General features: G+C 72.7%; 214 protein-coding genes, 22 tRNA genes, 6 pseudogenes and 1 riboswitch (2 of these 243 cut by a window edge). Of the genes and pseudogenes, 117 read left to right on the top strand and 125 right to left on the bottom strand.

Going from position 1 to position 223,844, the window contains the following annotated elements:
• The 5 genes from GA0070618_RS13665 to GA0070618_RS13645 all read right to left on the bottom strand — a co-directional run.
• Window positions 1-476 carry the 5' portion of a coiled-coil domain-containing protein gene (locus GA0070618_RS13665; protein WP_088981976.1) on the bottom strand. Its footprint begins 538 nt before the window's first position, so the window shows 476 of its 1,014 coding nt (coding positions 1-476); the start codon lies at window positions 474-476; its stop codon lies beyond the left edge, outside the window.
• A gap of 186 nt (window positions 477-662) precedes the next feature.
• Window positions 663-1,475: an inositol monophosphatase family protein gene (locus GA0070618_RS13660; protein WP_088981975.1), complete on the bottom strand. Its 813-nt coding sequence runs from the start codon at window positions 1,473-1,475 to the stop codon at window positions 663-665.
• Entirely contained in the window at window positions 1,468-1,920 is a 453-nt protein-coding gene (locus GA0070618_RS13655) for a response regulator (protein ID WP_088981974.1), read from the bottom strand. Before GA0070618_RS13655 ends, GA0070618_RS13660 begins: the two co-directional genes overlap by 8 nt.
• Window positions 1,917-3,701, bottom strand: coding sequence for a sensor histidine kinase (locus tag GA0070618_RS13650; protein WP_088981973.1), 1,785 nt, complete (start codon window positions 3,699-3,701; stop codon window positions 1,917-1,919). The genes GA0070618_RS13655 and GA0070618_RS13650 overlap by 4 nt, the downstream gene beginning before the upstream one ends.
• Window positions 3,698-4,951, bottom strand: coding sequence for a PP2C family protein-serine/threonine phosphatase (locus GA0070618_RS13645; protein ID WP_414467582.1), 1,254 nt, complete (start codon window positions 4,949-4,951; stop codon window positions 3,698-3,700). Before GA0070618_RS13645 ends, GA0070618_RS13650 begins: the two co-directional genes overlap by 4 nt.
• Window positions 4,952-5,295: 344 nt before the next feature.
• Between GA0070618_RS13645 and GA0070618_RS13640 the strand changes: the two genes are divergently transcribed.
• The 4 genes from GA0070618_RS13640 (at window position 5,296) to GA0070618_RS13625 (ending at window position 9,250) form a co-directional block, all read left to right on the top strand.
• Window positions 5,296-7,683, top strand: a complete 2,388-nt coding sequence (locus GA0070618_RS13640) for a M28 family peptidase (RefSeq protein WP_088981972.1) — start codon at window positions 5,296-5,298, stop codon at window positions 7,681-7,683.
• A 91-nt stretch (window positions 7,684-7,774) separates the two neighbouring features.
• Window positions 7,775-8,023: a toxin HicA gene (locus tag GA0070618_RS13635; RefSeq protein WP_231931734.1), complete on the top strand. Its 249-nt coding sequence runs from the start codon at window positions 7,775-7,777 to the stop codon at window positions 8,021-8,023.
• Window positions 8,020-8,364: a type II toxin-antitoxin system HicB family antitoxin gene (locus GA0070618_RS13630; protein WP_088981971.1), complete on the top strand. Its 345-nt coding sequence runs from the start codon at window positions 8,020-8,022 to the stop codon at window positions 8,362-8,364. Before GA0070618_RS13635 ends, GA0070618_RS13630 begins: the two co-directional genes overlap by 4 nt.
• A gap of 202 nt (window positions 8,365-8,566) precedes the next feature.
• A complete protein-coding gene (locus GA0070618_RS13625) occupies window positions 8,567-9,250 on the top strand; it encodes a DUF4386 domain-containing protein (protein ID WP_088981970.1) in 684 nt (227 codons plus the stop codon).
• A 59-nt stretch (window positions 9,251-9,309) separates the two neighbouring features.
• On the opposite strand, the gene GA0070618_RS13620 is transcribed toward GA0070618_RS13625, so the two are convergent.
• From GA0070618_RS13620 to GA0070618_RS13610, 3 genes are all read right to left on the bottom strand, one after another.
• Complete coding sequence (locus tag GA0070618_RS13620; protein ID WP_013736060.1) at window positions 9,310-9,564, bottom strand: Smr/MutS family protein; 255 nt, start codon at window positions 9,562-9,564, stop codon at window positions 9,310-9,312.
• 171 nt (window positions 9,565-9,735) lie between these two features.
• Entirely contained in the window at window positions 9,736-10,104 is a 369-nt protein-coding gene (locus tag GA0070618_RS13615) for a tetratricopeptide repeat protein (protein ID WP_088981969.1), read from the bottom strand.
• 85 nt (window positions 10,105-10,189) lie between these two features.
• Window positions 10,190-10,969, bottom strand: coding sequence for an ROK family protein (locus GA0070618_RS13610; protein ID WP_088981968.1), 780 nt, complete (start codon window positions 10,967-10,969; stop codon window positions 10,190-10,192).
• A gap of 63 nt (window positions 10,970-11,032) precedes the next feature.
• Here GA0070618_RS13610 and GA0070618_RS13605 point away from each other — a divergent pair, with 63 nt between their 5' ends.
• The 3 genes and pseudogenes from GA0070618_RS13605 to GA0070618_RS13595 all read left to right on the top strand — a co-directional run bounded on the left by GA0070618_RS13605 (window position 11,033) and on the right by GA0070618_RS13595 (window position 13,925).
• Window positions 11,033-12,670 carry an ABC-F family ATP-binding cassette domain-containing protein gene (locus GA0070618_RS13605; RefSeq protein ID WP_088981967.1) on the top strand — a complete coding sequence of 546 codons (1,638 nt, stop codon included), beginning with the start codon at window positions 11,033-11,035 and terminating at the stop codon, window positions 12,668-12,670.
• Window positions 12,671-12,708: 38 nt separating this feature from the next.
• A pseudogene (locus GA0070618_RS13600) lies at window positions 12,709-12,954 on the top strand (hypothetical protein); the annotation flags it as partial.
• A 245-nt stretch (window positions 12,955-13,199) separates the two neighbouring features.
• Entirely contained in the window at window positions 13,200-13,925 is a 726-nt protein-coding gene (locus GA0070618_RS13595) for a methyltransferase domain-containing protein (protein WP_088981965.1), read from the top strand.
• A 131-nt stretch (window positions 13,926-14,056) separates the two neighbouring features.
• Here the strand turns inward: GA0070618_RS13595 and GA0070618_RS34260 are convergent, their stop codons facing one another.
• From GA0070618_RS34260 to GA0070618_RS13580, 3 genes are all read right to left on the bottom strand, one after another.
• The gene (locus GA0070618_RS34260) at window positions 14,057-15,487 is read right to left on the bottom strand and encodes a hypothetical protein (RefSeq protein WP_088981964.1); all 1,431 of its coding nucleotides are present in this window, start codon (window positions 15,485-15,487) and stop codon (window positions 14,057-14,059) included.
• Window positions 15,484-15,936, bottom strand: coding sequence for a hypothetical protein (locus GA0070618_RS13585; protein WP_088981963.1), 453 nt, complete (start codon window positions 15,934-15,936; stop codon window positions 15,484-15,486). Before GA0070618_RS13585 ends, GA0070618_RS34260 begins: the two co-directional genes overlap by 4 nt.
• A gap of 282 nt (window positions 15,937-16,218) precedes the next feature.
• Window positions 16,219-17,226, bottom strand: coding sequence for a LacI family DNA-binding transcriptional regulator (locus GA0070618_RS13580; RefSeq protein WP_088981962.1), 1,008 nt, complete (start codon window positions 17,224-17,226; stop codon window positions 16,219-16,221).
• A gap of 162 nt (window positions 17,227-17,388) precedes the next feature.
• Here GA0070618_RS13580 and arfA point away from each other — a divergent pair, with 162 nt between their 5' ends.
• From arfA to GA0070618_RS13555, 5 genes are all read left to right on the top strand, one after another.
• On the top strand, window positions 17,389-18,900 hold the full coding sequence (gene arfA, locus GA0070618_RS13575) for an arabinosylfuranosidase ArfA (RefSeq protein ID WP_088985504.1): 1,512 nt from the start codon (window positions 17,389-17,391) through the stop codon (window positions 18,898-18,900).
• Between the two features lie 131 nt (window positions 18,901-19,031).
• The gene (locus GA0070618_RS13570) at window positions 19,032-20,360 is read left to right on the top strand and encodes an ABC transporter substrate-binding protein (protein ID WP_088981961.1); all 1,329 of its coding nucleotides are present in this window, start codon (window positions 19,032-19,034) and stop codon (window positions 20,358-20,360) included.
• A 7-nt stretch (window positions 20,361-20,367) separates the two neighbouring features.
• On the top strand, window positions 20,368-21,330 hold the full coding sequence (locus GA0070618_RS13565; protein ID WP_088981960.1) for a carbohydrate ABC transporter permease: 963 nt from the start codon (window positions 20,368-20,370) through the stop codon (window positions 21,328-21,330).
• A gap of 11 nt (window positions 21,331-21,341) precedes the next feature.
• The gene (locus tag GA0070618_RS13560) at window positions 21,342-22,166 is read left to right on the top strand and encodes a carbohydrate ABC transporter permease (protein WP_231931733.1); all 825 of its coding nucleotides are present in this window, start codon (window positions 21,342-21,344) and stop codon (window positions 22,164-22,166) included.
• Window positions 22,163-23,182, top strand: a complete 1,020-nt coding sequence (locus GA0070618_RS13555) for a glycoside hydrolase family 43 protein (RefSeq protein ID WP_088981959.1) — start codon at window positions 22,163-22,165, stop codon at window positions 23,180-23,182. Before GA0070618_RS13560 ends, GA0070618_RS13555 begins: the two co-directional genes overlap by 4 nt.
• A gap of 91 nt (window positions 23,183-23,273) precedes the next feature.
• Here the strand turns inward: GA0070618_RS13555 and GA0070618_RS13550 are convergent, their stop codons facing one another.
• Window positions 23,274-24,746: an amino acid permease gene (locus GA0070618_RS13550; protein ID WP_231931732.1), complete on the bottom strand. Its 1,473-nt coding sequence runs from the start codon at window positions 24,744-24,746 to the stop codon at window positions 23,274-23,276.
• Between the two features lie 267 nt (window positions 24,747-25,013).
• Here GA0070618_RS13550 and GA0070618_RS13545 point away from each other — a divergent pair, with 267 nt between their 5' ends.
• Window positions 25,014-26,678 (top strand): glycoside hydrolase family 10 protein, encoded by a 1,665-nt coding sequence (locus tag GA0070618_RS13545; protein WP_088981957.1) that lies wholly within the window; start codon window positions 25,014-25,016, stop codon window positions 26,676-26,678.
• 187 nt (window positions 26,679-26,865) lie between these two features.
• Window positions 26,866-27,402, top strand: coding sequence for a phospholipase (locus GA0070618_RS13540; RefSeq protein ID WP_088981956.1), 537 nt, complete (start codon window positions 26,866-26,868; stop codon window positions 27,400-27,402).
• A 12-nt stretch (window positions 27,403-27,414) separates the two neighbouring features.
• Here GA0070618_RS13540 and GA0070618_RS13535 read toward each other — a convergent pair whose 3' ends face one another.
• Together GA0070618_RS13535 and GA0070618_RS13530 are read right to left on the bottom strand one after the other, a co-directional pair.
• Window positions 27,415-30,159 carry an ATP-binding protein gene (locus GA0070618_RS13535; protein WP_088981955.1) on the bottom strand — a complete coding sequence of 915 codons (2,745 nt, stop codon included), beginning with the start codon at window positions 30,157-30,159 and terminating at the stop codon, window positions 27,415-27,417.
• Window positions 30,160-30,284: 125 nt separating this feature from the next.
• Window positions 30,285-30,506 carry an FmdB family zinc ribbon protein gene (locus tag GA0070618_RS13530; protein ID WP_088981954.1) on the bottom strand — a complete coding sequence of 74 codons (222 nt, stop codon included), beginning with the start codon at window positions 30,504-30,506 and terminating at the stop codon, window positions 30,285-30,287.
• 282 nt (window positions 30,507-30,788) lie between these two features.
• Between GA0070618_RS13530 and GA0070618_RS13525 the strand changes: the two genes are divergently transcribed.
• The 4 genes from GA0070618_RS13525 to GA0070618_RS13510 all read left to right on the top strand — a co-directional run bounded on the left by GA0070618_RS13525 (window position 30,789) and on the right by GA0070618_RS13510 (window position 37,800).
• Complete coding sequence (locus tag GA0070618_RS13525) at window positions 30,789-32,174, top strand: lytic transglycosylase domain-containing protein (RefSeq protein WP_088985502.1); 1,386 nt, start codon at window positions 30,789-30,791, stop codon at window positions 32,172-32,174.
• Window positions 32,175-32,244: 70 nt separating this feature from the next.
• Window positions 32,245-33,264, top strand: a complete 1,020-nt coding sequence (locus GA0070618_RS13520) for a GNAT family N-acetyltransferase (protein ID WP_088981953.1) — start codon at window positions 32,245-32,247, stop codon at window positions 33,262-33,264.
• A 95-nt stretch (window positions 33,265-33,359) separates the two neighbouring features.
• Entirely contained in the window at window positions 33,360-36,635 is a 3,276-nt protein-coding gene (locus GA0070618_RS13515) for a lamin tail domain-containing protein (protein ID WP_088981952.1), read from the top strand.
• A 196-nt stretch (window positions 36,636-36,831) separates the two neighbouring features.
• Window positions 36,832-37,800 (top strand): peptidoglycan-binding protein, encoded by a 969-nt coding sequence (locus GA0070618_RS13510; protein WP_088981951.1) that lies wholly within the window; start codon window positions 36,832-36,834, stop codon window positions 37,798-37,800.
• Window positions 37,801-38,195: 395 nt separating this feature from the next.
• Here the strand turns inward: GA0070618_RS13510 and hemB are convergent, their stop codons facing one another.
• Genes hemB through GA0070618_RS13480 form a run of 5 tightly spaced genes read right to left on the bottom strand, consistent with a single transcriptional unit; the run spans window position 38,196 to window position 43,833 of the window.
• Entirely contained in the window at window positions 38,196-39,179 is a 984-nt protein-coding gene (gene hemB, locus GA0070618_RS13500) for a porphobilinogen synthase (RefSeq protein ID WP_088981949.1), read from the bottom strand.
• 19 nt (window positions 39,180-39,198) lie between these two features.
• Window positions 39,199-40,779, bottom strand: coding sequence for a bifunctional uroporphyrinogen-III C-methyltransferase/uroporphyrinogen-III synthase (locus GA0070618_RS13495; RefSeq protein ID WP_088981948.1), 1,581 nt, complete (start codon window positions 40,777-40,779; stop codon window positions 39,199-39,201).
• Window positions 40,776-41,744 carry a hydroxymethylbilane synthase gene (gene hemC / locus GA0070618_RS13490; RefSeq protein ID WP_088981947.1) on the bottom strand — a complete coding sequence of 323 codons (969 nt, stop codon included), beginning with the start codon at window positions 41,742-41,744 and terminating at the stop codon, window positions 40,776-40,778. Before hemC ends, GA0070618_RS13495 begins: the two co-directional genes overlap by 4 nt.
• Entirely contained in the window at window positions 41,741-43,066 is a 1,326-nt protein-coding gene (locus tag GA0070618_RS13485) for a glutamyl-tRNA reductase (protein WP_088981946.1), read from the bottom strand. Before GA0070618_RS13485 ends, hemC begins: the two co-directional genes overlap by 4 nt.
• Window positions 43,063-43,833, bottom strand: coding sequence for a redox-sensing transcriptional repressor Rex (locus tag GA0070618_RS13480; RefSeq protein ID WP_088981945.1), 771 nt, complete (start codon window positions 43,831-43,833; stop codon window positions 43,063-43,065). Before GA0070618_RS13480 ends, GA0070618_RS13485 begins: the two co-directional genes overlap by 4 nt.
• Before the next feature lie 366 nt (window positions 43,834-44,199).
• Between GA0070618_RS13480 and GA0070618_RS13475 the strand changes: the two genes are divergently transcribed.
• Entirely contained in the window at window positions 44,200-45,498 is a 1,299-nt protein-coding gene (locus GA0070618_RS13475; protein ID WP_088981944.1) for a sensor histidine kinase, read from the top strand.
• A 46-nt stretch (window positions 45,499-45,544) separates the two neighbouring features.
• Window positions 45,545-46,201, top strand: a complete 657-nt coding sequence (locus GA0070618_RS13470; RefSeq protein WP_088981943.1) for a response regulator transcription factor — start codon at window positions 45,545-45,547, stop codon at window positions 46,199-46,201.
• A gap of 4 nt (window positions 46,202-46,205) precedes the next feature.
• Here GA0070618_RS13470 and GA0070618_RS13465 read toward each other — a convergent pair whose 3' ends face one another.
• The 3 genes from GA0070618_RS13465 to GA0070618_RS13455 are packed head-to-tail and all read right to left on the bottom strand — an operon-like array spanning window position 46,206 to window position 48,746.
• Window positions 46,206-46,856: an HAD family hydrolase gene (locus tag GA0070618_RS13465; RefSeq protein WP_088981942.1), complete on the bottom strand. Its 651-nt coding sequence runs from the start codon at window positions 46,854-46,856 to the stop codon at window positions 46,206-46,208.
• 32 nt (window positions 46,857-46,888) lie between these two features.
• Window positions 46,889-47,143 (bottom strand): glutaredoxin family protein, encoded by a 255-nt coding sequence (locus tag GA0070618_RS13460; protein ID WP_088981941.1) that lies wholly within the window; start codon window positions 47,141-47,143, stop codon window positions 46,889-46,891.
• The gene (locus GA0070618_RS13455; protein WP_231931730.1) at window positions 47,133-48,746 is read right to left on the bottom strand and encodes an AMP-binding protein; all 1,614 of its coding nucleotides are present in this window, start codon (window positions 48,744-48,746) and stop codon (window positions 47,133-47,135) included. The genes GA0070618_RS13460 and GA0070618_RS13455 overlap by 11 nt, the downstream gene beginning before the upstream one ends.
• A gap of 459 nt (window positions 48,747-49,205) precedes the next feature.
• On the opposite strand from GA0070618_RS13455, the gene GA0070618_RS13450 reads away from it, so the two are divergent.
• The 4 genes from GA0070618_RS13450 (at window position 49,206) to GA0070618_RS13435 (ending at window position 53,548) form a co-directional block, all read left to right on the top strand.
• On the top strand, window positions 49,206-50,126 hold the full coding sequence (locus tag GA0070618_RS13450) for an ECF subfamily RNA polymerase sigma factor, BldN family (protein WP_088981939.1): 921 nt from the start codon (window positions 49,206-49,208) through the stop codon (window positions 50,124-50,126).
• A gap of 356 nt (window positions 50,127-50,482) precedes the next feature.
• Window positions 50,483-51,376 (top strand): DUF5667 domain-containing protein, encoded by an 894-nt coding sequence (locus tag GA0070618_RS13445; protein ID WP_088981938.1) that lies wholly within the window; start codon window positions 50,483-50,485, stop codon window positions 51,374-51,376.
• A 154-nt stretch (window positions 51,377-51,530) separates the two neighbouring features.
• Window positions 51,531-52,406, top strand: a complete 876-nt coding sequence (locus tag GA0070618_RS13440; RefSeq protein WP_088981937.1) for an HAD family hydrolase — start codon at window positions 51,531-51,533, stop codon at window positions 52,404-52,406.
• Complete coding sequence (locus tag GA0070618_RS13435; protein ID WP_088981936.1) at window positions 52,403-53,548, top strand: hypothetical protein; 1,146 nt, start codon at window positions 52,403-52,405, stop codon at window positions 53,546-53,548. Before GA0070618_RS13440 ends, GA0070618_RS13435 begins: the two co-directional genes overlap by 4 nt.
• 97 nt (window positions 53,549-53,645) lie before the next feature.
• On the opposite strand, the gene GA0070618_RS13430 is transcribed toward GA0070618_RS13435, so the two are convergent.
• The 5 genes from GA0070618_RS13430 to GA0070618_RS13410 all read right to left on the bottom strand — a co-directional run bounded on the left by GA0070618_RS13430 (window position 53,646) and on the right by GA0070618_RS13410 (window position 58,068).
• The gene (locus GA0070618_RS13430) at window positions 53,646-54,623 is read right to left on the bottom strand and encodes a lysophospholipid acyltransferase family protein (protein WP_231931729.1); all 978 of its coding nucleotides are present in this window, start codon (window positions 54,621-54,623) and stop codon (window positions 53,646-53,648) included.
• The gene (locus GA0070618_RS13425) at window positions 54,620-55,690 is read right to left on the bottom strand and encodes an NAD-dependent epimerase/dehydratase family protein (RefSeq protein WP_088981935.1); all 1,071 of its coding nucleotides are present in this window, start codon (window positions 55,688-55,690) and stop codon (window positions 54,620-54,622) included. The genes GA0070618_RS13430 and GA0070618_RS13425 overlap by 4 nt, the downstream gene beginning before the upstream one ends.
• 122 nt (window positions 55,691-55,812) lie before the next feature.
• Window positions 55,813-55,914, bottom strand: a complete 102-nt coding sequence (locus GA0070618_RS13420; protein WP_007465623.1) for a 30S ribosomal protein bS22 — start codon at window positions 55,912-55,914, stop codon at window positions 55,813-55,815.
• A gap of 244 nt (window positions 55,915-56,158) precedes the next feature.
• Window positions 56,159-56,368: a helix-turn-helix domain-containing protein gene (locus GA0070618_RS13415; RefSeq protein WP_088981934.1), complete on the bottom strand. Its 210-nt coding sequence runs from the start codon at window positions 56,366-56,368 to the stop codon at window positions 56,159-56,161.
• A 425-nt stretch (window positions 56,369-56,793) separates the two neighbouring features.
• Window positions 56,794-58,068 carry a hypothetical protein gene (locus tag GA0070618_RS13410; RefSeq protein ID WP_088981933.1) on the bottom strand — a complete coding sequence of 425 codons (1,275 nt, stop codon included), beginning with the start codon at window positions 58,066-58,068 and terminating at the stop codon, window positions 56,794-56,796.
• An 83-nt stretch (window positions 58,069-58,151) separates the two neighbouring features.
• Here GA0070618_RS13410 and GA0070618_RS13405 point away from each other — a divergent pair, with 83 nt between their 5' ends.
• Window positions 58,152-58,481 (top strand): PadR family transcriptional regulator, encoded by a 330-nt coding sequence (locus tag GA0070618_RS13405; RefSeq protein ID WP_088981932.1) that lies wholly within the window; start codon window positions 58,152-58,154, stop codon window positions 58,479-58,481.
• Window positions 58,482-58,892: 411 nt separating this feature from the next.
• On the opposite strand, the gene GA0070618_RS13400 is transcribed toward GA0070618_RS13405, so the two are convergent.
• On the bottom strand, window positions 58,893-59,813 hold the full coding sequence (locus tag GA0070618_RS13400) for a proline dehydrogenase family protein (RefSeq protein WP_088981931.1): 921 nt from the start codon (window positions 59,811-59,813) through the stop codon (window positions 58,893-58,895).
• 162 nt (window positions 59,814-59,975) lie between these two features.
• On the opposite strand from GA0070618_RS13400, the gene GA0070618_RS13395 reads away from it, so the two are divergent.
• The 3 genes from GA0070618_RS13395 to GA0070618_RS13385 are packed head-to-tail and all read left to right on the top strand — an operon-like array spanning window position 59,976 to window position 61,986.
• Entirely contained in the window at window positions 59,976-60,245 is a 270-nt protein-coding gene (locus GA0070618_RS13395) for a hypothetical protein (RefSeq protein ID WP_231931728.1), read from the top strand.
• A gap of 1 nt (window position 60,246) precedes the next feature.
• Window positions 60,247-61,416, top strand: a complete 1,170-nt coding sequence (locus tag GA0070618_RS13390; RefSeq protein ID WP_088981930.1) for a glutathionylspermidine synthase family protein — start codon at window positions 60,247-60,249, stop codon at window positions 61,414-61,416.
• Between the two features lie 18 nt (window positions 61,417-61,434).
• On the top strand, window positions 61,435-61,986 hold the full coding sequence (locus GA0070618_RS13385) for a CGNR zinc finger domain-containing protein (RefSeq protein WP_088981929.1): 552 nt from the start codon (window positions 61,435-61,437) through the stop codon (window positions 61,984-61,986).
• A gap of 81 nt (window positions 61,987-62,067) precedes the next feature.
• On the opposite strand, the gene GA0070618_RS13380 is transcribed toward GA0070618_RS13385, so the two are convergent.
• Together GA0070618_RS13380 and GA0070618_RS13375 are read right to left on the bottom strand one after the other, a co-directional pair.
• Window positions 62,068-62,874 (bottom strand): sugar phosphate isomerase/epimerase family protein, encoded by an 807-nt coding sequence (locus GA0070618_RS13380; RefSeq protein WP_172900291.1) that lies wholly within the window; start codon window positions 62,872-62,874, stop codon window positions 62,068-62,070.
• 98 nt (window positions 62,875-62,972) lie between these two features.
• A pseudogene (locus GA0070618_RS13375) lies at window positions 62,973-63,916 on the bottom strand (Ppx/GppA phosphatase family protein).
• A 73-nt stretch (window positions 63,917-63,989) separates the two neighbouring features.
• On the opposite strand from GA0070618_RS13375, the gene GA0070618_RS13370 reads away from it, so the two are divergent.
• Window positions 63,990-64,787 carry a hypothetical protein gene (locus tag GA0070618_RS13370; RefSeq protein WP_088981927.1) on the top strand — a complete coding sequence of 266 codons (798 nt, stop codon included), beginning with the start codon at window positions 63,990-63,992 and terminating at the stop codon, window positions 64,785-64,787.
• A 135-nt stretch (window positions 64,788-64,922) separates the two neighbouring features.
• Here GA0070618_RS13370 and GA0070618_RS13365 read toward each other — a convergent pair whose 3' ends face one another.
• Both GA0070618_RS13365 and GA0070618_RS13360 read right to left on the bottom strand, forming a co-directional pair.
• Window positions 64,923-65,606 (bottom strand): response regulator transcription factor, encoded by a 684-nt coding sequence (locus GA0070618_RS13365; RefSeq protein ID WP_088981926.1) that lies wholly within the window; start codon window positions 65,604-65,606, stop codon window positions 64,923-64,925.
• 23 nt (window positions 65,607-65,629) lie between these two features.
• The gene (locus tag GA0070618_RS13360) at window positions 65,630-66,961 is read right to left on the bottom strand and encodes an ATP-binding protein (protein WP_088981925.1); all 1,332 of its coding nucleotides are present in this window, start codon (window positions 66,959-66,961) and stop codon (window positions 65,630-65,632) included.
• A gap of 209 nt (window positions 66,962-67,170) precedes the next feature.
• Between GA0070618_RS13360 and phoU the strand changes: the two genes are divergently transcribed.
• A complete protein-coding gene (phoU, locus tag GA0070618_RS13355) occupies window positions 67,171-67,812 on the top strand; it encodes a phosphate signaling complex protein PhoU (protein WP_088981924.1) in 642 nt (213 codons plus the stop codon).
• A 124-nt stretch (window positions 67,813-67,936) separates the two neighbouring features.
• On the opposite strand, the gene GA0070618_RS13350 is transcribed toward phoU, so the two are convergent.
• Complete coding sequence (locus GA0070618_RS13350) at window positions 67,937-68,704, bottom strand: phosphoglyceromutase (protein ID WP_088981923.1); 768 nt, start codon at window positions 68,702-68,704, stop codon at window positions 67,937-67,939.
• A 156-nt stretch (window positions 68,705-68,860) separates the two neighbouring features.
• Between GA0070618_RS13350 and GA0070618_RS13345 the strand changes: the two genes are divergently transcribed.
• Window positions 68,861-70,192 (top strand): MDR family MFS transporter, encoded by a 1,332-nt coding sequence (locus GA0070618_RS13345; RefSeq protein ID WP_088981922.1) that lies wholly within the window; start codon window positions 68,861-68,863, stop codon window positions 70,190-70,192.
• 444 nt (window positions 70,193-70,636) lie between these two features.
• Here the strand turns inward: GA0070618_RS13345 and GA0070618_RS13340 are convergent, their stop codons facing one another.
• From GA0070618_RS13340 to mshA, 3 genes and pseudogenes are all read right to left on the bottom strand, one after another.
• Window positions 70,637-71,365, bottom strand: a complete 729-nt coding sequence (locus GA0070618_RS13340; protein WP_088981921.1) for a hypothetical protein — start codon at window positions 71,363-71,365, stop codon at window positions 70,637-70,639.
• A gap of 258 nt (window positions 71,366-71,623) precedes the next feature.
• A pseudogene (locus GA0070618_RS13335) lies at window positions 71,624-72,154 on the bottom strand (type III secretion system chaperone family protein); the annotation flags it as partial.
• A 115-nt stretch (window positions 72,155-72,269) separates the two neighbouring features.
• Window positions 72,270-73,628: a D-inositol-3-phosphate glycosyltransferase gene (gene mshA, locus GA0070618_RS13330; protein WP_088981919.1), complete on the bottom strand. Its 1,359-nt coding sequence runs from the start codon at window positions 73,626-73,628 to the stop codon at window positions 72,270-72,272.
• Between the two features lie 216 nt (window positions 73,629-73,844).
• Between mshA and GA0070618_RS13325 the strand changes: the two genes are divergently transcribed.
• Both GA0070618_RS13325 and GA0070618_RS13320 read left to right on the top strand, forming a co-directional pair.
• Window positions 73,845-74,609 (top strand): SDR family NAD(P)-dependent oxidoreductase, encoded by a 765-nt coding sequence (locus GA0070618_RS13325; protein WP_088981918.1) that lies wholly within the window; start codon window positions 73,845-73,847, stop codon window positions 74,607-74,609.
• On the top strand, window positions 74,609-75,400 hold the full coding sequence (locus GA0070618_RS13320; RefSeq protein WP_088981917.1) for an SAM-dependent methyltransferase: 792 nt from the start codon (window positions 74,609-74,611) through the stop codon (window positions 75,398-75,400). The genes GA0070618_RS13325 and GA0070618_RS13320 overlap by 1 nt, the downstream gene beginning before the upstream one ends.
• A 71-nt stretch (window positions 75,401-75,471) precedes the next feature.
• Here GA0070618_RS13320 and GA0070618_RS13315 read toward each other — a convergent pair whose 3' ends face one another.
• A complete protein-coding gene (locus GA0070618_RS13315; protein WP_088981916.1) occupies window positions 75,472-76,563 on the bottom strand; it encodes a UDP-N-acetylmuramate dehydrogenase in 1,092 nt (363 codons plus the stop codon).
• Between the two features lie 70 nt (window positions 76,564-76,633).
• On the opposite strand from GA0070618_RS13315, the gene GA0070618_RS13310 reads away from it, so the two are divergent.
• The 7 genes from GA0070618_RS13310 (at window position 76,634) to GA0070618_RS13280 (ending at window position 84,241) form a co-directional block, all read left to right on the top strand.
• On the top strand, window positions 76,634-77,398 hold the full coding sequence (locus GA0070618_RS13310) for a maleylpyruvate isomerase N-terminal domain-containing protein (RefSeq protein WP_088981915.1): 765 nt from the start codon (window positions 76,634-76,636) through the stop codon (window positions 77,396-77,398).
• Window positions 77,399-77,582: 184 nt separating this feature from the next.
• On the top strand, window positions 77,583-78,890 hold the full coding sequence (locus GA0070618_RS13305; protein ID WP_088981914.1) for an ABC transporter substrate-binding protein: 1,308 nt from the start codon (window positions 77,583-77,585) through the stop codon (window positions 78,888-78,890).
• Window positions 78,887-79,879 (top strand): carbohydrate ABC transporter permease, encoded by a 993-nt coding sequence (locus GA0070618_RS13300; protein ID WP_088981913.1) that lies wholly within the window; start codon window positions 78,887-78,889, stop codon window positions 79,877-79,879. The genes GA0070618_RS13305 and GA0070618_RS13300 overlap by 4 nt, the downstream gene beginning before the upstream one ends.
• On the top strand, window positions 79,876-80,709 hold the full coding sequence (locus GA0070618_RS13295; protein ID WP_088981912.1) for a carbohydrate ABC transporter permease: 834 nt from the start codon (window positions 79,876-79,878) through the stop codon (window positions 80,707-80,709). The genes GA0070618_RS13300 and GA0070618_RS13295 overlap by 4 nt, the downstream gene beginning before the upstream one ends.
• On the top strand, window positions 80,706-82,076 hold the full coding sequence (locus tag GA0070618_RS13290; RefSeq protein ID WP_088981911.1) for a GH1 family beta-glucosidase: 1,371 nt from the start codon (window positions 80,706-80,708) through the stop codon (window positions 82,074-82,076). The genes GA0070618_RS13295 and GA0070618_RS13290 overlap by 4 nt, the downstream gene beginning before the upstream one ends.
• A 19-nt stretch (window positions 82,077-82,095) precedes the next feature.
• Window positions 82,096-83,103, top strand: coding sequence for a LacI family DNA-binding transcriptional regulator (locus GA0070618_RS13285; RefSeq protein WP_088981910.1), 1,008 nt, complete (start codon window positions 82,096-82,098; stop codon window positions 83,101-83,103).
• 220 nt (window positions 83,104-83,323) lie between these two features.
• Window positions 83,324-84,241 carry a GNAT family N-acetyltransferase gene (locus GA0070618_RS13280; RefSeq protein ID WP_088981909.1) on the top strand — a complete coding sequence of 306 codons (918 nt, stop codon included), beginning with the start codon at window positions 83,324-83,326 and terminating at the stop codon, window positions 84,239-84,241.
• A 128-nt stretch (window positions 84,242-84,369) separates the two neighbouring features.
• Here the strand turns inward: GA0070618_RS13280 and GA0070618_RS13275 are convergent, their stop codons facing one another.
• Complete coding sequence (locus tag GA0070618_RS13275) at window positions 84,370-85,038, bottom strand: FadR/GntR family transcriptional regulator (RefSeq protein WP_088985499.1); 669 nt, start codon at window positions 85,036-85,038, stop codon at window positions 84,370-84,372.
• Between the two features lie 181 nt (window positions 85,039-85,219).
• On the opposite strand from GA0070618_RS13275, the gene GA0070618_RS13270 reads away from it, so the two are divergent.
• Window positions 85,220-87,004 carry a 2-isopropylmalate synthase gene (locus tag GA0070618_RS13270; RefSeq protein ID WP_088981908.1) on the top strand — a complete coding sequence of 595 codons (1,785 nt, stop codon included), beginning with the start codon at window positions 85,220-85,222 and terminating at the stop codon, window positions 87,002-87,004.
• Between the two features lie 122 nt (window positions 87,005-87,126).
• Here GA0070618_RS13270 and GA0070618_RS13265 read toward each other — a convergent pair whose 3' ends face one another.
• Both GA0070618_RS13265 and GA0070618_RS13260 read right to left on the bottom strand, forming a co-directional pair.
• On the bottom strand, window positions 87,127-87,636 hold the full coding sequence (locus GA0070618_RS13265; RefSeq protein WP_088981907.1) for an O-acetyl-ADP-ribose deacetylase: 510 nt from the start codon (window positions 87,634-87,636) through the stop codon (window positions 87,127-87,129).
• A complete protein-coding gene (locus GA0070618_RS13260) occupies window positions 87,633-88,430 on the bottom strand; it encodes an EI24 domain-containing protein (RefSeq protein WP_088981906.1) in 798 nt (265 codons plus the stop codon). Before GA0070618_RS13260 ends, GA0070618_RS13265 begins: the two co-directional genes overlap by 4 nt.
• A gap of 95 nt (window positions 88,431-88,525) precedes the next feature.
• Between GA0070618_RS13260 and GA0070618_RS13255 the strand changes: the two genes are divergently transcribed.
• A complete protein-coding gene (locus GA0070618_RS13255) occupies window positions 88,526-89,521 on the top strand; it encodes a helix-turn-helix transcriptional regulator (protein ID WP_088981905.1) in 996 nt (331 codons plus the stop codon).
• 70 nt (window positions 89,522-89,591) lie between these two features.
• On the opposite strand, the gene GA0070618_RS13250 is transcribed toward GA0070618_RS13255, so the two are convergent.
• The 5 genes from GA0070618_RS13250 to GA0070618_RS13230 all read right to left on the bottom strand — a co-directional run bounded on the left by GA0070618_RS13250 (window position 89,592) and on the right by GA0070618_RS13230 (window position 93,411).
• Window positions 89,592-90,506 (bottom strand): SDR family oxidoreductase, encoded by a 915-nt coding sequence (locus GA0070618_RS13250; RefSeq protein ID WP_088981904.1) that lies wholly within the window; start codon window positions 90,504-90,506, stop codon window positions 89,592-89,594.
• A 127-nt stretch (window positions 90,507-90,633) separates the two neighbouring features.
• Window positions 90,634-91,521 carry an alpha/beta fold hydrolase gene (locus tag GA0070618_RS13245; RefSeq protein ID WP_088981903.1) on the bottom strand — a complete coding sequence of 296 codons (888 nt, stop codon included), beginning with the start codon at window positions 91,519-91,521 and terminating at the stop codon, window positions 90,634-90,636.
• Window positions 91,518-91,832, bottom strand: a complete 315-nt coding sequence (locus tag GA0070618_RS13240) for a DUF2516 family protein (RefSeq protein ID WP_088981902.1) — start codon at window positions 91,830-91,832, stop codon at window positions 91,518-91,520. The genes GA0070618_RS13245 and GA0070618_RS13240 overlap by 4 nt, the downstream gene beginning before the upstream one ends.
• A 164-nt stretch (window positions 91,833-91,996) precedes the next feature.
• Entirely contained in the window at window positions 91,997-92,683 is a 687-nt protein-coding gene (locus GA0070618_RS13235; RefSeq protein WP_088981901.1) for a hypothetical protein, read from the bottom strand.
• On the bottom strand, window positions 92,680-93,411 hold the full coding sequence (locus tag GA0070618_RS13230) for a helix-turn-helix domain-containing protein (protein ID WP_088981900.1): 732 nt from the start codon (window positions 93,409-93,411) through the stop codon (window positions 92,680-92,682). The genes GA0070618_RS13235 and GA0070618_RS13230 overlap by 4 nt, the downstream gene beginning before the upstream one ends.
• Window positions 93,412-93,666: 255 nt before the next feature.
• Between GA0070618_RS13230 and GA0070618_RS13225 the strand changes: the two genes are divergently transcribed.
• Window positions 93,667-94,458, top strand: a complete 792-nt coding sequence (locus tag GA0070618_RS13225; protein WP_088985498.1) for an alpha/beta fold hydrolase — start codon at window positions 93,667-93,669, stop codon at window positions 94,456-94,458.
• A 100-nt stretch (window positions 94,459-94,558) separates the two neighbouring features.
• On the opposite strand, the gene GA0070618_RS13220 is transcribed toward GA0070618_RS13225, so the two are convergent.
• The 4 genes from GA0070618_RS13220 to GA0070618_RS13205 form a co-directional block, all read right to left on the bottom strand.
• Window positions 94,559-95,518, bottom strand: coding sequence for an asparaginase (locus GA0070618_RS13220; RefSeq protein ID WP_172900289.1), 960 nt, complete (start codon window positions 95,516-95,518; stop codon window positions 94,559-94,561).
• 54 nt (window positions 95,519-95,572) lie between these two features.
• The gene (locus GA0070618_RS13215; protein ID WP_088981898.1) at window positions 95,573-96,400 is read right to left on the bottom strand and encodes a beta-keto acid cleavage family enzyme; all 828 of its coding nucleotides are present in this window, start codon (window positions 96,398-96,400) and stop codon (window positions 95,573-95,575) included.
• A 242-nt stretch (window positions 96,401-96,642) separates the two neighbouring features.
• Window positions 96,643-97,767: a CAF17-like 4Fe-4S cluster assembly/insertion protein YgfZ gene (gene ygfZ, locus GA0070618_RS13210; protein ID WP_088981897.1), complete on the bottom strand. Its 1,125-nt coding sequence runs from the start codon at window positions 97,765-97,767 to the stop codon at window positions 96,643-96,645.
• Window positions 97,764-98,207 carry a Fur family transcriptional regulator gene (locus tag GA0070618_RS13205; RefSeq protein ID WP_231931727.1) on the bottom strand — a complete coding sequence of 148 codons (444 nt, stop codon included), beginning with the start codon at window positions 98,205-98,207 and terminating at the stop codon, window positions 97,764-97,766. Before GA0070618_RS13205 ends, ygfZ begins: the two co-directional genes overlap by 4 nt.
• A gap of 70 nt (window positions 98,208-98,277) precedes the next feature.
• On the opposite strand from GA0070618_RS13205, the gene GA0070618_RS13200 reads away from it, so the two are divergent.
• Complete coding sequence (locus GA0070618_RS13200; RefSeq protein WP_231931726.1) at window positions 98,278-99,168, top strand: aminotransferase class IV; 891 nt, start codon at window positions 98,278-98,280, stop codon at window positions 99,166-99,168.
• Between the two features lie 65 nt (window positions 99,169-99,233).
• Here GA0070618_RS13200 and GA0070618_RS13195 read toward each other — a convergent pair whose 3' ends face one another.
• Window positions 99,234-99,830 carry a heme-binding beta-barrel domain-containing protein gene (locus tag GA0070618_RS13195; RefSeq protein WP_088981895.1) on the bottom strand — a complete coding sequence of 199 codons (597 nt, stop codon included), beginning with the start codon at window positions 99,828-99,830 and terminating at the stop codon, window positions 99,234-99,236.
• 55 nt (window positions 99,831-99,885) lie between these two features.
• Window positions 99,886-99,990, bottom strand: a complete 105-nt coding sequence (mtfM, locus tag GA0070618_RS35185; protein ID WP_269148487.1) for a small membrane protein MtfM — start codon at window positions 99,988-99,990, stop codon at window positions 99,886-99,888.
• 12 nt (window positions 99,991-100,002) lie between these two features.
• Here mtfM and GA0070618_RS13190 point away from each other — a divergent pair, with 12 nt between their 5' ends.
• The 3 genes from GA0070618_RS13190 to GA0070618_RS13180 all read left to right on the top strand — a co-directional run bounded on the left by GA0070618_RS13190 (window position 100,003) and on the right by GA0070618_RS13180 (window position 102,909).
• The gene (locus GA0070618_RS13190) at window positions 100,003-100,377 is read left to right on the top strand and encodes a DsrE family protein (RefSeq protein WP_088981894.1); all 375 of its coding nucleotides are present in this window, start codon (window positions 100,003-100,005) and stop codon (window positions 100,375-100,377) included.
• A 94-nt stretch (window positions 100,378-100,471) separates the two neighbouring features.
• Window positions 100,472-100,879, top strand: coding sequence for an SCP2 sterol-binding domain-containing protein (locus tag GA0070618_RS13185; RefSeq protein WP_088981893.1), 408 nt, complete (start codon window positions 100,472-100,474; stop codon window positions 100,877-100,879).
• Window positions 100,876-102,909, top strand: a complete 2,034-nt coding sequence (locus GA0070618_RS13180; RefSeq protein ID WP_088981892.1) for an amylo-alpha-1,6-glucosidase — start codon at window positions 100,876-100,878, stop codon at window positions 102,907-102,909. The genes GA0070618_RS13185 and GA0070618_RS13180 overlap by 4 nt, the downstream gene beginning before the upstream one ends.
• A 69-nt stretch (window positions 102,910-102,978) precedes the next feature.
• On the opposite strand, the gene GA0070618_RS13175 is transcribed toward GA0070618_RS13180, so the two are convergent.
• Together GA0070618_RS13175 and GA0070618_RS13170 are read right to left on the bottom strand one after the other, a co-directional pair.
• Window positions 102,979-103,848 (bottom strand): hypothetical protein, encoded by an 870-nt coding sequence (locus GA0070618_RS13175; protein WP_088981891.1) that lies wholly within the window; start codon window positions 103,846-103,848, stop codon window positions 102,979-102,981.
• A gap of 177 nt (window positions 103,849-104,025) precedes the next feature.
• A complete protein-coding gene (locus tag GA0070618_RS13170) occupies window positions 104,026-104,244 on the bottom strand; it encodes a hypothetical protein (RefSeq protein ID WP_088981890.1) in 219 nt (72 codons plus the stop codon).
• 200 nt (window positions 104,245-104,444) lie between these two features.
• Here GA0070618_RS13170 and GA0070618_RS13165 point away from each other — a divergent pair, with 200 nt between their 5' ends.
• Window positions 104,445-104,702 (top strand): hypothetical protein, encoded by a 258-nt coding sequence (locus tag GA0070618_RS13165; RefSeq protein WP_231931725.1) that lies wholly within the window; start codon window positions 104,445-104,447, stop codon window positions 104,700-104,702.
• A 109-nt stretch (window positions 104,703-104,811) separates the two neighbouring features.
• The gene (locus GA0070618_RS13160; protein ID WP_231931724.1) at window positions 104,812-105,540 is read left to right on the top strand and encodes a TetR/AcrR family transcriptional regulator C-terminal domain-containing protein; all 729 of its coding nucleotides are present in this window, start codon (window positions 104,812-104,814) and stop codon (window positions 105,538-105,540) included.
• Between the two features lie 146 nt (window positions 105,541-105,686).
• On the opposite strand, the gene GA0070618_RS13155 is transcribed toward GA0070618_RS13160, so the two are convergent.
• Window positions 105,687-105,926, bottom strand: a complete 240-nt coding sequence (locus tag GA0070618_RS13155) for a winged helix-turn-helix domain-containing protein (RefSeq protein ID WP_088985494.1) — start codon at window positions 105,924-105,926, stop codon at window positions 105,687-105,689.
• A gap of 251 nt (window positions 105,927-106,177) precedes the next feature.
• On the opposite strand from GA0070618_RS13155, the gene GA0070618_RS13150 reads away from it, so the two are divergent.
• Both GA0070618_RS13150 and GA0070618_RS13145 read left to right on the top strand, forming a co-directional pair.
• Entirely contained in the window at window positions 106,178-106,522 is a 345-nt protein-coding gene (locus GA0070618_RS13150) for a DivIVA domain-containing protein (protein WP_358040861.1), read from the top strand.
• Complete coding sequence (locus tag GA0070618_RS13145; RefSeq protein ID WP_088981889.1) at window positions 106,519-106,782, top strand: hypothetical protein; 264 nt, start codon at window positions 106,519-106,521, stop codon at window positions 106,780-106,782. Before GA0070618_RS13150 ends, GA0070618_RS13145 begins: the two co-directional genes overlap by 4 nt.
• A gap of 120 nt (window positions 106,783-106,902) precedes the next feature.
• Here the strand turns inward: GA0070618_RS13145 and GA0070618_RS13140 are convergent, their stop codons facing one another.
• From GA0070618_RS13140 to GA0070618_RS13125, 5 genes are all read right to left on the bottom strand, one after another.
• A complete protein-coding gene (locus GA0070618_RS13140) occupies window positions 106,903-107,223 on the bottom strand; it encodes a DUF1416 domain-containing protein (protein WP_088981888.1) in 321 nt (106 codons plus the stop codon).
• 3 nt (window positions 107,224-107,226) lie between these two features.
• Window positions 107,227-108,075 carry a sulfurtransferase gene (locus GA0070618_RS13135; RefSeq protein WP_088981887.1) on the bottom strand — a complete coding sequence of 283 codons (849 nt, stop codon included), beginning with the start codon at window positions 108,073-108,075 and terminating at the stop codon, window positions 107,227-107,229.
• 195 nt (window positions 108,076-108,270) lie between these two features.
• Window positions 108,271-108,348: an Ms5788A family Cys-rich leader peptide gene (locus tag GA0070618_RS35350; RefSeq protein ID WP_331214547.1), complete on the bottom strand. Its 78-nt coding sequence runs from the start codon at window positions 108,346-108,348 to the stop codon at window positions 108,271-108,273.
• A gap of 139 nt (window positions 108,349-108,487) precedes the next feature.
• A complete protein-coding gene (locus GA0070618_RS13130) occupies window positions 108,488-109,276 on the bottom strand; it encodes an LmeA family phospholipid-binding protein (protein ID WP_088981886.1) in 789 nt (262 codons plus the stop codon).
• 91 nt (window positions 109,277-109,367) lie between these two features.
• Complete coding sequence (locus GA0070618_RS13125) at window positions 109,368-110,405, bottom strand: hypothetical protein (RefSeq protein ID WP_088981885.1); 1,038 nt, start codon at window positions 110,403-110,405, stop codon at window positions 109,368-109,370.
• Window positions 110,406-110,657: 252 nt separating this feature from the next.
• Here GA0070618_RS13125 and GA0070618_RS13120 point away from each other — a divergent pair, with 252 nt between their 5' ends.
• From GA0070618_RS13120 to mshD, 4 genes and pseudogenes are all read left to right on the top strand, one after another.
• A complete protein-coding gene (locus GA0070618_RS13120) occupies window positions 110,658-111,371 on the top strand; it encodes a winged helix-turn-helix transcriptional regulator (RefSeq protein WP_088981884.1) in 714 nt (237 codons plus the stop codon).
• A 219-nt stretch (window positions 111,372-111,590) separates the two neighbouring features.
• On the top strand, window positions 111,591-112,424 hold the full coding sequence (locus tag GA0070618_RS13115; RefSeq protein WP_088981883.1) for a polysaccharide deacetylase family protein: 834 nt from the start codon (window positions 111,591-111,593) through the stop codon (window positions 112,422-112,424).
• A 224-nt stretch (window positions 112,425-112,648) separates the two neighbouring features.
• Window positions 112,649-112,975 (top strand): annotated as a pseudogene (locus GA0070618_RS35550) (GNAT family N-acetyltransferase); the annotation flags it as partial.
• Window positions 112,976-113,089: 114 nt separating this feature from the next.
• Window positions 113,090-113,674: pseudogene (gene mshD, locus GA0070618_RS35545) on the top strand (mycothiol synthase); the annotation flags it as partial.
• Window positions 113,675-113,854: 180 nt separating this feature from the next.
• Here the strand turns inward: mshD and GA0070618_RS13105 are convergent.
• From GA0070618_RS13105 to GA0070618_RS13080, 6 genes are all read right to left on the bottom strand, one after another.
• A complete protein-coding gene (locus GA0070618_RS13105; protein WP_088981881.1) occupies window positions 113,855-114,391 on the bottom strand; it encodes a hypothetical protein in 537 nt (178 codons plus the stop codon).
• Window positions 114,392-114,459: 68 nt separating this feature from the next.
• Window positions 114,460-115,332: a phosphate ABC transporter ATP-binding protein PstB gene (gene pstB, locus GA0070618_RS13100; RefSeq protein WP_088981880.1), complete on the bottom strand. Its 873-nt coding sequence runs from the start codon at window positions 115,330-115,332 to the stop codon at window positions 114,460-114,462.
• A gap of 3 nt (window positions 115,333-115,335) precedes the next feature.
• Complete coding sequence (gene pstA / locus GA0070618_RS13095; RefSeq protein WP_088981879.1) at window positions 115,336-116,247, bottom strand: phosphate ABC transporter permease PstA; 912 nt, start codon at window positions 116,245-116,247, stop codon at window positions 115,336-115,338.
• Window positions 116,244-117,236 (bottom strand): phosphate ABC transporter permease subunit PstC, encoded by a 993-nt coding sequence (gene pstC / locus GA0070618_RS13090; protein ID WP_231931723.1) that lies wholly within the window; start codon window positions 117,234-117,236, stop codon window positions 116,244-116,246. The genes pstA and pstC overlap by 4 nt, the downstream gene beginning before the upstream one ends.
• A gap of 96 nt (window positions 117,237-117,332) precedes the next feature.
• Window positions 117,333-118,415 (bottom strand): phosphate ABC transporter substrate-binding protein PstS, encoded by a 1,083-nt coding sequence (gene pstS / locus GA0070618_RS13085; protein WP_088981877.1) that lies wholly within the window; start codon window positions 118,413-118,415, stop codon window positions 117,333-117,335.
• Window positions 118,416-118,618: 203 nt separating this feature from the next.
• Window positions 118,619-119,272: a phosphate signaling complex PhoU family protein gene (locus GA0070618_RS13080; protein WP_088981876.1), complete on the bottom strand. Its 654-nt coding sequence runs from the start codon at window positions 119,270-119,272 to the stop codon at window positions 118,619-118,621.
• A 166-nt stretch (window positions 119,273-119,438) separates the two neighbouring features.
• Between GA0070618_RS13080 and GA0070618_RS13075 the strand changes: the two genes are divergently transcribed.
• Together GA0070618_RS13075 and GA0070618_RS13070 are read left to right on the top strand one after the other, a co-directional pair.
• Window positions 119,439-120,353: a hypothetical protein gene (locus GA0070618_RS13075; RefSeq protein ID WP_143740394.1), complete on the top strand. Its 915-nt coding sequence runs from the start codon at window positions 119,439-119,441 to the stop codon at window positions 120,351-120,353.
• Between the two features lie 134 nt (window positions 120,354-120,487).
• Window positions 120,488-121,354 carry a hypothetical protein gene (locus GA0070618_RS13070; RefSeq protein WP_143740395.1) on the top strand — a complete coding sequence of 289 codons (867 nt, stop codon included), beginning with the start codon at window positions 120,488-120,490 and terminating at the stop codon, window positions 121,352-121,354.
• Between the two features lie 77 nt (window positions 121,355-121,431).
• Here the strand turns inward: GA0070618_RS13070 and GA0070618_RS13065 are convergent, their stop codons facing one another.
• Both GA0070618_RS13065 and GA0070618_RS13055 read right to left on the bottom strand, forming a co-directional pair.
• Window positions 121,432-122,694, bottom strand: a complete 1,263-nt coding sequence (locus GA0070618_RS13065) for a helix-turn-helix domain-containing protein (protein WP_088981873.1) — start codon at window positions 122,692-122,694, stop codon at window positions 121,432-121,434.
• Between the two features lie 189 nt (window positions 122,695-122,883).
• The gene (locus GA0070618_RS13055; RefSeq protein WP_088981872.1) at window positions 122,884-123,228 is read right to left on the bottom strand and encodes a DivIVA domain-containing protein; all 345 of its coding nucleotides are present in this window, start codon (window positions 123,226-123,228) and stop codon (window positions 122,884-122,886) included.
• Between the two features lie 207 nt (window positions 123,229-123,435).
• Here GA0070618_RS13055 and GA0070618_RS13050 point away from each other — a divergent pair, with 207 nt between their 5' ends.
• The 3 genes from GA0070618_RS13050 to GA0070618_RS13035 all read left to right on the top strand — a co-directional run bounded on the left by GA0070618_RS13050 (window position 123,436) and on the right by GA0070618_RS13035 (window position 125,464).
• Entirely contained in the window at window positions 123,436-123,627 is a 192-nt protein-coding gene (locus tag GA0070618_RS13050) for a hypothetical protein (RefSeq protein ID WP_088981871.1), read from the top strand.
• A gap of 206 nt (window positions 123,628-123,833) precedes the next feature.
• Complete coding sequence (locus GA0070618_RS13040; protein ID WP_231931721.1) at window positions 123,834-124,082, top strand: helix-turn-helix transcriptional regulator; 249 nt, start codon at window positions 123,834-123,836, stop codon at window positions 124,080-124,082.
• A gap of 164 nt (window positions 124,083-124,246) precedes the next feature.
• Window positions 124,247-125,464 (top strand): low temperature requirement protein A, encoded by a 1,218-nt coding sequence (locus GA0070618_RS13035; protein ID WP_088981869.1) that lies wholly within the window; start codon window positions 124,247-124,249, stop codon window positions 125,462-125,464.
• Window positions 125,465-125,487: 23 nt separating this feature from the next.
• Here GA0070618_RS13035 and GA0070618_RS13030 read toward each other — a convergent pair whose 3' ends face one another.
• Complete coding sequence (locus tag GA0070618_RS13030) at window positions 125,488-126,321, bottom strand: NUDIX hydrolase (RefSeq protein ID WP_088981868.1); 834 nt, start codon at window positions 126,319-126,321, stop codon at window positions 125,488-125,490.
• Window positions 126,322-126,439: 118 nt separating this feature from the next.
• On the opposite strand from GA0070618_RS13030, the gene GA0070618_RS13025 reads away from it, so the two are divergent.
• Window positions 126,440-127,417, top strand: coding sequence for a Gfo/Idh/MocA family protein (locus tag GA0070618_RS13025; RefSeq protein WP_088981867.1), 978 nt, complete (start codon window positions 126,440-126,442; stop codon window positions 127,415-127,417).
• A gap of 159 nt (window positions 127,418-127,576) precedes the next feature.
• On the opposite strand, the gene GA0070618_RS13020 is transcribed toward GA0070618_RS13025, so the two are convergent.
• The 3 genes from GA0070618_RS13020 to GA0070618_RS13010 form a co-directional block, all read right to left on the bottom strand.
• The gene (locus GA0070618_RS13020) at window positions 127,577-128,581 is read right to left on the bottom strand and encodes an inorganic phosphate transporter (protein WP_088981866.1); all 1,005 of its coding nucleotides are present in this window, start codon (window positions 128,579-128,581) and stop codon (window positions 127,577-127,579) included.
• A 4-nt stretch (window positions 128,582-128,585) separates the two neighbouring features.
• Window positions 128,586-129,212, bottom strand: a complete 627-nt coding sequence (locus GA0070618_RS13015) for a DUF47 domain-containing protein (protein ID WP_088981865.1) — start codon at window positions 129,210-129,212, stop codon at window positions 128,586-128,588.
• 121 nt (window positions 129,213-129,333) lie between these two features.
• The gene (locus GA0070618_RS13010; protein WP_172900288.1) at window positions 129,334-130,281 is read right to left on the bottom strand and encodes a PPK2 family polyphosphate kinase; all 948 of its coding nucleotides are present in this window, start codon (window positions 130,279-130,281) and stop codon (window positions 129,334-129,336) included.
• A 111-nt stretch (window positions 130,282-130,392) separates the two neighbouring features.
• Between GA0070618_RS13010 and sigJ the strand changes: the two genes are divergently transcribed.
• Complete coding sequence (gene sigJ, locus GA0070618_RS13005) at window positions 130,393-131,310, top strand: RNA polymerase sigma factor SigJ (protein ID WP_088981863.1); 918 nt, start codon at window positions 130,393-130,395, stop codon at window positions 131,308-131,310.
• A 4-nt stretch (window positions 131,311-131,314) separates the two neighbouring features.
• On the opposite strand, the gene GA0070618_RS13000 is transcribed toward sigJ, so the two are convergent.
• Window positions 131,315-131,821 (bottom strand): DUF402 domain-containing protein, encoded by a 507-nt coding sequence (locus tag GA0070618_RS13000; protein WP_088981862.1) that lies wholly within the window; start codon window positions 131,819-131,821, stop codon window positions 131,315-131,317.
• Between the two features lie 65 nt (window positions 131,822-131,886).
• Here GA0070618_RS13000 and GA0070618_RS12995 point away from each other — a divergent pair, with 65 nt between their 5' ends.
• Complete coding sequence (locus GA0070618_RS12995; protein ID WP_414467605.1) at window positions 131,887-134,127, top strand: ATP-dependent DNA helicase; 2,241 nt, start codon at window positions 131,887-131,889, stop codon at window positions 134,125-134,127.
• 163 nt (window positions 134,128-134,290) lie between these two features.
• On the opposite strand, the gene GA0070618_RS12990 is transcribed toward GA0070618_RS12995, so the two are convergent.
• Window positions 134,291-135,664, bottom strand: coding sequence for an AI-2E family transporter (locus GA0070618_RS12990; protein WP_088981860.1), 1,374 nt, complete (start codon window positions 135,662-135,664; stop codon window positions 134,291-134,293).
• Between the two features lie 108 nt (window positions 135,665-135,772).
• Here GA0070618_RS12990 and GA0070618_RS12985 point away from each other — a divergent pair, with 108 nt between their 5' ends.
• Window positions 135,773-136,111, top strand: a complete 339-nt coding sequence (locus GA0070618_RS12985; RefSeq protein WP_088981859.1) for a GroES family chaperonin — start codon at window positions 135,773-135,775, stop codon at window positions 136,109-136,111.
• Between the two features lie 133 nt (window positions 136,112-136,244).
• Entirely contained in the window at window positions 136,245-136,412 is a 168-nt protein-coding gene (locus GA0070618_RS34015; RefSeq protein ID WP_170107862.1) for a hypothetical protein, read from the top strand.
• Window positions 136,413-136,454: 42 nt separating this feature from the next.
• On the opposite strand, the gene GA0070618_RS12980 is transcribed toward GA0070618_RS34015, so the two are convergent.
• Window positions 136,455-137,948, bottom strand: a complete 1,494-nt coding sequence (locus tag GA0070618_RS12980; protein WP_088981858.1) for a PrsW family intramembrane metalloprotease — start codon at window positions 137,946-137,948, stop codon at window positions 136,455-136,457.
• 43 nt (window positions 137,949-137,991) lie between these two features.
• A complete protein-coding gene (locus tag GA0070618_RS12975) occupies window positions 137,992-139,257 on the bottom strand; it encodes an FUSC family protein (RefSeq protein WP_088981857.1) in 1,266 nt (421 codons plus the stop codon).
• A gap of 132 nt (window positions 139,258-139,389) precedes the next feature.
• Between GA0070618_RS12975 and GA0070618_RS12970 the strand changes: the two genes are divergently transcribed.
• Both GA0070618_RS12970 and GA0070618_RS12965 read left to right on the top strand, forming a co-directional pair.
• A complete protein-coding gene (locus GA0070618_RS12970) occupies window positions 139,390-140,034 on the top strand; it encodes an HD domain-containing protein (protein ID WP_088981856.1) in 645 nt (214 codons plus the stop codon).
• Window positions 140,035-140,231: 197 nt separating this feature from the next.
• Window positions 140,232-141,632 carry an FAD-binding oxidoreductase gene (locus GA0070618_RS12965; protein WP_088981855.1) on the top strand — a complete coding sequence of 467 codons (1,401 nt, stop codon included), beginning with the start codon at window positions 140,232-140,234 and terminating at the stop codon, window positions 141,630-141,632.
• Window positions 141,633-141,651: 19 nt separating this feature from the next.
• Here the strand turns inward: GA0070618_RS12965 and GA0070618_RS12960 are convergent, their stop codons facing one another.
• Window positions 141,652-143,466: a glycerol-3-phosphate dehydrogenase/oxidase gene (locus GA0070618_RS12960; protein ID WP_088985490.1), complete on the bottom strand. Its 1,815-nt coding sequence runs from the start codon at window positions 143,464-143,466 to the stop codon at window positions 141,652-141,654.
• Between the two features lie 80 nt (window positions 143,467-143,546).
• Here GA0070618_RS12960 and GA0070618_RS12955 point away from each other — a divergent pair, with 80 nt between their 5' ends.
• The 3 genes from GA0070618_RS12955 to GA0070618_RS12945 all read left to right on the top strand — a co-directional run bounded on the left by GA0070618_RS12955 (window position 143,547) and on the right by GA0070618_RS12945 (window position 147,419).
• A complete protein-coding gene (locus tag GA0070618_RS12955) occupies window positions 143,547-145,952 on the top strand; it encodes a S8 family serine peptidase (protein ID WP_088981854.1) in 2,406 nt (801 codons plus the stop codon).
• 200 nt (window positions 145,953-146,152) lie between these two features.
• Complete coding sequence (locus tag GA0070618_RS12950) at window positions 146,153-147,121, top strand: GNAT family N-acetyltransferase (protein ID WP_088981853.1); 969 nt, start codon at window positions 146,153-146,155, stop codon at window positions 147,119-147,121.
• 61 nt (window positions 147,122-147,182) lie between these two features.
• The gene (locus GA0070618_RS12945; protein ID WP_088985489.1) at window positions 147,183-147,419 is read left to right on the top strand and encodes a hypothetical protein; all 237 of its coding nucleotides are present in this window, start codon (window positions 147,183-147,185) and stop codon (window positions 147,417-147,419) included.
• Between the two features lie 190 nt (window positions 147,420-147,609).
• Here GA0070618_RS12945 and groL read toward each other — a convergent pair whose 3' ends face one another.
• Both groL and GA0070618_RS12935 read right to left on the bottom strand, forming a co-directional pair.
• Window positions 147,610-149,232: a chaperonin GroEL gene (gene groL / locus GA0070618_RS12940; RefSeq protein ID WP_088981852.1), complete on the bottom strand. Its 1,623-nt coding sequence runs from the start codon at window positions 149,230-149,232 to the stop codon at window positions 147,610-147,612.
• Between the two features lie 734 nt (window positions 149,233-149,966).
• On the bottom strand, window positions 149,967-150,170 hold the full coding sequence (locus tag GA0070618_RS12935; RefSeq protein ID WP_013288855.1) for a cold-shock protein: 204 nt from the start codon (window positions 150,168-150,170) through the stop codon (window positions 149,967-149,969).
• Between the two features lie 224 nt (window positions 150,171-150,394).
• Between GA0070618_RS12935 and GA0070618_RS12930 the strand changes: the two genes are divergently transcribed.
• On the top strand, window positions 150,395-150,925 hold the full coding sequence (locus GA0070618_RS12930; protein ID WP_088981851.1) for a GNAT family N-acetyltransferase: 531 nt from the start codon (window positions 150,395-150,397) through the stop codon (window positions 150,923-150,925).
• A 190-nt stretch (window positions 150,926-151,115) separates the two neighbouring features.
• On the opposite strand, the gene paaN is transcribed toward GA0070618_RS12930, so the two are convergent.
• Window positions 151,116-152,792, bottom strand: coding sequence for a phenylacetic acid degradation protein PaaN (gene paaN, locus GA0070618_RS12925; RefSeq protein WP_088981850.1), 1,677 nt, complete (start codon window positions 152,790-152,792; stop codon window positions 151,116-151,118).
• A gap of 109 nt (window positions 152,793-152,901) precedes the next feature.
• Between paaN and GA0070618_RS12920 the strand changes: the two genes are divergently transcribed.
• Window positions 152,902-153,474 carry a hypothetical protein gene (locus tag GA0070618_RS12920; protein WP_197701756.1) on the top strand — a complete coding sequence of 191 codons (573 nt, stop codon included), beginning with the start codon at window positions 152,902-152,904 and terminating at the stop codon, window positions 153,472-153,474.
• Here the strand turns inward: GA0070618_RS12920 and GA0070618_RS12915 are convergent.
• Window positions 153,413-154,432: a GNAT family N-acetyltransferase gene (locus tag GA0070618_RS12915; RefSeq protein ID WP_088981849.1), complete on the bottom strand. Its 1,020-nt coding sequence runs from the start codon at window positions 154,430-154,432 to the stop codon at window positions 153,413-153,415. The genes GA0070618_RS12920 and GA0070618_RS12915 overlap by 62 nt on opposite strands.
• Before the next feature lie 291 nt (window positions 154,433-154,723).
• Window positions 154,724-156,010 carry a threonine synthase gene (gene thrC, locus GA0070618_RS12910; RefSeq protein ID WP_088981848.1) on the bottom strand — a complete coding sequence of 429 codons (1,287 nt, stop codon included), beginning with the start codon at window positions 156,008-156,010 and terminating at the stop codon, window positions 154,724-154,726.
• Window positions 156,011-156,021: 11 nt separating this feature from the next.
• Window positions 156,022-156,157, bottom strand: a riboswitch (SAM riboswitch).
• Window positions 156,158-156,261: 104 nt separating this feature from the next.
• Here thrC and GA0070618_RS12905 point away from each other — a divergent pair.
• The gene (locus GA0070618_RS12905) at window positions 156,262-156,981 is read left to right on the top strand and encodes an A24 family peptidase (RefSeq protein ID WP_143740341.1); all 720 of its coding nucleotides are present in this window, start codon (window positions 156,262-156,264) and stop codon (window positions 156,979-156,981) included.
• Window positions 156,982-157,078: 97 nt separating this feature from the next.
• Window positions 157,079-157,756, top strand: a complete 678-nt coding sequence (locus GA0070618_RS12900) for a hypothetical protein (protein WP_143740340.1) — start codon at window positions 157,079-157,081, stop codon at window positions 157,754-157,756.
• A 111-nt stretch (window positions 157,757-157,867) separates the two neighbouring features.
• Here GA0070618_RS12900 and GA0070618_RS12895 read toward each other — a convergent pair whose 3' ends face one another.
• Window positions 157,868-158,698, bottom strand: a complete 831-nt coding sequence (locus GA0070618_RS12895; RefSeq protein ID WP_088981845.1) for a peptidoglycan recognition protein family protein — start codon at window positions 158,696-158,698, stop codon at window positions 157,868-157,870.
• Between the two features lie 214 nt (window positions 158,699-158,912).
• Here GA0070618_RS12895 and GA0070618_RS12890 point away from each other — a divergent pair, with 214 nt between their 5' ends.
• A complete protein-coding gene (locus GA0070618_RS12890) occupies window positions 158,913-160,208 on the top strand; it encodes a CBM96 family carbohydrate-binding protein (protein WP_170107861.1) in 1,296 nt (431 codons plus the stop codon).
• A 74-nt stretch (window positions 160,209-160,282) separates the two neighbouring features.
• Here GA0070618_RS12890 and GA0070618_RS12885 read toward each other — a convergent pair whose 3' ends face one another.
• The 3 genes from GA0070618_RS12885 to GA0070618_RS12875 form a co-directional block, all read right to left on the bottom strand.
• Window positions 160,283-160,828, bottom strand: coding sequence for a hypothetical protein (locus GA0070618_RS12885; protein WP_088981843.1), 546 nt, complete (start codon window positions 160,826-160,828; stop codon window positions 160,283-160,285).
• Window positions 160,829-160,899: 71 nt separating this feature from the next.
• Window positions 160,900-161,769: an ABC transporter permease gene (locus GA0070618_RS12880; RefSeq protein ID WP_088981842.1), complete on the bottom strand. Its 870-nt coding sequence runs from the start codon at window positions 161,767-161,769 to the stop codon at window positions 160,900-160,902.
• Between the two features lie 119 nt (window positions 161,770-161,888).
• Entirely contained in the window at window positions 161,889-164,765 is a 2,877-nt protein-coding gene (locus GA0070618_RS12875) for an alpha/beta fold hydrolase (RefSeq protein ID WP_088981841.1), read from the bottom strand.
• 595 nt (window positions 164,766-165,360) lie between these two features.
• Between GA0070618_RS12875 and GA0070618_RS12870 the strand changes: the two genes are divergently transcribed.
• Window positions 165,361-167,643 carry an AAA family ATPase gene (locus tag GA0070618_RS12870; protein ID WP_088981840.1) on the top strand — a complete coding sequence of 761 codons (2,283 nt, stop codon included), beginning with the start codon at window positions 165,361-165,363 and terminating at the stop codon, window positions 167,641-167,643.
• Between the two features lie 81 nt (window positions 167,644-167,724).
• Here GA0070618_RS12870 and GA0070618_RS12865 read toward each other — a convergent pair whose 3' ends face one another.
• From GA0070618_RS12865 to GA0070618_RS12780, 18 genes are all read right to left on the bottom strand, one after another.
• A complete protein-coding gene (locus tag GA0070618_RS12865; protein ID WP_088981839.1) occupies window positions 167,725-168,114 on the bottom strand; it encodes a gas vesicle protein K in 390 nt (129 codons plus the stop codon).
• Window positions 168,111-168,326 (bottom strand): gas vesicle protein, encoded by a 216-nt coding sequence (locus GA0070618_RS12860; protein WP_088981838.1) that lies wholly within the window; start codon window positions 168,324-168,326, stop codon window positions 168,111-168,113. The genes GA0070618_RS12865 and GA0070618_RS12860 overlap by 4 nt, the downstream gene beginning before the upstream one ends.
• A 1-nt stretch (window position 168,327) precedes the next feature.
• Window positions 168,328-169,260: a GvpL/GvpF family gas vesicle protein gene (locus tag GA0070618_RS12855; protein ID WP_088981837.1), complete on the bottom strand. Its 933-nt coding sequence runs from the start codon at window positions 169,258-169,260 to the stop codon at window positions 168,328-168,330.
• Window positions 169,250-169,615 (bottom strand): gas vesicle protein, encoded by a 366-nt coding sequence (locus tag GA0070618_RS35645; RefSeq protein ID WP_231931720.1) that lies wholly within the window; start codon window positions 169,613-169,615, stop codon window positions 169,250-169,252. The genes GA0070618_RS12855 and GA0070618_RS35645 overlap by 11 nt, the downstream gene beginning before the upstream one ends.
• 1 nt (window position 169,616) lies before the next feature.
• Window positions 169,617-170,024: a gas vesicle protein GvpO gene (locus tag GA0070618_RS12845; RefSeq protein ID WP_088981836.1), complete on the bottom strand. Its 408-nt coding sequence runs from the start codon at window positions 170,022-170,024 to the stop codon at window positions 169,617-169,619.
• Between the two features lie 6 nt (window positions 170,025-170,030).
• On the bottom strand, window positions 170,031-170,297 hold the full coding sequence (locus GA0070618_RS12840) for a gas vesicle protein GvpG (protein WP_088981835.1): 267 nt from the start codon (window positions 170,295-170,297) through the stop codon (window positions 170,031-170,033).
• Window positions 170,298-170,300: 3 nt separating this feature from the next.
• Window positions 170,301-171,056 (bottom strand): GvpL/GvpF family gas vesicle protein, encoded by a 756-nt coding sequence (locus GA0070618_RS12835; protein WP_088985487.1) that lies wholly within the window; start codon window positions 171,054-171,056, stop codon window positions 170,301-170,303.
• A 1-nt stretch (window position 171,057) separates the two neighbouring features.
• On the bottom strand, window positions 171,058-171,519 hold the full coding sequence (gene gvpJ / locus GA0070618_RS35640; RefSeq protein WP_088981834.1) for a gas vesicle protein GvpJ: 462 nt from the start codon (window positions 171,517-171,519) through the stop codon (window positions 171,058-171,060).
• Window positions 171,516-172,763 (bottom strand): SRPBCC family protein, encoded by a 1,248-nt coding sequence (locus GA0070618_RS12825; protein WP_088985486.1) that lies wholly within the window; start codon window positions 172,761-172,763, stop codon window positions 171,516-171,518. The genes gvpJ and GA0070618_RS12825 overlap by 4 nt, the downstream gene beginning before the upstream one ends.
• Before the next feature lie 2 nt (window positions 172,764-172,765).
• Window positions 172,766-173,200 (bottom strand): hypothetical protein, encoded by a 435-nt coding sequence (locus GA0070618_RS12820; protein WP_088981833.1) that lies wholly within the window; start codon window positions 173,198-173,200, stop codon window positions 172,766-172,768.
• 265 nt (window positions 173,201-173,465) lie between these two features.
• Window positions 173,466-173,975 carry a GNAT family N-acetyltransferase gene (locus GA0070618_RS12815; RefSeq protein WP_088981832.1) on the bottom strand — a complete coding sequence of 170 codons (510 nt, stop codon included), beginning with the start codon at window positions 173,973-173,975 and terminating at the stop codon, window positions 173,466-173,468.
• Between the two features lie 105 nt (window positions 173,976-174,080).
• Entirely contained in the window at window positions 174,081-174,932 is an 852-nt protein-coding gene (locus GA0070618_RS12810) for a hypothetical protein (RefSeq protein ID WP_088981831.1), read from the bottom strand.
• 69 nt (window positions 174,933-175,001) lie between these two features.
• Window positions 175,002-175,451: a hypothetical protein gene (locus tag GA0070618_RS12805; RefSeq protein ID WP_088981830.1), complete on the bottom strand. Its 450-nt coding sequence runs from the start codon at window positions 175,449-175,451 to the stop codon at window positions 175,002-175,004.
• A 251-nt stretch (window positions 175,452-175,702) separates the two neighbouring features.
• Complete coding sequence (locus GA0070618_RS12800; protein ID WP_088981829.1) at window positions 175,703-176,251, bottom strand: DUF3263 domain-containing protein; 549 nt, start codon at window positions 176,249-176,251, stop codon at window positions 175,703-175,705.
• A gap of 251 nt (window positions 176,252-176,502) precedes the next feature.
• Window positions 176,503-177,519 (bottom strand): ABC transporter permease subunit, encoded by a 1,017-nt coding sequence (locus GA0070618_RS12795; protein WP_088981828.1) that lies wholly within the window; start codon window positions 177,517-177,519, stop codon window positions 176,503-176,505.
• Window positions 177,516-178,511, bottom strand: a complete 996-nt coding sequence (locus GA0070618_RS12790; protein WP_088981827.1) for an ABC transporter ATP-binding protein — start codon at window positions 178,509-178,511, stop codon at window positions 177,516-177,518. The genes GA0070618_RS12795 and GA0070618_RS12790 overlap by 4 nt, the downstream gene beginning before the upstream one ends.
• Window positions 178,512-178,661: 150 nt before the next feature.
• Complete coding sequence (locus tag GA0070618_RS12785) at window positions 178,662-179,900, bottom strand: hypothetical protein (protein ID WP_088981826.1); 1,239 nt, start codon at window positions 179,898-179,900, stop codon at window positions 178,662-178,664.
• A 113-nt stretch (window positions 179,901-180,013) separates the two neighbouring features.
• Window positions 180,014-180,799 carry a DeoR/GlpR family DNA-binding transcription regulator gene (locus tag GA0070618_RS12780; protein ID WP_088981825.1) on the bottom strand — a complete coding sequence of 262 codons (786 nt, stop codon included), beginning with the start codon at window positions 180,797-180,799 and terminating at the stop codon, window positions 180,014-180,016.
• Window positions 180,800-180,994: 195 nt separating this feature from the next.
• On the opposite strand from GA0070618_RS12780, the gene GA0070618_RS12775 reads away from it, so the two are divergent.
• The 3 genes from GA0070618_RS12775 to nagA are packed head-to-tail and all read left to right on the top strand — an operon-like array spanning window position 180,995 to window position 183,980.
• Window positions 180,995-181,924, top strand: a complete 930-nt coding sequence (locus tag GA0070618_RS12775; protein ID WP_088981824.1) for an SIS domain-containing protein — start codon at window positions 180,995-180,997, stop codon at window positions 181,922-181,924.
• Entirely contained in the window at window positions 181,921-182,871 is a 951-nt protein-coding gene (locus GA0070618_RS12770; RefSeq protein WP_269148486.1) for an ROK family protein, read from the top strand. Before GA0070618_RS12775 ends, GA0070618_RS12770 begins: the two co-directional genes overlap by 4 nt.
• A complete protein-coding gene (nagA, locus tag GA0070618_RS12765) occupies window positions 182,871-183,980 on the top strand; it encodes an N-acetylglucosamine-6-phosphate deacetylase (RefSeq protein WP_088981823.1) in 1,110 nt (369 codons plus the stop codon). Before GA0070618_RS12770 ends, nagA begins: the two co-directional genes overlap by 1 nt.
• Before the next feature lie 121 nt (window positions 183,981-184,101).
• Here the strand turns inward: nagA and GA0070618_RS12760 are convergent, their stop codons facing one another.
• Entirely contained in the window at window positions 184,102-185,310 is a 1,209-nt protein-coding gene (locus GA0070618_RS12760) for a DUF4032 domain-containing protein (protein ID WP_088981822.1), read from the bottom strand.
• A gap of 60 nt (window positions 185,311-185,370) precedes the next feature.
• Between GA0070618_RS12760 and GA0070618_RS12755 the strand changes: the two genes are divergently transcribed.
• Together GA0070618_RS12755 and GA0070618_RS12750 are read left to right on the top strand one after the other, a co-directional pair.
• On the top strand, window positions 185,371-186,210 hold the full coding sequence (locus GA0070618_RS12755; protein WP_414467580.1) for a phosphatase PAP2 family protein: 840 nt from the start codon (window positions 185,371-185,373) through the stop codon (window positions 186,208-186,210).
• Between the two features lie 10 nt (window positions 186,211-186,220).
• Window positions 186,221-187,465: an APC family permease gene (locus GA0070618_RS12750; RefSeq protein ID WP_088981820.1), complete on the top strand. Its 1,245-nt coding sequence runs from the start codon at window positions 186,221-186,223 to the stop codon at window positions 187,463-187,465.
• 143 nt (window positions 187,466-187,608) lie between these two features.
• Here the strand turns inward: GA0070618_RS12750 and GA0070618_RS12745 are convergent, their stop codons facing one another.
• The 3 genes from GA0070618_RS12745 to GA0070618_RS12735 are packed head-to-tail and all read right to left on the bottom strand — an operon-like array spanning window position 187,609 to window position 190,444.
• Window positions 187,609-187,962: a hypothetical protein gene (locus tag GA0070618_RS12745; RefSeq protein ID WP_088981819.1), complete on the bottom strand. Its 354-nt coding sequence runs from the start codon at window positions 187,960-187,962 to the stop codon at window positions 187,609-187,611.
• The gene (locus tag GA0070618_RS12740; protein WP_088981818.1) at window positions 187,959-188,432 is read right to left on the bottom strand and encodes a hypothetical protein; all 474 of its coding nucleotides are present in this window, start codon (window positions 188,430-188,432) and stop codon (window positions 187,959-187,961) included. The genes GA0070618_RS12745 and GA0070618_RS12740 overlap by 4 nt, the downstream gene beginning before the upstream one ends.
• A gap of 56 nt (window positions 188,433-188,488) precedes the next feature.
• Window positions 188,489-190,444 (bottom strand): potassium channel protein, encoded by a 1,956-nt coding sequence (locus tag GA0070618_RS12735; protein ID WP_088981817.1) that lies wholly within the window; start codon window positions 190,442-190,444, stop codon window positions 188,489-188,491.
• An 81-nt stretch (window positions 190,445-190,525) separates the two neighbouring features.
• Here GA0070618_RS12735 and GA0070618_RS12730 point away from each other — a divergent pair, with 81 nt between their 5' ends.
• The 4 genes from GA0070618_RS12730 (at window position 190,526) to GA0070618_RS12715 (ending at window position 195,416) form a co-directional block, all read left to right on the top strand.
• The gene (locus GA0070618_RS12730) at window positions 190,526-191,011 is read left to right on the top strand and encodes an MSMEG_6728 family protein (protein WP_088981816.1); all 486 of its coding nucleotides are present in this window, start codon (window positions 190,526-190,528) and stop codon (window positions 191,009-191,011) included.
• Window positions 191,012-191,156: 145 nt separating this feature from the next.
• Entirely contained in the window at window positions 191,157-192,725 is a 1,569-nt protein-coding gene (locus tag GA0070618_RS12725) for an FAD-dependent oxidoreductase (protein WP_088981815.1), read from the top strand.
• A gap of 59 nt (window positions 192,726-192,784) precedes the next feature.
• A complete protein-coding gene (locus GA0070618_RS12720; protein WP_197701755.1) occupies window positions 192,785-193,924 on the top strand; it encodes a hypothetical protein in 1,140 nt (379 codons plus the stop codon).
• 154 nt (window positions 193,925-194,078) lie between these two features.
• Window positions 194,079-195,416, top strand: a complete 1,338-nt coding sequence (locus tag GA0070618_RS12715; protein WP_157748943.1) for a low temperature requirement protein A — start codon at window positions 194,079-194,081, stop codon at window positions 195,414-195,416.
• A gap of 7 nt (window positions 195,417-195,423) precedes the next feature.
• Here GA0070618_RS12715 and GA0070618_RS12710 read toward each other — a convergent pair whose 3' ends face one another.
• From GA0070618_RS12710 to GA0070618_RS12695, 4 genes are all read right to left on the bottom strand, one after another.
• Complete coding sequence (locus tag GA0070618_RS12710; RefSeq protein ID WP_088981813.1) at window positions 195,424-196,191, bottom strand: enoyl-CoA hydratase/isomerase family protein; 768 nt, start codon at window positions 196,189-196,191, stop codon at window positions 195,424-195,426.
• A 148-nt stretch (window positions 196,192-196,339) separates the two neighbouring features.
• On the bottom strand, window positions 196,340-196,750 hold the full coding sequence (locus GA0070618_RS12705) for a VOC family protein (protein WP_088981812.1): 411 nt from the start codon (window positions 196,748-196,750) through the stop codon (window positions 196,340-196,342).
• A gap of 35 nt (window positions 196,751-196,785) precedes the next feature.
• Window positions 196,786-197,187 carry a helix-turn-helix domain-containing protein gene (locus GA0070618_RS12700; RefSeq protein ID WP_088981811.1) on the bottom strand — a complete coding sequence of 134 codons (402 nt, stop codon included), beginning with the start codon at window positions 197,185-197,187 and terminating at the stop codon, window positions 196,786-196,788.
• Window positions 197,188-197,404: 217 nt separating this feature from the next.
• Window positions 197,405-197,481, bottom strand: a tRNA-Thr gene (locus GA0070618_RS12695).
• Window positions 197,482-197,856: 375 nt separating this feature from the next.
• Here GA0070618_RS12695 and GA0070618_RS12690 point away from each other — a divergent pair.
• Window positions 197,857-198,948, top strand: coding sequence for an ABC transporter ATP-binding protein (locus GA0070618_RS12690; protein WP_088981810.1), 1,092 nt, complete (start codon window positions 197,857-197,859; stop codon window positions 198,946-198,948).
• A gap of 67 nt (window positions 198,949-199,015) precedes the next feature.
• Here the strand turns inward: GA0070618_RS12690 and rlmB are convergent, their stop codons facing one another.
• The gene (gene rlmB, locus GA0070618_RS12685) at window positions 199,016-200,131 is read right to left on the bottom strand and encodes a 23S rRNA (guanosine(2251)-2'-O)-methyltransferase RlmB (RefSeq protein ID WP_088981809.1); all 1,116 of its coding nucleotides are present in this window, start codon (window positions 200,129-200,131) and stop codon (window positions 199,016-199,018) included.
• Window positions 200,131-201,546, bottom strand: a complete 1,416-nt coding sequence (gene cysS, locus GA0070618_RS12680) for a cysteine--tRNA ligase (RefSeq protein ID WP_088981808.1) — start codon at window positions 201,544-201,546, stop codon at window positions 200,131-200,133. Before cysS ends, rlmB begins: the two co-directional genes overlap by 1 nt.
• 246 nt (window positions 201,547-201,792) lie before the next feature.
• Between cysS and GA0070618_RS12675 the strand changes: the two genes are divergently transcribed.
• Both GA0070618_RS12675 and GA0070618_RS12670 read left to right on the top strand, forming a co-directional pair.
• Window positions 201,793-202,401 carry an IclR family transcriptional regulator gene (locus GA0070618_RS12675; RefSeq protein ID WP_088985484.1) on the top strand — a complete coding sequence of 203 codons (609 nt, stop codon included), beginning with the start codon at window positions 201,793-201,795 and terminating at the stop codon, window positions 202,399-202,401.
• 245 nt (window positions 202,402-202,646) lie between these two features.
• Window positions 202,647-203,582 carry an endonuclease domain-containing protein gene (locus GA0070618_RS12670; protein WP_088981807.1) on the top strand — a complete coding sequence of 312 codons (936 nt, stop codon included), beginning with the start codon at window positions 202,647-202,649 and terminating at the stop codon, window positions 203,580-203,582.
• A gap of 94 nt (window positions 203,583-203,676) precedes the next feature.
• On the opposite strand, the gene GA0070618_RS12665 is transcribed toward GA0070618_RS12670, so the two are convergent.
• The 6 genes from GA0070618_RS12665 to GA0070618_RS12645 form a co-directional block, all read right to left on the bottom strand.
• The gene (locus GA0070618_RS12665; protein ID WP_088985483.1) at window positions 203,677-205,368 is read right to left on the bottom strand and encodes a S8 family serine peptidase; all 1,692 of its coding nucleotides are present in this window, start codon (window positions 205,366-205,368) and stop codon (window positions 203,677-203,679) included.
• Between the two features lie 88 nt (window positions 205,369-205,456).
• A complete protein-coding gene (locus GA0070618_RS12660; RefSeq protein ID WP_088981806.1) occupies window positions 205,457-206,146 on the bottom strand; it encodes an HAD family hydrolase in 690 nt (229 codons plus the stop codon).
• Complete coding sequence (locus GA0070618_RS12655; protein ID WP_088981805.1) at window positions 206,140-206,769, bottom strand: GNAT family N-acetyltransferase; 630 nt, start codon at window positions 206,767-206,769, stop codon at window positions 206,140-206,142. Before GA0070618_RS12655 ends, GA0070618_RS12660 begins: the two co-directional genes overlap by 7 nt.
• 145 nt (window positions 206,770-206,914) lie before the next feature.
• The gene (locus GA0070618_RS12650) at window positions 206,915-207,310 is read right to left on the bottom strand and encodes a pyridoxamine 5'-phosphate oxidase family protein (protein ID WP_088981804.1); all 396 of its coding nucleotides are present in this window, start codon (window positions 207,308-207,310) and stop codon (window positions 206,915-206,917) included.
• Between the two features lies 1 nt (window position 207,311).
• On the bottom strand, window positions 207,312-207,422 hold the full coding sequence (locus GA0070618_RS34010; protein WP_143740339.1) for a DUF397 domain-containing protein: 111 nt from the start codon (window positions 207,420-207,422) through the stop codon (window positions 207,312-207,314).
• A gap of 78 nt (window positions 207,423-207,500) precedes the next feature.
• Complete coding sequence (locus GA0070618_RS12645; RefSeq protein WP_088981803.1) at window positions 207,501-208,901, bottom strand: class II fumarate hydratase; 1,401 nt, start codon at window positions 208,899-208,901, stop codon at window positions 207,501-207,503.
• A gap of 201 nt (window positions 208,902-209,102) precedes the next feature.
• On the opposite strand from GA0070618_RS12645, the gene GA0070618_RS35180 reads away from it, so the two are divergent.
• From GA0070618_RS35180 to GA0070618_RS12540, 24 genes are all read left to right on the top strand, one after another.
• Window positions 209,103-209,234: a hypothetical protein gene (locus GA0070618_RS35180; protein ID WP_269148485.1), complete on the top strand. Its 132-nt coding sequence runs from the start codon at window positions 209,103-209,105 to the stop codon at window positions 209,232-209,234.
• A gap of 76 nt (window positions 209,235-209,310) precedes the next feature.
• Window positions 209,311-209,383, top strand: a tRNA-Trp gene (locus GA0070618_RS12640).
• 111 nt (window positions 209,384-209,494) lie between these two features.
• A tRNA-Pro gene (locus GA0070618_RS33455) sits at window positions 209,495-209,569 on the top strand.
• A gap of 72 nt (window positions 209,570-209,641) precedes the next feature.
• A tRNA-Leu gene (locus GA0070618_RS12635) sits at window positions 209,642-209,719 on the top strand.
• Between the two features lie 21 nt (window positions 209,720-209,740).
• Window positions 209,741-209,813: transfer RNA gene (locus GA0070618_RS12630), tRNA-Gly, on the top strand.
• 35 nt (window positions 209,814-209,848) lie between these two features.
• A complete protein-coding gene (locus tag GA0070618_RS12625) occupies window positions 209,849-210,292 on the top strand; it encodes an HNH endonuclease (protein WP_088981802.1) in 444 nt (147 codons plus the stop codon).
• Between the two features lie 35 nt (window positions 210,293-210,327).
• A tRNA-Gln gene (locus tag GA0070618_RS12620) sits at window positions 210,328-210,401 on the top strand.
• Window positions 210,402-210,406: 5 nt separating this feature from the next.
• Window positions 210,407-210,485: transfer RNA gene (locus GA0070618_RS12615), tRNA-Leu, on the top strand.
• Window position 210,486: 1 nt separating this feature from the next.
• Window positions 210,487-210,563 (top strand) — tRNA-Thr (locus tag GA0070618_RS12610).
• A 5-nt stretch (window positions 210,564-210,568) separates the two neighbouring features.
• A tRNA-Met gene (locus GA0070618_RS12605) sits at window positions 210,569-210,643 on the top strand.
• A 49-nt stretch (window positions 210,644-210,692) separates the two neighbouring features.
• A tRNA-Leu gene (locus GA0070618_RS12600) sits at window positions 210,693-210,767 on the top strand.
• Window positions 210,768-210,916: 149 nt separating this feature from the next.
• Window positions 210,917-210,988, top strand: a tRNA-Asp gene (locus GA0070618_RS12595).
• A 5-nt stretch (window positions 210,989-210,993) separates the two neighbouring features.
• A tRNA-Ser gene (locus tag GA0070618_RS12590) sits at window positions 210,994-211,083 on the top strand.
• Between the two features lies 1 nt (window position 211,084).
• Window positions 211,085-211,156 (top strand) — tRNA-Ile (locus GA0070618_RS12585).
• Window positions 211,157-211,170: 14 nt separating this feature from the next.
• Window positions 211,171-211,243: transfer RNA gene (locus GA0070618_RS12580), tRNA-Arg, on the top strand.
• A gap of 5 nt (window positions 211,244-211,248) precedes the next feature.
• Window positions 211,249-211,320, top strand: a tRNA-Pro gene (locus tag GA0070618_RS12575).
• A 5-nt stretch (window positions 211,321-211,325) separates the two neighbouring features.
• Window positions 211,326-211,399: transfer RNA gene (locus GA0070618_RS12570), tRNA-Pro, on the top strand.
• A gap of 128 nt (window positions 211,400-211,527) precedes the next feature.
• Window positions 211,528-211,619 (top strand) — tRNA-Ser (locus GA0070618_RS33450).
• Between the two features lies 1 nt (window position 211,620).
• Window positions 211,621-211,691: transfer RNA gene (locus tag GA0070618_RS12565), tRNA-Lys, on the top strand.
• A gap of 44 nt (window positions 211,692-211,735) precedes the next feature.
• Window positions 211,736-211,808 (top strand) — tRNA-Asn (locus GA0070618_RS12560).
• A gap of 33 nt (window positions 211,809-211,841) precedes the next feature.
• A tRNA-His gene (locus GA0070618_RS12555) sits at window positions 211,842-211,907 on the top strand.
• Window positions 211,908-212,000: 93 nt separating this feature from the next.
• Window positions 212,001-212,073 (top strand) — tRNA-Arg (locus GA0070618_RS12550).
• An 11-nt stretch (window positions 212,074-212,084) separates the two neighbouring features.
• Window positions 212,085-212,155 (top strand) — tRNA-Cys (locus tag GA0070618_RS12545).
• Window positions 212,156-212,235: 80 nt separating this feature from the next.
• Window positions 212,236-212,448 carry a hypothetical protein gene (locus GA0070618_RS12540; RefSeq protein ID WP_088981801.1) on the top strand — a complete coding sequence of 71 codons (213 nt, stop codon included), beginning with the start codon at window positions 212,236-212,238 and terminating at the stop codon, window positions 212,446-212,448.
• 55 nt (window positions 212,449-212,503) lie between these two features.
• Here GA0070618_RS12540 and GA0070618_RS12535 read toward each other — a convergent pair whose 3' ends face one another.
• From GA0070618_RS12535 to GA0070618_RS12515, 5 genes are all read right to left on the bottom strand, one after another.
• Window positions 212,504-213,013: a hypothetical protein gene (locus GA0070618_RS12535; protein WP_197701754.1), complete on the bottom strand. Its 510-nt coding sequence runs from the start codon at window positions 213,011-213,013 to the stop codon at window positions 212,504-212,506.
• 27 nt (window positions 213,014-213,040) lie between these two features.
• Complete coding sequence (locus GA0070618_RS12530) at window positions 213,041-213,439, bottom strand: hypothetical protein (protein ID WP_088981799.1); 399 nt, start codon at window positions 213,437-213,439, stop codon at window positions 213,041-213,043.
• Window positions 213,440-213,534: 95 nt separating this feature from the next.
• Window positions 213,535-215,202: a fumarate hydratase gene (locus GA0070618_RS12525; RefSeq protein ID WP_088981798.1), complete on the bottom strand. Its 1,668-nt coding sequence runs from the start codon at window positions 215,200-215,202 to the stop codon at window positions 213,535-213,537.
• A 112-nt stretch (window positions 215,203-215,314) separates the two neighbouring features.
• Window positions 215,315-216,736 (bottom strand): outer membrane protein assembly factor BamB family protein, encoded by a 1,422-nt coding sequence (locus GA0070618_RS12520; RefSeq protein WP_088985482.1) that lies wholly within the window; start codon window positions 216,734-216,736, stop codon window positions 215,315-215,317.
• A gap of 112 nt (window positions 216,737-216,848) precedes the next feature.
• Window positions 216,849-218,201, bottom strand: coding sequence for an MFS transporter (locus tag GA0070618_RS12515; RefSeq protein WP_088981797.1), 1,353 nt, complete (start codon window positions 218,199-218,201; stop codon window positions 216,849-216,851).
• A gap of 71 nt (window positions 218,202-218,272) precedes the next feature.
• Here GA0070618_RS12515 and GA0070618_RS12510 point away from each other — a divergent pair, with 71 nt between their 5' ends.
• The gene (locus tag GA0070618_RS12510; protein WP_088985481.1) at window positions 218,273-219,271 is read left to right on the top strand and encodes an ArsR/SmtB family transcription factor; all 999 of its coding nucleotides are present in this window, start codon (window positions 218,273-218,275) and stop codon (window positions 219,269-219,271) included.
• 11 nt (window positions 219,272-219,282) lie between these two features.
• Here GA0070618_RS12510 and GA0070618_RS12505 read toward each other — a convergent pair.
• Window positions 219,283-219,774: pseudogene (locus GA0070618_RS12505) on the bottom strand (Lrp/AsnC family transcriptional regulator); the annotation flags it as partial.
• Between the two features lie 157 nt (window positions 219,775-219,931).
• On the opposite strand from GA0070618_RS12505, the gene hppD reads away from it, so the two are divergent.
• The 4 genes from hppD to GA0070618_RS12485 all read left to right on the top strand — a co-directional run.
• The gene (gene hppD, locus GA0070618_RS12500; RefSeq protein ID WP_088981795.1) at window positions 219,932-221,137 is read left to right on the top strand and encodes a 4-hydroxyphenylpyruvate dioxygenase; all 1,206 of its coding nucleotides are present in this window, start codon (window positions 219,932-219,934) and stop codon (window positions 221,135-221,137) included.
• A gap of 103 nt (window positions 221,138-221,240) precedes the next feature.
• The gene (locus GA0070618_RS12495) at window positions 221,241-222,269 is read left to right on the top strand and encodes an RDD family protein (protein ID WP_088981794.1); all 1,029 of its coding nucleotides are present in this window, start codon (window positions 221,241-221,243) and stop codon (window positions 222,267-222,269) included.
• Window positions 222,266-223,384 carry a histidinol-phosphate transaminase gene (gene hisC, locus GA0070618_RS12490; protein WP_088981793.1) on the top strand — a complete coding sequence of 373 codons (1,119 nt, stop codon included), beginning with the start codon at window positions 222,266-222,268 and terminating at the stop codon, window positions 223,382-223,384. The genes GA0070618_RS12495 and hisC overlap by 4 nt, the downstream gene beginning before the upstream one ends.
• 107 nt (window positions 223,385-223,491) lie before the next feature.
• Window positions 223,492-223,844, top strand: partial view of a hypothetical protein gene (locus GA0070618_RS12485; RefSeq protein WP_231931718.1) — the 5' portion only. It continues 202 nt past the right edge of the window; the window shows 353 of its 555 coding nt (coding positions 1-353); the start codon lies at window positions 223,492-223,494; its stop codon lies beyond the right edge, outside the window.

Genomic DNA, 223,844 nt, shown 5'->3' with positions numbered 1-223,844 from the left:
TCGCGGACCTCGGCGTCGATGGCCAGCTTGGCCCGGTCGGCACGGCCGCGTTCGTCGGCGAGCGCCCGCAGTCGCTGGGCGTCCCGCTGGGCCATCACGTCCAGTTCGGCGGCCCGCTGGAGGAACGTCTCCGGCGCGCTGCTCTGCAACAGCAGCCCGGTGGCGGTCAGCCGCCCCTGCTTGTACGACTGGACGGCCACCTTGGTCACCTGGGCGGTCAGTCCGACCAGTCGGGTCTCGATGTTCTTCAGCTCGGTGGTGAGCTGCTCCTGCCGCTTCTTGGAGTTCTCCAGCTTGGCGGTGGCCTCGATGTGGCCCTTGGCACTGGCCTCCAAGGCGTCCCGAAGCGCCTTGGTGCCGCCCTCGGCCGGCTCGGCGTGCGCGGGGGCGGCCCCGCCGAGCACGAGCGCCACCACGGCGAGCAGTGCGACCAGCGGCCGGAGGCCGCGACACCGGTGGAGAGCCGTCCTGCGCACGAAAGCGATGTCCTCTCGTCAGCCGGGACGCGGCCCGGCCCCGGGCGCGTCCTCGGCGTGGACCGCCGGTCACAATACCGGACCGCCGGCCGCCGTCCGAGCCGGTGACGGCTCGGACAGCCGGCCCGTCGGGGTGTCTCAGTCCGAGCCCGTGACTACCCGGACGGCCGGCCCGTCGGGGGTGTCTCAGTCGGCGAGCAGGGCGGCGTGCACCGCGTCCCAGATCTGCTCGTTCGCGGCCACCAGCAGCCCGTGGTCGTCGACGGCCGGGTGATAGTCGGTGCCGTCGAACCGGCGGACCACCCCGCCGGCCTCCCGGACCAGCAGCGCGCCCGGCACGTGGTCCCACGGGAACGTCCGCCAGAAGAGCACGAAGTGCTGCGTGCCCGCGAGCACGTCGAGGTACTCCCGGCCGGCGCAGTGCTGACCGGGGAGGACCTCGCCGAGCCGCCGGCCGCCGGCCGTCGCCCGGGACCGCATCGGCGGTGGCAGGTAGTGGCTCATCGACGCGCCACGCAACTCGTCGAGGGGCGGCACCCGACCGGCCGTGTCGACCGTCCGGCCGTCCAGACGTACGCCCGCGCCGGCCCGGCCCACGGCCAGGTTGTCGGCCAGCGGGTCGAGGATCCAGGACGCCGCCGGTTCGCCCTCGGTCAGCAGGGCCACCATCAGGGCGAACGGCCGCTGCCCGGAGGCGAAGTTGGCGGTGCCGTCGACCGGGTCGACCAGCCAGACGTCCCCCGTTGCGCGCAGGTGCGCCAGGAGCGCGGGGTCGGCGGCGACGGCCTCCTCGCCGACCACCACCGAGCCGGGACGCAACCGGAGCAGCTCCTCGGAGATCATCTCCTCGGCCCGCTGGTCGGCGACGGTGACCACGTCGCCCGGGGCCTTCTCGGTGATCTCGTGGTCGTCGAGACGGCGGAACAGCGGCACGACGATCTGCTCGGCGGCCTTGCGCAGCAGGCCGCCGACGTCGTCGAGCAGGGTGTCGTCAACCACGCGGCGGCAACTTGACCACGCTGACGAAGAACTCGTCGATCTGCCGGACCACCGAGATGAACCGCTCGAAGTCGACCGGCTTCGTCACGTACGCGTTCGCGTGCAGCTGGTAGCTGCGGAGGATGTCCTCGTCGGCCTGAGAGGTGGTGAGCACCACCACCGGGATCCGGCAGAGCATCTCGTCCCTCTTGATCTCCTCCAGCACCTCCCGGCCGTCGCGCCGGGGCAGGTTGAGGTCGAGCAGGATCAGGTCCGGCGTCACCGCGTCGGCGTACTGGCCCTCGCGCCGCAGGTAGGCGAGCGCCTCGGCGCCGTCGGAGACGACGGTCAGCCGGTTGCGGAGCTTGTGCTCCTCGAACGCCTCCTGGGTCATCAACACGTCGCCCGGGTCGTCCTCGACGAGAAGGACCTCGATCGGGCTTCTGCCGTCCGCCGGAGCGGTCATCGCACTGTCTCCTTCGTGCCAGCCGTCCTGCCGCTCGTCGCCTGGTCCGGACGCTGGTCGTCAGCGTCCCGAAGGGTGTCGTCGGTCGGCCCGGTCGTTGCCGTTTCGTCGATGTCGGCGGGCCGGGCACGTTCCGCGCCCGGCTCCGCGTCGGTGCTTCCGGCCGGCGCGTCGTCCCCGGTCGCGTCGGCGTCGCCGTCCCGCTCGTCGGCCGCCGCCCGGGCGGCCTCGACGTCCTCGGGCAACGCCGGGAGGGTGAACCGGATAGCCGTGCCCTCCTCGGTGTCGGTGTCGACCCAGACCCGACCGCCGTGGTACTCGACGATCTTCTTGACGATCGCCAGGCCGATGCCCGTCCCCGGGTAGGCGTCCTTGGAGTGCAACCGCTGGAAGATCACGAAGATCTTGTCCGCGAACTCCGGTTCGATCCCGATACCGTTGTCCCGGCAGGTGATCTCCCACTCGCCGTCCACCAGACGCGCCGACACATGCACCCTCGGCGGCACGTCCGGCCGACGGAACTTCACCGAGTTGCTGACCAGGTTCGCCAGCAGGTTGGTCAGCAACGGCTCCTCACCCCGGATGGTCGGCAACTCCGACCAGGTCAACTCGGCACCGGCCTGCTGCCGGGCGACCTCCGTCTGCCCCGCCACCTCCGCCATCACCCGATCCAGGTCCACCTCCGTGAAACCCGTCGTCAGACGACCGATCCGGGAGAACGCCAACAGATCGTTGATCAGACGCTGCATCCGCTGCGCCCCGTCCACCGCGAACCCGATGTACTGGTCGGCACGCTCGTCGAGCTGCCCCGCGTAACGACGCTGGAGCAACTGACAGAAACTCGCCACCTTACGCAACGGCTCCTGAAGGTCGTGCGAAGCCACGTACGCGAACTGCTCCAGGTCACGATTGGACCGGACCAACTCCTCAGCCTGCTTCTGCAGCTGCGTGTTGACCCACTCGATCCGCTCCCGGGCCTCCCGCACCTCGGCGAGATCCTTGGCGATCTTGCGCCGCATCGCCTCGACGTCGTCGGCGAGCTGTTGGAACTCCGGTGGCCCGGACCCGCTGATCTCGTGCTGGTAGTCGCCCTCGGCCACCTCCCGCACCTGACCGGCCAGACCGGTGAGCGGCCGGACGACCATGCGCTCCAGCGAGACCAGCAGGACCGCGCCGGCCACGACCACCACCAGCGCCGCGATGATCAGCAGGACGACCAGCAGGTTGCCGGTCCGCCGGATGTTCCGCTCGTTGGCTTCGCGTTCGGCGAGGATCTCCGCCTCCAGCCGCGACATCGAGCTGCGGATCTGGTCGAACTCCTGCCGGGTCCGGTCGTTGATCAGGTTCTGGGCCGCCTGGGTGCCGTCCTGGTCGACCGTCGTGATCACCGGTACGGCCACTGCCTGCCGCCACCGCTCCGCCTGGATGCGGACGGCGTCCAACTCTCCCCGGACCGCCGGGTAGTCCTCGGCGAGCCGGCCCATCGACTCGATCCGATCCCGCTCCTGTTCGACGCCGCTCTCGTACGGCAGGAGATCCTGGCGGTCGCCGCTGACCGCGTACCCGCGGACGGCGGTCTCCTGGTCGAGCAGCGCGTTGAACAGTTCCTGCGCCTGGACCCGCAGCGGACCGGTCTCGGTCAGCACCGCGTCCGTGTGGGCCCGGTTCCGTGCGGCCACCGCCGCCTCGGCGGCGGCCAGGCCGACCAGCAGCACGCCGACCACGGTCAGCAGGGTGACCACCCGCTGGCGCAGCGTCCACCCCCGCGTGACGGCGTTCACCGGCCACCGCCCCGGCTGACCAGCAGCATCGCCACGTCGTCGGCGAGCGGGCCACCGTTGATATCCTCCGCCTGGCCGACGAGCCAGCCCGGCAGCTCGGGCAGGGGCACGGCCCGGCTGGCCGGCTCGCCGACCAGGGCGCTCAGCCCCGGCACGTCGAGTCGCTCCTCACCGTTGCCCACGCGCCCCTCGATCAGGCCGTCGGTGTACATCAGCAGGGACCAGTCATCGGTGGGAAACTCCAGGTCGAAGGCGACGGGCCGACGGGGGCGCACACCGAGGAGCAGGCCGCCCCGGGCGGGCACCGGCGCGACCTCACCCCCGGCGATCAACAGTGGCGGCGGGTGCCCCGCCAACCGTACGGTCGCCCGGTTGGCGTCCAGGTCCAGCCGCGTGGTGGCGACGGTCGCGAAGATCTCCTGGAGCCGGCGTTCGCTCATCAGCACCTGCTCCAGGGCGGGCAGCACCTCGTCGTCGGGCACCCCGGCGAGGATCAGGGCCCTCCAGGCCACCCGCAGTTCCACACCGAGCGCCGCCTCGTCCACGCCGTGTCCGCAGACGTCCCCGACGATCAGGTCGATCCGCCCCGGCCGGGTCTGCACCACGTCGTAGAAGTCCCCGCCGATCAGGGCGGCGTGCCGGCCCGGGCGGTAGAAGGTGTGCACCGCGATCCGGTCGCGCTCCATCAGCAGCGGCGTCGGCAGCAGGCCGCGTTCCAGGCGAGCCGACTCGGCCTGCCGCAGCTCGACCTCGCGGAGCCGGCGGGCGTTCTCGTCGGCCCGCTTCCGCTCGACGGCGTAGCGCAGCGCGCGGGTCAGCAGGACGCCGTCGACGGTGCCCTTGACCAGGTAGTCCTGCGCGCCCTCGGCGACCGCGACGATGCCCAGGTGCTCGTCGGAGCGACCGGTGAGCACGCAGACCGCCGCGCCGCCCGCCATGTCGAGGACCTGACGCAGGCCGTCGATCCCCTGGGCGTCGGGCAGGCCGAGGTCCAGCAGGACGCAGTCGACCCCGACCACCCGCTGCCGGGCCTCGCTCAGGCTCGTGGCGACCAGCAGGTCGATCATCGAGTTGGTCTCGGCGAGCAGCTCCCCGACGAGGAACGCGTCTCCCTCGTCGTCCTCGACCAGCAGGACCCGCAACCGCTCGCCGGGCGGCAGCGCCGGGTGCCGGCCGAGGCCACCGTGCGGGTACGCCAGCGGCGCGACGGTGGCGCGGGGCAGCCCCGCCCCCGGCACGGACCGGGTCACCGCCGCGAGACGCGGAAGATCACTACTGATGTCGCGCTCCTTCCGAGTGCCCTGCTGATCCTGTATTAGACAACGGTCGCACACAACACGACGGCCACGGCACGGGCGGAGATGGGGTCGGTCACTACGCAGCAGCGGGCAAAAAGGGCACCGACCGCAGTGAGCGGTGGTCGACCGACCGGACGGGCCGGGCACGCTCCCACGGGCCGCGCCGCCCGGACCGGCTCGCCCGTCCTCCACGATCCGGAAGGGAATCAGCATGCGAGGACGATCACGTCCCCCGCCGGACGCGCGGGAGGGGCAGGATGGTGCCACCCCCGGCCCCACCCCGCGAGGAGACCCCAGTGGGCGCACCGCCTGCCACCCCCGCCGCCGACCGGGCGCTGGCCCGGCCGCGCCGCCGACCGGCCGCCGCCGTGGCCGCGCTCGCCGTGCTCGTCGCGGTCGCCGCCGGCACCCTGTTCGACCTGCGAACGCCCGCCCCGGCCCCGGCCGACGCGCCGGCCGCCGAGTTCAGCGCCACCCGGGCGTACGAGCACGTCAAGGTGGTGGCCGCCGAGACCCACGCCGCCGGCAGCCCGGCCAACGACCGGGCCCGGGCGCACCTGGAGCAGACCCTGCGCGGGCTCGGCTTGGAGACGTCGGTGCAGGACACGGTCGCACCGGAGGCCGGGCAGCTCAGCGGGGCCGCCGGCGGCACCACGCTGGCCCGGGTCCGCAACGTGGTGGCCCGGCTCCCCGGCACCGACCCGACCGGCCGCGTCTTCCTGGTGGCGCACTACGACTCGGTGCAGTCCGGACCGGGCGGCAACGACGACGCCGCCGGCACCTCGGCGATCCTGGAGGTGGCCCGGGCGCTGACCATCGGGCCCCGGCCCCGCAACGACATCGTGTTCGTGCTGACCGACGCCGAGGAGGCCTGCCTCTGCGGAGCCGCCGCGTTCGCCGCCGAGCACCCGCTCGCCGCCGACGGCGGGGTGGTGCTCAACCTGGAGGCGCGCGGCCGGACCGGCCCGGTGATCATGTTCGAGACCTCCCGGCGCAACGCCGCCCTGGTGGGCGCGTTCGGCCGGGCCGCTCCGCACCCGGTGGGCACCTCGTTCGCGGTGGAGGTCTACCGGCTGCTGCCCAACGACACCGACTTCACCGCCTTCCTCGACGAGGACTTCGTCGGGCTGAACTCGGCGTACCTGGACGGCGGGGCGATCTACCACACCCCGCTGGACACCCCGGAGTCGATGGACCGGCGCAGCCTCCAGCACCACGGCGACAACGTGCTCGCGCTGGCCCGCGAGTTCGGCCGGACCGACCTGGACACCCTGGACGCCGCGCACGACGCCACGTACTTCCCGGTGCCCGGCGGCCTGGTCCGCTACCCCGGCTGGCTGACCTGGCCGCTGGCCCTGGCCGGGCTGCTGGCCATCGCCGCGCTCGGCTGGGCGGCCCGCCGACACGGCCGGACCAGCCTGCCCCGGCTCGCCGCCGGTTTCGGGCTGGCAGCGGTGCCGCTCCTCGCCGCCCCGCTCACCGCCTGGCTGCTCTGGACGGCGGTGCTCGCCGTCCGCCCCGGCTACGCCGAGCTGCTCGACCCGTACCGTCCGGGGTGGTACCGCCTGGCGGTGGTGGCGCTCGCCGCCGCCGTCCTGTTCGGCTGGTACGCGCTGACCCGCCGCGCGGTCGGCCCGGCCGCGCTGGCGATCGGCGGACTGGGCTGGCTCGCCCTGTTCGGTGTGCTGCTCGCCGTGGTCGCGCCCGGCGGGTCGTACCTGGCGGCCCTGCCTGCCCTGGCCGGCGCGCTCGCCGGCCTGGTCGCCCTGGCCACCCGGATCGACGGCCCCGGACCGGTGGTCGCGGTGACCCTCGCGGCGGCGGTGGCGGTGCTGGTCCTCCTTCCCACGGTGGTGCTGCTCTTCCCGGCGCTCGGTATGGGGATGGGCGCGGTCGCCGCGCTCTTCGCGACGCTGCTCGGGTTCGCCGCACTGCCCGTGGTGGACCTGCTGCACCCGCAGGCCGGCGGCGCACGCGGCATGGCCGCCGCGCGGGCCCGCCGCCGGGGCGCGCTGCCGGCACTGGCCGCGACGGTCGCCGCGGTGGTCTTCGCCGGGGTGGGCCTGACCGTGGACCGCTTCGACGCCGCCCACCCGATCCCGACCCACCTGATGTACGCCCTCGACGCCGGCACCGGGCAGGCACGCTGGCTCAGCCACGAGACCGACCCGCAGCCCTGGACCGACGGGTACGTCGACGGGACCGAACGCGTCGACGACGAGTTCCCCGGCCTCGGTGACGCGGAACTGCGAGCCGGCCCGGCACCCCGCGCCGACCTGCCCGCCCCGAAGGTCGAGGTGCTCGCCGACACCCGTGCCGGCACCGAGCGCACCCTGCGGCTGCGGCTCACGCCGCAACGGCAGGTCCGCCTGACCACGCTGCACGTGGACGCCACCACGGCAACGGTGCGGTCGATGGTGGTGGCCGGTCGGCCGGTGCCCGTCGACCGGATCGCCGACGCACAGCGGTGGGACGTCGGCCTGGTCTTCCACGCCCCGCCACCGGAGGGTCTGGAGATCACGCTCACCCTCACGCCGAAGGCGGAGCGGGTGGCGCTACGCGCCATGGACGCCAGCGACGGCCTCGACGCCCTACCCGGCTTCCGTCCCCGCCCACCCGACGTCGGCGTAGTCGGCTCCCACACCTCCGAGATGCTCGCGGTGGCCCAGACCCACCACCTCTGACCCACCCGGACCCGCGCCTCGGCGTCGAGGCTGCGGACAGGTGTTCACGAGCGGCGTTGCCGCGTGGTACTACCCGCAGTACCATCGAGGCGTGCCCTCGGTGGACAAGATCGTGGAAACGATGAGAAGCAACCCGCAGAACATCGCCTACAACGACCTCAGGAGGGTGTGCGAACACTACTTCGGGAAGCCACGGCAGGACGGCACCTCCCACGCGGTCTTCAAGATGCCATGGGCCGGCGACCCGCGCGTCAATATCCAAAACGACAAAGGCAAGGCCAAGGCGTACCAGGTACGGCAGGTACTCAAGGCGATCGACAAGAAGGGGGCCGCATCATGAAGCCAGTCGCTGATCCCGAGGTGACCCACTACACCTACCGCATCACGTGGTCAGCCCAGGACAACGAGTTCGTCGCCACCTGCGCGGAATTCGCGTCCCTTTCCTGGCTGGCTTCCTCTCAGGTCGAGGCTCTGAAGGGACTCCAAGACCTACTACGCGAAGTGATCGCGGACATGGAGCAACAGGGCGAGGACGTGCCGCAGCCGTTCGCCGACCGTAGCTACTCGGGCAAGTTCAACGTTCGTGTGGGGGAAAGCCTGCACCGCGAGCTGGCAACCCACGCCGCCGAGGACGGGCTGAGCCTCAACCAGTACGTGGTACGGAAGCTGACGGCAGCCTGACAAGCAGGGAGTCCGGCGCGGCTGACCGACCAGATATGCGGCGTCTCGGGCGATCACCCTGCTCGGAGACGCCGAGATGCCGCATTTTGCGCCGGCCAGGATTGCGGCCACGCGAATTGCCCGAGCGGCCTATTCGCCATCGCACCGATCCGCAGGAGGGTGACGGCATGACCACCGTCGATTGAGCGGGAAAGGAGCCCCGGTGGACCCACTGAGGAGGACCACGCTGGTCGCGGGCGGGTTCTACGTGCTCACCTTTGCCTCGATTCCGACCCTCGCCCTGTACGATCCGGTGCGCGACGCGGACTACGTCGTCGGCACCACGCCGGAAACCCCGGTCGTCATCGGTGGCGTCCTTGAAGTGATCGTCGCCCTCGCCTGCATCGGCACCGCCGTCGTGCTGTACCCGGTGCTCAAGCGGCAGGGCGAAACCCGCGCGCTGGGCTTCGTCACCGCCCGGGTCCTCGAAGCCGCCTGCATCTTCGTCGGCGTCGGGAGCCTCCTGACGGTCGTGGCCCTGCGGCGGGCCGAAGCCGGAGCAGACGCGCTGGTCACCGGCCAGGCGCTGGTCGCCTTCTACGACTCGGTCTTCCTGCTCAGCCAAGGCTTCATTCCGGCCGTCAACGCCCTGCTGCTGGGTTCCCTGCTGTACCAGTCACGCCTGGTGCCGCGGGTTCTTCCCGTGCTCGGGCTCGTCGGGGCGCCCCTGCTCGTCGTTTCCGACGCCGGCATACTGTTCGGCCTCTGGGACCGGCTGTCGCCGGTGGTGGCGGTCGCGGCCATCCCCATCGCCGTGTGGGAGTTCTCGTTGGGCGTCTACCTGATCGCCAAGGGCTTCCGGCCCTCCCCGGTCACCGCAGGAATGGTCGCCGTCGGCGCCCGGTAGGCGACCTGGGATTCAGGTCAGCGGCCAGGCCGTCACCATTCCCGGCGGAACCGGGGCTACTACTTCCAGCGGAAGTGGACGAAGAGGCGACCGAAGTTCTTGGAGTCCTTCTCGACCCGGTGGTAGAGCTGTTTGACGTCCTTCTGGTCGAGGAACCGCAGCACCCGCTTCTTGAGCTGGCCGGAGCCCTTGCCGGGAATGATCTCGACCAGGGTGGCCTTCTTCGCCACCGCCTCGTCCATGATCCCGCGCAGCGCCCGGTCGATGTCGTGGCCCTTGTTGAAGATGTCGTGCAGGTCCAGCTTGAGTTTCATGCCGCGCCCCGGTCGAGTGTCGTGCCGCCGCCGGCCGGACGCGCCACGTGACCGTGGCGCTCCCCCGACCGGCAGGTCGGCTCCCATGCCGGCCATGGTAGGTCGGCAGGCTTCCTGCGGCGGCCCGGCGGCTTCTCGTGTCGGTACGGGAAGCCGCCGGGCCGCAGGTGGTCAGCGCGGGCTGCCGACCCGGGTCTCGACCCGTTGCAGGGCCTTGCGGTAGTCGTCGTTCGCCGAGTGCATCGCGGCGGCGATACGCAGGTGCCGCAGCGCGTCGACCGGACGGTTCAGCCGCTCCAGCGTCCGGCCCAGCACGTGGTGCGCGTAGTGGTCGCTCGGGTCCTGGTCGACCAGCACCCGCAGCTGCTCCTCGGCCCGGCCGAGCTGGGCCGACTGGAAGTACGCGCGCGCCAGCAGCTGCCGCACCGAGGCGTTGCCGGGCTCGGCCGCCACGATCGGCTCCAACAGCCGGGCCGCTCCGGTCGGGTCCCCGGCCTCGAAGAACATCGCCGCCCGTCGGTACTCCGCCAGGAAGTCCATTCGACCCACCCCCTCGTGTCCCGCCGTCCGCTCCTCGTCCGACGCTCGCACAAACACCGCAGGGGTGGCGAGTGTTCCCGGCCGGTCAGCCGCCCGGACGCCCGTCGACGGACACCGGCGGAGTGAGCTGCCAGGCCCGGACCCCACCGACCAGCGCGGCGGTGTTCGGCACCACCACCACGTCCTCACCCATCCGCGCGAGCTGCTCCGGCCGGATCAGTCGGGAGTTGCCGCCGCCCAGGTAGAGCCGGTCCCAGCGGAACACCGGCCGCAGCCCCTCGACCACCTGCCGGACCCGGCGGGACCAGAAGCCGTCGCCCAGCCGGCGGCGCTCCGGCTCGCCGACGTAGGTGTCGTAGGTCATCCCCCAGCGCACCGGCGCCTGGGACAGTTCCAGGTGCGGGGCGAGCACCCCGCCGTCGAAGAGGGCGCAGCCGAGCCCGGTGCCGAGGGTCAGCACCAGCTCGCAGCCGCTGCCGGCGACCACCCCGGCACCGTGCACCTCGGCGTCGTTGAGCACCAGCGCCGGCACGCCGAAGGCGTCGGCGAGCGCGGTACGCGCGTCGTACCCGGTCCACTCGGCGAGCAGTCCCGGATCGACCCGGGAGCGTGGCCCAGACCGGGTGACGTAGTGCGGGGTGGCCACCACCACCCCGTGCCGGAGCATCCCGGGCAGACCCACGGTCAGCCGGTCGGCGGTGGGCAGCCGCCCGGCGAGGTCCAGCAGCGTCTTGACGAAGAGGCTCGGCGGCAGCGGGTACGGCGTGGGCACCCGCAACGGCCGGGCGCGCATCGTCCCCGCCTCGTCGAGCACCGTCCCTTTGATGCCGCCGCCACCGCAGTCGATCGCCAACGTGGTCACCACGCGCGCCAGTCTGCCGAATGCGTTCGGTCCACGGGGGGCCGGAGGACTAGGCTTCGACTCCTGATGAGCGCCACGATGATCGTCAAGGACCTCTCCGCCGGGCACGGCGACCGGTTGCTCTTCACCGGACTCGACCTGGTGGTGGCCCCCGGGGACGTGATCGGCCTGGTCGGGGCGAACGGGGCCGGCAAGTCGACGCTGCTGCGTACCCTCGCCGGGTTGCAGCCCGTGGAAGCCGGCGGCGTCACGCTGAGCCCGCCCACCGCGAACGTCGGCCACCTGCCGCAGGAGCCGGAACGTCGCCCCGGCGAGTCGGTGGGCGATTTCCTGGCCCGCCGGACGGGGGTGACGGCGGCGCAGGCCGCGCTGGACGCGGCGACCGAGGCGCTGACCGCCGGGGCCGCCGGCGCCGACGACGCCTACGCCGAGGCGCTGGAGCGGTGGCTCGCCCTCGGCGGGGCCGACCTGCCGGAACGCGCCGAACAGGTGGCCGCCGACCTGGGCCTCGGCGTCGACCTGGACCATCCGATGACCGGGCTCTCCGGCGGGCAGGCGGCCCGCGCCGGGCTGGCCTCGCTGCTGCTCAGCCGGTACGACGTCTTCCTGCTCGACGAGCCGACCAACGACCTCGACCTGGCCGGACTGGCGAAGCTGGAGGAGTTCGTCACCGGGCTGCGGGCCGGCACGGTGCTGGTCAGCCACGACCGCGAGTTCCTGACCCGCACGGTCACCGGGATCCTGGAGCTGGACCTGCACCAGCAGCAGGTCCGGCACTACGGCGGTGGCTACGCCGCGTACCTGGAGGAGCGCGAGGTGGCCCGTCGGCACGCCCGCGCCGAGTACGAGGAGTACGCCGAGACCCGCGCCGGGCTGGAGGAACGGGCCCGCACCCAGCGGGGCTGGATGGACAAGGGCGTGCGCAACGCCCGGCGCAAGGCGACCGACAACGACAAGATCGGCCGGAAGTTCCGGTCCGAGTCCTCCGAAAAGCAGGCGGCGAAGGCCCGGCAGACGGAGCGGCTGATCGAGCGGCTGGAGGTGGTCGAGGAGCCGCGCAAGGAGTGGGAGCTGCGGATGGAGATCGCCGCCGCGCCCCGTGCCGGGGCCGTCGTGGCCGCGCTCCGCGACGCCGTGGTACGCCGGGGCGGTTTCACGCTCGGCCCGGTGACCCTCCAGATCGACTGGGCCGACCGGGTGGCGGTGACCGGGGCGAACGGGTCGGGCAAGTCGACCCTGCTGGCGGCGCTGCTCGGCCGGGTGCCGCTGGATTCCGGGCACGCCTCGCTCGGGCCGGGGGTGGTGGTCGGTGAGGTCGACCAGGCCCGGGGGCTCTTCGTCGGCGACGCGCCGCTGCTGGACGCGTTCCGGGCCGCCGTACCGGAGATGTCGCCGGCGGACGCGCGGACCCTGCTGGCCAAGTTCGGCCTGCGCGCCGACCACGTGCTGCGGCCGGCGGCGACCCTCTCCCCCGGCGAGCGGACCCGGGCGGCGCTCGCGCTGCTCCAGGGGCGCGGGGTGAACCTGCTCGTGCTGGACGAGCCGACCAACCACCTGGACCTGCCCGCGATCGAGCAGTTGGAGTCGGCGTTGGCGAGTTACCCCGGCACGCTGCTACTGGTCACCCACGACCGGCGGATGCTGGAGGCGATCGAGACCAACCGGCGGCTGCACGTCGACGACGGACGGATCGCCGAGCTCTGATCCGTGCGTACCGTCCATCGGCGGGTCACAATCGGTTGATGCTGAGGTGGGAGTACGCACTGCTGGTACGCCGCCGGCAGGCGGTCAGCGACGGCATCGGCTGGGAGGTCACCTTCCACTGGTACGGGCCGGACGGCGCCATGGTCGACGTCACGCCGTACGGCGACACCGCGCTGTCCCACCTGAACCGGGCCGGCGACCAGGGCTGGGAGTTGGTGGCGATGAGCGAGGACCCGTCGCTGCCCGGCAACCACGAACTGCACCGCTACCACCTCAAGCGCCCGAAGATGCAGCTCGCGCCCCGGCAGCGGGTACGCGGGGTCGGGCGGGGCGGACGGCGCGGCATCACCGGCTGACCGGACCACACCAGTCACCGTTCCCGCTGACCGGACTGCACCAGCGCCGTTCCCGCTGACCGGGCCGTCCGTATGAGTCGCCGTTCCGCACACGCGGTCGCCGGGGCGACCCTTCCGGCAACCCGCGCATACCGGGCGCGGATGCGGGTAACGGGCGGCGGGAGGTGGCCCGCATGGTCGCGCTGGCGCAGGCACCGCCCTCGGCCGACCGGCTGAGGGCGATCGACGTCTTTCTCACCGGAGCGTGGACGGACCAGGCCCGACACGACGACCGCCTGCGCGACCTGGCGGTCGACGTGGGATTCGACCGGGGCGTGGCCCACCTGACCGGCGAGGTGCCCACGGCGGCGGACCTGCGTCTGGTGCGGGAACGGGTCGGCCGGCTCGCCGGGGTGTTCGGGGTCTGGTCGCGGGTGGCCGTCGCCGGCCGGGCACCGGTCGTCGTGGACCTGGGCTGCGGCGGCACGAAGCAGTACCCGGGCAACCTCGGGCTGGACATCCTCCCCGCCCCCGGCGTCGACGCGGTGGCGGACCTCTCCGGGTCGCTGCCGCTGGCCGACGACTCGGTCGACGTCCTCTTCGCGGTGCACATCCTGGAGCACATGGTCGACTTCCTGCCGCTGGTGGACGAGGCCCACCGGGTGCTCCGGCCGGGCGGCGTCCTGCACGTGATGAGCCCCTGGTGGCGGCACGTGAACGCGGTCGCCGACCCGACCCACGTCCGGCTGCTCGACGTCCAGACGATCAAGGGGATCTGTGGGCAGCGCCCGCCCGGTACGCCGCGCTGGTACCCGCTGCACGTCGGCTGCGACGGCGCGTCGATCTTCGCGGACCTGACGCCGCTCGCCGCCGACGACCCGGGCCCCGAGCCGTCCCACCTGGCCCGCTTCTTCGACTGAAGGGCGGGCGCGCCCGCGCCGACGCCCAGCAGACGGCGGCCTGCGGGTCGACGTACGCCATGTCGGCGATGTCGGTGCGTCCAGGACCGTGGACATCCCGACATCGCCGAACCGGAGTCGATCGAGGCGACCTAACCGCCCGGAGGACGGGGCCACTGCTCCGCCTCCGGGTCCACCGGCCGGGGCGCCGCCGACGCCGGGGCAGGTGCCGACGTCGGGGCAGGTGCCGGCTGCGGCGGGGCTGCCGTACCCCAGCCCGGAGCGGGTGCCGGCGCCGGCATCGGCTGCGGCGGGGGTGCGGGTGGCGGGGCCGCGGTAACCGGAGGCGGGGTGGCCGGGGGTGTCTGGCGGGGTTGCCAGACCCGGTCCCCGGCGACCAGGCTGCGGAAGTCGAACCGGCACTTCGAGCAGGTACGCAGAGCCGTCTCGGCCCGCCGGTCGCCGCATCGCTGGCAGAACGTCACCACCGTCTCGTCGGCGTCCATGCCCTGGCAGCGCGGGCAGGCGAAGTCGGGCCCCTTGTTGTTGAGCTGCGCCAACCGGCCGGCCAGCACGTACGGGGTGACCACCGCGCTGAGGCTGGTGGCCAGGTCCCGGGTCCGCCGGGTGCGCTCCTGCAACCGCTCCCGATCGGGATTGGTCACCTTCTCCAGCCGGCAGGTGGTGCAGGTCCGCAGGTTCCGCACCGGCAGCAGGCTCCGGAGCCGGGCCTGCTGGTGCAGGAAGGTCACCACCGGCACGTCCGCCGGTTCGACGGTGAACCGGGCGGCCGGGGCCGAGCCCGGCGGGACCGAGGCGAGGTGCTCCTCGACCCGGAACACCAGCGACTGGACCTGGGCCACCAGGTTCGGTGGCATGTCCCCGGGCCTGCCGGCGATCAGCGCGCCGACCATCAGCATGCCGTCGGCAAGTTCCGCCGGCACCTCCGCGACGGTCTGCGGGGTCTCGAAGACGAAGGTGTCGGTGCCGGACCGGCTGACCGCCGCCCGGCGCTGGGCCGGGGAGTCCCCGTCGAGCAGGCGGGACGCGTGCCGGGAGAGCATCGCCCCGGCCCGGTTGGCGAGGCTCGCCGCGTTCTGCATGATCGCCACGTCACCGGGGCCGGTCTGTCGCCACCAACCGGGGAAGGTGGTGGCAGCGGCCGGGTCGAGGCGGCCGAGCACGTCGTCGACCGCGCCGAGGACGGACTCGAAGAGCTGCACGTAGGCCGAGGTGAGGCCCCAGTTCCGGCCCACCCGGCCGGCCCAGCGGTCGGCCAGCAGGACGCCGACCCGACAGCCGGGGCCGTCGGCTTCGAGGCCGATCCGCAGCGCGACCGGCACCCGGGCGGCGGAGAGGGTGACCCCGCCCAGCTTCGAGCCGCGTACCGCCTCCAGCAGGCTGAGCTGCTCGGTGCGCAGCTCGAAGGAGAGATCCCGGAGGACGCGGAGCAGGTGCTGCCGGGCCACGCTCGGCGGCGCGGCGATCCGGCGTTCCGCGCCGGCCAGCAGCCGACCCGCCTCGGTGGCGGTCACGGCCGGGTCGGGCCGCGCCCCGGGGTCGGTGTCTGCCGCCCAGCTCATTCCGCGATGTCGAAGCTCGTGCCGGCGTCGTACGTGTCGTACGGGGCGACCTCCGCCACCGCCGTGTCCAGGTGGGTGACCGCCTGGGTGGAGTAGTCGAGGGACACGTCGTAGTTGCTGTCGGCGATGTGGGCGTGGTCGGCGGCGTACGCCATTCCGCTCTCGGCGGCTTCGAGGTTGCCGGCGGCCAGGTTCTCGTTGGCGTAGTCGACCCAGTCCTGCGCCGACTCGGCCCACTGGTCGCCGCTGGCCGCGTGCCAGTCGGACCAGTCCTGGTCGGCCGCGGCCCCGGCGATCTCGCTGTCGACCACGTCCAGCACCGGCTCGGGCAACACCGGCTCGACCACCGGCATGATCGGCTCGACGGTCGCCGCGAACGCGTCGATGCCGGTGTCCGCGACGGACGTGTCGGTGGACAGGTAGTCGCCCCAGCTCGAATCGGTGCTCATCTCGCCCCCAGGTGTCATGACAGCGCGCGGCGCGCGCGTACATCGTGGCGGCGGGACGACACCGCGCCCATCCCCCGATCGGTGTCGCCGTCACGCCACCAAGGACTGTCGCATGTGGATGCTGGGTCCGGGCCGCCGGCACCCGCGTCGGCGGGTTCGCTGCGGCGGCTGCCGGCACCCGCGTGGGGTGCCGGCAGGGGTCCCCTGCTCGGCAGAAAGCGGTAACAGGGGGCCCCTGCAGGCACCGGACGCGGGTGCTCTTGGATGCTCTCGCGGAGGCGGTCAGCGGCCGAGGGTGCTCTCGCGGAGTTCGAGACGGTACGGCGCGGTAAGGGTCCGGGGCGGGGCGTCCCGGTCGCCCTCGATCCGGCCGACCAGCAGCTCCACCGCGAGCCGGCCGATGCGCTCCTTGTCCGGCGCGATGGTGCTCAGGGTGGGGATGGAGAACCGCCCGTCCTCGATGTCGTCGAAGCCGGCGACCGCGACGTCCTCGGGCGCCCGCAGGCCGTACTCATGCAGGACGCGCAGCGCGCCCAGGGCGAGCGTGTCGTTGAAACAGAAGACCGCGTCGGGGCGCTCCCCGGAGGCGAGCAGGTCGCGCATGGCGGCGGCCCCGTCCGCGCGGTGCCACACCGGCGCGGGGGCGACCAGGCGCTCGTCGTACCCGATGCCGGCGTCGGTGAGGGCGGCCCGGTAGCCGGCGAGGCGCAGCCGGGCGCTGGCCCCCTCGGCGGTGCGCTGTGCGCCGATCGCGGCGATCCGGCGGCGGCCGAGGCCCGCCAGATGGGCGGTGATCTGCCGGGCGGCGGCCACGTTGTCGATCATCACGTGGTCCGCCGGCCCGTGGTCGACCCGTTCACCGAGCAGCACCATCGGGGTGCCGTCCAGGCCGGTCAGGTCCTCGGCGGTGAGCGCCAACGGGCTGAAGATCAACCCGTCGATGAGGTGGTCGCCGATGCCGCTGGCGGCCACCCGTTCCTGCTCCCGGCTGCCGCCGGTCTGGTCGATCAGCACCGTCCAGCCCTGCTCGGCGGCGGCGACCACGACGTGCCGGGCCAGCTCGGCGAAGTACGGGATGTCCAGCTCGGGCACGGCGAGGGCGATCACGCCGGTACGCCCCTTGCGCAGGTTGCGGGCGGAGAGGTTCGGCCGGTAGTTCAGCTCCGCGATCGCCTGTTCGACTCGCGCCCGGGTGGCTGGTCGGACATGCTGGTATCCGTTCACGACGTTCGATACGGTCTTGACGGACACCCCGGCCCTCTCGGCCACGTCCTTGAGCCTGTGCCGCACCTCGTCACCCTCCCGACCCCGTTATGCGGGGCACTTTACCGTGCCACCAGCCCTTTACAACGTTGCCTACAACGTTGTAGAAAGTCGGGCAGGCGAGTGACCACGATCACTGCCCGCAGTCAGGTGATCAGGAAAGTCAGGCGACGAGGAAAGGTGGCCGCCGTGCGGACCGCTCAGGTGACGATCGATCCCGCCTTCGCGATCGGCGCGTCCGACCGCCGACTCTTCGGATCGTTCGTCGAGCACATGGGGCGCTGCGTCTACGGGGGCGTCTTCGAGCCGGGCCACCCCGGGGCCGACGCCGACGGGTTCCGCGCCGACGTCCTGGAACTCACCCGCGAACTCGGCGTCTCGGTGGTCCGCTACCCCGGCGGCAACTTCGTCTCCGGCTACCGCTGGGAGGACGGCATCGGCCCGGCCGGCGACCGGCCGCGCCGGCTCGACCTGGCCTGGAAGAGCATCGAGACCAACGCCTTCGGCCTGGACGAGTTCATGACGTGGGCGGCACGGGCGCAGGTGGAGCCGATGATGGCGGTCAACCTCGGCACCCGTGGCGTCCAGGAGGCCTGCGACCTGCTGGAGTACACCAACCACCCGGGCGGGACCGCATGGTCCGACCTGCGCCGCAAGCACGGCGCGGAGCAGCCGTACGGAATCCGGCTCTGGTGCCTCGGCAACGAGCTGGACGGCCCCTGGCAGGTCGGCCACAAGACCGCCGACGAGTACGGCCGGCTGGCCGCCGAGACCGCCCGCGCGATGAAGCTGGTCGACCCCTCGATCAGCCTGGTCGCCTGCGGCAGCTCCAACCGGGGGATGCCCACCTTCGCCTCCTGGGAGGCGACCGTGCTGGAGCACACCTACGAGCACGTCGACTACATCTCCGCGCACACCTACTACGACCCGTCCGACGGCGACCAGGCCAGCATCCTGGCCTCGGCGGTCGACATGGACAACTTCATCCGCGAGGTGGTCGCCACCGCCGACCACGTGGCGGCCAAGCTGCGCCACTCGCGCAAGCTCAAGGTCTCCTTCGACGAGTGGAACGTCTGGTACCAGTCCCGCCTCCAGGCCGACCTGGACCGGCGCGGATGGGTGGAGGCCCCGGCGCTGATCGAGGACACCTTCACCGCGGTCGACGCGGTGGTCGTCGGCGACCTGCTGGTCACCCTGCTCCGCCACGCCGACCGGGTCGGCGTGGCCTGCCAGGCGCAGTTGGCCAACGTGATCGCCCCGATCCGGACCCGCACCGGCGGCCCGGCCTGGCGGCAGAGCATCTTCCACCCGTTCGCGCTCACCGCCCGGTACGCCCGCGGCACGGTGCTGCGTACCGAACCGGTCTCCCCGACCTACCCCACCGCCCGCTACGGCGACGTGCCCGTGCTGGACACCGTGGCGGTGCACGACGAGGAGCGGGGCGAGCTGACCGTCTTCGCGGTCAACCGGGGCAGCGACGACCTGCCGCTGGAGATCGACCTGCGCGGCCTGCCCCGGCCCTCCGGCCGATCCCACCTGACCCTCGCCGCCGGGGAGGACCCGACGGCGAGCAACACCGAGGCCGAGCCCGACCGGGTCACGCCCCGCGAGAGCACCACCCCCACCGTCGACGGCGGCCGGTGCACCGTACGCCTGCCCGCCGTCTCCTGGAACATGCTGCGCTTCGCCACCCGGTCCTGACCGGCTCCACCACCTACCCTCTGACCAGCTCCGCCGCCGGCCTCGACACGTTGGGCCACCCGCACCCGGGCCAGAACCCGGGCCGGGCTCCCGGCCGGACCCGGCGATCCCGTCCCGAAGGAGACAACAGCATGATGCGCAACGAGATGAGCCGACGGCGTCTGCTCAGCCTCGGTGTCGGGCTCGGCACCGCGGCCACACTCGCCCTGGCCGGCTGCGGTGGCGACGACGAGGAGTCCACCACCGCCTCGGGCAACGGCGGAAAGGACTACACCGGCCCGAAGGTCGACCTGAAGCTGTGGAACGGCTTCACCGGCGGCGACGGCGAGATCTTCAAGAAACTCGTGGAGACGTTCAACGCCGAGCACAGCAACATCGCGGTGGCGGTCACCACCTACCAGTGGGAGGACTACTACAGCAAGCTCCCCGGGGCGGTCTCCGGGGGCGCCGCACCGGACATCGCGGTCATGCACATGGACCAGCTCGCCACCTTCGCCGCCCGGGGCGTCATCACCGAGTTGGACGACGTGGCCAAGGCGCTGGAGCTGACCGAGGCCGACTTCTCCCCGACGGTGTGGGCGGGCGGCCTCTACAACGACAAGCGGTACGGCATCCCGCTGGACATGCACCCGCTCGGCTTCTACTACAACAAGGCCCTGATGCAGAAGGCGGGCCTCGACCCGGAGAAGCCGCCGACCACCCGGGACGACTACACCGCCGCGCTCACCGAGCTGAAGAAGTCCGGCGTGCAGGGCTTCTGGGTCAGCCCGTTCCAGTTCACCGGCGGCATGACCTTCTACTCGCTGCTGCACCAGTGGGGTGGCTCGCTCTTCGACGCCGACGTCGCGAAGGCCACCTTCAACTCCGACCCGGCGGTCGAGGCGTGCACCTGGCTGGTCGACATGATCAAGCAGGGGCACTCCCCCGCCAACGTCGGCCAGGACGCCGACTACCTGGCGTTCAAGGGCGGCAAGAACGCCTTCAACTGGAACGGCATCTGGCAGGTCAACGACCTGAAGAAGAGCCCCGACGTGCAGTGGGGGGTCGCGCCCCTGCCGCAGATCGGCAGCAAGCCGGCGGCCTGGGCCAACTCCCACAACTTCACCATCGTCAAGCAGCGCAGCACCAACGCCAACAAGGTGGCCGGGGCGAAGGTCTTCATCAACTGGCTGAGCCAGCACTCGCTGGACTGGGCCGCTGGCGGCCAGGTGCCGGCCCGCAAGGCGGTCCGCGAGGACGCCGGCTTCACGGCGCTCACCGAGGTGAACGCGCTCGCCCCCGAGATCGACTACGCGGCCTTCCCGCCGGCCGCGCCGGGCATCGGCGAGGTGCTGACCACCTTCTACAGCTCGTTCAACGAGGCGGTGCTCGGCAAGAAGTCACCGAAGCAGGCGCTGGACGACGGCGTCGCGAAGGCCGACAAGCAGCTGGCGGACAACCGCAAGAAGTACGGGAACTGAGGCGGTCGTGGCCGGCATCGGCACGGTCGGGGCGGCGCGTGGGGACGCGCCGCCCCCGGCGGCGCAGCGGGGACGCCAGGGGCCGGACCGGCGCGGGCGGGCCACCACCCCGTACCTCTTCCTCGCGCCGTACCTCGTCCTCTTCCTGGTCTTCGGGTTGGCCCCGATCGTGTTCGGGCTCTGGCTGAGCCTGCACCAGTGGGACCTCCAGTTGCCCCACCGGCCCTTCGTCGGGCTGGACAACTACCGGGACCTCTTCTCCAGCGACTCGGCGATCTACGGGGACTGGTGGTCCAGCGTCCGGGCCACCGGCATCTTCACCCTCTTCTCGGTACCGCTGCTGGTGGTCGTCCCGCTCGGGTTGGCGCTGCTGCTCAACGAGAAGTTCCCCGGGCGGACGTTCTTCCGGGCGGTCTACTTCGCCCCGTACGTGCTCGGCGTCGCGGTGATCGGCCTGCTCTGGCGCTTCCTGCTCGACGCGAACCTGGGCCTGGTCAACCGGCTGCTCGGCGCGGTCGGGCTACCGTCGGACACGCCCTGGGTGACCGACGTGCCGTGGGCCTGGGTCTCCCTGGTCGGGGTAACCGTCTGGTGGACCTCCGGGTTCAACGCGGTGATCTACCTGGCCGGTCTCCAGGACATCCCACCGGAGCTGTACGAGGCGGCGAAGATGGACGGCGCCGGCGCCTGGGACCGGTTCCGCAACGTCACGCTCCCCGGACTGCGGCCGGTCATGCTCTTCGTGCTGACCACGACGATCCTCGCCTCGGCCAACGTCTTCGGCCAGTCCTTCCTGATCACGCAGGGCGCGCCGGGCGAGCAGACCCGGACGGTGGTTTGGCGGATCGTCGACGAGGGGCTGCGGGACAACGACGCGGGTCGGGCCGCCGCGATGAGCATCCTCTTCGCGCTCGCCCTCGCCGTGATCAGCATGGTCAACTTCCGGTTCTTCCGGTACCGGGAAGACTGAGGAGGCGAGACGTGTCGACACTCCGCCGCACCGGGCGCTACACCCTCCTGGTGCTCCTGGCCCTGGTGTTCCTCACCCCGTTGCTCTGGATGGTCGTCACCTCGCTGAAGACCTACGGGGACGCGCAGAAGATCCCGCCGGACTGGCTGCCGAACCCGCTCTCCGGGTACGGCTACGAGCGGATCCTCACCGACACCGCCAACCCGGTGCTGCGCTGGTTCGTCAACAGCATGCTGGCGGCCACGCTGCACGCGCTGCTGGTGCTGGTGACCGCCTCGATGGCCGCGTACGCCCTGGCCCGGCTGCGGTTCCGGGGTCGTAGGGTGACCTTCGCGCTGATCGTGGGGACGCTCTTCATCCCGCCCACCTCGCTGATCATCCCGAACTTCGTGATCGCCGAGCGGCTCGACTGGCTGGACACCCTCACCGTGCTGGTGGTGCCGGGCGCGGCCAGCGCGTTCGGGGTGTTCTTCCTCCGGCAGTTCTTCCTCTCCATCCCGGCGGAGCTGGAGGAGGCGGCCGTGCTGGACGGCGCGAACCACTGGCAGGTCTTCACGAAGGTGCTGCTGCCGCTGTCGAAGCCGGCCCTGGCCACCCTGGCGGTGCTGTCGTTCCTCACCAACTGGAACGACTTCCTCTGGCCGGTCTACGTGCTGTTCAGCCCGGAGAAGCTGACCGTGCCGGCGGGCCTGGGCCTGCTCCAGGGCGCGTACGTCACCGACTACCCGGTGATCATGGCCGGCGCGGTGCTGGCCAGCGTGCCGGTGCTGATCCTCTTCGTGCTGGCCCAGCGGCACATCATCCAGGGTGTGTCCCGCAGCGGGCTCAAGGGATGACCGTCCGAACCGGCCGGCGACGCGGCAAGGCGGCCCTGCTGACCGCCGCCGCGTTGCTCGTCGCGGGCTGCACCGCGACCGACGAACCGACCGCCACGACCACGGGACCCGACATGTTCACCAATCCGGTCATCGCCACCGACTCCCCCGATCCGCACGCGATCCGGGTCGGCGACATCTGGTACCTCTTCCACACCAACGGCGACGGCCGCAACGTCCCCGTGCACACCTCGCCCGACCTGGTGGAGTGGACGCCGGCCGGGGACGCCCTGCCGGAGCTGCCGGCCTGGGCCGACCCGGGGAAGACCTGGGCGCCGGAGGCGATCGAACTGGCCCCGGACCGGTTCGTCCTCTACTACACCGTCGCCGGGCGGGCCTCCGGTCGGCAGTGCGTCGGGCGGGCGGTCGCCGCCGCGCCGCAGGGCCCGTACGGGGACGAGTCGTCCGGGCCGCTGATCTGCCAGGCGGAGCTGGGCGGCGCGATCGACGCCAGCCCGTTCCGGGACACCGACGGCAGTCTGTGGCTGCTCTGGAAGAACGACGGCAACGCCGTCGGCCAGGACACCTGGCTCTGGTCGCAGCGCCTCTCCGAGGACGGGCTGGAACTGGTCGGCGAGCCGGCGAAGCTGCTCAAGCAGACCGAGCCGTGGGAGGGCCACCTGATCGAGGGGCCGTTCTTCTGGCGGCGGGACGGCAAGCTCTACCTCTTCTTCGCCGCCAACGCCTACGACCGGGCCGAGTACGCCGAGGGTTACGCGGTCTGCGAGAGCCCGACCGGCCCCTGCGTCAAGGCGCCGGAGAACCCGATCCTGCGGAGCAACGCGGCGGCCTCCGGCCCCGGCCACGCCTCGATGGTCGAGTCCGACGGCCGGACCTGGCTGCTCTACCACGCCTGGCCGCCCGGACAGGAGGGTTCCGTCGCCCCCGGCCGGCAGACCTGGCTGGACGAGGTCGTCTGGCGCGACGGGCGTCCCGTCGTCAAGGGCCCCACCGCCACTGCCCAGCCGCGCCCGTAGCCGCACCGCCCTCAGGCCTGGTAGGAGGGGTCCCCTGTTACCGCTTTCTGCGTAACAGGGGACCCCTGCAACCACCCAGCCGGAGCAGGAGTTACGACTTGTGCTGGGCGAGGCGGTTACGGCGGCGGCCGTAGAAGAGGTAGATGAGGAAGCCGAGCAGCATCCAGGCCAGGAAGCGCAGCCAGGTCTCCACCGACAGGTTGAGCATGAGGTAGAGGCAGGCCAGCGCCGAGACGATCGGCAGCACCGGCGAGAACGGCACGGTGAACGGCCGGTCCAGCTCCGGCCGGGTGCGGCGCAGGATCGGCACCGCCAGGGAGACGAGCACGAAGGCGCAGAGCGCGCCGATGCTGACCAGGTCGGCCAGGGCGGTCAGCGGCAGGAAGCCGGCGAGCAGCGCGACCAGCACGGTCATCATCGCCGTGATCCGGTACGGGGTGCCCCAGCGGGGGTGCACCTTCGCCACGGCGGGCGGGATCAGCCCGTCCCGGGCGACGGCGAACCCGATCCGTCCCATGGCCACCAACTGGACCAGGATCACGCTGGTCAGGCCGGCGACGGCGGCGATGGAGACGAGGACCGCCGCCCAGCCGGCCCCGACCGACTCGAAGGCCGCCGCGATCGGGGCGCCCCGGTCGATCTCGTCGTACGGGACCATGCCGACCACCACCAGCGAGACGCCGATGTAGAGCACGGTGGCGACCAGCAGCGTGCCGAGCAGGCCGAGCGGCAGGTCCCGTCGTGGGTTCCTGGTCTCCTCGCCCAGGTTGGCCACCGCCTCGAAGCCGGTGTACGCGAAGAAGACCACCGCAGCGGCCGTGAGCACCCCGGCGAAGCCGAAGACCGAGGGTTCCATCCCGAAGATCGCCTGGGTGACCGGTTGCCGGAGGCCGGTCTCGCCGGCCCCGGCCTCCTCGGCCGGCGGGATGAACGGGGTGAGGTTGGTGGCCTTGACGAAGAACGCCCCGGCGACGATCACGAAGACGCAGATGGCGACCTTGACGAGGACGAGCAGGTTGGTGAGCCGGGCCGACTCCCGGATGCCGACGATGGCCACCACGCCGAGGAGCAGCACGATGCCGATGGCCCCGACGTTGACCACGCTCCCCTCCTCGCCGAACCAGGCGGCCGGGAGGTTGAACAGTTCGGCGAGGTAGCCGGACCAGCCCCGGGCGACCACCGCCGAGCCGAGGGCGAACTCCAGCAGCAGGTCCCAGCCGATGATCCAGGCGACGATCTCGCCCATGGTGGCGTACGCGTAGGTGTAGGCGCTGCCGGCGGCCGGGACGCTGGAGGCCAGTTCGGCGTAGCAGAGCGCGGCGAGCAGGGCGACCAGCCCGGCGATGGCGAACGAGACCACCACGCCGGGACCGGCGTGTTCCCGGGCCTCCAGCCCGGTGAGCGTGAAGATGCCGGTCCCGATGACGATGCCGATGCCGAATCCGGTGAGGTCGCGGGCGCCGAGCCGGCGTTTCAGTCCGGGTCCGCCGTCCTCCCCGTCCGCCTGGCTCTGGGCGATCACGTCCTTGATCGGTTTGGTACGCAGCACGGACACCGCAGTCACCCCTCCCACCGTGCGACCACCTCCGTGGCGGCCGGTGACCGCTGCTGCTACCCCGACGCCCGACCGGCGAACCGCCACGTCGCGTACCAACCCGGTAACGGCGGGTCGAGTCGGCGACCGGGCGGGCGGCGGATCTCCGGTGGGGTCTTGCGTCGGGCGGCCGGTTGTGAAAATTTCCTTCTGACGGTGTATTGCTGGCGACGAATCTTGCCGATCAGCCGCCGTCCGCTCCCCTGCCAGCCGAGCCCCAACGAAGGGACGCACCTGATGAAGGCACCTCGGCTCAGAGCCGCCGGGCTGGCCGTCGCGCTGCTCGGCGCGCTCGTCGCCGCGACGCCCGCGAACGCCGCCCCGGCTGCCGACGCCCCCACCACCATCGCCTCCGCCGACTGCACCATCGACCCGGCCACCCCCAAGCGCCAGTTCCGGGCGATGTGGATCGCGTCGGTGACCAACATCGACTGGCCCACCAAGACCTCGTGGACCGCGCCGGACCGGATCGCCACCCAGAAGGCGGAGTACCTGGCCTGGCTCGACCTCGCCGAGAGGCTCAACCACAACGCGGTGGTCGTCCAGATCCGGCCGACCGCCGACGCGTTCTGGCCATCGCCGCACGAGCCCTGGTCGGAGTACCTGACCGGGGTGCGCGGGCAGGACCCGGGCTGGGACCCGCTGGCCTTCCTGGTGGCCGAGTCGCACAAGCGGAACCTGGAGTTCCACGCCTGGTTCAACCCGTACCGGATCTCGATGCCGGCCCCGGGCGGCGCGGGCGCGGACATCAACCAGCTCGCCCCGAACCACCCGGCCCGGCAGCACCCGGAGTGGACCTTCGCGTACCCGCCGGACGGGGTCGCCGGCAGCCGGCTCTACTACAACCCCGGCATTCCGGAGGTCCGCGAGTTCGTCCAGACCGCGATGATGGACGCGGTCGAGCGGTACGACATCGACGGCGTGCACTTCGACGACTACTTCTACCCGTACCCGAGCGGCACCCACCAGGTGCCGGACGACGCGACGTTCGCCGAGCACAACCGGGGTATCGCCGACAAGGCCGACTGGCGGCGGGACAACATCAACCTGCTGGTCAAGGAGATGGGCGAGAAGGTCAAGGCGGCGAAGCCGTGGGTGAAGTTCGGGGTCAGCCCGTTCGGCATCTGGCGGAACAAGTCGGTCGACCCGCTCGGCTCGGACACCACCGGCAGCCAGTCGTACGACATCATCTCCGCCGACACCCGCAAGTGGATCAAGGAGGAGTGGATCGACTACGTCGTGCCGCAGCTCTACTGGTACATCGGCCAGTACCCGGCGGCCGACTACGCCCGGCTGGTGCCGTGGTGGGCCGAGACGGTACGCGGCACGAAGGTGCAGCTCTACATCGGCCAGGCCGACTACAAGAGCGGCGATCCGGCGTACGGCTCGTTCTGGATGAACCCGCGTGAGCTGTCCGACCACCTGACGCTCAACCGGTCGCACCCGGAGGTGCTCGGCAACGTGCACTTCTCGGCCGTGCAGGTGCGGGCCAACCGGCTCGGCGCGACCGACATCTACGCGCAGGACCACTACTCGAAGCCGGCGCTGGTGCCGACCATGCCGCACCTGGCGGCGAAGCCGCTGCTCTTCCCGGTGGTGACCGGCGCGCAGCGGACCGCCGACGGGGTGAAGCTGACCTGGCGGCAGCCGGCGGACGGCGTCGGGCCGCTCGGGACGGCGACCTCGTACGCGATCTACCGGTTGGACGACCGGCAGCTGCCCGGCCGCTGCGACCTGGCCGACGCGACGAACCTGGTCGACACCGTGCGGGCGACCCCGGGCGCGGTGCAGTCCTGGGTGGACTCCACCGCCGAGGCGGGTAAGTCCTACACCTACCTGGTGACCGCGCTGGACCGGCTGCACAACGAGAGCCCGGCCAGCCCGGCGCGCTTCGTGCGCTGACCTGACGAGCACCGGATGCCCCGGGGTGGCCCGTCCACCCCGGGGCATTCGTCGGTTTCTACGCATGGTGGCAATTTCCATCGAGACGACACCGGATATCCATCAAGATCGATAAAAACTGTTCTCCAACCGGTAACCCGCCGGTGACACCATTCCGGCGCTCACCCCCACCCGGAGGAGAAATCCGATGCACCGTCGCCTCACCACCCTGCTCGCCGCCAGCGCGTTCGCGCTGCTCACCCTCCTCGGGGTCGCCTCGCCGGCCGCCGCGGTCACCCGGGACCAGAAGCTGTCGGTGATGTACAGCTGGACACAGACCAGCGCCAGCAGCTACAACTCCTGGAACTCGGCCCGCCTGAACCAGGGCGCCTGGTCGGCGTACGCCTTCAACTGGTCGACCGACTACTGCTCGTCCAGCCCGGACAACCCGCTCGGGTTCACGTTCAACCTGTCCTGCTACCGGCACGACTTCGGCTACCGCAACCACAAGGCGATGGGCGTCTTCACCAGCGCCAACAAGGCCCGCGTCGACAGCGCCTTCTACGAGGACCTCAAGCGCGTCTGTACCAAGTACAGCAGCGTCGTCCAGCCGGCCTGCTACAGCCTGGCCTGGACGTACTACCAGGCGGTCCGGGCCTTCGGCTCGGTCGTGGTCAGCCAGGCCGACCTGGACCGGGCGGCCAAGATGAAGGCCGACGCCGAGCGGGCCGCCGCCCGGCGCTGACCCGCGCCCGGCTCACCAGCTCGACGTGAACCGGGGGGAGGCGGGGGACAGGTCCGGGTGCTCCACGGCCTGGGCCAGCGCCGCCGCCTCCTCCAGTCCCAACTCCGCGCCGGCCGCGTAGGCGGCGTCGAACGCGGCGTCCCCCAGCCGCCGGCGGGCCTCCGTCTGCCACCGCAGCCAGTACGCCCCGAACAGCCCCGGCGTGAACCGCATCCGGGCCCGGGTCGCCTGGGTCGCGCCGAAGAGCCGGGCGGCGGTGAGCGGGTCACCCCCGTCGACACAGCGCACCGCGAGCGCGTTCACCGTGTCGCAGGCCCGACCGTGGTAGCCGTGGCTCATCCGGGACCGCAGCGCCACCTGGAGGTGCTCGTGCGCGGCGACCAGATCCCGCCGGGCCAGCGCCACCATGCCCAGCAGCATGTCCACCGAGCGCTGTCCCCGCTCCACCGGCCGGGTCGCCTCCACCGAGCGGGCCGCGCCGAGCAGCTCCGCCGCCTCGTCCAGCGCCCCGCGCCGCCACAGCAGCTCGGCCAGGCTGTAGACCGCGAGCAGGCCGTCGGCGGCCACCCCCCGCTCCCGCGCCCAGGCGATGACCTCGCGGCAGACCTGCTCCGCCTCGGCGAACTGTCCCATGTCGACCAGGGGCGCGGCCCGGCCGGCGAGCACCCGGGCCAGCAAACCGGCGTCCCCGGCCTGCCGCGCCGCCGCCTCGGCCCGCTGGGCGAAGCGCAGCTCCTCGGCGAACTCGCCGTCCGCCCCGGCGTGCAGCGAGTGCATGTGGAACGCCGCCGCCAGCTCCGCCTCGGGGATCCGCTCACCGGTCTCGGCGATCCGCCCGTAGAGCCGGGACAGCCAGAGCCGTCCCTCCCGGGCCAGCCCCCGCTCCCGCCACCACAGGTCCAGGCCACCGGCGAGGAGCAGCCCGTCCCGGGCCCGTCCCCCCGTGGTGGACCAGCGCAGGGCGGCCCGCAGCTCACCGGCGAGCGGGTCGAGCGAGTAGAGCGACAGGGTCACCGGCTGCCCGTCCGGGCCGAGGTACGCCCGCCGCAGCACGTGCTGCGACCAGGCCACGTGCCGGTCCCGGGCGACCTGCTCCTCGCCGGCCGCCGCCAGGCGGCGGGCGGCGTACGCCCGGATCGGGTCGAGCATCCGGTACGTACAGCCCGACGCGCTCGGCTCGGCCAGGATCATCGACTTGTCCACCAGCACCGAGAGGGAACCGAGCGGGTCCCCGTCGAGCAGCCACTCCACCGCTGCCAGGTCGACCGGCCCGGCGAAGACCGCCAGCCAGCGCAGCAGCCGGGCCGACCGGGGGCCGAGCGTCCGGTACGACCAGGTGACGGTGGCCTGCATGGTGGCGTGCCGTTCGACCGTCGACCGGGTGCCGTCCCCGGGCAGCTCGCCGGCGGTCCGTAGTTCCACGGTGTCCTCCTGCCCACCCGACCAGGGCCGGGGAGCGTCCGGCTCGTCCCGTCCAGCGTCCAGCGCACCGAGCACGTCGGCCAGGCGTTCGGCGAGCTGCCCCGCCGAGAGCACCCGCAGCCGGGCCGCGGCCAGCTCGATGGCGAGCGGGAGACCGTCCAGCCGGTGCACCACCCGACGCAGGTCGGCGGCCTCGGCCGAGCCAGGCCGCCGCCCACCCCGGGCGGCGGTGGTCCGGTCGAGCAGCAGGGCCACGGCGTCACTCTCACCGCCGCCCGGTGACGGGTCGATCGACAGCGGCGGGATCCGCCACACCACCTCGCCGGGGAGATTGAACGACTCCCGACTGGTGGCGAGCACCCGCACGTCCCGCGCGCCGGTCAGCAGCCGCGAGATCACCTCGGCGATGGCGGCCGGCTGGGCGTCGCAGGTGTCCAGCACGACCAGCGTGCGGCGGGTGGCCGCGTACTCGACGAGGGTGTCCATGACCGGGCGGCCCGGCTCCGGCCGCAGACCGAAGGCGGCGGCGACCGCGAACGGCACGAGCCCCGGGTCGGTGACCGTGGCGACGTCGACGAACCACACCCCGTCCGGGTACGCCTCGACCAGCCCGGCGCACACCTCCACGGCGAGCCGGGTCTTTCCCGCGCCGCCCGCGCCGACGACGGTGACCAGCCGGTGGACCGCCACCAGCCGCCGCAGCTCGGCCCGTTCCGCCTCCCGCCCGACGAACGAGGTGACCCGGGTGGGCAGGTTGTGCGGCGGGGCGTCGGCGGTACGCGGGCGCGGGAACTCCCGTTCGAGACCGGGGGCGAGGACCTGGAAGAGCCGCTCCCGGTCGTCGAAGCCGCGCAGCCGGTGCAGCCCGAGGTCGAGCAGGGACGCCCCGGCCGGCAGCGGCTCGGCGTGCCGCACCGTCGACGCCGAACAGAGCACCTGTCCACCGTGGGCGGCGGCGGCGATCCGGGCCGCCCGGTGCACCTCCGGGCTGGCGTACTCGCCGTCGCGAGGTTCCGCGTACCCGGTGTGCAGACCCATCCGGACCCGGGGGGCCGCCTCCGGGGTGGGCCAGTCGTGACCGGCCAGCGCCCGCTGCGCGGCCAGGCACGCGGCGACCGCCGCAGCGGCGTCGGCGAAGGCGATGAAGAACGAGTCGCCCTCGGTGAGCAGCTCCGCGCCGTCGGCCGCGACCAGGGTGTGACGCAGCAGGCGACGGTGTTCGTGCAGCACCGGCCGGTAACCGGCACCGAGCATCCGGGCCAGACGGGTCGAGCCCTCGATGTCGGTGAACAGGAAGGTCACCCACCCGCTCGGGAGGCGGATCCGTGGCGACATGCGTGGAACCTCCGCCCCTGACGTCGCCGGCCATGCTGCCTTATGTCGAGACCGTCACGCATCGTGAGAACGGCCGGACGGATTCGACCGCAAGGTACCGCAACCGGCTGACGGGGGCGCGGGAATCAGCAGCCGCAACCGCCGCCGCAGCAGCCACCGCCGGACGGGGCGGAGCCTCCGCCGACCGGCCCGGCGCCACCCCGGCCGGTCACCGCGACGGTGGAGAGGAGCTTGACGGTGTCGGCGTGGCCCTGCGGGCAGGAGGCCGGCGCACCAGCCTGCGCCATCGGCCGGTTGACCTCGAAGGTGGCGCCACAGGCGCGGCAGCGGAACTCGTACCGGGGCATGGCAACAAGGGTACGACCGGTCCTGACGTCGGCGCTGACATGGGTAATACTCGACGGGTGGTGGACGGAGAGGACAGCGTGCGGAGTCGGCCCCTGCGTCCGGCCGCGCCGCCCGACGGGCCGCTCGCCACGTCGGGCGCAGCCCCGGAGGCGGCACCGCGCACCGCCGATGCGGTGCCGAAGCCCCGGACGCCCGTGCCGCCGGAGACGCTCCGGTCGAGCGGCCCGGCACCGGCCGACGCCCCACCAGCCGCCATCGCACCGGCCGGAACCGTCCCCGCCGTGACCGTCCCCGCCCCGGCGGACGACGCCCCCACCCGCGCGGAAGACACGCCGGCCGAACCCGGCGCCCCGTCGAGGGACACGTCCGGCGACACCGCAGCCGCCCCGGCGGCGACCGCCGAGCCGACCACCGCCGGACCGGCCACCGAACCCGCCCCGGGGAGCAGCCCGGACCCGACGCGTGCCCCCGGGACGGAGTCGACCCCGGCGGCCAGCCCCGAACCCGGTGCAAGGACCGAACCTGAGGCGAAGACCGAGCCCGAGGCCGGGACCGGGTCGGACACCAAGGCCGACGCGGACACCAAGGCCGACGCGGACACCAAGGCCGGCGCGGACACCAAGGCCGCCGCGGAGCCGGGAACCGGGGGCGACCCGACGGCTGAGCCCGCCCCGAAGGCTGACTCGGACCCGAAAACTGACTCGGACTCGAAGACTGAGCCCGACTCGAAGGACGGGCCGGGCCGGGCCACGCGACGCCGCTACCGGGTGCCGTTCGCGCACGCCGTACGCCTGCCACCCCGGCAGGCCGCGGCCGGCGCGGTCCGGGCGACCCGGGACTGGTCGAAACGCCCCGGCGGCCGGTTCGCCCTCTCCGGGATCTTCCTGCTCGCCCTGGTCTCCGCCACGGCGGCGGCCGGTGCGCTGCTGGTGCCGGCGACCGCCCCCGCGCCGCGCCCGGTGGCCGGGAGCGACGGCCCCGACGCGTCCGGCGGACCGACCACCGTGCCGTCCTTCCCCGGCGGGGCCGTGCCGCCCGGCACACCACTGCCGGGCGGGGTCACCCCCGGCGGCGTCGCCCCGCTGCCGACCGGCCGCCCGGCCGACGCGCTCGCCGAGTGGGCCCGGGTCACCGGCGAGAAGGTCGGTGTCCCGCAGGTGGCCATGCAGGCGTACGGCTACGCCGAGCTGGTGCTCGCCCAGACCACGCCCAGCTGCGCGCTGAGCTGGACCACGCTCGCCGCGATCGGACATGTGGAGTCGGGGCACGGCTCGGCCAACGGCGCGAAGCTGCTGCCGGACGGGCAGGCGCTGCCGGAGATCATCGGTCTGCCGCTCGACGGCAACGGCAACCGCATGCGGATCCTCGACACCGACCGGGGCCGCCTCGACCGGGACCTCGTCTACGACCGGGCGGTCGGCCCGATGCAGTTCATCCCGACCACCTGGGAGGAGATCGGCGCGGACGCGGACAACGACGGCGTGAAGAACCCCCACGACTTGGACGACGCCGCGCTCGCCGCTGGAAACTACCTCTGCAAGGGCGGCCGGAAGATGACCGTCCCCGGCGACTGGTGGGGGGCGATCCTGTCCTACAACGACGTCCGCCAGTACGCGCAGGACGTGTTCGACAAGGCCAACGAGTACGGCCAGAAGAGCCGAGGCTGAGCCGACGCATCCATCCCGGACGTTCTGGATACTTCCCCCGGGCTACCGTTGCCGGCAAGCTGTACGCGTGATGGTGCGCGAGTGGGATCCCCGGACCGCGTCGTCCGCCGAGATGGCGTCCCTGCTGGCGACGCTGAACGCGGTCCTGGCGGCCGACCTGCCCGACGATCCGCCCTGGCGGGAGACCTCGCTGCGGGAGTACCTCTCCGAGGTGATGCCCGGTGAGCGGCGGATCTCCTGGGTGGCCCAGGCGGAGGCGGCCGTCGACGGCCCGCCGGGGGCGATCCTCGGCCACGTGCAGGTGCTCCTGCTCGGCGACATCGGCGTGCTGGAGGTGCTGGTGCACCCGGACGCACGCCGCACCGGCCTCGGCCGCACCCTGGTCCGACTGGCCGCCCGCCGCACCTACCAGGAGGGCTTCCAGTCGGTCGGGGTCGAGGTGGTCGGCGGGACGCCGGCCATGGCGTTCTTCGAGGCGCTCGGCTTCGGGCGGGACTACGTGGAGACCCGCAGCGTGCTCCGGCTCGCCACGGTGGACTGGACGGCGGTGGACGCGATGTCCATCGGCATCGGCACCGGGTACCGGATCGAGTTCTGCCCGGGCGGGCCGCCGGACGACCTGATCGAGTCGTACGCCCGGGCCAAGGCCGACTCGCGCGACATCGGCGACGGCGAGCTGCGACCCAGCTCCTACGACCCGCAGCGGCTCCGGGACAGCCTGGACTGCCTGCACCGGCGGGGCATGAAGCCGTACATCGTCTGCGCCATCCACGAACGCACCGGCGAGGTCGCCGGGCTGACCGAGGTGGTCGTGCCGGCGCAGCATCCCACCCGGGCCGACCAGTACGACACCATCGTCGTGCCGGAGCACCGGGGCTACGGCATCGACCGGGCGATCAAGGCCCGGATGCTGCTGGAACTACGTGCCGCCGAGCCGGGGCTGACCGAGGTGCAGACCTGGAACGCCCAGGCCAACGAGGCCATGCTGGCGGTGAACGCCGAGCTGGGCTACCGGCCCGACCGCCAGTGGTGCGAGTACGGTGCCGACGTGGCGGAACTGGTGCACCGGTTGGACGCACGGACCCGCTGACCGGTTGTTCACCGGCCCGTCCGGTGGGGGATGGACGTCGTACCGCATCGACGCCTACCGTGCGGTGGTTCCCGTACATCCTTCGTGGAGGCCCTATGCGCCCGCGCCGCATCCTCGCCGCGCTCGCGACCGTCACCGCCGTGACAGCCACGGCCGTCGGCGTCGCACCCCTCGCGGCCAGCGCCGCGCCCACCGACCTGTTCATCTCGGAGTACGTCGAGGGCTCGTCGAACAACAAGGCGATCGAGCTGTTCAACGGCACCGGCGCCGCCGTCGACCTGGCCGCCGGCGGTTACCAGCTCCAGCTCTACTTCAACGGCTCGACCACGCCGACCAACCTGGCGTTGACCGGCACGGTCGCCGCCGGGGACGTCTTCGTCCTCGCCAGCTCCTCGGCCAGCGCGGCGATCCTCGCCCAGGCCGACCAGACCACCGGCGCGAGCCTCTACAACGGCGACGACGCGATCGTGCTCCGCCGGGGCACGACCGTGCTCGACTCGATCGGCCAGGTCGGCGTCGACCCGGGCACCGAGTGGGGCAGCGGCCTCACCAGCACCGAGAACAACACCCTGCGCCGGCTGCCCACGGTGACCGCCGGGGACACCGACCCGTCGGACGCCTTCGACCCGGCCGCCGGTTGGGCCGGCTTCGCCACCGACACGTTCGACGGGCTCGGCGCGCACACCGTCGACGGTGGCGGCCCGGTCGACCAGCCGGCCGTGCTGACCTGCGGTCCGGCCCTGGTCACCCCGGCTGGCACGGCGGCGGCCCGGGAGGTCACCGCGACCGACGCCGACGACCGGATCGTCGACCTGACGGTCAGCGCGGTCACCCCGACCCCGACCGCCGGCACGATCGGCCGGACCGCGTTCACCGCCGCCGACGCGGTGGGCGGCACCGCCCGCGCCACCGTGACCGCCAGCGCCGACCTGGCCGGCGGGGCGTACACGGTCACCCTGACCGCGACCGACGCGGACGGGGGCACCGCGACCTGCACGCTGGCCGTGACGGTGACCCGCGAGCTGACCGTCGGCGAGGTGCAGGGGTCGACCACGGACACCGAGTCCGGCCCGGCCGACCGGTCCCCGCTCGCCCCGCCGTCGGGCAACGGCACCAGCAGCGCCCTGTACGACGTCCGGGGTGTGGTCACCCAGCGCACCCTGGCGCGGACCTCGGCCGGGGCGGACCAGCACGGCTTCTTCCTCCAGAGCCGGGCCGACGCCACGGACGGTGACCCGACCAGCTCGGACGGCATCTTCGTGTTCATGGGCAACTTCACCTCGCTGATCGGTGGCTACGTGCCGACCGTCGGCGACGAGGTGGTGCTCCGGGCCCGGGTGTCCGAGTACTTCGACATGACCCAGCTCTCCTCGGCGTCGCTGGTCCGGAAGATCGCTTCCGGGCTGGACGTCAACACGGTCGTCGCGGTCACCGACGCGGTGCCGCCGGCCGACCTGGCCGCCGCGCAGCGGTTCTGGGAGCGGCACGAGGGGGCCCGGCTGCGGGTCCGCGCCGGCAGCGGCGCGGTGAGCGGACGGGCGGTCTTCGCCTCCACCGCCGACGCGGAGACCTGGCTGGTCGACCGGGACGACCCGCTGCTGGACCGGGCCGACCCGTACGCCCGCCGGGTGTTCCGGGACACGCACCCGCTGGACAACGACCCGACCCGCCTCTTCGACGACGGCAACGGCCAGCGGATCATGCTGGGCAGCATGGGCGTCAAGGCCACCGCCGGGGACAGCACCACCCTGCTACCGCCGGCGAAGACCTTCGACACCCTGACCCAGGACGCGTACGGCGCGCTCTACTACTCCTTCGAGAAGTACGGCGTGCAGGTCGAGCAGGCCGCCTTCACCGCCGGCACCGACCCGTCGCGGAACAACCCGCCGCGCCCGGCCGACCGGTCCAAGGAGATCGCGGTCGCCACGTACAACGTGGAGAACCTCTACGACCACCGGGACGACCCCTTCGACGGCTGCGACTTCACCGGCAACGCCGGGTGCCCCGGCGTCCGGCCGCCGTTCGACTACGTCCCGGCGAGCGAGGCCGACTACCGTGAGCAGCTCGGCAACCTCGCCGACCAGATCGTCACCGACCTGCACGCGCCGGACCTGATCCTGGTGCAGGAGGCCGAGGACCAGGACATCTGCACGGTCGCCGGGGGCGCGCTGGTCTGCGGCGACACCAACGACGCCGACGGCGCGCCGGACACCCTCCAGGAGCTGGCGCTGGCCGTCGCCGCCGCCGGTGGCCCGGCCTACGCCGCCGCGTACGACCGCACCGGCGCGGACGCCCGGGGCATCACCTCCGGGTTCCTCTTCCGCACCGACCGGCTGTCGCTGGCCGGGGCGACCGCCGCCGACCCGCTGCTCGGCTCCTCCCCCACGGTCGTGTACCGGGCGGCGGGGCTGCCGTCCAACGCGGACGTGCAGAACCCGAAGACGCTCAACGCGCTGCTCCCGCCGGACGTGGACACCTCCACCGGCAAGGACGGCGACAACGTCTTCACCCGGGCCCCGCAGCTCGCGAAGTTCACCGTCCGGGCCACTCCGGGCGGGTCCGAGTCGTACACCCTGTGGGCGGTGAGCAACCACTACTCGTCCGGCCCGGACAGCCGGGTGGGGCAGCGCACCGAGCAGGCCCGGTACGGCGCGGCGATCGTCACCGCGATCGAGGCGTCCGACCCGCACGCCCGGGTGGTCTACGGCGGTGACCTGAACGTCTTCCCCCGCCCGGACGACCCGATCGCCACCGGCGCGGACCCGACGCCCTCGGACCAGCTCGGTCCGCTGTACCAGGCGGGACTGCGCAACCTCTGGGACGACCTGGCCGCCGAGGTGCCGTCGTCGGCGTACTCGTACAGCTTCGAGGGGCACGCGCAGACGCTCGACCACCTCTTCGTCAACGAGGCGCTGCACGCCGACCTGGTCCAGGTGCGGGCGGCGCACATCAACGCCGACTGGCCGGCCGAGCACGCCGGGGACGGGTCACGGGGCTCCAGCGACCACGACCCGCAGGTGGCCCGGTTCTCCTCCCGCGCGTCGTTGAGCGTGGCGGACGTCCGGGTGGTCGAGGGCGACCGGGGCGACACCCCGGCCACCTTCACCGTCACGGTGTCCCGGCCGCTGTCCCACCCGGTGCTGGTCTGCGCCGGCACGCTCGGCGTGACCGCCCGGTCCGGGCAGGACTTCGAGCCGTACGCCGGCTGCCGGACGCTCGCCGCCGGGCAGACCTCGGTCGCGTTCCCGGTGGACGTGCGGGGTGACCGGAAGCGGGAGGCGGACGAGAAGTTCGCCCTGGTGGTGACCGGGGTCCCGGGCCTGCTGCTGGCCGACCCGATCGCGTTCGGCACGGTCGTCGACGACGACTGAGCAACAGCGGCTCAACCGCGGCCCGCCGCCCGGGTGTTCCACCCGGGCGGCGGGCCGCGGTCGTTCCCACTGCCCCCCTTCCCTCTCTTGCACCGTGAATCCGCGCTGCCCATCGCCAGACTCACATTCATGATCTACGATCTGCCTCAACCGTCGGCCCGTCGAGCCGGCCGAGTGCGCGAGCCAGGGGTGGGCCATGCCTGAGAACGACCGTCCCGTCGAGACATCCGGAACGACCGTCAGCCGCCGCGCGGTGTTCACGGCTCTGGGCGTCGGCATCGGGATCGGGGCCGTCGGCCTGCCGACTGCGGCGAGCGCGGCCACCCCCGGCTGGAGCAACCCCACGCTCGGCACCCTCACCTCCGGCTACAAGACCCCCTCCCGGCCGGACCACGCCGGGTGGGACGTCGCCAACAGCCAGGGAACCCCGATCTACGCCATCGCGGCCGGAACCGTACGCGACATCCGCACCGGTTCCTACCCGGGCGACCCGACCAGCGGGCCGCTCCCGGGCCGCACCGGCAACAGCGTGCACATCGACCACGCCGACAGCTACTTCTCCTACTACGGCCACCTGCACCGGGTGCTGGTCAGCGACGGCCAGCGGGTGCTCGCCGGTCAGCTGATCGGCCTGATGGGCACCACCGGCAACTCCACCGGACCACACCTGCACTTCGAGGTGCACCGGCCCCGGCTGACCACGATGGACCCCCGGACGTTCCTCGCCAACCGGGGCATCAGCCTGGGCTCGACCGCACCGGTGGGCACCACCGGCTGGCCGAGCGTGTCGCAGGGCACCACGTCCTGGGTCGCCCGGGTGATTCAGCACCTGCTGCGCGGCCGGGGTGTCTCCACCGTCGTGGACGGCTACTTCGGCCCGGGGACCGCGACCTCGGTCCGGACGTTCCAGAGCAACAAGGGCCTCTACGTGGACGGGGTGGTCGGCCCGATCACCTGGACCGCGCTGATCCTGCCGTTGCAGCAGGGCAACTCCGGGGACCTTGTGCGCGGCCTCCAGGTGGCCCTCAACGCCCGGGGCGCGAGCCTCACCGTGGACGGCGCCTTCGGTTCCGTGACCGCCACCGCCGTGCGGAACTTCCAGAGTTCCCGAGGCCTGGCGGCGGACGGAGTGGTCGGCCCGGTCACCTGGAGCACGCTCATCTGAACGGAAGACCGACACGGGATGCGGCAGGTCGGGGCTTCGGCAAGCCGGGAAGGTCCCAGTTGCCGCATCCCGTGTGGTCGTCAAGTCGTCCTCGGGGTGCGGGTGGGCCGGTGGCGGGCCGCCCGGTGTCTTCCCGTCCGAACACGTCTCTGGCTACTTCTTCCGGCAGGTCGGGATCTCAGATGGCGCGTTGGCGAGCTTGAGGTACAGGGCCGGGTCGACCAAGCCCTACCGCGCGTGTATCCGGGGATACATGAGCGATCACTGGACCTGCACCCGCTGGCACGACTAGTCAGGCTTGCGCGTGGGGCGCGCCACAGCCGGCGCTCCCCACGCGCTCCTCGATCATTCATGCGGCCGGCCGTGAGGCGAGCCGCGTTCGGCTACGGGACCGGTCAGCGGCCTTCGCGCAGCAGACCGGCGGCCTCGACCGCCCAGTAGGTGAGGATGATCTGCGCGCCGGCCCGACGGATCGAGGTGAGCGTCTCCAGCATCACCCGCTCCCGGTCGATCCAGCCGTTGGCGGCGGCGGCCTCGACCATCGCGTACTCGCCGGAGACCTGGTAGGCGGCGACCGGGACGTCCACCTCGGCCCGGACCGCGGCGACCACGTCCAGGTACGGCAGCGCCGGCTTGACCATCACCATGTCGGCGCCCTCGGCCACGTCCAGCGCGACCTCACGCAGCGACTCGCGCAGGTTCGCCGGGTCCTGCTGGTAGGTGCGCCGGTCCCCGTCGAGGCACGACTCCACCGCGTCCCGGAACGGGCCGAAGAAGGCCGAGGCGTACTTCACGGCGTACGCCAGGATCGCGACGTCCTGGTGCCCGGCGGCGTCGAGCGCCCGGCGGACCACGCCGACCTGGCCGTCCATCATCCCGGACGGCCCGACCACGCCGACCCCGGCGGCGGCCTGGGCCACCGCCATCTCGGCGTACGCGGCCAGCGTGGCGTCGTTGTCCACCCCGCCGTCGGGGGTGAGCAGCCCGCAGTGCCCGTGCGAGGTGAACTCGTCCAGGCAGAGGTCACTCATCACCACCGTGGCGTCGCCGACCTCGCTCACCACGTCCCGGATGGCGACGTTGAGGATGCCGTCCGGGTCGAGGCCCCCGGAGCCGGTGGCGTCGCGCTCCGCCGGCACCCCGAAGAGCATGATTCCGCCGACCCCGGCCTGGACCGCCTCCACCGCCGCCTTGCGCAGCGACTCCCGGGAGTGCTGGACCACCCCGGGCATGGACGCGACCGGCCGGGGCTCGGTCAGGCCCTCCCTGACGAACATCGGCAGGACCAGGTCCGACGGTGCGACGCGGGTCTCGGCGACCAGCCGCCGCACGGCCGCGTTACGGCGCAGCCGGCGGGGGCGGATCTCGGGGTACGGCATGACGGCTGCCTCCTGTGGGCTAGCGGAACCTCAGGGCGGTCGGCCCCTGCACCTTCGAGCCCCGGCGCTGCTTGGCCGGCATCGCCGCCAGCTTCTCCCGCAGCTCCACGGCGTAGGCGGCGAGCGCCTCCACCAGGTCGGGCACCGAGGCGTGCGGCGGCTGCACGTCGACCCGGAGGCCGAACTCGGTCGCCGTCTCCGCCGTCTTGGGCCCGATCACGGCGACAACGGTACGCGCGTGCGGCTTACCGGCGATACCGACGAGGTTCCGCACCGTCGAGGAGGAGGTGAAGAGAACCGCGTCGAAACCGCCCGACTTGATCGCGTCCCGGATCTCGGCCGGCGGCGGGGCGGCCCGGACCGTCCGGTACGCGGTCACGTCGTCGACCTCCCAGCCCCGCTCGGTGAGCCCGGCGGCGAGGGTCTCGGTGGCGATGTCGGCGCGCGGCAGCAGCACCCGGCCGACCGGGTCGAGGACCTCGTCGTGCGGGGAGAACTCGGCCAGCAGCCCATCGGAGGACTGCTCCCCCGACGGGACCAGCTCCGGCTGGATGCCGAACGCGCGGACCGCGTCGGCGGTCGCCTCGCCGATGCAGGCGATCTTGACGCCGCCGAAGTGCCGGGCGTCCAGGCCGTGCTCGCCGAACTTCTCCCAGACCGCCCGCACCGCGTTGACCGAGGTGAAGATGACCCAGGCGTACCGGCCGTCGACCAGGCCCTTGACCGCCCGCTCCATCTGGGCGGGGGTCCGCGGCGGCTCGACCGCGATGGTCGGCACCTCGCACGGGATCGCCCCGTACGCCCGCAGCCGCGCGCTCATCACGCCGGCCTGCTCCTTGGTCCGGGGGACCAGCACCTTCCAGCCGTACAGCGGACGGTTCTCCCACCAGCTCAGCCTGTCCCGCTGGCCGACGCCCTCGCCGACGGTGAGCACGACGCGGCCGGTGAAGCCGAGCGCGGCGGCGACGAACGAGTCGACGGTCGACGTGGTGGTGTACTGGGTCTCCCCGGTGCCGTCCCCGGTCACCCCGACGCCGGTGGTGCCGTCCACCCCGGCGGCGAGCAGGCCGTCGCGGATCGCGGCGAGGTCACCGGCGTCCACCGCCAGCGCCAGCGAGCCCCGGCCGATGGCCGCGGCGAGCGCCTCGAAGTCCAGCGTGGCGACGTCCTCGACGTCGGCGGCGGTCCGGACGCCGGGCAGCGGCACCCCGGCGTAGGTGGCGACGCCCTCGGCCTGGCCGACACCGGGCACCACCTCGAAGTGCGCGGCGGTACGCGCCACCGCCTGCACCTCCTTGACCACGGAGTCGTGCCCGAACGGGTCACCGGCGACCAGGTGCACCGCGTTCAGCCCGGAGCGGGCCGCCGAGATGAGCACCTTCGCCACATCACCCGGCGCGCCCTCGGCCGGAGTGAACTGGGCGTCGGGGCGGGCCTGGGCGCGGACGGCGTCGAGCAGCGACTCGGGTACGCCCCGGTCGTACACCACCTGGTCCGCGTCGACCAGGGCGTCGTGCGCCCGACGGGTCAGCAGGCCCGGGTCGCCGGGTCCGGCCCCGACGAACGCGATGTGGCCTACGGGCTTACGGGTGCGGGTCATTCTGTGCTCCCAAATTGCTGGGTCCCCGGGCCGGCGTGGTCTGGTTGGCCGAGGATCGAGTCGGCGCCACGGGCGATGAGTTCGGCGGCGAGCGCCTTGCCGATCTCCGCCGCGTCGGCGGGCGTACCGGTGCGGGACAGCCGGATGTCTCGGGTGCCGTCCGGGCTGATCACCGCCCCGCGCAGGTAGATCTCATCACCGGTGTCGCCCTCGGCGACCTCGGCGTAGGCGGCGACCGGTGCGGAGCATCCGGCCTCCAGGGTGGCCAGCAGCGCCCGTTCCGCGGTCACCGCGGCCCGGGACGGCGCGTGGTCGAGCACGGCGAGCAGCTCGACCAGGTCCGAGTCGTCGGCCCGGCACTCCACGGCCAGCGCGCCCTGGGCGGGCGCGGGCAGCATCAGCATCGGGTCGAGCGTCTCGGTGATCTCGTCGGTCCGCCCCAGCCGGGCCAGCCCGGCGCGGGCGAGGACGACCGCGTCGAGATCGGCGTCGGGCCCGAGCACCCGGCCCAGGCGGGTGTCCACGTTGCCGCGGATCGGCACGACGGTCAGCTGCATCCCGAGTGCGTGCAGCTGGGCGACCCGGCGCAGCGCGCCGGTCCCGACGGTGGCCCCGGACGGCAGTTCGGCCAGCGTACGGCCGTCGCGGGCGACGAGCGCGTCCCGCGGGTCCTGCCGGGGCGGCACCGCCGCGATGTGCAGCCCACCGGGTTCGGCGGTGGGCAGGTCCTTGTACGAGTGCACGGCGAGGTCGATCTCGCCGGCGGTGAGCGCGTCGCGCAGCGCGGAGACGAAGACGCCGACCCCGAGCCGGTGCACCGGCGCGGAGGAGCGGTCACCGGCGGTGACGATCTCGACCAGTTCGACCGGCCGGCCGGTCGCGGCCGTGAGCGCGTCGGCGACGTGGCCGGACTGGGCCATCGCCAACGCGCTGCCCCGGGTGCCGAGGCGCAGGGGGGCGGTCATCGCTCTCCTTGGTCGGAAGTGATGTCGGGCACCGTGTCGACCGGGGAGGTCTGCGGCACCTGGAGGTCGAAGAGTTCCCGCAGCAGGGCGGCGTACTGGTCGCCACCGGGTTCGGCGGCGAGCTGCCGGACCCGCACGGTGGGCTGGTGCAGGAGACGCTGCACCACCCGGTGGACCGTCCGGGCCACCTCGGCCCGCTGGTCGTCGGTAAGGTCCGGACGACGTTGGGCCAGCCGGGCCAGTTCCGCGGCGACCACGTCGTCGGCGCGTCCGCGCAGGGCGGCCACGGTCGGTGCGACGTCCGCCCCGCGCAGCCAGGTCAGGAAGGACTCGACCTCGCCGGTGACGATCCGGTCGACCGCCGCCGCGTCGGTGGCGGCCGGTCCGCCGGCCAGCACCGCGGCCATCCGGTCGATGTCGATCACCTCGACCCCGGGCAGCTCCGCGACCCCCGGCCCGACGTCACGCGGGACGGCCAGGTCGAGCAGGACCAGCGGCCCCCGGTCGGCGTCCCGCCCGGCGAGCGCCCGGCGCACCACGGAATGGGTGAGGACCGGTTCGGTGGCCGCCGTGGCGGCCACTACGATGTCCACTGTGGAGAGCGCGTCGGCCAGCTCGGTCATTCCGACGGCGCTGGCCCCGTACGACTCGGCCAGCCGCACCGCGCGGTCGGTGCCCCGGTTGGTGACGGTCAGCGGCCCGGCGCCGAGCCGGGAGAGCGTGGCCACGCCGAGCGCCCCCATCGCGCCGGCCCCCACGACCAGCGCCGGGCGACCCGCCAGGGTGCCGTCGAGCTGCTCTGCCGCCAGGTTCAACGCGGTACTGACCACGCTCTGGCCGGCCCGGTCGATTCCGGTCTCGGCGTGAGCACGCTTGCCCACCCGCAACGCCTGCTGCATCAGCTCGTGCAGCAGCCGTCCGGCCGAGTCGGCGCCGGCCGCCCAGTGGTAGGCGTCCCGGAGCTGGCCGAGGATCTGCGCCTCGCCGACGACCATGGAGTCCAGTCCGGCGGCGACCCGGAAGACGTGGTCGACCGCGGCGGCGTCGTAGTGCACGTAGAGGTGGTTGGCGAGGGTGGCGGGCGACGCGCCGGCCTGCTCGGCGAGGACGGCGCAGATGTCGCCGAGACCACCGTGGAAGCCGGAGACGGCGGCGTACACCTCCACCCGGTTGCAGGTGGAGACGAGCACCGCCTCGCTGACGTACGGCTGGGCGACCAGACGGTCCAGGGTCCGGGTGAGTTCGGCCGGGGCCACCGCCAACTGCTCCAGGACAGCGACCGGAGCGGTGCGGTAGGACGCGCCGACGGCGAGCAGTTTCACGTGCCGATCGCCTCCTGGGGGTCGGTGGTGGGGGCGCCGCCGGCGAGGGTGGTGAGGGTGGACGGGCCGGTGCCCGGCAGGGCGGTGAGCGACGCCTTACGATGCTCGTGGAAGGACAGGATCTGCAACTCGATGGCGAGATCGACCTTGCGCACGTCGACCCCGTCGGGCACCGCCAGGACGCACGGCGCGAAGTTCAGGATGCTCGTCACACCGACCGCGACGAGCTGGTCGGCCACTGCCTGGGCGGCTCCGGCCGGGGTGGCGATGACCCCGATCGCGAGCTGTTCCTCGACCGCGATCCGGGGCAGCTCGTCGATGTGCCGCACGACCAGCCCGTTGATCTCCTCGCCCACCCGGGCCGGGTCGGCGTCGAAGAGGGCGGCGATCCGGAAGCTGCGGCTGGCGAAGCCGGCGTAGCCGGCCAGGGCGTGACCGAGATTACCGACGCCGACCAGGGCGACCGCCCGCCGCTGGGTGAGCCCGAGCACCGACTCGATCTGCTCGATCAGCAGCGCGACGTCGTAGCCGACCCCCCGGGTGCCGTACGAGCCGAGGTGGGAGAGGTCCTTGCGGAGCTTGGCGGAGTTGACCCCGGCGGCGGTGGCGAGCCCCTCGCTGGACACCGTCTCGTGCCCGGTCTCGGCGAGGTGGTGGAGGGCGCGGAGGTACTCGGGGAGCCGCGCGACGGTCGCTTCCGGCAGATCCGGAAGCGCCGGTACGGCACCGGCGCGGCTGGGCGCGCCTGGGTGACGGTGCTGACTCATGAGACTCCGTGCGGTGCGATCCTGGACCAGCTCCGGTCGCCGGCCGTTTCGGGACTCCCGCTGGCGACCGATCTTGCCGGCTGTGCTAGCAGGGCGCGTCGGAACTACACAGTAGGCGCTTGTGAAGACGTGCACAAATCGCGATCTTGCAAATGCACGACGCGACAACACCAGGCCCCTCCGTTTCGCACCCGCCATTGAGCGGGCACTACGGCACCGCGTTGCGATTATTGCTTAATTCCGACTTCTCTGACCAATTGCGCTCAGGACCCGATCGCCGTGTCCTGCGAGGTAGGGCCAGCCCCACCCCCGGTAGGCCGGTGTACGGGATGGGTCGCACCACCCGCCCTGCCTAGCCTCTAACCCATGACCTCGGCCAATCCCGCCTCTCCAGTGGCGGCCCGCGCACCGGGCCTTCCCCGACGCCTCCTCACCGATTCCGGATACGTCCTGCTCGGTCTGCCGCTGGCGCTGGCCAGCCTCGTGGTCCTGCTGGTGGGGCTGGCGTTGGGGCTGGGGCTGGTGGTGCTGGTGGTCGGGCTGCCGATCCTCACCGGGACCCTCTACGCCGCCCGGGGACTGGCCGACATCGAACGGCTGCGCCTGGCCGCCGTCCGCCGGCAACCCCGGATCCGACCGCGCTACCGACTCCCGGAACCCGGTGCGACCGCCTGGCGGCGCATCTTCCTGCCGATGCGCGACATCCAGTCCTGGCTCGACCTCGCCCACGGCATCTTCCGGCTGCCCGTGGCGATCGTCACCTTCGTGGTGACCATCACCTGGTGGGCGGTAGCCCTCACCGGCACGCTCTACGCCACGTACGACTGGGCGATCCCGCACCCCCCGGAGAACGTCGAACTCAACGAGCTGCTCGGGCTCGGCGACACCACCCGGGCCCGGGTCGGCCTGCACACCGCCATCGGGCTGTTCTTCCTGCTCACCCTGCCGATAGTGGTCCGGGGCTGCGCGCTGGTCCAGGCCGGCTTCGGTCGGGCGATGCTGACCGGGGTGGCCGAGATGCGCGACCGGATCACCGTGCTGGAGGAGCAGAAGCGGGCCGCGGTCTCCGCCGAGGCGACGGCCCTGCGCCGGCTGGAACGGGACATCCACGACGGCCCCCAGCAGCGCCTGGTCCGGCTGGCCATGGACCTCGGCCGCGCCCGGCAGCAGCTCGCCAACGACCCGGAGGCGGCCGGCCGCACCCTGGACGAGGCGCTCGACCAGACCCGGGAGACCCTGGCCGAACTGCGTGGCCTCTCCCGGGGCATCGCCCCGCCGATCCTGGTGGACCGGGGCCTGCCCGGCGCCCTGGCCGCCCTGGCCGGACGTGGGCTGATCCCCATCGAGCTGCGGGTCGACCCGGACCTCGGCACCCCCGACGGCCGGCCCGAGGCGGCGGTGGAGCACGCCGCCTACTTCGTGGTCGCCGAGGCGCTGACCAACGTGGCCAAGCACGCCCGCGCCAGCGAGTGCCGGGTGACCGTCGGCCGGCGGGACGGGCACCTGGAGATCAGCGTGGTCGACGACGGGCAGGGCGGCGCGCACCTGGCCAAGGGACACGGCCTGGCCGGCATCGCCGACCGGGTCCGGGCCGGCGGCGGCGTCCTGGAGGTGACCAGCCCCACCGGCGGGCCCACCGAGATCCGCGCTCTCCTGCCCGGCTGACGCCGCCGGGCGCTCCGGCGAGGTCGACGTGGTAGACAACTGAACCATGCGGGTGGTGATCGCCGACGACGCCGTACTGCTCCGGGAGGGGCTCATCCGGTTGGTGACCGAGAACGGCCACCAGGTGGTGGCCGCCGTCGGGGACGGCGACGCGCTGGTGGAGGCGGTGACGACGCACCGGCCCGACGTCTCGATCGTGGACGTCCGGATGCCGCCGTCCCACACCGACGAGGGGCTACGGGCGGCGGTGACCGTTCGCCGGCTCGTGCCCCGTACGCCGATCCTGGTGCTCTCCCAGTACGTCGAGGTGTCGTACGCCGACGATCTGCTCGCCACCACCGGCGGCGCCGGCGGCGGGATCGGCTACCTGCTCAAGGACCGGGTCGCCGCGATCGACGAGTTCCTGGACGCGCTCGCCCGGGTGGCCGCCGGTGGCACCGTGCTGGACCCGGAGGTGGTGGCGCAACTGCTCGTCCGGCGGCGGCGCGACGACCCGCTGCGCGAGCTGACCCCCCGGGAACGCGAGGTGCTGGCCCTGATGGCCGAGGGGCGCTCGAACACCGCGATCGCCCGGACGCTGGTGGTCAGCGACGGCGCGGTGGAGAAGCACGTCCGCAACATCTTCACCAAGCTCGACCTTCCCCCGGACAGCCACCACCTGCACCGGCGGGTCCAGGCCGTCCTCACCTACCTGCGCACCTGACCCCTCAGCGCAGGGTGGCGGCCAGCTCGACGGCCTCGGTGAGGGTCTCGGCCACCGGGTGGCGGGAGGCCCGCAGGCGGACGGCGTCGGTGAAGCCGCCGGTGTAGAGGACCGCCCGGCCGCCGACCGCCTCGGCCGCGTCGGCGTCGTCCAGCGAGTCCCCGATCAGCACCACCGAACCGCCGTCGACGCCCAGCTCGGCGAGGTGCCGCCGGAGGGACTCCGCCTTGCGGTCGCCGCCCACCTCGGCCCGTAACCCGTCGACCCGGCGGAAGTGCCCGGTCAGCCCGTACGTGTGCACGGTCGGCACCAGCTCGTCGTGGAACCACATGGACAGCAGCGACTGGCTGCCGGGCCAGGCCGCGATGGCCGAGCGGGCGTCCCCGGCCAGCTCGCAGGTGGTCAGGCCGACCCGGTACGCGTCGTGGAAGATCTTGTCCAGCCGGCCGAACGCCTCGTCGTCGACGGCCCGGCCGAGCACCTCGGCGTAGTAGTCGGCGATCGGGCGGCGGAACCGCACCCGGTGCTCGTCGGCGCTGACCGCCGGTCCGCCGACGCTGGCGAAGGCCGCGTTGGTGCAGGCCACCACGAGGCTGAGGTCGTTGAGCAGGGTGCCGTTCCAGTCCCACACCAGATGGGGGCGCGCAGGAGTCATCGGGTCACCATAGCCAGGGGTGGTCGCGGCGGTCAGAGCTGCGGGGTGGTGAGGTCACGCAGCAGCCGCTCCTCCTCGACCCGCCAGTAGCCGTGCTCCCGGCCGTCGAGGAGCAGCACCGGCAGCCGGTCGCCGTACTCGCGCTCCAGCTCCAGGTCCCCGGTGACGTCGCGTTCGGTCCACCGGTCGCCGGTGACCGCGACCACCCGGGCGAGCGCCTCCCGGGCGTCGTCGCAGAGGTGGCAACCGGGCCGGGTGATCAACATGAGCCGGGCGTCAGTGGACATCGGAACCTCCGTGGGCGTCTCCGGCGGCGGGCGGCCGGAGCAGGGTCTTGCGCACCTTGCCGATCGCCGAGTGCGGCAACGCGTCGACGAACTCGACCGACGTCGGGCACTTGAACCGGGCCAGGTGCCGGGCGCAGTGGGAGAGCAGCTCCTCGGCACCCACCGTACCGGCCGGGGCCGGCACCACGTACGCCCGGACGGTCTCGCCGGTGCGCGGGTGCGGCACGCCGAGCACCGCCGACTCCGCCACCGCCGGATGTGCCTGGAGCACCAGTTCCACCTCGTGCGGGTAGACGTTGAACCCGTTGACCAGGATCACCTCACGCAGCCGGTCCACCAGGAAGAGGTCGCCGTCGGCGTCGGCGTAGGCGACGTCCCCGGTGGCCCACCAGCCGTCCGGGCCCGGCCCGCCGCGTCCGTCCGGCCAGTAGCCGGCGAAGAGGTTCGCGCCCCGGACCACGATCTGGCCGGGGTCGGTGCCGGGCGAGGAGACGTCGAGGTCCATCTCGTCGGCGTCGTCCTCGGGCGGGGTCACGCCGTCCCGCCACAGGTCCGTGCCGTCCGGCGCGACCAGGCGGAGCTCCACCCCGGGCAGCGCCCGCCCGATCGAGCCGGGCTTCGGTTCCCCGCCGACGAGGGTGGAGGTGAGCACCGGGGCGGTCTCGGTGAGGCCGTACCCGACGTGCACCGGACGACCGGCGACCGCCGCGAAGGCCGCCGCGACCGCCGGCTCCAGCGGCGCCGCGCCGCAGACCGCGGCCCGGACCGACGCCGTCGCCGCCGCGACCGTGTCACCCGCCGCCGCCCAGGCCTGGAACATCGACGGTACGCCGACCAGCACGCTGACCCGGTGCCGGGCGATCTCGTCGAGCGCCCCGACGGTGGTGAACTCGTCGACGAGCACGCCGGTCGCCCCGTGGTGCACCACCGACCCGAGCCCGGTGTTCAGCCCGTACGCGTGGAACAGCGGCAGGGCCAGCAGCACGGTGTCGTCCGGCCCGACCACCGGCGGGGTGATCCGGTCGACCTGCTCGTGGTTGGCGGCCAGCGCGCGGTGCGACAGCATGGCCCCCTTGGGCTGTCCCTCGGTGCCGGAGGTGTAGAGCAGCACGGCGAGGTCGTCCCCGCCCCGGGTCGACGACACCGGCGCGCCCGGCTCGTCCGGCACGCCTGTGTGCACGGCGGTGAGGGCCGGCAGGTCCGTGGCGATCCCGGCGACCAGGTCGGCGACGGTCGGCGTGGCGATCAGCACGGCGGCGCCGGAGTCGGTCAGCACGTGCCGCAGCTCGGTGGCGGTGAGTCCGGGGTTGAGCGGCACGGCGACCAGCCCGGCACGGAGCGCGCCGAGGTAGCCGAGCACGAAGTCCGGGCAGTTGGGCAGGGCTACGGCGACCCGGGCCGGCGGTCCGCCTGCGGTCGGATCGGCCGCCGGGACGGCCCGGGTGAGGGCGCGGGCCACCCCGTCCACCGCCGCGTCCAGTTCGGACCAGGTCATCGTCCGGTCGCGCCAGTGCAGCGCGACCCGGTCGGGACGACGTTCGGCCGCCCGGCGTACCCGGTCGGCGAGGTTCGGCGCTGAACTTCCCGCTGTCTGCTGCTGCACGGTCGCTGAGTCTGGCACAGTGGGCGGTCGACAGACCATGCCCGTCGATAGGTTGCCCGGCGAACGGGGTGCACGGAGCCGCCCGACAGGCCCGCTACCTGCGGTTTCGCCCCTAACCACCTCCTCCAGCGAAAGTCAACCGGCGCCGACGGACAAAGCGTCCGGCGACGGCGCGACACGGCGGTAAATACTTCGGCTCTGTGTAACGGACTTGCCACGCATGGGTGACGTTGGCCCTATCATCACTCGGGTCGACTCACCCCATTTGCCGTGAGTCGACACCCCTCAGCCCGAGGAGGCCACCGTGCCTGTGACCGTATTGGACCAGCACCCCACCGGGGTCTGCCGTCAGCCGGCGGCCCCCGGAGCAGCACCGACCGTCCGGATCGGAGGCGAAAGCGCCTCGTTCGCCCCGCAGCGGGCCGACCGGACGGCGTCCCCCGGCTGGAGGGAGGCCCGGTGACCACGTTCGGTTACGCCGAGCAACCGACGGGACTGGCCCCGCTGCGCCAACTCGACGACACGTGGGGTCTCGGAGAGGGCGACGACGGGACGGCCAGACGAACGCGCAACCGACCGCACCCGAACGAACCGCCCCCCCGCCCGGTACCGCCCGGCGGCAACGCGAAGCCGACCGGGGGTCGGGTCGCCGTGCCGGCCCGGCCGAGCATGCCGGCGCAGGGCCGCCGGCCCGGCGACGAGGCGGAGCCGGTCGACCCGGCGGCGGCCGAGACCGCGCTCCTGCCGGCGGTGCCGGCCGCCGCCGCGGAGCCCGAGCCGCCGGCCGTGCCGCCGAGCCGTCCGGACCCGTCCGACCCGGCGACCGAGGTGTGGTCGCTGGTGGAGCGGGCCAAGGCCGGCGAGACGGAGGCGTTCGGCCTGCTCTACGACCGGTACGTCGACACCGTCTTCCGGTTCGTCTACTTCCGGGTCGGCAACCGCCAGCTCGCCGAGGACCTCACGTCCGACACCTTCCTGCGGGCACTCAAGCGGATCGGCAGCTTCACCTGGCAGGGGCGGGACCTCGGGGCCTGGCTGGTGACGATCGCCCGCAACCTGGTCGCCGACCACTTCAAGTCCGGCCGGTACCGGCTGGAGGTGACCACCGGCGACGTCATGGACGCCGACCGCGAGGACCGGGGCCCCGAGGGGAGTCCGGAGGCGGCCGTGGTCGAGCACATCACCAACGTCGCCCTGCTGACCGCCGTCAAGCAGCTCAACCCGGAGCAGCAGGAGTGCATCGTGCTCCGCTTCCTCCAGGGCTTCTCGGTCGCCGAGACGGCGAAGGCGATGGGCAAGAACGAGGGAGCGATCAAGGCCCTCCAGTACCGCGCGGTACGCGCCCTGGCCCGCCTGCTGCCGGACGGCTTCCAGCCCTGAGCAGGTCGACGCGTCGACACCGACGGGTCACCCCTCCGACAGACATTGACGGTCATCACTTCTGCTCATTCTCGGCACTCCCGGCCCGTAACCACGGCCCGGCACCGACCGTTTCTCCGGGTGCGACCGGTGTTCGCCCGGAAAGCTCCCAGACCCGAGGTACGGGCGACCACGCCCCGCCACGACTCACGCCGACCGGCGCCCCACCGGTTCCCGCCACCGTCACCGGCGGCGGGAACCGCACAGCCGGCGTCGACGAGCCGGCCGCGCCGGTCCTCGGCACCGCCGAGGACCAGTCGGCCGACGGGTGACCAGAACGGCCGGACGACCGTGACCAGTGAGAGGAGATGCCTGCGGTGGACAGCAACCTCTTCTCCCGTCGGCGTGCCGAGCGTTTCGCCCAACTGCTCGACGAGGCCAACGGCGGCCGTCGGCACCACGTCCGTTCCCGGGTCGACGACCGGCTCGGCGGCCTGGTCGGCCTCGGCCGGCAACTCGGTGCCGCCGCCCCGCCGGTCGAGGTCGACCCGGACTTCCGCACCGGCCTGCGGGCGATGCTGGTGGCCGCCGCGGAACGTGAGGGCGTCGGCGCGACGGCCGCCCCGACGTCCGGGGCCGAACCGGCCGGTCGGCGGTCGTCCGCCGGGGCGTCCCCGCGCGGTCCGCTCGTGCCCTCGGTCACCGCCCGTCGGGCCCGCGCCCGGGGGGCCATCCTGGTCGGGGTCGCCGCCGGCGCGGTGGCCGTCTCCGGCATCTCGGCGGCGAGCGAGAACGCCGTCCCCGGCGACGCCCTCTACGGCATGAAACGCTCCACCGAACGCGCCCAGCTCGCCCTGGCCAACTCGGACCCGAGCCGGGGCCAGCTCTTCCTGGACTTCGCCCGGACCCGACTCGGCGAGGCGAGCGAGGTGCGGGGCGACCTGGCGGCCTTCGAGGCGATCCTCGACGACATGGACGAGGACACCCGGCAGGGGGTACGCCTGCTGACCACCACGGCGGTGCAGCGCACCGACGCCGCCGGCCTGGACGCCGTCGACACCTTCGTCACCGGGCAGCGCCGGGCGGTGGCCGCCCTGCTCGACGGGGCGTCCCGTGCCGAGCGGGACCGGGCCCGTGGCTCCCTGGCGCTGCTCGACGCGGCGCGGCAGCGTTCGGACGCGCTACGGGCGTCCCTGACCTGCGGTGCCCCGCAGGCGGGTGCGGCCGACCTGCTCGGCCCGACCGCCCGCCCCTGCCCCACCGTCCGCTGACGCCGCCGGCGGGAACGCCGCAGCACCGGTCGACCACGATCCTCCTTGGCTAGTCTCGCGGATGGCAGGCGTCGCACCGCTGGTGGTGGGGCGTCGTGCCGGACCGGCCCGCCGCACACACTGCGGCCGGCGCGTCGAGCGGAGGGAGTTCTGCGTGGCCCGGACCCGGAAGGTGACCGTCAGTACGGACGCCCACGGGCACACCGCAGGTTGGGCCCCCACCGAACTGGAGCCACCCGGCAGCCCCGCTCCCGATCCGACCGCCGCGGCCTTTTTCGACATCGACAACACGATGATGCAGGGCGCCTCGATCTACTGGTTCGCCCGGGGCCTCGCCGCCCGGAAGTACTTCACCACCGGCGACCTGGCCCGGTTCGCCTGGCAGCAGCTCCGGTTCCGGCTGCTCGCGACCGAGCACGCCGGGGACATGAGGCACGCCAGGGAGGCCGCCCTCGCGTTCGTCGAGGGCTGGCGGGTGGACGACGTCGAACGGCTCGCCGAGGAGATCTTCGACGAACTGATGGCCCCCCGGATCTGGGCCGGCACGCGCAAGCTCGCCCTGCGCCACCTTGACGACGGGATGCGGGTCTGGCTGGTCAGTGCCGCACCGGTGGAGATCGGTCGGGTGATCGCCGCCCGGCTCGGCCTGACCGGGGCGATCGGCACGGTCGCCGAGATCGTCGACGGCGTGTACACCGGACGGCTGGTCGGTGACCTGATGCACGGTCCGGCCAAGGCCGAGGCGGTCGCCCAGCTCGCGGCCGTGGAGGGGCTGACCCTGTCGCGGTGTGTCGCCTACAGCGACTCCGCCAACGACCTGCCGATGCTCTCGACGGTCGGACGGGCGGTCGCGGTCAACCCGGACGGTGTGCTGCTGCGCACCGCGCGGGAGCGGGGCTGGGAGGTCCGGGACTTCCGTACCGGCCGCCGGGCGGCCCGGATCGCGGTGCCGTCGACGGCCGCCGCCGGGCTGCTGGCCGGTGCGGTCAGCGCCGGGGTGGCCCTGCACCGTCGACGGCGACTCCGGTGACCCACCGCCGCTGGCCGGCGACGGCACGGCTTCCGGGCCCGGCCCGGCGGTACCGCCCCGGGCTGGCCGGGCTCGTGGTGGCGGTCGCCGCCGGCACCGCGCTGGTCACGTTGCCGCAGGCCGGTCCCCGGCCCGTCGAACCGGCACCGCCGCCGCGTCGGGTCGAGCAGGAGTGGCCCGAAGCCGTACGGCGGGAGCTGCCGGCCCGGCTCGCCGACGGTACGGCGTACAGCCCGGTCTGGTTCCTCGGCCCGGACGTCTCGATCGGCACCGCGCCCAGCCCCGACGGACGTCACCTACGGCTGGTGCGGCGCACCGCCGACGGCACGGTCCACCAGCTACGTCGGCTGCCCGCCGGCGGCAGCCCGCAGTACGCCGGGTTCACTGGCTCCGGCCCGGTGCTGGCGTGGGCGGAGACCACCACCGACCCGGACGGCCGGGGGCGTACCGAGCTGTGGACGGTGGAACCGGCCGCGGACCGGCCGGCCCGACGGGTGGCCACGGAGGGCGGTGACGTCCTCCTCGTCAACTCCCGGCACGACCTGGTGATCGGCTCGGGTCGGCTGCACTGGGTCGCGGCGGCTCCCGGAAGTGCCGTGGCGACCGAGGTGCGCTCGGTGCCGCTGGGCGGGGGTCGGGTCACGGTGCGGACCGAGCCGGGGGCCTGGACGCTGTCGGCGTGGCCGTGGCTGGTCAGCACGGCGACCGGAGGTGCCGGCCCGCTGCGACTGCGCCACCTCGTCGACGGTACGGAGCGCACGGTGCCCGCCGGCCGGGACGAGTTGCTCAGCTGTGGTCCGGTGTGGTGTCGGGCGCTGGTGCCGGCCGGGGCGGGACCGGGCCGGCTGGACCTGTTCCGCCCGGACGGCCGGGACCGGCACCGGGTTGCCGGCGGGGACGCCAGCGCCGCGCTGGTCGACGTGGCGGTGCGGGACCGGTTCGAGGTGCTCCTGCGCACCGGCCCGGCGGGCACGGTCGGCGACGGGGCCCAGCTGCGGCTCTACGACGTCGCCCGGCGGCGGACGCTGGTGGCGGCGGACGGGGTGGGGCTGGTGCTCTGCCGGGGCGACATGCTCTGGTGGTCCACCGGCGGACGTGAGGTGACCGGCTGGCACGTCCTGGACCTGCGTTCCCTGACCTGAGCCGGGCGGCGCCCTGCGCCGGTCACACGTCCACGTGGAAGTTCACCGCGAAGTAGCCCGTGTTCGCCGTGGCGTTCGACGCCGCCACGCCGCCGGGTCAGGGGCCGAACGGGTCGGGTCGGCGTTCCAGGAGCTGGTGCAGGGTCTGCTGGATGGTCTCCCGGACCTGGTCGGCGAGATTGAACACGACCAGCGGGTCGTCGGCCGAGTCGGTCAGGTGCGCGGTGGGGATCGGCGGGCAGAACTCGATCAGCCACTTGCTCGGCAGCGGCACCAGGCCCAGCGGCCCGAGCCACGGGAACGTCGGGGTGATCGGGAAGTAAGGGAGCTTGAGCAGACGCGCGAGCGGCTTGACGTCGGCGAGCATCGGATAGGTCTCCTCGGCGCCGACGATGGCCACCGGGACGATCGGGGTGCCGGTGCGCAGCGCCGCCGAGACGAACCCGCCCCGGCCGAACCGTTGCAGTTTGTACCGGTCGGCGTAGAGCTTGCCGATGCCCTTGAACCCCTCGGGGAAGACGCCGACCAGTTCGCCGTTGCGCAGCAGCCGCTCGGCGTCCGGGTTGCAGGCGACCGTACCGCCGGACTTCCGGGCCAACTCGGAGACGACCGGCATCCGGAAGACCAGGTCAGCGCCGAGCAGCCGCAGGTAACGGCGGGCCGGGTGCTGGTCGTGCAGGGCCGCGGAGAGGATCAACGCGTCCAGCGCGACGGTGCCGGAGTGGTTGCCGACCACCAGACCCGCCCCGTCGGCGGGTACGTGCTCCAGACCGGCGACCTCGGTGCGGAACCAGTCCCGGTAGAGCACACGCAGCAGCGGGTGGAGGACCGCCCCGGTCAGCTCCGGGTCGAAGCCGAACTCGTCGATCTCGTAGTCGCCGGCCAACCGGCGACGCAGGAACGCCAGACCCTGGGCGACCCGGCGGTCCCACTGGTCGACCGGGCGGTCCGGCACGGCGGGGGGATCCGGGTGGTGGCCGTTGCGGCGGGCCGGTCGGGTCAGGTCGCCGGCGTCCGGCGGCTCGAACGGCCGACCCACCGGCACGTCCCGGTCGGTCCCGTCGGGCCGGCTCATGACTGCTCCCGCACGGCCGCCCGGACCTGGCGGATGCCGGCGAGAACGGCCTGCTCGGCGGCGGCGAGCTGGTCGCGGGTCACCACCACGCCACCGTGGTGGGCCCGGAGGAAGTCGTCGAAGGCCGCGGCGGTGGAGCGCGGGGTGAAGCCGTACTCGGTGACCAGCCGGCTGGTGTCGACCACCCGGCCGTGCACGAAGAGGTCGACCTGGTCGAGACCGAGTCGGCCGTATCCGAGCGTCCGGGCGAGCGCGACCGCTCCGGACAACCCCGGTTCCAGCACCGGCACCTCCAGCCGTCCGGCCCGGCGGATGGCCTGGGAGAGCGACAGCACGCCCGGACCGGCGACGTTGTAGGTGCCGGGATGGTCCTCGACGACCGAGCGGTGCAGCACCTCCAGGGCGTCGTCGAAGTGGAGGAACTGGAGGCGGGGGTCGCGACCGAGGACGGTGGGCACGACCGGCTGGCGGAAGTACCGGGTCAACGTGGTGTCGGCGGTGGAGCCGATGAACGGCGCGAAGCGCAGCACGGTCGCGGTGACGTCGGGGCGGCGACGACGGAAGCCGCGGACGTACCCCTCGATGTCGAGGATGTCGCGGCCGAACCCGCCACGCGGCACCTCGCGCGGCTCGGTCTCCTCGGTGAAGACGGCCGGGTCGCGGAAGGAGACGCCGTAGGCGGCGGTCGACGACCGGACGACGACCTTGCGCAGCCGGGGCGCCCGCTGGCAGGCGGCGAGGAGCTGCATGGTGCCGATGACGTTCTGTTCCTTCATCGCCGCCCGGCCACCCTGCTGCCGGTCCGGGGCGGTGACCAGGGCGAGGTGGGCCACCGCGTCGACCTCCAGGTCGGCGAGGAGGTCACCGAGCGAACCGGCGTCGACGCGCACCCGTTCGACCCGGTCGAGCAGGTCGGCCGGCTCCGCCGTGCCGGGCGGGTCGACGCCGATGACCCGCTCGATCCTCGGGTCGGCGGCGAGCCGGGCGGCAACGTGCGCGCCGAGGTAGCGACTGACCCCGGTCACGACGACGACCCCCGGAGCACCTGAGGTGCCACCGGGGGTCATGTCGCGCACCCTGACCGGCAGGCCGGATCATCGAGCCGGGACGTCCACGGCCTTCTCACCTGAGCCTCCGGGAGTCGACAGATGGCAAGTGGTACGCGGTGCCGGGTCACGCCCGGCACCGGTCACTTGCCGAGACGGCGACGCTGGACGCGGGTCTTGCGCAGCAGCTTGCGGTGCTTCTTCTTAGCCATGCGCTTGCGGCGCTTCTTGACCACCGAGCCCATACGACAGCCTTTCGATGCAACGTGCGGGGCGGACCGGAGGCACCACGACATGGTGCTGGTACCGCTTGCGGACAACGGACCGGACCTGGTGGGTGGCATCGCGGCGCACCGCTGGGTGGTCACGGTCGGGATCCAGGGTAGCCGGAGAGCATCAGCAGGACCAACGCGCCCCCGTCGATGCCCGTCACGGCGCACCCCGGGAGGCACCCGGCGCACCCCGGACCGTGGACCCGACGGTCGCCCGTCAGGCGGTCTCGGAGAACGCTCCGCGCAGGTACTCGTGCACCGCGTGTTCGGGCACCCGGAACGACCGTCCGACCCGGACGGCGGTGAGTTCACCGCTGTGCACGAGCCGGTAGACCGTCATCTTCGACACCCGCATGACCGCCGCCACCTCGGCGACGGTGAGGAACTTGACCTCCGACAGCCGTCCGTCGGACTGCGACCCGGCCATGGCTCACCGACCCATCCCATGCCCAGCGCGGCCTGCGACGGGTTCGTCCCGCCACGAGGGCAACGCGCGTGTTACCAGTACGGTAACGGGACGGCTGTGAACGGCGCGATCCCTTCGCGCATTTGATCTCGTCGGGAGTCCGCTTCCACACCGTTGAGCTGCGGCGGAAGGCGCCCGGTGGCTCCGGTGGCGCCACCGGGGCCACCGGGCGGGCGCCCCGGGCCGATTGCGGACACGGTCCGGGGCTCCGCACTGGGAGCGCACTCAGTGTCTCAGACCCGAACGGCCGCCCGGACGGCGGTCGATCATGGTGGCCCACAGGGGCGTGAGCTGCCGTCGGACACCCCAGGGCGGGCGGACCGCGCCTACGCCACGAGGGGACGGAGCCGCCCGGGCCGGGCGCCCGGCCACCAGGGGCGGACCGGTCAACGGGTCACGCCGCGCACCCGGGCAACGCAGTCGTCGTGCAGCGTCGACCACGGCTCGCCGTAGATCTCCCGGGCGGCCTCCGTCATCGGCCGGCGGTCGTGCACCACCGCCGCGAAGAAGTCGAGCAGGCGCTGGGTGCCGTACCGGTCCACCAGGTACCGGACCGCCAGGTAGCCGACGCCGTAGCTGGCCGCGACCCGGTCGGCGGGAGCGTCGTCGGCGGGCTCGACGGTGTCGAGCCGGCCGTCCCAGCCGCCGCTGGCCAGCATTCGCCGGACGTCGTCCAGCCCGGCGTACCGGTCCACCGGTCGGCCCGCCGCTCCGGCCAGTTCGGCCGTCCCCTCCACCAGCCACCAGGCGTGCCGGTCGGACCAGCCGCCGGCGGGCAGCGACGCGGCGTGGGTCAGCTCGTGCCGGAGCAGGTCGGCGACGCCGCCCGCGCGCAGCGCGTCCGCGTTGAGGACCACCTCGTGGTGCCCGCCGCCGACGGTCACCACGTACCCGCCGGTCCACGCCGGCCGGCCGCCGCCGTACCAGCGCCGCCACCCGTCCCGGCCGGCGTAGAAGATCCGGTACCGGTCCGGCCGGACGCCGTCCACGGCGTACCGGTCGGCGACCGCCGCCGCGGCCTCCGCCTCGGCGAGCAGGCCGGGAAGACGGGACCGCAGGTCGGGGGTGGTGGCCACCACGGTGCGCCGGCCGACGGCGGCCACCAGTTCGCTGACCTCCCACGGCCGGGTGCCGGTCTCCGCGGAGGTGGAGGGTTCGACGGCGACCAGGCGGGGCCCGTCGGGCGTCTCCCGCCACCGGGTCGCGGCCAGCACCGGACTGGGGGTGCAGTCGGGCACGACGAGGCAGTACCGGTAGGTGACCGCCTGCCGCCACCGGCCCGGCTGGCCGGGCTCCGGGGTCGGCTGCCCGCTGGGCTCGGCCCGCCAGACCGCGATCCGCAACGCGCGCAGGGAGGTGAACCGCCGGGTGAGGTCGGCGCGGGCAGTCGGGTCGGCGACCGCGAGGAAGCCGTCCCGGTCACCGCGCAGCAGTGCCCCGGCCTGCCGTCCGAGTGCGGCGTCGATCGCGGCGGCCAGCCGGGCGGCCGGGCCGCCGGGAGGGGAGGCCGGGTCACCGGTCGAGCGGCTCGCCGTCTCCCGCACCACCGCCGCCACCAACGCCGCCGGCAGGAGGCAGCCCAGTGCCACGGCCACCACGGCGACGGCGGCCCAGAGGAGCCCGCGCCGCCTGCGCCGCGACCGGTGCCGCTCGTCCTCCACGGCGGGGAGAGTACGCCATTCGGCTGGCCGGACTGCCGTTTGCGCCGGCTGGTCAGGGCTTCCGGCTTACCTAGACTCCGGACATGGCGCGTACCGGCCCCCGGCTCACCCCGCAGACGGTCGAGGTTCTGCGGCTGCTCCTCGCCGCGCCGGACCGCCCCCGGTACGGCCGGGACATCGCCCGCCAGACGAAGCTGAAGACCGGCACCCTGCATCCGATCCTGGCCCGGTTGGAGCTGGCTGGCTGGGTGGAGAGCTTCTGGGAGGACCCGGCCGCGCACGAGGCCCAGGGCCGGCCACGCCGCCGGTACTACCGGCTCACCTCGGACGGGGAACGGGTGGCCGGCGCGGCCGTCGCCGACCCGCGGGCCAGCGCCGCACCGCCCGCCCTGCGGCCGAACCCCGGCTTCTGACCGCGCGGACCGGGGCACCGCCTCCGGTCAAGAGCCACCGGGCCACATTGGCGATCCGCGAAAGAAAAACTCACAACTAGTCCGGTCAATGTCTAGCTAGGTAGCTTTCAGGGAGCGCTCGCCGACCGGACACGTCGGCCGGGTCCCGGCCGGTCGGCCACCGGACCCTGCCGACCGCCCGGCACGCCGACCCGCCGGAGAACGGGGGCGGTGGGTCGGGCGAGCGCTCCCACCCGGGCGCCACCGGCCGCCCGGTGTGGCGCGGGCCGGCGGACAAGGGGTCTCCGCCGGCCCGCACCGCGCCCGTCGGCGGTTCCCGGCGATCCGTCAGCGATTCCCGGCGGTGTGTCAGCGATTCCCGGCGACCCGTCAACGGTTCCGGCGGTCGCGGCGGTCACCTGCCGCGCCCGGTCACTTCCGGGAGAGCAGGGCGCGGCCGAAGAAGGCGAGGTTGGCCGGGCGCTCGGCGAGCCGCCGCATGAGGTAGCCGTACCACTGGTCGCCGTAGGGCACGTACGTCCGGACGGTGTAGCCGGCGGCGACCAGCCGGGCCTGCTCCTCGGGGCGGATGCCGTAGAGCATCTGGAACTCGAAGCTGCCCGGCCCCCGGTCGAACCAGCGCGCCCGGTCCTCCCCGATCGCGATCAGGCGGGGGTCGTGGGTGGCGAGCATCGGATAGCCGGCCCCGGACATCAGCACGTTCATGCAGCGGACGTAGGAGCGGTCCACGTCCCGGGCGGACTGGTACGCGACCGACTCCGGCTCCCGGTACGCGCCCTTGCAGAGCCGGACCCGGGAACCGGCGGTGGCCAGGTCCCGGCAGTCCGCCTCGGTCCGCCGCAGGTACGCCTGGAGCACCGCCCCGGTGCCGGGGTGGTCCTTGCGGAGCTTGGACAGGACGTCCAGCGTCGAGTCGGTGGTGGTGTGGTCCTCCATGTCCAGGGTGACCGTGGTGCCCGCCTCGTCGGCGGCGACGCAGATGGCCCGCGCGTGGTCGTAGGCGAGCTGCTCGTCGAACTTCTGGCCGAGGGCGGAGAGTTTCACGCTCACCTCGGCGGCCGGGGTGAGCCCGGCCTCGCGCAGCGCCCGCAGCAGGGTGAGGTACCCGTCCCGGGTGGCGGTGGCCTGCTCGGGCTTGCCGGTGTCCTCGCCGAGGTAGTCGAGGGTGACCGTGAGGCCGTCACCGACGAGTCCGCGGGTCGCGCGCAACGCGTCGTCGGTGCCGGCGCCGGCGACGAACCGGCGGACGACGTCCCGGGTGTAGGGGGCCGTCTCGACGAGCCGCTCGACCTGGGATGACCGGGCCGCGGCGAGGATGACCGAACGGAGCATGAGCCGAGGGTAACGCCCGGGCCGGGAACCGCGCCCGGCAGCGGCCACCTCCACCGACGGTCCGTTTTGCCCCGACAAGACCCCCCGGAAAGCGATGACCAGGGCCGTTTCCCTGCACGACCGGGGGACGACGGGCTGGCGGTCATCCGCTACAACGAACGGGTGGAAAACCGCTCCCCTCGCCGGCTCCGGTCGGCCACCGTGCAACTCGGCACGCTCACCGTGCTCGCGCTGGCTCTCTCCGGGTGCAACATGACCTCGGACGACGACGATGACGACTGCGCCCTCGGCCCGAGCGGCGGAGGCGGCACCGTGGCGCTGGCCCTCCGGAACCCGGCACCGGCGACCGGGGTGGCCGCCCCGGAGCCCGCCCCGGCGGCCGTCCCGGAGCGCGGCGGCTTCGGCACCCACCTGGCCGACTGCGGCGGCTGACGTGCGCCGGGAGACCCGCACGCCCCGCCCCGACTGGCAGACGACGATCCGGGAACAGGGGCTGGTCTACGCCGAGACCGAACTGCCCGACGGCGAACTCATGTCGTACTGGGACGAGAGCGCCGCGTACGCCTTCGACCTGGCCGAGGTGCTCCGGCTGGAGGAGGCCACCGAGGAGCTGCACCGGATGTCGGTGGCCGCCGCCGAACACGTGGTGGCCCGCAACCGGTACGCCGACTTCGGCATCCCGGCGTGGGCGGCCGAGGCGGTGGCCCGGTCCCTGCGCGAGCGCCCGCCCAGCCTCTACGGCCGGTTCGACCTCTGGTACGACGGCTCCTGGCCGCCGAAGCTGCTGGAGTACAACGCCGACACCCCCACCTCGCTGGTGGAGGCGGGCATCATCCAGTGGTACTGGCTGGAGCAGACCCGGCCCGACCTGGACCAGTGGAACAGCCTGCACGAGCGGCTGGTCGCGGCCTGGCACCGGATCGGCCGGGTGTTGCACGACCCGACCGTGCACGTGTTCTGGTCGCGGGAGGAGGACTCCGGCGAGGACCAGATGACCGCCGGCTACCTCGCCGAGTGCGCCCGACAGGCCGGACTCAAGGCCGAGCTGATGCCGATCCAGGAGATCGGCTGGGACGGCCGCCGCTTCGTCGACCGGTTCGACCGGCCGGTCACCACCTGCTTCAAGCTCTACCCCTGGGAGTGGATGGTCGCCGAGCCGTACGGCCGGCTCGCCCTGGAACCGGGCACCCCGACCACCTGGATCGAGCCGGCCTGGAAGCTGCTGCTGTCCAACAAGGCGCTGCTGGCCGTCCTCTGGGAGCTGTACCCCGGGCACGAGCTGCTGCTCCCGGCCTTCCTCGACTCGCCCCGGGGGATGTCCGAGTACGTCGTCAAGCCCCTGCTCGGTCGGGAGGGCGGGTCGGTCCGGATCGTCACGGCCGACGGCGCCGAGATCAGCAACCCGGGCATCTACGGCGAGGAGGGCTGGTGCTACCAGGAGTTCCGGGCCCTGCCGGAGTTCGCCGGCAACCGGGTGGTGCTCGGCAGCTGGATCGTCGACGGCGAGTCGGCCGGGGCGGGCATCCGGGAGAGCGCGAGCCTGATCACCGATGGATACGCCCGGTTCCTGCCTCACTACATCGATGCGCCACGCGCTTCCTGAGTCGTCTACCGTTGGGGTGTGAACTTCGACGCGTACGCCCGAAACGGCGTTGACCTCGTCAACGCCCGCCTGGACGACCTCGACGACCTGCGGTCCCTGCTCCCCGGTGCAGATGCGGGGCTGCGCGAAGAGATCACGGAACGGGATCTGGCGACCTTCCGCCGGGCACGCAAACGGCTGCGCGGCGTCTTCGAGTACGGCGCGTCCGGCCAGGACGCCGAGGCGGTCGCCGAGCTGAACGCCCTGCTGGAGGCGTACCCGGTGCACCCGCACATCTCCGGGCACGACTCCAGCGACTGGCACATGCACCCGGCGAGCCGGGGCGCCTCGATGGCCGTCGACTACCTGGCCGGCGCGGTCTGGGGGCTGGCGGTCTGGCTCTGCGAGTACGGCAGCGCCCGGTTCGGGGTCTGCGCCGACGAGCGGTGCGGCAACGTCTACCTGGACACGTCGTCGAACTGCTGCCGGCGGTTCTGCTCGGAACGTTGCGCCACCCGGTCGCACGTGGCCGCCCACCGGGCCCGCAAGCGCGCCGCCACCGCCGACCAGCCGCTCGCGCCGGTCAGCTGAGCCCGCGCCCCCACGCCGGTGGGGGTCCGGGTGGCCGGCCGCACCCTTGCGCGGACCGGACGACCGGCCGCTCCGGTCGGCTCAGGCGTCGACCGGGGACGGGGCGGCGAGGTGCTGGCGGGCGAATTCGAGGGCGGCGCGCAGGTCGGCCTCGCGGACCGCGCGGCTCTTCGCGCCCCGGGTGGCCACCTCCACCGCCACCGAACCGGTGAAACCCCGGCCGGCCAGCGAGGAGAGCAGCTCGGCGCAGGGCTGGTTGCCCCGCCCCGGCACCAGGTGCTCGTCGCGCCCCTCGCCGGTGCCGTCGCCGAGGTGGACGTGGGCCAGCCGGTCAGCCATCCGGTCGGCCATCGCCAGCGCGTCGGTGTGCGAGGCGGCGCAGTGCGACAGGTCGAGGGTGTACGCGTCGTACCCGGTGTCGGTCGGATCCCAGCCGGGCAGGTACGGCACGAACTGCCGGCCCGCCATCCGCACCGGGTACATGTTCTCCACCGCGAAGCGCAGTCCACCGTGCCGCCGGCCGATCTCGGCCATGCCGTCGGCGAAGCCCCGGGCGTAGTCGCGCTGCCAGGTGAAGGGCGGGTGGACGACCACCGTCGGTGCCTCCAGGCTCTCGGCCAGCTCCGCCGCCTTCCGGAGCCGCTCCCACGGGTCGGGGCTCCACACCCGCTGGGTGACCAGGAGGCAGGGCGCGTGCACCGACAGGACCGGCACGCCGTAGTGCGCGGCGAGACCGCGCAGCGCGCCGGCGTCCTGGCTGACGGCATCCGTCCAGACCATCACCTCGACACCGTCGTAGCCGAGCGCCGCAGCCAGCTGGAACGCCGCCGCGGTCGGCTCGGGGAAGACCGACGAGCTGGAGAGGAGCACCGGGACTCGGGAAGTCACACGAACCAGGGTAGCCCGCGTCGATGACGGCATCGTGACGAGCAGTCGCAAACCGCCCGTTACCTCCGGATCTGATCACCCGGCGCGCGGCCGGCCGGTCACACCGGTCCGAGCTGGTCCAGCCGGCGGAGGATGACCCCCTCCCGCAGCGCCCAGGGGCAGACGTCCAGCGCCTCGACGCCCAGCCGGCGGAACACCGCCTCGGCCACCACCGCCCCGGCCAGGAGCTGGTGCGAGCGGCCGGCGCTGACCCCCTCCAGTTCGGCCAGCTGGACGGGCGGGATGTGCCGGATGAAGGTGAGCACCTGCCGCAGCCCGGTCCGGGTGAGTCGGCGGGGGCCCAGAGACCGGCGCTGGACGGGGCCGCGCCGGCCAGCCGGGCCAGCGTGCGGAACGTCTTCGAGGTGACCACCGGTCGTTCCCAGCCCACCCCGGCCATCTGCTCGACCACCGGGTCGAGCGTCTTGTCGACGTACTCCCGCAGTTCCTCGACGACCTCGGCGGGGGGCGGGGTGGCGGTGGTCGGATCCACCCCCAGACGTTCCCGGGTCAGCCGGCCCGCGCCGAGCGGCAGCGAGACCGCCACGTCCGGGTCCTCGTCGATACCGGCGGCCACCTCAAGCGAACCACCGCCGATGTCCAGCACCAGCAGCCGGCCGGCGGACCAGCCGAACCAGCGCCGCACCGCCAGGAAGGTCAGCCGCGCCTCGTCCGCCCCGGCCAGCACCTCCAGCCGTACGCCGGTCTCGTCCCGGACCCGGGCCAGCACCTCGGCGCCGTTGGTGGCGTCCCGGACGGCGGAGGTGGCGAAGGCGATCAGGTCGTCGGTGTCCAGGCCGACGGCCGCCTGCCGGGCCATGCCCACCGCCTCGACCAGCGCGTCCGCGCCCGCCCGGGTCAACGCGCCGTCCGGGCCGATCTGCTCGGCGAGGCGGAGCACCACCTTCTGGGAGTGCGCCGGCCAGGGGTGGGCACCGTGGTGCGCGTCCACCACAAGCAGGTGCACGGTGTTGGAACCGACGTCGAGAACACCCAGTCGCATGGTGAAGACCCTAGAGCCCGCCCGCGTACGCGGCTCGCCTGCCGGCTGGCCGCACCGGGCGTAGGCTGGCCGGATGGAGATCCGAGTGCTGGTGGACGAGCCGGCTGACCCGCGTAGCCGGGAGGTGCCGCTGGATTTCCCCCGCGAGTGGGTCGAGTTCGTCGACCCGGCTGACGACCGGCATGTCGTCCGCGCCGACCTGACCTGGCTGCTCTCCCGCTGGACGTGCATCTTCGGCCGAGGCTGCCACGGCATCGTCGCCGGCCGGGCCGCGGACGGGTGCTGTTCCCACGGCGCGTTCTTCACCGACGCCGACGACGAGAAGCGGGTCCGTGCCGCCGCGAAGCGGCTGACCCCGCAGACCTGGCAGCACCACCGGCGCGGGTTCAAGAACTGGACCGAGATGGACACCGTCGACGGCAAGAACCCGGCCCGGCGGACCGCCACCCAGAGCATCGACGGCCCGTGCGTCTTCCTCAACGACGCCGACTTCCCGGCCGGGGGCGGCTGCGCGTTGCACGCCCAGGCGCTGCGGGACGGTGCGCACCCGCTGGAGTACAAGCCGGACGTCTGCTGGCAGTTGCCGATCCGGCGGGACCAGGAGTGGCACAAGCGGCCGGACAACACCAAGGTGCTGGTCACCACGCTGGCCGAGTTCGACCGGCGGGGCTGGGGCTCCGGCGGGCACGACCTGGACTGGTGGTGCACCTCGTCGCCGGAGGCGCACGTCGGCGGTGAGCCGATGTACCTGTCGTACGGGCCGGAGCTGACCGCGCTGATCGGCGAGCCCGCGTACGTCAAGCTCGCCGAGCTGTGCGCGGCGCGCCACCGGCAGGGTCTCGTGGCCCCCCACCCGGCCACCCCGTCCTGACCCCTCCCCCGCTCACGTGCTCGCGTGCTCACGCGGCCGGGTGGTCGACGCGGTCGGCCGGGTTGGTAGCAGGGGCCCCCTGTTACCGCCTGGTGATGAGCAGGGGACCCCTGCTACCACCTGAGCCGGGCGGGCCTACGGCTCGAACTTGTAGCCGAGGCCACGCACGGTGATGATGTAGCGCGGCGCGGACGGTTCCGGCTCGACCTTCGAGCGCAGGCGCTTGACGTGCACGTCGAGGGTCTTGGTGTCGCCGACGTAGTCCGCGCCCCAGACCCGGTCGATCAGCTGCCCCCGGGTGAGCACCCGGCCGGCGTTGCGCAGCAGCAGTTCCAGCAGCTCGAACTCCTTGAGCGGGAGCTGCACCGGCGCACCGTCGACGGTCACCACGTGCCGTTCGATGTCCATCCGGACCGGGCCGGCGGCCAGCGTCGGCCCACCCGCCTCGGTCGCCTCGACGCTCTGCCGCCGCAGCACCGCCCGGATCCGGGCGACCAGCTCACGCGGCGAGTACGGCTTGGTGACGTAGTCGTCCGCCCCGATCTCCAGGCCGACCACCTTGTCGATCTCGCTGTCCCGGGCGGTGACCATGATGATCGGCACGTGGGAGCGCTGGCGGAGCTGGCGGCACACCTCGGTGCCGGACATCTCCGGGAGCATCAGGTCGAGCAGGACGATGTCCGCACCCGTCCGGTCGAACTCGGTGAGGGCGGAGGTCCCGGTCGCGGCGACCGACACCTCGAAGCCCTCCTTGCGAAGCATGTACGACAGGGCGTCGGAGAAGGACTCCTCGTCCTCGACCACCAGAACGCGGCTCACCAGGGGGTTTCCTTTCGGTACGGTCAGACCTGCCGGAGCTCGGCCGGGCCGGCCTCGATCCCAGCGGACTGGAGTGTCGCCGCCAGGTCGTCCGGCGGACGGGCGGGCAACCGGAGGGTGAACGTCGAGCCACCACCAAGAGTGCTCGACACGTCGACCCGTCCGCCATGGTTGCTCGCGATGTGCTTGACGATGGCCAGACCCAGGCCGGTGCCGCCGGTCGAGCGGGAACGAGCCTGGTCAGCACGGTAGAAGCGCTCGAAGATCCGGTCCACGTCGGTGGGGGCGATACCGATGCCCTGGTCCGCCACGGCGACCTTGACATGCTCATCGCCACTACTGACAGTGACGGTTACGGTAGTGTCCGCGCCGGAGTAGATGATCGCGTTCTCGACCAGGTTCGCCACGGCCGTCGCGATCTGGTTGTCGTTGCCGTACACGGTCAGGCTCCGCTCGCCCTCGACGGCGATGGCCACCCGCCGGGCGGCGGCCGTGGTGCGGGTCCGGTCGAGCACCTCGGCGACCACCCAGTCCACCGCCACCGGCTCGGGGGCGGGCTGCGGCTCGGCGCCCTGCAACCGGGTCAGCTCCAGCAGTTCGTGCACCAGCCGGCCCAGCCGGGTCGACTCGTGCTGGATGCGTTCGGCGAACCGCCGGGCGGCCGCCACGTCCTCCGAGCGGTCGGCGGCGGCGATCGGGCCGGCCGCCCCGGCACCGGTCGGGCCGGCGCTGGCCGGAACCGCCGGTTCGGTGGCGTCGAGCAGCGCCTCGGCGAGGAGTTGGAGCGCGCCGATCGGGGTCTTCAGCTCGTGGCTGACGTTGGCCACGAAGTCCCGGCGGACCCGGGCGAGGCGGTGCGACTCGGTCACGTCGACGGCCTCGACGGCGACGTGGCCACCGCCGATACCCATCGCCCGCAGGTGCACCCCGAGCGGGTCCGGCCCGACGTTGTCGCGGCCCCGGGGCAGGTCCAGCTCGATCTCGCGGCGCACGCCGGTGCGCCGCACCTGCCCGGCGAGGGTACGGATCAAGGGGTGGGCGGCCATCGACCCGGGGGTGGTGCCGGTCCGGAGCAGCCCCATCGCCCGGGCCGCCGGGTTGACCAGCACCGGCTGGTCGTCGGAGTCGAGCACGACCACGCCGGCCCGGAGTGAGTCGATGGTTCTGCGGCCGAGGCCGGAGAGACCTGCCTGCTGGTCGTCGGGCATCGCGGGCCTTCCTGCCGTGTTCCACCCGGATCCTGCGGTGCTCGTGCGCGGGGCGCGCGACCGGAGGGCGTACCGGGCCAGCAGGAGCCCGGCGACCAGCCCGATCACCAGGGCCAGCGCCACGCCGACCGTCGTTGCCCAGTCCACCCGGCGATCGTAGGGTCATTGTTCACCTGGCAACCGCGCAGAATGGGGCGAATCACTCTCACTTTCGGGAGTGTTCACCATCCTGACGGTGGGCGTTCACCGAGGTTAACCCCGAGTCCGCCGACCACCCCTACGGTTGGCGCGCACCCACCGGCCACCCACCCGCGCCGCCGAGGATCCAGGGCGGCCACCGACCACAGGACGTGACCATGCGCGACGAGTTCCGGGCCGAACTGCAGACCGTCAGCCAACTGCTGGTGGACATGGCCGGGGGAATCCGGGCCGCCATGCGGCAGGCCACCCGGGCGTTGCTCACCGCCGACCGGAAGTCGGCCGAGATCGTGATCGCACGGGACGCCGAGATCGACGGACTCTACCGGGACGTCGAGGAGCGGGTCTGCGAACTGCTCGCCCGACAGGCCCCGGTCGCCTCGGACCTGCGAGCGGTGATCACCGCGCTGCACGTCGCCGCCGACCTGGAGCGGATGGGCGACCTCGCCGACCACGTCGCCAAGACCGCGCTGCGGCGGCACCCCTCCCCCGCCGTCCCCGCCGAACTGCGGCCCATCTTCACCGACATGGCCGAGATCGCGGACCGGATGGCAGGGAAGATCGCCTCGGTGCTGGCGGACCCGGACGCGGACCTCGCCGCCGAACTGGACCGTGACGACGACGCCATGGACGACCTGCACCGCAGCCTCTTCGGGGTGCTGCTCGACGACGCCTGGCCGTACGGCGTGGAGACGGCGATCGACGCGACGCTGCTCGGCCGGTTCTACGAGCGCTTCGCCGACCACGCGGTGAACGCCGGCGAGCACGTCGTCTACCTGGTCACCGGCGAACCGGTCTGAGCGCGCTGCCGCCCGTTCCTCCGCCTCCCCCCGGGTGGGGTGAGGTGGTTGCAGGGGTCCCCTGCTACCCGAAAAGCGGTAACAGGGGGCCCCTGCTAACAAGCAACTGCCGACGCGCGGGTGGTCAGCGGCCCTGGTTGGCCACGGCCGCGGCGGCGTCCTTGGCGGCGGTCGGGTCGAGGTAGGTGCCGCCCAGGGTGAGCGGGCGCAGCTGCGGGTCGAGGTCGTAGCGCAGCGGGATGCCGGTGGGGATGTTCAGCTTGGCGATCTCGGCGTCCGAGATCTGGTCCAGGTGCTTCACCAGGGCACGCAGCGAGTTGCCGTGCGCGGCGACCAGGACCGTCCGGCCGGCGAGGATGTCCGGCACGATCGAGTCGTACCAGTACGGCAGCATCCGCTCGACGACGTCCTTGAGGCACTCGGTCCGGGGCATCAGCTCGGTCGGCAGCAGCGCGTACCGGGGGTCGCCGGCCTGGGACCACTCGTCGGCGTCGTCGATCGGCGGCGGCGGGGTGTCGTACGAGCGGCGCCAGAGCGTGAACTGCTCCTCGCCGTACTCGTCGAGGGTCTGCTTCTTGTTCTTGCCCTGGAGGGCGCCGTAGTGGCGCTCGTTGAGCCGCCACGACCGACGCGTCGCGATCCAGTGCCGGTCGGCGGCGTGCAGCGCCAGCTCGGACGTGCGGATCGCCCGACGCAGCAGGCTGGTGTGCACGACGTCGGGGAGCAGGTCGTGCTCGCGCATCAGTTCGCCGCCGCGCCGCGCCTCGGCCTCGCCCTTGGCGGTCAGGTCGACGTCGACCCAGCCGGTGAAGAGGTTCTTGGCGTTCCAGTCGCTCTCGCCGTGCCGCAGCAGGACCAGCGTCCCGACGGTGGGCCCTTCGCTCGCAGTCATGGGGATCATCCTGCCCGAACCGTGGACCGGACACGCGGCGGGAGGTGGTGACGACCACCACGTGGAAAAGCGGGTGACCTGCACACGAGGACCGCACTAGGTTGCGTAAGGCACTTGGACGACGATCGGTCATTACGGCAACGGGAGGGCGCGGGCGTGCGGACGGTACGGGGCTGGTTCCGGGAGACGACCGGCGGCCTACCGGCCACCTTCTGGTATCTCTGGGCCGGCACCCTGATCAACCGGCTCGGCTCGTTCGTCCTGATCTTCCTCGCCATCTACCTCACCCAGGAGCGCGGCTTCTCCGAACTCCAGGCCGGTCTGGTGCTGGGGCTCTGGGGTGTCGGCGGCGCGGTCGGCACGACCGTGGGCGGGACGCTCACCGACCGCTGGGGGCGCAGACCCACCCTGCTCACCGCGCACGTCGGCGCGGCCAGCATGATGCTCGCGCTGGGCTTCGCCCGCCCGCTCTGGGCGGTGGCCACCGGGGCGCTGCTGCTCGGCCTCTTCGCCGAGGCGGCCCGGCCGGCCTTCGGGGCGATGATGATCGACGTGGTGCCGGAGCGGGACCGGCTGCGGGCCTTCTCCCTCAACTACTGGGCCATCAACCTCGGGTTCGCCAGCGCCGCCGTGCTCGCCGGCTTCGCCGCCGAGGTCGACTACCTGCTGCTCTTCGTCATCGACGCCGCCACCACGCTGACCACCGCCCTGGTCATCTTCGTCAAGGTGCGGGAGACCCGGCAGCCGAGCGTCAGCGTCCCCGCCAGCCTCGGCGGTGCGGCCGTTCCCAAGAGTGCCCTGCGCACCATCCTCACCGACCGGATCTACCTCGGCTTCGTGGCGCTCAACCTGCTCAGCGCGCTGGTCTTCCTCCAGCACATCTCGATGCTGCCGATCGCCATGGGCGAGGACGGCCTCTCCACCTCGACGTACGGTTCGGTGATCGCGCTCAACGGCGTCCTGATCGTGGTGGGCCAGCTCTTCGTACCCCGGCTGATCCGCGGGCGCAGCCGGTCCCACGTGCTCGCCCTCGCCGCCCTCGTGATGGGCGTCGGCTTCGGGCTGACCGCCTTCGCCGAGGCGGCCTGGTTCTACGGGCTCACCGTGCTGATCTGGACCCTCGGCGAAATGCTCAACTCCCCGTCGAACTCCACGCTGATCGCCGAACTCTCCCCGGCCGAGCTGCGCGGGCGCTACCAGGGCGTGTTCTCGCTCTCCTGGCAGGTCGCCGGAGCCGTCGCGCCGGTCCTCGGCGGTCTGGTCCGGCAGGAGGCGGGCAACGTCACGCTCTGGCTGGGCTGCGCCGTGATCGGTGCGGTCGTCGCCGCCGTCCACCTGCTCTCCGGGCCGGCCCGGGAACGCCGGGCCGTCGCGCTGCGCCCGCGGGCCGTCCCGCCGGTCGAGCCGGCCACCACCCTCGTGCCACCCGCTCCGCAGGCGGCGGAGGCGGCGGCGACCGCACCCACCGAGCCCTCCACGACCCGCTGACGGATCGAAGCGCCGGGCACGGGCGCGCGGCGTGGTCGAAGACCGGGCACGGGCGCTGTACGGCCGGGCCGCCCCATTCGCACCCGCGGGACGCGAAAGCGGGCGTCCTGCCCGACCTGGTCGGATTGGACGCCCGCATCGCTCACCCGGCGGCGGCGGGCGACACTCACCCCCGTAAGCGTCGCCCGCTCGCGCCGCCGGTTCAACAGGTGGGCGCCGTCCCCCAACGGCGATGGTCCACCCGTCCCCCTACGTCACGCCTGGTGCGCGGATCTGCTCGATCCGCCGCTCCCCCGAACGTTTCCAAGCGCGGCGTAGGGCAATAAAGCTAGTTCGGTCAGTATCCGAAGACAACCGTTTCGGGCTGTCTCGCCGGTCACAGCCGGTTACCTGACTCCACCGTTGACAACGTCGGCATACCCGCCCCGCATTCCGGTAAACAGATCACGCGTCTTCCCGATCGGGTGACTCGGTCCGGAAGAAGTTGCTGGGCCGGCCGTCCCGCAGCTGCTCCTGGTAGATCAGGTTCAGCCGACGCTCGTCGAAGGTGCGGAACCAGTCGTTCCAGGTGATCTGGCGCAGCCGGCGGCTCTCCCGGTACCCGGGAAGGTCGAACGTCAGCACCCCGACCCGACCGTCGCGCTCCGTGCCGGTGATGGTGGCCGGTTTCGCCCCGCGCGCCCGCGCCCACTGTTGGATCACGTCGTGGTTGGTGGTGACCAGACTGCGCCCGGGGCGCTCCGGCCGGTCCGCGATCGACTCGATCCGCTGGGACGAACTCACCGACCGGGACGAGGCCCGTCCCGTACGGGTGGCCGCCCGGGTCGGCTTCGCGGGCGCCTGCGCCTTCCGCTCCGCCCGGCCCTGCCCGGCACGGGTGGACGTGGTGGACGCCGCCCGCGCCGGCGCGCTCCGCCGGCCGCCCGCAGCCGCCCGTCCGGACGGACCGGTACTCCGCTTGCCGGCTCCGCCCCGACGTTCCGCCTTCGCCAACGCCTGCACCAGTTCCGGCTTGCGCAGCCGCGAGACACCCGAGACCCCGTGGGCCCGCAGCCGCGCACGGATCTCGTCCACCCGAAGTTCCGCGAGATCGGACGCGGAGGTCTGCCGACCCCCCGTCCGCCGCCTCGTCGTCGCGGTCCCGCCGCGACCAGAGCTGTTCCGCTGAGCCATGGGACGCTCACGCTCCTCGACAGTCCGTCGTCGCGGTGGGTCCCCGTGCCGCACCGCGCGGTGCCGCATACCCGCCAGGCGGGTTCCGAACCGCCGGACGCCCCCGGAACCGTCAGGTCCCGGTCACTCCGCCCGGTCGGCGTCAGCGCGGACCGTCCGGTCGCCGGGCGGCGCCGGGGCACCCCCGGCGGCGGACGGCGGACGATCGCCACCACTCCGCGACGGCGGACGTTCGTCACCGTTCGGCGACGGCCGACCTTCGCCCCCGCCCGGCGACGGCGGTCCACCGACACCGGACGACGGGACGAAGAGGTGGGCGAACGCGGCAAGGTTCGCGGTCGACTCGCCCCGCTTGACCCGCCACTCCCACTCGCGGCGGATCGCCGTGCCGAAGCCGATCTCCAACATCGTGTCGAACGACTCGTCCGCGTAGGTCAGCACCGCACCGAGGAGACGGTCCAGCTCGTCGGCGTCCAGCCCGGCGAGGTTGACCCGACCGGTCAGGTAGACGTCGCCGACGGTGTCGACGGAGAAGGCCACGCCGTACATGCGGGCATTGCGTTGCAGCAGCCAGGCCCAGAGTTCCTCGCGCCGCTCGTCCGGTTGGCGCATGACGAACGCCTCGACGCGCAGCGCGTGGTCGCCGACGACCAGGTTGCAGATCGTCTTCAGCTTGTGGGTGCCGGGCAGGGTGACCGCGTACGACGCCGGGCCGGTCGCCTCGTGCTCCAGCTTCCGCTCCGCGCAGTAGGCCTCGATCAGGGCGGCAACCTCGCTCTTCGCGCTCATCGACCCCACTCTACGACCGACGGTGGCGGCCCGCCCCGGTCCACCGGCTCCGGCGGATCCAGCCGGGACGGCGGGTCAGCAGGTCAGCCGGTTGGCGGGTCAGCCGGGCGGCAGGTCAGCCGCAGGAGAGCACCGCGCCGTCGGCGGCCAGCTCGGAGGTGAGCCGGTCCCGGTAGTCGGCGATCGTCTCCCGGTAGACGGCGAGCAACCCGTGCACCGTCCGGTCCCAGGAGAAGTGCGCGGCGTGGCGCACCGCCCCCCGGGCCAGGGCCGCCAGTCGGGGCCGGTCCGGCAGAAGCTGCCCGATCGCGCCCGCCCAGGCGGTCGGGTCGTGCCCGTCGACCAGCACCCCGCTGACCTGGTCACGCACCGCGGTCACCAGACCGCCGACGGCCGCCGCCACCACCGGCGTACCGCAGGCCTGCGCCTCCAGGGCCACCAGGCCGAACGACTCGTTGTACGACGGCACCGCGACCAGGTCGGCGGCCCGGTACAGGGCCGGGAGGTCGTCCCCGGTGCGCGGCGGCAGGAAGCGGACCCGGTCGGCGACCCCGAGGGTGCCGGCCAGCTCGATCAGCGAGGTCGGCCGGTCCAGGCCGCTCCCGCTGGGGCCACCCACGATGGCCACCGTCACCTGGTCGGCGAGGAACGGATCGCGGGCCCGCAACGCGGCGATCGCGCGCACCAGCACGTCCGGCGCCTTCAGCGGTTGGATCCGGCCGACGAAGGCGACCACGTACCCCTCGACGGGCAGGCCGAGCCGGCGACGGGCGGCACGCCGGGCGAGGACCGGATCACCCGCCGCCGGGCGGAAGCGGTCCAGGTCGACGCCGGGTTCGACCACGGTGACCCAGGCGGGTACGGCGTCGTACCGGTCGATCAGGTCGCGGGCCTCGACGCGGGTGTTGGCGACCAGCCGGTCCGCCTCGGCGACCACCTGTTCCTCGCCGATCACCCGGGCCTTCGGTTCGGGCCGGTCCCCGGCCGCGAGCTGGGCGTTCTTCACCTTGGCCAGGGTGTGCGCGGTGTGCACCAGCGGCACCCCCCAGCGCTCCTTGGCCAGCCAGCCGACCTGGCCGGAGAGCCAGTAGTGGGAGTGGATGAGGTCGTACCAGCCGGGCGGGTGGGCCGCCTCGGCCCGCAGCACCCCGGCGGTGAAGGCGCAGAGCTGGCCGGGGAGCTCCTCCTTGGTGAGCCCCTCCAGCGGACCGGACGTGACGTGCCGGACGTGCACGCCGGGGGCCATCTCGACCACCGGCGGCAGGTCACCGGAGGTGGCCCGGGTGAAGATGTCGACCTCCACACCGGCGGCGGCGAGCCGGCGGGCGACCTCCACGATGTAGACGTTCATGCCGCCCGCGTCGCCGGTGCCCGGTTGGTGCAGCGGCGAGGTGTGCACGGAGATCGTGGCGATACGTCGGGGCCATGGCCGGGCACCACGCTGACGACCGACACCGGTGTGCATCTCCGCCACGTCCGCTCCCTCAACCACGGTGAATGCCGTCCGCACGACCGGCGCTTCTCGGTCAACCCGCACGCCGGACCCCATCTTCCCGATCAGCGTCGGGAAATGTCTCGGAGCGGTCGGTGAGCGTGACGGACCTCATCGGTGACGGAGGTCATCCGGCGTCGGACGGACGGATCCGGGCCGCGCGGACACTCCGCGCGTCCGGGGGACGACAATGGCCGGATGACCCCTGTCGCCATCGTCACCGGAGCGTCGAGCGGGATCGGCGCGGCCACCGCCCGCCGGCTCGCCACCGAGGGCTTCCACGTGCTCGCCGCCGCCCGCCGCGCCGACCGACTGGCCGACCTGGTCGCCGGAATCGCCGCCGCGGGCGGCTCGGCCACCGCCGTCACCTGCGACGTCACCTCCGACGAGTCCGTCGCCGGGCTGGCCGCCGCCGCCGAGCGGGCCCCCGGTCCGGTCACCCTGCTGGTCAACAACGCCGGGGGCGCCCGTGGGCTCGACCCGGTGGAGTCCGGCTCGGTCGGCGACTGGCAGTGGATGTACGACGTGAACGTGCTCGGCACCCTCCGGGTGACCCAGGCGGTCCTGCCGGCACTGGAGCGCTCCGGGGCGGGCACCATCGTGGTCGTCAGCTCCACCGCCGGCCTCGACGTGTACGAGGGCGGCGGCGGGTACACCGCGGCGAAGCACGCCCAGACCGCGATCGCCGGCACGCTCCGGCTGGAACTCTGCGGCCGACCGGTACGGGTGGTGGAGATCGACCCGGGCATGGTGCGTACCGACGAGTTCTCCCTGGTCCGGTTCGACGGCGACGCCGAGCGGGCGGCGGCGGTCTACGCCGGGGTGGCCGAGCCGCTGGTCGCCGACGACGTGGCGGACTGCATCGCCTGGTGCGCGACCCGCCCCCAGCACGTCAACGTCGACCGTCTGGTGGTCCGGCCGCTGGCGCAGGCCGCCCAGCACAAGGTGCACCGGGTGGGCTAGTGGCACAGCGGCCCCAGGGGGTGGTCACCCGGGGAACGACCAACCCGAACCGGCTCCGCCGGGTGGACAACTGGATCGTCGCGACCTGCGGCGACCAACTCCGCGCGGCGGCCGATCCGCTGGTCGTCGACCTGGGCTACGGCGCGACACCGGTCACCGCCGTGGAACTGCGGGCCCGGCTGGCCGCCGGGGTACGCGCCGACGTACGGCTGGTCGGCCTGGAGATCGACCCGGCGCGGGTGGTCGCCGCCGCCCCCGCCGCCGACCCGCCCCGGCTCACCTTCGCCCGGGGCGGCTTCGAGCTGGCCGGACTCCGGCCCGCCCTGGTCCGCTCGTTCAACGTGCTCCGCCAGTACGACGAACGCGACGTGGCCGCCGCCTGGCGGACGATGACCGCCGCGCTCGCCCCCGGCGGGTTGCTGGTCGAGGGGACCTGCGACGAGCTGGGCCGGCTCGGCGGCTGGGTGCTGCTCGACGCCGACGGCCCGCGCTCGCTCACCCTGGCCGCCCGGCTCTCCGTCCTGGACACCCCGGCCACGCTGGCGGAGCGGCTACCCAAGGCACTGATCCACCGCAACGTCCCCGGTGAACGGGTGCACGACCTCATCCGGGCGCTCGACGACGGTTGGCGGGCGGCGGCGGCGTACGCGCCCTTCGGCCCGCGGCAACGCTGGATGCGGACGGTGGCGGGCCTACGCGAGGCGGGCTGGCCGTTGCTGGACCGTCCCCGCCGTTGGCGGCTCGGCGAGCTGACCGTCCCGTGGTCCGCCGTGGCCCCCGCCGCGTGGTAGCAGGGGTCCCCTGTTACTCAGAAAGCGGTAACAGGGGACCCCTGCTACCACCTCAGCCCACCCCGGGCGCCTCACACGACGCAGTTGACCAGGACGGGTTCCGGGCGCAGGGTGACGCCGAAGCGGTCGTGCACCCCGTCGCGGATCTCCCGGGCCAGGGTGATCAGGGCGGCGGTGCTGGCGGTGCCGGAGCGGTTGGTGAGCGCCAGGGTGTGCTTGCCGGAGATGGCCACTCCCTCCGGTCCCGGGTGCCCCTTGGCGAAGCCGGCCTTGTCGATCAGCCAGGCGGCGCTGACCTTGACCACGTCCCCCGCGCCGGGCCAGGACGGCGGCTCGCCCAGGTCGGCGGCGCGCTCCCGGAGCAGTTCGTACGCGGGGCGGTCGAGCACCGGGTTGGTGAAGAAGGAACCCACCGAGCGGGTGTCCGGGTCGGTCGGGTCGAGCACCATGCCCTTGCCGGCGCGCAGTCGGCGTACGGTGTCCCGGGCGTCGGCCAGCGGCACCCGGTCGCCGACCTCGACCCCGAGTGCCCGGGCCAGTTCGGCGTAGCGGACCGGGGTGGACAGCGGTGAGCGGTGCAGCCGGAAGTCGACGGAGAGCACCACCCAGCGGTCGCTGTACCGGAAGACGCTGGACCGGTACGCGAAACCGCAGTCGGCCGTGTCGATCCGGCTGACGCTGCCCTCGTGGCAGTCGTACACCTGGACGCCGGTGATCGTCTCGGCGACTTCCTGGCCGTACGCGCCGACGTTCTGGATCGGGGTGGCGCCGGCCGAGCCGGGGATGCCGGAGAGGCACTCCACCCCGGACCAACCGTTGGCGACGGTGGTGGCGACCAGGTCGTCCCAGGGTTCGCCGGCGGAGACCCGGAGGGTCACCGTGTCGGCGTCCTCGGCGACGACCCGGAAGCCCCGGGAGCGGACCAGGACGACCGTGCCGTCGAACCCGACGTCCCCGATCACCAGGTTGCTGCCTCCGGCGACCAAAAGGACCGGTTCGTCGCGCCGGTGCGCCTCGCGCACCCTCTGTACGATTTCCTCGGCACTGGCAGCGGTCACGAGCCGGTTCGCCGCACCACCGAGCCGCAGGGTGGTGTATCTCGCCAGGGAACGGGCGTCGGCGGAATCGGTGTCGGCTGTCGGCTGGGCGTAGGCGTCTGGCACGCCTTTCACCCTAGGCTGGGCAACAACCGTGACATGGCACAGGTGGCACGGTCACCCCGGGAGGATCGCGATGAGCAGACCGCACGTCAGCAAGGATTTCTGGATCGGCGCGCTCCGGACAGAGGGCCCGGCGTTCGCCGCCGCCGTGGCCGAGGCGCCGCCGGAGACGCCCGTCCTCTCCCGCCCTGGCTGGACGGTCACCGATCTCGTCCTGGATCTCGCCGGGGCCTACCGGTTCGCGCACGAGCGGGTCGCCGCGGGGCAGGCCGTCGCCCCGGCGGTGCCGCGCCCGGAGCGGCCCGAGGTGCCCGCCGGCTCCACCCCGGCGCAGGTCTGGCAGGAGTCGTACAACCGGCTGCTGGCGCTCTTCGACGGCCTGGACCCGGAGGTGCCGGCGTGGAACTGGGCGCCGCAGCCGAAGCGGGCCGGGTTCTGGCTGCGCCGGACGGCGCACGAGACCGCGATCCACCGCTGGGAGGCGCAGCTCGCCATCGCGGCGGGTGAGCCGATCGAGGCGAAGCTCGCCGCCGACGGGGTGAGCGAGGTGCTGGACACCTTCCTGCCGGCCGGCCGGCGTCCGACGCCGGGTCAGTGGCGCGGGGTGGTGCAGCTGGTGGCGACCGACGCGGGCCAGGAGTGGTTCCTGCGGCTGCGTGGCGAGGGGGTGGCACTGTTGGACACCGGCACCATCCTCGACCACGACGACCACCACGCGCGGGCGCACGCGGCGGGCACCGCCAGCGACCTGCTGCTGGCGCTGCGGGGCCGGGTGGACTTCGACACCCTGAAGGTGACCGGGGACCGCTCGCTGCTGGCGGGGCTGCGGGTGGTCTGACCGCCGGGTCGACGGCGACGAGGCGGGGGCGTATTCGCCCCCGCCTTTTTCGACGTATGGACGGAGAGCGCTCTCTTGACAGCGGGTCGCGGGACCACCACTCTTGCGAGAGAGCGCTCTCTCACCACCACCAGAACCGGCTCACCGCCGCAGCACATACCGACCTGAGAGGGGTCCGATACAGATGGGTGCCAATCCGCGCCGCCGCCTTGCGGCGATCGCCCTGGTCGCGGCCACCGCGTTGCTCGCCCCCACCGCCTGCGGCGGGAGCGACGAGCCCGCCGAGGGCGGCAAGATCACACTGACCGTCGACGTCTTCGGCCAGTTCGGCTACGAGGAGCTGTACCGGGAGTACGAGGCCGCCAACCCCAACATCAAGATCGTCGAGCGGGGCACCGGCGGCAACCTGGACGAGTACTCGCCGAAGCTGACCCAGTGGCTGGCCGCCGGCAAGGGGGCCGGGGACGTGGTCGCCATCGAAGAGGGGCTGATGGTCGAGTACAAGGCCAACCCCGACAACTTCGTCAACCTGCTCGACCACGGCGCCGGTGAGCTGAAGGGCAACTTCCTGGAGTGGAACTGGAACCAGGGCCTCACCGCCGACGGCAAGCACCTCATCGGTCTCGGCACCGACGTCGGCGGCATGGCGATCTGCTACCGCAAGGACCTCTTCGCCAAGGCCGGCCTGCCCACCGAACGGGACGAGGTCTCCAAGCTCTGGCCGACCTGGGCGGACTACATCAAGGTCGGTGAGCAGTTCAAGGCGAAGAACACCGGCGCCTCCTTCCTCGACGCGGCGACCAACATCTTCAACACCATCGTGCTCCAGGCCGCCGGCAACGGGCCGGGCTACCACTACTACGACACCAGCGGCAAGCTGGTGGTCGACAGCAACCCGGCGGTCCGCCAGGCCTGGGACACCACGATGGACATCGTCGACTCCGGGCTCTCCGGCAAGTACGGCTCCTGGTCCGAGGAGTGGGTCTCCGCGTTCAAGCAGGCCAAGTTCGCCACCATCGCCTGCCCGGCCTGGATGACCGGGGTCATCGAGGGCAACGCCGGCCCGGCCGCCAAGGGCAAGTGGGACATCGCCCGGGTGCCCGGCGAGGGCGGCAACTGGGGTGGCTCGCACCTGGCCGTGCCGAAGCAGAGCAAGCACCAGGCCGAGGCGATCGCACTGGTCAAGTTCCTGACCGACGCCAAGGGGCAGATCGGCGCGTTCAAGACCAAGGGCCGACTGCCGTCGTCCACCCAGGCGCTGACCGACCCGGCGATCCTCGACGCGAAGAACCCGTACTTCTCCGACGCCCCGGTCGGGCAGATCTTCGCCGAGGGCGCCAAGACCCTGAAGCCGGTCTACATGGGCCCGAAGAACCAGGCGGTCCGGACCGAGGTGGAGAACGCCGTCCGCACCGTCGAGCTCGGTCAGCGCAGCCCCGAGGAGGGCTGGAAGGACGCGGTGAACAACGCCAAGAAGGCCGCCGACAAGTGACCGTCGGACTCCAACGGCCACCGGTGGGGGCCCCGGCGCCCCCACCGGCCCGGCCCCCGAAGGGGGTACGCCTCAGCCGGCTCGACCAGCGCTGGTCCCCGTACCTCTACATCGCACCGTTCTTCCTGCTCTTCGGGGTCTTCGGGCTCTATCCGCTGGGCTACACGTTCTGGGTCTCGCTGCACGACTGGGACCTGCTCGGCAGCGACCACCCCTTCGTGGGCATGGAGAACTACACCCGGCTGATGGCCGACGCGGACTTCTGGCACGCGGTGGTCAACACCCTGGGGATCTTCGTCATCTCCACCGTCCCGCAGTTGCTCGCCGCGCTCTGGCTGGCGAACCTGCTCAACCGGCAACTGCGGGCCCGGACCCTGTTCCGGATGACGGTGCTGGTGCCGAACGTGACCTCGACCGCCGCGGTGGCGATCGTCTTCGGCGTGCTCTTCGGCCGCGAGTTCGGCATGGTCAACTGGCTGCTCGACCTGGTCGGGGTGGACCCGGTCGGCTGGAAGTCCGATCGGTTCGCCTCCTGGGTGGCCATCTCGGCCATGGTCGACTGGCGGTGGACCGGCTACAACGCGCTGATCTTCCTGGCCGCGATGCAGGCCATCCCCCGCGACCTGTACGAGTCGGCGGCGATCGACGGGGCCAACCGGGTCCGGCAGTTCTGGTCGATCACCGTGCCGCTGCTCAAGCCGACCATCATCTTCACCGTCATCATCTCCACCATCGGCGGCCTGCAACTCTTCACCGAGCCCCGCCTCTTCCACTCCGGCACCAACCCGATCCGTGGCGGACCGATGCGGGAGTCGCAGACGGTGACCATGTACATGTTCGAGAACGCCTTCGCCCCGCACTACAACTTCGGCTACGGCTCGGCGGTGGCCTGGCTGCTCTTCGCGCTGATCGCGGTCGTGGCGGCGATCAACGTGCTCATGCTGCGCCGGCTCGCCGGGGGCGGACGGAAGAAGGAGGGCGGCCGATGAACAAGCTCTGGTCGGCCAGCCGGCTCACCTACGCGGCGCTGATCGTCGCCGGGTTCCTGTCGATCTTCCCGATCTACTGGATGTTCGTGGTGGCCAGCCGCTCCAGCGACGCGATGGGGCAGGTCCCGCCCCCGGTCACCCCGGGCGGCAACCTCGGGGCGAACATCGCCCGGCTCTTCGACAACACCGACGCGTACTTCCTGGCCGGTCTGATCAACTCGGCGATCGTGGCCACCACGGTCACCGTCTCGGTGGTCTTCTTCTCCACCCTGGCCGGGTTCGCCTTCGCCAAGCTGCGCTTCAAGGGACGCAACGCGCTGCTGCTGGTGATCGTGGCGACCATGATGGTCCCCACCCAGCTCGGCGTCATCCCGCTCTACCTGTTGATGACCAAGCTGAACTGGAACGACCGGTTGCCGGCGGTGATCGTCCCGGCCCTGGTCACCGGCTTCGGCGTGTTCATGATGCGGCAGTACGCCGGCCAGGCGGTCAGCACCGAGCTGATCGAGGCGGCCCGGATGGACGGCTGTAGCACCGCCCGGGTCTACTGGAACGTGGTGCTGCCCGCGCTCCGGCCGGCCGCCGCGGTGCTGGGGCTGCTCACCTTCATGACCACCTGGAACGACTTCCTGTGGCCGTACGCGGTACTCAACGACCCGGAGAACCCGACCGTGCAACTATCGTTGCGGGCGCTCTCCGACGGTTACTACCAGGACATGTCGCAGGTGTTCACCGGCACGGCGATCGCCACCCTGCCCCTGCTGCTCGTCTTCGTCCTGTTCGGCCGCCAGATCATCGGCGGAATCATGGAAGGTGCGGTCAAGGCTTGAACACGCTGCGATTTCCCGAGGGGTTCGTCTGGGGAGCGGCCACCGCCGCGTACCAGATCGAGGGCGCGGCCCACGACGACGGTCGCACCCCGTCGATCTGGGACACCTTCAGCCGTACGCCGGGGAAGGTCTTCCAGGGGCACACCGGCGACGTGGCCTGCGACCACTACCACCGTTACCGCGACGACGTGGCGCTGATGGCGGAGCTGGGGCTGCGGGCGTACCGCTTCTCGGTGTCCTGGTCCCGGATCCGGCCCGACGGCACCGGCCCGGTCAACCCGCGTGGCCTGGACTTCTACGACCGGCTGGTGGACGCCCTGGCCGAGCGGGGCATCGACCCGATCGTCACGCTCTACCACTGGGACCTGCCGCAGACGCTGGAGGACCGGGGCGGCTGGACCAACCGGGAGACCGCCGAGCACTTCGCCGAGTACGCCACCGCCGTGTACGCCCGACTCGGCGACCGGGTGCGCACCTGGACGACGCTCAACGAGCCGTGGTGCTCGGCGTACCTCGGCTACGGCAGCGGGATCCACGCGCCCGGGGTGCAGGACGCCGGGGCGGCCTTCACCGCCGTGCACCACCTGCTGCTCGGGCACGGCCTGGCGGCCCGCGCGCTCCGCGCGGCCGGCGCGCCGACCGTCTCGATCACCCTCAACCCGGCCGACGTCCAGCCGGCGGACCCGAACAGCGCGGCCGACGCCGCCGCGGTCCGCCTGGTCGACGGGATGCAGAACCGGATCTTCCTGGACCCGCTGACCGGCGCGGGCTACCCGGAGGACATGCTGACCCACATCGCCCGGCACGTCGAGCCGACGTTCATCCGGGACGGCGACGAGAAGACCATCGCCGCGCCGATCGACCTGCTCGGCATCAACTTCTACCAGCCCACCTACGTGGCCGGGCGGCCCGACGCGGCCGGCGGTGGCGGGACCTGGCCGGGCACCGAGGGGGCGGTGGAGTTCCTGCCGGCGGCTGGTCCGCTCACCGAGATGGGCTGGTCGATCGAGCCGGCCGGGCTGGCCCGCCTGCTGGAGCGGATCCACACCGACTACCCCGGCCTGCCGATGATGATCACCGAGAACGGCGGGGCCTTCCCCGACCCGGTCCGGCCCGGGGACGGCCGGGTCGCCGACGACGACCGGATCGCCTACCTCGACGGGCACCTGCGGGCGGCGCACGAGGCGATCAGCCGGGGCGTGGACCTGCGCGGCTATCTCGTATGGTCGTTGCTGGACAACTTCGAGTGGGCCGAGGGCTACCGGAAGCGGTTCGGGATCGTCCACGTCGACTACCTGACCCAGCGGCGCACACCGAAGGCCAGCGCCCGGTGGTACCAGGAGGTGATCTCCCGGAACGGGCTGTGACGAGGCGGTGGTGACGGGGATGACGACGGCGCAGCGACCCACGCTGGAGGCGGTGGCCCGCCGGGCCGGGGTGTCGCGGGCGACCGTGTCGCGGGTGGTCAACGGCTCGACCACGGTCGCCGAGCCGATCCGGGCCGCCGTGCACCAGGCCGTGGCCGAGCTGGGGTACGTGCCGAACCTGGCCGCCCGCAGCCTGGTCACCCAGCGGACCGACTCGATCGCGTTGATCATGCCCGAGGCGGCCACCCGGGTCTTCTCCGACGACCAGGTCTTCCCCGGCATCATCCGGGGCGTCAGCCAGGAGTTGGAGGCCGCCGACAAGCAGCTCGTGCTGATGCTTGCCGGCTCACCGGCCGGGCGGGAGCGGGTGGAGCGGTACACCACCGGCCGCCACGTCGACGGGGTGCTCTTCGCCTCGCTGCACGGCGCCGACCCGCTCCCCGCCCGCCTCTCCCGGCTGGGGATCCCGGTGGTGTGCAGCGGGCGCGGGCTCGGCGACTCCCCGGTCCCGTACGTCGACGTCGACCACGTCGGCGGGGTGACCCGCGCCGTGCGGTACCTGGTCGAGACCGGCCGGCGGCGGATCGCCACCATCGCCGGCCCGCAGGACATGGTCGCCGGCATCGAGCGTCTCACCGGGTACCGGGACACCGTCGCCGCCGCCGGCCTGCCCGAGCTGGTGGCGTACGGCGACTTCACCCGGGAGTCCGGCGCGGCGGCGATGCGCGAACTGCTCGCCGCCGACCCCGACCTGGACGCCGTCTTCGCCGCCAGCGACCTGATGGCGCACGCCGCCCTGCGGACGCTCCGCGAGGCCGGCCGGCGGGTGCCGCAGGACGTGGCCGTGATCGGCTTCGACGACATCGAGACGGCCGCCTACACCGAGCCGCCGTTGACCACCGTCCGGCAGCCGATTCTGGAGCTGGGTCGGGCCGGCACCCGCCAGGTGCTGCGCATCGCCGCTGGCGAGACCGTCGAACCCGCCCTGATCCTCCCCACCGAGTTGGTGCTGCGCGCCTCCGCCTGACCGTCCCGGTCCCGGTGCCGCCCTCCCCTGCCTCTTTGCCCTCGGCCGTGCTCTGCCCTCGGCCCACATGATCGACACGGCATGCGGCATGTCGGGGTGTTACCCGGCCCGGACACCCCGACATGCCGTATGCCGAGGCACGGCAATCCAGGTGCGGCGGGTCGAGGCGCGGCGGGAAACGCCGTGGCCCGAGGCGTGAGGCGGGCCGTACCGTACCGGGATGGCTGCTCCCGACCTGGTCCGCACCGCCCGCCCCGACGACGCGGCGGGCGTCGTCGCGCTCCGCGCGGTCGTCCACCCGTACCTGGTCCGGGGTGTCGAGTCGACCCGCCAGATGATCAGCGAACCCCCGCCCGGGGAGGAGTGGACCGCCTTCGTGGCCGAGGTCGACTCGACGGTCGTCGGCTGGGTGTCGGCGTACCGGAACGTCCGCACGTCGGCGACGGGCTCCGGGGAGATCGCCATGCTGCACGTCCATCCCGGGCACCGTGGGCGCGGGCTGGGCACCGCCCTGCTGGACGCGGCCCTGGACCACCTCGCGCCGCTCAACCTCCACCGGCTGCGCACCTGGGTGTCGGTCGACTCGCTGCGGTTCGCGGAGAAGCGTGGCTTCGCTCCGAGCCGGGCGCTCCGCTACGCCCTGCTCGACCTGCGGACGCCACCACCGGCGCCGGCCCTTCCCGCCGGGGTACGGACACCCGCGCTGACCAAGTTGGAACCGCGTCGCCTGTACGAGGCATTCGCTGCGGCGAGCGCGGACGAGCCGGGAGACGTTGCCTCCGACGCCCTCAGCTACGAGCACTGGTGCTACGAGGTCTGGAACAACGTCGGGCTGGACCGCCACGCCAGCACAGCGGTGGAGGTCGACGGCGAACTGGTCGCGTTCAGTCTGGTCAAGCGGGACGGCGAACGGATGTGGTCGGACATGACCGCCACGCTGCCGGCGTACCGGGGACGGGGGCTGGCCCGGCTGGCGAAGCTGGCCGCCCTGCACCGGGCCCGCACGGCCGGCGTGACCCGCGCGTACACCTCGAACGACGAGGCGAACGCGCCGATGTTGGCGATCAACGCGCGACTCGGTTACCGGCCGGTGGCGACGCTCTGGTCCTGCCTGCGCGACGTGCCGGCGACGGGCTGAACCGGCCACGCGAAGCGAGGCGGGCACGTGGCGGGCGGAGCCACGGCGGAGCCTTCGACCAGCTCATCGCACTCACCGGCGGACAGCAGGTACAGGTAGCCACGAGCTGATACCGGCGACCGGGGCGGTCAGCTCATCGCGTCCTTCATCGCGACGAGATGGGCGCGGCTGAGCTCGGCCGCCGCCTGGGCGTCGCCGCCCACGACCGCGTCCAGCAGGCGTTCGTGGGCGGCTTGGTCGGCGGCGTCTCCGACGTTGCCGCGGATGCGCAGCATCTCGATCATCGCCTGTCTGCTTCGCGGGGTGAAGCCGTCGAACAGCTCGGTGAGGATCGGGTTGTGCGCGGCGATGACGATGCTGCGGTGGAAGGCCGTGTCGGCGTCGACGTGCTCCTCGATCCCGGAACGACGGCTCGCGCGCTCGGCCAGGGCGCGGCGCATGGCACGCAGCTCGACCGGCGTGCGGCGCTCGGCGGCGAGGGCCGCGGCCTCGGTCTCGATCGCGATGCGCGCCTCGATCACCGCGGTGATGTCGGCTCGGCGCAGCACCCCGCCCCAGTCCTCCGGCACGTCGAGGGCCGTGACGAACACGCCGGCACCCTGCCGTGAGGCGAGAACACCACGGCCGGCGAGCTGACGGATCGCCTCGCGGACGGTCGAACGCCCCACCCCGAGCTGCGGCGCCAAGGTGGTCTCTCCCGGCAGCTTCGCGCCCAAGGCCCATTCACCGGCCCGGATGCGCTCCAACAGCAGTTCCGCCGCCTGATCGGCCAACGGGGCCCGACTGACCTGGACCATCTGCCGCACTTCCTCTCGCCACCGCTCTACTTGTCTGAGGAGCTGTGCTAGATTCTACCCGTGCTCGCATGCGGACTCCTCCTTCTTCGCTGCCACGGCGGGGCCTAGCCAGACCGGCTCCCCGACGTGGAGCCACTACCTGCGCCGGTCTGCCAGCACCGAATCGAAGAAGGACCCCGACATGACCAGCGCAATGTTCGCCCGCATCTCCACCCCGGCCGGCCCGATCCCCGCAGCCGCGCCAGCCTGGAACCGGCAACGGCACTCGCAGATGCCCTCCCACCGCTACCAGGACGTGTACGCCCGCGTCGACGTTCCGCTCACCGAGCGCGACTGGCCCACCAAACGCCTGACCGCCGCCCCGCTGTGGGTGCCGGTCGACCTGCGGGACGGCAACCAGGCACTCGCGGAGCCGATGGACCCGCAGCGCAAGCGTCGCTTCTTCGAGCTCATGGTCCAGATGGGCTACAAGGAGATCGAGGTCGGTTATCCCTCCGCCTCGCAAACCGACTACGACTTCGTCCGCCTCATCGCCGGGAGCGACATAGCGCCCGAGGACGTCACGATCGTCGTCTTCACCCCCGCCCGCCGCGACCTCGTCGAACGCACCGTGGCCTCCATCGACGGCATCCGCAATCCGGTGGTTGTCCACATGTACACCGCCACCGCGCCCGTCTGGCGCAACGTCGTGCTCGGCAAGGAACGCGATGAGCTGCGCGAGCTGATCCTCGCCGGCGGCCGGGACGTGCTCGAACTCGCCGGACACCTGCCCAATGTGCGGTTCGAATTCAGCCCTGAGGTCTTCAACCTCACCGAACCCGACTACGTCATCGAGATCTGCGACGCCATGACCGAGCTGTGGGAGGCGATCCCCGAGCGGCCGGTCATCCTCAATCTGCCGGCCACGGTCGAGATTTCGACGCCGAACGTGTACGCCGACCAGATCGAGTACATGCACAAGAACCTCGCCCGCCGCGACGCCGTGATCCTGTCCGTGCACCCGCACAACGACCGAGGCACCGGCATCGCCTGCGCCGAGCTCGCCGTCCTTGCCGGTGCCCAGCGGGTCGAGGGCTGCATCTTCGGTAACGGCGAGCGCACCGGCAACGTCGACATCGCCACGCTGGCACTGAACCTGCACGCCCAGGGCATCGACCCGATGATCGACTTCTCCGACATCGACGAGATCCGCCGCACGGTCGAGTACAGCAACCGGATCGAGATCCACCCGCGGCACCCCTACGTCGGAGACCTCGTCCACACCGCGTTCAGCGGCACCCATCAGGACGCCATCAAGAAGGGATTCGCCGAACATCGCGCAAGGTCCGCCGCCGAGGGGCGGCCGGCGAGCGAGATCGAGTGGCGGGTGCCCTACCTGCCCATCGACCCCGCCGACATCGGCCGCAGTTACGACGCCGTCATCCGCGTCAACTCGCAATCCGGCAAGGGCGGCATCGCCTACCTGCTGGAGGCCGACTACGGCATCGAACTGCCCCGTCGGCTCCAGATCAACTTTGCCCGCCACGTCCAGCAGCACACGGACATCACCGGTGCCGAGATCGACGCGCCGCAGCTACTCGAACTGTTCGAGCACAGCTATCTGCGCGCCGACGGCGGCGGCATCGAGCTGATCGAGTTGCAGACCGAGAGCCACGACGGCAGTGCTCGCATACGCGTCGGCATCCGCATCGACGACACCGATCACCACGGCAGCTACGACGGCGTCGGTCCGGTCGAGGCCGTGACCGAGTTGCTGCGCGAACACGGCATCGCCGTCGAGATCGTCTCCCTGCACCAGACCTCGCTCACCACGGGAAACGACAGCGAAGCACTCACGCTCATCGAGTACCGCGATGCCAACGGCACGCACTGGGCGGGTGGCCGGGACCGCTCCGTGCTCACCGCGAGCGTGAACGCGGTACTTCAAGCGGCCCGCGTCATCACCACGGCTCTCGCCTCGGCCTGAGTGCGGCCGTGATGCACGGCAATCCCGGATGGCGGCGGCTGGCGGGTGCACGGCAAAGGCAGCGAGTCGGCGCGGGCGTCCGCGTCTCCGCTGCGCGTCCACAACGTCCTGGCCTTCTACAGCTAGCCGGCCACCCGCTCGGCGGTGCGGAAGGTGGCGGCGCCGAAGAGCACCAGCCGGGCCTCGGTGACGGTGGCCGGGGTCGCGGCGCGCAGCACCGACAGCGCCTGGCCGACGGCGTCGTCGACGGGCCAGCCGTAGATGCCGGCGGAGATCAGCGGGAAGGCGACCACGGACGCGCCCAGCTCGTCGGCGACCCGGAGGCTGTTGGCGTAGCAGTCACGCAGTAGCGCCGAACGGTCCTCGGCGGCCGACCAGACCGGGCCGACCGTGTGGACCACCCAGCGGGCGGGCAGGTCACCGGCGGTGGTGGCGACCGCCTGCCCGGTCGGCAGGCCGCGACCGTACCGGGAGGCACGTAGCGCCCGGCACTCCGCGAGGATGGCCGGGCCGCCCCGACGGTGGATCGCGCCGTCGACGCCCCCGCCGCCGAGCAGGGAGGAGTTCGCGGCGTTGACGATCGCGTCGACCCGCTGCTCGGTGATGTCCCCCTCGACCAGGGTGATCCTCACGGATGCACCTCCTGGACGGGCTGACCGAGGAGACGTCGGGTCAGCAGCGCCGCGCCGGCCACCGCCGCGGGCATGATCAGCACCGCGCCGAGCGGGATCAGGAAACAGACGAAGACCGCCACCCCGAAGCCGAGCGAGGTCGGCAGGTCGGCCCGGAGCACCTGACGGCGGTCCGGCAGCCGCATGCCGCGCCGGTAGAAGGGGGCGCCGACCAGCTCCAGGGCGAGGAACCAGCCACCGACGACCGCCCCGACCACCGGGACGACCGTCTGCCCGACCACCGGGATGAAGCCGGCCGCGAAGAGCGGGAGACCGATCAGCACCGAGATCGCGACCAGCCGCAGCGAGTCGGCGACACTGCGACGCAGTGAACTCCAGAAGGGCACCTCGACCTCGCCGGGGGTGCCGCCGTACCGCTGCTCGACCCGCTCGGAGATCTTCTCGTAGAACGGGTCGCCGACGACCAGGGTGACCGCGGTGAAGGTGAGCACCCCGACCAGCCCGCCGATGCCCAGCAACGCCAGCCCGGCCATCACCCGGACCAGGTTGCGCGCGGTCGCCGACCAGTCGTCGGCGAACGGGGTGACCAGCGCGGCCAGGTCGTCGACGAAGTACGCCAGCGTGGCGAAGGCGGCCAGGAAGAGCGCGCCGGTGATCAGTGCGGGCAGGATGCCGAGCAGCATCAGCCGGGGGTTGCGGGCGTACAGGCCGAGACCGCGCAGGAGCAACCCGGCCCCGGAGAAGAACCGGCCGACGGCGCTCGCGGTCGGCGCGGCGACCCTGGGTGTGTCCACGCACCGGAGCCTATCCGCCGCCGTCGGAGTCCACCGGTCGGCCGACCCGCCGGTGTCCACCGTGGCCGACCGGCCGCACCGGGCAGGATGGCCGGGTGCGCGCGTCCCGGTTGATCTCACTGCTCCTGCTGCTCCAGTCGAGGGAGGCGATGACCGCCGCCGAGCTGGCCCGGGAACTGGAGGTCTCCGAACGGACGGTGTACCGGGACGTCCTGGCGCTCTCCGCCGCCGGGGTGCCGATCTACGCCGACCGGGGACGGACCGGCGGGTACCGCCTGCTCGGCGGGTACCGGACCCGGCTGACCGGGTTGACCCGGCAGGAGGCGGAGGCGCTCTTCCTCGCCGGACTGCGCGGGCCGGCCGGGGACATGGGACTGGCCGACGCCGTCGCCGCCGCCGAGCTGAAGGTGCTGGCGGCGCTCCCGCCGTCGCTGCGGGACGCGCCGGCCCGGACCGGGCAGCGCTTCCACCTGGACGTGCCGGGCTGGTTCCGGCACGCCGCACCGCCGTCGTGGCTGGCCGAGCTGGCCGGCGCGGTGTGGCGGGACCGGGTGGTGGAGTTGCGGTACCGGCGCGGGGAGCGGGAGGTCGTCCGCACGGTGCAGCCGTACGGGCTGGTGCTCAAGAGCGGCACCTGGTACCTCGTCGGCCGGATCGGCACCGCCTACCGGACGTACCGGGTGGACCGGGTGGTCGACGTGCTGGTGGGTGACGACACCTTCGACCGGGAAGACGGGTTCGACCTGGGCGGCTACTGGCGGGAGCAGGCCGAGGTGTTCCTCCGGCAGATGCTCGCCGAGCGGGTCACCGTCCGGCTCACCCCGGCGGGACTGCGCGCGCTGCGACACGTGGCGCACGCCCCGTTCGCGTACGACGAGGCGGTCGCCGGGGCCGGCGAGCCGGACGGGCAGGGCCGGGTGGTGACCCGGTTGCCCGTCGAGTCCGTCGAAGTGGCGTACGACATGCTGCTCGCGCTCGGGCCCGAGGTGGAGGTGCTCGACCCGCCCGACCTGCGTACCCGGATGGCCGCCGCCGCCGACCGGCTGGCCGCGCTCTATCGCGACGACCGCCGGTCGGACGGGAGCGGTTGACCCTGGCCGCCGAGATGCGGAGCGGCACGGCCCCCGCCGCCGGGGACCGTGCCGGAGGGCCGGACGACGGTCAGCGGTAGCCGGTCACGTCGGCCGGCCTGCCCGCGTCCTGCACCTCGACCACGTACCGCCAGGCGTCCGGCTGGCTGCCGTCGACGTCGGTGAAGCCGTACACCCGGGCCAGTTCGCCGCTGGAGACGGAGCTGCCGTTCCAGCGGGCCCGGTCCGAGTCGGCGGCCAGCGCCGCGACCGCCCGGCCGACGAGGGCCGGCGTCTCGGAGATGGCGAAGTGCGGCTCCTTCTCCAGCGCGTCCCGCCAGTTCTCCTCGGTGACCCCGAAGTGCTCCAGCATCATCTCCGAGCGCAGCCAACCGGGGGTCAGCGCGACCGCCGTGGCGCCGTGCGGCTCCAGTTCGCGGGCCTGCGCGAAGGCCAGCCGGTTGACCGCGACCTTCGCGAGGTCGTAGAAGAGCGAGACGCGGTAGTTGTCGTCGTTGTACGCGGTGGTGCCGTCACCGATCTCCACCACCAGCCCACCCGGCTGACGGATCAGCAGGGGCAACGCGAAGTGGCTGGTGGTGATGTGGGTGTCGATCGCCTGGCGGAGCGTACGGAGGCCGGCGTCGAGCGGCTGCTCCCACACCGGCGTGTGCCAGGTGATCAACGGGTCGGCGCCCCACACGTCGTTGACCAGCACGTCGAGCCGGCCCTGCTCGGCGTCGATCCGGGCGACCAGGTCACGTACCTGCTCGGGTACGAGATGGTCGACGCGGACGGCGATGCCGTTGCCTCCGGCGGCGGTGACCAGCTCGGCGGTCTCCTCGATGGTCTCCGGCCGGTCCAGTTCCGACCGGCCCGCGCGGCTGCTCCGGCCGGTCGCGTAGACCGTCGCCCCGGCCGCGCCCAGTTGCACCGCGATCTGCCGGCCGGCGCCCCGTGTCGCCCCGGCGACCAGTGCGGTCTTCCCTGTCAACGGTTTCGTCATGCCCTCGACCCTGTCAGCGTTACCTGACAGTTCGGGTCACCTTTCCGCCGGCCCTTTCGGCCGCCGGCGATCCGGTCCGGCCGGCCGCGGCGTCCAGCCGCGTCTCCAACCGGTGCCCGGCAGCCAGTCAGTCGTTGAGGAAGGCCGAGATACGGTCCCGGAGGTCGGCCCGGTCGGTCCAGAGGACGCCGGGCCGGTCGTACACGTGCAGGGTGGCCGTGGGAAGCGCCTCGGCCAGTGCCTCGGCGACCTCGACCGGGTGCCGGTCGTCCCCGGTGCAGCCGATCACCAGCGCCGGGGCGGTGACCGCTTTCAGCGCTGCGGCGTCCCGTAGCGGGGCCTGCTCCAGCAGCGCCGCCAGCTCGGCCGCGAGTCCGTCACGGAGCAGGTGGTCCAGCCGTTGCCGCAGGTACGCCCACCCGGCCGGGGTGTTGCGGACGGCCGGAGGCAGTTCGACCGAGACGACGTCCGCCACGGCCGAGGCTTCCCCGCTCTCGACCGCCGTGAGCAGGTCGGCCAGCCACGAACGGGCCCGCGTGTCCCGGGGCCGGTCCAGCACCGCCGGCAGGAAGAAGACCAGCCGCTCGAAGCGTTCCGGGCTCTCCACCAGCAGCCGGCAGAGCGCCCCCGCCCCGAGGCTCACCCCGAACGCCCGGGTCGCCCCGCTCAGGTCGGCGACGGCCCGCAGGTCACGGGCGAGGTCGAGGTAGCTCCACGGTCCGGGCGGGGTGTCGGAGCGGCCGTGGCCCCGGAACTGGAAGAAGACCCGGCGGCCGGCGACCGCGCTGCCGAACGGCCGGGTGGTGGCGATGCCGTTGGCGAGGCCGTGCGCGAAGACGGTGCTCGGCTCGCCCGACCCGGTCACCAGCCGTTCCAGTCGGACGCCGTGCGGAGTGGTGACCAGCTCGGTCTCCGGTTCCGGCAGGGCCGGTCGGCCGGTACGCGGGGCACCCGGGCCGGGCCCCCACGTGCGTGGCCCGCCGTCGGGCGGCGGAGGCCAGCGGAAATCCCTCACCAGAAGCCCTTGCCGTCGGAGAGGTCACGCAACCCGACCCGGACGTCCAGCAGGTAGATGAGCCCGGCGGCGATGCCGATCAGACCGAAGAGGCTGATCGGGCCGAACCCGAGCAGGGTGAGCGCCAGGCAGACCGCCAGGATGGCGATCCACCCGCCCTTGGGGAGCGTGCCGATCGCGGGGAACGCGTCGGCGCGCTGGGTGATCGCGTGCACCAGCGCGACGCCCTGCACGATCAGCGCGAAGACGAGCAGGATCAGCTCGATCACGTAGCGGACATCGAGGAAGAAGATCGGCGCGGCGTTGGCCATGTGGGCAAGCTTATGCCGGCGACCCCGGAATCGTCCGACAGGACTCTTCCGGGGTCGCCGGTGGTGGGGCTGTCCGGTCACCGCCGAGGGGTCGTACCCGGTGGCGGCACCGAGGCCCGCGCGCAGTGGCGGACAGGTCGCCGCCGAGTCGACGGCTGGTCCGCTCAGTCGACGGCCGGACGGCTCCGCTTGGTCGCCTTGGGCAGCTTCGCCGACGGGGTGTCGGTGGTGCCGGTCCTGGTGGCCCGGGTCCGCTTGACGGCAGCCGGCTTGGCCTGGGCCACCTCGGCCACGTCGGCCGGAGTGGCGGTCACCTCGGACGCCACAGCGGCGGTCGGGGCGGGGGCGGCCTCGGTGGTCACCTCGGCGGCCGGGACGGTGGTCGCCGGGGCGGTGGTGCCCGGGGACACGGTGGTCGCCTCGGTGGTCTCGATGTCGGCGTTCACGGTCTCGGCGGCCTCCAGCACACCGGCACCGACCACCCGCTCACCCCGGGCGACCAGCGCGCCGTACGCGGCCAGTGCCCGCTCCTGGGCGGCCTGCGCGCCGGCCAGCACGACGGCGGCGTTCCGACCGGCGAGTCCACGCAGCCGGTCCAGGTCGAGGTCGCCCACGACCGCCTTCTCGCGGAGGCCGGTGGCGGTCAGGTTGGCGGTCTTCAGCGTCTCGGTGGCCTTCTGCCGCAACTCGAATCCGGTCACCACCGCCTTGCCCCCCAGGTCGTTGACCACCCGACCGCTGAGGTCGCTGACCACGGACGGGAGCTTGCGGAGCTGCTCCAGCGCCAGGTCACCGGCACCGGCGGCGGCGTAGATCGGGGCGGGGATGCGACTGGTCTTCGGCTGGCTCATGACGGGTTCTCCTCCTCGACCGCCGGGGCGGTCGCCTTCTTCGTGGTCTTCCGGGGGGTGGTGCGCACGCGGGTCCGACCGGCCGGGCGGGTGCCGGGGGCGGGAGCCGGGCCGGCCTCGGTGACGGCCACCGACTCCAGCACCGCCTCGGTCGGGGTGCCGCCCTCGGTGGTCGGGCCGGTGGCCGCCGGGTTGACCGTGGCCGCCGCGTCGGCCGCCGGACCGGCGAGGGCCGGATCAGCGGCGGTGGCGAGGGCCGCTTCGGCGACGGTGGGGGCCGCTCCGGCGGCGTTCCGATCGGTGGCGGTGGTGGAGCCGGAGGCGTTCCGATCGGTGGCGGAGCCGGGAGCGTTCTGCTCGGCGGCGGCGGTCGCCTCGGCGAGCCGGACGTTCTCCCGACGGAACGTCTCGTAGATCTGGGTGAGCGACTGCTTCTGCGCCATCGTCAGGTCCGGGTCGACGGCGATCGCGGCGAGCACGCCCTGCCCCTCGCGGTCGTCGAGCAGCCCGGCCCGCAGGTACATCGCCGGGGTGGAGACCCGCAGCGCGCTGGCGAGCTGCTGGAGCACCTCGGCGCTGGGCTTGCGCAGGCCGCGCTCGATCTGGCTGAGGTACGGATTGCTCACCCCGGCCTGCTCGGCGAGCTGCCGGAGCGAGATCTTCGCGTTGCGTCGCAGGTCACGGATGAAACCGCCGACGTCGCGGGGAAGGTCCTTCGGGGTGGCCATGCCCCGACGCTAACCCCCTCGCGCTAACTCCTGCAAGCAGAATGCTAACCAGAGTTAGCGACGTCTCAGATCGTTTCGGCAGAGGTGTCCGGGTCCGGGCCGCTCGCCCGATGCCGGAGCGGGGAGGGCCGGTCTGCCCGCCCGATGCCCGGGCCGGGCGGACGGTCTGCCCGCCCGATGCCCGGGCCGGGCGGACGGTCTGCCCGCCCGATGCCCGGGCCGGGCGGGCCGGTCCGGTAGCGTCCCCCGGTGGCCATGATCGAAGTGAACGGCACCCGTCTCGGGTACGACGACACCGGCAGCGGCTCGGCCGTCCTCCTGTTGCACGCGGGGATCGCGGACCGACGGATGTGGCGGGAGCAGGTCTCCGCCCTCGCCACCCGGCACCGGGTGATCGCCCTCGACCTGCGCGGATACGGCGACTCGGAGCTGCCTCCCACCCCCTTCGCCCACCACACGGACGTGGTCGGCGTCCTCGACGCGCTGGACGTCGGACGGGCCGCCCTGGTCGGCTGTTCGTTCGGTGGCGCGGTGGCGATCGACACCGCGCTGACCCACCCGGACCGGGTGTCCGCGCTGGCGCTCCTCGGCACCGCCGTCACCGGGCACGAGTGGTCGGACGAGACGAACGACCTGTGGGACTCCCTGGTCGGCGAGGTCGACCCGGACGACTACGCGGCCAGCGCCGCCGCCGAGGTGCGGTTCTGGGTGGTCGGCCCGGACCGGCGGCCGGAGGACGTCGATCCCGCGCTGCTGCGCTTCGCCGAGGAGATGGACGAGCGGGCTCTCGCCACCGAACACATGCTCAGCGCGGTCGACGTGACCGTCCTGGAGCCCCCGGCGATCGAACGCCTGCACGAGTTGCGCATGCCGGTGCTGGCGGCAGCCGGCGCGGCGGACCTGCCGGACATCGGCCGGCTCGCCGACCTGATCGCCACGACCGCACCGGACGCGGTACGCCTCCCCGACGTACCGGACGCCGCCCACCTGCTCCCGCTGGAACGGCCCGCGCCCGTCAACGCCGCCCTGCTCGACTTCCTGCCCTGAACCGCCACGTCCTGCCCTGACCGGAGGTCCCCGGTCAGGGCAGGACAGAGCCTCCTGCCGTGGCCGGGCCCGGCCGGCGGTGGCCGGGCGTCCGGGGCTGCTACCAGGTCGGACGGATCGCGCCGACCGGCACGCCGCCACCGAGCAGCGGAAGTTCGGCGTACTCGTGCAGGATCGGGGCGTCCTGACCGAGCCGGCGCAGCGCGGAGACCAGCACGGGCATCCGGGCGCGGGTCGCCCCGTCATCGATCTTGACGGCGACCGAGCCGACGCCGGGCAGGCCAGCGGCGATGATCCCCTCTGCGCCGATCTTGGCGAGGGTGCCCGGCAGGCCGCGCATCAACCGGCTGTCCTCCGCCCGGGTACCCCCGACGACCTCGGGGTGGGCCCGCATCGCGTCGGCGACGGTCCGCTCCGGCGTCCCGGGTTCCGCCTGCACCAACCGCAGGAAGGCCCGGGCCAGCCCGGTCAGCGAGACCGCGAGCACCGGAGCCCCGCAGCCGTCCACCCCGGCCGCCGCGACCGGCTCACCGGTGATCTCCTCGACGGTGGCCCGGATCCGCTGTTGCAGCGGGTGCTCCGGATGCGGGTACCCCTCGGTGGGCCAGTCGGCCGCGAGGCAGGTGAGCACCATCCCGGTGTGCTTGCCGGAGCAGTTCATCCCGATCCGGTCCGGCCCGCCGCCGGCGGCCAGCACCGCGTTCCGGGCGGTCTCGTCCAGGGGCAGGTCGGGCGGACAGGCCAGCGCCGACCCGTCCAACCCGGCGGCGGCGAGCAGCGCGGTGACCCGGGCCAGGTGGAAGTCCTCCCCGGCGTGGCTGGCCGACACCAGGGCAAGGTCGGCCGGCTCGGTCAGCCGCAGCCCGGCCCGGAGCATGCCGATGGTCTGCATCGGCTTGCTCGCCGACCTGGGAAAGATCGGGCCGACGACGTCACCTGCGGCGGCGACCACCTCGCCGGACGCGTCCAGCACCACCACCGAGCCGTGGTGGAGGCCCTCCACGAATCCGGACCGGACCACCTCGGCGAGCAGCGCGCCACCTGCGTACGTCATTCCCACGGGGTGGAACGGTACCGGTGTCCGCATCCTCGACGACCCGGCCCCCACCTGCGGCTACATCCCGAGCAGCTGCCGGGCCTCGGTCGGGGTGAGCGGCGGACGCTGGGCGAGCTGGGCGGCGGCGACCGCACGGGCGACGAGTTGCATGTTGGACTCGACCGGCTGCCCCTTGGCGTAGGTCACCGTGTCCTCCATGCCGACCCGCAGGTGCCCGCCGGTGGCCAGCGAGGACAGCATCACCGGAATGGTGCTGCGACCGATGCCGGTGGCCGAGAAGGTGGCGCCCTCCGGCAGGTCCCGCACCGCCTGGCGGCACGCCACCAGCGCCTCGGTGGTGCCCGGCATGCCGCCCGGCACCCCCATCACGAAGTCGACGTGCACGTGCCCGCCGGCCGGCAGCCCGTACTTGCCGAGCAGGCGCTGGAGGGCGGTGAGGTGACCGAGGTCGAAGATCTCGTACTCGGGGACGACGCCACGTTCCTGCATCCGGGTGTGCAGGTCGACGATGAACTCCCAGCGGTTGAGGAAGACGTCGTCGCCGAAGTTGACCGTGCCCATGGTGCAGGAGGCCATGTCCGGTCGGGCGTCGAGCACGGCCAGCCGGGCGGCCTCCGGGTCCGTCACCGCGCCACCGGTGGAGAGCTGCACGATCAGCCCGGTGTTCTCCCGCAGCGCGGCGACCGTGTCGCGCAGCCGTCCCGGGTCGAGGGTGGGCTTCGCCTCGTCGTCACGGATGTGGACGTGGATCACGGCGGCGCCCAGCGCCTCGCACTCCTTGGCGGTCAGCAGCAGTTCGTCGAGGGTCACCGGCAGTGCCGGCACCTCCGCCTTGGCCGACTCGGCACCGGTCGGGGCAACCGTGATCAACGTCCCTGTTGTCATGTCGGCGATCCTAGACCGCTGGTCAGGCCAGGTCGATCGTGCGCCGCTCGGAAACAGCTCGTACGAACGTCGATCCAGTTGCCGGGGAGAGGTGGTTGCCGGGGAGAGGTGGTTGCCGGGCTGGGGTGGTTGCAGGGGACCCTTGCTACGCAAAAAGCGGTAACAGGGGGCCCCTGCTACCACCTAACCCCACTCCACCCCGGCGAGGTGCGGCGTGGTGCGGTGCGGCGTGGCGCGGGCTGCTACGGCGCGGGGGTGGGGTCGATGGCGGCTGCAGCCTCGCCGACGAGGAGGTGGGCGTCGTCGGGAACGTTCCGCTTGACCACGGCGAGGGCGATCTGCCCCAGCTCGAAGTGCTGCACGGCGGTCCCCAGGAAGCCGATGGCCCGACCGTCGGACTGGGTCACCGGCGTGCCGGCGGCCGGAAGGCGGTCGCTGGTCACCCCGTCGAGGTGCAGCAGGACGAGGCGACGCGGCGGACGCCCCAGGTTGTGCACCCGGGCCACCGTCTCCTGGCCCCGGTAGCAGCCCTTGGCCAGGTGCACGGCCGGGGCGATCAGGTCCACCTCGGCGGGGATAGTCCGGTGGTCGGTGTCCACCCCGACCCGGGCCCGCCGGGCGGCCACCCGCAGCGCCTCGTACGCCCACAGGCCGGCGACCGGCACCCCGGCGGCGCGCAGCATGGCGACCACGTCGTCCATGGTTTCCCGGGGGACGAGCAGGTCCACGCCGAGCGGGCCGCGTCGCGCCCAGCCGCCGGCGGGCAGCGGACGGACGGCGTACCGGACGGTGGGGCGGGGTGGCACGGAGCTGGTGGGGAACTTCGGGCCCGGCACGGCGAGGGTGTCCGGCTCGGCGAGCCCGGTCACGCCGAGCGCGTCGAGCGCCCCGGTGGCGTCCGGGCCGACCAGGGAGAGCAGTGCCCGCTCGGCGGTCGCGTCCCGGGGCTCGACCTTGCTGAAGAAGCGCATCCGCTCCAGGTACGTCAGCAGACCGGTGGTGGCCCCCGGCTCGGTGTCCAGCCAGGTGGTGTCACCGTCCTCGGCGACGACGGCGTGCTGCTCGACGTGGCCGTGTGGGGAGAGCACGAGCAGTTCGGTGCCCTCGCCGGCGGTCAGGTCGGCCAGGTGCTGGGTGGTCAGGGTGTGCAGCCAGCCGGCGCGTTCCTCGCCGGGGACCGCCACCACGCCCCGGTGTGAACGGTCGACCAGGCCGACGCCGGTGGCGAGGGTGCGCTGCTCGCGCAGCGGGTCGCCGTAGTGGGCGGCGACGCTCCGCACCCCGGCCGCCCGGTGGGCCGGCTCGGGCTGGTCCCGCGTCTCGGCGTCGATGGCCTCGACCGGTACGGCTCCCGCGATCTCGATCATGCCTGCTCCCCGTTTCCGTGCTCGCCGTTGCCGCAGTCCCCGCAGATGCCGAAGAGCGCCACGTGCCCGATGTCGGCCTGGAAGCCACGCTCGGCGGCCAGCCGGTCGGCGACCGGACGCAGCAGTTCCGGCTCCACCTCGTCGATCATGCCGCACTCCCGGCAGACCAGGTGGGCGTGCTGGTGCTCGTTGGCGGCGTGGTAGGTCGGCGAGCCGTGCGACAGATGGGTGTGCTTGACCAGCCCCAGCTTCTCCAGCAGCTCCAGCGTGCGGTAGATCGTGGTGATGTTGACTCCGGCGGCCACCTCCCGGACGGCGTGGTGCACCTGCTCCGGTGTGGCGTGCCCCAGGTCCAGCACCGCCTGGAGGATCAACTGCCGCTGCGGGGTCAGCCGCAGCCCACGGGAGCGCAGCAGCTCGGCGAGGGTGGCTTCAGACACCGTCCGATCATAGTGCGGTCTCCGCGTGTGTCCGGCCACCCACATCGGTACGCCGCTACGCTCGGCATTCGTGACCGAACTCAGCGGGACGACGGAGCTGACGCACCAGGCGGAACCGCCCCGGGTGGCGGTGCTGGGCCGGGGGCTGGTGCCGGCCGGGCAGCCGGTGCTGCGCGGCGACGACCTCGGGGTGCTGCACGGCGACGGGGTCTTCGAGACCATGCACCTGCGCGACGGTCGACCGTGGCTGGTCGGCGAGCACCTGGCCCGGCTGGCCTGGGCGGCGGACCGGCTCGACCTGCGGCTCCCCCCGACCGCCGCGCTGCTCGACCTGTTGGAGTCCGTCGCGGTGGGCTGGCCGGCCGGGACGGAAGGGGCGCTCCGACTGGTTTGCACGCGGGGACCGGAGGGCGGTGGCCCGCCGACGGTCTACGCCACGCTGGGCGAGGTGCCGCAGCCGACCCGACGCGCCCGTCGGCTCGGGATCGCGGTGGCCACGCTGCCGCTGGGCGTCGCCGCGGACTGCCGCGCCAGCCTGGACTGGCTGCCCATCGGGTTCAAGTCCACGTCGTACGCGCTGAGCAGCGCCGCCCGGCGCTGGGCGGTCCGGCACGGGGTGGACGACGTGCTCTGGGTCTCCACCGACGGGTACGCCCTGGAGGGGCCGACGGCGAACCTGGTCTGGCTGGAGGGCGACACCCTCTGCACGGTGCCGCCCGCGCGGACCGGCATCCTGCCCGGCGTCACCGCCGCCTGGTTGCTGGCCCACGCGCACGAGCTGGGGTTCACCGCGGCGGAGCGGATGATCGGCCCCGGTGACCTGCGGGAGGCGGACGCCGCCTGGCTCACGTCGTCGGTGCGGGGGGTCGCCGAGATCCGCACCCTGGACGGCATCGGCCCGCACCGGGCCTTCCCGTCCCCGCACACCGCCCGCCTCCAGCAGTTGCTCCCCCACCCCTGACCCTCGGGCGCAGCCGCGACCGGACGCGGCGGGACGCCCCGGAGGGCCGGGGTGGGGTTCGCGGCTCAGCCGGCGACGCGGGTCAGGCGGGCCGACAGGTGCGGGGAGAGGGAGTGGCCGACGGCGGCCATCTCCTGCGCGTACAGCAGGGCGCCCTCGACGATGCCGAAGAGGCGGTGACCGGCGGTCACCTCCTTGGCGGTGGCGGTGCGCACCACGGCGTCGGTGACGAACTCCAACTGGGTGCCCTTGCGCTTGCCGATGTGCAGCTCCATGACGCCGGTCGGGACGGTCATCAGGGCTTCCAGCTCGTCGGTCGCCCGGTCACCGTCGAGCACCGGACGCCACCAGCCCACCTCACGACCGGCCGGGCGCACCGGGCGGCTCTGCTCGTCGAGGATCCAGGCGCGGGACTCGTAGAAGAGGAACGGCCGCCCGTCGTGGCTGATCCGGATCTCCTGGGCGAAGTCGAAGTCCTCGATGCTGGGGAAGCCGCCCCGGCCCCGCCCCCGCCAGACGCCGATGTACGGCAGCAGGCCGTCCAGCGTCGGGTGCAGCTTCGGCCCGACCCGCAGGTCGTGGCTCTCCTCGTACGGGTACGGGTCGACCTGCGGCGCGTTCAGCCACGGCGGCGGGGCCAGGGGGTTGTCGCTGTCGCTCACCGGACCACCTTCGTTCGCGACTGCGGGGCTCGCAAACCCAGCTCACTCCTCACGCTCACCAGTGACCTCTCGAAATGCGTACGGCTACGTAGACCAGGCCACCGGCGAGCGCGCCGAGACCCGCGACCAGCAGGCTGACGAACCCGATCTCGGTGACCATGGCGGTCATCCTATGCTGGCCCCCATGGCACGTACTCTCGTCGTCAAGGTGACCGCAGGCACGGACGCACCCGAGCGGTGCGCCCAGGCGTTCACCGTCGCCGCCACCGCGGCGGCGGCCGGGGTGGACGTCTCGCTCTGGTTGACCGGTGAGTCGACCTGGTTCGCGCTTCCCGGCCGGGCGCAGGAGTTCGAGCTGCCCCACTCGGCTCCGCTGGCCGAGCTGCTGCACGTGATCCTCGCCTCGGGGCGGGTCACCGCCTGCACCCAGTGCGCCGCCCGCCGCGACATCGGTCCCGGCGACGTGCTGCCGGGGGTACGGATCGCCGGGGCGGCGGTCTTCGTCGAGGAGACGATGGCCGACGGGGCGCAGGCCCTGGTCTACTGACGCCTTCACCCCGGACGGGGCACACCGCTCCGGACCGAGCCGGAGCACTGCCGATCCCGTCCCGGTCCGCCCGATTCGCACCTACCATGCGGATGTGGGTGAGGCAACCGAGCAGTTCTTCGCGTCCCTGCCGGCCCGCGCCCCGGACATCATCCGCGGACCGATCGACGGGACGCTCCAGATCAACCTGGCCGCCGACGGGCACACCGAGCACTGGTACGTGGTGCTGCGCGACCAGGAGATCCAGGTCAGCCGGGAACAGCGGCCGGCCGACGCGGTCTGGGAGAGCAGTGCCGACCTGTTCGACCGGCTGGTCACCGGGACCGCGCAGGGCGTCGCCGCGATGCTGCGCAACGACACCACGCTCAGCGGAAACGTGCTGCTGTTCCTGGTCTTCCGGGCCTTCTTCCCCGCGCCGCCGGGCACCCGCGACCCCCGGGACCTCGTCCGGGAACGGCACACACCCCCACCGATCCGGCCGCAGAGCGGGCGACCCGGGTGAAACGGCTGGTCAGCATCCTCGACGGCAACACCTTCATGGTGTGCGACGAGCAGGGTGACCTGGAGCCCTCGCTCGACTTCCCGACCGGGATGTTCTCCTTCGACACCCGGTTCCTCTCCACCTGGCTGCTGACCCTCGACGGTGAACGGCTGAGCACGCTCTACGTCGACGAGGAGCAGTCGTACCGGACGCGTTTCTTCCTCGTCCCCGACCGGCCCGCGCACGCCCAGGAGGCCACGGTGTCGGTGCTCCGGAGCCGGACCATCGGGGGTGGGCTGGACGAGGAGGTGGCTGTGCTCAACCACGCTGGGCGGGACGTGGAGTTCATCCTCCGCATCGACATGGGCGCGGACTTCGCCGACCTGTTCGAGATCAAGTCGGCCCGCCGGCAGAAGGGCGACTCGACCGCGACGGTCGGGGCACGGGAACTGCGGTTGACGTACCGCCGGGACCGTTTCCTCCGGGAGACGGTGGTCTCGACCAGCGAGCCCGGCCACATCGACGAGCGGGGCATGACGTTCACGGTCCGGGTGCCGGCGCACGGGGAGTGGAGCACCCAGCTGCACGTGGCGACCGTCGTCTACGGCGCGCGCGGCGAGGACATCCGGGCGACGCTGCCGCTCGGCGGGTCCCGCACTCCGGCGGACATCGAGTCCGAGCACCGCCGCCTGGTCGAGCGCGCACCGAAGCTGGGCTGCGACTTCGCCCCGCTGGAGCGGGCGTACCAGCGCAGCCTCAAGGACCTGACCGCACTGCGGTACGAGTCGATCACCCTGGGCGTGCGCCTGCTCGCCGCCGGGCTGCCCTGGTTCATGACCCTCTTCGGGCGGGACAGCATGCTGACCGGTCTCCAGGTGCTGCCGTTCATGCCGGACCTGGTGCCACCGACCCTGATCGTCCTGGCCGGACTCCAGGGCGCGCGACTGGACGACTTCCGCGACGAGGAGCCGGGGAAGATCCTGCACGAGCTGCGGTACGGCGAGACCGCCGGCTTCGAGGAACAGCCGCACTCCCCCTACTACGGCGCCGCCGACTCGACCGCGCTCTTCGTGATCCTCCTCGACGAGTACGAACGCTGGAGCGGCGACGCCGCGCTCGTCCGGGCGTTGGAGTTTTCGGTCCGGCTCGCGCTCGACTGGATCGACAGCTACGGCGACCTGCTCGGCAACGGTTACGTCTGGTACGAGACCCGGAACCCGCGGACCGGCCTGGAGAACCAGTGCTGGAAGGACTCCTGGGACTCCATCTCCTACGCCGACGGCCGGCTGCCCGGCTTCCCCCGGGCCACCTGCGAACTCCAGGGTTACGCGTACGACGCGAAGATGCGCGGCGCCCGCCTGGCCCGGACCTTCTACGACGACCCGGCCTGGGCCGACCGGCTGGAACGCGGGGCCGCCGCGTTGAAGGAACGCTTCAACCGGGACTTCTGGGTCGCCGACGGGGAGTACTACGCGCTCGCCCTGGACGCCGAGGGCAAACCCGTCGACGCGCTCTCCTCCAACATGGGTCACCTGCTCTGGAGCGGCATCGTGGACGAGGCACGGGCGGGGAAGGTGGCCGAACACCTGCTCGGCCCACGCCTCTTCTCCGGATGGGGGGTGCGGACCCTCGCCACCGACCAGGGACGGTACAACCCGATCGGGTACCACGCCGGCACGGTCTGGCCGTTCGACAACTCGATCGTCGCGTGGGGCCTGTGGCGGTACGGCTTCCGCGAGGAGGCCGGCCGGATCTGCCTGGCGATGGCCGAGGCGTCCCGCTACTTCGGCGGCCGGTTGCCCGAGGCGTTCGCCGGCTACGACCGCGGCCTGACCGACTACCCGGTCGAGTATCCGACCGCGTGCAGCCCGCAGGCCTGGTCGGCGGGGGCGCCGCTGCTGATGCTCCGGGTGCTCCTCGGCCTGGAGCCGCAGGGCGAGCACCTGATCATCGACCCGGCGGTGCCGCACGGGATGGGCCGGATCGAGTTGCTCGACATCCCCGGCCGCTGGGGGCACGTCGACGCGCTGGGTCGCAGCCGTAGCCTCTGACGCCCACGTCCCGGCGCGACTCCTCGCGGGCGCGTTCCAGCAGACCGGCCACCCGGGCGGGTTCGCGGCTCAGCGGCAGGGCGTCGACGCGGAGACCGAGGGCGGGTCGGCGACCAGGTGCACCTGCACGGTGACCGGGCCGGTGCGGTAGGCGTACAGCTCGGGGGTGTCGACCAGCGCGGGGCCGGTGGCCAGCGGGGCGAGCACGGCCGCCGCCGAGGTCGGGGTGGCGGCCGAACCCGGGCCGGCGACGGCCCGAGCGGTACGGGCACTGCCGCCGCCGGGACACGGCGCGGCGACCAGTTCCGTTTCCCCGAGGGCCGGGCGACCCAGCGCCCGCAGCGCCCCGGTGACCGCGTCGGCCTCGGCGTCCGCGCCGGTCACCGGCGTCGCCTCGTACCCGGACCCGAGCGGGCGGCAGCCGGTGTCGGCGGTGAACCGCACGGTCCCTTCCTCGGTCTCCTGGCCGCGCACGGTGACGAACTCCCCCGCGTCGGCCCGCAACCGGGTCCCCTCCCGGGTGAGCATCACGGTGGCGCGGTAACGGTCCGGCAGCGCTTCCGCGACCCGGTCCAGCAGGGCTCGGGGCTCCTGCCCGGTGAGCCGGAGTTCGGCCACGCGTTCCAGCGTGCCGCCGTCCTCGAACGGCGTGACCCGGCAACCCCGCTCGACCACGGGCGGCGTCAACTCGACGAGCGCGTCCGGGCCGGCGGCGGCGACCAGGTCACCGATCGCGCGGTCCACCACCGGACCGGCCTGGGACAGGCTGCGCTGCTCGCGGACCGTCGGCCCGTCGTCGCGTACGGAGAGCCAGGTCAGCGCCGCCAGCAGCAGCGCCCAGAGCAGGGTGGCCACGATCAGCCAACGGGGCCACCCCCGCGCCGGCGGGCTGGGCGGACCACTGGGCGGGGCGTACCCCGTCTGGACAGGACCGGTCACGCGGCCATGGTGTCACGTCGCCCCGGACGGGCCACGTGGGCGTGACCCGGAGGGGTCTCCGAGGGTTGGACAGGTGTGGGGCGCGGCCGGCACCACCGCGCCCCACCACCCGCCGACCGGACGACTCCTGCGGGGTCCCGCTGCCCCGCTCCGTTCACCTCGGTCACGGGACTGCCGTCACCGGGTCGTGTCGCAGTGGACCTCCACGTCGTAGAGCAGTCGCACGGGTTCGCCGTTCGTGACTCCGACGAAGATCGGCTCGCCGGCCGGCGTCCGACCGCGTCGCCACACCTCCGCCCGCGCCGCGTCGCGGGACTCCCGGTGGACCTTGTCGGCCAGGTGCAGCGCCATGACCCGTCGGGCGGTGGCCCGGTCGCTCTCCAGTTGGATCCGCATCAGAGGCACGACTCCGACGCCTCCCCTCGGCCACGCCCGCCAGGACCATGCACGACGTTAGATTAACTTACCATCGTTAAGTTGGCTACGCACGGTGCGGAGATCGCACTCCGAGATGATCTTTAGGGACGTGCGGGACACCCATACACTGCTGGTGATCCACAGCCCAAACGGGTTGATTCACGAAGAAGGGATATCCCGTGGCGAAACTTCTGCGTCGTCCCCGCGTCCGCAGCCTCGTGGCCGCTGGCGCCGTGGCCGGCGGGCTGGTCCTCGGCCTGGCCTCGCCCGCGCAGGCGGACTACACCAGCCCGCTCTACCCGACGCTGAAGGCCTGCAACGCCGCCCGGCCGAGCTACGTCTCATCGTGGACATCGCCCCAGGCCTGTCACGCTATGTACAACTGGAACGGCACCAAGGTGGTCGGCTACGCCTTCCTGGTGAAGACCCGCTACTGAGCCGGCACGACAGCCGGTAGTCGGGGTGGCGGTGCTCCGTGGGACGACACCGCCGCCCCGACTCCGGCCGGACGACCTCCACCCCACACACGTGATCTGGAGTCCTGGCGTGACCGACACCGAGTTCGACCAGCAGCGCGACGACACTTCGGGAGAACGTCGCGCGCATCCCGCCTCGGTGTGGCTGCGCGAGGAGCCCGCCCGGTCCCGCCCGATCCCCCTGACCCGTCAGCGCATCGTCGACGCGGCGGTGACGCTGCTCGACCAACACGGGATCGACGGCCTGACCATGCGGCGGCTCGCCCAGATGCTCGACGTCACTCCCACCGCGCTGTACTGGCACGTGAAGACCAAGGACGACGTGCTCGACCTGGCCCTCGACCACGTGTTCGGCGACGTGCCGCTCCCGGAGGCCACCGACGACTGGCGCAGCGACGCCCGCACCCTGATCCGCAACTGGCGCGCGGTCATGCTCCGTCACCCCTGGGCCCCGGGCCTGATCGGTCGACCGATGCTCGGCCCCAACGTCCTCGCCCGCACCGAGCACCTGCAAGCGACGCTGGGCCGGGGCGGCCTCTCCGACGTCGAACTGACCGTGGCCACCCGCACGCTGGCCAACTACGTGATCGGCGCGGCGCTCACCGAGGCGACCTGGCACCGCAGCGCGGACCCCCAGGCCCAGACGGAAGCCCGGCGACACATCACCGCCAACCCCGCCGCCTACCCGACGCTCAACTCCTCGGGCCACCTCGACACCGCCCGCTGGAGCGAGGACGACCTCTTCGAACGCGGTCTCGACCTCATCCTGGCGGCCACCCCACGACCAGACGGTGCCTGACCACCCCAGGGCCAGCTCACGCATCCCTCACGCCACCGGATCGAAGACCCGCCCGGGTTCCTGTCAGCTCAGCTACACGCGCCGACCCCACCGGACCGCAGCCGGCCACGAGTCGCCGGTCCCGGACGAGTCGACACGCCCAATCGTCACGGCTTCCGCATCCACGTGGCCGGATCGGTGACGAAGACACCCTTGCCCTGGCGGCGATCGATCACCTCAAGCGCTTCGAGTCGGATGTAGACCTGCTGGATCGTCGAGGCACCGACCTTGTAGTGCTCACAGAGCTGGGCAATGGAGGGAAGTTTGTCACCCGGGTTGAGCCGACCGGATCGAACATCATCCATGATCTCATGGGATATGCGTAGATAATCAGACATAGAAGGCATGGCGCTCCTCGCGTGGCAGTCCGATTTGATCACGACCAGCACGTCATCGACAAGCGACCGAAGAAACACCGTGCGTCACGGTTGACCCTTGCGCATTATGCGCATAAGTTGGCGACGAGACCTTCCTCGTGTGGCAACGGGCAGGACTCAATCCCCCCGTCGGGGCGGACCGCGCAACGGCAGGACGGTCCGCCCCGACCCCAGCGACGCATCCCCTGAGCAGGGGCCCCTCGGGAAAGGGTGGTCCGACCGTGCGCAACCTGTTCCGACGCTTCCGCCGCGACTCCGGCCCGACAGCCACGACCGGTCGGCACCGGCCACCCGCTCCGGTGCGCCCGGTCGGCGCGACCAACCCCGGCCGGTACTACCGGTCGGCGGCGTACCGGCCGCTGTGCGCGGGGCGGATTCGCGATCGACAGTTCACGCTGGTCCGGCGGGGCCTGGACCCCGGCGAGGTGACCGCCTTCCTGCACCGGGTGGCCGACGACCTCGCCGCGCTGCACACGGAACTGGACCGGATCCGGAACGAGAACACCCGCATCAAGCAGCACCTGCGGGACTGGCAGGCACGCTTCGCGCCCCGGGTGCACCGGTGAACGACGACCGGCGGTTCGTCGTACACCTGACGGTGGTGGCGGACGACCTGGCCGCCGCGCACGTGCTGGCCCGCGCGCTCACCCGGTCCCTGGCGTTCCTGCCGCAGCTCGTGCTCGGCGAGACGACGGTCTCCGAGGAGGGCGACCCCGCCGCCCAGCAGGCCGTCTTCTGCGACCGGCGGCTGCCGCACCGGCGGCGCTGCGTCCTCCGCCCCGGCCACGCCGAGGAGTGCACCCCGCGCCTGCGGACACGACTGTGACCGCCGATCCCCCGGGCACAGCTTGACCCACTTCAGTTTGCCGATATCGCGGTGTCCCACGGGCCGGACACCGCGATATCGCCGAAATCGAGCGGGAGGCCGAACGACGGAAGGTCCGGGTCAGGCGACCGTGACGGCGACCTCGTTGATGCCCCGGGCCGCGGCGACGGGGATGTCGCCGTTGCCGTGCCGGGAGAGGGCACGCAGCGTCCAACTGCCCGGCGCGGCGAAGAACCGGAACTGGCCGGCGGGCGAGGTGACCACCTCGGCGGTGAACTCACCGGTCGAGTCGAGCAGCCGGACGTACGCGCCCGGTACGAGCTCGCCCGTCTCGGACCGGACGACACCGGTGATGACGGTTTCCTTCTCCAGGTCCAGGCTCGCGGGCAGCGGAGCCGCCTGGTCCGGCGCGGCGCAACCGGCAGCGGTGGGTGCTGTCATGGCTCAGGCCTCCCCGGGCTCGTCGCCGAGCGCGACCGGCACGCCGACCAGCGAGCCGTACTCGGTCCAGGATCCGTCGTAGTTCTTCACGTTGCGGTGGCCGAGCAGTTCCTGGAGCACGAACCAGGTGTGCGAGGAGCGCTCGCCGATGCGGCAGTAGGCGATGGTCTCCTTGCTGTCGTCCAGCCCGGCGGCGCCGTAGATCTTGCGCAGCTCGTCGTCGGACTTGAAGGTGCCGTCCTCGTTGGCCGCCTTCGACCACGGGACGCTGATCGCGGTGGGCACGTGCCCGGCCCGCTGCGCCTGCTCCTGCGGCAGGTGGGCGGGGGCGAGCAGCCGGCCGGCGTACTCGTCGGGGCTGCGCACGTCGACCAGGTTCTTGACGCCGATCGCGGGCTCGATCTCGTCGCGGAAGGCACGGATCGAGTTGTCCGGCTCCTGCGCGACGTACTGCGTCTTCGGACGCTCGACCTTGTCGGTGACCAGCGGGCGGGCGTCCAGCTCCCACTTCTTGCGACCGCCGTCGAGCAGCTTGACGTCGCCGTGGCCGTAGAGCTTGAAGTACCAGTACGCGTACGCGGCGAACCAGTTGTTGTTGCCGCCGTACAGGATGACGGTGTCGTCGTTGGCGATGCCCCGCTCGGAGAGCAGCGCCTCGAACTGGCTCTTGTTGACGAAGTCCCGGCGGACCGGGTCCTGGAGGTCGGTCTTCCAGTCGAGCTTGATCGCCCCGGCGATGTGGCCGGTGTCGTACGCCGAGGTGTCCTCGTCTACCTCGACGAAGACGACGCCCGGGGCGTCGAGGTTCTTCTCGGCCCACTCGGCCGAGACGAGTGCGGTGTCGCGACTCATCGGATCACTCCCTGGTGAGGATGGCGGTTGAGTCGACGCGCGGGGAAGGTCGGTGTCTGTCGCACCGCGCGCGGGACCCAGGTTGGACGGATCTCGGGTTGGATGCGACGGCGCCACTGCCGGGCGAAAGAGGAGAACCGGGGGATGAGGGAGACCCCGCCGGTGGCCGCTACACAGCCGTTTGCAGCTCCGCCGTCAGATGACGGAGCGACACAGGCAGGTGGCCACGCGGCACAGGTCGACCGCGCGCCGTTTGGTGAGGAGCGTCCCCATGAGCACGGAGCCTACCAGCGTTCCCAGGTCCTGCCATCGGCCCGACCAGCATCCGGGACGCCTGAGCAGGCCTTCCGGGCGTGGTTCACACCACACCCGGTGGCCCCACGGGTCACGCCGGCCACCGGCGCGGGGCGGCTCAGCCGACCGAGCTGATCGGTACGTCCCGGGCGTCGGCGGTGACCGCGAGCCCCTCCGGCAGCGGCCGGACCTCCCGCACGGTGAGCTGGAACGGCAGTTCGGGCAGGGGGACGTCGATGGAGATGCTGCGCGCGTAGTTGTTCAGCAGCACCCGGGCCATCGGCACGTTCGGCAGGCCCTCGGCGTCCAGGTCGCTGAAGCGCAGTGCCACCTTCCCCTGTTCGCTGACGCTGACCTCGGCGTTGCCGGTGACCGTCAGCTTCTGCCCGAGGATGTCCACCGGCGCGGTGACCGCCAGTTTGCCGTCCTTCTCTGCGAGCTTGAGGCCGGGCCGGTCGAGGAACGCCGCCAGGCTGTCGTAGCTGACCGTCCCGGTGCCGTCGACCCGGTCGGCCACCACGTCTCCCTGGCCGGAGCGGATGGTGTCCAGCGACGCGGTGACGCCCCGGGCGTCCACGTCGAGTTCCGGCAGGTTCACCGAGTTTCCCTCGACGGTGCCCTGGACGTCGCGCAGCCGGATGGTGATCCGTTCGTACTTTCCGTTCAGCACCTGGGTGAGGAAGGGGAAGCCACCGACCTCGACGTCCGGCGGTTGCGCGCTGGCGTCCTGCTGGGTGAGTTCCTGGCGCACCTGGTCGGCGATGGCGTCCTGGGCGACCCCGGCGGCGATCCGGTCGGCCACCACGGCCAGTCCGACCAGGATCAGGAGCAGGACGAGCAGGCCGACGAGGATCTTGCGCCCCCGCCGCCGGGGCCGTTCGTCGTACGCCGGGTAGGCCTCGGTCACGCCGCCTCCACTCTCATGTCCGGTGTCGCCTGGGGGCACACCGGTGGTACCCGATGGGCCCACGCCTCAACCGTGCGGCCGAGGCGTGGGGTCAGAGGAACAGTACGCACACGAAGTAGGCGGCCGGCGCGGCGAGGGCGATGCCGCCGAGCGGTCCCTGCATGTGCCGGGCGATCCAGAAGGTAGGGGTCTCGCCGGCCATCAGCCGGCCCGCCTCGGCGTACCCGACGGCGAGGTCGGCCAGGACGGCGGTGGCGGCGGTGACCAGGCCGACCAGGGCGCCGCTGGTGGGCGTGAAGCCGACCAGGAAGCTGCCGAGCACGCTGCCGGCCAGGGTGCCGAGCATCGCGCCGAGCACCACCCCGGCCGCCCCCCGGGGCACCTGCGGCGCGAGCCGGGGCCAGGGAAGCACGGCGTCGGTGATCCGCGCCACGGTGAGCGCCAGGGCGGTGGCGGTCAGGCTGACCGTGATGGTCTGGGTGCCGGCCGGAATCCGGCTCAGCGGCAGCAGGGTGGCGAATCCGGCCACCCCGGCCATGATCAGCAGGGTGGTGCCGAACGAGTCGGTGACCCGCTCCCGGTCGACCCGCCGGACGAGCTGGCCGAGCACGGCGACCACGAGACCGCCTGCGGCGACGTAGAGCAGCGGGAGCAGCCGGGCCTCGGCCGACCGTACGGCGACCGTGTCGACGACCCCGGCGGTGGTCGCGCCGACTCCGGCGACGGCCAGCAGGGCCGGCGGACGGGTGGCCATCGTCCAGGCCAGGACGAAGAGGAGCTGCACGCCGAGGATGACCGTGGCGAAGGGCAGCCGGTGGCTCGGGCCGGAGGTCTGCGCGGCGAGGACCAGCCCGAGGCCGAGCAGCACGGCGAAGCCGGCGATGGTCAGCGAGAGCGGCTTGTTGATCTCGACCGGCTCGATCTCCTCCTCGTCGAGCTCGTCGTCGTCGGCCTCGTCGTCCGGCCGATAGGCCGACGGATCGCCGGGCCGGAAGCGGCGAGGGCCGCGCCGCTTGCGCGGGCCGACCAGGTCGTCGAGGGCCGGTCCGGGCGGCGGGGGAAAGCCGGCCGGTGGGCCGTCGTCGGACCAGGGGTCGGGACCGGCGGCGGGAGACGCGGAGGCAAACACGACACGATCGTGCCAGACCCGACCACCTGCGGGGCGGACGCCGTTTCACGGACGTTAAAACCTGTGCCGCAAGTGCGGACAACCCCGGCAAACGGGAGAAGACCCCGAGGTCGACCACGGACAATCGGTTAGGCTCAAGCCCTGACCTGCCCGCCAGCGACGCCGGGACCACGAGTTCTCAGCGCCGCGCTCCGTCCTGGGTGCCGTCGCTGGTCGCGCGCGGCTGACCGCCGCCCGGACGGAGGTGATCGTGTGGAGATCCTGCTGCTGGTGACCGCACGCGCAGGCGAACCATCCGCCGTACTGCCGGCGCTCGACCTACTGCCCCACTCGGTCCGCACCGCGCCACGTGACGTGCGGACCCTGGTCGCCGGCCCCAGCCCGGACGCGGTCCTGGTGGACGCCCGGTCGGAGCTGAGCGAGGCCCGGGCGACCTGCCGCATGCTGCACGCCACCGGCCTGGGGGTGCCGCTGGTCGCGGTGGTCACCGAGGCCGGGCTGATCGCGCTCAACGCGGACTGGGGCGTCGACGACGTCATCCTCGCCAGCGCCGGCCCGGCCGAGGTGGAGGCCCGGCTGCGGCTGGTGGTCGGCCGGTTGAGCAGCGCCACCGCCGGAACGGGGGGTTCCGTCCGGGCCGGTGAGCTGACCATCGACCCGGACACCTACGCGGCCAAGCTCAAGGGACGCCCGCTCGACCTGACCTACAAGGAGTTCGAGCTGCTGAAGTTCCTCGCCCAGCACCCGGGCCGGGTGTTCACCCGCGACCAGCTGCTGCGCGAGGTCTGGGGGTACGACTACTTCGGCGGCACCCGCACGGTCGACGTGCACGTCCGGCGACTGCGCGCCAAGCTCGGCTCGGAATACGAGTCGATGATCGGCACCGTGCGGCAGGTGGGCTACAAGTTCGTCGTCCCGCCGTCGCGCTCGCTGCCCGAGACGGAGCACGCACCCCTGCCGGTGTGAACCATTTTCCCCCTTTCCGGGGGCTAGTTCGGGAATGTCCTTCTTGTTCCTTCGGACGCCCCTACTCTGACTGGCGAACCAGCCGGAGAAGGGGGCGACGGTGCACACGACGACCGAACCAGCGACAGGTGGCCTGCGTCGGCCGCCCCGCTCCGAGGCACCCGCCCGCCCCCGTCCGGCGGGGCCGTCCGGCACGCTGACCAGCCGGCGGGGTGCCTGATGTTCACCGCCTCGTCCCACCGCGCCCTGGGAATCGTGGCCCTGGTGGCCGCCGCGCTGCTCGGCTCGGCGTACGCCATCGGCTACAGCCTCATGGGGAACGAGGGCGGCCCGGTTCCGGCCGCCCCGAGCAGCCCCCCGCACGTCGCCGCGCAGCCCCCGGCGACCGGCACACCATCGCCCGCGCCCGACACCGAGGCGAACGAGCCCGCCCCCGAAGGCGGCAACGAGGCCGGCCCCCACGGCACCCAGATGACCACCGGCACCGGGCAGGTGACCCTCACCTTCGACGACGGTCCCGACCCGTACTACACCCCGCAGACGCTGGCGGCGCTGCGCGCGTACCGGGTGACGGCGACGTTCTGCCTGGTCGGCGAGAACGCCCAGGCACACCCCGACCTGGTACGGGCGATCGTGGCCGACGGCCACAGCCTCTGCAACCACTCCTGGAACCACGACGTGCTCCTCGGCAGCCGCACCGAGCAGACGATCCAGGCCGATCTGCTGCGCACCAACGAGGCGATCCGGGCAGCCGTGCCGGACGCCCGGATCGCGTACTACCGGCAGCCCGGCGGCGCGTGGACGTACCCGCTGGTGTCGGTGGCCCGGCACCTCGGCATGGTGCCGCTGCACTGGACGGTCGACCCGAGCGACTGGCAGGCCCCGGGCGCGGCCAGCATCGCCGGCATGGTCAACTCGGCCACCATGCCCGGTTCGGTCGTGCTGCTGCACGACGCGGGCGGCGACCGTCAGGGCACCGTCGACGCGCTGTACTGGATCCTGCCCAACCTCACCAGCCGATTCCGCGTCACCGCCCTGCCGCCCGACCTGTAACCCCGACCGCTCCCCGTGCTTTCCCGGTGCTCCCCCGGTGCTGCCCGGTACGGCTTGGTTGGTTGCAGGGGATCCCTCCTCATCAAAAAGCGGTAGCAGGGGTCCCCTGCTACCACCCGGGCGGGCTACCACACGGGCGGGCCAGCACGCGGGCGGCGGGGCGCGGAACCGGCTGGAACCGTTACCGTGGCGGGGTGGCAGACGGCGGCGTACGGGATGGCAGCGTGACGGGCGTTCGGGTGGACCGGGCCGATCGGCTGGACGAGGCGGGGATCGCCGACGTCCTGGCGCTGGCAAGGGCGGCCGGGGACGCCGACGGCGCGGACCCGCTGGACGAGGCGGTGCTGCTCCGGCTGCGGGACCCACGGGCCGCCGCGGTGCACCTGACCACGCGGACGCCCGAGGGCCGGCTCGTCGGGTACGCGCACCTCGACGTCACCGCGCCGGCCCAGGGCACCGGCCTCGACCTGGTGGTGCACCCGGCGTACCGGCGGCGCGGACTGGGCCGCGCGATCGCGACGGCTGCCCTGGCCGAGGTGAGCGGGACGCTGCCGACCGACGTGGGCGGGGCGCTACCGGCCGGGGTGGGCGGAGCGGTGCCGGTCGACGCGGGCGGGCAGCCGCTGGCCGGCGCGGGGAGCGGGCAGCTTCGGCCCGACGCGGTTCGCGCCTGGGCGCACGGGGACCATCCGGCCGCCGCCGCCCTCGCCGTGGACCTCGGTTTCGGCCGGGCCCGGGTGCTCTGGCAGATGCGCCGGTCGCTGACCGGACCGCTGACCGGACCGCAACTGCCCGACGGGGTGACGCTGCGCGCCTTCCGCCCCGGCACGGACGACGACGCCTGGCTGGCGCTCAACGCGCGGGCCTTCGCCGAACACCCCGAGCAGGGCCGTTGGACCGCCGACGACCTGCGGCTACGGTTCGCCGAGCCGTGGTTCGACCCGGACGGTTTCCTGCTCGCCGTCGAGGAGTCGACCGGCCGGCTGCTCGGCTTCCACTGGACCAAGGTCCACCAGCGGGCCGGCTCGACCCCGATCGGCGAGGTCTACGTGCTCGGGGTGGACCCGACGGCGCACCGGGGTGGGCTGGGCCGGGTGCTGACCGCTGCCGGGCTGGCGTACCTGCGCGAGCGACGGGGCCTGGACCGGGTGATGCTCTACGTGGACGAGTCGAACACCGCCGCGGTGGCGCTCTACCTGCGGCTCGGCTTCGCCCACTGGTGCGCGCACGTCAACTACCACCGGGGCTGACCGCCTCCCCTGCGGGGGCGGGCCGCCGGCCGGCGGTCCCGTTGCCGGCCGACGGCCCGCCGGATCAACCGGCAGACGGATCGTCGGGCCGACAGTCAGCCAGCGCACGGATCACCGGGCCGACAGTCAGCCGGACCGGGCCGCCGGATCAGCCGGCACACGGACCAACGGGCCGCTGGATCAGCCGGCTGACGAATCAGCCGGCGGCGGTCGGTCGGACCAGCCGGCCGTCCCGGCGCGGGCCTGCTGCCACTGGCGGGCCTGCTCCGCCGTCATCCAGTAGAAGGTTCCGGCCCGGTCGTCGAGGCTGCCGGTGACGTACCGGTTCAACGGCATCCCCAGTTCCCGGAAGGTCGGGTGGGCCCGCAGCATCCGGGTCATCCCGGCCAGCGCCCCGCCGAAACGGTGCCGGGAGACGTCCACCTCCGCGCAGATCGTCTCCGCCGACAGCCACTCGTCGGGGCGGGCGGCGAGCAGGTCCAGGACCTTGAGCACGGTGTCGTGGCTCTTCGACCGTCCGGTCGCGAACCGCCGCAGCTCCGCCACCGACCACCGGCCGGCGAGGTCCGGCGGGGCGGGGCGGGCGGGCGGTCGGGCCGGTGGGCGTACGTCGCCGCCCTGCCGGTCCAGCTCCGCCAGGAGCGCGGCGACGTGCCGCACGTACGCGACCGGGACGGCGATGTGCACGAGGTCCGCACCGACGTCGTGAGTGACCACATCACCTTCCTTCGGATGGACGGTTCCGGCCGACTCGGCTCCGGAAGCCCGGGTCGGCACGGCGCCAATCAGCCGAAACGGCCGGTGATGTAGTCCTCGGTCCGCTTGTCGCCCGGGTTTGTGAAGATCTTCGAGGTCTGGTCGAACTCCACCAGCCGGCCGTGCCGCACCTGCTGCTCGTCCACCTCGGCGGTGAAGAAGGCGGTGTAGTGGCTGACCCGGGCGGCCTGCTGCATGTTGTGGGTGACGATCACGATCGTGTACGACTTCGACAGCTCGTGCATCAGGTCCTCGATCTTGCTGGTCGCGATCGGGTCGAGGGCCGAGCAGGGCTCGTCCATCAGGATCACGTCCGGCTTCACCGCGATCGTCCGGGCGATGCAGAGCCGCTGCTGCTGGCCGCCGGAGAGGGCCAGGCCGCTCTTGCGGAGCTTGTCCTTCACCTCGTCCCAGAGCGCCGCGCCGGTCAGGGCCTCCTCGACCTGGTCGTCGAGGCTGCCCTTGATCCCGTTGATGCGCAGCCCGTACGCCACGTTGTCGTAGATCGACTTCGGGAACGGGTTGGGCTTCTGGAAGACCATGCCGATCCGCCGGCGCACCTGGATCGGGTCGACGCCCTTGGCGTAGATGTCCTGGCCGTGGTAGGTCACCGAGCCGGTCACCCGGGCCCCGGGGATCAGGTCGTTCATCCGGTTCAGCGAGCGCAGGATGGTCGACTTGCCGCAGCCGGACGGGCCGATCATCGCGGTGATCTGGTTCTGCCGGATCGGGATGGTGGTGCCCCGGACGGCCTCGTAGCTGCCGTAGTGGACGCTGACGTCGCGCAGCTCCATCACGGTGGTGTCCCCGGCGGAGTGCGGGCCGGCGGCACCCCAGCCCTCGCCGGGCGCGTTGATGGCGACGGACGGACGGTGGTCGGTCACGGTGCGGTGCTGGGCCATGGTTCAGCGCTCCTTCAGGGCGAAGCGGTTGGCGATGAGACGGGCGACGACCGTGAACAGGACGACGATCACGATCAGGGTGAGGGCCGCCCCCCAGGCCCGGTCCTGGGCACCGATGAAGGGCTGGCTGGCGTTGCGGAAGATCTGCGCGGGCAGGGCGGTGTTGGTGCCCTCGAAGAGGTTCGGGTTCGCGGCGAAGGTGATGCCGGTGACGATGATGATCGGCGCGGTCTCCCCAGCGGCGCGGGCCACCGCGAGCAGCGAGCCGCTGGTGATGCCGGAGATCGCGGCGGGCAGCACGACGGTGAGGATGGTCCGCCACTTCCGCGCGCCGAGGGCGAGGCTCGCCTGACGCAGCTCGTCGGGGACGAGGCGGAGCATCTCCTCGCTGCTGCGGATCACCACGGGGAGCATCAGGCAGGCCAGCGCGAGCGACCCGGCGAAGCCGGAGAACTCGCCCACCACCAGCACCCAGCCGATGTAGACGAAGAGGCCCATGACGATCGACGGCACGCCGGTCATCACGTCCGCCATGATCCGGATGATCCGGGCCAGCGGCTTCTGCTTGCCGTACTCGTTGAGGTAGATCGCGCCGAAGACGCCGAGCGGGATCGCCATCAGCGAGGCCATGCCGGTGATGATCAGGGTGCCGACGATCGCCGGCCCCATGCCGGGGCCCTCCCGCCGGTACGAGTTGGGGATGTCGGCGTTGAGGAAGTCGAGGCTCATCACCCCGCCGCCCCGGCTGACCACCGTCCAGGTGACCAGGCCCAGCGGCACCACGGCGAGCAGCACCGTCAGGTAGATGCCGCCGGTGGCCAGGTGGTTGACGATCCGACGGCGGACGGACAGGGCGCGCCCGGACAGGTCGGGGACGACCGGGGTACGGGTGCCGGGCTCGACGGTGGCGGTCACGCCACGCCTCCCCTCATGCGGGCCTCCGCCCGGCGCACGATGGCCTGGGCGGTCAGGTTGATCGCGACGGTCATCGCGAAGAGGACGACGCCGAGCCCGATCAGGGCGGCGGTGAAGGTGCCGGTGGACTCGCCGAACTGCTGCACGATCACGGCGGCCATGGTGTTGCCCGGCTCGAAGACGTTCGCGGAGATGTTGGTGGCCCCACCGATGACCAGAGCGACGGCGATCGTCTCGCCCATCGCCCGGCCCAGGCCGAGCATGACCGCGCCGACGATGCCGCCGAAGCTGTGCGGGAAGACCGCGCCCCGGATCATCTCCCAGCGGGTCGCGCCGAGCGCCAGGGCGGCGTCCTTGTCGGCCTGCGGGACGGTGCCGAAGACCTCGCGGCAGATCGAGGTGATGATCGGGGTGACCATGATCGCCAGGATCAGGCCGGCGGTCATGAAGTTCCGGCCGCTGGCCGCCTCGCCGAAGACGCTGCCGAGCACCGGCACGCCGCCGAAGACGTCGTGCAGCCACTGGTAGAACGGCACCAGCTTGGGCGCCAGCACCAGGACGCCCCAGAGACCGAACACCACCGACGGTACGGCGGCCAGCAGGTCGATCACGGTGACCGCGCTGCTCCGCAGCCGGCGGTGCGCCAGTTCGGTGATGAACAGCGCGATGCCGATCGACACCGGTACGGCGATGAGCAGGGCGATCAGCGAGGAGATCGCGGTGCCGTACATGAAGGCCAGCGCGCCGAAGACGGCCTCGCCGGTGCCCGGGTTCGGATCCCAGGTGTCCTCGGTGACGTAGCGCAGGCCCATCTCGGTGAAGGCCGGCCAGGCCTCCTTGACGGTGGTCACCAGGATGAGCGCGAGGATGGCCAGGACGAGCAGGCCGGTGCCGAGCGTCCACCAGGAGAAGGCGCGATCGGCGAGAAGGCCGCCCCGCTGTGGCGTCAGGGTCGGCCTGGTGTCGGGTTTGTTCTCTGTGATGGTCACCTTCACTCCAGTGGCGGCGCGGCTACCCCGGCGGGGACGGGACCGGCTCTGCGGTTCCCGTCCCCCGTGGGCGGTGCCTGTGCGATCTGGCTCGGATCAGCCCTGGATCTTGTCGAGCTGGGCGAGCGCCTTGTCCTTGAGCGAGGTGGGCAGCGGCGCGAAGTCGACGTCCTTGGCCAGCTCCTGGCCGTCGGTGAGGATGTACTTCACGAAGCCCTTGACCAGCTCGGCCTTCTTGGCGTCGTCGTACTTGGTCTTGACCAGGATGTAGGTCGGGGCGGTGATCGGGTACGACGCGGCGCCGGCGGCGTTGAGCGGGTTGTAGCTCAGGTCCTCCTTGATCTCCGCGCCCTCCAGGCCGGCGGTCGTGCCCTCCAGCGAGGGAACGACGTACTGGCCGTCCTTGTTCTTGATCGCGGCGAACGTCAGCTGGCTGGCCTTGGCGTCGCTCAGGTCGACGTAGCCGATGCCGCCGTTGGCCTGCTTGACGATCTGGGCCACACCGGTGTTCTTCTCGCCGCCCTGGGTGTTCGACGGCCAGGCCACGGTGTCACCGGTGCCGAGCTTCCAGACGCCCGGCGCGGCGGCCTCGAGGTACTTGGTGAAGTTGTTGGTGGTGCCCGAGCCGTCCGAGCGGTGCGCCACGGTGATCGGGGTGTTCGGCAGGGTCACGCCGGGGTTGTCGGCGGCGATCGCCGGGTCGTTCCAGGTCTTGATGTCGGTCTGGAAGATCTTGGCCAGCGTCTCCGGGCTGAGCTGGAGCTTGTCCACGCCCTGGAGGTTGTAGCTGACGGTGATCGGGGCGGCCACGGTCGGCACGTAGAGGAAGGAGCCAGCGGCGACCCCGTCGCTGTCCTTCACCAGGCTGTCGCTGCCGGCGAAGTCGACCAGGTTCTCGCCGAACTGCTTCTTGCCGGTGCCGGAGCCGGTCGCGTTGTAGTTGACCGTCACGTCCGGGGCGACGTCCTTGAAGGAGGTGATGACCTCCTGGTAGTAGGCGTCCGGGAAACTGGCACCCGAGGCCTTCAGCTCACCGGAAAGGCTCGCGTACTCGCCTCCGCTGCTGCTGCCGGCGGCGGGGGTGTCGCTGTCGTTGTCGCTGGAGCCACAGCCGGTGAGAGCCAGCGCGGCGAGCGCGACGCCGGCAAGGACGCGCCGGGAGAGCACGTTGCGGTTCACCTCAGAATTGCCTCTCTCTTGGGGTTGGGCCGGACCTCTCGGGGCCTGACCGATGTCGAAGCTAAGCGGGCCAGGTAGCCGGCTCCCCGGAGCTTGGTTAACCGAAGGTGAACAGGTCGCCAGGAAAATGTTGCCGTCGACTGAGGCGCGGCTGTCCGACGTGTGAACGGATCGAGGCGTCTGCCCCCGGAGGTGCCGCTGGGTCAGAGGACGCCGCGCGCCATGTCGCCGCCGACCAGGTAGGCCACCCGGCGGGCGACGGCGACCGCGTGGTCGGCGAAGCGCTCGTAGTACCGGCCCAGCATCGCCACGTCGATCGCCGCCTGCACCCCGTACGGCCAGGCGTCGGTGAGCACCGTGAAGAGGCGTTCGTACTGCACGTCGAGTTCGTCGTCGTCCAGGCCGAGCTGGATCGCGTCCAGCCGGTCCCGGGTGACCAGGACCAGGGCGGCCTTGTCGGCGATCCGCGCGGTCGTCTCGGCCATCGCGCCGATCAGCGGACGCACCGGCGGCGGCACCACGGGTGCCGGGTGACGGGCGAGGACGAGCTTGGCGATGTGCGCGGCGAGCACGTCCATCCGGTGCAGCTCGGTGTTCATCCGCAGCGCGGACAGCACCAGCCGCAGGTCGGAGGCGACCGGCTGCTGCCGGACCAGGGCGAGCGGCACCAGCTCGTCGATCCGGCGGTGGATGACCACCCGCTCGGCGACCTCGGCCAGCACCGCCCGCGCGCCGTCCGGCTCGATGTCGAGCAGGCACACGCTGGCGCGGCGGATGGTGCCCGCCACGTCCCGGCTCACCGTCGCGAGGAGCCCGGCGAGCCGGTCGAGCTGCTCGGAGTGGTTGCCGTGGTCCATCGCTCCCCCGCCAGGCTCGCCGGTCGACCCGGCCTGGCTACCGGCCGTACCGTCACCGGCCGTGAATCGTCGGCCCCCACCACCATTCCCTGCGACCGGCCGAAACGCCAGCCCGGAGCAGAGTGGCCGGGATCGCGGGTGGCGAAAAAGGGCGACAATGCCGGCCATGCCGAAGGACGTCGCCGTCTTCTCCGACAGCCGCTACCGCCATCTGTACCCGCCGGACGGCGAGGGAATCTACGGCGTCGGCAACGTCGACGAGTGCGACCATCTCACCGTGGACGGGGCGGGCCGGATCGGCTGGAACCGCCGTCCCACCCCGGACGACGTCACCCGCATGCGCAGCCTGCACCTGTGCCCGAGCCCGGCCCAGCTCCGCCGACCGGCCCTGCCGCCCTGGCTGGCGACCCTGCCGGCGCTGCGCAGCCTGGCCCTGCCGGTGACGCTGCTCCCCCTGCTGGACCGCGACCGGGTGCCGCCCGGCCTCGCCACGCTGATCGTCGGACACGACGCCGGGCATCCGGCACCGGCCACCCCGGTCGACCTGGCGGACGCCCTGCCGGGGCTGTGCGCGCTGCTCGTCGTCTCCGCCGCGCCCCGCCCCGGGCCGGCGGACCTGATCGGTCCGCTCCCGGCGCTGGAGTTCCTCGCCACGCCGCTGCACCGGCAACGCCGGATGCTCGACCGGGTCGCCGAACTGGACACGTTGCGCCACCTGGAGCTGTCCCACCTGGGCGACCTGGACGTCTTCCCCCGGCTGACCGTCCCGCTGCGGGCGCTGGAACTCGCCGGCACCGGCCGGGCGTTCCCGATCGACGGCCTGCGGGGCATGCCCACCGTCGCGGCGCTGCGCCTCAACTCGATCGGCGCGGAGATCGACTGTGCGATCTTCCGGGACCTGCCCGAACTGACCGACCTGACCGTGCTGAACTCCCGGCGGCTCCGGAACGTCGAGGCGCTGCTGGACTGCCCGAAGCTCGCCCACCTCACGGTTGTGAACTGCCGCGACGCGTTCGGCGCGGCCACGCGTGCCCTGTTCCGGGAGCGCGGCTTCGCCCGTCTCGACGTCGACTACGCCTGACCCGCCGCCCCTGCCCCGGACGGTCTCTCCTTTCTGGAGATCCCGCCACACTTCGAGGGAAGCTTGCCTTGCTGCGCTGCCACGGCTAACGTCTGCCCCCCGTCCACGCGCAAAAAGCCAAAGGACGTGCGTCTATGGACCAGACCTGCAACGAGGCAGCCTGGAATGTTGCAGGCGCAGCTCCCGCGATGTCCGCCCTGAGTGGGCTCATCAGCGGCTTCATGTTCGCGGGTCTGATCGTTCTGCTGGTCGAACGCCAACCCAGAATTCCATCGGCGCGCATCCCGGCGCTCACCCCGTTTCTCGCTGGGTTCATCGCGCTCGGACTGTGTTCCTACCAGTTCGTGTTGATCTCCGGCGAGAGCGATCAGGCCTGCCGCCGGATCTGGGCGGCGACCGCCGTGTCGAGCGGGATGCTGGCCGTGGGCACGGTCGCCGCCGTGGGCGGGGTCGTCCTCCTCGTGCACGCCTACTTCGACCGAGCGACGAGCGCGCCGGGCGTGGACGTCCATTCCGATCCGGCGGGCGCACCGGAGCGCCTTCTCCGGGTCGCGTTCCTCAGCGTTGCGCTGATTTCGGAGATCCTTCTGCTGGGACGAGTCGGCGAAGCCATCTGGGTGTGGCTGGGATTGCCCAGGGACTGGAAGACCGCCGGACCCGTACTGGTCGTCGCCGGAATCGTGATCTGCTTCGCCTGGATCACGGGATACGCCTTCGGGTCACCACACCGGGAGCGCCAACCCTCGGACCCGAACATTCGCAGGCTGAACACCGCTTCGCTCCTGACCATCCTGTTCTCGGCCGCCGGGACAGCCATACTCGGCGCACTGCTCGCCATAGTCAACGGCGACTGGAACAAGGCGGACTCCTGGCTCGGCTGGCTGTTCGCCGTACCGAGCGTCGCCATTCCGAGCATCGCCATCTGGCTGTTCACCAGAGGAGTGCTCGGCATGCTGGACTCGTGGTCCGCGCCGGTCCAGAAGGAACTCACCCCCTCGTGAACAGTCGGCGGCTGCACTCCCCGTCGTGGCTGGGCCGGAGCAGGCGTCCTACGGCCGGCTGTGGCACGGCGGGCTCCTCAGGTCAGCCCGAGCGTGGTGGCCAGTCGTGCGACGCCGGCCGCGGCGGGTCCGCCGCGCACGACGGCGGTGATCGTCGTACGCGCGACCGGTCGTGACCGGGTCTCGGCGGGTGCGGTGCGGTCGGCCTCGACCAGGGCCCGCCCGGCTGCGGTCAGATCACCGACCAGCAGGTACGCCCGCGCGGCGTCGACCAGGTGCGCGGCCCGGTGTCCGGCGGGCAGCCGTCGCCACTGCTCCCGGCGAACAGCCTGCTCATGCCGGGTGACCGCCTCCCCGGCGTCGCCGAGGTCGACGGCCGCCGCGACGCGGGCCAATTCGACGGTGGTGGGTCCGAAACTGGTCCAGTGGTGGTCGTGGCCGTCACCGACCTGCTCGGCGATCTCCCCGGCCTGGTCGAGCAACTCCCCGACGCTGCGCGCGTCGCCGCAGGTGGCGGCGGCCAGGGCGGCCTGGAGCAGCAGTGTGCCCAGCACCGACAGTTGACCGGGCGGGCCCTCCTGCGGGACCGGCGGGGCGATCCGGTGCGCGGCGGCGATCGTCGCGGCCATCGCGAGGCGGCCCCGGTCGAGGGCCCGTAACGCCTGGCCGAGCGGTATCGCCGCGACGGCGGCGCGCAGCGGGTCGGCCGCGGCCACCGCCACCGCCCGGTCGGCAGCCAACCAGGCACAGTCGGCCTCGCCGAGCTTCACCAGCACCGACGAGGTGACCCGGTAGACCTGCACCAGCAGGGCGGCGGTCTGCTCCGGCTGCGCGGCGCTCTGATCCGACTGCGCGGCGCTCTGATCCGACTGCGCGACGTGGGCGCGCTGGGCGTCGCCGAGCAGGCCCGGCAGCATCCGCAGCAGTTGCGGGTAGTGGGCGTGTTGGTAGGTCAACCAGGCGTGGCCGACCCGCTGGCCCAGCGCAGCAACCGGCGGCGCGGGCGGTCGAACGCGCTCGTCCGCCGCAAAGTCGTAACGGGCGAGCGCGGCCCGCACCGCGTCGATGCCGTCGCCACCCCCGGTCGCGGGCGGTGTGCTATCGCCCAGCAGCACCGCCGGATCGACGCGGAGCGCCTCGGCGAGATCCCGGAGAACGGAGAGCCGGTCGAGGGTACGAACGCCCCGCTCGACCTTGTCCACCCAACTCTTGGACTTGCCAAGCCGGTCGGCGAGCATCTGCTGCGTCATCCGCCGCCGGATCCGCCACTGCGCTACCCGACGCCCGATCGGCAGCTCATCGACGCTCACGACGCCACCACCGCCCGGTCGTCCGGGCATGGTCGTCGGGCCAATGGCCCCGGTTTACCGGCAGGCGGTACCAGACCCGGCACGGCAGGTCGCCACCACACCGACACACCCGCCGCCACCTGCGCCACGACCACACCGGCCGATGCCGGTCGGCCAGCAGGACCGCCGACGCCACAACGAACCCGTTGGACGGACCGCGTCCCGCCCGGCCGTCGTCGCTCATCGGTGCAGGGCGTAACGGTCGCGGGTACGGGCCTGCTCGGACTGCCAGCGCCGCAGGGCGTCCTTGATCCGTACGGTCTCGCGGCGAGCCCGCTCGGCCGCCTCCTGGGCCTCGGCCAGTTCGAGCGCGACCCGGTCGAGGAAACGCCGCACGTCCTCCGGGTCCAAGCCGCGCCGACCGAACCGGGTACGCCGGAACCGACGGTCACGCACCTGGACTGGGAGCAGCGGCACGCAGCACCGAGAGCGGTACGGCGATCCATCGGGCCGCCGGTGCCGGGCAGCACGGCTGCCGAACAGCCACTCGACGAGATGTCTCACGGGGAACCCGCCTTTCGACATGTGCCACGGAGAGGGCGGGTCCGTCCCCGGGTCGGGCTCCCGGAGACGGACCCGCAGCGCCGTACCGCACAGGGGAAGTGGCGGCACGCGAGCTGGGAGTCATGGTCAGATCACACTGACGGATACAAGCAATGTGCACAGTACACCATGGGATGCCATGTTGCAGGGTAGCAACATTGCCGGTGCACTGCTGCCTACCTTCGGAGTGTGGATTTGGTCGCCCTGTCGGACATCGCCAAGATGCTTGGCGGCGTGTCCCGGTCCCGCACCACCGAGATCACCAACCGGAAGGGCTTCCCCGACCCTGTGGCGACGGTGGCCAACGGTCGGCTGCGCGTCTGGCAACGGGCCGACGTCGAGCGCTGGATCCGGGAGCACCGCCCCCACCAGGCAGACTGAGCAAGACCAGCTTGTGAGCGCCAGGAGGAAGAGGCTGTACGGCGCGCAGGAGCTTCGGGAGCGCTTGGGCGTGTCGCGCACACGCGTGCTTCAGCTCATCGCGCGGCCTGACTTCCCAGACCCCTATGAGCGGTTGGCCGGCGGAGCCATCTGGCTCGCAGAGGACGTGGAACGCTGGATCGCGGAACACCAGCCATGGAAGCTCGATGACCAAACTGACGAAGAGGGCTGACGACACCGGGCGTCAGCCGCTGCGCGTGATGGGAACCGCCGAGATCGCGGAGTACCTCGGGGTCTCGCGCCAGTGGGTGGAGGTTCTCAGCAAGCGGCGGGACTTTCCCGAGCCGTCTGCGACTCTGAAGGCGGGCCGCATCTGGCGCACCGAGGACGTCGAGCGGTGGGCGGCCGAGCACCGGCCCAGGCCCGAATCCGATGAGTACGACGGATCCGAGTAGACGACTTTCCATCGTGACGGAGGTCGACTCAACGCGGAAGCCTCGCTGCTGACCCGACCTGCGCTCCGCCCTCCGCCCCGTTACCGCCGGGCTCTCTGAGCACCAACGGCCATCCTTCTGTCCGTCTATCATGAAAACGACAAGACGGACAGAACGGGCGGCCGATGACGCCGGGTGGGCAGCGTAAGCCGCTGAGAGCGGGCGAAGGGCCACACGAGTCCACGATCCTGGATCTGCTCCTGGACCTGGTGTTCGTCTTCGCGCTCAACCGGATCGCCGAAGAGGCCATCCACACACTGACCGGCGAGCCGCACCTTGCCCTGCCCCGGGCCGGTGAGGTGCTGCTGCTCTTCCTGGCCATGTGGCTGGTGTGGTTCTTCGCCGCATTGGCGGCGAGCAGGTTCGACCCGCGGTACCCGGAGATCCAGGTGGTGATCTTCGGCGTCGCGTTCGGCAGCGTCGTGATGGGGGTCTCGGCACCGGCAGCGTACGACGGGCACGGCGCCCACTTCGTCGGCGCGTACGTGGCGATCCAGATCGGTCGTCCCCTGATGCTGGCGTTCTTCCAGCGCAGACGCGCTCACGAGATCGTCGTCCCGCCTCCGATCCCGTCGCGGATCCTCTGCTGGTCCGTGGTCGCCGCTGTGCCGTGGATCGTCGGGGCGTTCGTTCCGACCGGCGTCGTCCGGGGCGGGCTGTGGGCGCTCGGGCTGACCATCGAGTACGTCGGGCTGATCACCGGTTGGCCGACACCGGGGTTGGGCCGCAGCCGGATCCACGACTGGGACGTGGTCGGCGAATACCTGGCCGACCGCTACCGCCAGTTCTTCATCATCGCCCTCGGGGAGTCCGTGCTGCTCAGCGGGCTGACCTTCAGCAGCCACCCGTTCGGCGCGGGACAGACCGAGGCGTTCGTCTGCGCCTTCCTCAGCACGGCGTTGCTCTGGCGCATCTACTTCTACCGCGCCGGCACGGTGATGAAGAGCGCTGTCGCGGCCGCCACCCAGCCGGCCCGGCTCGTCGCGCACGGATTCGTCACCCATCTGACGATGGTGGTCGGCGTCGTCACCACCGCAGTGGGCTACGGACTCGTCATCGAGCACCCGTACGACACGGCGAACCCGACGTGGCTCGCCGCCGTCCTCGGCGGACCGGCGCTGTTCCTGGCCGGCCGGGCCCGCTTCGAGTACGACATCTTCGGACGGGTGTCCCCGGTTCGGATCATCGGCATCCTCGTCCTGGCCGCGACGAGTCTGATCCTGGTCCGACTGCCGCTGCTGGCGGCGATCATCGCCGTCGTGGCCGTCCTGCTGTGCATCGCCGTCGCCGACGCGGCCCGCGCCCGTGGCCGGTCGCTGGAGGAAGCCGCGCCACCGCACTGAGCCCGGCCGCACCCGCCACCGTTTCAGTCCAGGGTGAAGTAGGGCGCGTCGCCGTCCAGGTCGGCCAGGCGGGGCGTGATCGGGGTGGCCGCGTCCCGACCGGCCGCGAGCCGGGCCACGTCGGGCAGGTCGCCGGCCGTCGCCACCTGCGCAAGCGTGAGCAGGGTCGGCGGCAGCATGGTCAGCTCGCCGGCTGCCGACCGGCGCAACGCGTCCGCCGGGCTGATCCACAGGGTGTGGTCGGCCTCGCCGGAGACGTCGCGGGTCCGCTGCCCCTCGGGCAGCAGGGCCACGAAGAAGTACGTGTCGAAGCGACGCGGCTCGAACTCCGGGGTGATCCACCGGCTCCACGGCAGCAGCAGGTCCGACCGCAGGGTCAGCCCCCGGCCGGTCAGGAACTCGGCGAAGTGCGTACGCCGCTTCTCCAGGTCGACCCGGGCGTTCTCCCAGTCGTCGCCGCTGACGTCGCCCACCACGGTCGCCGGGTCCGGGCCGGCGAGCAGCACGCCCGCCTCCTCGAAGACCTCGCGGGCGGCGGCGCACACCACCGACCGGGCCGCCTCCGCCGCGACGCCCAGCCGCCCGCCCCACTCCTCGGGGTCGGGACCGGCCCAACCCGGGTGCGCCTGCGCGTCCGACGGATCGACGCCGCCACCGGGGAAGGCGTACATCCCGCCGAAGGCCATCGCCGCGACCCGGCGGATCATGTAGACCTCGAACCCGACGGCGGCCGGGCGCAGCAGCAGCACGGTGGCCGCGACCCGGGGCACCGCCGGGGTGCTCCCCTCGGCGCGGAACCGGCGGGCGTGCTCGACCAGGGCGGCCGGGACGGGAAAGCTGCCGCTGTCGATCGTCATGGCGCGAGCCTAGTTCCCCGTGCCTTACCCGACGACCGCCGCCGTCTCGCCCAGCGGGCGTCCCGGCGGATGGATCAACGGTGGGGCTGCGACGGGAACTGCGCTAGCGTCCGGTCGCATGACACGTTGGGGCATCCTGGCCACCGGAAACATCGCCGCCCGCTTCGCCGAGGACCTGACGCTGGTGCCGGACGCCGAGCTGGTCGCCGTCGGCTCGCGTACCGCCGAGGCCGCCGAGCTGTTCGCCGCCAAGCACGGCGTCGCGCGGGCGTACGGCTCCTGGGCGGAGCTGGCCGCCGATTCCGACCTGGACGTGGTGTACGTCGCCACGCCGCACTCCGCCCACCACGAGGCGACCATGACCTGCCTCGACGCGGGGCGGGCGGTGCTGGTGGAGAAGCCGTTCACGCTCGACCTGGCGGACAGCACCGAGCTGGTGGAGACCGCGCGTTCCCGTGGCGTCTTCCTGATGGAGGCCATGTGGATGCGGTGCAACCCGCTGATCCTGCGGATGGTCGAGCTGGTCGCCGAGGGGGCGATCGGCACGGTCACCGGTGTGCGGGCCGACTTCAGCATGGCGGGGCCGTTCCCGCCGGAGAGCCGGCTGCGTGCCCTGGCGCTGGGCGGCGGCGCTCTGTTGGACGTGGGCATCTACCCGGTCAGCCTGGCGCACCTGCTGCTCGGGATGCCCGACCACGTCCACGCCTGGGCCAAGATCAGCCCGGAGGGCGTGGACGAGAACACCGGCATCGTCCTCGGCTACGACTCCGGGGCGGTCGCCACGCTGAGCTGCGGTCTGGTCGGGGCGAGCCCGGTGACCGCCTCGGTCGTCGGCACCACCGGCCGGATCGACCTGCCGTCGCTGTTCTTCCGCCCCGACTCGCTGACCCTGCACCGGGCCGACCACGAGCCGGAGACGATCCACTCCGAGCTGGTCGGCAACGGCTACCAGTACGAGGCGATCGAGGTGCAGCGTTGCCTGGCCGAGGGGCAGTTGGAGAGCCCGCTGGTGCCGCACGCGACCACGCTGGAGGTGATGGGCCTGCTGGACGACGTCCGCGCCCGGATCGGCGTGGAGTATCCGGCTCGGCGGTAGCCGCGTGGGGTGGCTGCCCTGCCAGGTGGTAGCCCTGCCAGGTGGTAGCAGGGGTCCCCTCCTCATCAAAAAGCGGTAGGAAGGGTCCCCTGCAACCACTCAAGCCGTGCGCCGGCGGCACCCGGAGGCGGGCTCCGTCGGCAGCCGGCGGTGCCGTGGTCAGCTGAACAGCGGGCGGACGATGAAGTACATGAGCGCGCCGATGCTGCCGGCGGCCGGGAAGGTGAGGATCCACGCGCCGACGATGTTGCCGGCCACGCCCCACCGGACGGCGGAGAGCCGCTTGGTCGCGCCGACACCCATGATCGCCGAGGTGATCGTGTGGGTGGTCGAGATCGGAGCGCCGAGCACCAGGGCGTTGAAGTAGAGCACGCCGCTGGCGACGGTCTCGGCGGCGAAGCCCTCCGGCGGCTTCAGGTCGATGATCCGCCGGCCCAGGGTGCGGATGATCCGCCAGCCACCGGCGTACGTGCCGGCGGCGAGCACGGCCGCCGACGTCCAGTACGCCCACTCCGGGATGAAGCCGGGGTCGTCCTGGTAGCCGCCGACGTAGAGGGCGAGCACCACGATGCCGATGGTCTTCGCGGCGTCCTGCATACCGTGGCCGACCGACATGGCGGCGGCCGAGGCGGTCTGCGCCCAGCGGAAGCCCCGGTTGAGCTTGCCCGGATGCCCCTTCCGGAAGATCCACTGCACCGCGATCATCACGATGTAGCCGAGGAGGAAGCCGACCATCGGCGAGAGCACCATCGGGATGACGACGCTCTCGCCGATGCCGCTCCAGAGCACCGTGCCGGAGGCGGCGATGGTCGAGCCGACCAGGCCACCGATGAGCGCGTGCGAGGAGGACGACGGAAGCCCGAAGTACCAGGTGATCAGGTTCCAGGTGATCGCGCCGATCACCCCGGCGAAGACGATGCCGAGACTGGCCGTACCGGTGGGAAGTTCGACCAGGCCCTTGCCGACGGTCTTGGCGACCTCCCCGCCGAAGTGCGCGCCGATGAAGTTGCCGACCGCGGCCATGGCCAGGGCGACCCGGGGTGTCAGCGCCCGGGTGGAGATGCTGGTCGCGATCGCGTTGGCGGCATCGTGGAAGCCGTTGGTGTAGTCGAACACCAGGGCCACCGCGATCACCGCCAGCACGGCGATGAGTTCGGGACTCACAGGATCAGGACTCCTTGACCGCGATGGTCTCGACGGTGTTCGCCACGTGCTCGAAGGCGTCGCAGGCGGCCTCCAGCTCGTCGGCGACCTCCTTCATCTTCAGCACGGTCAAGGCGTCGTACTCGCCGGAGAAGAGGCGGACCAGCAGCATCCGGTACGCCTGGTCGCCCTCGTTCTCCAGCCGGTTGCACTCGATCCAGTAGTCCTCGAGGTCCTTCATCGACTTCAGCCGCGGCATCGCGTCGGCGGTCAGCCGGGCCTGCTGGTCGAGGACGTTGACCAGCTCGTGCATCTCGCGGGGCAGCGACGGCAGCTTGGTGAGGCCGTACAGGTAGAGCAGGTTGCCGACCGCCTCCAGGTGGTCCATCACGTCGTCCAGCAGCGACCCGAGGCGGTAGATGTCCTCCCGGTCGAACGGGGTGATGAAGGTGGAGTTGATCTTCTTGTACAGCTCGTGGGTGATCTGGTCGCTGTCGTGCTCCACCTCGGTCAGGCGCTCGCTGACCGACTGGACGTCGACGCCTGGCAGGGCCAGCTCGTTGAGCAGCTCCGTACCCTTCACCAGATTCTGCGCGGCCCTGGTGAAGAGCTCGTAGAAAGCGCCCTCGGAGGGGCGGAAGGAAAACTTCACAGCACGGACCTCGTCGTGTCGATGGAAGGGTGACGGCCGCCCGGGGAGAGGCACTGCCCAGCGCATGCTAGGGAAGGTTCAGGAGCCGGAAAATGCCGGCCCACCCCCGGTCGGATGTCATTCATGCATCGTTCACCCGCTGTTCACCTTGACCCGCCCATCCGGACAGCAGTCGCCCCCGTTCCCGCGCGAGATCGACGGTCGGCGGCGGATACCCCAGGTCAAGCGTGGCGAACGTCTCACGCAGCAGGTGCGCCACCGCCCAGTCGCGGTACCACTTCCGGTCCGCCGGGACGACGTACCAGGGGGCGGCGTCGGTCGCGCAGCGGGACAGCGCCTCGGCGTACGCGGCCTGGTAGTCGTCCCAGCGGGCCCGGGCGTCCACGTCGGCCGGGTCGTACTTCCAGTGCTTGCGCGGGTCGGTGAGCCGCTCCAGCAGCCGCTCGCGCTGCTCGTCCTTCGAGATGTGCAGCATCACCTTGACCAGGCTGACCCCCTCGGCGGCCAGCTCCTGCTCGAAGGCGTTGATCTCGTCGTAGCGCTCCCGCAGGATCTCCTCGGGGGCCAGCGCCTCGACCCGACCGATCAGCACGTCCTCGTAGTGGGACCGGTTGAAGATCCCGACCCGGCCGGCGGACGGCAGGGCCCGGCGGATCCGCCACAGGAAGTGGTGCTTCAGCTCCTCGTCGGTCGGCGGCCCGAACGAGGTGATCCGCAGCCCGAGCGGATTCATCGCGCCGGCCACCCGCTTCACCGTGCCGTCCTTGCCACCGCAGTCCATCGCCTGGAGGACCAGCAGCACCCGACGACCGTCGGCCGGGTCGACCTTGACCGAGGCGAAGAGCATCTCCTGCTGCCGGGCCAGCTCCGCGCCGACCAGCCGCACCTGCGCCCGGCACCACGACTTACGGTCGGGGCCGGTCACCGTGGCGCCGGGCAGCCCGGGTGTGGCGCGCGGATCGATCGCGGCGAGGTCGACCGGGGTGGCGCCACCGGGTGCCACCCGGAGCCGCTGCCGGATCCCGCCGTCGACCGGAGGGACGATGTCGGACACTTCGGGTGCGCTCATGCTGCGATCATCACCCAGGCCGCCGCCGCCCGCGCGTCGAGCGCCGACCCGGCATGGACCCGACCCCACCCGGTACGGCAGGGTTGAGGCAGGCGGGGACGAGGAGGCGGCGTGGACCTGGCGACCGAGTTCGAGGCGGAGCGGGCCCACCTGACGGCACTGGCGCACCGGATGCTCGGCAGCCGCGCCGAGGCCGAGGACGCCGTCCAGGAGACCTGGCTGCGGTGCGCCGCCGCGCTCACCGACCCGGCGGCCCGCGCGCAGGTCCACGAGCTGCCCGCCTGGCTGACCACGGTCTGCGGCCGGATCTGCCTGGACGTGCTCCGCTCCGCCCGGCACCGGCGGGAGAGCTACCCGGGGCAGTGGCTGCCCGAGCCGGTGGTGACCCCGCTGCCGGACGGGTTCGCCCCCGACCCGGCCGAGCGGGTCAGCCGTGCCGACCAGGTCGGCACCGCGCTGCTGGTGGTCCTGGAACGGCTCACCCCGGAACAGCGGGTGGCGCTGGTGCTGCACGACGTCTTCGCCGTCGGATTCGACACGGTCGCCGACGTGCTCGGGACCACCCCGGCCGCCGCCCGGCAGCTCGCCTCCCGGGCGCGGCGGGCGGTCGACGCCGACGGCGTACCCCGGCACCGGGCCGACCGGGCCGAGCAGCGCCGGCTGGTCGAGGCGTTCCTCGCCGCCAGCGAGTCCGGTGACCTGGCCGAGCTGCTGCGGGTGCTCGCCCCCGACGTGGTGCTGGTCGGCGACGGCGGCGGGCACTTCCCGTCGGCCCGGCGGCCGATCCTCGGCGCGGACGCGGTGGCCCGCTTCGTGCTCGGCGTGTTCGGCCCCGACGGCCGGTACACGGGCCAGGTCCGGTTCCGCCGGGTGCTGGTCGACGGCACCGTCGGCCTGTACGGCGAGGCGCCCTACCGGGACGGCCGGACGATCCGGGTGGTGCTCTCGTTCGCCGTGCACGACGGCCGGATCACCGGGGTGTTCAACCAGCTCAACCCGGAGAAGCTGGCCGCGCTGCCCCCGCTGTAGGCGCTCAGACCACCAGGGCGAGCCACTTGCGGTACGACGTGGCGAACGGCTCGGTGCCGTCGCCCAGCGCGCCCATCAGCCAGCGCGCGGCGGTCTCCGCCTCCACCACCAGGTCCTCCGGGTAGCCGAACCGGACCCGGTGTTCGGCGAACTCGTCCTCGTCGCGCAGCTCGACCAGCCCGGTGGCCCGCCGGCGGACCACGTCCAGGTCGAGGTCGACCAGGTGGACGGTGTCGGTGCCCTCCCAGCGCGCCGGGCTGGCGATGTCGCAGTAGACCTCGCTGGTGCGCGGTGGCGGGTTGAACATCCCCGTCCACCAACCGTGGTGGGGCACCAGCAGGACGAAGGGGATCTGCTCCACCGAGGGGCGGCCGTGGTAGATCGACTCGGTGCCGGCGGTGACGCCGAGCCAGACGCCCAGGTCGTCCTCGGCGAGCCGTCGGGCCGGGTAGTCGCGGTGGGCGCTGCCGTCGTACTTCCGGTAGACCACGCGCACCACGTCGTTCGGCATGCCCCGCAGCCTATCCCGGATCCCCCAACGGGCGCGCTGCGGAAAGAACCGGTTGACACTGACCGATTCCGGACGGTGACCTCCGCCACGACGTCATCGACGCGAACGGTGTCGTCGGCTACCGGTACGGTCGCACGGTGACTCCGCCGCGCGCCGCCACCAGTTCCGCCAGTTCCCGCACCCGGCGCCGGGGGTCCCGGCCGAGCGGCGCGGAGCTGCTCGAAGCGGCCGTGGGCGCGGTGCCCGGCGGGTCGGCCCGGCCCGGACAGCAGCAGATGGTCACCGCGATCGAGGAGTGCGTCGCCAGCCGGGAACACCTGCTGGTGCAGGCCGGCACCGGCACCGGCAAGTCCCTGGGCTACCTCGCCCCGGCGCTGACCGTGGACGGGCCGGTGGTGGTCTCCACCGCCACCCTCGCCCTCCAGGCCCAGCTCGTCGAGCGCGACCTGCCCCGGCTCGCCGAGGCGGTCGAGCCGGTGCTCGGCCGCCGGCCGACCTTCGCCGTCCTCAAGGGACGGCACCACTACCTCTGCCTGGCGCGCCTGGACAGCTCCACCGAGGACGAACCGGCCGACACCCTCTTCGACACCCCGACCGGCTCGGGCGGGGGCACCCGGTGGCTCGGCGAGGCGGGCCGGCTCGGCAAGCAGGTCCAGCGGCTGCGCGACTGGGCGATGGAGACCGACACCGGTGACCGTGACGAACTGGACCCCGGCGTGGACGACCAGGCGTGGCGACTGGTGTCGATGCCGGCCCGGGAGTGCGTCGGGGCGTCCCGCTGCGGGTTCGGGGCGGAGTGCTTCGCCGAGGCCTCGCGGGCGCGGGCCCGGGAGGCGGACATCGTCGTCACCAACCACAGCCTGCTCGCGGTGGACATGCTGGCCGGCCGGCACATCGTGCCGCCGCACAAGCTGCTGATCGTCGACGAGGCCCACGAACTGGCCGACCGGGTCTCCTCGGCGGCCCAGGCCGAGCTGGTGCCCGAGCTGATCGACCGGTCCGCCAAGCGGGCCCGGCCCCTGCTCAAGCCGGAGGCCGCCGAGGCGCTCGCCGAGGCCGGCGACGCGCTGGCCGTCGCGCTGACCGAGGCGCCCGCCGGGCGGATCACCAGTGGGCTGCCGGGGCCGCTGCGGGAGGCGTGCACCCTGCTGGACGCGGCGACCCGGGCCGCCCTCGACGCGATCGGCGAGGTCAAGGCCGACGACCCGGACCCGGTCCGCAAGCAGCAGGCCAAGGCGGTGCTGGACGAACTCTCCACCACCGCGCAGCGGCTGCTGGAGGAGGCCGACCACGACGTGGCCTGGGTGGAGAAGCCGGACAACGGCAACCGGCGGGCCCTGGTGGTCGCGCCGCTCTCCGTCGCCGGCACCCTCGCCACCCACCTGTACGAGGAGCGCACCGTCGTCGCCACCTCGGCCACCCTGACCCTGGGCGGCCGGTTCGACACGGTGGCCCGGGCACTCGGGCTGGAGGCCCCGCCGACCAACCCGCCGTCGCCGGCCGCCAGCGCCCTCGCCACCGCCACCGGGCGACCCGACCGGTCGGCGTCGACGCGGACGGACACCCCGGTGACGCCGTCGCGCGACCGCCAGGGGTCGGCCCCGGCCGGTGCCGCCGAGCCGGCGACCGAGGGGCCGGGCTGGCGGTCGCTCGACGTGGGCTCCCCCTTCGACTACGCCCGGCAGGGCATCCTCTACGTCGCCGCGCACCTGCCCCGGCCCAGCGTCTCCGGGCTTCCCGAGGCGGCCGGCGAGGAACTGCTCACGCTGGTCGGCGCGCTCGGTGGGCGTACCCTCGGGCTCTTCTCGTCGCGGCGGGCCGCGCAGCAGGCCGCGGAGCTGCTCCGGGCGCGGACCGACCTGCCGATCCTGCTCCAGGGCGAGGAGTCCCTGCCGCTGCTGGTCCGCCGGTTCAAGGAGGAGAAGTCGAGCTGCCTGTTCGGGGTGATGTCGCTCTGGCAGGGAGTGGACGTGCCGGGCGACTCCTGCCAGCTCGTGGTGATCGACCGGCTGCCATTCCCGCGTCCCGACGAGCCGCTCGCGGCGGCCCGGGCGGCGGCGGTGGACGCGGGCGGTGGCTCCGGCTTCGCGTCGGTCAGCGTGCCGATCGCCGCCATCCGGCTGGCCCAGGGGGTCGGGCGGCTGATCCGCTCCACCGGCGACCGGGGCGTGGTCGCGGTGCTGGACTCCCGCTTGGAGACGGCCCGTGGGTACGGCCCGTTCCTGCGCCGGTCGCTGCCGCCGTTCTGGTACACCACCCGCCCGGAGGTCGCCCGGGGTGCCCTGGAGCGGCTCGGCCGCTCCTGACTCCCCACCCCGCCCGCCCGTCCCGGCGGCCGGCTTCGCCGTTTCGGCGAAACGGCGCGGTCGGCGACGCCGGATGCCGCGACTTCGGCGAACCGGCGCGGCCTCACCCGGCGCGAGGCGGGGCTGACGCGGGGCGGGCAGGGCCGGCGCGGGGCAGGCGGGGTTACGGAGCCTTGGCGGCGACCACCACCGCGTCCGGCGGCGTGTCCGGCACCGTACGGGCGGCGAGCCGGCGCACGGCGGTGTTCAGCACCGCGATCAGCGGGACCGAGACCAGGGCACCGGTGATCCCGGCCAGCACCACCCCGGCGGCGATACCGATGATCACGGCGAGCGGGTGGATGGCCACCGCCCGGCCCATGATCAACGGCTGGAGGATGTGCCCCTCGACCTGCTGCACCCCGATCACCACGCCGAGGATGATCAGGGCGGTGACCAGTCCACTGTCGACCAGGGCGACCAGCACCGCGACCGTGCCGGAGAGGGTCGCGCCGACGATCGGGATGAACGCGCCGAGGAAGACCAGCGCCGCCAGCGGGAAGGCGAACGGGATGTCGAAGACGACCAGGAAGATGCCGATGCCGACCGCGTCGATGAAGGCCACCAGCACGGTGGCGCGGACGTAGGCGACCAGGGTCGACCAGGAGGCCTGACCGGCGTCGTCGACCTTCCAGCGGGCTCCGACCGGCAGCAGCCGGACCAGGAAGCGCCAGATGATCCGGCCGTCCCGGAGGAAGAAGAACGTTGCGAACACCACCAGCAGGGTGCCGGTCAGCAGCTCGGCGACGGTCGCGGCGGTGGAGAGCGCGCCGCTGGTCAGCCGGTTGGTGTTGTCGTTCACCCACTGCTGACCCTCGTTGATGTAGCGGTCGAGCTGACTGTCGCTCATGTGCAGCGGGCCGGTCTTCAGCCAGTCCTGGATCTGCCGGACCCCCTGGGAGGACTTCTTGCTCAGCTCCGGGACGCCCTTGATGAACTCGTTGACCACCAGGGTCAGCGTGCCGACCACGGCGGCCACCCCGCCCACCAGCACCACCGCCGTGGCCAGCGACCGGGGGAAGCGGGCCCGCAGCAGCCAGCCCACGGCCGGGGCGAGCAGCGCCGAGAGCAGCAGCGCGACGGCCAACGGGATGATCACGATGCGGATCTGGCCGACGATGCGCAGCAGTGCCCAGCCGACCAGTCCGACCACGAGCAGCCGCCACGACCAGGCGGCGGCGATCCGCAGCGCGTGAGGGACGTCCGCGTCGTCCTGGCTGGCGGTGGAGGGGTGGGGGGCGGCCGGGGACTCCGCGCCGACCACCACTGCCGACGGCGGGGCGGCCGGCCCCGGGGTGGCGGGCGAGGCGACTCCCGAATCCGGTCCACCTGGCTGAACGGAGACGGTGCCGACGCGGGCGCGGTGGCGTTCCCGTCCCGCCCGGACCGCGTTCCGTCCCGACTCGTACGCGCGGCGGAGCCGTTCGCGTACCCGTTCCAAGCGGCTCACGCACACCTCCAGGTGACCAACTGCTGTCCTACGGTAACGACCGGACATGAACCTCGCCGACGCCACGGTAGGCGCGTTCCGCCACACCTTGCCCCCGCGCCGCACCCGGTAACCACCAGCGGGAGGGCAGGTCCGGACACGGTAGCGTTTCCTCCCGTGACCGCTGACCAGAATCTCGACTCCGGGTTGCCGATCCGACTCCTGCACGACCGCGTGCTGGTGCGGCTGGAGGGGAGCGAGGGGGAGCGCCGCTCCACCGCCGGCATCGTGATCCCGGCGACCGCAGCCGTGGGCAAGCGCTTGGCCTGGGCGACTGCGGTGGGAGTCGGCCCGAACGTCCGGTCCATCGTCTCCGGCGACCGGGTGCTCTTCGACCCGGACGACCGGTCCGAGGTCGAACTGCACGGGCGGGGCTACGTCCTGCTCCGCGAGCGGGACGTGCACGCCGTCGCCGCCGAACGCGTCGAGAACGACTCCACCGGCCTGTACCTCTGAACCGGCTCCTCCCCGGCCGGTAACGACCTCCGGCGCGACGTCCTCCCCCACCGACCGGGCCGCTGCCCGGTCGGTGCCGTTTGCACCTGGGAACGGCGGGAAGCCAGGCACGTCCACGCCCTGGGGAGGGACGATGCCGGTTTTCCTGAAGAAGCTGCTGATCTGGGGAGGCGTCGCCTTCCTGATCTACTTCATGGCGTTCCGGCCCCAGGGGGCGGCCGAGATGTTCAAGGCCATCGGAGCCGCGCTGATGGCCATCGCCGCCGGTCTGGGCGACTTCCTGAGCAGCCTGCTGACCTGACCCGACCCGGCCGCCGGGACCGGGTCGGTCGCGGGCCGGGGGTCAGCGGTGGGGCGGCCAGCCGGCGGGCGGAGGCGGGCCGTACCAGCCGGGGAGACCAGGGACGTACGCCGGCGGGGGCGGCGGCGCGAGCACCACCGGGATCGGCACCACCGGCTCGTCCGGCGGGTCCACCGGGCGCTGCTGGCCGTCCGGGAAGCGCAGGTGGTAGCGCTGCCCGTCCCAGATCCCGACCGGGGCGTACGGATCACGCCCCACGAAGAACGACCGGTACGCGCTGATCGACTCCAGCAGGTGCCGCTCCTCGGCGAGGGTCCGCTGCCAGTCGGCCGGACGGGTGTCCAGGCCCCGTCGCATACCGTCGCGGAGCAGCGCCAGCCGGGTGGCGGAGAACTGGTAGCCCCGCATCGCCTTCACCGCGCGGTCGCCCCCGACCCGGCGGGCCCAGCTCCGGGCCGCGTGCCGGCGGCCGAGACTGCCCAGCGCGGCCACCTCCGGCGGGGTGAGCCAGCCGGCGCGGACGTAGTCGGGCAGGACGCGTTCGGTCAGTCGCCCTTCCCAGGCCCGCAGCCAGACCGCCAGGCCGACCATGCCGAAGAAGATCGGCACCATCACGCCGATGTAGCCGTAGAGGGCGACCAGAGGCTGCCCGATGGCCAGGGACAGCGACGGCAGGAAGTTCCAGGCGCCGTGCAGCATCATCGCCAGCAGCAGCCCGGCGAGCGGGGCGAGCACCCGCACTCGGCGGTCGGCGGTACGCGCGGCGATACCCAGCCCCACCCCGACCATCGAGGTGAACAGCGGGTGGGCGAACCCGAAGATCAGGATCCGGACGATGAAGGTCATCAGCACCATCTGGGCACCGGTGGCCGGGCCGTACTCCTCGACGCCGGTGCGGTAGCTGTGCCCGCCCAGGTAGAGGATGTTCTCCACCATCGCGAAGCCGACCGCCGAGAGCCCGCAGTAGACCAGCCCGTCGGTGATGCCGGACCACTCCCGCCGCCGGAACAGCAGCAGCAGGATCGGGCCGAGCGCCTTGGTCAACTCCTCGATGAAGGGAGCGCTGAACACGGCGGTGAGCGAGTCGGGCAGCCCCCAGTCGGCGAACCGGTCGGCGAAGAACCCGTTGACGGTCAGCGACGCCGCGGTGGAGACGAACGCTCCCCAGGCGAAGCAGAAGATCAGGTACTTCAGGGGTTCCGGTTCGTACCGGTCGAGCCAGAGGAAACAGGTCACCAGCACCGGGACCGGCAGGATCGCGGCGACCAGGCCGATCAGCAGCGCCTCCGCCCCCAGGCTCTCGCCGAGCGTGAAGAGCATGAAGATCGCGCAGGCGGCGATGAGCAGGATCGCGCCGGCCAGGACCACGTACCGCCACCAGCTCCGACGACGGTACGGCGGCGGCGCGCCGGGCGGCCCGCCCAACGGGGAGAGGGCGGGGCTCGGCGGCGGCGGAGCAGTCGGGGTGGCTCCGCCGGACGGGGTGTCGGCCATGCGGTCAGCGTAGCCACCCGCCACCGGACCGGCCGGGCGCATTCGGTACGGGTGATGCGCGACCCCGGGGGGCGGGCACGGGTGGTCAGGGCAGCGGCGGGGGTGAGGTGTGCCGGGGCGGGGCGTGCTGCTCGGCGGGTGGGGTGGGGCTCTCCTCCTCACCGAAGGCTTCCCGGACCAGCCGGTTGGCTTCCTCCTGATCCAGGCCGGAGGCGACCATCAGGTCGCTGGCGGTGGTACGCACCTGCGCCACCACCACGCTGCCGGAGAAGCCGACTCCCTGTGTGTACGCCCGGCCGGCCTCGCTGACCGCGCGCAGGGAACGCTCCCGGCTGTCCTGCGGTTCCGCCCCGACGGCGAACTCGTGCCGGAGCAGCCGCACCGACTCGGCGAGGTGACCGACCGCGTCGGGCAGCGGGTCGGGCACCGGTTCCCCGTCCTCGATCATGGTCACCGCCCGCCGGATCAGCGTGCCGCTGTTGCGCATCGCCCGGTCGATCGGCCCGGCGGCCTCGGCGTAGTGGTGCAGCTCGTCGCGCCGGTGCCAGCGGGCCGGGGAGATGGTGATGGTCTCCTTCGCCCCCTCGATCGCCTCGGTGAACGCGGTCAGCTCCTCCTGGTTCGCCCGGAGCCGTTCCAGTGACCGCTGGCACAGGTCCCGGTCCCGGTCCCGGATCCCCTGGGACGCCCGGTCAAGCTGGCCGGCGAGCAGGTCCAGGGCCGGACGGGCGGCCCGGTTGATCACGCGGAGCGGGTTGAGCGGGAGCAGCACCGCCGTCACCAGCAGCGCGATGCCGCCACCGACGAAGGCGTCCACGAACCGGGGGATCTCCAGGTCCTCGGTGGACGGGCTGAGCGTGGCGATCAGCACGGCCGTCGCCGCCGCCTGGATGACCACCGAAGCGCTGCCACCGAGGAAGGTCGAGATGACGATGGCGAGGATCACCACGAGGGCGAGTTGCCAGGGCCCGGTGCCGAGGAAGTAGATGAGCACGTCACCGATGAACACCCCGATGGCCACCCCGACGATCAGCTCGACCGTCCGGCGCAGCCGCTGCCCCACCGAGGCGGCCAGGGTGCCGACCGCCGAGATCGGCGCGAAGACCGGCTCCGGGTTGCCGAGCAGTTCGTGCGCGGCCAGCCAGGCGAGCGCCGCCGCCAGCCCGGCCTGCAACGCGAGCGTCATCACGCTGCGCAGCCGGTGCAGCCGGTCGCTCAGGGTGGCCCGGCCCCGGTGCCGCAACTCGGACATCGCCCCGGCGATCCGGGCGGTGTCGACGTCGACCAGTCCGTCCCGCAGCCGCTCGGAACGGTGCCACAGCGCACGGCGACGGTTACGGGCAACGGCCATGGGCGGGACTACCCGCGCCGGGGCGGGTGAATCCTGCCCTCCCTTCCCCATCGCCCGTTGCCGGCGCGTCCGGCAACCACGCCCGGCAATCAGCGGTCGGCACCAGAGAACGGCGTAGGGCAGACTGCGACCGTGGAGACGCTGATGCGACGGTGGCGGGCGGCGGCCCGCGCGGCGGGCGCCCCGGACACGGGGGCGCTGGCCCGGGCCGGGGAGGCGCTGCTCACCCGCTGGCACGAGCCGCAACGGCACTACCACACCGTCGCGCACCTGACCGCCGTGCTGGACGTGGTCGACGCGTACGCCGGGCACGCCGACCGGCCCGATCTGGTGCGGCTCGCCGCCTGGTGCCACGACGCGGTCTACGATCCGCGTGCCACCGGGGACGCCAACGAGCGGGACAGTGCGGCGCTGGCCGGCACCCTGCTCACCACGTTGGGGATCCCCGCCGGGGCGGCGACCGAGGTCCGCCGGCTGGTACTGCTCACCGCCGGCCACGCGGTCGCCGCCGACGACCGCGACGGGGCCCTGCTCTGCGACGCCGACCTGGCCGTCCTCGGTTCCGACCCGCAGCGGTACGACGACTATGCCGCCCGCGTCCGCCGGGAGTACGCGCACGTGCCCGAGCCGGCGTTCCGGGCCGGTCGGGCCCGGGTGCTGGCCGGGCTGCTCGCCCTGCCGGCGCTGTTCCGCCTCCCCGCGCCCGCCGCGCGGTGGGAGGCCCCGGCACGGGCGAACCTGGCCCGCGAGCTGGCCGCACTGCGATCCGTCGGCTGAGCCGCCGGAGTTCGCCGCGCCACGGCCCGTGAAGTGAGCCCCGGAGTCGGAGGCGCTACCTCCCCGTCGGGCGAGCCCCGGGCCGGACGGCACCCACCCGACCCGGTAGTCGTCGCCCGGCCTGACAGCGGCTGCCACCTGCGATGGAGGCCGGCACCCTGTGGTCACCGGGCGGGGGCGCCGCTACCCTCTCCTGCATGTCCGCCACCCCCCTCCTCGACGAACTGCGCGCCGCGCTCGGTGAGGCCGCCGTGCTGACCGACCCGGACCTGCTGCGGATGCACCAGCGGGACGAGGCCGACCTCTGCGACGCCGGCATGCCCCTGGTCGTGGTCCGCCCACGGGACACCGCCGGAGTGGTCGCGGTGGTACGCGCGGCGGCGCGGCACGGCGTACCGGTGGTGCCGCAGGGCGCGCGGACCGGGCTGGCCGGCGCGGCCAACGCGGTCGACGGCGCGGTGGTGGTGACCACCTCGGCCATGGACGCCATCCTGGAGATCGACCCGGTCAGCCGGATCGCCGTGGTGCAGCCCGGGGTGGTCAACGCCACCCTGGCCGGCGCGGTCCGTCGGCAGGGGCTCTACTACCCGCCCGACCCGGGTTCCTGGGAGTCGTCCACCATCGGCGGCAACGTGGCCACCAACGCCGGCGGCATGTGCTGCGTCAAGTACGGCGTGACCACGGAGTACGTACTCGGCCTGGAGGTGGTGCTCGCCTCCGGCGAGGTGCTGCGCACCGGGCGGCGGACGGCCAAGGGCGTCGCCGGTTACGACCTGACCCGCCTCTTCGTCGGCTCGGAGGGCACGCTCGGGATCATCACCGAGGTGACCCTGGCGCTACGGCCCGCCCCGGAGGAGTCGCTGACCCTGGTCGCGGTCTTCGACTCCACCGCCGACGCGGGCACGGCGGTCGCCGGGATCGCCGCGCAGGGCCTGAGCCCGAGCCTGCTGGAACTGCTCGACCGGACCCACCTTCAGGCGATCGAGGCGTACCAGCCGATGGGGTTGCGCACCGACGCCGAGGCGCTGCTGCTCGCGGCGGCCGACACCGGTCCCCGGGCCGCCGAGGACCTGGCCCGGCTGGAGAAGGTCTGCGAGGCGGCCGGCGCGTCCGAGGTGTACGCCGCCACGGACGCCGTGGAGGCGGCGGCGCTGCTCCAGGCCCGGCGGCTGGCCTACCCGGCGATGGAGGCGTTCGCCGCCCGGTCGTACCCGGCGGGCAACGGCGGGCTGATCCTCGACGACGTGGCGGTGCCACGTGGCGCGCTCGCCGCGCTGCTCGACGGGGTGGCCCGGATCGCCGCCGGGTGTGACGTGCCGATCGGCGTGGTGGGACACGCCGGGGACGGCAACATGCACCCCATCATCGTGGTCGACCGGGCCGACCCGGCCAGCCTGGAGCAGGGCCGCCGGGCCTTCGACGAGATCATGCGGCTCGGCCTGGAGCTGGGTGGCACCTGCACCGGCGAGCACGGGGTGGGCCTGCTCAAGCGGGACTGGCTGGCCCGCGAGATCGGCCCGGTCGGCGTCCGGGTGCACCACGCGATCAAGGCGGCGCTCGACCCGGACGGCCTGTTCAACCCCGGCAAGGTGTTCTGACCGCCGGAGGGGGCGGTGGTCAGTACGGGGCGGGCAGCCCGCTCAGGTCGCTGTCCGTGCCCCGGTCGGCGGCGAAGCCCCGGACGTCGGGCGCGCCGAGCCGGGCCGCGTCGGCGGTGGCGTCGTCCGGCATCCGCTGCGACTGCCGTTCCGCCTCCACCCGGGCCCGGTAGTGCGCGACCTCGCGGGCCCGCACGTCCGCGTCCCAGCCGAGCACCGCGCCCATCAGCTCGGCCGTGTGCTCCGCCGACTCCAGCCCCCGGTGGGTGGTCTCGAAAGAGATCCGGGTGCGACGGGTGAGCACGTCCTCCAGGTGCAGGGCGCCCTCCGCCTGCGCCGCGTAGGTGACCTCGGCGGCCAGGTACTCGGGGGCACCGGCGAGCGGGGCGGCGAGCAGCGGATCCGCCGCGATCAGGGCGAGCAGGTCCAGGGTGAGGCTGCCGTACCGTTCCAGCAGGTGCTCCACCACGCCGACCGGCACCCCGTGCCGGCGGGCCAGGTCGGCCCGGTCCCGCCACATCGCCGCGTACCCGTCCGCGCCGAGCAGCGGCAGGTCGGCGGTGCGGGACGGGCGGACGTTGCCGAGCCGGCGGGCGGCCCGGTCGACCACGTCACCGGCCATCACCCGGTACGTCGTGTACTTCCCGCCGGCCACCAGGAGCAGCCCCAGCATCGGCTCGAACACCGCGTGCTCACGGGAGAGCTTGGAGGTGGAGTCCGCCTCGCCGGAGAGCAGCGGGCGCAGCCCGGCGTAGACGCCCTCGATGTCGTCGGTGGTCAACGGCTTGTCCAGCACCGTGTTGACCTGTTGCAGCAGGTAGTCGATGTCCCGCGCGGAGGCGGCCGGATGCGAACGGTCCAGCCGCCAGTCCGTGTCGGTGGTGCCGATGATCCAGTGCCCGCCCCACGGGATGACGAAGAGCACCGAGGTCGGCGTCCGCAGGATCAACCCGGTCTCGCCGGTGATCGCCGAGCGGGGCACCACGAGGTGCACCCCCTTGGAGGCGCGGACCCGCAGACCGGGGCGGAGGCCCACGTCGTTGAGCATCCGGGACATGTCGTCGCTCCACACGCCGGTGGCGGCGATGACCGTACGCGCGTGCACCTCGAACTCGGCGTCCGGTGAGCCGGGGGGCGCCTCCAGGTCGCGGACGCGTACCCCGGTCACCTCCCGGGCCTGCCGGATCAGGCCGACGGCGCGGGCGCTGGTCACCATCGTCGCGCCGAGGCTCGCCGCGGTGCGGGCCAGGGTGACCACCAGCCGGGCGTCGTCCACCTGCCCGTCGAAGTAGCGGATCGCGCCGGCCACCTGGTCGGCCCGCAGGCTCGGGAAGGCCCGCCGGGTGCCCTCGCGGCTCAGGTGCCGGTGCAGCGGCATGCCCCGGCCGCCGCCGAAGAGGCCGGCGAAGGCGTCGTACGCGGCCACGCCGGTGCCGTAGTAGGCCCGCCGCCAGACGCGGGCCGGCAGGTCGCGCACCCCACCGCCGTCCGGCAGCGGCACCAGGATCGGCACCGGACGGACCAGGTGCGGCGCGAGCCGGGTGGCGAGCAGCCCCCGCTCGGTGAGCGCCTCGTGCACCAGGCCGAACTCCAGCTGCTCCAGGTAGCGCAGGCCACCGTGGATCAGCTTGCTGGAGCGGCTGGACGTGCCGGCGGCGAAGTCCCGCGCCTCGACCAGGGCCACCTTGAGGCCCCGGGACGCGGCGTCCAGGGCGGCGCCCGCACCCGTCACCCCACCTCCGATGACCAGGACGTCGAACCGCTCGGCGCGGAGGCGGCGCAGGTCGGCGGCCCGCCGGACGGGCGAGAGCTGACCGGCGACGGTACGGGAGATGTTGGGGTCACGCACCCGTTCACGGTATCGGGACCGGCGGTCGACGGCACACCCCGAACCCGTCTGCGTACCGTACGGGCATGCAGCCCGTGTATCCGCCCGCACCTCCCCTCCCGCCGTCGACGGTGCCGCCGCCCGGGCCGCTGCCGGTGGTCGCGGCCGTCCTGGTCGGTTGCTGGACGGTCGCGGCGGTCCTGCTGCCCCAGCTCGTCGGCTGGATTGCCGAGCAGATACTGCTCGCCAGCGGGCTCCACCAGCCGGTCTGGATCTGGCCGGTGGTCTCCCTGGTCACCGTCGTCGCGGTCGGGGTGCCCGCGCTGCTGCTGGCCCTGCTGCCGCGCTCCGGGGCGGTCCGCGCCACCGGTAGGGCCTGGCTAGCCGGGGCGGTGGCGCTCGGTGTGCTCGGGCTGCTCCGGATGATCCCGGCCGTGCACCACGAGGCGTACCTCGCCGCGCTCGCCCTGGTCGCCGCGCTGACCGCCGTGATCGCCGCCCGCCTGCTGCGCGCCGACACCACCGCCGGTTCGGTCGGGCGGGACGGCACCGCCGGGGTCACCCCGCTCGCGGTCGCCGCCGGGCTGGTCCTGCTGCTGCCCTGGCTCTGGCTGGGCGCACTCGGCGGGCTGCTGGAGACGGTGCTCGCCGCGCTCGCCGCCACGGCGGTCGGTGTCGTCGCCGGGGTCCTGCTCGACGTCGGCTTCTGGGCCCGATTCGGGGCCGGCCGGCCCACCCGTCCGGCGCTGCTGGTGCTGGGCGGCGGCTCGGTGGCCGGGGTGACGTTGCTGCTGCTCGCCGCCGGCACCGGCCACTCCGGTGCGCAGCTCGCCATGCTGCTGACCCTGCCGCCGGTCGGGTTCCTGCTCGGCGCGCTCCAGGCGCCCACCGATACGGGCGGACGGCCGACCGGTCGCGCCCCGGTGCGCTGGCTGGTCGGGCTGGGCGTGTTCGGTCCGCTGGCCTTCACCGACCCGGAGGAGGTCACCCTGCTGCTGAGCACCACCCGGGACGTGCCGTTCTGGGTGATGGTCACCGCCGGGGTCGGTCTGGCCGTCGCGCTCGTGCTCTCCGTCGGGTACGGCGTGCTGCTGCCGCGCCGCGTGCCGGGGCGACGGTTCGCCACGGCGGCCGTGGCCGTCCTGCTGGTGGCGGGCACCCTGGTGTACGCCGTACCGGGCCAGCCGGGGCTGCACGGCGAGCGCCTGCTGGTGGTGCTGCGGCAGCAGGCCGACCTACGGGACGTCCCGGCCACCCCGGGGGCGGCCGGACGGGACGCCCGGGTCCGCGAGGTCTACCGCCGGTTGGTCGACACCGCCGACCGTACCCAGGCCGACCTGCGCCGGGAACTGGACCGGCTGCGGCTTGCGCACACCCCGTACTACCTGGTCAACGCGATTGAGGTGGACGGCGGCCCAGCGGTGCGGGCCTGGCTGTCGAGCCGACCGGAGGTGGACCGGGTGCTGGTGAGCCAGCGGTTGCGTCCACTGCCCGCCCCCGCCGGCACCAGCCGGGGCGACGCCGCCGGACCCACCGGTCCCGAGTGGAACATCCGCATGATCGGGGCGGACCGGGTCTGGTCGGAGCTGGACGTGGACGGCTCCGGGATCACCGTGGGCAGCTCGGACTCCGGCGTGGACGCCGGCCACCCGACACTGGCGGCCGGGTTCCGGGGCGGCGACGACTCCTGGTACGACCCGTGGGAGGGCAGCCGGTCCCCGCGCGACAGGAGCGGACACGGCACCCACACGATGGGCAGCGCGGTGGGGCGGGACGGCATCGGGGTCGCGCCCGGCGCGAACTGGACCGGCTGCGTGAACCTCGACCGCAACCTCGGCAACCCGGCGCACTACCTGGACTGCCTCCAGTTCATGCTGGCCCCCTTCCCGCCCGGTGGTGACCCGTTCACCGACGGTCGGCCCGAACGGGCCCCGCACGTGCTGACCAACTCGTGGGGCTGTCCGACGATCGAGGGCTGCGACCCCCAGGTGCTGCGGCCGGCGACCGCCGCCTTCGACGCGGCCGGGGTGTTCGTGGTGGCCGCTGCCGGCAACACCGGCCCGTACTGCGCCTCGATCGACGACCCGCCGGCTCCGTACGCGGACGTGTTGACCGTCGGCGCGGTGGACCGGTCCCGCCGGGTCACCGAGTTCTCCAGCCGGGGGCCGGTGCCCGGGGTGGCCAAGCCGGACCTGGTCGCGCCCGGTGCCGGGGTGCGCTCGGCGATGCCCGGGGGCGGATACTCCGTCCTGGACGGCACGTCGATGGCGACCCCGCAGGTCGCCGGGGTGGTCGCGCTGATGTGGTCGGCCAATCCGGCCCTCGTCGGCGACGTGGACGGCACCCGGCGCATCCTGCGGGAGACCGCCACCCCGGTCGAGGCGTCGCCCCCACCGGGCGGGGAGGCGACCTCGACGTGCGGTGGTACCGCCAACGTCGCCGGGGCCGGCCTGGTCGACGCCTACGCCGCCGTCCGCGCCGCCGGGGTGTGAGCAGGGGCCCCCTGTTACCGCTTTTTGATGAGGAAGGGCCCCCTGCAACCACCATCGGAACCCCGCCACCACTGCAACCCCACCACCGCTGGAACCCCACCACCCGCTACACCCGTGCCGCAGCCGCCGCACCCCGTGCAGCCGGTACGGCCGGGCCGGTGGCTGCCGTTCCCGCCCCGGGTGGCCTAGGGTCGGCGACCATGGACGACGAGCGGATCAGCGTGACCGAGCTGACCATCGAGCGGCTGCCCGAGGTGGTCGCGCTCTGCCGCCGGGGCCTGGATCTGGCCGAGGACGCCGCCGAGGCCGAGGCCATCGTGGACACCGTGTACGGGCGGGCCCGACTCGACCGGCCGGTGGTCGGGCTGCTGGCCGTACGGGGCACGAAGCCCGTCGGCGTGCTGGTCTGCTCCGTCCCCGAGCGGCCGGATACGGCGTACGGGTGCGTCGACCTGGTGGTGGTCGCACCGGAGGAGCGGCGACGCGGTGTGGGGCGGACGCTGCTGGCGTACGCCGAACGGTGGCTCGCCGAGCGGGGCGCGCGGGAGGTGCTGCTGGCCGGGAACCCGCCGTACTACGCCTGGCCGGGCATCGACGTGCGCTACACCCCGGCGGTCTGCGCCGCGCTGGCGCTGGGCTACCGCCAGGACCGGACCGCCTGGAACATGACCGCCGACCTGTCGTACGACGACTCGCCCGCGCTGCGCTCCACCGTGGAGGCGGAGCGGCGACTGGCCGCGACGGGCGTGACGGTACGCCGGGCGGAACCCGCGGACCTGTCGGCGCTGACCGCGTTCGCCCGCAGCACCTTCGGCGGTGCCTGGGACGGTGAGCTGGTCGGCTCGGTGGGACGCGCCGGGGCGGGGTGTCACGTGGCGTGGCGCGACGGGATGGTGGTGGGCTTCGCCGCCTGGGGGTCGTCCCGCCCGAGCTGGTTCGGGCCGATGGGCACCGATCCGGCGGCGGTCGGTTCGGGCATCGGAGGCGTGTTGCTGCGGCGGTGCCTGCGGGACCAGCGGGACGCGGGGATCGAGCGCGCCCAGATCGGCTGGGTCGGCCCGGTGCCGTTCTACTCGGGCAGCGCGGGAGCACGGATCGAGCGGGTCTTCCTGCTCTACCGGAAGGACGTCGACCCCGATCGCCCCCAAACCGGGCAGGGACCTGAATAGTCCCGTTCCACCCCGGAGCGTGCCGTGGATCTCCTACCGTTTCGGGCAGGAGGAGGCAGTCATGAGGATGGACGACGAACCAGCCGACGACACCGCGCCCCTCGCCTGGGCACCCGTCGGCGACCTGCCCGGCCACCTGCCGATCGACTGGCTGGACTACGGCGACGCCGAACAACTGGTGGAGATGTCCGCCGGCACCGAACCGGCATCCGCTGAACCGTTGGAGATGGTGGACGCGCCCGTCGGAACCGATCCGCCGGACCATCGTCCGGGCCGACGACGCCCCCTGCCGACCTGACCGGAAGGAAGGGGCGACCGCCCGCTCCGGGCCGTGGACGGCGGGTTCGTACGGGACGGGCGGTCACCGGGTCCGCGCCGGAGACGACGGCGGCGACTACCGGACGCCCGACCGTCCACTCCGCGAGCGGACAGCGGAAGGGGCGGACCGCTGACGCGGCCCGCCCCTTCGGCGTGTTTCGGAACCGGACTCAGAAGTCCATGTCCCCGCCACCCGGACCAGCCGGGGCAGCCGGGGTCTTCTCCGGCTTGTCCGCGACGACGGCCTCGGTGGTGAGGAAGAGCGCCGCGATCGACGAGGCGTTCTGCAGCGCCGACCGGGTCACCTTGGCCGGGTCGATGATGCCCGCGGCCAGCAGGTCGACGTACTCACCGGTCGCGGCGTTGAGGCCGTGACCCGGGTCGAGGTTGCGGACCCGCTCGACGACGACGCCACCCTCCAGGCCGGCGTTGACGGCGATCTGCCGCAGCGGGGCGTCCAGCGCGATCTTGACGATCTGCGCGCCGGTCGCCTCGTCGCCGACGAGGTCCAGCTTGTCGAAGGCGGTCTTGCCGGCCTGCACCAGCGCGACGCCACCACCCGGGACGATGCCCTCCTCGACGGCGGCCTTCGCGTTGCGGACGGCGTCCTCGATGCGGTGCTTGCGCTCCTTCAGCTCGACCTCGGTGGCCGCGCCGACCTTGATCACCGCAACGCCACCGGCCAGCTTGGCCAGCCGCTCCTGCAGCTTCTCCCGGTCGTAGTCGGAGTCGCTCTTGTCGATCTCGGCCCGGATCTGGTTCACCCGGCCCTGGATCTGCTCGGCGTCGCCGGCACCGTCGACGATGGTGGTCTCGTCCTTGGTGACCACGACCTTGCGGGCGCGGCCCAGCATCTCGACGCCGACGGCGTCCAGCTTGAGGCCGACCTCCTCGCTGATGACCTGGCCACCGGTGAGGATGGCGATGTCGCCCAGCATGGCCTTGCGGCGGTCACCGAAGCCCGGCGCCTTGACGGCGACCGACTTGAAGGTGCCCCGGACCTTGTTGACGACCAGGGTCGCCAGGGCCTCGCCCTCGATGTCCTCGGCGATGATCAGCAGCGGCTTGCCGCCCTGCATGACCTTCTCCAGGATCGGGAGCAGGTCCTTCACCGACGAGATCTTGCTGTTGACGATCAGGATGTACGGGTCGTCGAAGACGGCCTCCATACGCTCCGGGTCGGTCATGAAGTAGGCGGAGATGTAGCCCTTGTCGAAGCGCATGCCCTCGGTGAGCTCAAGCTCCAGGCCGAAGGTGTTGCTCTCCTCGACGGTGATGACGCCTTCCTTGCCGACCTTGTCCATCGCCTCGGCGATGATCTCGCCGACGCTGGCGTCACCGGCCGAGATGGAGGCGGTGGAAGCGATCTGCTCCTTGGTCTCCACGTCCTTGGCGAGCTTGGACAGCTCCTCCGAGACGTTCGCGACCGCGGCCTCGATGCCCCGCTTCAGGGCCATCGGGTTGGCACCGGCGGCCACGTTGCGCAGACCCTCGCGGACGAGGGCCTGGGCCAGGACGGTCGCCGTCGTCGTGCCGTCACCGGCCACGTCGTCGGTCTTCTTGGCGACCTCCTTGACCAGCTCAGCGCCGATCTTCTCGTACGGGTCCTCGAGCTCGATCTCCTTGGCGATGCTCACACCATCGTTGGTGATGGTGGGGGCACCCCACTTCTTCTCGAGCACGACGTTGCGGCCCTTGGGGCCGAGCGTCACCTTCACGGCGTCGGCGAGCTGGTTCATGCCCCGCTCGAGGCCGCGACGGGCCTCCTCGTCGAACGCGATCATCTTGGCCATACGGCGTTGTCCTCCTGGACACTCACGGGCCACCCGAGTGTGTGTCCCGGATGGGCCGCCTGGTGTACGCACCTTGGGACGTCGCCACCTGGCGACGACGACGTCTCCTCGGCCGGGCCGGATAGCCCGCGACGACCGGCCATGTGCCACGCGGCTCGATGCCGCGCGACCGTGGCCCTACCGCCCCGACCATTGGCACTCACGCCATGCGAGTGCCAATGACTTGTTTAGCACTCTCCCCTGCCGAGTGCAAGCACGATGGCTCCGTCCGGCACTCTCACCGGCCGGCCCACGCCGCACTGCGCACGAGAAGATCATGAGCTCGACGGAGAACTCGACCTCTCTGGACACGCCCACTTCATGGTCGACGCGGAGAGGGAGGGAGTGCCGGACGAACGTCAGCCGGCGGAGCGCGGCGACGGCACGGAAGCGAGCGATCCCGGACACGGGGAAGGGTGGGGCCTTGTGCGGCATGTCGGGGTGTCCACGCGGAGGGACACCCCGACATGCCGCGGTTCGCCTCGGACCGACGGCTCGGGTGAGCCGCCGGAACGGGCTGGTGAACGGGGGCGCGCCCGGCTCCGGGAGGGCCGGGTCCGGGCGGGCCTGGAGGGAACGAAGGGAACGGGAGGAACGGGTCAGCCATGGGCCGATGCCGGCACCTGTCCGCCGGGGCGACCGCAGGCCGTGCCGGTCGTGGTGGCGACACCTCAGCGTCGCCTCACGGAGTCAGCTCAGGCGATGACGCGCACCCGCTCGGCCTGCGGACCCTTCTGCCCCTGAGCGATCTCGAACTCGACCCGCTGCCCGTCGTCCAGCGCCTTGTAGCCGTCCATCTCGATCGCGGAGAAGTGGACGAAGACGTCCTGTCCTCCGTCGACGGCGATGAAGCCGTAGCCCTTTTCGGCGTTGAACCACTTGACGGTGCCTTGCGCCACGGTGCACTTCCTCACTTCGCTGGGCGACACGCAACCCCCGACGCCGGTCCGATCGACATCGGGACCACCGCTTTCCTCACCGGCCCGGAGCGGCCGATGTTCGGTGACCGAAATCGCACGCTACACGAAGCGTGACGACAGCGCACGACCACAAACCAGGGCATAGCGGACTGGTCTCGACCCGGGATCGCATCGGCGGCCATCGTTGCGGTAGGCATTCGGACATGACGCGGAATCCGGCCAGGTCGACGGCGTGCGCACCCATCGTCCGCAGGGTCCGCCCGGCCGACGCCGCCCGGATGCGAGCCCTGCGGTTGGAGATGCTCGCGGACGCTCCGCTGGCCTTCCTGGAGACCCTCGCGGACGCCGCCGCCCGCCCGCACGCCGAGTACGCCGCCCGGATCGCGTACACCTCGACCGGCTCGCACACCGCGCAGTTCGTCGCCGACCCCGGTGGCCGCCTGGTCGGGCACGCCGGGGGTGTCGCCTCACCGCACGAGGCGGGCCTGACCGTGGTCTTCGGGGTCTACGTCACCCCCGCCTGGCGCGGCACCCGCCTGCTCGCCGACCTGATCGACGAGGTCGGTCGCTGGTCACGGGCGTGCGGACGACCGGAGCTGATGCTGGAGGTGGTGATCGGCAACGACCGCGCCTACCGGTCGTACCTGCGGCTGGGCTTCACCGACACCGGGGTACGCGTGCCGCACCCCACGATTCCGTCGATGCGGGAACTCCAGATGCGCCGCGCCGCCTGAGGGGATGCCGCCTGCGGGGATGCCGCCTTCACGCACGCGCTGCCCGCGGGCGGCGGCAGCCCTGCCGCGCGCACCGCGAGGTGGTTGCAGGGGACCCTTCCTACGCAAAAAACGGTAAGAAGGGTCCCCTGCTACCAACCCAGCCGGGTGGGCTGCCGAGCCAGCCCGCTGGGCTGCCGATCGGGTCCGGTCAGGCGGTGTGGCGGCGGCTCTGCACCACGCGGAACCGGTTCGCCACGTACGCGCCGTCGGTGAGGGCGGCGTTGGCGGCCGGGTTGGCGCCGCTGGCGTGGAAGTCGGAGTACGCCGCCGACTGGTTGACGAAGACCCCGCCGGTCAGGTTGCAGGACAGGTGCACCCCGACCTCGATCGCCGCCGCCTCGGCCGCGTCGAGCACCGCCTCGTCGGTGGAGTAGACGGCGGCGGTCAGCGCGCCCTTCCGGCCCACCGTGGTCCGGAGGATCTCCAGGCTCTGCGCGGTCGAGCCGGTGGCGATGACGAACGAGACCGGGCCGAACCACTCCCGGCCGTACGTCGCCGTGGCGTCCGCGTCGAGCTTGACGATGGTCGGCGTACGCACGACCGCGTCCGGGTGCGCCGGGTGCGGCAGCGGACGCGACTCCAGTACGACGTCACCGAGCTTGGCCGCCTCGTCCAGCCGCTCCAGCACCCCGTCGTTGACGATCGCGCCGGTCAGCTCGACGGCGCGGGCCGGGTCGGCGGTGAGCTTGCCCACCGCCCCGGCGATCCCGGCGGCCACCTCGTCGAAGCTCTTGTGCCCCTGGTCGGTGGCGATGCCGTCGGCCGGGATGAGGATGTTCTGCGAGGTGGTGCACATCTGGCCGCTGTAGAGCACCAGGGTGAACCCGAGGTTGCGGCACATGCCGGCGAAGTCGTCGGTGGAGTCGATCACCACCGTGTTCAGTCCGGCCTTCTCGGTGTAGACCGAGGCCTGGCGGGCGTGCTGCTCCAGCCAGTCGCCGTACTCGGTGGAGCCGGTGAAGTCGACGATCTTGACAGCCGGGTGCAGGGCCAGGTCGGAGGCGAGCTTCTCGCCCGGGGACTCGGCGGCGAGCAGCACCAGGTTCGGGTCGAACCCGGCCTCGGCGAGCACCTCACGGGCCACCTGGACGGTGATCGCCAGGGGCAGCACCGCGCGCGGGTGCGGCTTCACCAGCACCGGGTTGCCGGTGACCAGCGAGGCGAAGAGACCGGGGTACGAGTTCCAGGTCGGGAACGTGTTGCAGCCGATCACCAGCGCCAGGCCCCGGGGCACCACGTGGAACGTCTTGGTCATCCGCAGCGGGTCGCCCTTGCCGGCGGGCTTCTCCCACCGGGCCGTCGCCGGGTGCCGGGTCATCTCCGCGTACGCGTACGCGATCGCCTCCAGCGCCCGGTCGAACGCGTGCGCCCCACCGGCCTGGAACGCCATCACGAAGGCCTGCCCGCTGGTGTACTGCACCGCGTTGGCCAGCTCGAAGATCCGCTTGTGCAGGCGGGACAGGATCTCCAGGCAGACCCCCGCGCGGGCCTGCGGGCCGGCGTCCCGCCAGGCGGGCAGGGCGGCGGAGGCGGCGGTCACCAGCTCGTCGACCCGGGCGTGCGGGTAGCGCACGCCCAGCGTCACCCCGAACGGGCTCGCCTCGGTGGCGATCCGGTCGCCGGTGCCCGGCTGGTCGAGCGGGAAGTCGCCGTCCAGGTACGCCTCGAAGGCGGCCCGGCCCTCGGCCGCGGCGGTCTCGCCGTACACGCGGGGGCTGGGGGACTCGGGGTAGGCGGACCAGTACCCGCGCTCGGAGATCGCGGTCAGCGCCCGGGTGAGGGTGTCGGCGTGCGTGGCGTACAGGGGATGCGGGGTCTCCGTCATGCCGCCATCATGCCGCAGGCCGGGAGGAGTCGGTAAGGGCCGTGAGCCGAGTCGGCGCGGGCCGTGGGCCGGCTGGCCGGGCTCGGCCCGCAGGGCCCATCCTGGAGCCGTGCGGCAGCGGACGTCGACCACGCTCACCTGGCTCAACGGCACCACGCCGGCCGGGCTGGCGTTGGCGGTCCTGGCCCGTACCACCCGGCGGCGCACCCCGGACGGAATCGTCGTCGCCGGGGGCTACCGGTTGCCGGTGCCGAGGCAGCGGTGCTTCACGGTCGGCTCGGTGGTGCTGACCCGTCGCCCGCCCGAGTGGCTGCTGCACCCGGGCCGCGCCGACCTGCTCGCCCACGAGCGGCGGCACATCGACCAGTACGCGCTGCTCGGGCCGCTCTTCTGGCCGGCGTACTGGCTCGCCTGCGTGTGGTCGTACGCGCTGACCGGCACCTACGGCTGCGGCAACGTCTTCGAGCGGCGGGCCGGCCTGGCCGCCGGCGGATATCCCGAGCCGACCCTGCGACCGTGGGCGGCGGCCCTGCTCCGCCGGTCACCGGGCACCGCCGGCGCCGGCGCCGGGATCGTCGCCGCGACCCGGACCGCCGGTCGCGGACCTGTCGGACGTACGGTCAGATGTCGAGCTGCCAGTTGGTCCAGGCGTCGACGGCGCGGAAGCCGAGCTGCTCGTTGATCGCGATCATGTGCTTGTTGTCGGCGGCGTTCCAGGTGTCGATCTCGCGCAGCTCCGGCTCGTGCGCCAGCACGTACCGGAGATTCTCGATCTTGGTGAGCAGACCGAGCCGGCACCCCCGGTGCGCCGGGTCCACGATGGTGATCTGCTGGTCGGCGTGCCGTGGGACGGACGGCACCACGACGATCATCGACCAGGCGACCAGCCGGCCACTCGCCTCGTGCACCACTCCGCAGTGGTAGGGGGACCGCCCCCGGGCCGTCAGCACCCGCTCGACGCCCCGGACCCGTTCCGCGTCGACGCGCTCCGGTTCGAGCACTAGGTCCCCGGTGGGCGAGTCGGTCACGAGGCGGCTGTCCAGGTAGCCCACGTCGGCGACGTACTCCTCGGGGGTGACGGCCTGCCAGGTGACCGTGCGGTATCCGGTGGCCCGCTCGCGCGCGTCGGCCAGCAGCGCGTCGTGGGCGGCGTGGTCCGCCTGGTCGACCACCAGCCGGCGGCGTACCTCGCCCAGTGCCGGCTGCGCACCCAGCGCGGCGGCGAACCGCGCGCCGACGGCCGGCCGGTCCGGCCCCTCGGGCAGCGGCCCGACCGTCGCCGCGATGATCCGCTTCCGGCCCAGCTCGCGCAGCACCCGCACGGCGTGCCCGTACAGCGCCCGCCCGACGCCGCGCCGCCGGAACGCCGGGTGCACGACCAGTTCGAGGCTGGCGTTGTTGACGTTCTCCGCCTGCGGCAGGTACAGGACCAGGTAGCCCACGCTGACGTCGTCGAGGGTGGCCAGCGCCATCCGGAGCGACCTGCTGGGCATCGGGTGCCGGATCCCGCCCTCGAACTGCTGCCGGGACAGCTGCGGGAAATCCGGCAGGTCGACGGCCTGCGCGGCGGCGGCCACCTGGAACGCCGCGTCGATCGCGGTCTGGTCGGACTTGTCGAACGACGCGATGGCGATGCTCATGTCGACGAGGGTGCGCCGCCGGAACGGCAACGGGCCAGCGATTTAATCGCTGGCCCGGGAAGCTTTGGTCGGGAGGGACGGTCGCACAACGCCTCCGGCGTTGGGTCGTAAGGCTTGAAAAGTCTTCGGCGAACGCCCTCCCGCAGGAAGCATCCTGCGCCTGACCGGTTACTGGCGTCAAGTCCCTGGAGGGTGGTTTTTCGTACCCTGGGCGAACGGTCGGTTACCCGACGGATCGGCCCGATCCCCCTTTCGGGCGGGTCGGGGTGATCCGTCGGGACGACCAGCAGGTCAGCCGAGTAGACCGGCGTCGCGGGCGGCGCGCAGCGACGGCTTGATCCGGTGGGTCGGGCCGACCTGGCCGGCGACCGCGTCGATGGTCTTCAGACCCTCGCCGGTGTTGAAGACCACCGTCTCGGCGGTCGGGTCCAGCCGGCCCGAGGCGACCAGCTTGCGGAGCACCGCGACGGTCACCCCGCCGGCCGTCTCGGCGAAGACCCCGGTGGTACGGGCCAGCAGCCGGATCGCCGCGCGGATCTCCTCGTCGTCGGCGTAGTCCATCCACCCACCGGTACGCCGCACCGCCTCCAGCGCGTAGAGGCCGGCCGCCGGGTCGCCGATGTTCAGCGACTTCGCGATCCCGGTCGGCTTGACCGGGGTGATGGTGTCGGTGTCGGCGTGCAGCGCGGTGGCGATCGGGTTGCAGCCGGCCGACTGGGCGCCGAAGACCTTCCAGCCGCCGGCCGGGGCCTCCACCAGCCCGATCTCGACCAGCTCGCTGAACGCCTTGTCGACCTTGGTGAGCAGCTCGCCACTGGCCATCGGGATGACCACCTGCGCCGGGATCCGCCAGCCGAGCTGCTCGGCCACCTCGTACCCGAGGGTCTTCGACCCCTCGGCGTAGTAGGGGCGGACGTTGACGTTGACGAACGCGGTGTCCTCGAACTCGTCGGTCTCGACCAGTTCGCCGCAGAGGCGGTTCACGTCGTCGTACGAGCCGTCGATGGCGACCAGTTCGCCGCCATAGACGGCGGTGGTGACCACCTTGCCCTGTTCCAGGTCACCCGGGATGAACACCACCGAGGGCACCCCGGCGCGGGCGGCGTGCGCGGCGACGGAGTTGGCCAGGTTGCCGGTCGAGGCGCAGGCGAAGCGGGTGAAGCCGAGGGCCCGGGCGGCGGTCAGGGCCACCGAGACCACCCGGTCCTTGAACGAGTGGGTCGGGTTGGCGCTGTCGTCCTTGATCCAGAGCGGGGCGGTGATGCCCAGTTCGGCGGCGAGGTTGCCGGCGGCGACCAGCGGGGTGAGCCCCGGGTCGAGGGTGACCCGGGTGGTCGGGTCCTGGCCGGCGGGGAGGAGGGCGGCGTACCGCCACAGGTTCTGCGGCCCGGCCTCGATCTGCTCCCGGGTGACCCGGGCCAGCGCGGCGGTGTCGTAGTCGACCTCCAGCGGCCCGAAGCACTCGTAGCAGGCGTGCTGGGCGGCGAGCGGGTAACGCGCCGAACAGGCGCGACAGACCAGGGCGCGGGCCGGGCTGGCGGTGGTGTCGATACCGGGGGCGACGATCGCCGACGTCATGTCGAGGGGTCCTCTCATCTTTCCCCGCGTCGCACCCTGCGGCGGGGACGGATTTGGCACCTGCCCCGTCGGACGCTCAACTTTGAGCGCACGGGGTGGTTGCCGGGGCGTCGTCGGGCCGTATCCCTCAGCCCCTCTGGATGAGGTATTCAGTTGTGCCTGCGAGCATACGCACAGCCCAACCCGCGTCCGCTTCCCCTTCCCACCCTGTGAGCCAGTCCACCCGCCGGAGCGCGGGTAGGGTGCGGGACGTGCCGTGGTGGGTGGGGGCCGCGATCGGGTGCGCAGTGGCGGGCGCCCTCCTGCCCACGGTGGGCTACCGCCTAGCGGTGCCGTACGGCGAGCCGCCCCGACAGGACTGCTCCGGTTGCGGCGTGCCACTGCGCCCCGGTGTCGTGGGGTGGTTCGCCGGTCGCTGCGTCCGGGGACACCGGCTGGGCGTCCCCCGGTGGGTCACCACCGCGCTCGCCGGGCTGGCCGGGGCGCTGCTCGCGGCGGCGCTCGGCGCGGTGGCCGTCCTGCCGCTCCTGCTCGCCCTGGCGGTGCTGGGCGTGCTGCTCGGCGTCGTCGACGTCGCCTGTCATCGACTCCCCGACCCGCTGGTGCTGCCGGCGCTGGCCGCCACGCCGCCGCTGCTCGGGCTGGTCGCGCTCGGCACCGGCCAGTGGGACGACTGGGTACGCGGGCTGCTCGCCTGCCTGACGGTCGGAGCGGCGTTCACCGGGCTGGTCCTGCTGCCGGGCGGCGGTTTCGGGTTCGGTGACGCGAAGGTGGGCGCGCTGCTCGGCTGGTACCTCGGCTGGCTGGGCTGGGACGCGGTGCTCCTCGGTGTGGCGCTGCCGTGGGTGGTGAACGCACCCGTGCTGCTGGTGCTCCTTGCCGTCCGACGCGTCCGCTGGCGGACGAAGCTGCCGTTCGGGCCGGCCCTCCTGGCCGGTGCGCTGCTGGCGGTGCTCGCCACCGCCAGATGACGGTCGAGTCCGTCCGGAGTGGAGCCGGCGTCCCGTCCGGCCACTGGCGACCGTCTACTACCGTCCCGGTCACCTGCCTAGAGAAAGGTGACGGACGATGCGTCGGAGCGTGGTTCCGGTGGTGGCGCTGCTGATGGTCTGCGTACTGGCCGCGTGCGGCGGCAGCGGGAAGAAGAAGCGGTCACGGGACGCCCGACCGACCATCGCGACCACCGCTGGGAAGGTCGCGCCAGCCGACCGGGACGAGGACGCCGGACCGGCCCGGGTCGACGCCAGCCCGAGTTCCACCAGGACACCGCGACGCAAGGTACCGGCCCTCACCTGCGCCGACCTGAGCGACGCGGAGTTGGGCAGCAGCGGCGTACGGTACCGGGACTACCCGAACCCGCTGCGGCTGCGCGACGGGCGGTGGACGGGCAACGGCGCCACGGTACTGCTCCAGAAGCCCTGCGCGACCGGTGACCTGGACGGTGACGGCGCGGTCGACGCGGTCGGCGCCGTCATGCTCGACTCGGGCGGCTCGGGGCGGTTCTGGAGCCTGGTGGTTTGGCGCAACGTCGACGGCCAACCGCGCTACGTCGCCGTCACCGACGTGGGTGACCGGACGCCGGTCCAGTCGATCCGCATCGCCGACAAGCGGGCCACGGTCGTCCAGCTCACCCGATCACCGGGGGCGGCCATGGCCGAACTGGACCTCCGGCGTACCGCCGTGCACCGGCTGACCGGCGCCCGCTTCCCGGCGATCAGCCACACCGACGTGCCGTACACCCCCTGAGCCACCAAGCGAACAGACCGCTGGGGCGAGGTGAGGTGGTAGCAGGGGTCCCCTGTTACCGCTTTCTGCCGAACAGGGGACCCCTCAGGCAGGCCGAGCCGGCGGCCCGGATCAGGCGACGAGTCGTCGGGCGAGTTCGTCGGCGACATTCTCCGCCAGGTCGGGCGGAATCGCGGCGGCGATTGCCTGCGGGGTGAGCGTGGCCAGCACCCCTCGCACCACCTCCTCGCTGATGTTGCCGCTCTGGAAGTTCTGGACGCCCTCGTAGATGTTGTTGAGGACGTTCAGCGTGGAGAGGTCGGCCGGGATGCCGCCACCGCTGTACTGCCACGGCAGACGTCTCAGCTCGGTTGCCACGGAAGGGTCACGGAGAATGGCCAGGAACTGTGCCGGGGTCATGTCGTCCTCGCTCTGGTTGAGGGCCTGCTCGACCTTGGCCAGCAGGTGGTCCCAGGGAAAGTTGGAGCCGGGATCGGTGTGGGTGGTGCCGCCCCAGGCCAGTCGCATGTCGTTGTGTCCGTAGAAGGCCCGGACCTGGGGGGTGGCCTTCATCTCGGCGACGGTGGCCCGGCGGGGCGCGATGTCGTAGTGCCGGCAGACCACCGCCAACACCTCGGCCAGCCGGTCCCAGGCCACGTTCTCCAACCACCACTGGCGGCTGCTGGACGAACGGCCGGTGATCTCCACCGCGATGGCGTTCTCGTTACCGATGCTGGAGCCGGCGTGACCGGCACGGGCGGTGGTGTCCAGGGACTGGACGACCGAGTCGGCGTCGACGTAGAAGTGCGAGCTGACCCCGTCGGTGCGTCTGGTGGCGTAGACGGATTCCGCCTCGGCTGAGGCGGTGTTGTCGGTGGCGTGGATCGCGATGCCGAACTTGAGGCCGTCGCGGTCGGGGTAGGTGTTACGGCCCTGGACGAAGGGGACTCCGGGGACCTGCATGATGGCTCTGCCTTCGGTTGGGGCACCGAGCTGACCACACCGGTCGTCAACGTCCCGTTAACCAGGAGGCCGCACCTTGTGCCCGGTCCATGACGGAGCGCGAGTGGACTGGCATCCCGAGCCCACGAAGAGGTGACGACAGGTGCCCAGATCCAGATACGCCGCAGCGCTCGTCTTAGCGATCCTGGCCGGAACCCTCACCTTCGCTCCTCCGGTGCGGGCCAACGGAAACTTCGTCTTCTACCCCACCAACGACAGCTACGTGAGTGCGAGCGCGCCGAACACCAACTTCGACAACCAACCGGTGCTGGCGGTGGCCGGCAACCCGACCCGGATCTCCTACCTCAAGTTCTCGGTCACCGGTCTCCTCGACCCCGTCATCCACGCCCGGCTACGGCTCCACGTGTCGACCATCCGCGACGCCGGCAGCCGCACCGGCGGCACCGTGCAGCGGGCCGAAACCAACTGGCTGGAGACGAGCCTGACCTATGCCAACCGGCCCGCCCTCACCGGTTCGCCGCTCGGCGCGTACGGCCAGGTGACCGCCAACACCTGGTACGACGTCGAGGTCACCGCAGCGGTGGCCGACAACGGGATCGTCAGCTTCGGAATCAGCTCCGCCGACCCCAACGGCGCCTACTACGACACCCGGGAGAGCGGCTCGACCGCACCGCAACTCCTCGTGGAGACCGGTCTACCCGGCACCGGCGAGAACGTCCTACTGGCCGCCGGCGACATCGCGTCCTGTGACCGGGACACCGACGAGCAGACCGCACGGATCCTCGACCGCGAACCCGGCACGGTCGCGGCCCTCGGCGACCTGGTGTACGAGACGGGCAGCCCCGCCGAGTTCGCCAACTGCTACGGGCCGACCTGGGGGCGGCACAAGGCCCGCACCAGCCCCGCCGTCGGCAACCACGAATACCTCACCGCCAACGCGGCCGGCTACTTCGGATACTTCGGCGCCGCGGCCGGCCAGCCGAGCGAGGGCTGGTACTCGTACGACATGCCGGCGGGCGGCTGGCACATCGTCGTGCTGAACTCCAACTGCAGCAAGATCGGTGGGTGTCACGCCGGTTCGCCCCAGGAACGCTGGCTCCGCGCCGACCTGGCCGCCCACCCCGCCCGGTGCACCCTGGCGTACTGGCACCACCCGATCTTCAGCTCCGGCGACCGGGAGCGACCGGAGCTACTCCCGCTCTACCAGGCGCTCTACGAGGCGGACGCCGAAATCCTCCTCACCGGCCACGCCCACCAGTACGAGCGGTTCGCCCCGCAGACCCCGAACCGGGTGGACGACCCCGCACAGGGCATCCGAGAGTTCGTGGTCGGTACGGGCGGCCGTTCCCTCCAGCCGGATTTCGGGACCATCGTGCCGAACAGCGAGGTCCGCAACGGCACCACCTACGGGGTGCTCAAACTGACCTTGCTCCCCGGGGTCTACCAGTGGCGTTTCCTACCGGTGGCGAACCAGACCTTCACCGACAGTGGTGCCGGCACCTGCCACTGACACCCCCGCTGGGTGTGGATCCTGGTGGGTAAGTGCCCCGTCGGGGCACTTACCCACCAGGCACCCGCGTCGGGTCAGGGGCGCGGGGCGCGGGCCCGGAGCAGGGCGACGAGGGCGTGACCGAGCAGCAGCAGGCCGGTGCCGACGCCGACCACCAGGGGCATCGACCCGGACGACACGAGGCCGGCGACCAGGCCGACGAGCGCGACGAGGCAGACCGCCAGTCCGAGCGGTCGCAGCAGCGGATCGCCCAGCACCGGGGCCAGCGGCAGGAAGTGCAGCCCCACGACGGCGCTGACCAGGACCGGGATGAACGCCGACCAGCCGACAAGCCCGAGCAGCGCCGCGCCCAGCCCGGCGGCGGCGAACTCGGCGACGACGACGAGCAGGTAACGCCGGTCGGTGGCCCGGTCGCGGGGCGGCGCGTCGACGCCCCGTGCCCGGGCGGCCACGACGCCACCGGCCACCGCCGTCAGCAGGGCCGCCACGCTCGCCACCACCAGCACCGTGTCCAGCGGCGGATCCGCCTTCGGCACGCTGAACCAGAGGGTCGCGAAGACCCCCAGGTAGAGCGCGGTCAGCCCGGCCTGCCGCCGGGTGGCTGTCCGTCCGGTCGTCACCGTCGTCACCGTCCGTCTGCTCGCGTGGGTGCCCCGGCGATCCTACTGACCAGCGACACGGTGCTCGGCGGTCAGCTCGTGACGTCCTTGCGGGTGAACCGCCAGAAGGCGAGGCCCCAGAAGAGGGTGGCGTAGCTGATCGCCGAGATGCAGCCGCGCACCACGTCGTCGGTCTGCACCGGCGTGGAGAGCAGACCCAGCCAGGCGTTGCTGTAGTGGGTGGGCAGGAAGGTCCGCAGCACGCCGAGGGCGGTGATCTGGTCGAGGATGCTGGAGAGGATCCAGAGCAGCACCGCGCCGCCGACCGCGCCGAGCGCCGCGTCCGTGACCACCGACAGCAGGAACGCCAGGCCGGCCACGACCAGCATGACCACCGCCAGGTAACCGAGGACGGCGAGCAGCCGCAGCAGTCCCTCGCCCGGGGCCAGTTCGGCGGCGACCAGGCTGCGCAGCGGCGACCAGCCGTAGCGGAGGGTGCCGGCCAGCAGGGCGGTGCCGGCGAGCAGGGCCAGGGCGATCGCCGAGTAGGTGAGCGCGACAAGCAGTTTCACCGTCAACAGCCGGGCCCGGGGCACCGGGATCGCCAGCAGGTAGCGCAGGCTCCCCCAGCTCGCCTCGCTGGCCACGGTGTCCCCGCAGAACAGCGCCACCACCACGACCAGCAGGAACGACGCCGACACGAAGATGGTGAAGAGGGTGAAGTTCAGCCCGCCGGTGGTGGCGAACTCGACCAGGCTGGCGAACTCACCGCCGCCGTTGTCGTCGTCACCGGAGTCGAACTGGAACGCGATCAGGATGATCAGCGGCAGCAGCACCATGAAACCGAGCGCGAGCTGGGTACGCCGCCGCGACGCCTGCCGGCGGAACTCGGCCCCGAACGGCAGGGTCGCCGACGGGCGGTAGCCGGGGGCCGCGCCCACCGTGGCGGACGTCTTCGTCATCACCGGTTCCCCGCTCCCCCGCGCCTGCACCGCCGGTTCCCCGCTTCCCCCGGGCCCCGCCGCCGGTCTCCCGTTTTCCTGGACCCCCGACACCGGCCGCCCGCTCTCCCGGGACGCCATCACCGGTCCCCGCTTCCCCGGGAGTTCTCGCCGACCAGGGCGAGGAAGGCGTCCTCCAGGCGACGTCGGGGCACCACCCGGTCCACCCCGATCCCGGCCCGCACCAGTTCGGCGACCACCTCGCTGCGGGCGGTGCCGTTGGTGTCCACGACGAGCTGCCCCTCGGTGTCCGGCAGCACCCGTACGCCGTCGAGCCGGTCGAGCACCTCCCGCGCGGTGTCCGGGTCGCTGACCTCGAACAGCACGCTCGGCGACTCGCCGACGATCTCCTCGACCGGGCCGGAGGCGACGATCCGTCCCTTGTTGACCACCACCGCGTGGGTGCAGGTCTGCTCCACCTCGGCGAGGAGGTGGCTGGAGACCAGCACCGCGCGACCGTCGGTGGCGTACCGCTGGAGCACCCGGCGCATCTCGGCGATCTGCGGCGGGTCCAGCCCGTCGGTCGGCTCGTCGAGCACCAGCAGCTCGGGCAGGCCGAGCATGGCCTGGGCGATGGCGAGCCGCTGCCGCATGCCGTGGCTGTAGTTGTTGGTCCGGCGGTGCACCGACGCGCCGAGGCCGGCGATCTCCAGTGCCTCGGCGAAGTGCGCCTCCGACTCCGGCCGTCCGGTGGCCCGCCAGTACGCCTTCAGGTTCTCCAGGCCGCTCAGGTGCGGCAGGAAGCCCGGTCCCTCGACCAGCGCGCCGATCCGGGAGAGCACCGGCGAGCCGGGCACCAGCCGGTGCCCGAAGACGTAGATCTCCCCGGCGGTGGGCTGGGTCAGCCCCATCAGCACCCGCAGGGTGGTGGTCTTGCCCGCGCCGTTCGGCCCGAGCAGGCCGACCACCTGGCCGGGGTGCACCTCGAAGTCGACGTTCGACACGGCGACGAAGCCGTCGGCGTACTCCTTGCGGAGCTGCCGGACGGCCAGCGGCGTGCCCGCGTACGCCGGGTGGACGGAGCTGTCCTGGCGGCGGTGCCGACGGCGCAGCACGGCGACGAGCACGACGAGCGCGACCGCGATGGTGGCGAGCAGCCCGGCGAGCACCCAGCGCCAGACGGTGGCCGTGGTGGGGATCGGCTCGCCGCTCACGGTGGGCAGCACGACCGGCGCGTCCCCGACGGCGACGGTGTAGACGGTCGGTTCGGCCGGCGTGGCGTACGCCTGGTCGCTGGTGGCGACGACGACCCGCAGCCGGTGACCGGCCTCGATCCGCCGGACGATCGCCGGCAGGGTGACGGTGACCGGCCGGGCCTGCTCGATCGTGGCCGGCAGCCCGCTCAGCCGGACCGGGGCGACCAGGCCGCTGGGCAGGGTGGCGGTGCCGTCCGGGGCGACGTCGTAGAGCTTGACGAAGAGGACGGCCTCCCCGGTCGGCGAGGCGGCCCGGATGCTCACCGTGGGCGCGCCGACCACGTCGACCGCCCCGCCCAGCGGCGCGGACTCGAAGCGGGCGTGCTGGCCGGGCAGGTCACCGGCGACCCCGTCGAGCAGCGACGAGAACGACCCGGCGAGCGGCAGCGACGAGATCGCCGCCGGGTTGCCGCCGGGCGGGTTGGCGATCGGCTGCGCCGGGCCGGTCACGGCGACCTCCCGGCGGTCGTCGCCGCCGACGCCCGGGTAGTCGGTGGTGCGGTAGCCGGTGGCCACCAGGCCCCGGTCGAGCGCGTCGAAGCCGGCGATCCGTGACCAGGTGAAGTCGTCGCCCGGCGCGTCCCCGGTGCCCGCGACGTAGTGGTCGAGCCACTGCACGGTCAGGAACTTCACCCGGTCCGAGTCGGTCTCCGGGCCGTCGCCGCCGTCGTGCCCACCGGTGAACCAGGCGACCCGGACCGGCGTGCCGTTGACGGCGATGCCGCGCGCGTTGGCGTCCGCCTCGGCGATCGGGAAGAGGCTGTCCGCGGTGCCCTGCACCAGCAGGGTCGGGGACTCGATCCGGTCCAGCACGGTCGCCGGGCTGGACCGGCGGAGCAGGTCGACGGCGGCCTGGTCGCCCCGGCCGGTCGCGGCGATACGCAGGTACGCGGCGCAGACGTCGGCGGCGAACCGGCCGCAGGCGGGGTCCGCGCCGGCCGGCGGGGAGCCGGACACCGCCGGCCCGCCCGGGGTGTTCCCGGTCGGCTCGCCGGGCTGGCCACCCTCGCGGGCACCGTCGTTCCCGCTCTCCTCCTCGTCCCCGTCGACGCCGGGAGGGCCGGTCAGGCCGGCCGGAGCGGCGCCCGCACCGCCGAAGAAGATCCCGGCCCAGCCCTTCTTGAAGACCCCCTCGGTCGCCGGGCGACCGGTGCTCTCCGGCAGGAACGCCCGGGGCAGGTCGTTCCAGGTGATCATCGGCACGATCGCGTCGACCCGCCGGTCATGGGCGGCGAGGAGCAGCGCCAGCCCGCCGCCGTACGAACCGCCGACCACGCCGACCCTGGGGTCACCGGCGGCGTCGGTGCGCACCTGCGGTCGGGCGGCCAGCCAGTCCAGCAGCCGCTGCGCGTCGCGTACCTCGTGGTCGGGGCTGTTCAGGTGGATCTGGCCGCCGCTGCGGCCGAAGCCACGCGCGGTCCAGGTCAGCACCGCGTAGCCCCGGGCGGCGATCTCCTCGGCGTCGGCGCGGACCGTCTCCTTCGTACCGCCGAAACCGTGTGCCAGCAGCACCGCCGGCACCCGGCTCCCGGCCGAGGCCCCTTCGGGCAGGTAGAAGGTGGTGTCCAGGTCGACCGGTTCGGCACCGGACGGCCCGGAGCGGACGGTCAGCAGCGCGGACTCGGTCGTGTAGGCGGGACGCTCCGGCCACACCGCCCAGCCGACGGCGGCGGCGACCAGCGCGATCGCCACCGAGGCGGCGACGAGCCGGCGACCGGTGGGGAGGGCACGCCGGAGCCGCGCGACCGTCAGGGTTGGCATGGGGATCACGGTACGGCGTCGATCCTGAGCGTTGGCTGAGATCCTCCGTACGGCCGTCCGGGTCGGCCGATCGGCGAGTCCGAATAGTCGACCGCGCAACTATCCACGAAATCCGGCGTTCTGAATTCGTATCACGTGAATTCGGATCCTTCCCTCGGAATACGGTGAGACACCGCCATGCCACCGCGCGTTTCTCACTGAAGGTCATCACGCCGTCACCGTGCGCCAATCGGGCCCGGATCCGGGCGGCGCGGCCCGGTCGGGGGCGGGAGCGAATCCAGCCTTGCGGGTAGATTTCCGCTCCGGTGCACCGGACCGGATCGGGCGTGTGCCCGACCCCACCCGCCGCGCCTCCTCGGACCGGTCGCCGGGTCGGTGGTCCGCACCGCCACCGACCCGGCGACCCCGTGCCCGTCAGCCGCCCCGGACGCCGGCGCCCCGTGAACCGACGGCCGCCCCGCCGGGCACCCCGTGACCCGACGGCCGCGCCGGACGCCGGCACCCCGTGAACCGACGACCATCCGGATGCGCCGACGGCCGCGCCGGATGTGGCCGATCCGGGCCGACCTGGGCGGTGCCGGCTACCCTCGGGCGGGTGGCCGAACCCGAACTCACCCTGATCGCCAGCCTGCGACCGGCGGCGCTCGACGCCCGCCGGGGCGTCGTCCGGCTACACCCGGAGGTGCTCACCGCGCTGGCCCTGCGCCCCGGCGACCCAGTCCGGATGACCGGTCGGCGGCAGACCGCCGGCATCGCGGCGAAGGCCGAACCGGGTGCCGGCACCGGGCTGCTCCACGCCGACGACCTCGTCCTCGGCAACCTGGGCGTCCGGGACGGTGGACAGGTCACGCTCAGCCCCATGCCGCTCACCGCAGCCGGCCGGGTGACGTTGCGCGGCCCGCTGGAGATCGTCGCCGCCGTCTCACCGGAGATGCTCCGGCTCGCCCTGCTGGGCAAGGTGGTCACCGCCGGGGACGACGTCTCGCTGCTACCCCAGGACGTCAGCCCCGACGCCCCGGTCCGCCCGCTGGTCGAGGCCGCCCGGCGCAGCCTCGCCAACACCGTCGGATACGCCTGGACCAGTGCCCTGCTCACCGTGGTCACCGTCGAGCCGGGGCCCGGATCGCTGGTCACCATGGACACCGTCGTCGGCTGGGAGCACGGCCACGTCACCCACGGCAACCCCACGCCGGCCGGTTCCCGCGCCGCCGCCCCCGGCTCCCCCACGACCCGGCTCTCCGGCTTACGTCCGTCGAACGCGCAGCGCCACGACGACGACGCGGTCGCGACCTCCGGGGAGGCGGACCCGGCACAGGCGCCGGACGTCGACGAGCTGCCCGGCCTGCGGACCCAGGCCGAGGAGCTGACCGAGCTGCTCGACCTGGGGTTCCACCACCAGGAGGTGCTCGGCAAGCTGAACACCACGGTGTCCCTCGGCGTGCTGCTGAGCGGACCGGCCGGTTCCGGGAAGTCGGCGCTGGTCCGCGCGGTCGCCGCCGCCGTACGGGCCCGGGTCCACCCGGTCTGGGCACCGGAGCTGGCGGCGCTGACCAACCAGGCCGCCGCCGAGCGGCTGCGCGCCGCAGCCGCCGCCGCCCGCGCCGACGGGCCGGCGGTGCTCCTGGTCACCGACGTCGAGGCGCTCGCCCCGGCGGACCAGCCCGGACCGCTGGCCACCGTCTTCCGGCAGGTCGTCGCGGAGACCGTACGGGCCGGGGCGGCGGTGGTGGGCACGACCAGCCGGCCGGAGGCGGTCGACCCGGCGCTGCGCACCCCCGACCTGCTCTCCCTGCCGATCACCGTGCCGCTGCCGGACGCGGCGCTGCGCCGGGAACAGCTGACCGTGCTGACCCGGCGGGTTCCCCTCGCCGGGGACGTGCGGCTGGACGAGGTCGCCGGCCGGACGCCCGGCTTCGTCGCCGCCGACCTCGCCGCGCTGGTCCGCGAGGCCGGGGTACGGGCGGCGCTGCGGCAGAAGTCGACGGAGACGCCGACCGTGGCGATGGCCGACTTCACCGCCGCGCTGGAGGTGGTCCGCCCGACCTCGATGGCCTCCGCCACGCTGGAGCTGGCCAACGTCACGTTGGAGGACGTCGGCGACCTGGTCGAGGTGAAGGAGACGCTGACCGAGTCGGTGCTCTGGCCACTGACCTACCCGGACACCTTCGCCCGGCTCGGTGTGCAACCGCCGCGCGGGGTGCTGCTCTACGGGCCGCCCGGGTGCGGCAAGACGTACCTGGTCACCGCGCTGGCCGGCTCGGGGCGGGCGAACGTGCTCTCGGTGAAGGGCGCGGAGCTGCTCTCCAAGTGGGTCGGCGAGAGCGAGCGTGCCGTCCGGGAGCTGTTCCGCCGGGCCCGCGAGGCCGCCCCCACGCTGATCTTCCTGGACGAGGTGGACGCGCTCGCGCCCGTACGGGGGCAGGCCACCGACGGGGGCACCACCGACCGGGTGGTCGCCGCGCTGCTGACCGAGCTGGACGGGGTGGAGGCGCTGCGCAACGTGGTCGTGGTCGGCGCGACGAACCGCCCCGACCTGGTCGACCCGGCCCTGCTCCGGCCCGGACGGCTGGAGCGGCTGGTCTACGTCCCACCGCCGGACGCCGAAGCCCGGGTGGAGATCCTCAAGGCCTCCTCCCGGAACGTCCCCCTGGCCGACGAGGTGGACCTCGCCGGGCTGGCCGAGTCGCTGGACGGCTTCTCGGCGGCGGACTGCGCCGCCCTGGTCCGGGAGGCGGCGCTCGCCGCGATGCGGGAGTCGCTCACCGCCTCCACGGTCACCGCCGCGCACGTCGAGCGGGCTCGGGCCCGGGTCCGGCCCTCCCTGGACCCGGCGCAGGTCGCCTGGCTCGCCGCGTACGCCGCCGAGCGCCAGGGCTGACCGGTCGGTACGTGTGACGTGCGGGCGGGTCGGCGGCCCCCGGTCGCCGACCCGGTCGGTTCGAGACCGGGCCGCAGGTGGTCAGCGGGGTGACCCGTCGGTGGGCAGCAGCGGGCCGAGCGGTCCGAGGTCCAGGTTCAGGTCCTCGGGGGCCAGGCCGAAGTGCTCGCGCAGCCCGACCATCTGCTCCTCCAGCGCCATCAGGGTCACCCCGATCCGCTCGACCTGCTCGTCGGTCAGGTCACCCAGCTCGACCCGGCGCAGCGCCTGCCGTTCCATCAGCTGACGCAGCAGCTCGATGACGGTCAGCACCAGGCTGGCCAGGCCCTTCTCCACCGAGTCCCGGTCCACCGCCAGCCGCCGGTCCAACGGCGTCACCCGGGGTGCCCGCCACTGCGGCTCGCCGAGCGCGGCAGCCAGCGCGGCGGCCTCGTCCGGTGGGGCCGACCCGGGGTCCCCGGGGGCGGTCATCCGGGGCCACCGGGCGGGGTGAGCGCGCCGACCGAGGAGATCAGTGCGCGCAGCGAGACGTACACCAGGTCGACGTCGGCGATGGAGATGGTGATGTCCCCGCTGACCACCACCCCGGTCGCGAGGACCCGGTCGAGCAGGTCCACCAGGGCGATCGTCTGGTAGGCCAGCGGATCGTCGGCACTGCTCGGCACCAGCGAGGTGGTCGCCATGTCAGCTCCCCGGCTGCTCGACGATGAAGGAGTACGGCGGCCACGGGCCAGTCAGCTCCAGCCGAAGCGCCGGGTGACGCGTGGCGAGTGCCGCGACGACCGCACGGAACCCGGCGAGCCCTTCGACCGGCACCAGGTACGCGCCGTTGAGCGCCATCGGGTGGGGCTCGCCGGAGAGCCGGCTGTCCTGCGGCGTGTGCCGGCGGGCCTGCGCCGCGTAGCCGGCCAGTTCCGTGTGCACCGCCGCCGCGCTGTGCGCCGCGGCCTGCTGGCCGGTCTCCCGGGCCCGTAGCTGGGCCCGACGCCGCCGCAGGTAGGCGGCTCCCGCTCCGGTGCCGCTGGCCGTCGGCGTCCCCGGCCCACCGGCGTCGACCGCCGGGGCTGCCGCGCCCCCAGGGTCCACCGTCGGCGTCCCCGCACCACCGGCGTCGACCGCCGGCTTTCCCGCGCCACCGACGGCTGTCCTCGGTGGGGTCGCGCCACCGTCGGCGGGGGGCGGACCGCCGGGCAGCACGTACCCCTTGACGCCCCACTCCTGGTGGCCGGCGAGCCGGGCCAGGGTGGCGGTCAGGTCGGCCCGACGGTCGTGCAGCAGCACGGCCAGCCGGCGCTCGTCGGTGTGCACGGTGGCCAGCCGGGCCGGCACCACCGGGCCGGTGCGCGCCAGCACGTCCACCACCCGGTGGTGCGCCCGGGCGGTGCGCTCCAGCCACCCCAGGTTCTCCAGGTTGCGGCGCAGCGGCTGCTCGCCGTACTCGTCGAGCGGGACGGCGCTGAACACGGCGGCCAGGCCGGACCCGCGGACCACCCGCACCGGGGTGTCCGCGAGTCCGGTGACCGGAGCCAGCGCCCCGGCGACGGACGCCGGGACGATGCCGTGCAGCCAGGTGCCGGTGCCGGCGGGTGTGGTCGGGACGACCGGATCAGGCCTCATCCCGCTCCTCCAGACGTTCGCTACGCGCGGCGATCCGTGGTCGCCGCTCGGCCTCGACCTCCTCCGGGTCGCGCGGTCCCGGCTCGACCGGCGGACGGGCCCGGGAGCTGAGCCACGGATCGTGCTCCCACCAGTCGATGCCGATCTGTCGGGCCGTGTCGACCGAGGCGATCACCAGGCGCAGCTTCAACGTCAACAGCTCGATGTCGAGCAGGCTGACCCGGATGTCACCGGCGATGACGATGCCCCGGTCGAGCACCCGTTCGAGGATGTCGCCCAGGTTCGCCGGGTCGTGCCCGGCCGGGAGCACCTGCCCGGAGTTCTGCACCACCGAGGGGACCTGTCCCATGGTCATCTCAGCCCACCTCGCCCTTGCCACGCTGGTATCGGCGGACCCGCCGGAAGGAGAGCACCTCGCCGTCGGCGTCCAGGTCGACCTCGTAGAGGCCGAGCAGGTCGGTCGACGCCGGGATGCGGTGGTCCTCCACCAGTTCCACACCGACCCGCCAGCCGGTCCCGTTGGGCTGCACCGAGGTCACCCCGGACGGGTCCCGGCCGGTGAGCCGGCTGACCTGCCGCAGCCCCTCCCGGGCCGCCTCGCCGGCCGGGATCGGCTCGACCTCCTCTTCCTCGTCGTACGACTCCTCGTCGGAGTAGTCGTCGTCGGTGTACCGGTCGTCGTCCTCCGCGTACCGGTCGTCGGCCGGCTCGCGCCGGTCCTGACCCGTGGACCGGGAACCTGCTCGGCTTCGCTGCGTCCGCACCCTCGCTCACCTCCCTCGCGTCGGCCGGTCCGGCCCGCCGCTCGGCACGGCCGGGCTGACGAGCCGGTTCAGCACCTGCTGCTGCAACCGGTTCCGCTCCTCCTCGGTCAGCTCGCCCGCCGCCGCGGCAGCGTCGATCTCCTCCAGCTCACGGCGGATGTGGACCGGGTTCTGCCGCCGGGACTCCGCTTCCCGGGCCACCACCTTGAGCACCGCGGTCAGCCCGCGCACCGGCGCGTACGGGAGGGTCAGCAACGACCACAGGATCTCCACCGCTCACCCCGCCAGATGGTGGGCGTCGACGAAGTCGTACGGGGCGAGTGGACCGAGCAGCCGCATCCGGACCAGCTCCCGGCGTTGGCCCGCGAACTCCTCCGCCACCACCGCGAACTCGTCCGCCCGGTCGACGTCGACCAGGAACGACACGTGCATCGCGTCCATCTCGTGCCCGGGCGGACGGACCGTGCTGGTCACCGCCACCGGGCCGAGCACGTCGACCAGTTCCCGGGTCTCCGCCTCCCGGCGCAGTTCCACCGCCTGGCTGATGATCTCCCCGAGCCGGATGCGCTGTTCCCGGCTGGCCGCCTCCGGCTGTCCGCGCACCTGCTCGGCGAGGTCCGCCGCGCCCGGGTTCTCGGCGAGCAGCGCACCCATCAGCTCCGACTCGTGGAACCGGCCGCGCACGGTGTACTGCGTCCGTCCGTCGAGCTCGTCGAGGGCGGCCCGGAACCGGTCCCGGTGGGCGTCCAGCAGGTCGTGCACCGCGTCGGTGCCGGTGACCACCGTGCCGAACCGCACCGGCACGACCGGGGCCACCGCCGCCGTCCCGTCCAGCAGTTCCTGGTACGCGGTCAGGTCCACCGGCCGGCCCACCGGCTGCTCCAGGTCCACCTCGCTGACCAGGGCGGCCAGCTCACCGTGGACCACTGCGGTCACCTCGCCCGGCGGATCGCCCACCCCGACCGCGTCCTCGGTCGGCTCCACGTCCGCCGGGACGATGCCGTAGACGAACATGCCGCTCGGTCCGGCCATCTCAGCGTCCCCCGTTCCGCCGGGCCGCCCGGCCACGACCGGAGGAGCGCTCCCGGTCCCGGTCGGCACCGGCATCGTCCCGGTCGTCGTAGTCGTCCTCGTCCTCGTCCCCGGTCGCACCGCCGAGTGCCCCGGCCGCACCGCCGAGGCCCCGGACGGTCTCGCCGACCCCGGACGTGATCCCCTTGGCCGCGTCGGTGACGTTCTCCACCGCCCCGCCGAGGCCCGACTTGCCACGTGGTGTGATGTCCAGCCGGTCGACCGCCTCGGCGAAGCGCAGGTACGTCTCGACGCTCGCCACCACCACCCGCGCGTTGATCTCCAGCAGCGGGATGCCGATCACCCCGACGACCACCTGGGCGTCGATCACCACGCCCTTGTCGAGGACCATCTCGACGACGTCCGCCAGGCTCGACGTGGTGCCCCGGTCCAGCGCGGCACCTCCGCCCGGTACGGCGCTCATTCGTCCCGGTCCTCACGCCGACGCCGGACCACGGGCCGGCGGGGCCCCTCCGGGGTGCGCCGGGCAGCCGGACGAGGACGTCCCTCCTCGCGAGATCGTCCCTCCTCGCGAGGGCGTCTTTCCTCGCGGGAACGTTCCTCCTCGCGGGGCTGCGGACGGCCGGCCCGCTCCGGACGCCGGCGGCGCGGCGGTTCCTCCTCCTCCGGCTCCTCGTCCTCCGGCTCCTCGTCGTACTCGTCGTACTCGTCCTCGTACTCTTCCTCCGCGGGGCGACGGCGCGGCGCCGGGCGGCGGGCACGACCGGCGGGACGGCCCTGCCTCCGAGGGGCCTCCTCCGGCTCCTCGCCCTCCTCCGGCTCCTCGGGCTCCCGCTCCTGCGATTCGGCTTCGGCACGCTCCCGCTCCTCGCGCAGCGCGGTCTCGTGGTCCCGGACCACCCGCGAGTCGCGGATCTCGCCACGCCAGCCCTCGACCTGGTCCGGATCCAGAACGGTCTGGGTCATCACGTGCCGGACGAAGTGCTTCAGTTCGAGGCGCACCCGGCGTCCCTGGGCACGCCAGAGGTTGCCGGTGCGCTCGAAGAGGCCCTGCGGGTGGTACTCGAGCACGACCAGGATCCGGGTGAGGTCCGGTGCCACCGCGTGGAAGCTGACCGTCCCGTCGACCGAACCCTTCTCGCCCTTCGAGCGCCAGTGGATGTGCGAGTCCGGCACCTGCTGGACGACGGTCGACTCCCAGGTCCGGTGCGACCAGAGAACCTGCGCCTTCCAGGTCAACTTCTCGTCGGCCTCCTGGTCGACGTTCTCGACCTTCTTCATGAAGCTCGGGAAGTCCGCGAACTGTGTCCACTGGTTGTAGGCGACCCGCAGCGGCACGCCCACCTCGATCGTCTCGACGATGTTGGTGACCTTGAGCTTCTTCTTCCCGCCCTTGCTCTTGCCACCCCGGGCACCGATGGCCGCCATCAACTTCTCCTTACCGCCGGCCAGACCGGCACCGACCATCGCCCGGACCGGCGACTTGCCCTCGGCGAGTCTCTGCGCGCCCGTCGCCGCCGCGACCAGGCCCGGCCCGCCTCCCTGTTTCGCGTACTCGCTGAGCCGGCCGGTCGCGCCGGTGATCCGCTCGGTCACCACGGCCACGGCGCGCTCGCCGATCGCCCCGACCAGGTCCCGCGCGTCACGCAGCAACTGGTCGCGCAGCCTGCCGCGCAGGTTCAGGCTCGGGTTCGAGGGGACCGACACGGTCACCACCCCCGCTGCCCGGCGCTGTCGCCGGAGTCACGCCGCCCACGACGGTCGCGCTGCCCACCACCGTCACCGTCACCGCGATCCGACCGGTCCGCACCGTCCCCGTCCCCGTCGCCACCGCCGGTGGCCTTCCCGCGCAGCGCGTCGGCCCGGCCCCGGAGCTTGCCGCTGACCGCGTCGATGCCACTGCCGACGGCGGCGGTCGCCGCCGCCCGGCCAGCCCCGACCAGCGGTCCCCCGAGGCGGCTCAGGTTGCTCAGCTGAGGCGACGCCTGCACCAGGTCACCGAGCTTGCGTAGTCCGGCCGGGTCCCGGCTCATCCGTCCGACCGCCACGGCGGCGGCCAGGGTCAGCGCGGTACGCAGCCGGCGACGCCGGCCGAGGACGTAGCCGAGACCGACGGCGAGCCCGATTCGTGTCCCGCTCTTCATGGTGCACTCCTTACCTCCCCGGTGTGGTGCGAAAGCCCGATACGCGAGGTCATGACAATTACCGGGGGCTGAACACGACAACGGCGTCCACTCGGGCAGTCCCATTTCAACGGACTGGTCGGCAGTACCCTGACCCCTGCCCACAAAACCTCGGAAAGTGCAGGCCAGAACAGCAACGCCACGCCGATGAGCAGGGCGAACCGGACAGACGAGCAGCCGCGAACAGATAGTTCACGACGCTTTACAAAGAGGCGAAGAAAACGAATTACGGCATGGGCGGGGCGGAATCAAGACAGATTTCCGCGTGTATGGTCCCGCCGTCGGAGCGCAATTTTGCGCCGCACCGGGCGAGCACGCCCAGCGCCCCGGTGTTGTCGACGGTCGTCTCGGCGGCCACGGTGCGCATGCCGTGTGCGGCGGCGACGTTGAGCAACTCCCGCAGGGCCGCCGCACCGACTCCCTGGCCACGGGCCGAACGCCCCAGCCACATCCCGGTCTCCACGGTGCCGGGCTCGGCGCGGCGGGCCATCCTGATCATGCCGACGACCTCGCCGCCGAGCAGGATCGCGAACATGACGGTGCCGGTCGGGCCGTCGAAGCCGCCGAAGTGGGCACGGTGGAACTCGCGGAACGCCTCCCGACGAGCCGCCGACCAGCCGGCCGGCGCCTCCACCGGCGGCATCACGTCACTCGGCTCCGCCTCGGCGGCGGCCACCGAGAGCAGCGGCTCCAGGTTCCGCTCGTCCACCGGCTCCAGCCGGACCGCACCTGCCACGTGCCGCAGTCTGCCGGCCCCACCCGACCGGCGTCCACCCTTCCGCCGGGCACCACCGGTCCGGCCGGCCGGTACCAGCCGGTCGGCGGGGGTGAGTGTTCCTGGTCACGCTCCGGGGTCGGCCGGCTCCGGGAACTCGCACAGGACGACCGACGCGTCGTCGGAACGCTTGGTCCGCCGCAACCGGTCCGGGTGTTCCCGCTCGGCAGCCCGGACCCGGTCGAGCAACGCCCCCGGTCCCTCGGTGGTGACCAGGTCCAGCAGACCGTCCCAGCCGAACAGGCCAAACTGCTCGACCGCACAGGACGCCCCGTCGCTGAGCAGCACCGCCCGGCGCAGCGCGTTCGGCCCGCGCAGCGGCACCGAACCGGTCACCGCGTGGTACGCCGCCTCCGGGTCACTGGCGGCCACCCAGTAGCCGTGCGTACGGTTCATCCGCTCCCGCTGCACGGCGACCGCCCGACGGAACCGGGTGGCCGGGTCGTCGGCGGCACGGGCCGGCACGGTGTGGGCGACCGCGCGCAGGTCGGCCAGGGCGGCATCCAGCCGGTCGTCGGAGACCACCGCCACCCGGCCCCCGGTGTCCAGCACCAGCGGGCTGTCGCAGAGCACCAGGTAGTCGGCCCGATCCCCGCCGTCGCGCAGCAGGCAGACCGTGGCCGACGGGGTACCGGGGTGGTCCAGGTCGCACGCGCCACCGTGGTCCGCCCGGACCGCCAGGATCGCCGCCGCCAGATTGCTCATCAGGGTGGCGGCCGGACGGGTCGCCTCGGCGAGCCCGATCCGGGCGGCGAGGTGCCGGACGTACCAGGCCGGGCCGTGGACGCAACCGGTGGCGAAGCCCTCCGGCACGGTCGCGCCGTCGAGCACTCCCACCAGCGGCCCGAGGCGGAAGACCGAGTCCTCGTTCTCCAGCCGGCCGGGCGCCGCCGTGGAAGCGGAGCTGACCTGCATCATCGATCGTCCTCCCGTCGGTGGCCGGACCGGTCCGTCATCGTGGCATGCCGTCGGGGGCGTCGGTGTCCGTCAGGGTGGCATTCCGCCGGGGACGTCGGTTCGCCACGGCTGCGCCGCCGGCGCGTACCGGGGTCGCCCGGTGTAGGACTCCTCCCCGGTGTACGGCGCGTCGACCGCCACCCCCTCGGGAAAGGGCATGGGTTCCGGCAGCGGGGACGGCCCCCGCGTCGGCCCGGTCGGGGCCGATCGCCCCCCGGCCGGCGCAGTCGGCTCCGGCCCGGTCGGCTGCGCCACGGTCGGCTCCGGCCCGGTCGGCTCGGGTGCGGTCGGCTGTCGGGCGGTCGGCTGAGTCGCGGTCGGCTGAGCCTCGGTTGGCTGCCGGGCGGTCGACTGCGCCATGGGCGGCGCACCCGCGCTCCGATTCCCCAACCGGGACCGGGCCAGCCAGCCCGCGATCGCCCCGGCCAGCGCGGCGGTCAGCAGCGGCGCAGGACGCTGGGCGTACCAGCCGGCGGCCATACGTGCTCCCCTCGTCGCCCCGGACCCCGCGCGGACGGGACCAGCACCCGCCTACCCGCCCCGCCCGCGGACATGCCCCGGATCCCACGACACCCCGGCGCTCGACGGCGCTTTCGGACCTGTCCGAGTGCGACGGCACCCCGACCGTCGACGGTGGCGTTGTCGGACCTGCCCAGGGTGCGACGGCACCCGGCCGTCCTGGCCGTCACCGGCTGCCGGCGGCGACTCCACCCGCCACGGCCACCGCCAGGTCAGCGGCGGCGGTTGCGGGCCCGGGACGAGCGCAGCCGACGCAGCCGGCCGACCAGCAACGGGTCGGCGGCGAGGGCCGCCGGATTGTCCAGCAGCGCGTTGAGAAGTTGGTAGTACCGGGTGGCGGAGAGACCGAAGGTGTCCCGGATGGCCTGCTCCTTGGCACCGGCGTGCCGCCACCAGTGCCGCTCGAAGGCGAGGATCCCCCGTTCGCGCTCGGTCAGACCGTCCGCGGGTGCCGTGCCACCGGCATCCCGCGCCGGCGGCACGGCCTGGTCGTCGGAAAGCGGTGCCGGTGCTTCCCCGGCCGCCGGGTCGGAGGCGACCTGCGCGATGCCGACCGCCGGGTCGCGGACTGCGGGCTGCGCGGTGCCGTGTTCCGCGTCGGCGGGAGCGGGTTGCGCCGCCGGCACCTCGGACGCGCTCTCCGGGGCGGACGGGGCGGACTCCACCTCCGGGGCGGACCGGGGCGGAGGCACCCCGCGCGCGGACGACGCTTGTTCCGTGCGGTCGGCACGGCCGGGGAACGCGTCGGCGGACGGCTGCATGGCGCTCCTCGGGCAGGCGGCCGGCCGGGCGGCGCCAACCGGGGAACCCCAGGGTAACCAGGTTGGGCCAGCCCCGCATCGCACGTCCGACGTGCCGCCGCCCAGGTCGGGTGCAGGGGTCCCCTGCTCACCGGAAATGATGAACAGGGGACCCCTGCAGGCACCCGAGCGGCGGGCTCAGGCGATGTCGCGGCCTGGCACCCGAGCGGCGGGCTCAGGCGATGTCGCGGCCTGGCACCCGAGCGGCGGGCTCAGGCGATGTCGCGACGGCGCATCGACCAGAGGGCCGCGCCGAGGGCGAGCACCAGCCCGGTGAGGAGTAGCACCGACGAGTGCTGCCAGGTGATGGTGAGGACGTCAGGCTCGCAGCCCCCGGACACCGAGAAGTTGCAGGCGTCGTAGTTCTGCAGCTTGATCTCCTTCCCCATCCAGGCCAGGCCGTAGGTGGGGATCAGCCAGGCCTCGGGGAACTTCACGTCGGCCAGGGCGAGCACCACGCCGAGGCCGAACTGCCCGACGACGGCGACGGCAAGCACCCCACCGAGGGCGAACGCGGTGTGCCGGCCCAGCGAGGCCAGCGCGAACCCGACCACCGCCGCGACCACCACCAACGCGAACCCGCGCAGGCCGGTGAGGGCGAAGGACTGCCAGACGCCCGAGGTCATCCTGGCGGTGCTGCCCCGGAAGGAGCCAACCGCCCAGAAGGCGGCCGTCCACGCGAGCAGCCCGAGCACGGTCACCGCGACCACGCCGGTGAGCAGCGCCGCCAGCTTGGTCAGCAGGACGTTGAGCCGCTTCGGCCGCCACAGCAGCAGGTTCATCATGCCGCCGGTGCTCCATTCGGCGCCGACGAAGGAGGCGCCGACCACGAAGGCGACCAGCGCCAGGATCGCCGCGTACGGGATCAGCGTCGCCCCGAAGCTCTCCCGGAAGTCGAAGGTCGACGGGAGGAACCAGCGGGCCTCGAAGTCCTCCCGGGCTGGCGGGGTGATAGCCGAGCAGTCGTCTGGGTAGCGGTCGCCGGTCGGCTCGCCGGCTGCCTGGAGCCGTTCGCACTCGGCCCGGTCCTGCTCCATGAAGCGGACCTGCCTCTCGTACTGTGCCTGGGCCGCCCGTTCGGCGGCGGCCCGCTGCTCCGGGCCGATCTTCTGGTTGGTGAGGAACGTGCCGACCGCCACGGCGAGGAGCACCAGCAGGCCGATCAGGGTCATGTACCGGGTGAAGCGGCGCTTGCCGAGGCGACGCAGTTCGGTGACGTACAGGCTCATGCGCTCTGCCCTCCCTGGGTGTGGCCGCCGACCTTGCGGGACTCGTCGACCTGACGGTGCTGGCCGGGAACCGGCGCGGTGGCGGTCAGTTCCAGGAAGACGCTCTCCAGGTCGGCGGTGACCGGGGCCAGTTCGCTGACGTAGAGACCGTGTTCGGCGAGCAGCCGGGTCACCGTGGCCGGCTTGTCCACACCGGCCAGCATCAGGTGGTCGTCGTACCCGGTGACCTGCACGCCGGACCGGCGCAGCGTCTCGGCGGCGAGTGGCAGGTCGGTGGCCGCCTCCAACCGGACCCGTACCGCGCCGCCGGAGTAGCGGGCGAGGACCTCCTCGACCGGTCCGAAGGCGACCCGACGGCCCAGCGAGATGATGGTGACCGAGTCGCAGATGAGCTGGATCTCGCCGAGGATGTGGCTGGAGAGCACCACGGTCATCCCGGAGGCGGCCAGATCCCGCATGAGGGTGCGCATCTCCCGGATGCCGCCCGGGTCGAGGCCGTTGGCCGGCTCGTCGAGGATCAGCAGCTTCGGGTCCTTGAGCAGCGCCGAGGCGACCGCGAGGCGCTGCTTCATGCCGAGCGAGTACGTCTTGACCCGCTCGCCGGCCCGGTCGCGGAGCCCGACCAGTTCCAGCACCTCGTCGACCCGGCGCGGCGCGACGTTCCCGGCCCCGGCGAGCAGCGAAAGGGTGTCCCGCGCGGAGAAGTGCGGGAAGAACTGCGGGCTCTCCACGATCGCGCCGACCTGTCCGGCCACCTCGGGCAACGCGGCCGGGACTTCACGGCCCAACAGCGCCATCTGGCCGGCGTTCGCCCGGATCAGACCGAGCAGGGTACGCAGGGTGGTGGTCTTGCCGGATCCGTTCGGGCCGAGGAAGCCGTGCACCTGCCCGGCGTCGACCCGCATGTCGAAGCCGTCGAGCGCGTGCCGTTCGCCGCGCCTCCGACTCTTGTACGTCTTGCGTAGACCTTCTATCTCCAGCACGGCGGGCACGTTGACCTCCCCCGCTCGGGTTTATGACGGGAGAGACAATACTGTGTTATCCGCAATAGTGGGGGCGGAAACGCCGTCGTCGCGTCCGGTATCCGCGCGACGACGGCGTTCACCACCGCCCCGGCGCCCGGTGGGCGGGCGGTCGAACGGTCAGTGTTCGGCGGACACCGTCGCGACGCGGCGTCGCCGGCCGGCCAACGTGAGGCCGACCCCGGCAAAGATCAGCGCCAACGCGCCCCCGGCCATCGGCAGCACCGGTGGGAGACCGGTGATCGGCAGGGTGTCGGAGCCGTCCCCACCGCCGGATCCCCCTCCGGTCACCTGGACGACGACGGCTTGCGACGCGCCGACCAGCTCCGGGTCGGAGTTCGGCACGATCACCCGGTACCGGTGGCCGCCGGCACCCTTCGGCGTCACCGGCAGGGTGTAGCGACCGCCGTCCCCGACCGTCCCGTCGACCACGGTGCGCCACGTTCCGTCGACCTGCTCCTGGAGTTCGAGACTACTTGCGCTGGAGGGTTCGACCGTGCCGGTGAAGGTGACCTTCGTACCCGGCGGGACGCTGGTCCGGTCGACCTTGGCGGTGACGGTGGGCTTGACCCGCGGGTGACGGGACGCGACGACGATGAAGGCGGTCGACACCGCGATGTTGGACGGACGCAGGATGCCGACGCAGCGCAGGAAGCCCTCGCCCTGCGGATACACCTTGGAGAAGCTGCCGTCGGCGGCGGTTCTGCCGTTCGGCACCCCGGGATGCTCCACGCAGAGATTGTCCTCACCGAAGAAGATCGGCTGGTCAGGGATGCCCTTCCCGGTGTCCTCGTAGAAGAACCGGCCACGGACCGTCAACCGGCCGTCGCCGACCAGCGGGTCGGGCACGAACTCCATGGTCACTGCCGGACGGTGGGTCCCCGTCACGTCGAGGGTCGCCGCCAGCGGAAGGTTCCGCGGGTCGACGTCGAGGCGCTGCGATCCCTCGTCCACCGCGACCACCCGACTGAGCTCCCACCGGCCGTCCCAGGTCGACGGAACCTGGATCGTCGCGCTCCACACGCCGTCCTGTGCGGTGCCGGAGGTGAGCGCGAGTTCCGCGCCCTGGGTGGCCGCCGGTCCGCCGGGCACCCGCGTGAGGACGACGTAGGGCAGTTGAACGCCGTCCATGTCGACGGAGTGCATGACGCCGGACTCGTCGGTGAGGCGGACGGAGACGGTGACCGGCACCAGGTCGACGCCGGAGACGGAGACCCGGTCCGGCGTGACCGTGATGCCCTTGAGCACCGGAGGTGCCGTGTCGGCCGTGGACGCCGGGGCGGCGAGCCCGGCGGGGGCGGCGAGCACACCACCGATGGTGAAGAAGATCGCGGTGAGCCCGATCTTCAGTTTTGACATGCGATGACCTCCAGGGAAAGGTGGTCGTGGCCGGGAGCCACGTCGACACCCTTCCAGTCCGCGCACGGACGGTGGCCGTTCGCGATTGTCGGCTTTCCGACTCAGCCTGCCGCTCAGGCGCAGATGACGGTGACCCCGGCGGCCCGGAACGCCTCGACCACGGAGGGCGCGGCCCCCGAGTCGGTGACCAGGGTCTCCACCCGGTCCACCGGGCAGATCCGGGCGAAGGCGTGACCGCCGAGCTTGGACGAGTCCGCGATGATCACCACCCGACGGGCCCGGGCCACCATCAGGTTGTTCATCGCCGCCTCGCCCTCGTGGTGGGCGGCGGCCCCGAGGTGCGGGTCGATCGCGTCCACCCCGAGCAGTGCGACGTCCAGGGTGACCTCACGCAGCAGCGCGCCGCCCAGCGGTCCGACCAGCTCGAACGACTTCGGCCGCACCACCCCGCCGGCCACCACGATCTTCATCCGGGACCGGACCAGCAGCTCGTTGGCGATGTTCAGGGCGTTGGTGACCACGGTGAGCTGGGCGCCCTCGGCGCTGGTGTTCAGGTCGGGTCGGACGGCGAGGGCCCGGGCGACCTCCGTGCTGGTGGTGCCGCCGTTGAGGCCGACCACGGTGCCGGGCGAGACCAGCGCGGCGGCGGCGGCCCCGATCCGCTGCTTCTCGGCCGAGTGCTTGGCGGTCTTGTAGCGCAGGGGAAGGTCGTACGAGACCCCGTTGGCGACCGCACCACCCCGGGTACGCGTGATCATCTGCTGTTGGGCGAGCTGGTCGAAATCCCGACGGATGGTGGCCTGGGAGACGTCCAGCCGCTCGGCGGCCTCCTCGACGCTGACCCGACCGTCGTCGGTCAGCATCTCCAGCAGGGCGTTCCATCGGGCGTACCGGTCCACTGCGGGAGCCTCCCCTGACTGCATGGAACGTGATTGATTGCGTGCACAGTAGTGCGCGAAACGCGGGCGCGCAAAGCAATGCCTTGCTCGAACGCGCAAGCGGTTGCCACGACCCCCCAACTTCACGCAGAATGGCGCTCGAAACATGCCCCTAACGAGCCGTAATGCGCACAGCCTCCCCTACGAGGAGTTCTCATGGCGTACGTGGACGCGGAGATCGCCAGCCAGCCGGACTGCTGGCGCGAGGCAGCGGACCTCGCCCCGACCGTCACCGACCGGCTACCCCGCCCCGGCGAGCGGGTGGCCGTCGTCGGCTGTGGCACCTCCTGGTTCATGAGCAGCGCGTACGCGGCCCGCCGCGAGGCTGTCGGGCTGGGCGAGACCGACGCCTTCCAGGCCTCCGAGTTCCCGGTCGGCCGCCGCTACGACCGGCTCATCGCGATCACCCGCTCCGGCACCACCACCGAGGTCACCGACCTGCTCGCCGCGCTCCGCGGTCAGCTGCCGACCACGGTGATCGTCGGCGACCCGGGCTCCCCCGCGACGCGCCTGGCCGACGCCGTGGTCACCCTGCCCTTCGCCGACGAGCGGTCGGTGGTGCAGACCCGCTTCGCCACCACCGCCCTGGCCCTGCTCCGCGCCCACCTCGGCGACAACGTGCCCGCGCTGGCCGCCGACGCCGAGGTTGCCGTCCGCGCGCCGTTGCCGCTCGACCCGGCCCGGGTGGAGCAGGCCACCTTCCTCGGCCGGGGCTGGACCGTCGGCCTGGCCCAGGAGGCCGCGCTGAAGTGCCGGGAGGCGGCCACCTTCTGGGCCGAGGCGTACCCGGCGATGGACTACCGGCACGGGCCGATCTCGATCGCCGCCCCCGGCCGGCTGGTCTGGGCCTTCGGCGAGATCCCGGACGGGCTCGCCGAGGACGTCGCGGCCACCGGTGCGGCCTTCGTGCACAGCCGTACCAACGGCTGCCGCACCGTGCTCGGACGGTGGGCCGCCGGGCGCAACCCGGTGGACCCGATGGCCGACCTGATCCTGGCGCAGCGCTTCGCGGTCGCGCTCGCCACCTGCCGGGGCCTCGACCCCGACGCGCCCCGGCACCTGTCCCGCTCCGTGGTGCTCGCGTGACCGCTGGCCCGCCCGTCGCCGGCCGGGTCGGCGATCCGGTGGTCGTCGCCCTGGACGTCGGCGGAACAGGGATGAAGTGCGCCCTGGTCCGCCCGGACGGCACGGTCGTCCATGCGGAACGGCACCCGACCGGCGCCGACCGCGGCCCCGACGCGGTCGTGGACACCATCCTGGACGTCGCCGGCACGCTCGCCGACCGGGCCCGCGCCGACGGGCTCACCCCCCGGGCGCTCGGCGTCGCCGTCCCCGGCGTCATCGACGAGGCCGCCGGGGTCGCGGTCTGGTCGGCGAACCTGGGCTTCCGGGACGTACCCCTGCGGAAGCTGGCGACCGAACGGCTCGGCCTGCCCACGGCGCTCGGCCACGACGTGCGCGCCGGGGGCCTGGCCGAGGCCCGGCTCGGGGCCGGTCGCGACACCCGGCACGTGCTCTTCGTCGCGGTCGGCACCGGCATCGCCGCCGCCCACGTGGTCGACGGGTCGGCCGCCGTCGGCGCGCACGGCGCCGCCGGGGAGATCGGCCACATCCTGGTACGCCCGCACGGCCCACGCTGCGGCTGCGGACGCGTCGGCTGCCTGGAGGCGGTGGCGTCGGCCGCCGCGATCGGCCGCCGGTACGCCGAGTTGTCGGGCCTGCCGGGGAGCACCGCCGTCGACGTGGTCGAGCGGGCCGTGGCCGGTGAGGAACTGGCCCGGGAGGTGTGGAGCAGCGCCGTCGCGGCGCTCGCCGACGGGCTCGCCACCGGTCAGGCTCTCTTCGACGTGCAGACCATGGTGCTCGGCGGCGGCCTGGTGCGGGCCGGACGACACCTGTTCGACCCGCTCCGTACCGCACTGCGGGAACGGATGACCTTCCACCGGGAGCCGCGTCTGGTCGCCGCCACACTCGGCGACGAGGCCGGCTGTCTCGGTGCGGCCCTGCTCGCCCTCGACTCTCTGGAGCCCTGATGACCCAACGGGTGACCGGCAAGGTGGTGACCCCGACCGGCGTGATCCGTCAGGGGTGTGTGGAGATCGGTGACGGCCGGATCCGGGCGGTCGCGGAGTACCCGACGGCGCGCGACGGCCACTGGATCGTCCCCGGCTTCGTCGACATGCACACCCACGGCGGCGGGGGGCACACCTTCACCACCGGCGACCCGGAGGCCGCCCGGGGGGCCGCCGCGTTCCACCTGCGGCACGGCACCACCACCCTGCTGGCCAGCCTGGTCAGTTCCCCGTTCGCGCTGATGCGGGAGGCCACCACGGCGTTCGCCCCGCTGGTGCGGGAGGGGGTGCTCGCCGGCATCCACTTCGAGGGGCCGTACCTGTCGACGGTTCGGTGCGGGGCCCAGAACCCGGAGTTCCTCCGCGACCCGTCCGCCGAGGAACTGACCGAGTTGATCCGTCTCGGCGAGGGCGCGGTCCGGATGGTCACCCTGGCTCCGGAACGTGACGGGGCGCTGGACGCCGTCAAGCTGCTCACCGGGGAGCGGGTGGTCGCGGCGATCGGGCACACCGACGCCAGCTACGACCAGACCCGGGCGGCGATCGCCGCCGGAGCCAGCGTCGCCACCCACCTGTTCAACGGCATGCGCCCGGTGCACCACCGCGAGCCCGGACCGGCGGTGGCCCTGCTCTCCGCGCCGAACGTGGTCTGTGAGCTGGTCGCCGACGGCGTGCACCTGCACGACGGGATGCTCACCTTCGCCACCTCCGTCGCCAGCCCCGAACGGACCGCCCTGATCACCGACGCGATGGCCGCCGCCGGCATGGCCGACGGCGAGTACGAGCTGGGCGGCCAGTCGGTCACCGTGGCCGACGGGGTGGCCCGACTCACCCGGGACGGCGCGATCGCCGGGAGCACCCTCACCATGGACGCCGCGCTGCGGCAGGCGGTGGCCGCCGGGATCGCCATGTCCGACGTCTGCCGGATGGTCGCCACCACCCCGGCCCGTGCGCTCGGCCTGGGCGACCGCCTCGGCGCGTTGCAGGCCGGTCTCCGCGCCGACCTCGTCGTCCTCGACGACGACCTCACCGTGCTCCGGGTGATGCGCGGCGGTGAGTGGCTGGACTGAACGGTGGTAGCAGGGGTCCCCTGTTACCGCATTTTGATGAGGAGGGGACCCCTGCTACCACCCAGGCACCGTGAGGTTGCCCCGTCCGCACGGACGGCTGCACGGGTGGTGGGCTCGGAGGTCAGACGTCGGCGACGTCGACGCCGAGCACGGCCTGCTCGTCGGGGCGGTGCACCAGCACGTCGTTGAGGAACGACTGCACCGCCGGCCCCATGCCGACGTCACGGCCGGCCCGCTCGGAGAGCAGCCACTTGTGCTCGATGATCTGGGTGAACAGCTCCTGCGGCTCCAGCTTGCGTCGCAGGTGGGCGGGGACCGCCCGGACCACCGGCTCGAACACCTCGGTCAACCAGCGGTGGGCGGCCTGCTGCTCGTCGGTCAGGTCGCTCTCCGCCCGGTACGCGTCGAGGTCGTTGAGGAGCTTGCGGGCCTGGTTCTCCTCGGCGTCCAGGCCGGTCAGCCGGAGCAGGCGTCGGGTGTGGTAGCCGACGTCGACGACCTTCGGGCGGATCAGGTAACGCCCACCGTCGATCGTGGCGAGCGACACCTCGGCGACGTCGAAGCCCATGTCGTTGAGACGCCGGATCCGCCGCTCGATGTCGTGCCGGGCGTCCCGCTCGACCTGCTGCTCGTAGGTGACCTCGTGCCAGAGCCGCTCGTACCGCTGCACGACCTCCTCGCAGACCATCTCCGGGTCGATCGACTCGTGCAGCAGGCCGGCGGCCTGGAGGTCCAGCGCCTCACCGAAGATGTTCACCCGGGCGATCTCCAGGTCCTCGCCCCGCTGACCGTTGGAGAGGGAGTTGCGCAGGACCCCGGTCTCGGCGTCCACCAGGTAGGCGGCGAACGCGCCCGCGTCCCGGCGGAACAGGGTGTTCGACAGCGAGCAGTCGCCCCAGAAGAAGCCGGTCAGGTGCATCCGGACGATCAGCGCGGCGAGCGCGTCGAGGAGCCGTTCCAGCGTCTCCGGACGCAGCGTGTGCGAGAAGAGCGCCCGGTACGGCAGGGAGAACTGGAGGTGCCGGGTGATCAGCACCGGATCCAGGGGCTGCCCGTCCGGGGCGTGTCGGTCGGCGACGATCGCCACCGCCTCCACGGCGGGGAAGTCGATCCGTTCCAGCGCCCGGAGCAGGTCGTACTCGCGCTCGGCGACCCGCTCGCCGGTTTCCTTGACCGCGTAGACGTAGCCGCCCATCCGCACGAACCGGACGATGTGGCGGGAGATGCCCTGAGGGAGAGCCACCAGATGTTCGGCAGGCCACTCCTCCAGCGGGGTCGACCAGGGCAGGTCGAGCAACGCCGGGTCGACGAGAGCCGAAGTGATCCGCACGGGACAAGCATGCCGTCTCCACCCGCACCGCGCCTCCCTTCGTGGCTGGGCACACAGCCATTGATGTCCCACCGCGCCGTTGGTCCCGGTGCCCCCCGACCGGCAGCGGGGGCGGCCGGTAGCGTGATCGGCGTGCGGGAGCCGAACACGGTACGACGGAACACGTGGCTGCGGCCGGTGCGCCCCGCCGGCTGGTGGTTCGACGCGCTGCTGCTGGCCGGGCTGGTGGCGGTCACCGTGGCGCTCGCCGACCGCCGTCTCTTCGGCATCGACCGGGCGGTCGCCGACTGGGCCGACGCGCACCGGCCCCCGGTCGCCCACGGCATCGCGGTGGTCTTCAACTACCTCGGGCAGGGCATGCCGCTCACCCTGCTCACGGCGGGGATGGGGCTGCTGCTGGCGGTCCGGCTCCACTCGCTGCGTCCGCTCCTGCCCAGCGTGGTGGCCTTCGCGCTGACGTACGTCACCATCGGCCCGCTGAAGGTGTGGACGGCACGCCCCGCCCCGAGCGCCAGCGTCAAGGAGCCATACCTCCCACCCGAGCAGACGCTCCCCCTCTTCCAGGACGAGCTGCCGCTCAAGTTCGCCCAGTCGTACCCGTCGGGGCACGTGGCCAACGCGATCCTCTGGTACGGCGTACTGGCGCTGCTGCTCGCCCCGCTGCTGCGCAGCTACGGCCGGAGCATCTCGCCCCGGCTGGTCACCGTGGTCCGGGTGGTCCCGCCGGTCGTGGTCATGTTCACCACGACCTACCTGGGCTGGCACTGGCTGACCGACTCGGTGGCCGGGTTGCTGCTCGGGCTGCTGCTGGACCGGATCCTGCACCGGGTGCCCTGGGACGACGTACCGCTGCCGGGGCGTCTGCGGAACTGGAACCGCCCGTTCATCTCGTACCCCTAGGGTCACGGTCATGGAGCGGCTGGCGCGACGGTTGGGTCTGACCGATGCCGTGGTGATCGGTCTGGGGTCGATGCTCGGCGCGGGCGTCTTCGTGGTCTTCGCGCCGGCCGCCGCGGTGGCCGGCGGCGTGGGCCTGCTGCTCGCAGTGGCCCTGGCCGGGTTCGTGGCGTTCTGCAACGCGACCAGTTCGGCCCGCCTCGCCGCGCGGTACCCCGAGTCCGGCGGCACCTACGTGTACGGGCGGGAGCGGCTCAGCCGGTACGCCGGTTTCCTCGCCGGCTGGGGGTTCGTGGTCGGCAAGACGGCGAGCTGCGCGGCGATGGCGCTGACCATCGGGGCGTACCTCTGGCCGGGGCAGGCGCGGCTCGTCGCCGTCGCCGCGATCGTGGCGGTGACCGGGGTGAACCTGCGCGGCATCGGCAAGACCGCGAACGCGACGAAGATCCTGGTCGGCCTGGTGCTGGCGGTGCTGGCCCTGGTCGCGCTGACCGGGGCGGGCGCGGTCTCCCCGGACCGGATCGGTGGCCTCGACGGTCACGCCCGGGGCGTGCTCACCGCCGCCGGGCTGCTCTTCTTCGCCTTCGCCGGGTACGCCCGGATCGCCACTCTCGGCGAGGAGGTACGCGACCCGGAGCGCACCATCCCCCGGGCGGTGCCACTGGCCCTCGGCATCGTGCTGGCGATCTACCTGGCCCTGGCGGTGGTGACCGTCGGCGTGCTCGGTGACGAGCTGGCCACCTCCGCCGCGCCCCTGGTCGACGTGGTGACCGCCGCCGGACTGCCCGACCTGGCCTGGGTGGTCCGCGCCGGGGCGACCGTCGCGGTGACCGGGGTGCTGCTCTCCCTGGTCGCCGGGGTGGGGCGGACGACGCTGGCGATGGCCCGTCGCCGCGACCTGCCGGCCGCCCTCTCTGCCGTGCACCCCCGCCACCGGGTGCCGCACCGCGCCGAACTGGCCGTCGCCGCCGTGGTGATCCTGGTGGTGCTGCTCTTCGACGTACGCGGGGCGATCGGCTTCTCCAGTTGCACGGTGCTGGTCTACTACGCGATCACGAACGCCTCCGCGCTGACGCTGGCACCCGAGCCGGGGCGGAAGCTGCCGGTCCGGGCACTGGCGGTGGCGGGGCTGGCCGGATGCCTGCTGCTCGCGGTCAACCTGCCGTTGCCCAGCGTGCTCGCCGGTTTCGGCGTCCTCGCCCTCGGCACCCTCTGGTACGTCCTCCGCCACCACCTCGCCGCTCAGCGATCCGGTTGATCGACTTCCTTGGTCGACGCCGTTCAGGCGAAGCGGGCCCGTCCACGCAGGCGATCCCGACACCGCCATCTCGGCGACCTGGAGTTGATCGTGGCCGGACGAGCCGGCTGTCGGACCACCCGGCGGGTGCCGGGCCACCCAGGTCAGTCGGTCTCGCGGGGGTGCCCCGTGCCGGCGTAGACGAGCCAGAGCGTCCGTCGTTCGTCGTCCACGAGGTACCAGATCCGGCCACCACCGGTCACCTCGTACTGCCAACGTTCCAGCTCCTGCCCCTTCCAGGACACCGAGGCCAGGGAGCCCTTGAGCCGGTGCTGCCGGTCGGGCGACGTTCTCGCCCGTGGTGCCGCCCGCAACACCTCGTAGGCCCGCCGGAGGTTCGCCGGGGCCTGCTGGGCGAGTCGTTCCCAGCCCTCGGCCGCCGCCGAGTCGGCGAAACGTAGCTCGTACTCACCGTCGACCGCCGGCGGGGCGGCGCGATCCCCCCGCTTCGGGCTCACTGCCCACCTTCCGGCACCGGAACCCGCCCGAAATCGCCGGCCGGCTCCCGTGTGAGGATCTCCAGTAGCACCGGATCGGCGTAGACCTCGGCGGTGTGCCGCCACTGGGTCAGCAGCACCGCGATCGGTGACAGGTTCTCCAGCGAGGCCGCCCCCTGGGCCACGGTGATCAGTTCGGTCAGAAGTTGGTCGACGTCCGGTCCGGGCAGGAAGGTCACCCAAGGCAGGGCCTCACCGAGCACGCGACGGATGACGTCGTCGGGCTCGGAGCGGACCAGACCGGCCAGCAACCGGGCGGTGAAGTCGACGACCACCGCGTCCTGTTCCAGTTGTTCCGCCCTGGTCAGCGCGAGATCTCCCGCGTCCCGGCGGCGCAGCCGAAGGGCTCGCACGTTGTCCAGGCGGTCGGCGGCAGCCGCAGGCCGATGCAGGAACTCGCTGAAGGGCAACTCTTCGTATGCCGCTGACATGACATCCACACTACCGTGGAAGTCGCCGGCCCGAACCGCCGCGACGGGGAGGCTGGTCAGGCGGGCGGACGGTCCGGAGGGCGAACCGCTGGCGGTTCCCCGGTCTCGTCCAGCCCCTGCTCCGCGACGGACCGCTCACGTGGTGGTGGAACGGCACCGGGAGCCGGTGGAGTGCCCCGGGTGGCTGCGGGTGGGGCCGACGGTGCGCCGGGAGCGCCCGACGAACCGGGGGCGGTGGGCGGGCCAGCGGCCGGTAGGGCCGACGCGGCGGTCTCGCGGAGCAGGGCGTTCAGGCCGGCCCGGCGGGCCAGCACCGTCATCCGGTCCCCCGCGGTGATCACCATGCGCGGGTCGGGTGCCCACTCGCTGCGGGACTGACCGGCGCGGGCGTGCGCGAGCAGCCGTACGCTGCCGGGGCGGTCGACCGTCGCGAGCGGGTGACCGTCCAGCGGCGACCCGGCGGCCACGGAGACCTCGGTGACCAGCAGCGCGTGCCGGCCGACCGGAATGGTGGCGATCATCGCGCGGTCCAGCAGCGCGGCGGTGAAGGAGGGCGCGGCCAGGTACGACACGCTGCGCGAGATGCCGATGCCGAAGGCGCGCTGGACGCGTTCGGCGAAGTCGCCGTCGAAGAGGCGCAGCACCACGCGCAACTCGTCGTTGAGCGCGCGGCCGTTCAACGCGGCTCGGAGGTTGGCCCCGTCGTCGGTGGAGACCACCACCAGCGCCTGGCAGGTGCCCACCGAGGCCGCCTGTAGCGTCTCCTCCAGCGCCGCGTCGCCCACGATCAGCGGTACGCCGAGCCGCCGCGCCAACGACGCCCCACGCGGTTCGGGGATCTTGTCGATCGCCACCACCTCGACGCCGAAGTCGTTCAGTTGGGCCATCACCCGGGTGCCGAGGTTGCCGAGGCCGACGACCACCACGTGCCCGGAGCGTCCCGGCTGGATGCGCCCGGAGTGCAGGGCCAGCCGGGCCTTCACGACGCCGTCGACCACCACTGCGGTGATCAGCGGAATCAGGGCCAGCCCGGCGATGCTCAGCACCACCTGCATGACCTGCTCGGCGAGGGACTTGTTCGGGTCCGGGTCCTGGCCGCTGAGCGTGGTGACCAGGGTCAGGTAGAGCGCGTCCGCCCAGTTGAGGTGCGCGGCGCGGGCGTTGAGCCAGCCGAGCACCCCGATCACCGCGAGCAGCACCAGCACCGCGACGCCGATCTTGCGGGTGGCGAAGCTGCGTACCGCCCGGAGCAGCACCACCGCCGGCCGGCGGCGACGCCGGGTACGCCGGGCCCGGGCCAGCCGCCGCGCGGCCAGCTCGGCGCCGGGCATCCGGCCGGTCGCCTCGGCGAGCACCACGTCCGCAGTGGACTCGTCGGCGGGGAGCACCCGCACCTCTCCCGCGTCGCGGGTGTCGGCCACCGCGCAGACGACGTCCTCCGGGCGGACGTCGTCGCGACGGGCCACGTAGAGGGTGCGGCCGGCGTGCCGGAAATGGGTCGGGGCGACCTCGCCCAACGCGGCGGCGACGAACGCCGGAGCGGCCATGGTGGCGTCGGAGAGGACCGCCGAGTCGGGGAAGATCTGCCGTACGCCGTTGGCCAGGCCGGTGTTGAACATCCGGACCACCAGGCGCAGCCTCGGTTCCACCTCCTGGGCACAGAGTGCGGCGTGCATGTTGCCCACGTCGTCCTGGTGCAGCAGGGCGAGCCCGTCCGCGCCGGCCAGCCCGGCCCGGCGGAAGGCGGCCTCGTCCAGCCGGTCGGCCAGGACGACGTCGATGCCGTGGATGTCCCGGCCGTCCGGCCCGTCGGAGCGACGCCGCTCGGGCACGATCAGGGTGACCCGGATCCGGCCGGTGGACACCTCGCCGGCGAGCAGCGCCCGCACCACCCAGTAGGCGAGTGGATCGTGCCCGCAGACCACGTAGTGGGGGCGGGAACCCGCGTTGGCCCGTAACCGCCGGCTGGCCCGCCACGCACGGTCGAGCAGAGGCTCCTCCATGTGCGGCATGGTAGTCAGTGTCACCCAGCCGCCGTGGCCCGCATGATCGCCGTCAGGCATGCGCCGGCCCGGGCCGGGTAGAGCGGAACCGTGCAGACCTTCCTGCCGTACCCGGACTTCACGGCCAGTGCGCTGGCGTTGGACCAGCGGCGCCTCGGCAAGCAGCGGGTGGAGGCGATCCAGGTGCTGCGCGGGCTGACCCGGCCCGGGTACGGCTGGCGCAACCATCCGGCGGTGCGGATGTGGGCCGGATACGAGGAGGCGCTGGTCCGGTACGGGTTGGACGTCTGCACGGTGTGGTGTGCTCCGGGACGGGCGGACACCTGCGCGACCACGCTGACCGCCGACCTCGCCGACGCCTGCGGCGTCACCCGGGTGCGCGACCAGGACGAGCTGGCCCGGGCCGGCGAGCTTCCGCCCTGGCTGGGCCGGGCGGACCTGCACCGCAGCCACCGGTCCTCGCTGCTGCGCAAGGATCCCGACCACTACCGCCCGATCTTCGGTGACGTCCCGCCCGACCTGGAGTACGTCTGGCCCGACTCCGACCGCCCGCGCCGGTGCCTGCCACCCGCCTGAGGTGGTAGCAGGGGTCCCCTGTTACCGCTTTCTGCCGTGCAGGGCCCCCTGCAACCACCTGCAACCACTCCGGCGACCACCACACACACCGACGTGCCTCGCACGCATCAGGCAGCATTCCGACAACTGGGGCAGACTGGGGCGCATGGCGCTTTCCCAGCGGATCGGCCGGTTGATCGGCGTACGGGAACACGTGGTCGACCCGGGCGGAGGCGGCCCCGCCCACGTGCCGCACCCGGTCGACGTGGTGGTGGTCGGCGGCGGCATCGCGGGCATGTCGGCGGCGGTGGTGCTCGCCGAGCGGGGCGTCCGGGTCACCGTGCTGGAGGCGGCACCCACCCTGGGCGGACGGCTCGGCGCGTGGCCGGAGACCCTGGCCGACGGCAGCCGGCAGGTCGTCGAGCACGGCTTCCACGCGTTCTTCCGGCAGTACTACAACTGGCGGTCGATCCTGCGCCGGGTCGACCCGGCGCTCGGCTTCCTCAGGCCGGTCCCCGGTTACCCGATCCTCAGTGCCCGGTGGCCGACCGAGGAGTTCGGCCGGCTCCCGCCCGCCCCGCCGGCGAACCTGCTCGCGCTGCTGCTGCGCAGCCCGAGCGTGCGCCTGCGCGACCTGCGCGGGATGGACCGGGACGCGGCGCTGCCGCTGCTGACGTACGACCCGGAGCGCACCTACGCCGAACTGGACGGTCGGACCGCCGAGGAGCTGCTCGACTCGTTGCGGCTGCCGGACCGGGCACGGGCGATGCTCTTCGAGGTCTTCTCGCACTCGTTCTTCAACCACGAGGCGGAGATGTCCGCCGCCGAGATGGTCGCGCAGTTCCACTTCTACCTGCTCGGCAACGCCGAGGGGTTGGCGTTCGACGCCCCGGACGAGGACTACGCGACGGCGGTGTGGGAGCCGCTGGCCGACCACGTACGGCGGCACGGCGGTCGGGTGCTGACTCAGGTGCCGGCCACCGCGCTGGTCCGCGACGCGGCCGGCTGGCGGGTGGCGACCGGCGACGGGTCGACGTACCGGGGTGGGCACGTCGTCCTGGCCGTCGACCCGCCGGCACTGGCCGCGCTGGTCGGGAACTCACCGGGCCTTTCGGCGGTCGCTCCGGAGCTGGTGGCGCGGGCGCCCGGGTTCGGCAACCCCGGTCCGCCGTACGCGGTGGCGCGGTACTGGTTCGACGGGGACGTGGCCGCCGGGCGGGCGGTGTTCAGCGGGGTGTCCCGGCAACCCACCCTGGACTCGGTGACGCTCTATCACCGGCTGGAGCACGGGTCCCGCCGCTGGGCCGGGGAGAGTGGCGGCTCGGTGGTGGAGCTGCACGCGTACGCCTGCGAACCCGGGGTGGCCGCCGAGGTCCTGGCCGAGCGGATGCGCGCCGAGCTGGCGACGCTCTGGCCGGAGGTGGCCGGGCTGCGGATGCGCGATCTGCGGGCCCGGGTGGAGGCGCGGGCTCCGGCGTTCGCGCCGGGTGGCCACGCGACCCGTCCGGGGGTACGCACCGACGCGGCGGGGCTCTACCTGGCCGGCGACGGGATCCGCACGGACTTTCCGAGCGCGTTGATGGAGCGGGCGGCGGCGACCGGGATCATCGCCGCCAACCACATCCTGCGTGGCGAGGGTGGAGCCGCCGAACCGGTCCGGTCGGTCCGCCCCCGGGGTCTGCTGGCGTCGCGACGCGGCACGTCGACGCAGGCCGGCAAATTAGCTATTTCGTGAAACTAGAACCTATGTACGAATAAGCTGGACGGCAGATCACCTTGCCAGCGGGGGACACCGTGCAGCCACGCCACCATCAGCTCCAGACGGAGCCGGGCACCCGCCCCGACGAGCCCGGCCGCGAGGACGGCCCACGCGCCGACGAACGGGCGGGCGTGGTGACCGCGTTGCGGCTCGGCTGGTGGATGGCGGACGCGTACCACCACGCGCGGACCACCGCGCCGGACGACGGCCCCGCCGGCCGGCCGGTCGCCCCCCGGTCGAAGCTGTCCAACCTGACGGAGATGTCCGGGCGGCAGCGGATGCGGATGTACCTCGACGGTGTGGAGGTGGCGCTCCGCCAGATCGCCGCGCTGACCCGGCACGACGGGGCCGGACCGTCGACCGCCGCCGCCCGGTCACGGATCCGGGAGGTCGGCGACGACCGCCCCGGTGACGTCGAGGCGCTGCTGGTCGCCCTGGACGAGTTGAACGTGGACGTGCTGCGCTGGGCGATGGCCCGCGACCACCGGATCGGGATCGCGTACCGGCTCGGGCGCTCCCTCGCCGACACGGTGCGGCGGTGCGACGCCGAGCAGCTGCCCCAGCGGTTCGGCGGCCGGCAGGACCAGCTGCGCCGCTGGCTGGACGAGTTGGCGGGCGTGCTGCCGCCGTATGCGGCCCCGGTGGTGCGTCACTCGATGGCGAGTTGGACGGCGGCGGTCCGCGCGGCGGCGGCCGGCGACCCGGGCGAGGCGGAGCTGCGTGACCTCGCCGACGAGCTGCGCAACCAGGGTGACCTGTGGCGGAGCGTGCTCACCGGCGGGCTGCACCCCCGGGACCTGCTCGACGAGGAGCACTACGCGATCGTCGCCCGCAACCTGATCATCCGGGACCGGCGGCTGGTGGTGCGGGCCGCGCGGGGCATCTGTTACCCGGTGCTCGTACCGCTGCTGGTGGTCCTGCTCGCGGTGGTCGGGGTGAGCGCCACCGCCGCCGCCGGCTCCCCCGCTACCCGGGCGGCGGTCGCGCTGCTCGGCCTCGGCGCGGGTCTCGCCGCCGTGTGGCGTGCGCTCGCCGGTCCGGCGCTCCAGGTCGCCGGCGAGGTCAACCGGCCGCTGCTGCACGGCGAACTGGTCGTGCAGATGGCCGGATGCGTCGACCGGCCGCTCACCGCCGCCCGTGCCGCCAGCCGCGCCCGCCGCGCCGGGACCGGCTGACCGCCGGGTGCCCGCGACCGGGCCGCGACCGAGCGGCCCGACGGTCCCGTCCGCGCCCCGGAACCCGAACGCCGGCGACCGGGCCACCGGACCCACCCCGGCCGACCGGCACGAAACAGACTTTCCGGGCTGGACGAGCTGCCAGACTGGCCCGGTGACGGAGGACCGCCCGACGACCGGAGGTGACAGGAGGAAGACCGGACGACACAAGCCGGCACGCGAGTACCTGCGCGACGCCGTCGGCAGCCTGCTCGGCAAACGGCCGGTACGCGAGGGCACCCGCACGGCCACCGAGGAGCTCTTCTTCGACCTGGTCTTCGTGTTCGCCTTCGTCCAGATCGGGGCCTTGATCATCAGCGACTACACCTTCCAGGGCCTGCTTCGCGGGTTACTCGTGCTGGCCCTGCTCTGGTGGTCCTGGGGCGCCTTCGCATGGCTGACCAACAACCTCCAGGCCAGCTTCGGGGTGATGCGGTTCGGGTTGTTCGTGGTCACCGGGATCACCTTCGTGATGGCCCTGTCGACCCTCGTCGCGTTCGTGGACCGGCCCGGCGGGGTGTACGGCCCGCTCGTCTTCCCCACGTGCTACTTCCTCGTGCGGTCGCTGCACCTGGCGCTGTACGCGTACGCCGTCTCGGCCAAGAACCTGGCCCGGCACATCCTGGTGCCCGCGGTGCCGATGGTCGCCAGCACCGCCCTGCTTTTCTGCGCCGCGCTCGTGCCACACCGGGTCATCGCCGACCGGCGGCAGGTCGCCCTCGCCGTGACCCTCCTCTGGCTCGTGGCCGTGTTCGTGGACTACCTGGGTAGTTTCACGCTGCCCGTCTGGGAGATCGGCATCTTCTCCGCCCGGCACTGGTGCGAGCGGTACGGGCTGATCCTGATCGTGGCCCTCGGCGAGAACATCATCTCGATCGGAACCTCCAGCGCCGACGTCTCGATCAGCTGGCAACTCCTGTTCGCCGTCATGCTGGCCATGACGGTCACCGGGGCGCTGCTGTGGACCTACTTCGACGTGGTGGCGCTCGTCGGTGAGCAGGCCCTCGGACGTGCCGACCCGAAGACCAGGTTCGCCCTCGCCCGGGACGCCTACAGCTACCTGCACCTACCCATGGTCGCCGGCATCCTCCTGCCGGCCCTCGGGATACGCGAACTGGTCAAGAACGTCGGCCGCACCGAAGGGCACCCCGACGACCCGCTGTCCGCCATCGGCCTCTTCGGCCTCTACGGCGGGATAATCCTCTTCCTCCTGGCCAACGTCGCCTACCAGCTGCGCATCGCCCGCACGATCAGGACGATCATCTGGACCCGGGGGGCCGCCGCGCTGGTGCTGGTCGCACTCGTCCCCGTCGCCCGACGGATATCCGCGACCGGCGCGCTGGGTGTGCTGGCGGCCGTCTCCTTCGTCCTGATCGTGGTGGAGGTCGTCGTGGCCGACGGGCAGCGCCGTGCGCTACGCGAGGAGGGCCTGGCCGCGAGGATGGAGATCTGAGACCGCTTCACCCGGCCGGCGGAAGCGTCCAGGTGAAGCGCGCCGGACGGCGTTCGTGGAACGCCGTCACCCCCTCCCGCGCCTCGCCGCTGGCCAGGACCTCCCGGTGCCACCAGGCCACCCGGTCGACGTCGGCCCGACCGTCCACGACCTCCTTGGCGGCGACGATGCTGAGTTGGGACCGGAGAGCGATCGTGCCGGTCAGCGCGGCGATCCGGTCGACGAGTCCTTCGGCCGGCAGCACCTCGTCGACCAGACCGAGCCGACCGGCCCGCTCGGCGTCCACCAACTCGCCGGTGAAGATCAGGTACTTGGCGGTGGCCGGCCCGACCAGGGCGGCCAGCCGTCGGGTCGCCGGCGTCTGGTAGACGACCCCGAGTCGGGCCGGCGGCACACCGAACCGGGCGTCGGCGGCGGCGATCCGCAGGTCGCAGGCGACCGCCAGCTGGCAACCGCCGCCTACGCAGGCGCCGCGTACCGCCGCGACGGTCGGCTTGGCGAAGGCGGCCAGCCGCTCCTCGGCGACCACCGCCACGCTCTGGTCGCCGGCGGCCAGCACCTCGTCCACGTCGCCCAGGTCGGCGCCGGCGCAGAAGGTCTCCCCCGCCCCGGTGAGCACCAGGACCCGGACGGCCGGATCCGCCTCCAGCCGGTCGAGCAGCGGCGGCAACTGCCGCCACATGTCCGGGGTCATCGCGTTCCGGCGGGTCGGATTGCTGATCACCACGGTCGCCACCGGACCGGCCACCTCGACGGTCAACCGCGCGTCCGACACCGTTCCTCCTCGTCCCGCCGGCCTGCCCGTTGCCCCGGGGCGGCAAAGCCGGGTCCGGGATCGGCCCGTCGACCCTAACGGACCCCACCGGTCGGTGGCCGCGCGGCGGCGACCGGCCCGTCGCGAGAGCGGGTGCCCCGGGGGAGGGTCAGAACATCTGCCCGATCCGGATGCGGTTCCCGAACGGGTCACGGATGCCGAAGTCGATGCCGTACGGGCGCTCGGCCGGCTCGTCGGTGACGTCCACCCCCTTGGCAACCAGGTCCTCGTACGTCTTGTGCGCGTCGTCGGTGGTCATGAAGAGGTAACCGCCCAACGCTCCCTTGGTGAGCAGTTCCCGCACCTGTTCGGCGGTTGCCGGGTCCAGGGCCGGCGGGCCCGGCTTCTCCAGCAGGATCTCCCGCTGGCGGTCGCCGGGCACGTTGACCGTCAGCCAGCGCATGAAGCCGAGGTCGGCGTCGGTGTGGACCTCCAGGCCCAGCTTGCCGACGTAGAAGTCGAGGGCCTCGTCCTGGTCGAGGACGTAGATCTGGGAGCGGCTGATCGCGTTCATCGTCATGCCGACCACGCTACGACCCGGCCCTGACCTGCTGCTTATCCAAAACTGCTGGGTCGGGTCCAGGCCTTGGTGAAACAGCTCGGCACGGCACCGGCCGGGCTCCGCCGGGCCCGGAAGGCGGTCGGCGACTGGCCGACGATTTCCCGGAAGGTACGGCTGAAGGTGCCGAGGCTGCTGAAGCCCACCGCGTGGCAGATCTCCGTGACGTCCCGGTCCGACTCGATCAGCAGGGACATCGCCCGCTCGACCCGACGGCGTTGGAGGTAGCGGTGCGGGGTCTCGCCGAAGGTGGCCCGGAAGGTCCGGATGAAGTGCGCCTCGGAAACGTGCGCGATCCTCGCCAGGGTGGGGATGTCCAACGGCTCGGCGTACGAGCGGTCCATCGCATCCCGGGCCCGCAGCATCGCCCGGTTGGACTGCTCGACCGCGCGGCTCACCGCACCACCCTACGGACCCGACGGGACCGCACCCGTGTCGCCTCTCCGGTCACGCCCCGCACCGGTCGCCTCGACGCGGCCTCCCGGGCGTGCGAGCCCGCGCACCGGGCCGAAACGGACTGACCGGACTGATTCGGGCGTTCATCATCGGAACGGCTCCTCGACGCCCGTCGTCCGGGCCTGTTCGGTGAGGAACAGGCCCGGAACCGACGGGAATTGGAGCCCCCGGCCGGGATCGAACCGGCGACATCTCGCTTACAAGGCGAGTGCTCTGGCCAGCTGAGCTACAGGGGCGCGGGCGTCCGTGGTCAGCATAGCGACTGGCGTCCGGATTTCCTCCCTCACCAGGCCCCCCAGCACTGGAAACGTGATCTGACGCCATCCTTCTGGTCGGGTTGTGATCCTACGGTGCACGCAACGCAGTCAATGTCCCGGCGATTGATGGTTGTGCGTGCCTGAGTGACCGGTATGCGAATGTCGTCGGTCCCATCCTGTGCCCACCGTCTTGGCACGCGAGGAAATCCCGTTTACCGTGCAGTGACGCGGACGACATTCCAGTGACCTGCGGGTGACCGGAATTCGGCCGACGGGCCGGCACGGCTACGTGCCGGTCGCTCCTTCACTCGGATCGTCCGGCACGTTCCTGCCGGTGAAAGGAAGCGCTTCACCATGGCCACGGTCACCTACGCCAAGGCGTCCCGCATCTACGCGGGCACCGAGCGTCCCGCCGTCAACCAGCTGGATCTGGAGATCGGCGACGGCGAGTTCCTCGTCCTGGTCGGCCCCTCCGGTTGCGGCAAGTCCACCAGCCTGCGGATGCTCGCCGGCCTGGAGGACGTCGACGAGGGCTCGATCTACATCGACCAGCGCGACGTCACCCACCTGCCGCCGAAGGCCCGCGACATCGCGATGGTCTTCCAGAACTACGCCCTCTACCCGCACATGTCGGTGTACGAGAACATGGCGTTCGCGCTGAAGCTCCGCAAGACCCCCAAATCGGAGATCGACCGGCGGGTCAAGGAGGCGGCGGCCCTGCTCCAGCTCGAGGAGTACCTCAGCCGTAAGCCGAAGGCCCTCTCCGGCGGTCAGCGCCAGCGGGTCGCGATGGGCCGGGCCATCGTCCGGGAGCCGCAGGTCTTCCTCATGGACGAGCCGCTGTCGAACCTCGACGCCAAGCTCCGGGTGCAGACCCGTACCCAGATCGCGTCGCTCCAGGCCAAGCTGGGTGTCACCACCGTCTACGTCACCCACGACCAGGTCGAGGCGATGACGATGGGCCACCGGGTGGCCGTCATGCTCGACGGTGTCCTCCAGCAGGTGGACACCCCGCGGGCGCTCTACGACACCCCGGCGAACGTCTTCGTCGCCGGCTTCATGGGTTCCCCGGCCATGAACATCAAGACCGTGCCGCTGGGCGAGACCGGCGCGGCCTTCGCCGAGATGAACATCCCGCTGACCCGGGAGCAGGTCGAGGCGGCCCGCGCCGAGGGCGGCAACGGCAAGGTCACCGTGGGCTTCCGTCCGGAGGACTGCGACCTGGTCAGCCCCACCGAGGGCGGCATGCCGGTCGTCGTCGAGCTGGTCGAGGACCTCGGTTCGGACGCCAACATCTACGGCCACGCCGCACTGGAGGGCGCGAACGAGCGGTTCGTCGTCCGCACCGACCGCCGGGCCATGCCGAACATGGGTGACACCGTGTTCGTCAAGCCCCGCACCGGCCGGATCCACGTCTTCAACGCCGGCAGCGGCAACCGGATCTGACGTACCACGAAAGGGGCGGCCCGCTTCGGCGGACCGCCCCTTTCGGCGTCTGGTCTGTCGTCCGGACTCAGGCGGCGCCGCGCCGCCGGGCGACCTCAGCGAGGGTGACCGCGGCGGCCACGCTCGCGTTCAGCGACTCGACGTCGGAGACCATCGGGATGCGCACGGTCAGGTCGCACGTCTCGCCGACCAGGCGGGAGAGCCCACGCCCCTCCGAGCCGACCACGACGACCAGCGGGCCGACCGCGGCCTCCAGGTCGTAGAGGTCGGTCTCGCCGTCGGCGTCCAGCCCGACCACCATGAACCCGGCGTCCTGGCAGGCCTTCAGCGAACGGGTCAGGTTCGTCACCTGCGCCACCGGCACCCGCGCCGCCGCGCCCGCGCTGGTCCGCCAGGCGGTCGCGGTGATCCCGGCGGCCCGCCGCTCCGGTACGAAGACACCCTGCGCGCCGAACGCGGCAGCCGACCGGATCACCGCGCCGAGGTTGCGCGGATCGGTGACCCCGTCCAGCGCCACCAGCAGCGGGGCGGTCTGCTCCAGCGCCGCCACGACCAGGTCCTCGAAGGGCTCGTACGCGAACGGCGGCACCTGGAGGCCGACGCCCTGGTGCAGCACGCCCCCGGTCATCCGGTCCAGTTCGGCCCGGCTGACCTCCAGGATGGCGATGCCCCGGTCGGCGGCCGTCCGGACGATCTCCTTGACCCGGTCGTCACTGTCGATGCCCTGCGCGGTGTAGAGCGCGGTCGCCGGCACGTGCGCGCGCAGCGACTCCAGCACCGGGTTCCGCCCGACCAGCAGTTCCGGGCTGTCCTTCGCCGGATTCGACCGGCGCCCCGGGGAGACCCGGGGGCCGCCACGGCCGGCGGGCCGACCGCCGTGCCCCTTCGCGGGTGGGACACCCCGACCGCCACCCCTGCCCCAGGTGGTGTCCTTGCTGCCCGGCTGGCCGATCTTGGGGGCGCGCCCCTCCTCGGCGGCGGCGCGCCGCTCCTTCTCCTGCTTCCACGCGGTGCGCTGGGGCAGCTTCTCAGTGCCCGAGTACGCCTTGTGCCAGGGACGCTCGTCGGCCGGGAGGGTCTTCCCCCGCCCGGCGAGGGCGTCCCGGTTCTTGCCGCCGGAGCCCTTCGGGGCCCCCTGCTTCGGGGCCAGTCGCCGGCCTCGGCGCTGTGAGTTGCCGGGCATCAGTCCTGCTCTCCAATAGTCCAACGGGGGCCCTGCGGGGTGTCCTCGACCACCACGCCGGCCTGCTTGAGCTGGTCGCGTACCGCGTCGGCGGCGGCCCAGTCCTTGCGGCCGCGCGCCTGGGCACGCTGCTCCAGGGCCAACGCGACCAGGGAGTCCACCACGCCGCGCAGGTCGTCACCACAGCCGCCGCCCGTCCACGCGGCGTCCAGGGGGTCGACGCCGAGGATATCCAGCATCGCCCGGACGGCGGCGAGCGCCGTGCGGACCGTCACATCGTCCCCGCCGGCCAGGGCGGTGTTCCCGTCGCGGAGGACGTCGTGCAGCACGGCCAGCGCGGCGGAGGTGTTCAGGTCGTCGTCCATCGCGGCGGTGAACGCCGCCGGCAGCTCGCCGGGCGTTCCCGCGCCGACCAGTTCGGCGGCCCGCTGCACGAAGCCCTCGATCCGGCGGTACGCGGTCGCCGACTCGCGCAGCGCGTCCTCGGTGTAGTCGATGCGGGACCGGTAGTGCGCGGCGGCGAAGTAGTAGCGCAGCTCGACCGGCCGCACCCCGAGCGAGGCGACGTAGGCCAGGTCCAGGGCGTTGCCGGCGGACTTGCCCATCTTCGCCCCGCCGAGGCTGAGCAGGCCGTGGTGCACCCAGTACCGGGCGAACGGCAGACCGGCGGCCTTCGACTGGGCGATCTCGTTCTCGTGGTGCGGGAAGGTCAGGTCGAGCCCGCCGCCGTGGATGTCGAACTCCGCGCCGAGGTAGCGCCAGCACATCGCCGAGCACTCGATGTGCCAGCCGGGACGGCCCCGTCCCCACGGCGACGGCCAGTAGGCGTCGGCCGGCTCGTCCGGCTTCGCGCCCTTCCAGAGCGCGAAGTCGCGGGGGTCGCGCTTGCCCCGGTCCGGGGCGTCCCCGGCGGACTGCATGTCGGCCGGGGACTGGCCGGAGAGTTCGCCGTACGCCGGCCAGGAGGCGACGTCGAAGTAGACGTCGCCCGAGCCGTCGGTGGCCGGGTAGGCGTGACCCCGCTCGATCAGCGCGGCGATCAGCTCGTGCATCTCCGGGACGTGCCCGGTGGCCCGGGGCTCGTACGTCGGCGGCAGCACGTTGAGCGACCGGTACGCGGCGGCCAAGACCAGCTCGTTGGCGTACGCGATCGACCAGAAGGGCCGCTCCTGCTCGCACGACTTGACCAGCAGCTTGTCGTCGATGTCGGTCAGGTTGCGGATGAAGGTGACCTCGAAGCCCTTCGCCAGCAGCCAGCGACGCAGCACGTCGTAGTTGACGCCGGAACGAAGATGGCCGATATGTGGAGGTGCCTGGAGGGTGAGACCACACAGGTAGACCCCCACCTTGCCGGCTTCCCTCGGGACGAAGTCCCGGACCGTTCGGGTGGCGGTGTCATACAGGCGTAGCGTCACCGTACAAGGGTAACGGTCCCCACATCTTCGGGCTGCCCGGCGCTGGGTCGTACGCTGCCTGCTGTGGAGACGGCGGGACGACCCGGGAACGGGCCCACGGAGCCGGCCGGAGACAGGCGGCCCGGCCGCCCCGGCGACGGCTTCGCGGAGCGGGACGGAAGCAGTCGGCCCGGCCGCCCCGGAGGCGACTCCGCGGAGCCGGACGGCGGCGCGGCGTCGGGCCGTCCCGGGGAGACCGCGCAGACCCTGGACCGGGGACTGCGTCTGCTGCACCTGGTCGCCGACGCGCCGGGCGGGCTGACCGTCACCGAGGCCGCGCACCGGCTGGGCATCGGCCGGGCGGCCGTATACCGGCTGGTCAGCGCGCTGACCGGGCACGGCATGCTGCGCCGTGACCGCGTCGGCCGGCTGCGCCTCGGTGCCGGGGTGCTCCACCTGGCCCGGCGCGCCCAGCCGCTGCTCGCCGAGGGGGCGATGCCCGCGCTACGCCGGCTGGCCGAGCAGGCCGGCGCGACCGCCCACCTGACCGTGGTGGAGGGGGACGAGGGCGTCGCCCTGGCCGTGGTCGAGCCGAGCTGGACGGCCTTCCACGTGGCGTACCGGACGGGTTCCCGGCACCCGCTGGAACGTGGGGCGGCGGGACGGGCCATCCTCGCCGGTCGGGCCGGGTCCGCCGGCCCGGTGACCACCGAGGGCGAACTACAACCCGGCGCGTACGGCGTGGCCGCGCCGGTGCTCGGCGTGCCCGGGCTGGAGGCGAGCGTCGGCGTGGTGGCGCTGGCCCCACTGGACGCCGCGACGGTCGGCGGGCAGGTCCTCACCGCCGCCACCGCCATCGCCCAAGCCCTCTCCTGACCCCCTCCCTCCCCGACCCCACCCGACCTCCGCCCGCCCGGCCCCGCCGGGGGTGATCGACTCGGATTGCGGTATGTCGGGCCTTCTCCTGACCCTGACACCCCGACATGCCGCACCACGAGTCGATCGCCCATACCACGGCTGTCGGGCGCAGGGGAGGTCGTCCACAGGAGGGGGGCGGACGGGAGGATCCGGTCATCCACAGGGGTGCCGGCGGATACACGTCAGCCGGCACCCTGACGGACGTGCCTTCACGCGCTCACCGACCCCCCGCCCTGGCCTGGCAGGTCTTCCGTGGTTCGGACGTGGTCCGCCGTGGGTTCCTCAGCGCGGACCAGCTCCGCAGCTCGGCCTGGATCCGCCTACGCCACGACGTCTACGCGGACGCCCGACTCGACCGGGACCACACACTCGCCTGTCGGGCGGTAGCGTGCCAGCTTCCTGCCAACGCGGCGTTCGCCGGCCCCTCGGCGGCGTACCTGCACGGTGTCGAGCACGCCGCCGGCTTCACCGACGAGGTCCACGTCGTCGTCGCCGGACCGGCGGGGCTGCGCAGCCAGCGGGGCTTACGGGTGCACACGACCACCCTGGCCGCCGACGGTTCCGCAACCGGGGCTGCGTCCAGCCTGGAGCCGGTCTGGACGGGGGCACCGCCACGTTCCGACCCGACCCGTTCCGCGTGGGAGACGGCGGTGTGGGTGGAACCGGTCCGGGCGGTCGGCATCATCGACGGCTTACTGGGGCAGGGCCTGACCAGCCAGCATGCCCTCGCCGACGTCGCCGCCCAGAACGCCGACCGACGGGGTGGCCGGCGGGCGTTGCGCGTGTTCGGCCTGGCGGATCCGGGCGCACAGTCACCGCCGGAGTCCCACCTGCGGGTCAGACTGGTGCTGGCCGGGCTGCCCCGACCGGTGACCCAGCATCCGGTCCGGGTGTCGTCCGGGCTGGTCCTGCACCCCGATCTGGCCTGGCCCGAGTTCAAGGTCGCCGTCGAGTACGACGGCCGCTGGCACGCCGACCCGGAGCAGTTGCACCGCGACCGGCGCCGGCTCAACCAACTCGTCGGCGCCGGATGGCTGGTGCTGCACGTGACCGGTCGACGCCTGCGCCACGACTTCGCCGCGCTGCTCCGCGAGATCCGGGCGGCGCTGGCCAGCCGTGGCTGGCGCGGCGTCGCCTGACGGCGGTAGCGGGGGCGGCGCTGGGGCAGAGACGGAACTGCGGCACCCGGGCGAGCCGGATGCCGCAGTTCCACCGATCAGTCGGACGTGGGCCCTACGGGCGGGCGTTCGGCTTGAGCGGGGTCTTCACGGCGGCGTAGGCGTCGACGATGCCGTAGCCGTAGAAGCCGTTGAAGTTGAGACCACCAGCGCAGTACGCGTCGTAGGTCTCGTCCCGGCCCTCGTTGCGGTACTGCTGGAGCCGGGGCTCCGGGCAGGCCCGCTCGGCGGCCGTACGGTAGAGGTGCTGCTCGACCAGAGCCGGGTCCATGCCGAACCCACCCCGACGCTCGTTCTTGCCGAACTTGCTGACGATCAGCGCGGTGACGCCGGCCGCGTGCGGCGCGGCCATCGAGGTGCCCTGGAGGTAGGTGTAGTAGCCGCACTCACCGTTGGTCTTGCACTCCTTGAAGACGAACGTCTCGGCACCGGGGACGATGTTGCCGTCCGCGTCGACCGAGCCCTCCTCCTGGAGCACGTGCTTCGGGTACGCCGACAGGATCATGTTGGCGTCGGTGCGGTACGAGTCGGTGCCGAAGCCGTCCCGGAACCAGCCACCCGGTGCGGCGACGGAGATCTGCTCGGTGCCCCAGTTCGAGAAGTCCGACTTCTTGTACGACGGGCCGAGCGAGGAGACACCGATCACGTGCGGGCCCTCGGCCGGCAGGTCCCAGCAGCTCTCGTTGTCGATCGGGCGCGGGTACGGCGCGACCGGGCCGTAGTCCGGGCTGGACACGTCGGTGCGCGGGGCACCGAGGTCCTCGTTGTTGTTGCCGAGCGCGCCGACCAGGGTGACGCCCTTGCGGTGCGCGTAGGTCAGCGTCCGCTCCATCGCCGCGATGATGGCCCGCTGCTCGGCCTGCGCCTCCGGCGAGTCGGCCGGGTTGGCGGTGCAGTTGTACAGCCACGGGTCGACGTAGAACGACATGTTCACCACGTCGAGGCCGTTGTTGGCCGCGTGCACCAGCGAGTTGACCACCGGCTGAAGGAAGAAGTAGCCCGAGTCCTGGCCGCCCTTGAGCTGCACCAGGGTGACGTTCGGGGCGACCCCGGAGATGCCGAAGCCGTTGGCCGCCGCGCCGATGGTGCCGGCGACGTGGGTGCCGTGCCCGTTGTCGTCGGTGCCGACCGGGTCGAGGCAGCTCGCCACCTCGCACGGGCCGTCGACCTCGGCGATGTCGGGGGCGAAGTTGCGCGACAGCGACCAGTCGAAGTTCGGGGCGATGTCCGGGTTGCTGGCGTCCACGCCGGTGTCCAGGACACCGACCTTGACCCGCCGGTCACCCGGCTCGATCTTGCGGGACTTGTCGGCCCGGATCATCTCCAGGCCCCACAGCTTGTCGTCGAGCGGGTCCATTTTGGTCCCGCGCTTCTTGGCGTCCTTCGCCGCCTTCTTCGTCGCGGCCAGCAGGTGTTCCTGCTCGACCCGGTCCAGCTTGGGCTTGCGGCCGATGGCCTTCTGCTGGGCCGCACCGACCAGGGCCGCGGCAGCGGTGGCCCGGGCGGCGAAGTCGGCCCGCTCGCTGGTGACCTGGAAGATACCGACCTCGTCGGTACGGGAGACCACCGTGCCACCGGCGGAGCGGATGGCGGCGATCGCGGCGTCGGCGGAGACACCCTCCTCCGCGACGACGGTGAACGTCCGGGACACGGTCGGTTCGGCATTCGCCGGGCCGACCGGACCGGTCACCGTGAGTGCCAGCGCCGTTGCGGTAGCGACGGCACCGGCGGTGAAGCGCTTGCTCACCACATCAGATCCTCTCGTTGAGGGACGTGGCAGACATCAGACAACATCAACGCTGGTTCCGCCAGAGGTAGCGGCAGATCAGAGGCGTTCACAGCGGCTGTCGCACCGACCGGTCGATGACGTCGAGCAGTTCGGCCATTGTGGACACCTCACCGTCCGGCACCACCCCGGGACGGCAGACCGTCCCAATGCGGTTCAGCCAGACCGCGCGCAGTCCCGCGCGTTGCGGCGCGATCACGTCGTGGTCGAGGGAGTCCCCCACGTAGAGCACCTCCGACGGGGGCACCCCGGCCGCCGCCACCACCGCCGCGTAGAACTCGGGTGCCGGTTTCTTCGGCAGTCCGTTCTCGTGGGCGTACAACTCGAAGGCGAACTCGCCGGCCAGGCCGCAGCGTTCGGTCCGGCTGTTGCCGTTGGTGGCGTAGCCGAGAACGAAGTGCCGGCGCAACTCGGCGAGCGCCGGGAGCACATCCGGAAATGGCCTGGTCAGCGCGAACCGGTGAGCGAAGAACAGTTCGAGCATGCGGTCGAGTTCGGCGTCCAGCCCGGCCCGGGCCAGCGACAGGGCCAGCCCGGCGCGACGGACCTCCTGCACCGGCGCGGCACTGCGTACAGCCCCGACCGCCGCCCAGTCCGCCTCCAGGTCCGCCAGGGAGACCGTGGCCGCGGCGGGGCTCAGCCGCCGCATCTCCTCCAGTACGACCGCCAGACTGCTGGTCACCGCCGGTCTCAGATCCAGCAGCGTCTCGTCCGCGTCGAACACGACCACACTCACCATGAAATGAAGGCCCCCGTTGTCAACTCCGTCGGCAGAGCATCATTCCTAGCATCCGGGGTGAGAATTTCGTATTCCACCTCCCCGTGTTCGTATCCCGGAATCGGGTCGTCCCAGGTGAGGTGAAAAGTGCGGACATAATGCAGGCCGGTTTTCTCCATGACCCGCCGGGATCCCACGTTGACGGCCATGGTCTCCGCCCAGACCCGGCGCAGCCCGAGCCGCGTGAAGGCGTACCGGACGAGGGCCCGCGCCCCTTCCGTGGCGAGCCCTCGTCCCCAGGCGGAGCGCCGGAGACGGTAGCCCAACTCGGCCTGGGTGGGTCCGGACGCCGGGGGGTCACCGGCCGGCGGGGCGAGGGCGAACCAGCCGAGAAAGGCCCCGTCGAGCCGGTCGACCGCCGCCCAGCGGCCGAGGCCCGGCCAGCGGTCGTACTGGTCGAGCAGGTGGGGCAGCAGCTCGTCCCGGATCACCGGCAGCGGCGTGGGCCGGCCGTTGGTGAGGTAGCGCATGACCTCCGGGTCGGCGTCCAACCCGACGAGGTGGTCGACGTCGGCGGGGGTCAGCCGGCGCAGCCGGAGGCGCGCGGTCTCCAGCAGGATCGTGGCCTGCTCCGGTGGGGTCATGCCCCGTATGGTGCCGCGCGGCCCGTCGGCCGGGCCACGACTTTGGCCGCCGCCCCGGTTCCGTCGGGTCACCTGAACGTCCGCCCGGGTGTGCGTGCCGTGGTAGCCCAGCGCCGCCAGCGGACCGCCGAGGCAGCGGCGGCGGTCAGTCCGTCGGGCCGGCGAAAAGCCAGCGGGAGACGGTGACCTGGAGCAGCACGTTGCCGCCCTCCGGCCCGTCCGAGCCGGTGACGTCCCAGCCGTACTTGGCGCGGAAGGCCGCCACCACACCGGTGGGGAAGGACTCGCGGTGGATCGTCGCCGTCCCCTCCGCGACGACCGGGGCACGTCCGTCCTCCAGGGCCAGCGAGACCCGGGGGTCGGCCGCCACGTTCCGGACCTTGCGGTTGCGGGCGGCGGTGCAGATCCACCACTGGTCGTCGAGGTGGACGAACCAGACCGGCGTCAGGTGCGGTGAGCCGTCGGGGCGGAGGGTGCAGAACCAGACGTTGCGTTCCCGGCCGAGCCGGGCCAGCACCTCGCCGTCGGGAACCACCGGCACGTCAGCGCGGCAGCGCCGCGACGAAGACCCGCCCGGCGTACGGGTCGAAGGTGAACACTGGGTCGACCGGGTCCCTGCTGTCGCGCCTCCCGACCATGCCGGTCAGCTCCATGATTCCGCCACTTCCCTCACCAGCTCGATGGATTCCTGCGGTGGCAACGCCACGCCGAGGGTAACGGCTGGGCGCGGGTCAGGGGTGGGTCATCCTCAGCACGTCGAGCGCCTCGTCGAGCTGGTCCTCACTGAGCTTCCCGCTGTCCACGTGGCCCCGGGCGAGCACCACCTCCCGGATGGAGATCTCCTTCGCCAGCGCCTCCTTGGCGATCGAGGCGGCCTCGTCGTACCCGAGATAGCGGTTGAGCGGGGTGACGATCGACGGCGAACCTTCCGCGTACGCCAGGCAGACGTCCGCGTTCGCGGCGAGGCCGGCCACGCAGCGGTCGGCGAAGAGACGGCTGGACGCGGCCAGCAGCCGGATCGACTCCAGCAGGTTGCGGGCCATCACCGGGAGCATCACGTTCAGCTCGAAGTCCCCCTGGGAACCGGCGAACGCGACCGTGGCGTCGTTGCCGACCACCTGGGCGCAGACCTGCCGGACCGCCTCGGCGACCACAGGGTTCACCTTGCCGGGCATGATCGACGAGCCGGGCTGGAGGTCGGGGATGCGCAGCTCACGCAGGCCGGCGCGGGGGCCGGAGCCCATCCAGCGTACGTCGTTGGCGATCTTGTAGAAGCCGACCGCGACGGTACGGAGCTGGCCGGACGTCTCCACCAGCGCGTCCCGCGCGCCCTGCGCCTCGAAGTGGTTGCGGGCCTCGGTCACCGGCAGCCCGGTCTGCTCGCGCAACTTCTCGATCACCCGGCTGGCGAAGCCGAGCGGGGTGTTGATGCCGGTGCCCACGGCAGTGCCGCCCAGCGGCAGTTCGGCCAGGCGGGGCAGCGCCGCCTCCAGCCGCTCGACGCCGTATCGGATCTGCGCGGCGTACCCGCCGAACTCCTGGCCGAGGGTGACCGGGGTGGCGTCCATGAGGTGGGTCCGCCCGGCCTTGACCACCGTCTCGAACTCGGCGGCCTTGGCCTCCAGCGCCTCGGCCAAGTGGGTCAGCGCGGGGAGCAAGTCGTGGGTGACCGCTTCGGTGGCGGCCAGGTGGATCGAGGACGGGAAGACGTCGTTGCTGGACTGCGAGGCGTTGACGTCGTCGTTCGGGTGCACGTCCCGGCCGAGCTCCCGGCCGGCCAGGCTGGCGATCACCTCGTTGGTGTTCATGTTGGACGAGGTGCCCGAGCCGGTCTGGAAGACGTCGATCGGGAACTGGTCGTCGTACCCGCCGTCGGCCACGTGCGCGGCGGCGGTGGCGATCGCGGCAGCCACCTCGGCGTCGAGCACGCCCAGTTCGGCGTTGACCTGCGCCGCCGCGCCCTTGATCTGGGCCAGCGCCCGGACCTGGGCGGACTCGATCCCCCGGCCCGAGATCGGGAAGTTCTGCACCGCGCGCTGGGTCTGCGCCCGCCACAGCGCGTCGGCGGGCACCTCCACCTCGCCCATCGAGTCACGTTCGATCCGGTAACCCACTGCCTCTGGATTCGTCACGCGTTCCATCCTGCCGCGCCCGCCGCCGGCCCGCAGATGATCGCAGGTCATCGAGGGTGGGAGCCTGGCAGCCGCGCCAGGCGGTCAATCCGCCGGCGGGCACACAAGAATGGGTCTTGGAAATATCCATTGCCAGCGGTGCGCGCCCGCCCTTACCTTCAATGGGCAAGGCAAGACCGGCCCAAACCCAAGGAGTTCCCCGTGTTGCAGTACGCCTCCACCGAAACCACGCGGTGTATGCCGCGCGGCGGTGTCGTGCTGCCCTCGATCGGGCGAGCCCATGACCTGTCGCTGAGCGAGTGGAACTGGAAGCCGGGGTGGCGGCGCGAGTAGCGCCAGCGCAAGCTGCGAAGCCGCCCACCCCAGCCAGGGAACGGGCGGCTTTTTCGTTACCCGGCAACAATTTCACCGGGACGTAGCTCAACGGGTAGAGCACCCGTCTCCAAAACCGGAGGTTGCAGGTTCAAGTCCTGTCGCCCCTGCTTTTCGTCACGGCTGCGGCCGGCGGCGTCGCTAATTCTCAACTCCACAGTGGATGGCATTTAGCAATAACCCGGCCGGCGCCATCACGGGCCGGCCGGGGGCAACACCTACCGGGGCGAGGGAGACGGTAACCCGCCTGCTTTGGGAGCAGGAGACACGGGGTTCGACACCCCGGTCCCGGACCACGGGCCGTTGGAGCAAGCTGCCTTCCAAGAGGTAGGTCGGGGTTCGATTCCCCGGTACCGCTCTGGCCATCAGCCGAGAAAGCCCAACAGGTACGAGGCGCGGAGCTCAAACCTCCGTCGTTGCGGGTTCGAGTCCCGCTCTCGGCACCACGCCGTCGTAGACGGCCCCTTGCGGACGTGGCGCAGCCGGTAGCGCGCGACGTTGCCAACGTCGAGGTCACGGGTTCGAACCCCGTCGTCCGCTCTCACCACCGATCGTCGAGAAGAAGGGAGGGCCCGGTGAACGCCGTGCTCGTGCTCAACGCCGACCTGGGACCGCTACACCGGGTCCCGGTCCAACACGCGATCCGGATGCTGATGCGCCGGGTCGCCGAGATCCACGAGGCCGAGCCGGACCGGCACCTCGGCGTCTTCCCGATGCCGCGCGTCCTGCGCCTGGTCCGGTACGTCGTCACCAGGTGGCGGTACCGCAGCGGCCCCGGCTGGTCCAAGTGCGGCGTGCTGCGCCGGGACGGCTACCGGTGCGCGTACTGCCCGTCGACGGCCACCACCGTCGACCACATCCTGCCCCGCTCGCGCGGCGGCCGGAACAGCTGGAAGAACACGATCGGCGCCTGCTACGCCTGCAACCAGCGCAAGGGTGACCTGACCCCCGCCGAGGCGGGGATGGAACTGCGGTTCCAGCCGTTGGTGCCCACCTGGTCGGGCATGGTGCAGCGCTGATCACCGGCCGGCGGGCCTTTGCCCGCCGGCCCCGATGCGGGCTGGTGCAACTGGCAGCACGTCCGGCTCTGGACCGGAAGGTTTGGAGGTTCGAGTCCTCCGCCCGCAGCGCACGCCCTCGTGGCCCAACTGGAAGAGGCACCAGGCCCAGATCCTGGTCGACGCGCACGTTCGAGTCGTGCCGAGGGCACCAAGCCGGTGGAGCTCACGATGGTCGAGCACCGCACCTGTAATGCGGCGGACGCAGGTTCGATTCCTGTCATCGGCTCCAACCACGCCGACGTAGCTCAACGGCAGAGCGTCCGGCTCATAACCGGAAGGCACCCGGATCGACACCGGGCGTCGGCACCACGACCTTGGACGCGAAGGCTGCGCCTTCGGCACGGGGCCAGGGTCACTTGTCCGGGTAGCCCAAATGGCAGGAGGCAACGCGTTCAGGACGCGTTCAGTGTGGGTTCGAATCCCTCTCCGGACACGGCAGGTCGTAGGCGGAGGAACCGCCGCCCCGGGCAGCCGGGGAGAAGCCGGTTCGATTCCGGCCAACCGAGCCATGGGTCGGGTGCTGGTGCACAGCGTCGCTTTGCAAGCCTCGCGTGCGGGTTCGGCTCCCCGTCGATCCGCCATGCCGACGTAGCTCAGTGGAAGAGCATCCGCCTGTCGAGCGGAGGGCCGCCGGTTCGATTCCCGTCGTTGGCGCGTATGAAGGGTTGGCCGAGTCTGGTCGATGGCACCGCGTTGCTAGCGCGGAGCGGGTCCGCCCGCCGGGGGTTCGAATCCCTCCCCCTTCGCCAAGCCGTCGTAGCTCAGCGGTCAGAGCACCGCCCTGATAAGGCGGGAGCCGGAGTTCGATTCCTCCCGTCGGCACGCAGCAACACCTTGCCCCTGTAGCTCAGTGGATAGAGCGCCTGGCTACGAACCAGGAGGCCGCAGGTTCGAATCCTGCCGGGGGCACGTATCGGGACGTGGCGCAGGGGTAGCGCGCTGGTCTGGGGGACCAGAGGCCGGGAGTTCGAGACTGCCCGTCCCGACTCAACGGGTCGTAGCTCAACTTGGCGGAGCACGCGGTTTGGGACCGCGAGGATGCAGGTTCGAATCCTGTCGACCCGACGTCGTGGCCCGCATTGCCCGGCTCGCCACCGCGTGTCGCCGGCCGAGGCCGGCGGTGCCAGGATTCGACTCCCCAGAACGCGGTCTGGCGGGCCACGTGGCCGGGCCAGCCGACGGGTCACGCCAGTGGAGGGGCCAGCCGACAGCAGGCGGCGGCCACCGTCTCGAAAACGGTTGGGGCGAATAGCCCGTAGGAGTTCGACCCTCCTCCCCTCCGCCACGCGCCGCTAGCTGAGTGGCTTAGCACCGGACTCTTAATCCGGAGAGCAGGGTTCGATCCCCTGGCGGCGCACTTGACAGACGCCCCAGCAGGGTCCGGTTCCACGCCGCGACGACACCGGTGTCGCCCAACTGGCAGGGCAGCGGATTGTTAATCCGTACAGTGCAGGTTCGAGTCCTGCCACCGGAGCCTTCTCCCGGGGCATCGCCCCGTTTCCGCCCATGTCGCTCAGTGGTAGAGCACCGGGTTGTGGTCCCGGGTTGTCGCGGGTTCGAGTCCCGCCAGTCACCCATGGAAGTGCGCCACCGATGGTGAGGTGGGCCCGGCTGTAACCCGGGTGCGCGGAGCGCTCTGGGGAGTTCGAATTCTCCACTTCCATCTGCCCCCGTGGCGCAGCGGATAGCGCGTCGGATTCCGGATCCGAAGGTCGCAGGTTCGAACCCTGCCGGAGGCGCGTGTCACCTTGGTCGTGTGCCCGAGTGGTCAGGGAGCGGTCTGCAAAACCGCGCACCGGGGTTCGATTCCCCGCACGGCCTCGATGCCATCCACTGTGGGGTGATATTTGGACGGGCGCCAGAGATGATCAACCTCGAGGAATTCGCCGCAAGGCATCTCGATGGGGACGAACGACGGCCCCGGCGTGCCGACCAACCTGCCGGTGGACGCCACCGTCGAGTGGACGCCCCAGTCGTACGACGAGCAGACATACGGCTGGGTGGAGCTGCGGGCCCGGCGACACGACCACCGACGCGGTGTTCGGGTCGACTTGTCGACCTACCGGCTAGCCGGTAGCCTGAGAGAAGCCAGCGGCACTAGCTGCTGGAAGTGAACCCGGCAGCCTTCCGGACGGTAGGTGGGCCGGGTTTCGCGCTTTCCAGGCCCGATCACACCTCCCGCACGTCCACGACTATCGGACGCACCTTCGCGCGCCAGCCGCCGCCTTTGGCCCAGCACCATGCGACAGCGTCAGGGATGGCGAGCAGACATTCCTCATCGGCGCGCATGTGGTCGTACCGGAGCTGGTCTGCGACTCCTGCCGCCCGTACCTCGCGGTAGAGCAGGTCGCGGTCGGCTTTCCTGGTCGAGTCGTCCAGCTCCAGCACCAGTCGGGCAGCAGCGATCTTCGCCACGTCGGCCACGAGGGCGACCAGACATGCATCTCGCGCTGTTTTGACACTCCGGTACCTGGTCGCATCGTAGATCGTCACTTGTGCGCCAAGAGCACGGAGCACGCTGATGATCTGTCCGCGTCGCTCCTCTCGTTCCTTGTGAAAGTGAATCCTGCGCTGCCCGGGCAGGATCATCTTTCGCACCTCTCGACGAGCGTGGGCGATGTCGTTCTCGACGACCACTGCGGCAGCCACGAGAAGTCCCCGTTCCTTCGTCTCGTCCACAAACACATGAGGCTTCATGCAGAGCGCTCAGGCGGGCTTGTGCCGGAGACTCTGGAGCGGAGCGCCGTTGGCAGCGACGAAGAAGAACCCCCAACCGTTCCGGTGCGGACTGACACCCGGGTTGTAGTGCTTGACGATCTCGCGTGCCGCCTCACTGGGAGTGCGGAAGGTCTCGCCTTCGAGAGGGCCGGAGGTGATCTCAATCCGACCCGGCCCCGGAACGAACAGGCCGAACGTCCGGTGCCCGGCATAGTCAGCGTAGATCCGCACCGAGGCCGGCTCGGTTTCGGCGCCCCCCGACAGAGCCGCCGCACCCTGCACCTGCTTCACCAGCCGAGCGACGACCTGCCCTTTTGTCAGGCCAGCCAGCGCGGCTGCGAACGCAAGGTAGCTGTCGGTTTCTTCATCGACGTCAATCTGCGGCATCCAGCCTCCTTCTCCATAGGGAGAGTAGCAGACTGAAGACTTATGAGACCTTGGAGACTTCCCCTCCTCCAAAGAATTCTGAGTTCTTACAGTGGTCAGCGGCGGCCGACGGTGAGGACCGGCTTGGTGACCTCGGCGAAGAAGTCGTTGCCCTTGTCGTCGACCACGATGAAGGCCGGGAAGTCCTCCACCTCGATCTTCCAGACCGCCTCCATGCCCAACTCCTGGTACTCCAGGACCTCGACGTGCTTGATGCAGTCCTGGGCGAGCCGGGCGGCGGGGCCGCCGATGGAGCCGAGGTAGAAGCCGCCGTGCTGGTGGCAGGAGCGGGTGACCTGGCCGGACCGGTTGCCCTTGGCGAGCATCACCATCGAGCCGCCGGCCGCCTGGAACTTCTCCACGTAGGCGTCCATCCGGCCGGCGGTGGTCGGGCCGAACGAGCCGGAAGCGTACCCCTCGGGGGTCTTGGCCGGGCCGGCGTAGTAGACGGCGTGGTCGCGCAGGTACTGCGGCATCGGCTCGCCCGCGTCCAGCCGCTCGGCGATCTTGGCGTGGGCGATGTCCCGGGCGACGACCAGGGGACCGGTCAGCGAGAGCCGGGTCTTCACCGGGTACTTCGACAGCTCGGCGCGGATCTCGTCCATCGGCCGGTTCAGGTCGACCCGGACGACCTCCTCGGTCTCCAGGGTCTCGTCGGTGACGTCGGGCAGGTAGCGGGCCGGGTCGGTTTCGAGGCGCTCCAGCCACACGCCCGACGGGGTGATCTTGGCTACCGCCTGCCGGTCGGCCGAGCAGGAGACCGCGATCGCCACCGGGCAGGACGCGCCGTGCCGGGGCAGCCGGACCACCCGTACGTCGTGGCAGAAGTAGCGTCCGCCGAACTGCGCGCCGATGCCGAAGTTTCGGGTCAGCTCCAGCACCTCGGCTTCCAGCTCCAGGTCCCGGAAGCCGTGCGCGGTCATCGAGCCCTCGGTCGGCAGCGCGTCGAGGTACTTGGCGGAGGCGTACTTGGCGGTCTTCAGCGCGTACTCGGCCGAGGTCCCGCCGATCACGATCGCCAGGTGGTACGGCGGGCAGGCCGCGGTGCCGATCAGCCGCAGCTTCTCCTCCAGGAACTGCATCATCCGCGTCGGGTTCAGCAGCGCCTTGGTCTCCTGGTAGAGGTACGACTTGTTGGCCGAGCCGCCGCCCTTGGCCATGAAGAGGAACTTGTACGCGTCCGGGTGACCGTCCGGGTCCTCGGCGTAGATCTCCACCTGCGCCGGCAGGTTGCTGCCGGTGTTCCGCTCCTCCCACATGGTCAGCGGGGCGAGCTGCGAGTAGCGCAGGTTCAGCCTCGTGTACGCCTGGAAGACGCCCCGGGAGATGGCCTCCGCGTCGGTGCCGTCGGTGAGCACGTGCCGGCCCCGCTTGCCCATCACGATGGCGGTTCCGGTGTCCTGGCACATCGGCAGCACCCCACCGGCCGCGATGTTCGCGTTGCGCAGCAGGTCCAGCGCGACGAAGCGGTCGTTCGGGGAGGCCGCCGGATCGTCGATGATCGACCGGAGCTGGGCCAGGTGGGCCGGGCGCAGGAAGTGCGCGATGTCGTGCATCGCCTCGGCGGTCAGGGCGGTGAGCGCGGCCGGGTCCACGGTGAGGAACCGACGGCCACCCGGACCGTTGACGACGTCGACGCCCTCGTCGGTGACCAGCCGGTACTCGGTCTGGTCGGCACCGACCGGGAGCAAAGGGGCGTAGGTGAACGCGGCGGCACTGCTCATGAGCGGAAAGCCTAGGGCAGTCGGGCCGCGTCGTCGTACCCGCCGGGTGAGTCGTGCGACACCGCTCTCATCCGTGCCGCCTCCCGCCACCCGTCCCGGTGGTCACCCCCGCTCATCCGTCCTTGCCGCCGTCCGGCTCCGGGCAGCTCTCGCCCTTCGGACCGCAGCTCGCGGCCGGGTCCGGGCCGCGGCCCGGGCCGTCGCCGGAGTTCCCGTCGGAACCGTCGCCGGAGTTCCGGCCGGAACCGTCGTCGCCGGCCGCCGGCGCGCCGCCGGGGGCCCCGGCGAACCGGACGTACCCGATCTCCCGACCCTCGCCGATCACCATGCCACCGGGCCCGACCGCCAGCACGTTCGCCGAGGTACGCAGATTCGCCAGTTCCCGCCCGGTACGGGGGTCGAGGGCGACCGCCCGGGAGGGACCGTCCTCGCTGAGCACCGCCGCGTACGGGGTGAGCGCCCCGGCCGTCTTCTCCGCCGACCGCCGGGTCCAGCGCGGACGGTCGACGCCGAGTTCCCGTCCGACGATCGAGCGTTTGTCCGCGGAGCGGGCCAGCAGGTGGCGGTCGTCGACGGCGACGAGTTTCTCCCCGGCCGCGCCGACCCAGAGCAGCCGCCCGTCGTAGGCGTCCACGACCGTCTCCCGGGCATCCGGGGCCACCCCGACCACCACGTTCCGCGCGCCCTGCGGGTCCTCCCGCTGCACGCACCCGGCGTTGTCGGCGGTTCGCAGGTTGATCCCGGCGCGTCGCCACACCTCCCGCCCGGTGTTCGCGTCCCGGCCGGAGATGGTGAAGTAGCAGGTGCCGTCCTCCGACCTCGCCTCGATCCGCAGCAGCCGCCCACCGACGGCGACCAGCCGTTCCTCCCGGCCGGGCTCGATGTCACGCACCACCCGGCCGGTCGCGGTGTCCAGCACGTGCACCCGGCCGTCGACCGGGAAGCCGAGCAGGGCGGGCACCGCCTCCGGACCGGCCACGCCGGGGTCGATCCGGAGGCCGGTCAGTCGCCGGGTGCCGAGCAGTTCCGGGTTGTCGGCGAAGAAGCCGCTCTCCACGCCGGGCAGGAAGGCCGTCCAGAGCGGACGGCTGCCCCGCACGTCCCAGGCGCTGACCGTGCAGTCGGTGGCCTGGGCGCAGCGGGCGTCCAGCACCATGTTCCGGTACGTCCAGACGGCCACCGCCTCGTTGTCCCGGCGGCGCACCGCGCCGGTCGCCGGGTCGAGCAGCTCGTACCCCTTGACCAGCAGCTTGCCGACCGCGACGACCGCGTCACGACCGTTCCCGGCGACCGCCGCCCAGTCCGCCTTGCGCTCCCACAGCGGCGCGCCGGTGGCGAGGCTGAGCCCTTCCACCCGGGTCCGCTGCTCCACGACGACGGTGTCCCCGGCGACGGTGACGCTCTTCGGGGTGCCGCCGATGCGGCGCTGCCAGGTCACGTCCGGCTCGGAGATGGGTCGGCTGCGGTTGACCGCGTCCCACACCCCCGGCCAGGGATTCCACACCCCGGTCAGGGTCAGCACGACGACCGCGATCAACGCGAGGATCACGTAGCAAATGACGCACCGGCCGCCCTGCTGAGCCACAACGGACACCGTAGCCAGGTCGGCACGGCCCCGGCGCCCTCCGTACGGCCGTGTCGGTGAACTAATCCGGACGGTCGGGCGACGGCTCCGGGGTGAGGACCCGCCACAGCGCCCCGGTGGCGGCGAGCGAGGCGACCCCGGCGAGGGCCATCGCCACCGCCGGGCCGGTCACCTCGGTCACCGCGCCGCCACCGGCCGCGGCGAGTCCCTGGGCGGTCATCAGGCCGGTGCTGGTCAGCCCGAACGCCTGGCCGCGCCGGGACTCGGGCACCGCGTCGAGGAACCGGCGGGCCAGTCCGAGCTGGTAGGCGAAACCGGCGGCGGCCACCGCGAAGAGCAGCGCGGCGACGACCAGGCCGGGCCGGAACAGGAACCCCAGCACCGGTACGCCGAGCAGCAGCGCGAGCCACGGGCTGAGCCGTTCCCGGGCGGCCGGCGGCACGAACCGCCCGACCACCAGGTCCCCGACGAGCATTCCGAACGCCCCGGCCATCAGCAGCACGCCGGCGCTCGCCCCGGGGCCGAGTCCGGCCGCGTACGGCACGGCGACCGCCTCGGCCCCGACCAGCATCGAGCCGGGCAGCCACTGGGCCAGCAGCAGTCCCCGGATCCGCCGGTCGGCGAGGAGTTCCCGGTTTCCCCGCCAGGTCTCCCGCACCGCGCCGGTCCGGGTCGGGCCGGTCGGGCCGGTCCCGTCGGTTCGGGCCGGGCCGGTCGGGCCGGTCCCGTCGGTTCGGGCCGGGCCGGTCGGGCCGGTCCCGTCGGGCCGGGCCGGGGCGCTCCGGTTCCGCCCGGGACGGGCCCGCAGCCCGGCCCGGACGAGCAGGGCCGACAGGGCGCAGGTGGCGGCGGTCAGCCAGAGCGCCCCGTACGGCCCGACCACGCCGAGCAGGAGGCCGCCGACGGCGAACCCGACGACCTGGGTGCCGCCGGACGCCACGGTGAGCAGGGAGCGGCCCAGCACGTACGCGTCGCCGTGCAGGATCTCCGGCAGCAGCGCGGTCCGGGCGGCGCTGCTGACCGGGCCGAACAGCCCGACGACGAAGACCAGCCCGAGCATGCCGGCCGGCGGGAGCACCCCGATGGCGAGCACCGCCACCAGGGCCAGCCGGACCAGTTCGTAGCCGACGATGACGGCGCGGGGCGGCCACCGGTCGGCGAGGGCGAGCAGGAACACCCCGCCGAACGCGTGCGGCAGGAACCCGGTGACGTACGCGAGCGCGGCGATCAGGCCGGATCCGGTGCGCTCGTACACCAGCACGGAGAGGGCGAGCATCTTGACCGTCTCGCCGATCAGGAACACGCCGTAGCTGGCGAAGATCACCCGGAACTCGGCGACGGCGAAGACGTCCCGGAAGGTGGCCGGCCGGTCCGGCGCGACAGGTGGTGCGGTGGTGGTGCGGGCTGAGGTCACGAGACGCCATCCTGTCCGGACCGCGTCGGGCGCTCTATCCTTTCGCCTGAGGACGAAAGGTGGGCCGGTACGTGCGGATCCAGGTGACCCCGGCCGACATTGCGGCCAGCCGGTACGCCATCTCGCCGTTGGGCGAGGCGATGTCGGCGCTCCGGTTGTGCGCCGGCCAGCACAGCGTGCCTGGGCTCGCGCCGTGGACGGCCCGGGTCCGCCCGGCGTACCAGCGGCTGCGCCGGGAGGTGCCGGCGGTGGGGGCGCTGCTGGCCCTGTTGCGCCGGGGCGGCTACAACGCCGACTTCATCCAGCCGCCGCCGGCCGGCACCGGACGGAGCTTCGCCGACGAGATCGCCGCGGTCCGGGCCACCCCGCGCGAGCGGGCCCGCTACGAACTGGCCCGCAACCTCGCCGGGCACCGCACCCCGCCGGCGTACGCGCAGCGGATCTTCCGCTCACCGGACGTGGTGGACCGGCTCGCGGACGCGGTCGAGGCGGTCTGGGCGACCCTGGTCGAGCCGGAGTGGCCCCGACTGCGGACCATCCTGGAGCGGGACGTCGTCCAGCGCGCCGGCCGGCTGGTCACCTACGGCTGGGGTGCCGCCGTGGCCGGTCTCGACCCCCGGCTGAGCTGGGATCCGGGTGGCCCGTTCGGCGCCATCGTGGTGGCCGACCGGCAGCCGGACGTCTACTCGCTCGGTGGCAAGGGGCTGCTCTTCGTGCCGACCGTCTTCGGCATGATGATCAACTATGTCGAGCCGCCGTGGCCGTTCGCGCTGGTCTACCGCGCCTCCGGCGTGGTGGACCTGCTCGGCCCGCCCGACCCGGACCGGCCGCCGGACGCTCTGGACCGGCTGCTCGGCCGCACCCGGGCGGCGGTGCTGCGGGCCCTGGCCGCACCCGCCACCACCAGCCAGCTCGTCCGGCAGCTCGACCTGACCCTGGGCGGGGTCGGTGGGCATCTGGCGGTGCTGCGGGACGCCGGGCTGGTGACCCGCACCCGCACCGGGCGGGCGGTCCGGTACGCCCGCACCACGCTCGGCGACGCCCTGGCCCGGGACGCCCGGCCCGGGTAGGCGGTGGGTCAGGGCCGGCCGGTGGCCGCCGAGCGCACCAGCGGCAGTACGCGGTACGGGATCTGCTCGGCCAGCGCGATGATGGTCGAGGCCCGGCGGATGCCCTCGTACGAGACGATCTGGTCGATGACCCGCTGGAGGTCGGCGTTCGACCGGGCCACGATCCGGCAGAGCACGTCGCTGGAACCGGTGATGGTGTGCGCCTCCAGCACCTCGGGGATCTTGGCGAGGTGGGCGGTGACCGGGTCGTGCCCCTGCCGCTGGCTGATCTCCAGGGTGACGAAGGAGGTCACCCCGAACCCGATGGCCGCTGGGCGGACGTCCGGCCCGAAGCCGGTCACCACTCCCCGGTCGACGAGCTTGTCGAGGCGGGCCTGGACGGTTCCCCGGGCCACGCCCAGGCGGCGGGAGCACTCCAGCACCCCGATCCGCGGCTCGGCGGCGAGCAACTCGACCAGGCTCGCGTCGAGCTGGTCGAGCTGGACAACCTGACCACTGGTCATGAGTGAAGACCATACCGAATGCGCAACCTGACCAGCCGATCGGCTGACTGTTGCCCACCGGTGTGCCGGCCGCGATCCTCGCCTGAAGGAGCACCGCGCGGTGCGACGTCACACCGCCGCCGGGGCCACGGGCGGCACCGTACGGAGGGAGTCCACGATGACCCAGGCGATCGACCGACCCATGTCGACCGAAGAGGTCGACGTCGACGCGCTCGTCGGCGCCGTCGACCACGACATCAGCCACGACCCGTTCCCGGTGCGCGGACTCGACCACATCGGCTTCCTGGTGGGCAACGCCAAGCAGGCCGCCCACTACTACTCCACCGCGTTCGGCATGACCGCCGTGGCGTACCGGGGGCCGGAGCAGGGCTACCGGGACTACGCCGAGTACGTGCTCACCAGCGGTTCGGCCCGGTTCGTCCTCCGGGGCGCGGTCCGCCCCGACGCGCCGGACGCCGCCCTGGTCGCCAAGCACAGCGACGGCGTCGCCGACATCGCCCTGGAGGTCCCGGACGTCGACGCGGCGTACGCGCACGCCACCGCCCAGGGCGCGACCGGCCTGCTGGAGCCGCACGAGGTCACCGACGAGCACGGCACCGTCCGGGTCGCCGCGATCGCCACCTACGGCGACACCCGGCACACCCTGGTCGACCGCTCCCGCTACACCGGCCCGTTCCTGCCCGGCTTCGTCGCCCGGGGGCCGATCGTCGACCGGCAGCCCATGATCGACGCCGGGGTGCAGCCGAAGCGCTTCTTCCAGGCGGTCGACCACGTGGTCGGCAACGTCGAGCTGGGCCGTATGGACGAGTGGGTCGAGTTCTACCGGCGCGTGATGGGCTTCACCAACATGGCGGAGTTCATCGGCGACGACATCGCCACCGACTACTCGGCGCTGATGAGCAAGGTGGTCGCCAACGGCACCCGGAAGGTCAAGTTCCCGCTCAACGAGCCGGCCGTCGCCCGGAAGAAGTCGCAGATCGACGAGTACCTGGAGTTCTACCAGGGGCCGGGCGCCCAGCACATCGCGGTGGCCACCAACGACATCCTGGCCAGCGTCGACGCGATGCGGGCCGCCGGCGTGGAGTTCCTGGACACCCCGGACTCGTACTACGACGACCCGGAGCTGCGCGCCCGGATCGGCAACGTACGGGTGCCGATCGAGGAACTGAAGGCCCGCAAGATCCTCGTCGACCGGGACGAGGACGGCTACCTGCTCCAGATCTTCACCAAGCCGGTGCAGGACCGGCCGACGGTCTTCTTCGAGCTGATCGAGCGGCACGGTTCGCTCGGCTTCGGCAAGGGCAACTTCAAGGCCCTCTTCGAGGCGATCGAACGCGAGCAGGAGCGGCGCGGCAACCTCTGAGTCGTCGACCGGGCCGGTCGCCGTCCACCGGGTGGACGGTGACCGGCCGAACCCCGTGCCACAGGTGGCTGGTCGCTGGCGAAGGCGTCGTTAAGGTAGCTGCGTGAGTGTGCAACCCGGCTGGTACGTCGACCCTGCCGACCCCGAGACCCAGCGCTACTGGGATGGCGAGGGGTGGATCGGCGCGCCGATATCCGCCGACGCTACCCCACCCGAGGGACCACCGCCGGCCGAACCGGCACCCGCCCCGACCCCGACCGAACCGGCACCGGCCACCCCGGCGGCCGGTCCGGGCCCAGCCACGCCGACCTCCGCGCCGCCCCCGGCCGGTCCGGTCACCGGCCCCCCGTGGCCCGGCCCCACCGGGCCGCCGACACCCCCGTCACCGGCCCCCGGGGCGCAGCCGACGGGGCCGTGGCCGCCGCCCGGGTACGCTCCCCCGCCCGGCCACCATCCCCCGCCGCCGTACGTATTCCCGCCCGGTCACGTCCCGCCGCCCGGCTGGCCGCACCCCGGGTACCCGGTACGCCCCCCCGAGCCGCGCCCGCACGGCCTGGCCCTGGCCGGGTACGGTCCCCGCTTCCTCGCCCGCCTGATCGACTTCGGCATCGTGTTCCTGCTGAACGCGGTGGTGAACGGCTGGTTCGTCTGGCGGTTCATGCAGGAGATGTCGCCGGTCTGGCGGGAGTTCTGGGCCCGGGTGTCGAGCGGCTCCACGTCCACCGAACCGCTGCCTCAGCCGGGCGACCAGGCCGGTGGTCTCCAGGTGGCGATCCTGCTGCTCGCGACCGCCCTCTGGTTCGCCTACGAGGTCCCGTCGATGGCCAGCGGGGGGCAGACCTTCGGCAAGCGGGTGATGGGCATCCGCGCGGTGCCGGTCGCCGGTGACCAGCCGCTCGGCTTCGGCCGGTCCTTCCGGCGCTGGAACACCCTCGGCCTGCCCACCCTGCTCTGGTACTGCTGCGGCCTCGGTCTGCTGCTCCAGCTCCTCGACGCCCTGTCCCCTCTCTTCGACCATCCGCTGCGCCAGGCGCTGCACGACAAGCGCGCGCAGACCGTGGTCGTCCAGGTGCCTCGTCCCACCCCCACCCGTGCCGAAGCGCACGACCGCCCAGAGGGAGATGCCGAATGACCGACACCGGCCGCCGCGAGCCCCCGATCCGGCTCACCCGCGCCGACCTCGACGCGCTGCCCAACTACGTTCCCGGCCGCAGCCCGGCCGACCTGGCCCGGGAGCTGGGCATCCCGGAGGCCATCAAGCTGGCGAGCAACGAGGTGCCCTACGGCCCGCTGCCCGGTGTGGTGGAGGCGATCGCCGAGGCCGCCGCCGGGTCGCACCGCTACCCCGACATGGGCGTGGTGGCGCTGCACTCCGCCCTCGCCGAGCGGTACGGCGTGACGCCGGAGCAGATCGTCACCGGTTGCGGTTCGGTGGCGCTCGCCGAGCACCTGGTGCGGGCCACCTGCCTCCCCGGCGACGAGGTGGTCTACTCGTGGCGCTCCTTCGAGGCGTACCCGATCGTCGTGGCGACCAGCGGGGCGACCAGCGTGCCGGTGCCCAACCTGCCGGACCACGGGCACGACCTGGCCGCGATGGCGGCGGCGGTGACCGACCGGACCCGGATGGTGGTGGTCTGCAACCCGAACAACCCCACCGGCACCTTCCTGCGCCGGCCCGAGTTGGAGCGCTTCCTCGACGCCGTGCCGGACGACGTGCTGGTGGTGATCGACGAGGCGTACCGGGAGTTCGTCACCGACCCGGAGGTGCCGGACGGTCTCGGCTACGTCGACCGGCCCAACGTGGCGGTGCTGCGCACCCTGTCGAAGGCGTGGGGGCTGGCCGGGATGCGGGTGGGTTTCATGGTTGCCCAGCCGGCGGTGGCCGCCGCCGTACGGAAGGTGGTCACCCCGTTCTCGATCAACGCGCCCGCCCAGGCCGCCGCGCTGGCCGCGCTGGCCCAGGCCGACGAGGTCGAGCGCCGGTGCGCGCTGGTCGTCGCCGAGCGGGACCGGGTCACCGAGGCGCTGCGCGCGTTCGTGCCGGACCTTCCGACCAGCCAGGGCAACTTCGTCTGGCTGCCGCTGGGCGAGGGGGCGATCACGTTCGCCAAGGCGTGCGAGGCGCGCGGCGTGATCGTCCGCCCGTTCCCCGGTGACGGCGTCCGGATGACCATCGGCACCCCGGCGGAGAACGACGCCTTCCTGGCGGTGGTCGAGTCGGCACTCAGCAAGGAGATTGGGCGGTAAGTCCGATTTAGGGCTGTTTGTACTTTTTATGCCCTATCTTTCGAGGTGGCCGACGGCGTGACCGCGCCGAGACGGCATCGGCACTTCGAGTAGACGGGGAAACATCAGTGCGCACTGCCAAGATCTGCCTCATGGGAGCCGTCGCGGTCGCGGCGGTCGGACTCGGCGCAACGCCAGCCGCCGCCGCGCCCACCGACTCCACGACCGTCACCTTCGAGATCCTCGCGGGCACTCTCGACATCGACGCCCCGACCACCGCAGACCTGGGTACCGGGGCGCCCGGCGGCACCATCACCGGCTCACTCGGCCCGGTCACCGTGACCGACTCGCGGGGCGCTACGGACGCCTCCTGGGTGGCCTCGGTGACCGCGTCGGTGTTCCAGACCGGTGGCGGCACTCCGCCCGAGACGGTCCTGCCCGAAGAGATCGACTACTGGTCCGGCCCGGCCACGGCGACCAC

The sequence above is a fragment of the Micromonospora echinospora genome (genome assembly GCF_900091495.1).
GTDB lineage: Bacteria > Actinomycetota > Actinomycetes > Mycobacteriales > Micromonosporaceae > Micromonospora > Micromonospora echinospora.
This window is presented reverse-complemented; position numbering and strand designations above follow the sequence as displayed.

What these genes read in the sequence shown, in the direction of transcription:
- GA0070618_RS13655 (WP_088981974.1), bottom strand. Translation starts at nt 1,920, where the DNA reads ATGACCGCTCCGGCGGACGGCAGAAGCCCGATCGAGGTCCTTCTCGTC.
- GA0070618_RS13630 (WP_088981971.1), top strand. Translation starts at nt 8,020, where the DNA reads ATGAAGCCAGTCGCTGATCCCGAGGTGACCCACTACACCTACCGCATC.
- GA0070618_RS13620 (WP_013736060.1), bottom strand. Translation starts at nt 9,564, where the DNA reads ATGAAACTCAAGCTGGACCTGCACGACATCTTCAACAAGGGCCACGAC.
- GA0070618_RS13615 (WP_088981969.1), bottom strand. Translation starts at nt 10,104, where the DNA reads ATGGACTTCCTGGCGGAGTACCGACGGGCGGCGATGTTCTTCGAGGCC.
- GA0070618_RS13605 (WP_088981967.1), top strand. Translation starts at nt 11,033, where the DNA reads ATGAGCGCCACGATGATCGTCAAGGACCTCTCCGCCGGGCACGGCGAC.
- GA0070618_RS13595 (WP_088981965.1), top strand. Translation starts at nt 13,200, where the DNA reads ATGGTCGCGCTGGCGCAGGCACCGCCCTCGGCCGACCGGCTGAGGGCG.
- GA0070618_RS34260 (WP_088981964.1), bottom strand. Translation starts at nt 15,487, where the DNA reads ATGAGCTGGGCGGCAGACACCGACCCCGGGGCGCGGCCCGACCCGGCC.
- GA0070618_RS13585 (WP_088981963.1), bottom strand. Translation starts at nt 15,936, where the DNA reads ATGAGCACCGATTCGAGCTGGGGCGACTACCTGTCCACCGACACGTCC.
- GA0070618_RS13570 (WP_088981961.1), top strand. Translation starts at nt 19,032, where the DNA reads ATGATGCGCAACGAGATGAGCCGACGGCGTCTGCTCAGCCTCGGTGTC.
- GA0070618_RS13555 (WP_088981959.1), top strand. Translation starts at nt 22,163, where the DNA reads ATGACCGTCCGAACCGGCCGGCGACGCGGCAAGGCGGCCCTGCTGACC.
- GA0070618_RS13545 (WP_088981957.1), top strand. Translation starts at nt 25,014, where the DNA reads ATGAAGGCACCTCGGCTCAGAGCCGCCGGGCTGGCCGTCGCGCTGCTC.
- GA0070618_RS13540 (WP_088981956.1), top strand. Translation starts at nt 26,866, where the DNA reads ATGCACCGTCGCCTCACCACCCTGCTCGCCGCCAGCGCGTTCGCGCTG.
- GA0070618_RS13535 (WP_088981955.1), bottom strand. Translation starts at nt 30,159, where the DNA reads ATGTCGCCACGGATCCGCCTCCCGAGCGGGTGGGTGACCTTCCTGTTC.
- GA0070618_RS13530 (WP_088981954.1), bottom strand. Translation starts at nt 30,506, where the DNA reads ATGCCCCGGTACGAGTTCCGCTGCCGCGCCTGTGGCGCCACCTTCGAG.
- GA0070618_RS13520 (WP_088981953.1), top strand. Translation starts at nt 32,245, where the DNA reads ATGGTGCGCGAGTGGGATCCCCGGACCGCGTCGTCCGCCGAGATGGCG.
- GA0070618_RS13515 (WP_088981952.1), top strand. Translation starts at nt 33,360, where the DNA reads ATGCGCCCGCGCCGCATCCTCGCCGCGCTCGCGACCGTCACCGCCGTG.
- GA0070618_RS13510 (WP_088981951.1), top strand. Translation starts at nt 36,832, where the DNA reads ATGCCTGAGAACGACCGTCCCGTCGAGACATCCGGAACGACCGTCAGC.
- hemB (WP_088981949.1), bottom strand. Translation starts at nt 39,179, where the DNA reads ATGCCGTACCCCGAGATCCGCCCCCGCCGGCTGCGCCGTAACGCGGCC.
- GA0070618_RS13495 (WP_088981948.1), bottom strand. Translation starts at nt 40,779, where the DNA reads ATGACCCGCACCCGTAAGCCCGTAGGCCACATCGCGTTCGTCGGGGCC.
- hemC (WP_088981947.1), bottom strand. Translation starts at nt 41,744, where the DNA reads ATGACCGCCCCCCTGCGCCTCGGCACCCGGGGCAGCGCGTTGGCGATG.
- GA0070618_RS13480 (WP_088981945.1), bottom strand. Translation starts at nt 43,833, where the DNA reads ATGAGTCAGCACCGTCACCCAGGCGCGCCCAGCCGCGCCGGTGCCGTA.
- GA0070618_RS13475 (WP_088981944.1), top strand. Translation starts at nt 44,200, where the DNA reads ATGACCTCGGCCAATCCCGCCTCTCCAGTGGCGGCCCGCGCACCGGGC.
- GA0070618_RS13470 (WP_088981943.1), top strand. Translation starts at nt 45,545, where the DNA reads ATGCGGGTGGTGATCGCCGACGACGCCGTACTGCTCCGGGAGGGGCTC.
- GA0070618_RS13465 (WP_088981942.1), bottom strand. Translation starts at nt 46,856, where the DNA reads ATGACTCCTGCGCGCCCCCATCTGGTGTGGGACTGGAACGGCACCCTG.
- GA0070618_RS13460 (WP_088981941.1), bottom strand. Translation starts at nt 47,143, where the DNA reads ATGTCCACTGACGCCCGGCTCATGTTGATCACCCGGCCCGGTTGCCAC.
- GA0070618_RS13430 (WP_231931729.1), bottom strand. Translation starts at nt 54,623, where the DNA reads ATGAGCCGGCCCGACGGGACCGACCGGGACGTGCCGGTGGGTCGGCCG.
- GA0070618_RS13425 (WP_088981935.1), bottom strand. Translation starts at nt 55,690, where the DNA reads ATGACCCCCGGTGGCACCTCAGGTGCTCCGGGGGTCGTCGTCGTGACC.
- GA0070618_RS13420 (WP_007465623.1), bottom strand. Translation starts at nt 55,914, where the DNA reads ATGGGCTCGGTGGTCAAGAAGCGCCGCAAGCGCATGGCTAAGAAGAAG.
- GA0070618_RS13415 (WP_088981934.1), bottom strand. Translation starts at nt 56,368, where the DNA reads ATGGCCGGGTCGCAGTCCGACGGACGGCTGTCGGAGGTCAAGTTCCTC.
- GA0070618_RS13405 (WP_088981932.1), top strand. Translation starts at nt 58,152, where the DNA reads ATGGCGCGTACCGGCCCCCGGCTCACCCCGCAGACGGTCGAGGTTCTG.
- GA0070618_RS13400 (WP_088981931.1), bottom strand. Translation starts at nt 59,813, where the DNA reads ATGCTCCGTTCGGTCATCCTCGCCGCGGCCCGGTCATCCCAGGTCGAG.
- GA0070618_RS13370 (WP_088981927.1), top strand. Translation starts at nt 63,990, where the DNA reads ATGGAGATCCGAGTGCTGGTGGACGAGCCGGCTGACCCGCGTAGCCGG.
- phoU (WP_088981924.1), top strand. Translation starts at nt 67,171, where the DNA reads ATGCGCGACGAGTTCCGGGCCGAACTGCAGACCGTCAGCCAACTGCTG.
- GA0070618_RS13350 (WP_088981923.1), bottom strand. Translation starts at nt 68,704, where the DNA reads ATGACTGCGAGCGAAGGGCCCACCGTCGGGACGCTGGTCCTGCTGCGG.
- GA0070618_RS13340 (WP_088981921.1), bottom strand. Translation starts at nt 71,365, where the DNA reads ATGGCTCAGCGGAACAGCTCTGGTCGCGGCGGGACCGCGACGACGAGG.
- GA0070618_RS13325 (WP_088981918.1), top strand. Translation starts at nt 73,845, where the DNA reads ATGACCCCTGTCGCCATCGTCACCGGAGCGTCGAGCGGGATCGGCGCG.
- GA0070618_RS13310 (WP_088981915.1), top strand. Translation starts at nt 76,634, where the DNA reads ATGAGCAGACCGCACGTCAGCAAGGATTTCTGGATCGGCGCGCTCCGG.
- GA0070618_RS13305 (WP_088981914.1), top strand. Translation starts at nt 77,583, where the DNA reads ATGGGTGCCAATCCGCGCCGCCGCCTTGCGGCGATCGCCCTGGTCGCG.
- GA0070618_RS13295 (WP_088981912.1), top strand. Translation starts at nt 79,876, where the DNA reads ATGAACAAGCTCTGGTCGGCCAGCCGGCTCACCTACGCGGCGCTGATC.
- GA0070618_RS13285 (WP_088981910.1), top strand. Translation starts at nt 82,096, where the DNA reads ATGACGACGGCGCAGCGACCCACGCTGGAGGCGGTGGCCCGCCGGGCC.
- GA0070618_RS13280 (WP_088981909.1), top strand. Translation starts at nt 83,324, where the DNA reads ATGGCTGCTCCCGACCTGGTCCGCACCGCCCGCCCCGACGACGCGGCG.
- GA0070618_RS13275 (WP_088985499.1), bottom strand. Translation starts at nt 85,038, where the DNA reads ATGGTCCAGGTCAGTCGGGCCCCGTTGGCCGATCAGGCGGCGGAACTG.
- GA0070618_RS13270 (WP_088981908.1), top strand. Translation starts at nt 85,220, where the DNA reads ATGACCAGCGCAATGTTCGCCCGCATCTCCACCCCGGCCGGCCCGATC.
- GA0070618_RS13250 (WP_088981904.1), bottom strand. Translation starts at nt 90,506, where the DNA reads ATGACGAAACCGTTGACAGGGAAGACCGCACTGGTCGCCGGGGCGACA.
- GA0070618_RS13240 (WP_088981902.1), bottom strand. Translation starts at nt 91,832, where the DNA reads ATGGCCAACGCCGCGCCGATCTTCTTCCTCGATGTCCGCTACGTGATC.
- GA0070618_RS13235 (WP_088981901.1), bottom strand. Translation starts at nt 92,683, where the DNA reads ATGAGCCAGCCGAAGACCAGTCGCATCCCCGCCCCGATCTACGCCGCC.
- GA0070618_RS13230 (WP_088981900.1), bottom strand. Translation starts at nt 93,411, where the DNA reads ATGGCCACCCCGAAGGACCTTCCCCGCGACGTCGGCGGTTTCATCCGT.
- GA0070618_RS13225 (WP_088985498.1), top strand. Translation starts at nt 93,667, where the DNA reads ATGATCGAAGTGAACGGCACCCGTCTCGGGTACGACGACACCGGCAGC.
- GA0070618_RS13215 (WP_088981898.1), bottom strand. Translation starts at nt 96,400, where the DNA reads ATGACAACAGGGACGTTGATCACGGTTGCCCCGACCGGTGCCGAGTCG.
- ygfZ (WP_088981897.1), bottom strand. Translation starts at nt 97,767, where the DNA reads ATGATCGAGATCGCGGGAGCCGTACCGGTCGAGGCCATCGACGCCGAG.
- mtfM (WP_269148487.1), bottom strand. Translation starts at nt 99,990, where the DNA reads ATGGTCACCGAGATCGGGTTCGTCAGCCTGCTGGTCGCGGGTCTCGGC.
- GA0070618_RS13190 (WP_088981894.1), top strand. Translation starts at nt 100,003, where the DNA reads ATGCTGGCCCCCATGGCACGTACTCTCGTCGTCAAGGTGACCGCAGGC.
- GA0070618_RS13170 (WP_088981890.1), bottom strand. Translation starts at nt 104,244, where the DNA reads ATGCGGATCCAACTGGAGAGCGACCGGGCCACCGCCCGACGGGTCATG.
- GA0070618_RS13155 (WP_088985494.1), bottom strand. Translation starts at nt 105,926, where the DNA reads ATGCCTTCTATGTCTGATTATCTACGCATATCCCATGAGATCATGGAT.
- GA0070618_RS13140 (WP_088981888.1), bottom strand. Translation starts at nt 107,223, where the DNA reads ATGACAGCACCCACCGCTGCCGGTTGCGCCGCGCCGGACCAGGCGGCT.
- GA0070618_RS13135 (WP_088981887.1), bottom strand. Translation starts at nt 108,075, where the DNA reads ATGAGTCGCGACACCGCACTCGTCTCGGCCGAGTGGGCCGAGAAGAAC.
- GA0070618_RS35350 (WP_331214547.1), bottom strand. Translation starts at nt 108,348, where the DNA reads ATGGGGACGCTCCTCACCAAACGGCGCGCGGTCGACCTGTGCCGCGTG.
- GA0070618_RS13115 (WP_088981883.1), top strand. Translation starts at nt 111,591, where the DNA reads ATGTTCACCGCCTCGTCCCACCGCGCCCTGGGAATCGTGGCCCTGGTG.
- pstB (WP_088981880.1), bottom strand. Translation starts at nt 115,332, where the DNA reads ATGGCCCAGCACCGCACCGTGACCGACCACCGTCCGTCCGTCGCCATC.
- GA0070618_RS13080 (WP_088981876.1), bottom strand. Translation starts at nt 119,272, where the DNA reads ATGGACCACGGCAACCACTCCGAGCAGCTCGACCGGCTCGCCGGGCTC.
- GA0070618_RS13075 (WP_143740394.1), top strand. Translation starts at nt 119,439, where the DNA reads ATGCCGAAGGACGTCGCCGTCTTCTCCGACAGCCGCTACCGCCATCTG.
- GA0070618_RS13070 (WP_143740395.1), top strand. Translation starts at nt 120,488, where the DNA reads ATGGACCAGACCTGCAACGAGGCAGCCTGGAATGTTGCAGGCGCAGCT.
- GA0070618_RS13065 (WP_088981873.1), bottom strand. Translation starts at nt 122,694, where the DNA reads ATGCCCGGACGACCGGGCGGTGGTGGCGTCGTGAGCGTCGATGAGCTG.
- GA0070618_RS13055 (WP_088981872.1), bottom strand. Translation starts at nt 123,228, where the DNA reads ATGTCGAAAGGCGGGTTCCCCGTGAGACATCTCGTCGAGTGGCTGTTC.
- GA0070618_RS13040 (WP_231931721.1), top strand. Translation starts at nt 123,834, where the DNA reads ATGACCAAACTGACGAAGAGGGCTGACGACACCGGGCGTCAGCCGCTG.
- GA0070618_RS13035 (WP_088981869.1), top strand. Translation starts at nt 124,247, where the DNA reads ATGACGCCGGGTGGGCAGCGTAAGCCGCTGAGAGCGGGCGAAGGGCCA.
- GA0070618_RS13030 (WP_088981868.1), bottom strand. Translation starts at nt 126,321, where the DNA reads ATGACGATCGACAGCGGCAGCTTTCCCGTCCCGGCCGCCCTGGTCGAG.
- GA0070618_RS13025 (WP_088981867.1), top strand. Translation starts at nt 126,440, where the DNA reads ATGACACGTTGGGGCATCCTGGCCACCGGAAACATCGCCGCCCGCTTC.
- GA0070618_RS13010 (WP_172900288.1), bottom strand. Translation starts at nt 130,281, where the DNA reads ATGAGCGCACCCGAAGTGTCCGACATCGTCCCTCCGGTCGACGGCGGG.
- GA0070618_RS13000 (WP_088981862.1), bottom strand. Translation starts at nt 131,821, where the DNA reads ATGCCGAACGACGTGGTGCGCGTGGTCTACCGGAAGTACGACGGCAGC.
- GA0070618_RS12990 (WP_088981860.1), bottom strand. Translation starts at nt 135,664, where the DNA reads ATGTCCGGTCGTTACCGTAGGACAGCAGTTGGTCACCTGGAGGTGTGC.
- GA0070618_RS34015 (WP_170107862.1), top strand. Translation starts at nt 136,245, where the DNA reads ATGCCGGTTTTCCTGAAGAAGCTGCTGATCTGGGGAGGCGTCGCCTTC.
- GA0070618_RS12980 (WP_088981858.1), bottom strand. Translation starts at nt 137,948, where the DNA reads ATGCGCCCGGCCGGTCCGGTGGCGGGTGGCTACGCTGACCGCATGGCC.
- GA0070618_RS12975 (WP_088981857.1), bottom strand. Translation starts at nt 139,257, where the DNA reads ATGGCCGTTGCCCGTAACCGTCGCCGTGCGCTGTGGCACCGTTCCGAG.
- GA0070618_RS12965 (WP_088981855.1), top strand. Translation starts at nt 140,232, where the DNA reads ATGTCCGCCACCCCCCTCCTCGACGAACTGCGCGCCGCGCTCGGTGAG.
- GA0070618_RS12955 (WP_088981854.1), top strand. Translation starts at nt 143,547, where the DNA reads ATGCAGCCCGTGTATCCGCCCGCACCTCCCCTCCCGCCGTCGACGGTG.
- GA0070618_RS12950 (WP_088981853.1), top strand. Translation starts at nt 146,153, where the DNA reads ATGGACGACGAGCGGATCAGCGTGACCGAGCTGACCATCGAGCGGCTG.
- GA0070618_RS12945 (WP_088985489.1), top strand. Translation starts at nt 147,183, where the DNA reads ATGAGGATGGACGACGAACCAGCCGACGACACCGCGCCCCTCGCCTGG.
- groL (WP_088981852.1), bottom strand. Translation starts at nt 149,232, where the DNA reads ATGGCCAAGATGATCGCGTTCGACGAGGAGGCCCGTCGCGGCCTCGAG.
- GA0070618_RS12930 (WP_088981851.1), top strand. Translation starts at nt 150,395, where the DNA reads ATGACGCGGAATCCGGCCAGGTCGACGGCGTGCGCACCCATCGTCCGC.
- paaN (WP_088981850.1), bottom strand. Translation starts at nt 152,792, where the DNA reads ATGACGGAGACCCCGCATCCCCTGTACGCCACGCACGCCGACACCCTC.
- GA0070618_RS12915 (WP_088981849.1), bottom strand. Translation starts at nt 154,432, where the DNA reads ATGAGCATCGCCATCGCGTCGTTCGACAAGTCCGACCAGACCGCGATC.
- thrC (WP_088981848.1), bottom strand. Translation starts at nt 156,010, where the DNA reads ATGACGTCGGCGATCGTCGCCCCCGGTATCGACACCACCGCCAGCCCG.
- GA0070618_RS12900 (WP_143740340.1), top strand. Translation starts at nt 157,079, where the DNA reads ATGCGTCGGAGCGTGGTTCCGGTGGTGGCGCTGCTGATGGTCTGCGTA.
- GA0070618_RS12895 (WP_088981845.1), bottom strand. Translation starts at nt 158,698, where the DNA reads ATGCAGGTCCCCGGAGTCCCCTTCGTCCAGGGCCGTAACACCTACCCC.
- GA0070618_RS12880 (WP_088981842.1), bottom strand. Translation starts at nt 161,769, where the DNA reads ATGACGAAGACGTCCGCCACGGTGGGCGCGGCCCCCGGCTACCGCCCG.
- GA0070618_RS12875 (WP_088981841.1), bottom strand. Translation starts at nt 164,765, where the DNA reads ATGCCAACCCTGACGGTCGCGCGGCTCCGGCGTGCCCTCCCCACCGGT.
- GA0070618_RS12865 (WP_088981839.1), bottom strand. Translation starts at nt 168,114, where the DNA reads ATGACCGCCCCCGGGGACCCCGGGTCGGCCCCACCGGACGAGGCCGCC.
- GA0070618_RS12860 (WP_088981838.1), bottom strand. Translation starts at nt 168,326, where the DNA reads ATGGCGACCACCTCGCTGGTGCCGAGCAGTGCCGACGATCCGCTGGCC.
- GA0070618_RS12855 (WP_088981837.1), bottom strand. Translation starts at nt 169,260, where the DNA reads ATGAGGCCTGATCCGGTCGTCCCGACCACACCCGCCGGCACCGGCACC.
- GA0070618_RS35645 (WP_231931720.1), bottom strand. Translation starts at nt 169,615, where the DNA reads ATGACCATGGGACAGGTCCCCTCGGTGGTGCAGAACTCCGGGCAGGTG.
- GA0070618_RS12835 (WP_088985487.1), bottom strand. Translation starts at nt 171,056, where the DNA reads ATGGCCGGACCGAGCGGCATGTTCGTCTACGGCATCGTCCCGGCGGAC.
- gvpJ (WP_088981834.1), bottom strand. Translation starts at nt 171,519, where the DNA reads ATGAGCGCCGTACCGGGCGGAGGTGCCGCGCTGGACCGGGGCACCACG.
- GA0070618_RS12820 (WP_088981833.1), bottom strand. Translation starts at nt 173,200, where the DNA reads ATGAAGAGCGGGACACGAATCGGGCTCGCCGTCGGTCTCGGCTACGTC.
- GA0070618_RS12810 (WP_088981831.1), bottom strand. Translation starts at nt 174,932, where the DNA reads ATGATGCAGGTCAGCTCCGCTTCCACGGCGGCGCCCGGCCGGCTGGAG.
- GA0070618_RS12805 (WP_088981830.1), bottom strand. Translation starts at nt 175,451, where the DNA reads ATGGCCGCCGGCTGGTACGCCCAGCGTCCTGCGCCGCTGCTGACCGCC.
- GA0070618_RS12800 (WP_088981829.1), bottom strand. Translation starts at nt 176,251, where the DNA reads ATGCAGCCGTCCGCCGACGCGTTCCCCGGCCGTGCCGACCGCACGGAA.
- GA0070618_RS12795 (WP_088981828.1), bottom strand. Translation starts at nt 177,519, where the DNA reads ATGAGCCTGTACGTCACCGAACTGCGTCGCCTCGGCAAGCGCCGCTTC.
- GA0070618_RS12785 (WP_088981826.1), bottom strand. Translation starts at nt 179,900, where the DNA reads ATGTCAAAACTGAAGATCGGGCTCACCGCGATCTTCTTCACCATCGGT.
- GA0070618_RS12775 (WP_088981824.1), top strand. Translation starts at nt 180,995, where the DNA reads ATGGCGTACGTGGACGCGGAGATCGCCAGCCAGCCGGACTGCTGGCGC.
- nagA (WP_088981823.1), top strand. Translation starts at nt 182,871, where the DNA reads ATGACCCAACGGGTGACCGGCAAGGTGGTGACCCCGACCGGCGTGATC.
- GA0070618_RS12750 (WP_088981820.1), top strand. Translation starts at nt 186,221, where the DNA reads ATGGAGCGGCTGGCGCGACGGTTGGGTCTGACCGATGCCGTGGTGATC.
- GA0070618_RS12740 (WP_088981818.1), bottom strand. Translation starts at nt 188,432, where the DNA reads ATGTCAGCGGCATACGAAGAGTTGCCCTTCAGCGAGTTCCTGCATCGG.
- GA0070618_RS12735 (WP_088981817.1), bottom strand. Translation starts at nt 190,444, where the DNA reads ATGCCGCACATGGAGGAGCCTCTGCTCGACCGTGCGTGGCGGGCCAGC.
- GA0070618_RS12725 (WP_088981815.1), top strand. Translation starts at nt 191,157, where the DNA reads ATGGCGCTTTCCCAGCGGATCGGCCGGTTGATCGGCGTACGGGAACAC.
- GA0070618_RS12705 (WP_088981812.1), bottom strand. Translation starts at nt 196,750, where the DNA reads ATGACGATGAACGCGATCAGCCGCTCCCAGATCTACGTCCTCGACCAG.
- GA0070618_RS12690 (WP_088981810.1), top strand. Translation starts at nt 197,857, where the DNA reads ATGGCCACGGTCACCTACGCCAAGGCGTCCCGCATCTACGCGGGCACC.
- rlmB (WP_088981809.1), bottom strand. Translation starts at nt 200,131, where the DNA reads ATGCCCGGCAACTCACAGCGCCGAGGCCGGCGACTGGCCCCGAAGCAG.
- GA0070618_RS12660 (WP_088981806.1), bottom strand. Translation starts at nt 206,146, where the DNA reads ATGGTGAGTGTGGTCGTGTTCGACGCGGACGAGACGCTGCTGGATCTG.
- GA0070618_RS12655 (WP_088981805.1), bottom strand. Translation starts at nt 206,769, where the DNA reads ATGACCCCACCGGAGCAGGCCACGATCCTGCTGGAGACCGCGCGCCTC.
- GA0070618_RS34010 (WP_143740339.1), bottom strand. Translation starts at nt 207,422, where the DNA reads ATGGAGCTGACCGGCATGGTCGGGAGGCGCGACAGCAGGGACCCGGTC.
- GA0070618_RS12540 (WP_088981801.1), top strand. Translation starts at nt 212,236, where the DNA reads ATGGGGACGAACGACGGCCCCGGCGTGCCGACCAACCTGCCGGTGGAC.
- GA0070618_RS12530 (WP_088981799.1), bottom strand. Translation starts at nt 213,439, where the DNA reads ATGCCGCAGATTGACGTCGATGAAGAAACCGACAGCTACCTTGCGTTC.
- GA0070618_RS12525 (WP_088981798.1), bottom strand. Translation starts at nt 215,202, where the DNA reads ATGAGCAGTGCCGCCGCGTTCACCTACGCCCCTTTGCTCCCGGTCGGT.
- hppD (WP_088981795.1), top strand. Translation starts at nt 219,932, where the DNA reads ATGACCCAGGCGATCGACCGACCCATGTCGACCGAAGAGGTCGACGTC.
- hisC (WP_088981793.1), top strand. Translation starts at nt 222,266, where the DNA reads ATGACCGACACCGGCCGCCGCGAGCCCCCGATCCGGCTCACCCGCGCC.